This is a genomic window from Lacinutrix sp. C3R15 (genome assembly GCF_018860825.1).
Taxonomy (GTDB): Bacteria; Bacteroidota; Bacteroidia; order Flavobacteriales; family Flavobacteriaceae; genus Oceanihabitans.
This window is the reverse complement of the sequence record NZ_JAHKPZ010000015.1, coordinates 115,344-346,029: the sequence shown is the minus strand read 5'-3', so window position 1 is coordinate 346,029 and position 230,686 is coordinate 115,344. Positions and strand designations below refer to the sequence as shown.

The window sequence follows — 230,686 nt, the reverse complement described above, 5'->3', positions numbered from 1 at the left end:
CTGCTATAGATGCTACCAACTCAAGTATTGAGGCAGACTATGTATGGATGTATTTCTCTTTATTAATAGACGAACTACCTCAAGACAAAAACGTATATGTGTATGGTAATTTTAATAATTACACTTTAGATGAGAGTACCAAAATGATTTTTAATCCAGAACGAGGAGTGTATCAAAACAAAATGCTTTTAAAACAAGGGTTTTATAATTACAAATATGTAGTTGTAGATAAAAACGGAAATATTGATGAAGGCGCTATTAGCGGAAATTTTTGGCAAACTGAAAACGATTACAAAGTACTTGTATATTATAGAGATTTAGGTGCACGATATGATAAAATTATTGGTTTAGGCGAAGCTAGTTCTGTTAATATTACTAATTAATTAAAAAAAATTACTATCTTCATACAAAATCAAGATAATTCCATTCCTTTTTTTAGTATTTTTAACAAGTACAACCCTAGATTATTAAGAAACTTACAATGGTTCAACAAGTAACAAAAGGCATAAAAATTTCGGTAGATACTACTTTTGAAGGCACTTTTTATAAAAATTATAAAATACAGTTTGCCTTTGGATATGAGATTACTATTGAAAACCAGAGCAAAGACTCTGTGCAACTTAATGCAAGACATTGGACCATTTTAGATGCACTAAACCATGTTGTAATTGTTTCGGGTGAAGGGGTTATTGGCAAAAAACCTGTTTTAAAACCAGGAGAATCGCACACCTATAATTCTGGCTGCTTACTTACCTCTCCTTTTGGAGCCATGAAAGGGTATTATGAAATGGTAAATTTTAGTAATACTACAAAATTTCATGTTGCAATACCTACTTTTAAATTAAGTGCTCCTTTTGCTTTAAATTAAAAAACACTACCTGCATTGAAGTAATTAGTTAGCCCCTGGCAATTTTAAAATTAAAAGCGAGTAAAATATATTCAGCCGTAAAACATTGACAGTTTCCCTATAAATTTGTGTTGAATATTACACTTTTAAAACACAGGAACTAACAAAAAATAAGACAGCCTCTAAAAACAGGTGGCATATAAACGTATATTTATAATCTAAAAGAAATAACGTTTACTCCTTTATTTCAAACCTATAAACTGTTCCTTTTTGTTCTACATGAAAAAATTTACAATTAGAATAATGAATAAAACTAAAGGTTTCCTGATAATTAAACCCTGTTTCACTCACTTCATATAAAGCGTGCACATCTACATTTCCGTGAGGCGAAATACGCTTATACCAATACTCTAAACTATTTTCTGTAGCATGCAATTCATACCAAGCTCCTGCAGCAATACCAGAAAGCCATTGTGCTTTTTCATGTAAATTAGCAACAGGTTTAGGGTGCAATGTACCTACAAAATTTGGTGTGTGATTTTTTAATCTATCTAAAAAATACAATCTATTATCTTTACTTACTGTAGAAGCATAATCTGCAATTTCTCCTGTTTCAGACACCTCATACACTTTGTTTTTAGTATCTGCAAGTACTACATTGCCAATAGTACTAGGCGTAAACCATTTCGATTTTTGTAGCTTTTTATGTATCACCTCATCTGTAACAGAAGCGATTAAAGTATCGGTTACAAAACGCGCACAATTACATGCATCTTTGGCAAAAGCAGCATAACGTATAAAATGGCGTTCTTGCATTTTTGTAATATGTGCTCTAGCCAATGTATAGTCTACAGAATCACAAACCGAAGCTATTAATTTACCGTCGCCATGTGTTAGTTTTGGGTGTGTAGCTAGAAATTGTAAAATTTCATTTAAATTTTGTATTTCTCCATTTTTAATAGAAGCTTTAATAGCAAAATCTAATTCATGGTCTGTATCTCTACCTCGCACTCTTCCGCTAGGTTCTGGCGTAATATATCTTCCAAAATCATGGTACTCTAAAACTCCCGTAGCTTTATCAATTAATACCAAAGCGGCATGACCTGCTCTTAAATAATTCTTTTTCCCTATACCAAAAAAACGCAAAAAAGGCGAATACCACTCGTCTGCAACCATAACTATAGTTTCAGGATACGCAAGCGTTAGTATAAATGCTGTATTATTCATGTACGGTTTCTGTAAATAAAAAAGTGCTTAAAGATTTCGTGTTTTTGGCAAGGTTTTCAAAACACATAGACACTACACCCTTCGTTTTTTCAACTTGTGTAATACTAGTCGTTTTTACAAAACCTCTATCCATAACCACACCATACTCCTTGTTATTTATATGTGTGTTTTTATGAAATTGTAACGCTTTCGCGGAATTTAATTTATTTCCCTTTTTAAAATCATCAAACCATTGCGTCCTTTCATCTTTCATTGCTTTAGAATACAATGTGGAAGAAGACCATATTTTAGCTTCTTTAGGTAAGTTTTTAAAATGTTTTTGATCTCCATCCCAAACCAATTCGTAAAATTGTAGATTAGTATTCCAGTCTGCAATCACCAAAGTAAAAGGTTCTATATCTTGAAAATTATAAGCCTCTATTGCTGTAACAATTTCTTTTGAAGCTAATAAATCTTTCACCACAACACCTCTACTCAACCTGTAGCTTTCTTTTCTTTTATGATGCTTAAAACCTCCATTTAATAAACATATTAATCGGTTTTTATCACTTACACCAATCCATGTTCCTCCCGCTTTTTTATCTTTAGGAAACAACAATTTAGCAGCATCTACCTCATAAAAATCAGGCACTAGAGACACTCGATTTGGCGCTTCATCTCTGTTAGAGGTAAGCACAAAATCATTTTCACCTGTAGGAAAAATAGTTACTGTACACATGTTTGTATAGTCTTTAAACGAAAGAGCAACTTACAAAAAAATATCTTATAATTTAACTTGTCTTTAGTATTACTAGCCCTTACTTATCTATAAAAATATCGTAACTTTGTACCTCAAAAATTTTCGAATCACAAAACCAATAAACAATCATGGGAAAAGGATTTTTTAACGTACCAATTGCCATTAATGAGCCTGTTAAATCTTATGCTCCAGGATCTCCTGAAAGAGAAGCTGTATTAAAAGCATACAAAGAAATGTTTAACAGTAAGGTAGATGTACCAATGTATATTAACGGAAAAGACGTAACTACTGGAAACACCAGAACCATGTCTCCTCCTCACGATCATAAACATGTAGTTGGAACCTACCATGTAGCAGAACAAAAAAATATTGACGAAGCAATTTCTACGGCTTTAGAAGCTAGAACTGCTTGGGCTAATACACCTTGGGAACAACGTGCTGCCATATTTTTAAAAGCTGCCGAATTAATTGCTGGACCATACAGAGCTAAAATTAATGCTGCAACAATGATTGCACAATCTAAAAACATACACCAAGCAGAAATTGATGCTTCTTGTGAGTTAATAGACTTTTTACGTTTTAATGTTCAGTTCATGACAGACATTTATCATGAACAACCAGAAAGTACAAGCGATGCTTGGAACCGAGTAGAATACAGACCACTTGAAGGTTTTACATACGCTGTAACCCCTTTTAACTTTACAGCTATTGCAGGAAACTTACCTGCTTGTATGGCCTTAATGGGAAATGTTGTTGTTTGGAAACCTAGTGACAGCCAAGTATATTCTGCTAAAGTAATCATGGATGTTTTTAAAGAAGCAGGTGTACCAGATGGTGTTATTAATGTTGTTTTTGGTGATCCTGTAATGATTACAAATACCGTATTAGCAAGTCCAGATTTTTCTGGTTTACACTTTACAGGTTCTACTTTTGTCTTTAAAGAATTATGGAAACAAATAGGAACCAACATTCATAACTATAAAACCTACCCAAGAATTGTAGGTGAAACTGGTGGTAAAGATTTTATTGTTGCTCATAAAACAGCAAATGCAAAACAAGTAGCTACTGCTATTGTTAGAGGTGCTTTTGAGTTTCAAGGACAAAAATGTAGTGCAGCATCTAGAGCGTATATACCAAAAAGTTTATGGGCAGATGTAAAAGATTTTGTTATTGAAGATATGAAATCTTTAAAAATGGGATCTCCAGAAGACATGAGTAACTTTATTACTGCAGTAATTCATGAAGGTTCTTTTGATAAGCTAGCTAAATATATTGATGGAGCAAAAGCAGATGCTGATGCAGAAATTATTGCTGGTGGAAACTATGATAAGAGTAAAGGATACTTTATTGAGCCTACAGTTATTCTTGCTAAAGACCCAAAATACACAACCATGTGTACCGAGTTATTTGGCCCTGTAATTACAATATATGTATATGAAGATGATGCTTACTCTGAAACTTTAAAACTAGTAGACCAAACTAGCGAATATGCATTAACTGGAGCAATATTAGCAACTTGTAGATACGCAATTACAGAAGCTACAGAAGCTTTACAAAACTGTGCCGGAAACTTCTATATTAACGATAAGCCAACAGGAGCAGTAGTTGGGCAACAACCGTTTGGAGGAGCTAGAGCTTCTGGAACAAATGACAAAGCTGGATCTGCACAAAACTTATTACGTTGGGTTTCTCCTAGAATGGTAAAAGAAACCTTTGTAACTCCTACAGATTACAGATATCCATTTTTAGGATAGTATATAAAAACTATTAAACACAAAAAAAAAACCGAAGCTTTCGCTTCGGTTTTTTTATTTTCTTAATATAAATACTTTCTAGTTTTCTTCAAAAGTTTGGTCTTCACCAAAATCTCCACCTCTAGAGTTTAACGCTGCATTGCTGTCATCAACAACAAAAGCAACTACATGTATGTTTGAGTCATCACTAACATTAGAAGGAATACCTACATTAAAAGTAGCAGTATAAACACTTTCTTTAGTAGTCTCTGCACTTGGTATTTCATCTCCTAATAAATCTGTTAAAGAAGCTCTTAAAACATGATTATGCTCAAAATCACTAATAACAGAAGTTCCTCCGTAATAAGTAGTATAATTTGTTTGATCATAAATTAAACCATCTTCTAAAACATAAACAACAAGCTTTAAATTGCTAGAAGAAAAATCTTCTCCAAATTTTACATTCACATCAATTTCCATATCAGATCCATTAATAGTAGAACTTAAAGCCAAACCTAATGCTGCATCATCTCCAGTTAAATTAACAACTTGTCCTGAATTAATTGGTTCTGGATAACTCCAAGAAGTAGTTCTGTTTAACATTGCTGTTGGATAACCAGTTAAACCAACTAAATCTTCCAAATCACCTGCAGGAAAATTATAAGGATCAACACTACTACCTGAAGAATTACCTCTATGTATTGCTACAACCACTGCCTGATCTGTACTCGCTTGTACACGTTCTATACCATAAGCAACTCTTGGGCAATAACCACACCAAGCTCCTGTATAATCTTCAATTAAAACATTTTTATTAAACACAATTGGAGGTGTATCTACTGTAATTACAGTACTATTAGTAAATGTATTATAAGTAGCTACCGCATTAAAAGTACCAGCTACTGCAGATGAAAAAGTATTACTTGCTAAAGTTGTACCATCAACAACAATATCTGCTAAAGCAGTTAAGTCTGAACCATCATTTCCAGTTACTGTAAAAGTAACAGTCTCACCAACATAAACACTTGCTATATTAGCACTAATAGTAATACTAGTTAAAGTCACTACGTTTCCACCTCCATCATCATCAGCCCCAGTAGAACCAGAGTCATCACTGCTGCTACTACAGCCAAAAGTAAAAGCTAATAAACATAAAAAGAATGCGCGTAAAAATAAATTTGTCTTCATAAAAAATTATTTCATTGTTAAAATATTTCGCTAAATATAGTACATTTTCATAGTTTTGTTGTTAATATTGTTTTTTTTTCACCATTAATCTTATTTTACAATTAAAAATCTATTATGAAAAACACTACTATTCTATTAACATTACTTTTATTTTCATCTGTATTATTTTCTCAAAACTTACCTAATATTGATTTAAAGTCTCTAGACGGAGACACTGTTAACGTAACTGAAATTTCTAATACAGATACTGTTAAAGTATTTAGTTTTTGGGCTACATGGTGCGTACCTTGTGTTAATGAGTTAGATGCTATAAGTGAAGTATATGACGAATGGCAAGAAGAAACACAAGTAGAAATTATTGCGGTTTCTACAGATGATTCTCGTACACAAAAAAGAGTAAAACCAATGGTTAACGGAAAAGGATGGGAATACCAAATTTTACTAGACGAAAATCAAGAATTAAAAAGAGCACTAAACATATCTACTATTCCACATATAGTAATTGTAAAAAACGGCGAAATAATTTACAGACATAGTGGTTATACTCCTGGAGCTGAAGATGAGTTATATGAAATTATTCAAGAGCACTCAAAGTAAAAATAACCCTAACTAAAAATATATAATCACCACAAACTAACCTAATGAAAAAAATAATTCTGGTCCTATTTCTCAGCTTTTCAGGACAACTTATATTTGCACAATTAATTGACAATTTAGCTATTGGTATAGAAAGTAATGGAGCTTGGTATAACGATGATAAAAAAACCGGACCTTTTCAAGATGACGTTAATAACGATAGTGATGAACACTTAAGATTTAATAACTATTTAAAAATAGATTATAAGTTTTTAAAAAACTTTACAGCTTCTGTTCAAGTAGAATCTTATGAGCCTTTTGCTTTACTAAACTACTCGCCAAATTTAAAAGGCACCAATCTTGGTACTTATTCTCTTAATTATAAAAACGCTAAACTAGATGTTACTGCTGGTCATTATTACGCTCAGTTTGGTAGTGGACTCATTTTAAGAAACTGGGAAGACAGACAATTGGGTATTAACAATGCACTTTTTGGTGGTAAAGCCGAATATAGCCCTACAGACTACCTTTCGCTTACAGCTTTATATGGTAAACAACGTGTAGGTTTTGATCTTTCTGATGGTGAATTTTTTGGATTTAATACAGAATTTAATGTATCTAATGCTTTGCAATTTGAAAAATCAAATATTAGCCTTGGGTTTAGTTATGTTGGAAGAAAAGAAGCAACAGATATTATAGATGCAGAATTTAACGAGCTAACCAATGCTTTTTCTGGTAGAATAGATTTTAGTCATAATAATTTTTATTCTAGTATGGAATATGTAGCTAAAGGAGAGGATGCAGTAGTACAAAACATTAATGATAATAATATTTTTCCTGATGATTTTATTAAACCAGGTAATGCGCTTTTATTAAATGCTGGTTATTCAAAATCTGGTTTTGGTCTTGACGCCACTTTTAGACGTCTAGAAAACATGAGTTTTTATTCTGATAGAAATACTGCTGGAAATGTATATTTTGAAAATATTGCAAACTTTATTCCTGCGTTAACAAAACAACACGATTACTTATTAACCAATATTTTTGTGTACCAACCTCAAGGCATAGTAAACTTTACGTATGACGCTGGAATATTTAAAGTTGGAGAAATTGGCGGACAAGTAGACCTGTACTATAAAATAAAAAAAGACACCCCTTTAGGAGGTAAATATGGTACTAAAATTGCCGTAAACGCATCCTATTGGTCAGGCCTTAAAGGAGATGTTTCTACAGATTTTGAAAACATAGATTATGATATGGATTTTTTAGGATTTGGATCTAAATATTTTTCAGATGTAAGTTTAGAAGTACGTAAAAAATGGAACAAAAAATTAAGCTCTATTTTTTATTACGTAAACCAATATGCTAACCAAAAAGAAATGCTAAGTATTTTTTCTGCTGAAACTATTAAAACTAATATTTTAGTTGCAGAATCCACCTATAAACTTGGTAAAGGAAGATCTTTTAGAATAGAAGCTCAAAAACTATGGTCTAATTCAGAGGACCATAACTGGATAGGTGGAACTCTTGAATATAACTTTAATTCAAAATTTTCAATCTATGTAAATGACATTTATAATAGTGGTTCTGACAAAGACACAGAAAAAACACATTATTACAACTTAGGTGGAAGCTTTACAAAAGGAGCAACACGTTTAGGCCTTAATTATGGTCGCCAACGTGCTGGACTTGTTTGTGTTGGTGGTGTTTGTCGTTTTGTACCTGAAGCAACAGGATTAACTATGAATTTAACAACTACTTTTTAAAGAAAACAAACACATTCTTAAAAAAGCCCTTAAAATTTTGTCATTTTAAGGGCTTTTTTATGCTTTTTATCCGAATTATACTACAAAAATAAAATACTACCAAGAGAAGTTTATATATTTAAATCAATTAATCAATCCTTAAATATATTATGAAAAATTTCTATTTCCTTTTATTATCCCTCTTAAGCATTTCCTCATTTGCGCAAAACAAGGAAGCTTTTACAAAGTTTGACACCTCAGGAATGCAAACGCAAATTCTAACACAAAACGCTTTAACAGAAGACATTACCAACTACAACCATAAAAAAGTAAACCATTTACATTTTTACCAAGCCTATAAAACCATTGCTCAAGGAGATTTACAAGAACGCCTTTTACCATTACAAAACCTTAAAGAACAAAGCAAACAAAGTTACTTTACCAAAGTAATTCCTTTAGCAATTTTACATACAGAGTTTGAATCTGTAACAGATACTGCATTTCAAAACAACAAAGTTACTGTTGATGCACAAGGCTATATATTAAGAGCAGATACAGAAACACCAATTTTTGAAAAAAGCAGCTTAACCATTGCTGCTCCTCTTAGAAAAAAAACAAAAGGACTACAAACTACTTTTCGCTTAGATGCTTCAAATGTATTTAATACAACTAATAATAGCATAGATAAAATTACTGCAGATTTTAATGATGGAGAAGGTTTTAGAGTCATTAATACAAATCAAAACATTACAGTATTGTATACCGAGGAAGGAAAAAAAACAATACATTTTAATATAACCTTAAATACTGGTGAGATCGTTTCTAGAACTTCTACTATTGAAATTAAATATTCAAACCAAGATTTAAGCAATTTGTTCAATAGAGAAGTTGCAACCTTTACATCAAGCATTACTCCTAATCTTTCTGCTTATGGCGAAACCACTTCTTATCCTGGAGTTGGAGAATATGAAATATTTTTAAGCGACGACAACGTTTTAGACAAACCCATTTTTTTAGTAGACGGTTTTGATCCTGGTGATGGTAGAGATATTACCGGTTTACAAGAATTGTTAAATTTTGATGACAATGGCACAACCTCAAACCTTGAAACATTAGTTAAAGAAGAAGACTTTGATGTAGTGTACTTAAATTTTCCTGTGTATACGAGAGCTACAGACAATCAAGTTATTGATGGAGGTTCAGACTTTATAGAACGAAACGCGATGCTTCTAGTAGAATTAATTAACCTAATAAACATGCAAAAAGTAGGTAGTGCACAAAATGTGGTGATAGGACCAAGTATGGGAGGATTAATTTCAAGATATGCATTAAACTATATGGAAAATGCAAATATAAATCACGAAACAAGATTATGGATTTCTTTTGATGCACCACATCATGGAGCTAACGTACCTATTGGATTTCAACATCAGTTTAACTTTCTTGCTTTTGGTTTAGATGATTTTTGGATACTAGGAGACCAAAACGTAGAAGAACTACAACCTATTATTGATGGCATGTTAACCTCTGCTGCTGCCAGACAAATGCTAACCGATCAATTTGAACCACATATTACCAATAGCGATGGTGTTTCTTTTAATAATAGTTTAGCAACACCAAGAGCGCATCCTTTTAAAAACACTTTTTTTAATAGCATGAATAGCCTTACTACTTCTGGCTTTCCAGAATTAACAAGAAATGTATCTATTATAAATGGAAGCGGAAATAATAGTCGTTATCCTGATAATACTACAAATATGAATAATTTGGTTCCTGGTAGTAAAATTCTAGATGCAGATATTGATGTAATGACTGGAGCAGATATGAAGATAGAAACGCATTTTACACCTTATGCAGGAACGCAAATTCAAACCAGTAAAGTGCATTTAGATTTTTCTTGGTGGTTTCCGTTAGCTAATGACAGACATAACAATGCAAATTCTACTGCCTTTACCTATACTAACGGAATAGATGCTGCTTCAGGAGGATTGTTTGACATTTTAAAGTTAACCGATGACTTAGCAACAGATGGTTTGGTTGGTGATTTTTTAGGTGCATTAAACACAGATTACTTTAATTTTATACCAAGTGTAAGCGCTATGGCTTTTGAAATTACTAATAATGAAATAAACTGGTTTCATACACCCTCAAGTGTTACTACAGGAAGATCTACAACAAACACCACGCCTTTTGATGCTTGGTATATGCCTACATTAAATGAACCTCATGTTACCTTAACCCAAGAAAATGTAGCATTTGCTTTATATGAAATATTTCAAGAAACGCTTTCAACAGATGTTACCTTGCAAAACAATATTAAACTAGAGCAAAACCCTATTAGTAATGGTTTAAATATTGTAAGTACACAAACCTATGAAAATACTAAAATTACAATTGTAGATGTAACAGGAAAAATGGTTTACAACACACAAATTACTTTAAACGAAAGAACAAACATACCTTTACAAATTGCCTCTGGTTTATATATTTTAAATATAGAAACTACAGAAAACAAAAACCTAAAAACAAAGTTTGTAGTGCGCTAAAACTAGCTTACCTAATAAAAAAAGCTTCTTTAGAGAAGCTTTTTTTATTATTATTTAACCTTTAAATTTTAAAGGTAAGTGTACCACTTTTTTTGTTTCAAAAAAGTCTTCGGTATAAAAATCTGAAATGTTATAAATAGTGGCTTTAGGGTAATCTTGAAGCTCTTCCGATAAATCACCACCTTTTAAATAGATAATACCATTTTTAAGTGCATGGTTTTGTTTTTTTGCTACTCTACCTTTTACCCAATGCACAAAAGTAGGCATTGCAGCAACGGCTCTACTTACAATAAAATCATAAGTATCTTTAATTTCTTCTACTCTACAATGTGTAGTTTTCACGTTTTCTAAACCTAATCCTTCAACAACCTCTCTAACTACATTCAGCTTTTTATTAATACTATCCACCAAATGAAAAGAACATTCTGGAAACAGAATAGCCAAAGGTATTCCTGGAAAACCACCACCTGTACCAACATCCATTATTTTGGTGTTAGGTTTAAAATCTATCACTTTGGCAATAGCTAAAGAATGAAGAACATGACGTAAATACAGTTCATCAATATCTTTTCTTGAAACTACATTAATTTTTAAATTCCAATCTTGGTACAAAGCTTCTAACTTGGTAAACTTATCTATCTGATCTTCTGTAAGGTTTGGAAAATACTTAAGAATTAGCTGCATATTATTTTAATTTTGCACAAAAGTAGAGAAATTATCGTGCATTTTTATGAAAATTTTATTAAGATGCATATCAATATTAATTATCTTTGGTGCAATAATTGATACTTATATTTTAAAGTTTCAATACAGTAAAAAGTAACAGCATGACAAAACAAACAATATCCTTTTCAAGAACAGACTCTGCAAAATTTTTCAGGACACTAAACAAGCGTGTTAACAACTATTTTAAAGAAAATAACATAAAAAAAACAGGAAACTGGAAGTTATACATTAAGACCATTATAATGTTTACATTACTACTTGGTCCTTTAGTACTATTATTAACTATTGACATGCCAACTTGGCTGCAAATTATATCTATGATGGTTATAGGTATAGGTATGGCAGGAGTAGGAATGAATGTTATGCACGATGCAAATCATGGATCATTTTCAAGTAAAAAATGGGTAAATAAACTAATGGGAAGCAGCATACATATTCTTGCTGGTAATGACTATAACTGGAAAGTACAACACAATGTTCTACACCATACCTACACAAATATTCAAGGACACGATGAAGACATTGATGCAGGAAGAATTATTCGTTTTTCAAAGCATTCTAAATGGCTAAAAATTCATCAATACCAAAAGTATTATGCCTTTTTCTTATACGGTTTACTAACGGTAAACTGGGCAATTACAACAGATTTTAAACAAACCTACGTGTATTTAAAAAGAAAATTATCTTATGGCGATTTTCCTAAACCTGCTACACAATGGACTAAACTAATTATTGGTAAAATAATATACTATTCTATCTGGGTAGTTTTACCTTTATCTTTAGGCTACACATGGTGGCAAGTATTAATAGGCTTTTTAATTATGCATTATACAGCAGGAATTATTCTTAGTGTTATTTTTCAATTAGCACACGTAATGCCTAATACAGAAATGCCTGTGCCTGACGAAAACGGTAACATGAAAAATACTTGGGCTATTCACCAATTATTTACTACTTCAAATTTTTCTCCTAAAAGTTGGTTGGTAGAGTTTTACACAGGAGGATTAAACAGACAGGTAGAGCACCATTTATTTTCTCATATTAGCCATGTTCATTACAAAAACATAGCAAAAATTGTTAAAGAAACAGCTCATGAATTTAGCTTACCATATAATGAGTACAACACCATCTGGAAAGCAATTGCAGAACATTATGAACAACTAAAAGTATTAGGTCAAAAACCTAGTATGGCATAATTAATATTAGTACTATAAATAACAATTTACAATGAGCCTACTTTCAGAAAGGATAATTAACATGTCTACATCTGCCACTTTAGCTATGGCAGCAAAAGCAAGAGAATTAAAAGCAGAAGGAAAAGACATTATTGGTTTAAGTCTTGGTGAACCAGATTTTAACACACCAGATTTTATTAAAGAAGCAGCTATACAAGCTATTAATGAAAATTATAGCTCATACACTCCTGTTGATGGATATGCAGAGTTAAAACAAGCGGTTATCACTAAGTTTAAAAGAGATAACAACTTAACCTATACCTTACCTCAAATTGTGGTTTCTACTGGAGCAAAACAATGTTTATATAACGTAGCAATGGTAATGCTTAACTCTGGTGACGAGGTTATTTTACCTTGTCCGTATTGGGTAAGCTATAGTGATATAGTAAAAGTTGCTGAAGGTGTTCCTGTAGAAGTAGAAACTTCTATTGAAAACGACTTTAAAATGACAGCTGCACAATTAGAAGCTGCTATTACACCAAAAACTAAAATGATTTGGTTTTCCTCTCCTTGCAATCCTAGTGGATCTGTATATAGTAGAGAAGAATTAGAAGCTTTAGCTGTAGTTTTAAGAAAACACCCAAACATTTATGTTGTTTCTGATGAAATTTACGAACACATAAACTTTATTGGTGGTCATGTAAGTATGGCTGAAATAGATGGTATGTATGACAAAACCATTACTATTAACGGTGTATCAAAAGCATTTGCAATGACTGGTTGGAGAATTGGTTATTTAGGAGCTCCAGAAGCTATTGCTCGTGCTTGTAACAAAATACAAGGTCAAGTAACAAGTGGAGCGAACTGTATAGCACAACGCGCTGTTATTACAGCTTTAAACGAGTCTCCTAGCAGAGTACAATTCATGATTGATGAATTTAAAGTACGAAGAGATTTAGTACTAGATTTATTAAATGATGTAGATGGTTTTACCACTAACACACCAGAAGGTGCATTTTATGTATTTCCTAATATTTCTTCTTTCTTTGGAAAAACCTTAAGAGGAAAAAAAATAAACAATGCTACAGATTTTTCTTTATACCTATTAGAAGAAGCCTTAGTTGCAACTGTAACTGGTGAAGCTTTTGGTAACCCTAACTGTATTCGTATTTCTTATGCAGCTAGTCAAGATCAAATTATTGAAGCTATAAAAAGAATTAAAGAAGCGGTTAGTTAGTAACCTTTATTTTAATAAAATAGTAAAAGCCATGAATACTTAATTCATGGCTTTTTTTTTATAAAACTATTATTACAAATAATAGCAAAATAATTACTAAACTTATTAAATAACGAATCGTCTCTTCTTTATTTTGAATAGCCATTTGTAAACGTATTCTTTCTAACACTTCTGGTGTTGCATCAGGAAAAGTATATAAAGAGTCTACCTTTCCTTTTTTATTAAAAATTGAATTGAAAATTTTATTTTTTAAACCTCTAAGCTTTTCATTTTTCTTGAACCCAAACAACATAAAATCTATTAAAGCCATAGTTATATATACATAATTACTAGTGTTATTAGAATGCTAAAAACAAACCCAAAAACAAGCATTTGTTTTACTTGTAATTGTTTTTGTTCACTTTGTATGTTTTTTTTAATCTTCTTTAAATCTTGCTTAGTAGCAGTATTTGGAAATTGCAACTTCACACTAGAACAGCTTCCTTTAAAAGTTTTTCTATTACGCTTAGAGCGCATTTTTTCGTTATTTTTAAGAATAGTAATCATTGATTGTACAGAACCACCAAACCCCATAATTTTTAGATTTTAAAATTGAAATATTACATTTTAGACAATAGAAATCTATTACAAGAATTTAGATTCTTGATTTCCATATTACACACTATAAAAGATTATTTTGAGGTTAGCTCAAAAGATCATCAGTTAACAATCTACTATAAAGCTGCTTTATACAATATAAGTAGTAAATTGTACTAAAATGTTACATGTTAAAATAAAATTGAAGTAATTGACATGCAAAAAAACCGCAAAATAAAAGTTTATTAAAATGCAGCAAACAGCAAAAGATAAGGGAGTGTATATTTTAAAAGCTTACCTATTTCTCCAAAAGAAAGGTGTAAATAAAATAAGTACAGTAAACAGTTCTAGCCTTCCTATAAGCATTAAAAAACTACACCACCATTTTCCTAAACCAGGCAATGCAGCATAATTATTTACAGGACCAAAGTTACCCAATGCAGGACCAACATTACCAAGACTAGAAGCAGCTAAACCTATAGAAGATTCAAAATTTATTCCCATCATAGAAAACACTAAAGCTCCTACAATAAAAGACAACATATAAAGAATAAAAAAGGCTAGAATATTAAATACAATTTCACCTGAAATTGCTTTTTTATTATACCTAACAGGAACAATTGCATTTGGGTGTAAAGTACGTTTAAACTCTAAAAAACCATTTTTTATCAATACCAAATGGCGTACTACTTTTACACCTCCCGAAGTACTTCCTGCAGAACCACCAAGAAACATAATACCAAAAAAGAAAACCACCAAAAAGGGAGTCCATAAGGTATAATCTGCTGTTACAAAACCTGTTGTTGTAATAACCGACAACACTTGAAATAAAGCATGACGAAAAGCACTTTCGCCTTCTCCCCAAACCATAGGATGCGCAATAGTAGATTCTGTAAGATCTGCTCTAAAATAAATTATCAATGCTACTATAGCTGTAAAAATGGCAATAAACTTAAAATAGAGTTTAAATTCTTCATCGTGTATAACTTTTTGCACTTTGCCTTTAAAAGCAAAGTAACTTAATACAAAATTGGTTCCTGCTAAAAACATAAACACAATAATAATATATTGTATTATAGGTTTATTATTCCAATACGCTACACTTGCGTTTTTAGTAGAAAAACCTCCTGTAGATAAAGTACATAACGAATGATTAATAGCATCAAAAAAAGACATTCCTGCTACCTGCAATAAGATAGTTTCTGCAATAGTATAACCAAAATAAATTAACCATAAACGCTTTGCAGTATCTGTAATTCTAGGATGCAGTTTATCTGTACTTGGCCCTGGAGCTTCTGCTGCAAAAAGCTGCATCCCTCCAATTCCTAACAAAGGCAAAATAGCTATTGCTAATACAATAATACCCATACCACCAATCCAATGCGTTAGACTTCGCCAAAACAATACACCTTCTGGTACAGCTTCAATATCATTTAAAATAGAAGCTCCTGTAGTTGTAAAACCAGACATGGTTTCAAAAAAAGCATCTGTAAATTGCGGAATACTTTCTGTAAAAACATAAGGTAAAGTTCCTGAAAGTGACATGACAATCCATCCAAAAGTTACAACAATATAACCTTCACGTTTGTTCATTTCTTTACTGTGCTTTCTAGTAGCAACCATTGCTATAACACCAATAAATAGAGTTACAATACCAGAAAGAAACAATTTAAAAGTAACGCCATCTTGATAAATATAACTTATTAGTGAAGATAGAAGCATGAAGCCTCCATTAAACAATAGTAGCAATCCCAAAAAATGGAAAATAATTTTGTAGTTAAGCTTTATTGCTCTCATTTACAAGAATATTTTTTCAACACGTTTAATAGATCTTGGTAAACAACATACAACAACATTATCTCCTTTTTGAATTTTAAAGTTCCCTAATGCTATATAGCCTTTACCATCTCTAATAACACCTCCAATTATAGCAGATCTTGGAAAATCTACGTCTTTAATATACTTTTTATTAATCTTTGAAGTTTCTTTAACCTTAAACTCTAACAACTCTGCATTCATGTTGTTTAGTTTAGTCATTGCTACAACTTCTCCTTTACGTATATATCTAAAAATATTATTTGCAGCAAGTAGTTTTTTATTAATAAGAGTATCAATACCTATAGATTGTGACAACTCAAAGTAATCCATGTTTTCTACAAGAGCAATAGTTTTTTTCACTCCTTTAGATTTTGCTACCAGGCAAGACATGATATTGGTTTCAGAGTTTCCTGTTACAGAAATAAAGGCATCCATGTCTGCTATATTTTCTTCGTCAAGCAAATCTACATTTCTACCATCGCCATTAATAACTAAAACTTTCTCTAGTTCATCGGCAAGTTCAAAAGCGATGTCTTTATCTTTTTCAATAAGTTTTACATTAAAGTTTTTACTACACAAACCTCTTGAGGTTTTGTAACCAATTTTACTACCACCAAGTACCATGACATTTTTAATTTCGGCATTACTTTTACCTGTCATTTTACAAAGCTCTTCTCCTCCTCCTTCACTAGTAATAAACACTACATTATCTCCTTCTTTAAACTCTGTATCTCCTCTTGGTATAATAGTAAACTGCGTACCAAAACGCTGTATTGCAATTGGCACAAAATGAATTTCATTAAATAACTCGGCTGCTTCCTTTACTGTTTTACCAACAAACGAAGCTGTTCTAGACAAGCTTAAACCAACCATAGTTAATGCACCTTCTTCAAACTCATAACTATCGCTAAATGCAGACTGATTAAGCAAAAGCTTTATCTCTGCTGCTGCTAAAGATTCTGGCGAAATTAATTCGTCTATACCTAATTCTGTAAACCCAACTTCTTCTTTATTTTGTATAAACTCGGTATTAGATATTCTAGCAATAGTACGTTTGGCACCAAGCTGTTTGGCTAATACACAAGCTGTAATATTTGTAGTTTCAGAAGCGGTTACAGCAATAAACAAATCTATTTGATTTACATTAGCTTCCTTTAATATAGAAATAGAAGTAGCATCTCCTTTAATAACCTTTATGTCTAAATGATTATCTGCATAAGACAGACTTTCTTTATTGATATCGATTAAAGTTATTTCCTGCGACTCATAAGACAATAATTTTGCTAAATGAAATCCTACTTCACCAGCTCCAGCAATAATTATTTTCATCTGTTAATATGCGTTATTTTAAATAGGTAAGATGTTATATGCATTCTTTAAATATACAAAACATTACACAACTTGTAATTTAGACTTTATTAGTTTATAGTATAAAACGTATGCAAATATACAGCAAATTATTTTAGAACATAAATTAACTGCAAGTGTTTGATTTGGCTACTCTAGAACTATTTAAAGAAAAAAAATATGTAAGTTTGCAAAAAAAATAAATTTGTCAAAAATAAAACCATACAAGGATAGCGATTTAGGTAAGAAAGAGCAAGTTACCAAAATGTTTGATACTATTTCAAAAGATTACGATGGCTTAAATAGAGTTATTTCTTTTGGAATTGATGTTTCATGGCGAAAAAAAGTAGTTACAATGGTTAATGAAGCAAAACCAAAAACCATTTTAGATATTGCTACAGGTACAGGAGATCTTGCCATTAATCTAGCTAAAACCAATGCCGATAAAATTGTAGGCTTAGACATAAGTAGTGGTATGCTTGAAATTGGTAAAACCAAAATAAAAAAACGTGGATTAGAAAACACGATTGAAATGGTTTTAGGAGATAGCGAAAACATGCCTTTTGAAGACAATTCTTTTGATGCTATAACCGTTGCTTTTGGTGTAAGAAATTTTGAAACCCTTGAAAAAGGATTAAAAGAAATCTATAGAGTTTTAAAACCTCAAGGTACTTTTGTAATACTAGAAACTTCTATGCCTACAAAAACACCTTTTAAACAAGGCTATAATTTCTACACAAAAAACATTCTGCCTTTAATAGGTAAAATCTTTTCTAAAGATAGAAGTGCTTATAAATATTTATGCGAATCTGCTTCTGTTTTTCCTTTTGGCGAAGCTTTAAACAATATTTTAAGAGAAACGGGGTTTATTAATGTTAAAGATTTCCCGCAAACATTTGGTGTGGCAACAATATATAAATCATCAAAATAATTTATGAAAAATATACTTACTATAGTAATCACTCTTTTTGTTTTTCAAACCTCTTCTGCTCAGTTATTTAGCAAAGAACGTATAAAAAACAATGAAAACGTAGATAAAGCACGTTTAAGCTATGGTTACTTTCTTGGGTTTAATAGCTATAATTTTAATTTTGATTATTACGAAAATAAAAAAGATATTCAAGTAGAAACAAGTACAGGTTTTAACGTTGGTCTTGTTGGTAATTTAAGAGTTAATGATTATATAGATGTAAGATTAGAACCAGGTTTATTTATAACTTCTAGAAATTTAATTTATGACGAAAGTTATTTTGAAGGAATAGCGTTTACAGATGCAGATTTAATAAGAGAAGTTAAATCTACATACATACACATACCATTACTTTTAAAATTTTCTACAAAACGTATTAACAACTTTAAACCATTTATTGTTGGTGGTATTTCTACCGCTTTAAACCTTTCAAGTAACCAAGACAATCCTGATGACAATAGTGCTGGAGAGTTTAGAATGAAAAAAAACAACATGTATTATGAAGTTGGTTTTGGTATTGATTTCTATTTATTCTTCTTTAAATTCACTCCTTCTGTTCGTGGTATTTTTGCTTTAAATGAAGAAATTGTGCCTGATGAAGACCCAAACAGCCCATGGACAGGAAACATTTCAAGCATGAAAACCAGAGGATTATTTATAAACTTAACTTTTCAATAAAACAAGCCACTTTTTAGTAAGCTAAAACCAAACTTAAAAGTGTTCAAAAAAATTTCTAAACACTTTCTCTTTTAAACTCACTTAATAAAATAGCGGTTGCAGTTGCAACGTTTAAACTTTCTGTTGCTTGTAATTGCCCAAATCTAGGAATACTTATTCTTTTACTTGCTAATGCTTCAATAGATGCAGAAATGCCATTAGCTTCGTTTCCTAAAACTAAAACACCTTTATTTGGTAACTGGCTTTTATATACATTTTCGCCATCCATAAAAGTACCAAAAACTGCTGTTGTAGTTTCTTTTAAAAAGTTTTCTAGATGCAAATAACTAATATTAACTCTAGTTATAGACCCCATAGTGGCTTGTATTACTTTTGGATTATAACAATCTACAGTAGCATTGCTGCAAACCAAATCTCTAATACCAAACCAATCGCATAACCTAATTATAGTTCCTAAATTACCAGGATCTCTAACATCATCTAAAGCAACAATAAGTGAATTGGTATTTACCTCTTGAGTTTTTGGTATTTTAAATACAGCTAGAGCCTTGTTAGGTGTAGTTAAAAAACTAATTTTCTTTAACTCTTTTTCTGTTATAATCGTTTCTGCTTCGCCAGTAATGTGAAAAGACTCTATTGTAAATACATGATACAACTCTAAAGAAGAGTTTAATAATTCTTTAATTGTTTTTAATCCCTCTGCAACAAACAAACCTTCCTGCTGTCTATACTTTTTTTGCTTTAAACTAGTTATTAATTTTATTTGGCTTTTGGTTAACATGTAAATAATGTATTTTTGAAACTATAAAAAAGATTTTATTGGCTAAAGATGAAACCTTAAATTCATTAAAACAAAATTAGTATTAATTTATCACATAACATTCTTGAATCCACAACCCTTTAATACCAATTTAATAATACTTGTATTACTTACTGTGTTTTTCACTTCGTGTGATTCAGTTAAAAGAGTTGCAGATAATAAACACCTATTGGTTAATAACAGTATAGTTGTAAATAACAAAAAAGTAAACTCAGAACGCATAAACAACCTGCTATTTCAAAGTCCAAACCGAAAACTTTTAGGAATACCTTTACGCCTTCACATATACAATACAGCAAGACCTAATATAGATTCTATTGTAAACGAACAAATCAATAGAAATCCTAAACGAAAAAAACGTTTAGAAAATTTTCTTTCAAAAAAACAACTAGACAAATACTTAGAATCTAAAGTAAACTTTAATGCTTGGCTAAAAAAAACAGGAGAAGCTCCGGTAATTATTGACGAATCTAAAACCAATAAATCCATTAATCTTTTAGAAGCCTACTATATTAATAACGGCTGGTTTAATGCCAAAGCAACCGCTTCAACAGATACTTTATCCAACAAAAAAGCGGCTGTAAAATACACGGTAAATACAGGAAAACTTTATAAAGTAGACTCCCTAATAACCTCTATAGAAACACCTATTTTAGACTCTCTATATCAAGCAGAAAAAAACAAATCCCTCATTAAAAAAGAACAGTATAAGTCTGTTAATTTTGAGCTAGAAAGACAACGTATTACAGATCTATTTTTAAATTCTGGTATCTATCATTTTAGCCAAGATTATGTGTTTTTTGAAATGGACTCTATTAATAACGACCAAAAAGTAATTGTAGATTTACAAATTAAAAACAGAGTATTAAGAAAACAAGACTCTAACTACACTAGTCCTTTTAAAAAATACACCGTTAAAGATGTTAATATATATACCAACAGCTCTTATGAAAACAGAAACAAAACAATAAGTGACACTTTAACCTACAACAATTACAATTTATTTAGTATCGGTAAAATGCGATATAACCCTAAAGCATTAACAGACGCCGTTTTTATTACTCCTCACAGTATTTTTAAAGACATAAACAGAACACGCACTTACAGACATATAAGTAATTTAAAAACCTTTAAATATCCAGATATTGAATATATAGAAAATAGAGATACTACTCTTACTGCAAACATTTACTTAACCCCTTTAAAGAAATTTAACCTTGGTTTTAGTGCAGAAGTTTCGCAAAGCAATATACAAACCATTGGTTTTGCCTTAAACCCTAGTATATTTATGCGTAATGTATTTAAAGGTGCAGAAACCTTAGAACTTTCTGCTATAGGTTCTATTGGTGCTTCAAAAGATGCAGCAAATGATAGCGACCAATTTTTTGACATCAATGAAATTGGTGCAAACCTAAGACTTACTATTCCTAGATTATTTTCTCCGTTTAATACCGAAAAAATAATACCTAAATACATGTTTCCTAGTACCATTATATCCTTAGCAATGACAAGCCAAACTAATATAGGTTTAGACAAACAAACGGTTACAGGTGCTTTTAATTACAAGTGGTACCCAAACAACATGGTAACTAACAGATTAGATGTTTTTAACGCACAATACGTAAGAAACTTAAATACAGACAATTATTTTAACGTATACCAAACCTCTTATGATAATTTAAATGATATTGCCCAAGATCTTGAGTACACCACAGATAGCGCTGATTTATCCATTCCAGATGAAGCAGATTTATTTATTACAGACGTACTAAACGAAAACACTTCCTTAACTTCTAGTGATGATGATTACCAAACCATTTCTGCTATTAGTGAACGTAAAGACAGGTTAACAGAAAACAACCTTATCTTCTCTTCTAATTACTATTACACAAAAGACAAACGTGAAAATTTATTTGATGAAACCTTTTCTATTTTTAGATTTAAATTAGAATTAGCAGGAAACATATTCTCTACAGCATCTAAAGTATTTGGTCTAGAAAAAAACAGCAACGATCAATACGAATTTTTTAATGTCGCATTCTCGCAATATGTAAAAACAGAATTTGATTATATACGTCATTGGGATTTAGGCAATAAAAATGTACTTGCTGCACGAGGGTTTTTAGGTATAGCCATACCTTATGGCAACTCTACAAACATCCCTTTCTCTAAAAGTTTCTTTGCTGGAGGAACCAATGACAATCGCGCATGGACTGCTTATAGCTTAGGCCCAGGAAGCTCAGAATCTAACAATGAGTTTAATGAAGCTAATCTAAAACTAGCATTTAGTATTGAAAACAGATTTAATGTATTTGGCAATGTTAACGCTGCTCTATTTATAGACGTTGGTAACATCTGGAATGTACTTGATGATGTAGAAAACGACGAAGCTACTTTTTCAAGTTTTTCCTCGTTAAAAGACATAGCCATTGGCTCTGGTTTTGGTATTAGGTATGATTTTGGTTTTGCAGTAGCAAGGCTAGATATAGGCTTTAAAACCTACAACCCTGCCCTAGATAACAACCGTTGGTTTTACAACTACAACTTTAATAAAGCCGTATACAATATAGGTATAAACTACCCTTTTTAGAAGCATTCATACGAAAACGTTATAGCATATTTTCTGGTTAAGATTACGTTTATTCTACTATAATTATTTAAAAATTACGTACTTTTGGTTAAACAAACTTATAACTAAAAACCAAAAAATAATATGGCACATAATATAAAACCAGGAGTAGCAACAGGTCGTGAAGTACAAGAAATCTTTAAACTTGCTAAAGAAAAAGGCTTTGCACTGCCTGCAGTAAACGTTATTGGCTCTAATACTATCAATGGTGTTTTAGAAACTGCAGCTGCTTTAAACGCACCAGTTATTATTCAATTCTCTAATGGTGGCGCACAATTTAACGCTGGAAAAGGCCTTAGCAATGAAAACCAAAAAGCAGCTGTTGCAGGAAGTGTAGCAGGCGCTAAACATATACACTTAATGGCAGAAGCCTATGGTGTTCCTGTAATTTTACATACAGACCACTGCGCTAAAAAATTATTACCATGGATTGACGGTTTATTAGATGCAAGTGAGCAACACTTTAAAGAAACAGGTAAGCCATTATACAGCTCACACATGATTGATTTAAGCGAAGAACCTCTTGAAGAAAACATAGAAATATGTAAAGAATACCTAGCAAGAATGAGCAAAATGGGCATGACTCTAGAAATAGAATTAGGTATCACAGGAGGAGAAGAAGATGGTGTAGACAATAGTGATGTAGACGAGTCTAAACTATACACACAACCAGAAGAAGTAGCCTACGCATACGAAGAATTAAGTAAAGTAAGCGACCAATTTACTATTGCAGCAGCATTTGGTAACGTACATGGTGTATACAAACCAGGAAACGTAAAACTAACTCCAAAAATTCTTAAAAACTCACAAGAATTCCTTTCTAAAAAACACAATTTACCACACAACCATATTGACTTTGTATTTCATGGTGGATCAGGATCTACACTAGAAGAAATTAGAGAAGCAATAGGTTACGGTGTAATTAAAATGAATATTGACACAGATATGCAATACGCATTCATGTCAGGAGTAAGAGACTATATGGCTGAAAAAACCGAATACTTACAATCACAAATAGGTAGTCCAGACGGTCCAGAATCTCCAAACAAAAAACATTACGACCCTCGCGTTTGGTTACGTAAAGGAGAACAAACATTTGTAGAACGTCTTAAAAAAGCATTCGAAGATTTAAATAATGTAAATACACTTTAAAATTATTTTGGCGTTACCCAAGGGTCGGGCTCTCGCAAGTCGCAATCCAAGATGTGCTCCAACAATTGCTCCATCCCTAACGCAAACCGAGATAATTACATAAAATAAAATTCCGTTTAAACTAAACAGAACCAGCACTTAAACGGAATTTTTTATACAGAAAAAACGCTAGAAAACAAGATAGCCTCTTCTATTTTTCAGTTGTATTAATAAAATCAGTAATTTTGTACACTTATCTTATTTTAAATAAGAACGAACTAAATTAATTTTAGAAAACTAAAATCGTAAATCTATATGGCTTGGTTTAAAAGAAAAGAAAAAGGTATCACTACCTCAACACAAGAAAAAAAAGACACTCCAAAAGGCCTTTGGTACAAATCACCAACAGGTAAAATAGTAGACGCAAAAGAACTAGAAAAAAACTTTTACGTAAGTCCAGAAGACGGTTACCACGTAAGAATTGGTAGTAATGAATATTTTGAAATACTTTTTGACGACAATAAATACAAAGAATTAGATGCTAAACTAGAATCTAAAGACCCTTTAAAGTTTGAAGACACCAAAAAATATCCAGAACGTTTAAAAGCAGCCCAAGAAAAAACAAAACTAAAAGACGCAGTACGTACTGCAGTTGGTAAATCAAAAGGTAATGATTTAGTAATTGCCTGTATGGACTTTAGTTTTATTGGAGGTTCTATGGGAAGCGTAGTAGGAGAAAAAATAGCTCGTGCAGCAGACTACTCCTTAAAAAAGAAAATACCATTCATGATTATCTCTAAATCTGGAGGAGCGCGTATGATGGAAGCAGCATTATCCTTAATGCAATTAGCAAAAACTTCTGTAAAACTAGCACAACTAGCAGACGCAGGAATACCATACATCTCTTTATGCACAGACCCAACAACAGGAGGAACAACAGCATCCTTTGCCATGCTAGGAGACATTAACATTAGTGAACCTGGAGCTTTAATTGGCTTTGCAGGACCAAGAATTGTTAGAGATACTACCGGAAAAGAATTACCAGAAGGCTTTCAAACCTCTGAGTTTTTATTAGAACATGGTTTCTTAGACTTTATTACGCACAGAAACGAATTAAAAAACAGAGTAAACCAATATATTGACCTGGTACTCAACCAACCTTTAAGAGCCTAAAAAGCAACAACATAAACAAAAAGACCTTTTCTTTTTAAATTGAAAAGGTCTTTTTTTGTTTTTATATATTTATGTAAATAAAAATACTTATATTTGCCGCTCGAAAGAAGAGCTTTCGTGTACATAAAAATCATTTACAATAATATTAGCATGTATTTAGATCAAAAAGGAAAAGAGGAAATCTTTACAAAACATGGTGGTAACGCCAAAAACACAGGTTCTGCAGAAGGACAAATTGCATTATTCACTGCAAGAATTAATCACTTAACAGAACACTTAAAACAAAATCGTAAAGATTATAATACAGAGCGTTCATTAGTAAAGTTAGTAGGTAAGCGTCGTGCATTACTAGACTACTTAACAAAGAAAGATATCTTAAGATATCGTGCAATTATTAAAGAATTAGGATTAAGAAAATAATCTCAATAAAAAGACCACGCTTTTCAGCGTGGTTTTTTGTTTTAAACTAACTCTATTTGAAAGAGTATAAATTTCAAAATTGAAGAAGCTAATTACAGTTTTTCATTGGTCACACAACAACTACACAACACAACTACCAATGTTTAATTAGAATTAAAAAATTTATGATTCCAAAAGTTTTTAAAGAGGTCATAGACCTAGGAGATGGTAGAGAAATCTCTATCGAAACCGGAAAATTAGCAAAACAAGCGCATGGTAGCGTTGTTGTGCAATCTGGAAAATGTATGTTATTATGTACAGTGGTTTCCAACTACAAACAATCAGACGTTGACTTTTTACCACTAACGGTAGATTACAGAGAAAAGTTTGCTGCTGCAGGTCGTTATCCTGGAGGTTTCTTTAAAAGAGAAGCAAGACCAAGTGATGGTGAAGTATTAACAATGCGTTTAGTAGACCGTGTTTTACGTCCATTATTCCCAAAAGATTATCACTCAGAAACACAAGTGATGATTCAATTAATGTCTCATGATGATGATGTTATGCCAGATGCTATGGCAGGTTTAGCCGCTTCTGCTGCTATTCAATTATCCGATTTTCCTTTTGAATGTCCTATCTCTGAAGCTCGAGTTGGTCGTGTAAACGGTGAATTCATAATCAACCCAACAAGAGCACAATTAGCAGAATCTGATATCGATATGATGATTGGTGCTTCTGCCGATTCTGTAATGATGGTAGAAGGTGAAATGGACGAGATTTCTGAAGAAGAAATGACTGAAGCTATTAAGTTTGCACACGAAGCTATTAAAGTACAATGTGCTGCTCAAGTAAAATTAGCCGAAGCATTTGGTAAAAAAGAAGTTCGTGAATACGAACCAGAAAGAACAGACGAAGACTTAGCTAAAAAAATTCACGACATGGCATACGATAAAGTGTATGCTGTTGCTAAAGCAGGTTCTTCTAAACATGAAAGAGGTGCTGCTTTTGCAGAAATAAAAGAAGAAATTAAAGCTTCTTTTTCTGAAGAAGAACAAGAAGATTTTGGTAGCTTAATTTCAAAATATTACTCTAAAGCAGAAAAAGCTGCTGTTAGAGATTTAACATTAAACGAAGGTTTACGTTTAGATGGTCGTAAAACTACAGACATTAGACCAATTTGGTGTGAGGTAGATTATTTACCATCTACACATGGTTCTTCTATTTTTACTCGTGGAGAAACACAAGCTTTAGCTACAGTTACTTTAGGTACAAGTAGAGAAGCTAACCAAATAGATATGCCATCTTATGAAGGTGAAGAGCGTTTCTATTTACACTATAACTTCCCTCCTTTTTCAACGGGAGAAGCTAGACCTATTCGTGGAACATCTCGTCGTGAGGTAGGACATGGTAACTTAGCACAACGCGCTTTAAAAGGTATGGTTCCTGAGGATTGTCCTTACACGGTACGTGTGGTTTCAGAAATTTTAGAATCTAACGGTTCTTCTTCTATGGCAACTGTATGTGCTGGTACTATGGCAATGATGGATGCTGGTGTACAATTAAAGAAACCTGTTTCTGGTATTGCAATGGGATTAATTTCTGATGCTGATTCTGGAAAATACGCGGTATTATCTGATATTTTAGGTGATGAAGATCACTTAGGAGATATGGATTTTAAAGTAACTGGTACTGCAGACGGTATTACAGCTTGTCAAATGGATATTAAAGTAAAAGGATTATCTTACGAAATTCTTGTAAACGCTTTAAAACAAGCTCGTGAAGGTCGTTTACACATCTTAGGTAAAATCACAGACACTATTGATACGCCTAACGAAGAAGTTAAAGACCATGCTCCAACGATGGTTTCAAGACGTATTCCTAACGAATTTATTGGTGCTTTAATTGGTCCTGGTGGAAAAGTAATTCAGGAAATGCAAAAAGAAACAGAAACTACTATTGTTATTAACGAAGATCCAGTGACCGAAGAAGGTATTGTTGAAATCTTAGGTGTTGGTAAAAAAGGTATTGATGCTGTAATGGCTAAAATTGATTCTTTATTATTTAAGCCTCAAGTTGGTAGCATTTATGAAGTTAAAGTAATTAAAATGCTTGACTTTGGTGCTGTTGTTGAATATACAGAAGCTCCTGGTAACGAAGTATTATTACACGTATCTGAATTAGCTTGGGAACGTACAGAAAATGTATCTGATGTTGTAAACATGGGTGATGTTTTTGACGTAAAATACTTTGGTATAGATTCTAGAACTAGAAAAGAAAAAGTTTCTAGAAAAGCTATCTTACCAAAACCAGAAGGTTATGTTGCAAGACCACCAAGAGATGATAAACGTTCTGGTGGACGTGATAATAAAGGTAGAGATAATCGCGGACGTGACGACAGAAAACCTAGAGGAGATAAATAAGAAAATTATTTTCTTTAATTATAAAAACAAACCCAAGTAGATGTATTTCTATTTGGGTTTGTTATTTTCTACAACTTATTTTTTATAAAAAAACAAAATTACAAATACTGCATTTTCAACCACTTAATATTTTAAAAACATAATATTTTCTTAAAAAAGAAAACACAAACATCTAAACAAACAATTAACACGTAAATCCTATTGTAAGTAAAAACTTAACAACAAGATTTATGCAAACAAAACTACACGAAGCCACTAAATTAAAATCTAAAACTAAAAAATCCAACAAGCTTTTAAGTTCTATATTACATACTAACGGAAAAACACAAAACCCACAAAACAGAATTGTACTATTAAGCACCTTCTTCTTTATTTTAATAGGTGTTTATTTTTTCTCTATTTTTCACAATGACTTTGAAAAATTCAATGCATTCTTAAAAGAGTCTACATTAGGCTTCACCTTTATAGCTATTGCTACTACTTTATTTGCATACAAGGTCTTATTTTTTATTTACACAGCATATAACTATATAAAATACAAACCTGTTGCATCTGTAACAGACAATAAATTACCAACATGTACCGTAATTGTTCCTGCATATAATGAAGGAAAACAAGTATGGCATACATTAATGAGCTTAGCAAAAAGTAATTATCCAGAACATAAATTACAACTTTTAGCCATAGATGATGGCAGTTTAGATGATACCTGGAAATGGATGCTAGACGCTAAAGAAAAACTGGGCAACAGATTAGAAATACTTAAACAACCAAAAAACAAAGGCAAGCGTCATGCTTTATACAGAGGTTTTAATATTGGCACAGGAGAGATCTTTATTACAGTAGACAGTGACTCTATAGTTACAGAAGACACACTTAGAAATTTAGTTAGCCCATTTGTAAACAACCCACAATGTGGTGCTGTTGCAGGAAACATTAGAGTTTTAAATAATAAAAAAGAAATGCTTCCTAAAATGCTAGATGTAAGTTTTGTAATGAGTTTTGAATTTGTACGCTCTGCAGAAAGCAATTTAAACTCTGTACTATGCACACCTGGAGCACTAGCAGCTTACAGAAGTACTGCAGTTGCTAAATGTTTACCACAATGGATAAACCAAACCTTTATGGGAACTCCTTCAGATATTGGTGAAGATCGAGCCATGACCAATATGATTTTAAAACAAGGAGAACATGTGCTGTTTCAAAAAAATGCAGTTGCCTATACCAATGTACCTGAAGAGTATTTAGGCTTATACAAAATGTTTATACGTTGGGGACGTAGTAATGTGCGTGAAAATCTAGAAATGGCAAAATATGTTTTCACCAACTTTAGATCTGGTAAAAAAATAGGAACTCGCCTATTATTTATTAGCCACTCTGCTCGATTAATTATGAGCTATCCCTTTTTATTTTTTATGTTATTCTTTGTATTAACACATCCCTTACTTTTCTTAGGTTCTACTTTAGTTAGCATATTAATACTTTCTACTTTTTCATTAGCATTCTTTACAAATCGCTATAAATCAACACAAGGTTTTTGGGCATACCCTTACAGTATTTTATATACTTTTGGTCTATTCTGGATTACACCTTATGCAATTGCAACAGCTAGTAGAAGTGGTTGGTTAACTCGTGGTTTGCCTGAAAAAAAATAAACTCCTTTCCTTTTTAAGAATTTAAGACTTCAATATTTAACTACTACAATTGTGTATAGTATGTAATTTTGAAGTCTTTTTTTATGCAAATCCCCCAAATTGTCACCGACAGCATGTCAGCTCTCTAATTATGTGCTTTTTTTAAATTTTCACTTTCACAAACAAATAGCTATATACCTATTATATCTCAATATTTTACGCATTTTTATTTAGAATCTCGCAATTCTTTAAATCCATACTTCGTTTTGGCACTTATGTATAGTCCTTGTGGTAATTAAGACCAAACAATATATATAAAACATGAAAGTATTAGTAATTGGAGCTGGAAATATGGGTTTAACGTATTCTGAAGGAATGGCAAAATCGCCATTATTAGGAAGCCAAAACTTAATGATATTTGATACAGATCCTGAAAAGATTACAACATTAAGCAAACAACCACAATTTACTGTTTTTGATAACTTAGAAAATTGTTTACCAAAGGCAGACATCATTTTTATAGCTGTAAAACCATACCACAGCGAAGCACTATTTAAAAACATGAAACCGTTTATTAACGAGCAACAATTATTTGTATCGTTAATGGCTGGTGTTACTATTCAAACTATTGCACAACAACTTGGAGCAAAAAAAATAGTAAGAGCAATGCCTAATTTACCTGCAAAGGTTGGTAAAGGGGTTACCTCTTACACAGATTCTGAAGCGGTTTCTAAAGTAGAACTTATTATGGTTAGAAACCTATTAAGTACTACAGGAACTTCTATATATGTAAAAACCGAAAAATTCATTGATGCTTCTACAGGAATTTCTGGAAGCGGACCAGCATACGTGTTTTACTTTATGCAATCTATGATGGATGCTGCTCTAAAAATGGGCTTTTCAGACTACGACTCTAAAGTATTAGTAAGTAATACTTTTGAAGGTGCTATTGAACTGTTTAACCAATCGGATATTTCACCAGAATCATGGATAAACCGAGTAGCCTCTAAAGGAGGAACTACACAGGCAGCAATAGACTCCATGGATGATAATAATGTAAAACAGCTTATTCAAGACGCCGCTTATGCCGCATTTGATAGAGCTGTAGAATTAGGAGAAGAAAAATAATTTATGGATAACGATATAAAACGAATAGTAGTAAAAGTAGGTACCAATGTACTTACCAATAAAGATAATAGAATTTTAGGACCTGTTCTTAGAGAGTTAGTTAGGCAAATTGCAGAATTATACGAACGTGACATTCAGGTAATCTTAGTATCCTCTGGTGCTGCAATTGCAGGAAAAGAAGTACTTGGAGAAACAGATATAAAAGACATAGCTGTTCGTAGACAAGTATACTCTTCTGTAGGGCAACCACGTATGATGCGTCATTATTATAGTATTTTTTACGATTATGGTATGCGCTGCGGACAAGTATTGGCTACAAAAAGAGATTTTGACGAAGGAAAACATCGTGAAAACATGATTAATTGCTATGAAGGTTTACTCGCTGAAGGAGTAGTACCTATTGCCAATGAAGATGATGCAGTATCTCTTACCATGTCTATGTTTTCAGATAACGATGAGCTAGCTAGTTTGGTTGCTAAATTATTAGATGCCGACCGATTAATCATTTTATCAGATACAGACGGTCTGTATACTGGACACCCAGATGATGAAAATTCTAAAAAGCTTACAGAAGTAACCGTAGACCAAAATGTAGAACAATACGTGCAAGCTAATAACAAAAAAGAAGGCGAAGGACGTGGAGGTATGGCTTCAAAGCTTAAAATTGCCAAAGGCACAGCAAAAAGAGATATTCCTACTTACATTGCCAATGGTAAACGTAAAAATGTTATTGTTGATATTATTGACAATAAAAAAGTGGGAACAAAATTTATTCACTAAAAAATTATTATGAAATTATTAAATACCGAAATTAAAAATAAAGTACTGCAATCGATGATGAAAATTATTAAAAGAGAACGCAGTAACATTATAACAGCAAACAAAAAAGATTTAGATGCTTTTAGTAAAGACGACAAAGCATTATACGACAGGCTTATTGTTGATGAAGCTAAAGTTAATGGCATGATTAACGCTATTGAAGAGGTTAAAAATCAAGAAGACCCTGTGCAACAGGTTATTTCAAGTATCACACTAGATAGTGGTTTAAAAATTGAAAACAAAAGCGCTCCTTTTGGTACCATCATGATTATTTATGAATCTAGACCAGATGTAACTATTGAAGCTGCTGTTTTAGCCTTTAAAGCCAATAATAAAATATTACTAAAAGGTGGTAAAGAAGCCATAAACAGTAATCTTATTCTTGAAAAATGCTGGCACGAAGCATTAGAAGAAAACGGCCTTTCTAAAGATTGGATAAAACTATTACATTTACAACGTGAAGAAACACAAGAATTCTTAAAAAACCCACCAGAGAAAATAGATTTAATAGTACCTAGAGGAGGTGAGCGTTTAATAAAATTTGTTAAAGATCACGCTTCTTGTGCTGTATTAATAAGCGGACGAGGAAATAACTTTTTATACGTTGCTCCTGATGCCGATTGGTTAAAAACCATAAAGGTTATTGTTAACGCAAAAACCGATAAAATTTCTGGATGTAATGCTTTAGATAAAGTATTAATAGACAAAGCTATTCCTGATTACGAAAAGAAAGTTAAAGAACTGCAGACTATTTTAAAAAAACTACATGTTGATTTAGTGGTAGATGAAAAAATAAGCAACATTCTTCCTGATGAAAATAAAATGGAAACTGAAGATATTTGGTATGAAGAGTTTTTAGCAATGAAACTATTAATTGCCGAAGTTGCTAATGAAGATATTGCTATAAATATGATTAATACATACTCTGGAGGTCATTCGGCAGCTATTTTAACGGAAGACACCAAGCAAGCAGAAAAATTTATGCAACAGGTAGATAGTGCTGCTGTATACCACAATGCCTCTACCAGATTTACAGATGGTGGACAAATGGGAGTTGGTGCAGAATTAGCCATAAGTACCGATAAATTACACCATCGTGGACCATTAGGTTTAAAACAATTGGTGACAAACAAATATTATGTATTTGGCGATGGCCATATTAGAACCAATATCTAATTTAAAAAAAATGTTATTAGTTAGGCTTTAGCTATTAAAACGCCTGTGTTTACATTTTGAGTAAGCCAACCGAGTAAGCGCGTTAAGGATGGAACGACATGTTTGAGCTCCTCAAAGAGAGCGAGTAGTGAGAGCCTGACTTTTTGCTACTTATAAGGTTTTGTACACTACTTTATTCTAATGCTATAACTTAGCAGATACATGCAAAAAGTAACGCAAAAAAAATAAAGTAAAGTTTTTTGTAACATTTTCTTCTCTTTCTACGTATAACTATATAGAACGTTTTATTCACACAAATTTTACACGAGAACATTAGATGAGACAACTTAAAATTACCAAGCAGGTTACCAATAGAGAAACCGCTTCATTAGACAAATATTTACAAGAAATTGGTAAAGTTGACTTAATTACAGCAGACGAAGAAGTAGAATTAGCACAACGTATTAAAGCAGGTGATCAAGTTGCTTTAGAGAAATTGACAAAGGCTAATTTACGTTTCGTTGTATCTGTAGCTAAGCAATACCAAAACCAAGGTTTAACATTACCAGATTTAATTAATGAAGGAAATTTAGGTCTTATTAAAGCAGCACAGCGTTTTGATGAAACTCGTGGTTTTAAATTTATATCTTATGCTGTTTGGTGGATTAGACAATCTATTTTACAGGCATTAGCAGAACAATCTAGAATTGTACGTTTACCTTTAAACAAAATTGGTTCTATTAACAAAATTAATAAAACGTTTGCCTTTTTAGAACAAGCACATGAAAGACCACCAAGTGCAGAGGAAATTGCAAAAGAATTAGACATGACTATTAACGATGTTAAGGAGTCTATGAAAAATTCTGGTCGTCACGTAAGTATGGATGCGCCTTTAGTAGAAGGTGAAGATTCTAACTTATATGATGTATTAAACTCTGGTGAGTCACCAAATCCTGATAAAGATTTATTACACGAGTCTTTACGTACAGAGATTGAACGTGCCTTAGAAACACTAACACCTCGTGAAGCAGACGTTATTAGATTATACTTTGGTTTAGGAAACCAACACCCTATGACTTTAGAAGAAATTGGAGAAACCTTTGATTTAACTCGTGAGCGTGTAAGACAAATTAAAGAAAAAGCAATACGTAGATTAAAACATACGTCTAGAAGTAAAATATTAAAAACTTATTTAGGATAGTAGTTTATTATAATTACAACTAAATTACAGTAACAAACAGTTTATACTTAAGAGATTGAGTATTTCATAACTGTTCGTTTTTTGATTGATGAAAGAACCCAGAGCTGATTACTCTGGGTTCATTCATTTATACCCTTTTCTACTACTTGATGAATGTTTTAAAAAATAGTATTACATTGAAACATGTTAAAAACTATATCGTATAAAAGCAAGATCAAATCCACACTAAAAATAATGGATTTTGAAATATTATTTAACCAAACACAAACCAACAATAATAGCAAAAACATTACAGGTGTTTTAGTTAAAAAAAAGGATACATTTTTTCAAATTTTAGAAGGCGAAGCTATTCTTTTAGATATGCTTTTTGAAAAAATAAAAAAAGACTCTAGGCACTCTAACATTGTAGAACTTTTAAACAAACCTATTTCTGCCCTAAGCTTTAAAGGCTTTGATACTGGTTATGCGGTTATAGATCATATAGATGCGCTTTATGGTTTACAAACTTACGTTGCTAATTTAGAACACAATGAAATAGAAAACAGCTCCTTATTTTCGCAAATTATTGAAGAGCTATTAAGCCCTAAATAATAAAAAACACTAGCTTTGCGCAAACAACACAAAAACAATTAAAAATGGCTACTAAATTAATAGCACCTTCAATGCTTGCCGCAGATTTTGGCAACTTACAACGCGATACAGAAATGGTTAATAATAGTGATGCCGATTGGTTTCATATTGACGTAATGGATGGTCATTTTGTACCTAACATATCTTACGGAATGCCTGTAATTGCAGCTATTAAAAAACATGCAACAAAACCTTTAGACGTGCATTTAATGATTGAAAAACCAGAGCGTTATATTGAAGAATTTGCTAAAGTAGGTGCAGATATTATTACCGTGCATCATGAATCTACAGTGCATTTACATAGAACGCTTACACAAATTGAAGATGCTGGTTGTAAAGCTGGTGTGGTTTTAAACTTAACTACTCCTGTTTCGGTTCTAGAAGACATTTTACCTAAATGCTATATGGTTTTATTAATGTCTATAAACCCAGGGTTTGGTGGCCAGAAATTTGAAGAAATGACCTACGCCAGAGTTAAGAAACTCAGAAAAATGATTGACGACCAAGGTTTAGATACCAGAATTGAAATTGATGGAGGTGTAACAGACAAAAACATAGAAAAACTAGTAAAAGCTGGTGCAGATGTTTTTGTTGCAGGAAGTCATGTTTTTAAAAGCGAAAACCAAACTGCTACTATTGCTAATTTAAAGAAACTTGCTAATTCTTAATAGCCAGTAAAATTAAAGTTCAGCATTTGCTTTACATGCCTATAAACATTAGGAAATTGGGCTTTAAATTCATTTGGAGTTTCAATAAAATTCTCGATGATTACTGCTGTAAATTCAAAATCATTTTTAAAAGCATAGCTTCTAAAATACTTTGAATTTTCCATCTTTAATCTAAGATTTACTTTTGATTGTATATAGGCATGTAACGCTTCTAAACTACTAGTAAAAATATGTGCACTAATATCATTATTATTTTTAGAGCTTAGATAGCTTAAATGTAGTGCATGTACAAATTCATGAATGCCAAGATTTAAGTTATCGTCTTTTATTTTGTGTCCATGTACAAAATCTTCCCAGGATAATATTACAGCTCTGTATCCTGGATTAAAATGCCCTTTATGATAGTTTTTATCTAGATTAGAATAAAAAACAGTGGGATAAATTAATATTTTGTCTACCAAGTTAATGGCATAATCACGATACCCAAAAGTAAGCATTATAGCAGTTGCTGCTACTAGTGTTTTCTTTTCATCATTTATTTCTAGACCTTCCTTTCCGGTAAATTCTACATGAGATATAAATTTATAGACACGATGCCTAAAATACTTTTGTTGCTTACTATCTAAGCGCGTATAAAAATTAAATTGCTTTTCTAATATTCTTTTTTGATTTGAATTCAGGTCATTAGTAAACAAATACAAATGCCTAAACAAAGGCTTTTTAGCAATAAAATCTACATAAAAACCTTCTACAAATTTAAATAAGCCTCTACCAATTACTAAAACGCCAAATACAATAAAAAAAACGGTAAATATTTTTATAGACGCAGGATTTTCAGTGCTTGTTTGTAGTAGAAATAAAAAGTTGGTCATAAAGTACAAGTAGGCTTTAATTAATTTTATCTAAAAAATTAATACTCCCAATGTACGTGTAATGGTTTACATCTACAAGAAAATAATAGCTTAGAAAACAAAACTGCATCTATTAAAGAATACTTATTCTGTACTGTATACGTTTATAGCACAATGTAAACAAACCATCTAGATAGGCACTCCCTTTTTTACACCTATACTATTAATGCTTAACTACTTTGTGCCATTTTCTGTTGAAATGAAAAAATAATAAATTCAGCAGGACGTACCACAGACACTCCAACATTTACAATCATAATATGATTTAAAATATCGTGATTAGTCATGGTTTCATTTAAACCACATCTTACAAAAAAAGCATCTTCCGGTTTTGCACCTTGTAAGCCACCTTGCCTCCATATAGAATATAGAAAATTACTTATCATTTCTTTTACAACTAGCCAAGTACTGCTATTATTGGGTTCAAAAACAAAAGCTTTTGTAGCAAGTGTACAAGACTGTTCTAAAAAAATAAGTGTTCTACGAACTGGTATATACCTCCATTCATTACTGTTACCATCTAATGTTCTTGCTCCCCAAATTAAAATTCCTAATCCGTTAAATAATCGAATCGCATTAATAGATTTACCCGAAACCGCATCTACATTTAAATATTCCTGATTAGCACTTGTAAGATTAATAGGCAAGGAAACAGCACCAACTATAGATGTATTTGCTGGTGCTTTCCATACACCTACTTGATTATCTGTTGTTGTAATAACGCCAGCTATTGCTCCACTTGGCGGAAGCATATTCACCGCTGCTAACACCTTTTTTATAATTGCGGCATAGGTATTACTTGCAGCTAATAATGCTGTGTTAAGTTGCGCAATAGTTAAGTCTGATTCGTTAATATTCTGAATTGTTTTTAAAATTTCTGCTGCAATTTCATTTGGAGCTGATGGCGAATTTAACAATGCTTCTAAACATGTAATGTCTCCACCAAATAAATTGGTAAAATCAATATCCTGCTGTAGCATTGTGGCGGTTGCTATAAAAGGATAATACGCACAACCAAAGCTTAATCCTTTTGCACCAGTATTGTTTCTAAAAACTTCAATATCTTCAGTAAAAAGAATAGGATCTGGTTTGTCTCCTCCAATAATATCAAAAACACTAATTGCTGTTTGCATTTCTGAATTTTGAAATAACATAGACTGCATAAGTGTTCCATTATTTGCTACAGAAAGTAAAGTAGCTTCTGGACAGATATACATGGTTGGCTCCTGTTCTTTTTTTAACAAAGCAATGCCGTTTTGTAAGTCGTCTAATTTTACATTAGCATTTACAATTTTCTCCTCTGGATGCATTGGTTTTTTTGAAGGTGAACCATAGGTTCCAACAGAAACAATATAAGCATCTCCTCCTCCATTTTCGTAAAACAACTGGATGCTATTATACATATAATATATAGTATTAGGATCTGGCACTATAGCATAGAACTCACCAGCAATTGTTATGTAGCTACCTTTATTTGGTTTATGTTTTTGCTTTACTAGATAATATTCTGGATTATATTGTTTTATTGGAGTTGCTGGTTCTGGTGCATCAGGATAACAAAATATTGCTTTAAAATCGGCAAAGGATGTAATTTTTTTAGGTACATTATAATACGATTTTCCTTCAAAGGAAGCCTGAGGAGTGTAACCAACAAATGCAGGAATAGCTGTTGGTACAGGAAGTATAGAATTATGAAAAGCCTTTACTTCTTCTACATAAACTCCTGGTATTTTATATTTTGCTGTCATTCTCTTGTATATTATTAGTTTGACATCTTATAGATAAATATATATTGGTGCTATTTTTTTTTGGATTTCATTTTCGGTAATAACACGAATATGCGCAGAGCTTAGAGCAGGTAAGCTTAAAATTTTCTTAGACATTTCATGTTGTACATCAACCAAATCAAATTGATATTTTGATAATGCAAGTAGCTTTAAAGGCGCTTTGTAAGTAAGGACTATTGCATGCTCCCCATTTTGCAGAGTCACCTTTTTTGATTCATGAAAAGACTCATTTACATCTCCTTTAATAAATGGTTTAGATAAGGTTATTTGGCTTGTATTAATAATATCATATAGATTTATTAATTGTTTTGTTACTTTTCTTAAAGTTAGATAAACACTCTTATCTAGTCTATAATTAAAGTATTCATGTTTTATTTTACAGGAAACAGCACTCATAATTAATCACTATAGTTTTTAGAATAATGACTATTGATTTAATTAAAAAACAGGAAAGTTTAATTACAAGAAACGGAGTAATAATTTACAACAATTTTTTTTCTGTTTTTGCTAAAAAAAATCAATAATAATCTATGACAGTATACATATACCATCCTGCTATTTTGTTGTTTTATTCAGTATCAACAAAATTAATGCTGATGCCTTTGGGAGAACTTAAATGTACAAAATTATTTGATGTTAAGCAGCTTAGATAAAAATAAGTTGTATTGATCTGGATTCGATATAAGACAAAGTGTAAACTGCTCTTTGCTTGTTTTTACTCTAAAGCTCCGCTTTGAAAACAAAAACCGCAAACTTTAAATCAAGGGTACTTGAATTTATAAGTTTGCGGTTTTTGTTTATTCGTGACCTCGAGAGGGTTCGAACCTCCAACCCTCAGAGCCGAAATCTGATATTCTATCCAGTTGAACTACGAGGCCATAATTCCTGTGAAAGCAGGAATCAAATTTATTTAATTGCAGTTAATAATTAACCTTAGCATTCTACTAAACATATTGCTTTGTCGTTTTACTCCTCGCAATGCCATTTTTTAAGACAATTTAGCCTTAACAATAGTAGAAATTGTTTTACCATCTGCTTGACCTGCAAGTTTTTGGTTAACCATTCCCATAACTTTCCCCATATCTTTCATTCCTGCTGCTCCTGTTGCTGCAATGGTTTCTACAACTACCTTTTCAATTTCTGCTTCGCTTAATTGTGCTGGTAAGAATTGGCTAATAACTTCTGCTTGTGCTAATTCTGATTCTGCTAAATCTGCTCTATTTTGTTCTGTAAAAATAGCAGCACTATCCTTACGCTGTTTTACTAGTTTAGATAAGATTTTTATTTCTTGATCTTCTGTTATTTCTTCTTTAGATCCACTTTCTGTTTGTGCTAAAAGTATTTCAGATTTTACTGCTCTTAAAGCAGCTAATGCTGTTTGATCTTTAGATTTCATTGCAGCTTTCATAGCTGTCATTATATCTTGTTGTAAGCTCATAACCTATTTTAAATTTTGAATTGCAAAGGTATAAAAAAGTGCGCAGTTGCGTGTAGGAAGCTAAAGGATTAAACTAAAAAACCCGAAAATTCTTTAAAAGATTTTTTCGGGTTAGTTGCTATTAATCACTTTTATTTTATGAGATTGCGTTATAAAAACGGAATTAATTAAGCTACTCCGTTTTTAATCATCTGCTTTTTTAAAATAAAGTTTCATTAATCTACATTATCATGTAAGAATGAATTATTACTTCTTAGTAACATATCATCATTATCATCTATACTCAAACTTGTACTAGACATACTTGTTTTTTCTGATGAATGTTGTGCATCATGTAAGTCTACTCCTTGACGTTTGTATGCTGGCACTTTTTCTATATCGTCAATTTTTGAATTATTGAATTTATAGTTAAAGTCTTTCATTTTACGTCTGCGTTCTTCTGCTCTGTCTTTTAGCGCATCTGAAATTGGACTATTCATTGGGTCAATTTCTTCTACCTCTTCTTTTACCACAACCTTTGTTACTTCTTTCTTTTCAAAAAAAACTTCTTGGTCTAGTTCTTTATCTACTATTTCTACTTGTGGTTCTTTTTTCTTAGACTCATCAGTAGATTCAAAATCTAAATAATCATCTAAAGCATAACGTATTTCTCCATCTTTATTTGTTTCTGTAACAGATACAAGCTCTACATAATCATTTACAGGAACATTTTTAATTTCTTCATTATTTAAATTATGAACAACTTTGTTATCTTCCTCAATTACTTCTTCTTTAGTATCTTCAATTTCTGGCACAGCAGGAGTTACAGGCGCACTTAAGGGCATATCAAAAGTTAATGTTATCTGTTTCTCTTCTTCAAAGTCTGTAATTGTTTCAGCTTCTGGTGTTGCATTTGTTATTACAAAATCATCTTCTTGTAAGGTATCTTCAAAAGTATCTTCTTTAAATTGAGTTTCTGTAATACCTTTCTCTTCTGTAACTTTAGGTACAACTACTTCATCATGTACTACATGAATATTTTTAATTTTTTCTGTAGTTGGAATTAAATTTTCCGGTTTTGACACTTCCTTTTTAGGAGTTTCATAAACGTCTTCTAAGTCGTTTAAATCTAAAGTATGCTTCACAATTGGAGGCGCTACTTTTTTCTCTAACTCAATATTAGGTTTTAGTATTACTGGATTATTTCCTTTATTAGGAATTTCTTTTTCTAAGTTTTTTTCTTCTTCAAGCGTATGAATTACTTTTTTAGTTTCGGTATTCGAGATTTCATCTTGCTGCTCGATATCAAAACCCGTAGCTATAATAGTTACAGCAATAGACTCATCTAAAGACTCATCTTCACCAACACCCATAATAATATTTGCACCATGACCTGCTTCGTTTTGAATATGATCATTGATTTCTCCTATTTCATCAATAGTAATTTCTTGAGCTCCTGAAACAATTAGCAACAATACGTTTTTAGCTCCAATAATTTTATTATCATTAAGTAAAGGCGAATCTAAAGCTTTACGTATTGCTTCATGCGCACGATTTTGACCAGAAGAACTAGCAGAACCCATAATAGCTGTTCCGCTGCTACTTAAAACGGTTTTAGCATCACGTAAATCAATATTTTGTGTGTAGTGGTGAGTTATAACTTCTGCTATACCACGAGCAGCAGTAGATAGCACTTCATCTGCTTTAGAGAACCCAGCTTTAAAGCCCAGATTACCATATACATCACGAAGTTTATTATTGTTTATTACAATTAAAGAGTCTACTACGTTTCTTAATTTTTCAATACCTTCTTGAGCTTGTTCATTACGCATTTTTCCTTCAAACTGAAAAGGCATTGTAACAATACCTACTGTTAAAATGTCTAAATCTTTAGCCATTTTAGCAATAATAGGCGCTGCACCAGTACCAGTTCCTCCTCCCATTCCTGCGGTAATGAAAATCATTTTAGTATTGGTATCTAGCATGCGTTGTAGATCTTCAAAACTTTCAATTGCAGATTGTTCTCCTACATCTGGATTTGCACCTGCACCTAACCCTTCAGTAAGGTTAAGACCTAATTGAATTTTGTTTGGTACACCGCTGTTTTGAAGTGCTTGCGCATCTGTATTACAGATTACGAAGTCTACTCCTTTAATGCCTTGTTGAAACATGTGGTTGATAGCGTTGCTACCTCCACCACCTACTCCTATAACTTTAATTACATTGGATTGATTTTTTGGTAAATCAAATGCTATGTTGGTTTCGAATTCTTTGTTGCTGCTCATGAATTTCGGTTTTATTTTCTTACTTATTACTTTACTCTATGTTATCTAAAAAATCTTTTAAACGCTCTCCTAATTTGTCTAAAAACGAACGTCTTTCTTTTATTGGTTGTTTTTCTATTACTTCTTTTTCATCTTTGTTTTCATTTTCTTCTTCTCCTTCAATATTTTCAATTTCTTCTGCAATAGATTCGGCTTTTTTTCTTTCGTTTCTTTTTAAGCCATCCATAACCAATCCTACAGCTGTAGCAAACAACGGACTTGTAATCTCATCATCACTATTACCTGCAAGATGCTCATTAGGAAATCCTATTCTAGTATCCATTCCTGTTATAAACTCTACCAATTGCTTTAAATGTTTTAATTGTGAGCCTCCTCCTGTTAAAACTATTCCTGCAATAAGTTTCTTTTTTTGTTCTTCGTGACCATAATTTTTAATCTCTACATATACTTGCTCAATAATTTCAACGACTCTAGCATGTATTATTTTAGAGAGATTTTTTAATGTAATTTCTTTTGGCTCTCTACCTCTTAATCCTGGTATTGAAACAATTTCATTGTCTTTATTTTCTCCTGGCCAGGCAGATCCAAATTTTATTTTTAAAAGCTCTGCTTGCTTTTCTATAATAGAACAACCTTCTTTTATATCTTCTGTTATCACATTACCTCCAAAAGGAATTACAGCAGTATGACGAATAATGCCATCTCTAAAAATAGCTAAGTCTGTTGTTCCTCCTCCTATATCAATAAGTGCAACTCCAGCTTCTTTTTCTTCTTGACTTAATACAGCGTTAGAAGATGCTAAAGGTTCTAGTGTTACGCCTTCTAATTTTAGTCCTGCACTTTGTATACATCTACCTACATTTCTAATAGAAGAAACTTGACCAACTACTACATGAAAATTAGCTTCTAATCTTCCGCCATACATACCTACTGGCTCTTTTATTTCGGCTTGACCATCTACTTTATATTCTTGAGGTAGTACATGTATAATTTCTTCACCTGGAAGCATTACCAACTTATGCACTTGATTAATTAGTCTATCTATATCCTCTTCATCTATAACCTGATCTGAATTTGCTCTTGTTATATAATCACTATGTTGCAAGCTTCTTATATGTTGTCCTGCAATACCAACAGTTACTCCTTCTATTTTTGTTGCAGCAGCAGTTTCTGCTTCTTGTACTGCCAATTGAATAGACTGAATAGTTTGTGTAATATTATTTACTACACCACGATGTACACCAAGGCTTTTAGATTTACCTATACCTAAAATCTCTACCTTTCCATATTCATTTTTTCGACCAATCATAGCCACAATTTTTGTGGTTCCAATGTCAAGTCCTACTGCTATATTATTTTCCATAGTTTACGTTTTGGTGCACACTACTTGGTTATCAAACTGTAAATTAACTTTACTGTAATTATTAAGTGTCTTTTCTTTTAATGCTTGTTGATAAAATGCCTTAAGGTTATTTATCTTTTTATCTAGTTGATTTAATTTACCTAAATGCACTACAAAGGTAGCTTGTCTTAACTTTAAATAAATACTATTATCTTCATTTTGATGAATCTCTATCACATATTTATTTAAAAAAGCATCTTTATTTATTTTTTCTGCAATTTTAAACACATTTGCAAGCGCTTCTTTTTTCACAAAACCGGTTACCAAAGGTACTCTTGCGGCATGATTTTTAGATAGTGGCATATAACTGCCTTGATCATCTATATAATAGGACGTATTAGCACTTACTCTTGCTATAGGTTTTTTTTGCTTCACTTCTGCTTTAAGTTCACCATTTACAGAAAGATACACTTGCGCAGACTTTATCATTGGATTAGAATTTAGGACAGATTCTAATTTATTCAAATCTAAAATTTCTTTAGATGCATTTGTAACAGTTTCTTGATTTTGTATTAACAACTTACTAACATTGGCCTGCGTTATAAACAGGTTATTATCACCAAGAAATTGCACCTGTGGCTGAGATACTTTTCTAACCTTATTTTTTGTTGTTGAAAAAGCATACAGAAACACTACTAACACTAGCAGTACAACCATTTTTATATAGTTCCAATTAACTCGCAACGCTTAATCCTTTTTTAATATGTTCTACTTCGGCTCCTATATCTCCTGCACCAATAGTTAAAATTATTTGTGCTTTACTGTCTTTTATTTTTGTAACCAACTCATTTTTAGCAACAAGTTGTTTGTTTTTGTTTTGTATTTTTTGCAATAACCAGTTAGAAGTAACTCCTTCAATTGGCAATTCTCTTGCTGGATAAATATCTAACAACATCACTTCATCAAACTGTGCTAAACTTGTAGCAAAATCATCTACAAAATCTTTTGTTCTTGAAAACAAATGAGGTTGAAATATTGCCAATACTCTCTTGTTTGGATACATTTCACGAACTGCTTGATGCACTGCATTTATTTCTTCTGGATGATGTGCATAGTCATCTATAAAAACCAATTCTTCGGTTTTAATTTGATAGGTAAACCTTCGTTTAACGCCTTTGTAAGATGCTAATGCTTTGGCGAGCTGCTGGTGAGGGCAACCATATTCTGCAGCCATCGCCAAGGCTATTAATGCATTCGACAAGTTATGTCTACCAGGTAGGTTAAATTGAACTTTTTCTAGTGTTGCATTTGGCATTTTTACATCAAACACATAAACACCATTTTGAATTTTTATATTTTGTATAGAATAATCTGCATCATCTTCAATTCCGTAGGTAATTCCTTGTAAAGGCAAACCGTTTTTAACAAAGAGTTTTCCGCTTGGTTTTATTTTTTCTGTAAAATCTTTAAATGATTTTATCAATTCGGAAGCATCGCCATAAATATCTAAGTGATCTGCATCCATAGAAGTTATGCATGCCAAATCTGGTGACAATGTTAAGAATGATCTATCAAACTCATCTGCTTCAACTACAGAAACTTTGTTTCCGTTTAGTATTAAATTAGAATTATAATTTTCACTTATTCCTCCTAAAAAAGCAGTTAACTCTACATTACATTGGTACAACAAATGACCTAAAATACTTGTTGTTGTTGTTTTACCATGCGTACCTGCTACTGCCAAACAAAAAGTGTTTTTAGTAATTAGCCCTAAAATTTCAGATCGTTTTAAAACAGTAAAGTTTTTATCGTTTTTAAAATAAGCAAGCTCTTTATGGTCTTTAGGAACCGCTGGAGTATACACTACCAAAGTGGTATCATAGTTTAAAAAAGCATCATCAACTTGTGATATAGAATCTTCAAAATGTATTTTTACACCTAAATCTACCAAACTGTCTGTAACTGCAGTTTGGGTTTTATCATAACCAGCTACATTTTTACCACTAGCTTTAAAATAACGCGCAAGCGCACTCATGCCAATGCCACCAATGCCAACAAAATAGATGTTATGTATATTTTTTAAATTCATTTTGTCATTCCTACAAAGGCAGGAATCTATTTTTTTTACGAGTGATTTCCTGCTTACGCAGGAATACCAACTCCGTTTAATTTAATTATTTATTTAAAAGTTTTTCAACCTCGTCTGCAATTTCTTTTGTTGCATTCACTAATGCTAGTTTCTTAATATTTTCTCCTAATTCTTTTTGTTTTTCTGGAGAAGCTATTAGTTGTGTAAATTTGTTTTCAAAATCTACAACCAGATCACTTTCTTTAATTAACATAGCTGCATTTTCATTAACAATTGCCATGGCATTTTTTGTTTGATGATCTTCTGCTACATTTGGTGATGGAATAAAAATTACAGGCTTACCAACAATACAAAGCTCACTTACAGAACTTGCTCCTGCACGTGAAATAATTACATCTGCTGCTGCATAAGCTAAATCCATATTATTTATAAATTCATGAAGCTGTACATGTTTTTCGTTTCCTTCAATTTTATATGTTTTATAATACAATTTTCCACATTGCCAAATCACTTGTATATTTAACGTATTAAAATAATCTAACTCTTCTTTTATCAACTCATTAATACGTCTTGCTCCTAAACTACCTCCAATAACCAAAAGTGTTTTTTTACCTTCAATTAAGTTGAAATATTTTTTTGCTTCGGCTACTTTAGAGTCTATATCTAACAAGTCTTGACGAACAGGGTTTCCTGTTTTAATCATTTTTGTTTTTGGAAAAAAACGCTCTAAACCATCATAAGCAACACAAATTCGCTGTACTTTTTTTGCTAATAATTTATTGGTAATACCTGGAAAAGAATTTTGCTCTTGTATTAAAGCAGGAACACCTTTTGCTGTTGCCATTTGCAATAAAGGTCCGCTTGCAAATCCTCCTGTACCAATAGCTATATCTGGTTTAAATTGTTTTATAATTTTTTTAGCGTGATACAAACTACTTATTAGCTTGAATGGAAACATTACATTTTTTAATGTTAGTTTACGCTGAATACCAGAAATCCAAAGTCCTTTTATAGCATAACCAGCTTGCGGCACTTTTTCCATTTCCATTCTATCTTTTGCACCAACAAACAAAAACTCAGCATCAGAAAAACGCGACTTTAATTCATTTGCAATTGCAATTGCAGGATAAATATGCCCTCCTGTTCCTCCTCCTGAAAGGATAATTCTATATGTTTTTTTCTTAGTATTCACTTTTATTTTCTGCAGCACTTAGACAAGCTCAGCGTGCCATTTTATTTATTTTTTTTAATTTATATTGCTTCCGAAAGAATTTCTAACGGATTATCTTCTTTATTTTCTTGACTCTCTTTGTTTTTATCTTCTTCTCTTTTTGCACTTACACTCAACACAATACCAATAGCAAGGCAGGTCATCCAAATAGAAGTACCACCACTACTAACCAATGGTAAGGTTTGCCCTGTTACAGGAAACAACTCAACAGCTACAGCCATATTAATTAATGCTTGAAAAACAATTGGCAAACCAACACCAAGCACTAAAAGCTTACCAAAAACGGTATCTGATTTCTGGGCCACAATAAGGATTCTAAAAAGCAGCCACATATATAATATCATTAGTAAAAAACCACCAATTAAACCGTACTCTTCTATTATAATTGCAAAAATAAAATCGGAAGAGGATTGTGGCAAAAAGTTTTTCTGAATACTTTTACCCGGACCTACACCTTGAACACCACCTGAAGCAATTGCAATTTTCGCTTTTTCTATTTGGTAATCTGCCTCTGTATCTTCACCATTAGAGAAACTTTCTATTCTACTCATCCAGGTATCTACCCTGTTAGGCATAGCTTCTGGAAATGCTTTTGCTACCAAAACAAAAAGTACTAGAGCTAATATTCCTGAACCAATAATTACTGCTAAGTAGCGTATTGGATACCCTCCTAAAAACACCAACATTACAGCCATAACAAACATAATTGCTGCTGTTGAAAAATTAGCAGGAAGTATAAGTATTAACACTAAAAAAACAGGTACCCAAAGCGGCAAAATAGTTTCTACAAAAGTAAATTCTTTTTCATGTATTTTAGACATATACCTAGCTACATACACCATAAGTACCACAGCTGCGAGTGTAGACGTTTGAAAAGACATATTAACTATTGGAATTTGAATCCATCTACTTGCATTAGCGCCTTCAATAGTGGTTCCTTGCAGCATGGTTACAACCAATAAAACCAATACTACAGGAATCATAATCATAGACAAACCTCTAAAATATCTATACGGAATTTTATGAATTCCAAACATAATTACAAAACCTAAAAACAGATGCATGAAATGTTTTATAAAAAACGAAAAGGTATTACCTGTACCACCAACATAAGCTAAATTGCTTGCTGCACTATACACAGGTAAGAACGAAAAAATAGCCAACAGCGCTGCTATTGCCCAAATTAACCGATCTCCTTTTATATTTTTAAATAGTTCTTGCATTTTTTACTTTTAAGTAATCTAGAATGACTTTTTAATTAATTACTCCTACTTTATATCGACGTTTTTTTTTAAAATTATTTATAGATTTCTTACAGCTTCTTTAAACTGTCTTCCTCTGTCTTCATAATTTTCAAACAAATCAAAACTTGCACAAGCAGGTGACAACAACACATTATCTCCAGACTCTGCAACTTTATATGCTATTTTAATAGCCTCATTCATATATTGTGTTTCAACAATAACATCTACCATACCACCAAAGGTGCGCATTAGTTTTTCATTATCTACACCAAGACAAATAATTGCTTTTACTTTTTCATTAACAAAAGGAAAAAGTTCTTCATAATTATTTCCTTTATCTACACCACCAACAATCCAGATTGTTGGCGCATCCATACTTTCTAATGCATAATAGGTTGCATTTACATTAGTTGCTTTAGAATCGTTTATGTATTGTACTTTGTTAATTTTTAACACGTGCTCTAAACGATGCTCTACTCCCTGAAAGTTTTCTAGACTTTCACGTATCGTTTGTTTTCTTATTTTTAATAAATGCGCCACAGTAGATGCAGCCATTGCATTTTTTAAATTGTGTTTACCTTCTAATGCTAGTTTGCTTGTTGGCATAATTATTTGGTTGTTATCTATTGTTATTATTATATTTTCTTGTTCTAAATACGCACCATTTTTTATAGTTTTCACTAATGAAAACGGTAATAATTTAGATTGAACTGGATGTGCTTTTAACCAATTAGTAATTACTTCATCATCTGCATCATAAATCAAATAATCCTCTTTGGTTTGATTTTTAGCAATACTAAATTTAGAAGCGATATAGTTTTCAAATTGATAATTATATCTATCTAAATGATCTGGAGTAATATTAGTTATTACAGCTATTTGAGGTTTAAAATCTACAATACCATCTAACTGAAAACTACTTATTTCTAAAACATAGTTTTTATAATCTTTTTCTAAAACTTGTTTTGCAAAACTGTCTCCAATATTACCAGCTAAACCAACGTTTAACTCTTGTTTTAAAATATGGTTTGTTAGCGTAGCTGTTGTAGTTTTACCATTGCTTCCCGTAATACCAACTATAGTTGCTTTGGTATATTTTGAAGCAAATTCTATTTCTGAAATAACAGGAATCTCTTTATTAATTAGCTGTTGTACTAAAGCTACTTTTTCGGGAATTCCTGGGCTTTTCATTACTACATAAGCATTAAGAATTTTAGATTCTGTATGCTTCTGCTCCTCCCATTCAATCTCATTATGTATAAGAACTTTTTTATATTTTTCTTTTATTATTCCTTTATCTGAAACAAAAACTTCATATCCTTTAGCCTTTGCTAAAAGCGCTGTACCCACACCGCTTTCTCCTCCTCCTAATATGACTAATCGTTTCTTTTTCATTTTTACTCCTATCTACTCCCACAACAGTAGGAATGACAAATTATTTATCTAATTTTCAAGGTTACTATAGAAAGTATTGCCAATAAAATTCCAACAATCCAGAATCTGGTTACAATTTTACTTTCGTGATATCCTGATTTTTGATAGTGATGATGCAAAGGCGACATTTTAAAAATGCGTCGGCCTTCGCCATATTTTTTCTTGGTATATTTAAACCAACTTACCTGCATTACTACAGATAAATTTTCTGCTAAGAAGATTCCGCATAAAACAGGAATCAACCATTCTTTTCTAACTGCAATTGCAATCACAGCAATAATTCCGCCTATGGTTAAACTTCCTGTATCTCCCATAAAAACTTGCGCAGGATATGTATTGTACCACAGAAACCCTATGAGTGCACCCACAAAAGCAGCTATATAAATAGTAATTTCTTCTATTCTTGGTATGTACATAATGTTTAAATAATCTGAAAACACAATGTGCCCAGAAACAAAAGCAAAAATACCTAGCGTTAATACTATAATGGCCGAAGTTCCTGCTGCAAGACCATCTATTCCATCTGTAAGATTTGCTCCATTAGAAACTGCAGTAATAATAAATATAGATGCTAGAATAAAAATAATCCATGCATATTTTGCCCAAGCTGGATTAATCCAGGTAATTAAATCTGCATAATCAAACTCGTTTCCTTTTACAAAAGGAATTGTAGTTTTGGTAGACTGCTCTTCTGCTGCAAAAAACTTACTAGGTAAAGCATTCGGATTTTCAGCTAAAATTTCTTGTTGCTGTGCTACTGGAAGCTTTTCTTTTATAGTTACATTAGGATTAAAGTATAATGTAGCACCTACAATAACACCTAAACCTACTTGCCCTAATATTTTAAACCTTCCTTTTAAACCTTCTTTATCGTTTTTAAACTTTTTAATATAATCATCTATAAAACCAATAGCTCCCATCCATAAAGTAGTTACTATTAATAAAATAATGTAAGTATTCTCTAATTTTGCCAGCAATAGCACAGGAATTAATGTAGCAAGAATAATAATAATTCCTCCCATTGTTGGTGTACCTGATTTTTCTGCCTGACCTTCTAAACCTAAATCTCTAATAGTTTCACCTACTTGTTGTTTTTGTAAAAAACGAATAATACGTTTACCAAATATTGTAGAAAACAACAAAGATATTATAATGGCAACAGCAGCTCTAAAGGTGATAAACCCAAAGAGTGATGCTCCCGGAAATTGGTATTGTTTTTCTAAATATTCAAATAAGTAATACAGCATTCTTTATTGTTTATTTTTGTCATGCTTCAACAAGCTCAGCACAACATTCTTCTCTTATTTTATCTTTTTATTTTTGCAATTGTTTTAAAAGCTCCTGCACTATTTTATAATCATCAAAATCATGGCGCTTGCCATTAATTTCCTGATAAGCTTCATGCCCTTTTCCTGCTATTAATATGATATCATTTGCATTTGCAAGTTGACACGCTGTTTTAATAGCCTGTTTTCTATCTACAATTGCGAGTACTTTTTTATAATTTAAAGGATCTACTCCTTTTTCAATTTCTTCAATAATTGTTTCTGGCACTTCACTTCTAGGATTATCACTAGTAAAAATCACTTTAGTACTTAAAGAAGAAGCAATGTTCCCCATTTTTGGTCTTTTGGTTTTATCTCTATCACCACCACAACCAACAACGGTTATTAGTTGTTCGTTTTTAGTACGTATGCTATTTATAGTTTCCAAGACATTTTGCAAGGCATCTGGTGTATGTGCATAATCTACTATTGCAGTAATTTTATCGTCTGAAATTAAATATTGAAAACGACCACTAACACTTTCTAGTTCGCTTATTAACCTAAGTATTTCTACTTTTTCAAGACCTAGTAATTCTGCAGTAGCATAAATTGCTAATACATTGTAGGCGTTAAATTTTCCGATAAGTTTGGTCCAAACTTCTGCATCTTCTACCTTAAGCAACAAACCGCTAAATTGGTTTTCTAAAATTTGCGCTTTATAATCCGCATAGCTTTTTAAAGCATAGGTACATTTTCTTGCTTTTGTATTTTGAAGCATCACCATGCCATTTTTATCATCTGTATTTACAAGTGCAAAAGCGTTTGATGGAAGACTATCAAAAAATGCTTTTTTAACATCTCGATACTCCGCAAATGATTTGTGATAATCTAAGTGATCATGCGATAGATTGGTAAAAATTCCTCCTTCAAAATAAAGCGCTTCGGTTCTATTTTGATGAATACCATGCGAGCTAACTTCCATAAAACAAAACTCTACACCTTCGTCATTCATTTCTTTTAAATAACGATTAATTGTTAAAGAATCTGGCGTAGTGTGTGTTGCCTTATACTCTTTAGCATCTACCATTATTTTTACGGTAGAAAGCAAACCTACTTTATAACCAGCATTTTTAAATAGCTGATACAAAAGAGTTGCAATAGTTGTTTTACCATTAGTTCCTGTAACACCAACAAGTTTTAGATTTTTTGAAGGAGAACCATAATAATTTGAAGCCATAATAGCCAATGCTTTAGTAGCATTCTCTACTTCTACATAGGTAACTTTAGGATTTAAATTATGCGGTAAATTTTCACAAACCACAGCCATTGCTCCTTGCTGAATGGCTTGTTTTATATAATCATGACCATCTACAACAGCACCTTTTACAGCAACAAAAACATCATTAATAGCAATTTTACGCGAATCGAAATCAATATTTCTAATATACACGTTTGTACTACCAACAACAGCATTGATGTTTACCTTATATAATATGTCTTTAAAATTTGTCACGACGCTTCTAAAACTATTGTTTGTTTATTTTTAAGTTTTGTATTTTTATCTATAGATTGTTTTTTAACAGTACCAGAACCCAAAATTTTCACCTGCACATCTACATCCATATTTTCTAATAAGGAAACAGCATCCATTGCAGGTAAACCAACCACACTTGGCATTATTGTTTTATAGGTTTGCGCTGTATTGTAATAACTTTCAAATTCCTTTTCTACAGATGGATTTTGCACCTCTAAAGACACCACTTCATCTACAATTGGTGTGTCTGTAAATATTTTTTGAGCAATACGTTTAAACACAGGACCTGTTACATCTGCTCCATAATACCCAACCTTTATACTTGGCTTATGTATTACTACAATACAAGAATACTTAGGTTTTTCCGCTGGAAAATACCCTGCAAAAGAAGAAATGTACTTTGGGTTTTTATTCCATTCTTCATTATTTGCATAATCTGTTCTAGCTGTTCCTGTTTTTCCTGCCATAGAAAACGTTTCAGAATACAACTTTTTACCAGTTCCTCTTACTACTATATTTTTAAGAATGTCTTTTATTTTAGAAAGTGTTTCGTCTGAACAAATTTTATCGACAATCACCTCTTTTTTAAACGTTTCTACATTTCTATCAAACTCTTTAACCGCTTTTAAAAACCTTGGCTTAATTAGCTCTCCATTATTAGCAATAGCATTGTAAAAAGCTAATGTTTGTAAAGGAGTTAATTGCATATTATACCCATAAGCCATAGATGGCAATGCATTTTTACTCCAAATTTTATCTCCTGGCTTAGGAATCACAGGATTACCTTCACCAATAATAGAAACACCCAATGGCTGATCTAATTTCCATTTTCTTAATGTTTTAAGAAATTTTTCTGGTTTTTTAGAATAATGCTCATCTACAATAGTTGCTAAACCTATATTAGAAGAAACCTCTAAAGCTCTTGCTGCTGAAACTTTACCAAATCCGCCACGATGCGAATCACTAATGGTTCTTCCGTAAAACCGTTTTCTTCCGTTTCCTGTATCTACAACCGTAGACGTATCTATAACTCTATCTTCTAAAGCAGCCATTAAAGCCATTACTTTAAACGTAGATCCTGGTTCATGAGACTCACCAACAGCATAGTTTAGTTTTTCATAATAACCACCTTTACTTGTTCTACCAAGATTAGAAATTGCTCTAATCTCACCAGTTTCTACCTCCATTACTACTACACAACCATGTTCTGCCTCATAATATTCTAACTGTTTTAAAAGTGCATGATGTGCTATATCTTGAATATTTACATCAATTGTTGTATACACATCATAACCATCTTTAGCTTCTACCTGATCATAATCTACAATAGGTTTCCACTGTCCTTTTCCTATTTTTTGTTTTAAACGCAAACCATCTGTACCACGCAAATACTTAACACCAAAAGCACCATCTATTCCTGGCCTTGTAACATTACCAGCATCATCAGTACGCTCATAACCAATAGTACGCTCTGCAATGCCACCCATTGGATGCTCCCGTTTTGTAGTTTGCTCTACAATTAAACCTCCTTTAAAAGCGCCAAGCTTTAACATTGGAAAATTGCGAAACTTAATATAATCTGAATACCCAATATTTCTAGCTAGTAAATAATATCTATTTCTATTTACTCTTGCTTTACGTAATTCTTTTTGATAATACGAAACAGGTCTTCCTGAATATTTGGAAAGCGCTTCACTTAAAGGTTTTAAATTTTCTTCAAAGGTTTTAGCAGAAGGTGTAACCGCATCAATTCTAATATCATATTTAGGAATAGATGTCGCCAACAAATTACCGTTAACAGAATACACATTTCCTCGGTTTGCAGGAATTGGAACTTCTTTAATAGTTCTGCTATGTGCCAACTCTTTATACTTATCCCCTTGCACAAACTGAATGCTCAAAAGTTTAAACACCACTGCTAGAGCAAAGATGAACATACATCCTGCTATGAAATACAATCGGTTTAATATGTTCTTTTCGCTTGTTGCCAAAGTTGAACTATTCTTTTTGTGATTTAACTTTTATTTTTTTTGGCGGAACCTCTGAAATAGCGATTCCTTTTTCTGCCATTTTATTTTCTAAAAAAGATTCCTTTTTCAGTTTCATTAACCTTCCTCTACCATCTATCATGGCAGAACGAAGCTCTTTAACTTGATTATTTAATTTTGCAATTTCATGCACTTTTTTATCTGCACTATGCGAACTTGCAATCATTACTATAGCTAAACCAGAAATAAAAAAAATCATTTTCCAGTTTTTAAACGCATCGTCACTTACTAGAAACCTTCCTTTTAATATGCCATAGATACTTTTCTTCATTTCATTAAGCTTTTAGCGATTAACCTTTAAGCTCTAACTTTTCTGCAACACGAAGCTTTGCACTTCTTGCCCTGTTATTCTTTCTTATCTCTTCTTTGTCTGGCACAATTAAACCTCCAACTTTTTTAAGAGGCACTTCAAAATTACCAAACACATCACGCTCTGGTTCTCCCTCAAACAAACCATTTCTTATAAAGCGTTTTACCAACCTATCTTCTAAAGAATGGTACGATATAAAACTCAAACGACCTTTAGGCTTTAATACCTCTGGCGTTTGTAGCAAAAATTCTTTTAACGCTTCAATTTCCTGATTTACCTCAATACGAATAGCTTGATAAATTTGCGCTAATACTTTATTTTCTTTTTTATGTTGCAAAAAGCGTTTTAATACTTTTTTTAGTTGATCACTTGTTTTTATCGGCTCATTTTTTCTTTGCTCTACAATTTCTCTAGCCATTGCAGGAGCCTGTCTTAATTCACCATACTGCAAAAGCACTTGCTTTAATTGCTCTTCATCATACTCATTAACCACATGATATGCAGAAACCTCATTTTGCTGATTCATTCGCATATCTAAATCTGCCTCAAACCTTGTTGAAAAACCACGTTCTGCAACATCAAATTGATGAGATGAAACACCAAAATCTGCCAAAATACCATCTACCTGCTTTACACCATAAAACCTTAAAAAACGCTTTATATACCTAAAGTTTTCATGTATTAATGTAAATCTCTCATCATCTATAGCATTTTCAAGAGCATCTGTATCCTGGTCAAACGCATACAATTTACCGTTAGCACCAAGTCTTTTTAAAATCTCTCGACTATGCCCACCACCACCAAAAGTAACATCTACATAAATGCCATCTTCTACAATGTTTAAACCATCAACGGTTTCTTTTAATAAAACTGGGTTATGATATTCCATGCTCTTCTTCGTCTTGTCCCATTACTTCCTCTGCCAAATCCGCAAAATCTACAGCAGCATCATCAATAGCTTGTTCGTACTTATTTTTATCCCAAATTTCAACAATGTTAATTGCCGATGAAACAACAATCTCTTTTGAAATATCTGCAAAAACCACAAGGTCTTTTGGTATCAACAATCTTCCTGTTGCATCTACTTCAATCATTTTTACACCTGCCGTAAAACGACGAATAAAATCATTGTTTTTTTTCTTAAAACGATTCAAAGTATTCATCTTAGCCATTAAAGCTTGCCACTCATGCATTGGGTACAACTCTAAGCAAGGCTGAAAAACAGCTCGTTTAAGCACAAACCCATCTTGTAACACAGGAGACAACTGCTTTTTAAGCGCAGCAGGAAGCATAAGCCTTCCTTTAGCATCTACCTTGCATTCGTATGTTCCTATTAATGAGTTCAATGTATCTTTTATATGTAAAAACGATTAAGATTCAAATATATTGAAAATTCTACCACTTTTTACCACTATTTACCACATTGTTAATAAATTTTCGACTAAATGATATTTTATTTCGATTACAAAATTCTGAAAAGCGCGCTAAACACTACAAACCAACAACTTAAAACCTACAGAAAATGATTTATAAGGATTGTTAACATCTCATTAAAGAAACTCTCATAGTGTTTTTATTTAAATAGTTATAATTTGAATGATTTACCTATATTTGTTTTTAATAGAAATGACTATTTATACATGACGCATCGCTTAAAAAAAGAAAAAGATTACAACTACATTGAGGTTGGAGAAGGCAAGCCAATTATTGTTCTTCATGGTCTTATGGGAGGACTTAGTAATTTTGATGCTGTTACGAAACATTTTAGCAATAAAGGATATAAAGTTATTATCCCAGTGCTACCTATTTACAGCATGTCTTTACTAAAAACTAATGTTAAATCTTTTGCAACTTACCTGCACAGTTTCATTGAATTTAAAGAATTAAATGATGTTATTTTACTAGGTAATTCATTAGGTGGACATATTGGTTTATACCATACCAAACTGTATCCTGAAAAAGTTAAAGCCCTAGTTATTACAGGAAGCTCTGGCTTATATGAAAGTGCAATGGGTGGAGGTTATACCAAACGTAGTGACTATGAAGTAATAAAAAAGAAAGCACAAGACGTTTTTTATGATCCTGCTGTTGCTACTAAAGAAATTGTAGATGAAGTTTATGAAACCGTAAACAACAGAAACAAACTTATAAAAACCCTAGCAATTGCTAAAAGTGCTATTAGACATAATATGGCTAATGATTTACCACAAATGCAAGTACCTACTTGCATTATTTGGGGAAAAAACGATACTGTAACACCACCTGAAGTTGCTGTTGAGTTTAACGAATTATTGCCAGATTCTGAATTATTTTGGATTGACAAATGTGGTCATGCTGCAATGATGGAACATCCTGACACCTTTAACCAGATACTTGATAAATGGTTAGTAAGTAGAAATCTATAAAAAAATTAAAAGAATACACAATAAGTGCTAATCTGTCTTTTAGTGCTACTCTTTTGGTAACTTACTCTTATGTCTTTACCTTTGATTTTTTAGTATTAATTTAATGAGATTTCCCTATTCACGGAAACACAATAGCAATGAAAATAAAATCTGCAGAATTTGTAATGAGCAACTCTAATGTTGCAAAATGTCCGAAAAACAATATTCCGGAATATGCTTTTATTGGTAGAAGTAACGTAGGTAAATCATCACTTATAAACATGCTTACCAGCAGAAAAAGCCTTGCTAAAACCTCTGGTAGACCAGGAAAAACACAACTTATAAACCATTTTTTAATTAATAAAGAATGGTATCTGGTAGATTTACCTGGTTATGGTTACGCTCGTGTATCTAAATCTGCAAAAAAGACATTTCAAAAATTTATCACCCAATATTTTGCTTCAAGAGAACAACTAGTTACTGGTTTTGTTTTAGTAGACATAAGACACAAACCACAGCCTATAGATTTAGAGTTTATGCAGTGGCTGGGTGAAAACGGAATACCTTTTTCTATTATATTTACTAAAGCAGATAAGCTTAAACCTAAGGCTATTGAAAACCATGTGGAAGATTACAAAAAAGTACTTTTAGAAACTTGGGAAGAAGTACCAAACTACTTTATTACGTCTTCATCTAAAGACATTGGTAAAGAAGATGTATTAGAATATATAGACTCTTTAAACACGAATATGGAGTTAGAATAAATACAACTCTAATATTACTGCAACTTAAAAACAAGATGGTATTAACTTTTTACATCTAAGGCATCACGAAGCGCATTACCTATTAGCATAAATGCCATTACCAAAGTCATAATACACAAACCAGGAATTAAGGCTAAATATGGTTTTCCTAAAATGATGTAATTATAATGATCTTTTATCATTGCTCCCCAACTTGCCATTGGAGGTTGCGCACCAATACCAAGAAAACTTAAACCGCTTTCTACTAAAATAGCTGCTGCAAAATTTGCTGCAGAAATTACAATTACTGGCGCCATAATATTTGGTAAAATATGCTTGGTAATAATTCTAAAATCTGTAAAACCTAGGGCTTTTGCCGCAGTAACATATTGCATTTCTTTTGCACTAATTATTTGCCCTCTAACCACTCTTGCTACTTCTACCCACATAGTTAAGCCAACAGCAATAAAAACTTGCCAAAACCCCTTACCTAAAGCTAAGGTAATTGCTATAACCAGTAACAATGTTGGTATAGACCATGTAATATTAATAATCCACATAATAAAAGCATCTAGTTTACCACCACAATATCCTGCAACGCTTCCCATAAAAACACCAATTAGTAAGGATATAAAAACAGCTACAAAACCAATAAAAAATGAAATTCTTGCTCCTACCAATATTCTACTTAAAAGGTCTCTTCCATATTTATCTGTACCAAAAAGAAAGGTTTTAGTGGTGATTAATGCGTTTAACGCTGCTTCTGATAAGTTGTTGTTTTCTATAGTTTTGCTTTCACCTTGCAATCCATCAGAAGCATATTCTGTATAAATTATTTTGTTTCTTTGAACAATATAGCTAGAAATAGGAATTTCGGTATCTGTATTTTTTCTTCCGAAGAAAAGCTTTTCAAAAAAATTTTGCTTGTTTTTTATTGTAGAAGGCATGGTTAGCATTTGCACTTTAAATCCTGGTTTTTTGGAGTGTATAGACAAATGCATTTGGTTTGCATACTGCGAATTATCTGGCGCTATTGCATAAGCAAATACCGAAATTAAACCAATACATACAATAAACCAAAAACTAAAAACGCCCCAAAAATTGTTTTTAAATTTTTGGAGCGCTAATGCACTTAATGAGTTGGTATTACTACTCATGAATAGTTTATTCTTTTACTGTTGCAGCTACATTTTTAACTGTGTAAGACATTTTTAAATCTTCTAACACATGTAAAGCTTCTTCCATATATACGTCTTGACTAAGACTTTGATGCCATCTATCACGTTTTTCTTTTAAAATAGAATCTGTTGCAAAAAGCTGACTTTCATAAGGTAAAGACTCAAAAGTTAAATTTGTTTGGTATTCTGCTATTTTATCAAAGCGTTTTGCTTCTTCTTCATTTAATTCTATCTTTTGTTTAAAAGCATTATAATTTAAAGGATGTGTATTTTCATCCATTCTAGATTTAACCCATTTTGCATTTTCTTCAATTAACTTTAATTGCTCATTATTACTCATACGTTCTTGACTTTTTTGTATGGTAGTATCGTAATCAAAGTAGCTATCCCAATAAGTATAATCTACAGCTTCAATTTTATCCCAAGGCAGTGGATTTTCCTGATCTTTTTCACCTACATTAATAAAACTATATCTGTCTGGTACAACAACATCACTTTTTACCCCTTCTAATTGTGTAGAACCACCATTAATTCTATAAAACTTTTGCGTTGTTAATTTTAAAGCTCCTAAATCTCCTTGAGAGTTATTACGTACCATCCTGTTTAAATCTAAAACGTTTTGTACTGTACCTTTTCCGTAGGTTTGCTTGCTTCCTATAATAATTGCTCTTTTATAATCCTGCATAGCTGCTGCTAATATTTCGGATGCAGAAGCGGAGAGTTCGTTTACTAAAATTACTAAAGGTCCATCCCAAACTATAGATTTATCTTTATCTTTTAAAACCTCTTTTGGTTCTCCTGTAGATTTTACTTGTACAATTGGCCCATCTTTAATAAACAAACCAGCCATATCTACAACTGTTTGTAAAGAACCACCACCATTGTTACGAAGATCTAAAACAAGACCTTCCATTCCTTCTGCTTTTAAGCGTTCAATTTCTAGTTTAATATCACTTGCAGCGTTACGTTTTCTGTAGTCTTCAAAATCTACATAAAATTTAGGTAAATTTATTACACCAAAACGCTTATCGTTATTTTTAACTATAGAAGATTTAGCGTAGGTTTCTTCTAGCTCTACAATATCTCTTGTAATAGAAATTTCTTCAATACTACCATCTACTTTTTTAACAGTAAGGTTTACTTGCGTTCCTTTTGGACCTTTAATAAGCTTTATAGCATCATCTAAACGCATACCTATAATATTTACTGCTTCTTCTTCATCTTCTTGACGTACTTTCTGGATGATATCACCAACCTCTAACTCATTTCCTCTCCAAGCAGGACCACCAGAAATTAGCTCTACTATTTTAGTGTTATCCATTCTTTTAGATAGTCTAGCTCCAATCCCTTCTAATTTACCTGACATTTGTTGGTCAAAACGATCTTTATCTTCTGGTGCGAAATAAAAAGTATGTGGATCAAATTCTTCTACAATAGCATTTACATATACAGAAAACCAATCTTTACGTTGTTGATCATCTATATAATCATTGTAATAATTATCAATAGATTTTAAGGTTTCTTCGCGAGATTCTTTTTCTAATTCTGCTAGTGATTTTTTTTCTTTTTCACTTTTTTCATTTTCTACAACTAACTCATCATAATTAGAAATAGTAGTAAATTTAAGTTGTTGTCTCCAACGTTCTTTCATTTGCTTTTTATTCTTTACATATTCTAATTTTTCATAATCTGAATTATAACTTTCATTTAAAGAATAATTGAAAGGCTTACTTAAAATATCTTTATAAATAGCTTTAGTTTCTTCTATACGTTTAAGTAAACGCTCATGTGTTAAATTAAAGAAAGTAATATCATATGTTTTTAGTTGATCATCAATTTGAGTTTTATATTTTTCAAAATCCTCTAAATCAGACTTATAGAAATAGCGTTTTAAAGGGTCTAGCTGTTCTAAGTAATCTGTATAAACAGCAACCGAAAAGTCGTCATTCAAATCTTTAGGATCAAAGTGGCCACGTTCTAAAACATAAGTAATTACCTGTATCAACAGTTTATCTTTATCTGGATCATCAAAAGTTTTACTTGTAAAACTACAAGACCCAAAGGCCAATAAAAGCAACAGAATTAGTATATTATATTTGTTTTTCATTTTTAATTACATTAATTAATTTAAACCTATAACAGATTCAAGTTAGGGATTTAAGTGAATTTACTAAATTAAAGAAAAAACCATGCCGATAAAAGGTATTTGCTACTAATTTTTTGTTAAACCTATTTAATTAAGTATATCCTATATAAAAAACGTATTTTAGCGTAGCTAAAAACCTGCACTACATGACAAAAAAACCACTTATTTTAGTAACCAATGACGATGGTATTACTGCTCCAGGCATTAGAGCATTAATTGAAGTTATGAAAACCATTGGTGAAGTTGTTGTTGTAGCACCAGACAGTCCGCAAAGCGGAATGGGTCATGCTGTTACATTAGACTCTACCTTGCATTTAGAACAAGTATCTATTGATGAGGGAAACCAAAAAGAATACAGCTGTTCTGGCACACCTGTAGATTGTGTAAAAATTGCAAAAAGTGAAATTTTAGACCGAAAACCAGATTTATGTGTTTCTGGTATTAACCATGGCTCTAATTCATCAATTAATGTAATTTATTCTGGAACAATGAGTGCTGCATTAGAAGCAGGTATTGAAGGGATTCCTTCTATAGGATTTTCATTGTTAGATTATAATTGGAATGCTAATTTTGAAGCAGCCAAAGTCTACGCAAAAAGCATTGCCTTAAATGTTCTTAAAAATGGACTACCAGAAGGTGTGGTTTTAAATGTAAACATTCCTAAACTAGAAAAAAAAGATATTAAAGGAGTAAGAATTTGTAGGCAAGCAAAGGCTAACTGGAAAGAAGAGTTTGACAAAAGAATTAGTCCGCAAGGCAAAGAATATTATTGGCTTACCGGAAAATTTATTAATTTAGATAAAGGAGAAGACACAGATGAATGGGCATTACAAAACGGGTATGTTTCTGTAGTACCTGTAAAATTTGATTTAACGGCTCATCATTGTGTACAAAAATTAAACACCTGGGATTTTTAAATCTATAATTTTAAAAAAATGAATTCCACTAAGGTGGAAAACAAATATGAAAAAAGACATTACCATTGGTTTAGTAGTTGGTTTAATAGCAAACATTATTGGTTTATTTATAGCCACTAAAGTATTAGGAAAAGGAGAAGGTTTTATACTTGGTTTAGAAACAGCAAAAGCACAAGGTTTTCTTAACCAGCTAATAAGTTTAGGAGCCATTTTAAATTTAATTGCATTCTTTTTCTTTATAAGCAAAAGACAAGACAACAAAGCAAAAGGAGTACTTATAATTACTATTTTTATTGCAATATTAACCTTTGCGTTTAAATTTTTATAAATGAAATATTACATTATTGCAGGAGAAGCTTCGGGTGATTTACACGGCTCTAATTTAATGAAAGCATTACAAAAACAAGACGTTCATGCTACATTTAGATTTTGGGGAGGAGACCTTATGCAAAGTGTTGGTGGTACTTTAGTAAAACATTATAAAGAAAGAGCCTTTATGGGTTTTGCAGAAGTGCTTTTAAATATAAATGCTATTTTTAAAGCTATTTCTTTATGTAAAAAAGACATAGCCTCTTACCAACCAGATGTGGTCATTTTTATAGATAATTCTGGCTTTAACTTACGTATTGCGAAGTGGGCAAAAGAGCACAATTACAAAACGCATTATTATATATCTCCTCAAGTTTGGGCATCTAGAGCAAATCGAGTTGAAAAAATAAAAAAGTATGTAGATGCCATGTATGTTATTCTTCCCTTTGTTGAAGACTTTTACAAGAAATACAATTACAAAGTACATTTTGTTGGGCATCCGTTAATTGATGCTATTGCAAACAGATCACAGGTTGATGAATACACATTTAGAAAAGAATACCAATTAAATGAAAAACCAATAATTGCAGTGCTTCCGGGTAGCAGAAAACAAGAAATTAAAAAAATGTTAGCTGTTATGCTTAGTGTTGTTAAAGATTATCCTAATTACCAGTTTGTAATTGCTGGAGCACCAAGCCAAGATTACAGTTTTTATTCGCAATTTATAAAAACAAAAAACGTTGCTTTTATTTCTAACAAAACCTACGATTTACTTAGTGTTTCTACGGCTGCCTTAGTAACCTCTGGTACGGCTACTTTAGAAACAGCCCTTTTTAAAGTGCCACAAGTAGTATGCTATAAAGGGAGTTGGTTATCTTATCAAATTGGCAAACGCATAATCACTCTTAAATTTATTTCTTTGGTCAATTTAATTATGAACAAAGAAGTGGTTACTGAGTTGATTCAAAATGACTTTAACACCAAAAGGTTAAAAGAAGAATTAGATATTATTTTAGACGAGTACCAAAGAACCAAGTTTTTTATAAACTATTATGAATTAGAAAAAAAGCTAGGAGGAAGAGGTGCTAGCAAAAAAACAGCAAAACTTATTTATAATTCTATAACAACAAACACTTAAATATGAGTATTAAAAAAACAGCCTTAATTCTTATACTTTTAATCTCTTTTTCAGCTTGTAAATCTAGTAAAAACAAACGTGTGGTTACCAAAAAAGTTAGAACGACTAAAACGGTTGCTAACAAAACTACTTCAAAAACGAGTGCTAATGTAAAGAGCATTGTAGATTACGCTAAAACTTTTGAAGGTGTAAAATACAAATATGGTGGTACTACTAAAAAAGGGATGGATTGTTCTGGATTAATTTATACTTCGTTTAAAAAAGAAGCAATAAGCTTACCAAGAACTACTAATGACCTATCTAAAACCGGAAACTGGATTGACCTAAAAGAGGTAAAAGTAGGCGATTTATTGTTTTTTGCAACCAAAAAAAATAGTAGAAAAGTAAACCATGTTGGTATTGTAACAACCTCAAGAACGGGTTATGTTGAATTTATACATGCATCTACAAGTAGAGGTGTCATGATTTCTAACCTTGCAGAACGCTATTGGTATTTGGCTTATGTGCAAGCTAGAAGAGTAATGTAAGAAAATATCTTTTATTTTTGTAAGTAATTGACTATCTTCATGTTATGAAGGTGGTTAATTTTAACATAATAAAACTTACATTCTTTTTAATTTTAGGAATATTAATTGGTTTCTATTATTACATTCCTTTACACCTAAGTGTATATATAACCTTATGTTTAATTTTCTTATTAATTATAAGTTATTTAATTAGCAAAAACCAATTCAAAAAAACCATTTGGTTTGGTATAGTAACCTTTATTACAGCGGTTTCCATAGGAATATTAACTACAAATATTCACAACGAAAAAAATTACAAAAACCACTATACCAAGTTTTTTTCTGTTTCTAAAAAAACAACTAGCACCATTACTTTTAAGATTAATGAAGTTTTAAAACCAGGTAATTATCATGATAAATATATAATAGACATACTAAAGGTTGACGACAAAACGGTTTCCGGAACGTCATTACTCAACATAGCAAAAGATAGTCTTCAAAAACAACTAGAGGTAGATGAAATTTTGATTACAACCGAGAGTTTTACTGCTATTTCTCCTCCTATTAATCCGAATCAATTTAATTATAAAAAGTATTTAGAGAAGCGCTACATCTACCATCAAATATATTCTACAAACAAAAATCTATTCCGCGTAAGTAATAACACACATACCTTTTTTGGATATGCTGCACAATTAAGAAAAAACATAAATTTAAAACTTAATAAATATCACTTTAAAACAGACGAATTAGCTATTATTAATGCCTTAATTTTAGGGCAAAGACAACATATTAGAAAAGAAGTTTATACCCATTATGTAAATGCAGGAGCCATACATATTCTTGCTGTATCTGGCTTGCATGTTGGTATATTACTACTACTATTAAATATTTTTTTTAAGCCTTTAGAGCAACTAAAAAACGGCAGAATACTAAAAATGATTGTTGTTATACTTTTACTTTGGTGCTATACAATTATTGCAGGAGCTACTGCCTCTATTGTTAGAGCTGCAACTATGTTTAGCATTATTGCTTATGCCATGCATTTAAAAAGGCCTAGCAATATTTACAACACTTTAGCTATTTCGGTATTTTTTATCCTGATTTTTAAACCACTATTTTTATTTGATGTTGGTTTTCAATTAAGTTATTTGGCTGTTATTGCCATTGTATCTATACAACCTATACTTTATAAAATCTGGAAACCCAAATATTGGTTAGTAAATAAATTATGGGAAATAACCACTGTAACTCTTGCTGCTCAGTTTGGCGTTTTACCAATTAGCCTGTATTATTTCCATCAAATTCCAGGCTTGTTTTGGTTATCTAATATTGTAATTATACCGTTACTAGGCACAATACTTGTAAGCGGTATTTTAATTATAACACTAGCTTTAACAAATGTATTACCACAATTTTTAGCAGATAGTTTTGGATTTATTATTGGACTAATGAATACTTTTTTTGAATGGATTGCTAGTAAAGAAGAATTCCTCTTTCAAGACATTGCATTCAACATCTTTTATGTGCTTAGCACCTATTTAATTATTATTGCATTGGTAAGGCTGTATGTAAAGAAAAACCACAATGCAGTAGCACTTTTATGCCTTTCTGTAATAAGTTGTCAAATTGCAACAATGTATACAAAATATAAAAACAGTAAAAATGCATTTATTATTTTTCATAAAAGCAGAAATACTGTTATAGCATTGAAAAAGAAAAACACTTTGCAGGTTTTTCACAATGTAGATACCTTAACAAAAAACAAAACCATTAGTACTTTTGCTGTTGCAAATTTTATTAAATCAATAAATGAAGATACTTTACAAGATTTGTATATATACCAAAACAAAAAAGTTTTAATAGTAGACAGCTTAAGCATTTACATGGTTAAAAGCATACAACCAGATTATGTTTTATTACGTAACTCCCCTAAAATAAATATAGAAAGACTGATAGATACATTAAGTCCTAAAACAATTATTGCTGATGGCAGTAATTATAAATCTTATGTATCTAGATGGGAAAAAACATGTAAAAAAAGAAAGCTCCCTTTTCACTATACAGGTAAAAAGGGAGCTTTTGTATTAAAGGAATAAAGCTAAACTAAAACAACTGCTTACCCTTTAAATTCTGGCTTAAATGCTAAATAATACTCATTAAAAGCATCTTGTGTTGTTAACTCTTTATAATCATTATTAGCAAACATTTTTAAGTATAACTCTATTTGCTTTGGCGTTTGATATCCTTTAATAGGAGCAATTAATTCTGCATTTTCATCTAAATATACAATTGTAGGATAGGCATTTATTTGAAAATATCTTGATAACTGATGAGAACTGTTACGTCTTGAAGCTTTAGCAGGATCATAACTTGGGTTAGAGTATTCTTTACCTTTAAAACTTACCACATCATTACCTTCTGCATTAAACTTTACAGCATAAAAATTTTCATTTACATAAGCTGCAACCTCTTTATTTTGAAAGGTATTTTTATCTAACATTTTACATGGTCCACACCAAACGGTATACATGTCTATCATAATTTTTTTTGGCTTTTTCTTTTGAAGCTCTAAGGCTTCTTCAAACGTGAGCCAATTAATTTCTTGTGCAGTAACAGAACCAATTGTAAGAACTGCTAATAAAAGTGTAAGTGTTAAATTTTTCATATTATATATGCTTTATTTATGTTTTCATTTAATTTTAGAAGAATAGTCTCAATTACTATTCCAAAATTACATATTACCTAACGTTATGCATTAATCGTTTTAAAATAGGATTTAAAATTATGGAAACAATACCAACAGCAATAGGAACTAATGTAAATATTAAAAAGAAGGTACTCAAAGAGTATTCTTCTGTAATTTTATCAATCATACCACCCATTGTTCCTGCCGCTTTTTGACCAATAGCAATTGCTAAGTACCAAATACCAAACATAAAACCAATCATTCTTCCTGGCACTAATTTACTTAAATAAGACAAACCTACTGGCGAAATACAAAGCTCTCCCATGGTATGAAACAAGTAAGCAAATATTAAGAAAAACATACTAACAGAAGCTGTTTTTGCTCCTTGCTCTATTCCCATTGTTCCCATTACTAAAACCCCAAATCCTAAACCTAAAAGAATAAGACCTAGACCATATTTCATTGCTGCACTAGGATTGTATTTGCTTTCCCACCATTTTGAAAATAATGGAGCAAGCGTAATAATAAAGAAGGAGTTTAAAATACCAAACCAAGAAGCACCTACTTCTGTAGCATCTTTACTAAACTCTCTATTTACTTTCCAAATTACTATTCCCCAAAGTGAAATAAAAGCTAAGGCTAAAACAATATTAGAATACGGAATTTTAGAGTATGTTTTTTTAAATAACAAATATAAAACCCAAGTAATAATTGCTAATGGACCTACAGTTAATATTAAATCAATAATTTTAAAAACCATTGCGGAAGATCCAGACAATGCTCTTCCTGTATAATCTCTAGCAAAAATTGTCATAGAACCTAAAGATTGCTCAAAAGCAGCAAAGAAAAAAACCGTAAAAACACCAAAAACAGAAACTGCAATAATTTTATCTCTTATGATTTTAGAGTATCTTGAAATTCTGGTTATTATCAAATAAAGAAATAACACTAATGCAGTAAGAATGGTAACATTAGAACCCTCAACACCACCAATATTAAAATTCAATATATTCACATCACCAATTTTAGACATTGGATCATTGAATAAGTATAAAACACCTCCTAAAGCAGAAAGCACTATTAATATTTTATCTATACCAGTAAAAGGATTTAGCTTTTCTTCTAATTTGTCATCCTCTGCAGGGCTAACCTCATTAATGTTTTGTGGTAGTTCTACTTCATGAATTTTTGTAGGTTTTTCACCTATGCTTCCAAATAAATCTTTAGCTAACCAAAATTGTAACATTCCTAAAAACATAAATATTCCTGCAAGACCAAATCCCCATGACCATCCAATATTTTCAGCTAAGTAACCACAAAGCATCATACCAAAAAAGGCTCCAGCATTAACTCCCATATAAAATATGGTATATGCTCCATCTTTTTTAGACTCTTTGCCTTTATACATTTCAGATATCATAGAAGTTACGTTAGGTTTAAAAAAACCTGTACCAATAACCAATAAAGCCAATCCTAAATACAGTGTAAATTGTGTTTCAAAAACCATTGCTGCATGACCAAGCATCATGATAAAACAACCAATAATTACTGCCCATTTATAACCAGTAATCTTATCTGCAACCCAACCACCAACAATTGGTGTTAAATATAAAAGAGATGCATAAGTACCAATTAATGCTAAAGCGTGTTCTCTAGGCCATTCCCATCCTGGGTTTTCACCTATTAAAGGAGCCGTTAAAAATAACACTAAAAGTATACGCATTCCGTAAAATGAAAAACGCTCCCACATTTCAGTAAAAAACAATACAAACAATCCTGCTGGATGGCCTATTACCTTGTCTTTAAATAGATTTTCAATATCTGTATTCATTAATAATTAAGAGATTAGTTAGTTACCTTTTTTATAAAAAAGAATATATTATTCAATTCCGTGCATTTTTCTTTTAAGCATTGGGTTTAATAAAAACATTATTACAGCTGCTGCTATTGGAATAATAGTAAATATTAAAAAGAAAGTAGTTAAGCCATGTTCTTCCATAATTGGATCCATATAACTTCCTGTAAAACCACCTAAAAGGTTTGCAAAGAAATTAGCTGTAAACCAAATACCAAACATCATACTCACTAATTTAATAGGCGCTAATTTACTCACGTAAGATAATCCTACTGGTGAAACGCAAAGTTCTCCCATAGTATGCAAGAAATAAGCAACTACCAAATACATTAAACTAACAGAAGCTGTTTTTGCTCCATCAGGAATACCTGCAGAACCATAAGCTAAAGCTGCAAAACCTAATCCTACAAACAGTAATCCTATAGCAAACTTTATAGGACCTGAAGGATTTAATTTACTTTCCCAAATTTTAGAAAAAAGTGGAGCAAATAAGATAATAAATAAAGAGTTTAATACAGAGAACCAGGATGCAGGAACTTCTGTTGCGTCTGATTGAAATTCTCTAGCTAGCATCCAGATTACAATTCCCCAAATAATAACAAAACTTAAGGCCAGCAATATATTAGCTAGTGAATATTTAGCAAAAGTTTGTTTAAATAACATGGCTAAAACCCAAGTGATTACAACCATTGGCACCACTGTTATAATGGCATTAATTATTTTAAAAGTAAGAGCTGCGCTACCAACTAAAGATCGATCTGTATAATCTGCAGCAAATATAGTCATAGAACCACCTGCTTGCTCAAATGCCCACCAAAAGAAAACAACAAACAGAGAAAATATACCTATAACAAATAATCTATCTCTTACTACTTTAGAGTTTTCTGCTTCTTCAATAACCTCTTCAACATTATCTTCTAATTTTTCAACACTATCTTCAATTACATCATCAAAATCTTCGGTTTGTTTTGGTGATAAACCAATTTTACCAAATATAGTTTGCGTAAAATAGAATTGTAGCATTCCTAAAAACATAAAGATTCCAGCAAGTCCAAAACCAAAATGCCATCCTATATTTTCACCTATATAACCACATAATAAAATTCCTAAGAAAGCACCAGCATTAATTCCCATATAAAATATAGTATAACCAGCATCTTTTTCTTTTCCTTGTGATTTATATAATTGTCCTACCATAGAAGAAATATTTGGCTTAAAAAAACCATTTCCTATGATTAAAAAGGATAAACCAGCATAGAAAAACATAGGTGTAATTCCTTCTAATGCCATAGAGGCATGCCCTAAAGTCATAATAAAGGCTCCAAGTACAACAGCTCTTCTATAACCCATAAATTTATCGGCAATAAAACCTCCAATAATAGGTGTTATATAGACTAAACCTGTATACCATCCATAAAGCACTAAAGCATCAGCTCTACTCCATTCCCATCCACCATCAATAATGGTTGAAACTAAAAAGAGTACTAGTAAAGCTCTCATACCATAGTATGAAAATCGTTCCCACATTTCTGTAAAGAAAAGCACGAACAATCCAGCAGGATGCCCTAAAACTGTTTTTTGATTCTCTGCAGAACCTCCAAATTTAAATTCCATATGTATATATTTTAGTTAGTTAGTTAGTTAGTTTTTTATCCTTTTATTTCTACTTTATTTTCTTGCTTAGCTTCTGCTTTAGGTAATTTGTCACCAAGCTTTGCATCAATAAAGCTTGTCATTTTTTTATACAAGTGCAATCTTGTATTCCCTCCATAAATACCATGGTTTTTGTCTGGATATACCATCCATTCAAATTGCTTATCTGCTTGTATTAAAGCTTCTACCATGCGCATGGTGTTTTGCAGGTGCACATTATCATCACCTGAACCATGAATTAAAAGGTAATCTCCTTTTAATTTATCTACATGATTTATAGGAGAATTATCATCATAACCACTTGCATTTTCTTGTGGTGTAGTCATGTAACGTTCTGTATAAATAGAATCATAAAATCTCCAGCTGGTTACAGGAGCAACAGCTATAGCCATTTTAAAAACGTCGTTTCCTTTTAATAATGCATTACTACTCATAAAGCCACCATAACTCCAACCCCAAATACCTATTCTAGATGCATCAATATAACTTCTATTTCCTAATAATTTTGCTGCTTCAATTTGGTCTTCTACTTCATATTTACCCAATTCGTTTTGGGTTACTTTTTTAAAGTCTGCTCCTTTAAATCCTGTTCCTCTACCATCTATACAAACTACAATATATCCTTTTTGTGCTAAATGTTGGTACCAATAATCATTGGCACTGTTCCAGCGGTTTGCCACTTGTTGCGAACCTGGACCAGAATATTGGTACATAAATAAAGGATATTGTTTACTAGCATCAAAATCTGCCGGTTTAATCATCCACATATTTAAATCATTACCATTTACATTAATAGTAGAAAACTCTTTATTTGAAGTCTTATAGTCTAAAAGTTTTTTAGAAAGTTCATCATTATCTTTAATACTCTTTACTAAATTTCCTGAAGAAGCATCGTTAAGTGTATATTCTGGAGGTGTTGTAGTATTAGAAAAAGTATTTATAAAATAAGTAAAGTCTGCACTAAAAGAAGCATTGTTGGTTCCTGTACTTTTTGTTAAACGCGTTTTATTGGTTCCGTTTAAATCAATTTTATATACATCACGATTTATAGAACCGTTTTCTACAGATTGGTAATAAATTGCATTTGTTTTTTCATCAAAACCATAGTAATTAGTAACTTCCCAATTTCCTTTTGTGATTTGATTGATTAGTTTTCCATTTTCATCATAATGATAAATGTGGTTATACCCATCTTTCTCACTTGTCCAAATAAAGCTATCATCCTTTAAAAAGGTAAGATTATCAGTTACATCTACATAGGCTTTATCTGTTTCGGCTAATACCAAATTTGCTTTTCCTTTTTTAGCATTAATCATCCACAGATCTAATTCATTTTGATGTCTGTTCATGTACTGTGCGCTTAAAACATCTGGATTATTAGTCCATTTAATTCTAGGAATATAAAAGTCATGATATGCTTTATCTAATGTAACTGGTATAGAGGTATCTGATTCTAAATTGTATAAGTGTAAAGAAACAACAGCGTTTTTTTCACCTGCTTTTGGGTATTTAAAAACCTGTTGTGTTTGGTATAAAGCAGAACCATACACATCCATGGAGAATTCTGGCACATCGGTTTCGTCAAATCTTATAAATGCTAATCTATCACTAGAAGCATTCCACTCAAAAGCGCGAACAAAACCAAATTCTTCTTCGTAAACCCAGTCTGTAATACCGTTAATAATTTTATTTTTCTCACCATCAAAAGTAATTTGTTTAGTTTCACCAGAAACTAAATCCTTTACATATAAATTATTATTTAACCCATAAGCTACTTTTGTAGCATCTGGAGAAAATGTTGGCTCTTGAATTTTATCTTCGGCAATTAAAGTAACTGAAGCATCACTAGTATTATATACATAAAAATGCCCTAAAGTAGAGCGTCTAAAAATAGACTCTACATCTGTAGCTAAAATAATTTTACTTTCATCTGCACTAAAAGTATAATCTGTAAAATAAGGTATAGCTTTAATATCTGCAGAGTTTACTAAGGTTTTTACCTTGCTTAAAGTTTTATAATCATACACATCAACAGTGGTAGATTTTGAAACTCTATCATAATTTAGAACAGAATATTGCTGTCCGTTTTTCATAGAATGCAGCGCATCCATTCTTTGGGTTCTAAAAGTACCATTCCAAATGTCTTCTAAAGATATGTTTTGTGTTTGTGCTGAAGTTTGAATTGCTGTTAAGAAAAAGCAGCTTAATAAGAAGAATCTAAAAGTTCGCATTAAAAAAAATGATTATATTAAAATGATGTCAAGTTTACTAAAAAATAAGCAAAAAACCCTAAATATTAACAGTAATTTGGGCTTACAAAAACCCAAAATACGATTCCTTTTATTTATTACAAACATAAATTAGTTAAATGAAAACCATTAAAAATGGGTATACTATCTTTGTGTTTTAAAAAACAAGTACATGAGTGCAACTATTTCTGGTTTTTCAAAACTTTCTAAATCTAAAAAAATAGATTGGATTGTTGAAACCTATTTTTCTAATAAAGAGGAAGCTAAAAAAATTATTAAACAATATTGGAACACCAATTTGTCTCTACAAAACTTACATGATGAGTTTATAGAAAATACCATTACCAATTATTATTTGCCATTTGGCGTTGCTCCAAATTTTTCAATAAACGGAAAAATGCATACCATACCAATGGCCATTGAAGAAAGCTCTGTGGTTGCAGCCGCGAGTAAATCTGCTAAATTTTGGTTAGCACGAGGAGGATTTAAAACCCAAGTAATTTCTACCACAAAAATTGGCCAAGTACACTTTATGTATGCTGGTGATTTTAAAACGCTAGAAAACTTTTTTAACGCTGTAAAAAAACAACTAATAGCAGATGCTAAGCCAATTACCAAAAACATGGAAAAACGTGGTGGTGGTATTTTAGATATTGTTTTAAAAAATAAAAGCAAAGCTATTTCTGGCTACTACCAACTGCATGCTACATTTGAAACCCAAGATGCTATGGGAGCAAATTTTATAAATTCTTGTTTAGAACAGTTTGCCAAAACCTTTAAAGCTGAAGCAGAAAAACAATTACAAGAAACTATAGAAATTGTAATGAGTATCTTGTCTAACTATGTACCTGATTGTTTGGTTCGTGCAGAAGTAAGTTGCCAATTAGAAGATTTACCTAAAGACGATTTTAATGCTGAAAAATTTGTACAAGCAGTTGCTATTGCAGAAGTAGAACCTTACCGAGCTGTTACACACAACAAAGGTATTATGAATGGTATTGACGCAGTAGTTTTAGCAACAGGAAATGATTTTAGAGCAGTTGAAGCTGGAGTACATGCTTACGCCTCTAGAAATGGTTCATACAGCAGCCTAACGCATGCTAAAATTGAAAATGGGGTATTTCATTTTTGGATGGAAATACCACTAGCATTAGGAACCGTTGGAGGCTTAACCAATTTACATCCTTTAGTAAAATTAGCTTTAGAACTACTACACCAACCTAGCGCAAAAGAGTTAATGCAAATAGTTGCAGTTGCAGGTTTAGCACAAAACTTTGCTGCTTTACGCTCTTTAACCACAACAGGAATTCAAGAAGGGCACATGAAAATGCACTTAATGAATATCTTGAACCAAATGGAAGCTACCGAAAAAGAAAAAGAAACACTTGTAAATTATTTTAAAACTAATACAGTAACACACAGTGCTGTTGTAAAAGCTTTTAATGATTTAAGAAAAAAGAATAATTAACAACACATGCAGCAATTTTATAGCAGCGGAAAATTATTACTTACAGGAGAATACGTGGTTCTTGATGGCGCCTTAGCGCTAGCTGTACCAACAAAATTTGGGCAACGTTTAGTTGTAGAGGAAATAGAAGCATCTAAACTAATTTGGGTTAGCTTAGATGAACAAGGAAATACTTGGTTTAAAACAGAATTAAAATTTGAAAACCACAGCATTTCTTTGCAAGCACAAAATGATATTGAAATATCTAATAGACTGTTAGATATTTTTCATGCTGCAAAAGAACTTAATCCCGAATTTTTAAAAGACCAAAAAGGATTTAAAATAACCACAACCTTAGAGTTTCCTAAAAATTGGGGACTTGGCACATCTTCTACTTTAATAAACAACATTGCTACTTGGGCTAATGTTGATGCTTACCAACTGCTAGAAAAAACTTTTGGAGGTAGTGGTTATGATATTGCATGTGCACAAAATGCTTTAGCAATTACGTATCAATTAAAAAGACCTTCCGACTGCACTCCAGTTGAGAAAAGAATAGTAAATGAAGTGCTTTTTAATCCTGCCTTTAAAGAACATTTATATTTTGTGCATTTAAACAAAAAACAGAATAGCAGAGAAGGTATTACACATTACAAAAAGAACACTAATAACATAGGAAACGCGATTACTGAAATAAATAAAATAACCCAAAACATTATTACCTGTAAAACTATTGAAGCTTTTAATCTGCTTATAGAAAAGCATGAGCAAATCATTGCTGAAGTAACACAGTTACAACCTGTAAAAGAAGTATTATTTAATGACTTTAACGGAAGCATTAAAAGCCTAGGAGCTTGGGGAGGAGATTTTGTTTTGGTAAGCACTAAAACGAATCCTACTACCTATTTTAAAAATAAAGGATACACTACCATTTTAAAGTATGAGGATATGATTACAACTGTTTATTAAATTTAGTTTATAATAGGCATACTATTGTTTTAATACTAAATAGTAGAAATAAAAAAAAGCTTCACCTCCTTACATCAAAATAATTATTTGCATACAGATTGTGTTTCTCCTATATTTAAAGCTAATAATGTTTCAAATTAGTAAAAAAACCTAATGGTTTTATTCCTGCATAAGACTCATCATCACGGTAAGTATTAATTACATCGCCTTTAAAAAGATTATCTTGAACTTCTTTTATGAACTCAATTTTTTACAGCATATCCTTACTAATCAATCTTCAGTATCTGTTCTAAAAGGATACGCTGGTAGTTCTGCACCATTTATCAAATTCACTTTTGGTTTACCTGAAAAGGCATAACGTATGTATAGCGGTTTTTTAATTTCATTAGAACGTAAAACTACAGTCTGTCCTTTAATTTTTGCTTTGGCAGGTTTCCACTGCATAGTATCATCTGCTACCCAAAATCCTGAAGGTGCTTTACCGTCTTTTGTTTTTAATCCTTCCGCATGATTATAAGTCACTATTAATTCTCGATTTTGCACCTCAACATTTTTCATTATAGGTCCTTCTGCAACAACAGCTTCTCCTAAGGTTTCTTTTGCCGCTACGAGCGCCAAACGTTTTCCAATAGGACGTTTGTCTTTTGGATGAATATTTTTTAAATCCCCCAAATCAATGGTATTGATGACACTTGTATGTGGAAGTTGCAATACTTTGAGTTGTGATTCTCGCATCCAAGCCCAAGATTCTTCAGTTGGGTCTTGTGCATCTATAATAAGCTTTTTTTCAGTTCCTTTTCCATAACCAGGCAGCATAACGACCATAAAACGCATGTCGTCTTTATGCCATTTTTTTCTATAGTTTTTCACCCACGCTTTCAGTATCTCGCCGTATTCTTTCATGCCAGCTACTCTATGAAACCAATTGGCTTCCGTAACTTCAGGCACACCCGATATATATCTAGCATTGCGTTCTCCTTGATACCAAACCAATCCTCTAACGGCAAAAGGCGCCAAAGGTTTCATCATGGCGTTGTACAAAATATTAGGTTGTCTTCTTATAAAAATATCTTCTTTAATGCTTCTGTTCTCTTCTTTTTCTATAATGCTTTTTATACGATTTTGAGTTAACGAATCTGCATCAAAATCGCGCATAATGGTTTTAAAATAATCGAATTCTTCAGTCATATCTCGTGGCATCCATGCCTCAATAGAAGAGCTTCCCCAAGACGAATGAATAATACCGATAGGCACATTGCTCAGGTCTTCCAAATAATAGGCGAAGGTAAAAGCAACAGCACTTACAGGTATTTCTTTTGACCAAGTACCTTTAACCTCTTCTTCTTCCTGTAAGGAAACAGTTTTAGTCACCTCGAAACTTCTTATGTTTTTTGCTTTATCTACCAAAGCCTGAATATCTGGAACCGCCTTAACATTCATTTGCATATTTGATTGTCCGGAACAAATCCAAACTTCGCCCACTAAAACATCAGAAATAACAAGGTCTTTTTTTCCGCTTACAATTAAATTACTGCCTGTTTTTGAAGTTTTTAAGGTATCTAATTGAATTTTCCATTTACCAAATGCATCTGCGGTTGTGGTTTTAAGTTGTCCTGCAAACGCTACACTAATTTTTTGACCAACTTCAGCAGTTCCCCAAACAGGCACTTGCATACCACGTTGTAACACCATGTGATTACCAAAAACAGATGATATTTTTACTTCTGAATTACTAAACCTAGCTTTTAAAAACGCATAGCTTTTTTCCATTAATTCGCTATAGACAATTTTATCCGCTTTTTCACCACGGAAAAATGAGCCATTAAAAAAGCCATGCCCTTTCCCTTCATAAGATTCTAACTGGCAAACATTTCCTGCTTCTTTCATTAATACATGGAAACGTTCGGCATTTTCAAAAGGCACTGTTTTATCTGCTTTTCCGTGAAAAATCAACGTAGGAACAACTCCTTTCTTAATATGATGATTGGGTGAAATATCCGTTTTACGTTCTTCACCTACTTTCTCCATTCCATAACCTTTTTCCGTTGTATCAAGAACAGGATTATACAGTATCAATGCATTAGGCTTAGAACTGACTAACGTATCTTCGCCAACGTCTTCATAGCCTTCAATAACTTCTGTACACAAGGCTAGATGTCCTCCTGCAGAAGCCCCTGAAGCCACTATTTGATTAGGATTAACACCTAATGTTTTAGCTTGCTCACGAACCCATCTAATAACCGATTTTGCATCTGTTACAGCATCAAAAGGTGTGGTGCCATGTGTTTTGTTCACTCTATATTCTGCTGCAATGGCCACCATTCCTTTTTGAGCAAAATAGCGTGATTGCTCATAAAATTGTCTAGGTGTACCACCAGACCAACCACCACCATAGAAAAACACAATAACCGGAACTTGGTCTTTTTTTTGATGTCCTTTCGGATTAAAAATATGAAGCGATAACTCTACATTATCCACAGTTTTGTAAACAGCAGATGTATCAGGTGCGATTGTGTTTTTAACTGCAATTGATTCTGCATTGGTTACCATGGTTGAAACCAATAGAAATAATGTAGTAAGTAATAACTTCATGTATTTTAATTATATGTTTATATTTAGTAGGTTGTGTTTAATTCTCTAAATAAGGAATTTTAACATTTTTTATGTTTTTGTAATTAATTACAATACCAATTATACACATCCAACTTGACAATTATGACGCTTACTAATTTAGTATCGCTTCAATTTGGGTCCAACCTTCCATACCTTCATTTTGCTGAATGGCTCCAGGGGTACTTCTACCATCTAAAATAATTTTTTTAAGGGCTGCTTTTAGTTCCGCAGCTATCTCTGGATGTTCATCGATTAGGTTTTTAGTTTCGCCTATATCATCTTTCAAATTGTATAATTGCATGGCTGGCAACTCTAATTTTTCTGCTCTTATATTTCTTATTGATGGATAACTCCAACCACCAGAACCTTCACATAAATTTAATTTCCAATCCCCTTTTCTTATTGCAAAAGCGCCATCAATAGAATGATGCACCGTGTATTCCCTAATATCCGAACCGTTTTCATTATTAAGGAGTGGAAACATACTATAACTATCCTCGGCTTCGTTATCCTTTAGTTTATACCCTACTATTTCGGCACAGGTAGCAAAAAAATCTGTTGTACAAATTGTTTTATCTGAACTTAAATTTTTCAATGCCTTTTTTGGCCATTCAACCACAAATGGTACACGATGGCCACCTTCATAGATATCAGCTTTCGCACCACGAAACACATAACTTGGATCATGTTTTACATTAGCAAGTTCGTCAAAATTCGCTCTTGGTGAACAGCCATTATCACTTGTAAAAACCAAAAGTGTATTTTCTGAAATACCTTGTTTTTTAAGAACTTCTCTTATTTGCCCCACAACATCATCAACCTGCATCACAAAATCCCCATACATATTGGTGTTACTTTTACCCATAAATTCTGTAGTTGGTAAAATTGGTGTATGTGGTGCTGGTAAAGGGAAGTATAAAAAGAAAGGAGTTTCTTTTTTGGAATTTTTAGTAATATAATCAACAGCTTTATCTGTTAAGTCTTGCAATACAGTTGCATGAACAAAATCATCGGAGGTCAATCCTTCTCTCCAAAAGCCTTTTCTATCGCGTGAAATTGTAGTTTTGGTAGGCACCATTGTCGGCATATCATTTTCAACATACACATAAGGTGACATATCCAACGACCCACAAAAACCGTAAGAATAATCAAATCCGTGGGTTGATGGTCCGTTTTTAATTGGTGCACTAAAGTCTATTTCGGCTTTTGCTTTGTAACTATCAAGGTTCATTTCTTCGTTCTCATTTGTAATTTTCCAATCCCAACCCAAATGCCATTTTCCAACATAAGCCGTGTTATATCCTTGACTCTTTAACATATCTGCAATGGTTGTACGATCTTGTTTTATTAGCGACTTTGACGTACCACTTAAAACACCATTTTTTAATGAGGTTCGCCAATTGTACCTTCCTGTTAAAATACCATAGCGTGTAGGTGTACAAACCGCTGATGATGTATGCGCATCGGTAAATTTCACACCATTACTAGCCATGTCATCAAGATTCGGTGTTGGAATTTTCCCTTCAGGATTAAAAGACTGTACATCGCCATAGCCTAAATCATCCGCTAGAATATAGATGATGTTTGGTGTTAGTTTTGCAATATCTTTGTCTGATTGGCCTGTCATTAAAAAAGGTAACAACAGAAATGCCACTAAGATTTTTTTCTTCATTGGTTTTATTTTTAATATTTATAATTTAGAACATCATGAAAGTACTTATTACATTTTGAGTTCTTATCAACACCAATTATTTAGTTTGCCTTTCTATTGAAAATAGCTTTTCATTAGGACTTTTAGGCAATTCAAGTTGCCATTGTTGTATTTCTTTTAGTAATCGTTTTGCTACACCTGAATTGGCATCTTTTAGATCATTTTTTTCACTTATATCTAGTGCAATATCATACAATTCATAATAACTCAAATCTTTGTTTGCAACCAATTTCCAATTTTGGTTAACAACCGCATAAGACACCCAATGGTTTGGTGTATTTGTCTTTGCAGGCCAACGCGATTCATATTTCCAAAAAAGCGGTTTTTTTCGTAAGGGATACGTTTTTCCTTGAAGGGTTGATACTTGGCTAATTCCATCTAGATTATAGACTTCAGGTAAATTCACATTTGCTATTTCACAAAACGTTGGTAGTAAATCTACTGCCGACATTAAAGAGGTATCATCAATAACTCCTGCTTTAATTTTACCTGGCCAACGAGCAATAAATGGCACTCCTATTCCACCTTCAAATAGTGATGCTTTATACCCTTTTCTTCCTCCTGTTATGCCTTTTGATGCACTTGTATCATAACCAGCACCAGTGGCAGAATCATATTTAAGTTTTAATTCCTTCACTTCAACGGCAGCTCTTGCAGGTCCATTATCTGAACTAAATATTACAAGTGTGTTATCGGTTATTTCTAAGCGATCAAGAGCATCTAATAACTCACCAATGCGATCATCTGCATGAGATATTATAGCTGCATAAATATTATCATCTTCTGCTAATTCTGGAAAACGCTGTTGGTATTTTGGAATGACATGATGCGGTGTATGCGGTTCATGTATCCATAAATTAATAAAAAATGGTTTGTTTGCTTTATTAGATTTTTCGATAAAAGCAATTGTATTATTAACGTCTTCATGAACTGGCATTTGTGTTCCCGAACAGTTAAATGCTCCATATTCATCGTAACCATATTCACCAGGTGAAGGAGAATCTGCAATCATATTATTTGAAAGATGCCATTTTCCAAAATGTGCGGTAGCATAACCACTTTCTTGTAATAATCTTGGTAATACTATGGCATCTTGGTCTAACCAATCTGGCATGTTACGTCGCGCATTATCTTCTACCCATGCAAAGTGACCATCAATGTTATGTCTCGCCGGAAATTGCCCTGTCATCACTGCAACTCTACTTGGAGAACACACACCACTTGCTACAGTAAATCGTTGAAAATCGGTACCCTCATGTACCAAACGATCTATATTTGGTGTTTTAATATAAGGATGACCATGTGCACTTAAATCTCCCCAACCCCAGTCATCGGCAAAAATAAATACAATATTAGGTCTGGTTTCTTCTACTGTTTTCTGGTCATTAGAATTTACATTTGTGCCATTTTTACACCCATAAATACATACAAGAACAATAAAGCTTAGAGTTATTAATTTTAAAATTCGCATTGTACTATTTTTTATTATTTCTCTAACATCTTAGGAGTGGCAACAGTTCTAAATCCTAAATGTTCTAAAGACGAATCTCTACTGGTTCCCATTCTAGCCGAAATTCTATAACTCGCACAATAAGAATCGCTGCATAAAAAAGACCCTCCTTTAGTTATTTTCTCTTGCACATATGGGTTATTGGGATTATAGGCTTTAGCCGCTCCTTTTGGATTCACAGCAGGCTGTTTTGAAGATGCTAATTCATTGTAATAATTAATATTATACCAATCAGCAGTCCATTCCCAAACATTCCCTGCCATATCGAACAATCCATAACCATTTGCTGGATATGATTTTACAGGTGCTCGCAATTCGTAACCATCTTCTTTGGAGTTATTAAGTGGAAACTCCCCCTCCCAACTATTCGCCATTTTAGAAAGTTGAGACCGATCATCTCCCCAAAAATAAATGGTATTTTCTTTACCACCTTTTGCAGCATATTCCCATTCAGCTTCAGTTGGTAGTCGTCTATTTGCCCATTCACAATAAGCAACAGCATCTTCATGAGACACTTGAACTACAGGGTAATTTTCCTTTCCTTCTATACTACTTCCTTTACCGTTAGGATGTTTCCAGTTTGCACCAATAGACCAATACCACCATTGTGAAAAATCATATAAATTTGGTACCGAAGATTTTGTTTTCTTGAAGGTCATGGATCCTGCTTGTAAAATAGAATCGTGAGGTTTTGGCGTACCTGCAGGGACTTGCTTTTTCATTTCTTCCCAATCTACATCTTTTTCAGCCGTTGTAACATAGCCTGTAGCTTTTACAAATGCTGCAAACTGCGCATTGGTTACTTCTGTGATATCCATAAAAAACCCATCTACCTTAACCTTATGACTAGGTTTTTCGTGTTCCATAGCCATTTTATCTTGAGTAACAGCACCTTGTGTAAATGTTCCTCTTGGAATCCAAACCATACCCTCTGGAATAGAATCAGGAATTTTTTCGGGTTCTTGAGCTGCTACAATTTCATTTACTTTATTGCTTGTTTCTGTATTTTTAACTTTTGTTTCCTTTTTACAGGAAACAATAAGTAAGAAAGCTATTATGACTTGAAATAAAATGACTTTTGAATTCATTAAAATGAAATTATATGATGTAAAAAAATTATAAATAGGAGTGTAATTTAGTAAAAGATTTATTCAATTTAACTTTAAAGATTTGATCTTCTAAAATAATTTGATTTGCTTTTCAAACAAAAAAACTACACCGAAAAACCAATTCAACTAAATAGCTTTGGCTTGAATTAAACCCTATAAAAACCAGAACTATCGCTATTCGAATTGAAGTATTATTACTAAAAATAGAATTATTTTTATGGCTACTCTTCGCGTAATCCCACTTTAGATAAATCGAGAGGTACAATCCCCATGTCTAATGCTGGCGAACCTAGTTTTAATCTAAAATCACCATTTTCAGGATCCACAAACATTGGGTCTACAGCTTTACTATGTAAGTCTACACCATTCTTTTGATTCTTTTTAATAAGGTCTAATCCTTTGCTCACTTCTGGTTTACAGAAATAAATATTATAATCGGTATCTGCATCCATAGCACGTGCCAATGCTCGTCCTCTACGATCTTCAGAACTTCCAGCTTTTCCTGGAGGTAATTCGTCTATAAATGTATCTGATGCGGATAAGGAATAAAAAATGTTTCGCTTAATTGAGCCACCTGTCAATGGCCCTTCTCTAACCGATAAATAATAACCTCTAGGTGGTGCAATAATATTATATACCACATTATTTTCCACTTTATTATCTAATTTGGTGAGAATGCCTTGTGAGGTGGCATTATAAATTAGGTTTTCTGAAATCAGTGTCCCTGTTTGTCCACCATCTGTTCTAATTGCGGCTTGCATAATCATATCGGCAACCATATCATGTATATAGTTACGTCGAATGATGTTACCTTTTCCAGCACCACGAATATAAATAGCATTACCATCACCAAGTCTTTGCATACCATGATGTATTTCGTTTAATTCTACGATATTATCGTGCGTATGTAAGTAAGGCAAAACGTCTTCTAATGTCACATCTTTAGAAAATTCTGGTAGTTCATTTCTACGCAGCGTTCTCATCAGTTCGCGTCCATTGCCTTTTTTAGCAAAGAAATGCGTCATAAAACCCGACATAATAATAGCGGTATAATCTAAATGATGTATAAGGTTATTGGCGATATGATTTTCACCACTTTGCCAAACTAAAATTCCAGGTGAATGCCAATAAATTTCACCGACATGATGAATATGATTGTTATAAACGGTATTCTTTTTGTTCACGTCCTTAGTTCCTGGTCCATAACCCGCAAGTAAAACGCCGCCACCGCCCATGTGCTCTATATGGTTGCCTGAAATGGTAGTATTCATGCCATGTAAATCCACACGAATCGCTCCACTTCCACTATGTAAAAAATGATTTTGTTCGATAACGCAATTTTCGGTTCCTCTAAAACGTACCAAGGCATTACCTTTATCAAACATATCCCAATCGTGTTGGAAACCAGCATCATCTGGTGTTAAAGTATAACGTTCACCATGTTTAAAAGTTAAACCTTTAAAATGAAGATTACGAACAGGAATATCCTTTGCCTTCTTTTCATTGATTTTCCCTTCTACACGGATAAATTCCAAAAGTTGTGGGGCATATACTGTAGACTCATTACGTGGCCACAGATATACCTTACCTTCTTTGGTGTTTAAAACCCATTCACCAGGTTCATCTAAAGCCTCAACCACATTTTCTACCCAAGCATTCTCTGTGTCCTTTAAAAAATGAAGCACATTCATAGCATAGGTAGCATCAATTGTAGTGGTAACTGTTTGCTTTTTTGCATTGTAAGATTCAACAGGCAGCATATTGGTAATCCAAGCATGATGTGGTCTTACTTTTATTTCAGCATCATCCATATTTTTGTAATCATGAAATACACCATCAGGGAAATGGAGTCTATTTCTACCATTTGTTTTTTCTTCTGTAATAAAACCTTCAGATTGTGCTCTTGGCAGCATGCCTTCTTCATCATAAAGCGTCAAGAATGTATCTGAAATATTAGCAACCATAATATTACCTTTTGCTTTGTTTGGTAATCCAGGAAGTTCTGTTGTTACTTTTTGCCAGCCATTAATTTGTTTTCCAGAACTGAATACTGGTTTTTCTCCAGGATACGCCGCATAAGTAATGGTATTTGTTCCTTCACCTGAATCTTCTAAACCAAATACAACTGTTTTAGTTAATTGGTAAAAACCATCACGAATAAGCACTACAATGTTTTTCGGATTACTTTTTTTCAACTCACGAACCGCATTTCTGGCTTGTACTAATGTTGCAAAAGGTCCGTCTGTACCTTCGGCATTTGGACTCTCTAATGTACCAGACCAGCTATCTGATCCATTTACAGATACATAAAAGTCTGCTTTCTCCTTTCCTGTATTTTGAGCCTTACAACTAGTAAATCCGATGATTAATGTAAGTACTATTATTAATTGTTTTTTCATATTTTTTTTTATCAATCCGTTAGTTTTTTGAAATATCTAAAGCGAAGGCTGCTTGCTGCCATGGAAACGCAATAGTATCATTCTTTTGCGCTTCACCTGGCGTACTTCTGCCTTCGTTAATTTGCTTTATCAATAGTTGTTTTAGTTCTTTAACTTTTTCTGGATATTTCTCTGCGACATTTACATGCTCTTCAATATCTAATTTTAGATTATACAGAATATTTTCAGGGAGTTCCTTATCTAATTTTTCTGGTTTCCCATTCGCGTTTAGCCCCGAATTTGGAGATACAATGAGTTTCCAATCGCCTTTTCTAATGGCAAAAATTCCCGTTTTACTGTGATGAATCGTTGCTTCACGCTGATAGCCTTCTTCTTGAAGTAACAAAGGCAACATCGTATAACTATCTTCAGCTTCATTATCTTTTAAATCATAATCAACAATATCCGCACAAGTAGCCATAAAATCTGTGGTACATATTGTAGCTTCTGAAATAGTATTGGCTTTAATTTTTGCTGGCCATTTCACTAAAAAAGGCACACGATGACCTCCTTCTAAATAACTTCCTTTAGAACCACTATAGATGTAGTTTGGGTTATGGCCTTTTTCTTTTAAAACCGAAAAATTTGCATTTGTTGCACAACCGTTATCACTAGTAAAAATGACTAGTGTATTTTGTTCTATGCCACTCTCTTTAATGGTTTTAAAGAGTTCTCCCATTAAATCATCAATCATTAGTACAAAATCGGCATAGGGATTAATGTTACTTTTTCCTTTCCATGGTTCTATAGGTACAATAGGATTATGAGGTGCAGGCAAAGGAAGGTAAAGAAAGAATGGATTTTTATCCTTGGCTTTTTCTTTGATGTAATTGTTGGCCTTATCTACCAAAACTGGTAATACTTGTTCGTGTTTAAAATCATCAGAAATAGCACCTTTTATCCAATGACTGTAAGGATTGGTTTTTCTTTTCTGCACAGAAATAGCATTAGGTAATTGTACTACTTCATCATTTTCAAGATATACATATGGAGGCATATTTAAGGATGCAGAAATAGCAAATGAATAATCAAAACCTAAATCTAAAACACCTTTTTTTAATGGTTTTGTATAGTCTATGTTATCTAAATCATATTTATCATGGATATCTGAAAAACTTTCAAATTCTTGCGCACCATTTTTCATGGCCCAGTTTAACCCTAAATGCCATTTACCAATGTTTGCTGTTTGATAGCCTTTCTCTTTCAATAATTGCGCAACTGTTAGTCTGTTTTCTTTTATCAACATTGGCGAATTTCCCCAAAGCACAAATTGTTTTAATGGTGTTCTCCAATTATAGCGTCCGGTAATTATTCCATATCTGGTAGGAGTACAAACCGAAGATGATGTATGCGCATCTGTAAATTGCATACCTTCTCTGCCCATTTGATCTAAATACAGCGTATTTATTTTACTGTTTTCATTGTAAATACTCAAATCACCTATTCCTAAATCATCTGCTAAAATGTAGATAATATTTGGAGGGTTACTTTTTGAAGTATTGGATTGCGAAAATCCGTTAAACACACAAATACTAAGCAATAAAAAAGTGATTCTGTTTTTTAAATGAAATCTGTGGTATTTTATGGTATTTTGAAACATAATTACAACGGATTAATTATTAGTATTTGAAGTCATTATTTTAAAACCATTAACGATACTACCAGGCAAGTTTTTTGGAAGTTTAATAGTAAGCGCTTCCTTATTACGAGTCCATTTTATTTTCTCGTTGCTACCCATTAGTTCAACACTAGTAATTTCTGTATCTAGCACACCGTTTTTAGCCAAAGTTTTTATAACAATATCATTAGTAGGCACAGCCAGAACAAAAGCATAAAGAATGCCGTCTTTAGTTGTAAAACGTATATCCTCCTGAGCATAATCACTATGGTTTTCGCCTTGACGACCATCTTTAACCTCTAAAGGTCCTTCGCCAAAGGTTTTCCATGGACGAGAACTATAAATTCCTTCGCCATTAATTTTTAAAAAATCTCCAAACGCCGTAAGGTAGCCTAACTGTTTTTCAGGAATGGTTCCATCTCCTTTAAGTGCCACATTTAGCATTACAATTCCGTTTTTACTTATAGCATCTACAGCATTCGCCACCATGACAGGAACGCTCATTTTATTGACCGCATTTTTTCTATAAAACCAGTTTCCAGAAAGGTCTGTTGCCCATAACCAAGGTTCTGATTTAATTTCAGCAGCTCCACCTCTTTCCAGATTATAAGTCATCGCAGATCGGTCTACCGTTTTATCTTTAAGCGAAAGCACAACGGTTTGTTTTCCATCATTCTCCTTTAAATCTCGATTTAAATAATCTGAAAACAGTTTTACGCCTAACCCTTTTCCTGGGCCAATTTTTGGAAAAGGCGCATCGTTATTAAACATATCTGGATCATATTTTTCAATAATTTCCCAACAACGCGCATACCAATGTTCATTCCAACTATCTTGACTAGCATAATTCTTAGCATCATAATCCATATTAAAAAGCTTCCACTCTAGTGTGCCTTCTTTCTGATATTTTCTGGCAGGTCGCCACCAACCTGGAGACCAATATAGATGTGTTGAAATACCAAACTTAAGGCCATGATTGGCTGCTGCTTCTTTCCATTCTTTAAGAACATCGCGATGTGGCCCCATATTTACAGCATTCCATGGATTTGAAGAATCATACATATCAAAATTATCATGATGTGTTGCCACAGGCATAATAAAACGCGCTCCATTATCTTTAACAAAAGCAACTAGCGCATTTGGATCCCAATTTTCACCTTTAAACAATGGAATTAACTTTTCGTAACCAAATTCTGCAGGTGAACCGTAGCGTTCTGTATGCCAAGCAGACAATACTTGTGCTTGTTTTTTTCCTCCACCATACATATTTCTACCATACCAAGACCCGTCATTAGGACGATCATCATCTACTGCTGAAGGAATTCCCCAATGAAACCATACTCCTAATTTACCATCTTCTAACCATTGAGGCACCTGATAATTTGCAGACATAGATTCCCAGTTGGGTTCTATTGCATTACCCTTATATGATGCCTTATCAACTACCTTTACCTCTAACTCTTGCCCATATACTTTAAGTTGAAACAAGACGCATATAAGCACTAAAGAATGATATATATATTTCATAAACTATGTGTAATTTGTTGTATTTGACGTCAAAATCCTAAAACCAGTAACTATTTTACCAGTATGATTTTTGTTAGCTCAATAGTATGAGTATTATTATTACGTATTCAATTTATATTTTTGTTGCTGCCAATTCATTCTACACTATCAATTTAAGTACTGAAACAATCCTCATTTATCGAGATTTTTCTCACAACAACTTATTTATCTCAATTTCCTGTCCATACCAATACCAAATAATACCATTAATTTGATAGCATTTCTTCTTTTCTTATTTTTTTTATTTTGATGCTTATTAAAACGTTTTATAGCTATGGTAAAGTAACACCCGCAGACTTAATAGCGCTAAGGATGTTACTTTTTGTATTATAAATAGTAACCATTAAAAAGCGAAACACCCTAATACAGGTAATTGATCTTCAGTTAATGCTGAGTTGAGGTCAAAATCAGTACAATCACTAACTAAACTCGTATCCCAACCTGATAAATCTTGACTAAAACTTGTAGCACTACTGAACATAGTAGCCATATCTGTAGCAGAAGAAACGGTCCAACCCGAAATATCTTGATTAAAGGTTGTTGCCTGATAAAAACTTTGGGTAAAACTACTAACATTAGAAACATCCCAACTACTTATATCTCCATTAAAAGCACTTGCTTGTCTAAATGTTTGCCCCATACTAGTAACACTAGAAACATCCCAACTGCTTATATCTCCATTAAAAACATCTGCCCTTCTAAACATTTGCCCTATATTCTCTACACTAGAAACATCCCAATTATTAAGATCTTGATTAAAAGCTTGAGCATTAAAAAACATTCTATACATAGTAGTAACTGAAGAAACATCCCAATCATTAATATTTCCATTAAAAGCAAAACAATTTCTAAAAGTTGAATGCATAGATGTAACTTGAGAAACATTCCAACCACTTAAATCTCCATTAAAAGATTGCGCGTTATAAAACATTAGTTCCATATTGGTTGTACTTCCAATTAAAGGATTATCTGTTGCTGTAAACGCTACTAAATTAGTACATCCTGAAAACACTCCTGGTTGACTTCCAAAATACATATAACCCCATTTTTGTACATCGACAAACTTAGTGGCACTAGCTGGATTTTGGTCAAAATTAAACCCTTTAATCAATCCTTTGATTGTAATGGTTTTTAAACCAGCGTCTGCATAGGTATAAATTGCATCTGGATCATCAAAAGAAGTTACTGCTACATCATCTGCTGTATTGCCAGTATTCTCCCAATTTACTGTAAAATTATAGTCTGTATCATCACCATCATATAAAGGTAATTCAATGGTATCTCCAGCTTCAACGTCCCATACAATTGTAAATTCAGAATCAGATGTATCTATAATAATATCTATAAAAAAAGTACCTTCTTTAGAGATGTCTTCGAGATAAGCTATATAATTTACAGTAATACGGTCGTATCTAGAAGCATCAAAAGCACTAACATCATTTATTGTAATAACACCTGTACTACTTATCTCAACAGCATTGTCTACAGATTGATCTATAAGTTCAAAAGTAAATCCGTCCTGACTTGCTTCTTCTATCGTCGGGTCTTCTAGGTTTTCTTCTGCGAGTAAATCAAACACGCCTTCTTCTAGTTGATCTGAAGCAATTCTTCTTATAACACCTATATGATCTCCCTGAGTAGCTATTCCTGTTTGTGTGTAAATAGCATCACTATCAAGAATAATAGAATTTGCTATAGGTATTTCTAGTTCGCAAGCCGTTATAACTAAACAAAAAAGCGAAAATATTATTTTTTTAAGCATTTCTTTATCTTTTTAATTCGTAAATAAATTTCTATTTAATAGTTTTATAATCTGAAGGTTACACCCAATGTATATACAGGTTGTACTGCAAAATATGCCGATAAGTTCTGTGGATCGTTATCTACATATCTTCGAGTATCTGTCCCTGTTAAATTAGTAACACTAGCATTTAGATTTAGGTTTTTACTAAAATTATATTGCCCACTTAAACCAAATACTGCTTGTCCAACCGTATAATGCGTCTGATCTTGAGCTATTAAACCAAGACCTGCAAGACGGCTTAAATAATTACTTCTATAAGACCCCGTAGCTCTAAAGGTAAACCCATATTTTTCGTAATATAAAATTGCTTTAGCACTATATTTTGATGTTCCTGGTAAACCTAGGTCATAATCTATTCCATCTGCTGATACGAATTTACTTTCTGTATAGGTAAAGTTTGAAGAGAAACCGAAACCACTAGCAAAACCTGGTAAAAAAGTAAAATGTTGATTAAACCCAACTTCAAATCCGTATACCTGTGCATTGGAGGCATTATTAACAGGTTGTCTAATATCAAACAAGCTATCTTCTAAACCTGGAGGTAAGTTAATACCTATTTCTTCTATACCAGGAAATGGTTGCTGATACTGCCATAGTACACCTGCATAATTTCTAATATCTCTATAAAATCCACCTATTGTAAAAATACCTCCATTTTTACTAAAATAACTTAACGAGTTATTAAAGGACCAAGCTGTTCTAGGAACTAAATCAGCGTTTCCTGATATAATGGTGTTAAAATACTCATTAGGTGCATAGCTTTCAGAAGCTGGGTTGAATACTTCTGAATCTGGGTCTATAAATCTAATTGTATTATTAGGTAATAAATTTCTAACTCTAGGTCTTGTTAATTTTTTACTAGCAGTTATTCTATATTTTAATCTTTCACTTAGATCTATTGTTCCATTAAAACTTGGTAAAAAGTTTAATGTAGAATTATCTGTTACAAGGTATTGAGAAAAACCAGTATCTTCCGTTTCTGTATCATCTACAGGGTCATAATATGTAATGGTTGAAAATCCTGAAGATGCATTATTATATTTAACAATTGATCCTGAAAACCTAAAAACAGCTTTACAACCAAAAACCTCAGTATTCAACCTTACATTTAAATAGGCTTTAAGGTTACTTTCTAAAATCTTATACGATCTACTTGGGTTAAAACCAATGCTATTCTCGTCTCCTGGTATTTGCGAAAGCGGTTTGTCAAAATTAAAAATTTCGCCTCCATCATAAGAAGAAAACTCAGGATCTGCATTCCAAAGTGCTAAACCCGAACTAGCTAGCCAGTTATCTAAACCAGTACCTCCTTCTAAGAGCGTTACATCAGTTAAATTACCTTGAGAAATAAAATCTGCATAAACGTCTAGTTGTTGAGCAGTAAGTCCAACAGAACCATTTTCTCTTACATAAGTATTGGTGTTTACCGTAAAACGTCTAGACTCCGTATCGCTATAATCATAACTTAAACCAGCAGATACTCTAATTTTTTTACTTAATCGATAATCTGCATCTATTTTAGCCTGATATTTATATCCTAAATTTTTTGTAACATTATATCCTATGTTTGGTGCTGCTCCAGTTAAGACATTACTATCGTATATATTAGGAAATCCATACGAGAATTTTTCTCCTGTTAAATCTAAAGTTAAATCTTCAGGATAAAACTCATCAAAATCCTGATTATATACTATAGTTCCACTATTTATGGTTTCACCAACAAAATTAATATCAGAATAAGATATATCTGCTGATAAGTTTAATTTTTTATTTGCTTTGTAATTAATATTTAAACCACCCAAGCCACTTTTTGTATTATTCTTAATTTGAGTTGTTCTACTTCTTAAAGTATAACTAGCATCTGTAGCACCTCCTACGTCGAAATATGATAACTGCCCTCCATTAAACCCAATGGCATCTGGTGACCATAATACGTGGCTTGTAACATCAGCACTATTAGTAGTTGTATAAAGACCACTGTATATGGTTTGTAAAACATCTCTTTGAGAATCAGCTATAAGATTAGTGTAAGTATAATCCAGCATAAGGTCTAATTTCTTATTTGGTTTATATTGAATTCCAATTGACGCTGCTGTTCTTGTATTTATTCTTTTATTAATAGTATTACTATTTGTACCAGGTCCATAATATAGACTATCTGTATCAGCATAATAAGCATCAATTCCTTCATCATATACGCCATTTTCATTTGTATCAATTGTAATACCTCTAAGCTGGTAATTTCCTAAAGCAGCTGAATTCTGAACATTTATTTCTTCGGATTTTAAAAAAGTACCAAATGCTCCAAATTTTTCATTTATTTTACCCCCAAATGCCATTGAAGCTCTACTTCCTAATTCTGGTTTTTGGCCATTGGCTGTAGTTCTAGAAGAGACTACACCAAAATAATTTTTCCCTCTTTTGTAACGCATATCTAAAGGTCTAATAGTAGTAAAGTTTACATTTCCTCCAATACCACCAGTACTTCCTGCGTCACCAGTTTTACTAATAGTAGCACCACTAATAATTTCTGTTGGTAAAACATCTAAATTAAACTGTCTTAAATCACTATACCCATCCGTTCCTGCTGAAAGTGGAGACCTTCCATTAATGGTTACCTCTACAAATTCTGGTCCTAAACCTTGAACCGAAATTCTATCACCAGTAGTTCCATCTACATTTCTTTCTATTTGAACACCAGCAACTCGCTCTAAAGCATCTGCAGTATTATTATCTGAAAAACTACCGATATCTTCGGATGTAATAGATTCTATGATATCATCTGAGTCTCTTTTATCTTTAATAGATTTTAATTGCGATGCTCTTAAACCTATTGCAAGAATAACTTCATCTAATACTTCATTTGATTGTTTTAAAGCTACTTTTATAGTATCAGAATTTGAGACAGTAATATCTTTTGATTCTACACCCAAATAAGAAAATGATATAACGTCACCTGTTGCTGCTTTAATTGTGAAATTTCCATCAAAATCGGTTACTGTACCGCTACTTTTTGCTTTAACAAATACGGTAGCTCCTATTAAAGGAACACCAAATTCATCAGTCACTGTACCAGTAATCGTTCTTTCCTGAGAAAAGGCAGATATAGATAGCATGACAATAAATGCTGTTAAAATTTGTTTCATAATTGTTGGTTTTAATATACTTAGTTTAGTTAGTCTGTTTTCTTTTAAAAATAGAAGCGTATTCTTCATACCCATTGTATTTCACTCCTTCGTTTTTCCAATGATTTAATTGTTCATCGTATAATTTTCTTAACTTATCTAGTTGTGGTTTATATTCCGATTGCGTAGCAATGTTTACCAATTCATATGGATCGTTAACGATATCAAATAATTCCTCAGTAGGTTTAATTCCAAGCTTTTCATCTTCATAATACCAGTACACATATTTATATTGGTCATCCATAACCGTTAAGCAGTGTGTAGCTTTAGGTCCCCAAACCTGTACAATTGGAAGTGATGTTCTGACTTGTGTATTTGGATTTTCAACAACAGGACGTAAACTTTTACCATCGTAATTAGAAGGAATTTCTACTCCAGCATAATCTAGAATGGTTGCAGTGATATCTACGTTCCCTGATAATGACGCGGTTTTAACTCCAATCTTAATTTTATCATTACGAGGGTCTACAATAATTAAAGGTGTTCTTGCTCCTTCTTCATAAGGCAATACTTTAGAACCTAAGCCATGAGAACCATTGAAATAGCCGTTATCTGAAGAAAACACAATAATGGTATTGTCATCTATTTTTAATTTTTTCAACGCTTCTAATACCATTCCTATAGAATAATCAACACCATAAATTAGTTGATGGTATTTGCGTAAAGCTTCTTGGTAGGTTTCTTCTTTATCATAACCCCATTCTTCAAATCTTGGGTATTGTCTTCCCATTCTAGATTGTTCTGCCAGATGCTTTCCTGCTTCACGACCATAATTAGGTAGTTTATCAAAAACAACATCTTTATAGATATCATCAAACATTGGATCTGGCTCTACAGGTCTATGCGGTGCTTTAAAATAGACACTCATACAAAATGGCGCTTTGCTTTCTACAGATTGATTTATAAAATCTATAGTTGCAGCGCCATAGGCACGTGTGCTGTGCGGATATTGTGCGGCATATTTTGCCATCGACTTATTTTCAATGGTTTTATACGATGTTTGATGCGGACTTCCTGCCCAGAAATCGAAGTCTTTTTTAGCCACTTCTCCTTCTTGTTTCCAACCTCCATTGGTATCGGAAACCGAAAAGCCAAACTTACCTGCAAATCCTACTTTATAGCCTGCTTCCCTAAGCAATACAGGATAAGACGTTGCCCATTGTTTTGTTCCTAAAGAGCCATGATCAAAATTACAGCCTGTTTTATATTCATACAGACCCGTCATTACATTAGCTCTACTTGCCATACAAATAGCTGTAGTATTATAATGGCGTTGAAACAACACACCTTTCTCTGCCAAACCATCAATATTTGGTGTTTTCACAACATTGTTTCCATAGCTTTTATGTGAATCATAAGATTGATCATCTGTAAAAAAGAAAATAATATTAGGCTTTTTCTCTTCAACTTTTACTGCTGCTTTTGCTGCTGCTTTTTCTTTTTTCCCATTGCAGGATTGCAGCGTAAAAAGACCAAGCATTAATGATAAGCCTAAAACATATTTATATCTCATTTTTTTATTATCTTTTAGATTCATATTCTTTAAATTTAGCAGTGATTACTTCTGCCGAAGGACATTCTACTGGTGTTATATTAATGGCATTAGCAATCTTATTGGCGACTTCAATACCTTGTAATCTGGACCCTTCTGGTTTATAGTGAACATCTCCTGGTTTATTGGCAAATTCCTTTAAAACAGGAATAGAAAATGTATATAAATCGTTCACTATAATTTCTGGGTACTCACGCATCACCTTTAAGGCTACTGCATTGTATGTAACAGCATCACCTGCAACTCTTCCTGGTTCACCTTCGGGAACAGGTGTTGTTGTAGCAAAAATTAATTTTGCCTTTGGATAGGTGTTTTTTAAATACTGAATGATAGCTCTAAGATTCTTTTCATACAGATCTAAAGTTGACACTTGTGTTCCTTCTTTTTTATTCAGTTTTTTCTCATGTAAATATTTTAAATCATGTAAGCCAACGTTAAAATGAATGACATCCCATTTAAAATTCCAACCCGCTTTTAAAAATGGCTGAAACATGGTGTGCCTTAATTTCTCAAAGCGTTCTACAAACTCATTACTAGACTGACCATTAGTGTGCAAGCGATACACACAAGCCTTACCTTTTAATGATGCTCTAACATATTCGGTATAACCAATAGAAATAGAATCGCCATAGATAAAAACTTTTGGCAATGCTGCCACAGGCTCTATATATCTAAACTGATATCTTGTTTTATTAAATCTCCCTAAGCTGTTCCATGCTTTTTTACAAACATCACAACTTGTAGTAAGCACCTGACTTAATAGCTGTGTTGGAACCATAGCTGCTAAGCCAAAAGCCGAAAGCATTTTAATGGATTGTCTTCTACTAATTGTTTTCATACCCTTACTTTAAAGTAATTTTAAGTGCATAACCATTTTTATTAACCTGCTGACCATTTAAGTCCACCTCTAAACCTTCCTCGGTTTGTTTCCATACAACATCTGAACCTGCGCCCAACATTTCTACATCCTTCACTTCGATATCGTTTTCGTTACTTAAACTTTTAATTAATACGTTGCTTTTTGGATATTGAAAAGCAATTGCATAAATGCTATTTTCTTTTTGAGTAAACCAAAAATCCTCTGAAGTAAACGCTGCTACAAAACCATGCTTTTCTCTATCTCCTGTACCATCCATATTTAATTTGGTTGGTCCTTCATGTGTTACCTTCCATTTACGTGTATTGTAAATCGCTTCTCCGTTTACATTTAACCACTCACCAACTACCAATAAATTTTCTATAGATTCCTTAGGCACTTCACCTGAAGCTTTTGGGCCTATATTTAACATATAGTTTCCACCTTTACTCACTATTTCGGTTAACCAAAACAAGAGTTCTTTTGGTGATTTCCAATCGTTATCATAAGACTTGTAACCCCAAGAATTATTGGTAGTACCAACCGTTTGCCAAGGCTTTGTTATGGCTAAATGATCTTTAGGAATTTTATTATCACCTGGAATATCAAAGTCTCCTAGGTCATTACCTACTCTAGAATTCACCAACATATTAGGTTGCAAATCATAGGCTAATTTGTAAAACTTATGACTTTGCTCTGGTGTTACATAATGTGGATAATCGTACCATAAAGTTGTCATATTTGGGAATTTTGTTAAGATTTCCTCTACCTGTGGATACGCTTTATTATTTAAATATTCTGTAAACGTATTTGGGCTTGGATCCCAAGTATTGACACCAGCTTTACGTTTAACTCTAGCATGCTCTTCTCCTCCAGATGCTAAATATTCTGAAAGCCCACAGTCATTGCCATCCATCCAATCGATATTATGAGAATAGTATAAACCAAAATCGATATTATATTTTTGACAAGCATCATATAATTCTTGCACAATATCTTTTGGGTACGGACTTGCATCAATGATATCATATTCGCTTACTTTAGAATCATACATAGCAAAACCATCATGATGCTTAGAAGTAATTACTAAATATTTCATACCAGCATCTTTAGCTAATTTAGCTATAGCATCGGCATCAAAATCGGTTGGATTAAATTGCGGTGCTAATGCTGCATATTCCTCTCTTGGTATTTGCGCTCCAAATTGAATCCACTCGGCCACTTTAGGACCTCTTAGCTCTTCCATTTTTTTGCCTTTCCAAATACCACCTGGAATGGAATACAAACCCCAATGAATAAACATGCCATATTTAGCATCATTAAAAGCCTCTTTTGAGTCTTTTTTAGACTCGGTCATTTGCTCATAAGTAAGCGGAAGTGTTTGTTCTACACTTTTGGTTTCTTTTTGTTTACAAGATATAAACCCAAAAACCACTGCAAGTAGTCCTATTTTTATGCTTTGTGTCATGATACTTTTCTCTATTTTGTTGTTTAGGTTCGGATGAAATTCGTCTTAAACCCCTTAGTTATTTTGTTTTTTATTCCCTTTTTGTTTGTTCTTTTTCTTAGCAGACTTACCTGTTTTATTTCTTACTATAGACAAACAGTTTTCTTGTGGCTCTGTAGGTAATGACGCCTTCCAATTATTAACAAGCGTCAATAATTCTTTAGCTTTTTCAGGATTTTTTTCGGCAAGATTGTTATCTTCTTTCCAATCGTTTTTAATGTTGAACAATTCATATTTATCGCCTGATACATCAACAACCAATTTATAATCGCCATCCTGAACTCCTAATGTAGGCCAGGTATAATCTTTATTATTACCACCTCTCCATTCCCAAAAAATAGGCTTGGTTCTTTCTAATCCTTTTCCTTTAAAGGCTGACATCATACTTTCACCATCTGGTTGATAATCTGTAGGCATTTGAATACCTGCAGCTTCAAAAAAAGTAGGCAGTAAGTCTACTGCAGTTACTGCTGATGTTTTGTCTTCTACACCAGCTGGTATGACTTTTGGCCATTTGGCAACAAAAGGCACTCTAATTCCGCCTGAAAACAAGGATCTTTTTTGTCCTTTTAATCCTCCTGTTTCTCCTACAGAATAGTACTTTCCAAGACCTTCTACCCCGTTTTCTACATCACCTTTATGCAGTTTTTCTTTTTCAGAACCTTCCCATTCTGGACCATTATCTGTAGAAAAAACCACTAAAGTATTTTCATCGAGATCGAGGTCTTCTAATAATTTCATAATTCTTCCAACAGCCTCATCACCTTCAGCAATTATAGAAGCATATACTTGTTTCTGCTCATCTAGATTACCAAACTGATCCATAAATCGTTCTTGAGGATAATGGGCTGTATGTGCTTCATGCAACCATAGGTTAATAAAGAAAGGCTTGTCTTTATGTCTTTTAATGAAGTCTTCGGCATAATCAACACCAACTGAGCCACCTTTAGGTATATTTATGGTTTTAGAGCCATTAAACGTAGCAAACTCATCGTACCCATAATCCGATTCAATTGGCGCGTCTTTTGCTCTCCATCCTAAATGCCATTTTCCAAAATGCCCCGTTACGTAGCCTGCTTTTTGAAACTCTCTTGGAAAAGACATTCCGTTAGGATCCATCCAGTCTGGCATGCCTCGTTTTTTATGCGCTTTCCATCCTTGAAAATGTTGATGAATACTTTGTCTTGCCGGAAATTGTCCTGTCATAACCGCAACACGACTAGGAGAGCACACCGGGCTATTTACTGTAAAGTCAGCAAAATCCATCCCTTCGCTAATCATTTTATCAATATGTGGTGTCTCAATCCACGTACTTCCATGCGCACTGATATCACCATAGCCCCAATCATCAGCAAATATGAAAATAATGTTTGGCTTTTCGGTTTTTTGCTGTGCTTTAGATGCAACACAACTTACGGTTAACAAAATGTATATTAATGTGCTTAATTTTGCTTTCATAATGTATATTATTTATCTTTTTATAAATTTTTTAAAAAACACATTGCCTGATATGGTTTTTATTTTTAATATGTATACTCCTTGATTTAAAGCAGATATATTCAGCTCTTTTTTTCCTTCGTTATCTACTTTAACCAACTTACCCGCTATATCAAAAACTTGTGTCATTGCTGGTTTTTTGTTTAATGAAATTTTATTTTTTGCTGGATTAGGAAACAACCTAAAAGACTCCTCATTATCACTATCTGGATTTACAACAGACAAACTGTTTTCATGAAAAAGCACAGTAACTGTTACACCTTCAACAGACCATTTATCATTAGTAGCTGTTGATCCATTTTTAATTGTAAAACTTTCTATTTGGGTATCTGCCGCCTCTACAACTAAATCAACAACCTTAGTTGGCTCATTATTAAACCTACCAAGTTCAAAATCTACCGATTCGTCTGCCGAAAAGGTAAACCGATCTCCAACGCTCTGCGCATTTACAATGGTAATAGACTTAAAAGTTTCTATGGTGATATCATCAGAGGTTAACCCACTTGTACCTGTGATATTACCTACAGTTGCATTATTTATGGTCGCTGAAAATTGTTGATCTCCAGCAAATATTCTATCATTAGAGGCATCATTGGTGCCATCATCACTAATACCCCAACTTTTTGTACTAGAATTGCCAACATTATCACTAGTTCCAGAAACTATTACTGCGTTTGGATATGTTGTAAAATCTCCGTTTGGCGTGACGGTTATATTAATTTCAAAAGTAGTATCATATTCAGGGATTGAACCAATACCTGTCATTATCACTGCACCAGAGGGATAAGTTGTGTTTTCTGTAGCTTGAATTTGTACATCTATTCTGGTTGGTTCTGATATATTTTCTTCAAAAACCTTTAACTCTACTGTTCTATCGGACGCTCCTGTAGCATCACTAACTCTTAGATCAAATTCATAATCTGTATCTACGGTTTCAAAAGGAGTACCACTCAAGGTCCAAACACCAGGTGTTGTTTCTGTAATAGTTAACCAAGAAGGAAAACTATCTAGCGCTATAAGGGAAGTGATAGCATCACCTTCTGGATCCCAAAAATCAAAGCCTTCAGTTAATGTATGAGAATAAGGAATTCCGCTATAAGCAGGTGGTAAAATAGTATATTGTCTGGACCAATTTGGTGCTCCAGGATATTGAAATTCTTTTAGATAGGTATCTGTAAGTTCAAACTGCGTTAGTGCATAAGGTTGTAATGTAAGAACGGGATTATTTTCTAAATTCGTTCTAACTAAAGGTGTTCCCCAAGTAATAGCTCCTCCACCAATAAGTCCAGTAGTTGTCCATTCTACAAATTCCTCATCTGTTAAGCAAGGTGTATTTCCTGCGTTCCAAGATGTAGTGCTTTGCTTTGGAAAGAAATGTGAAATTACATTATCATTCCAAGTTCTCGTATCATCTGTGAAAGCATAGCCATTATAAGCTTCCATCCATTCAATGATACCAAAATTATAGCCATATAAAGGATCTCTAGGCTCAACCATATTTCCTGCTCCACCAAAAGGATGTCCAAAAGTATAATCATCAAAATAAGTAGCTGTAGTAAATGGGTTTGCGTCTCTATCTCCAACGCTGTTATTAAAAGCAATTGCAGCATTTGGGTTTCCTGCATGGCAAGCATCTGCAAAGGCTTGATAAATTCTCTGATCATTCAAAACGTCAGAAGCAGGATCATCTCCACATTCATCTTCCATAATATTATCGGCCGAATCAAAACACCAAGCATCAATTAAATCGCCATAACGCATCGCATATTCTTTAAGAATAAACTCTGCATAGCAAAACATATATTTTCGTCTGCCATCACCATCGTAGTAAGCTTGACTATTAATGAAAGTTTGCGCCTGTGTATTGGTATCACACCATTCCTTCCAGCGATCGGATACGTCTGGATAATCCTCTTGAACATCCTCTGGAAATCTTGCTAGTAAATTATAAGAATTTACATATATCTCTGTTCTTAATCCAGCTGCTCTTACTGCTTGAAGCCAATTTAAAAGCGGATCTTCTGCTGATGCTCGTGGTACCACCAAGTTAATTGGGTTGCCATTTGTATCTGTATCTCCTTCCCATAGACTTTCAATTATAGGATGTGGACCTACATGTACAGGTGAAAAAATATTTGGACTTGTTAAAGGAAGTTGTACATAATCAATAGTTCTAAGATCATTTATTTGCGTGATAAAATCATCTATAGAAACCCCTTCAATATTTCCGTTATAGTTACGTTCTGGCAACCATAATAAACCTAAAGCACCTCGCATCCATTCTGCTCTTAATCCTAGTTCTGAATCTGGAACCTGAGCTTTTAGATTAAAAAAAGAAAGTAAAAAGCATACCATAATAAACCACAAAGTAGTCGGTCTATTTGCAATATGTTTTGATTGTAACTTTTTCATAATCGTGATTATTAGGTGCCTATGGTAGATTTGGAATTAAAAAAAATAATTACTACTTAATAAGCAACTTACTAGTAGCTGTACCACCTGTTTCAGATTGCATTTTAACAATATATAATCCTGAATTTATTCCGGATACGTTTAAGGCATCAGACGCACGAAAAGTTTTTACTATTTTACCTGTAATATCAAAAAGTTGTAATGTTTTGAATTCTTTGTTTACGGAAAAAGTATTTTCAACTACAGTTGGATAAATAGAGAATGAGTTATCTAATTCGTTATCTTTTACAGATAGATTAGGATCTGTTGTAAATGTATAGGATATGTTAGTTCCTATAATTTGCCAAGTATTTTGAAAATTTGCAGGTGCAGTTAAAGTAATGCTGCTAACATTATCTGGATCTCCAACGGTAAAAGTAGTTCCTGCAAGGTTAGAGAACTCTACACCAAACTCAAAAGTAGTGGTAGTTGCACTTAATTGTCCTAATTCTGAAGTACCAGGATTTGTACCATCAACAGTAATACTTGGATTATCTGCACTACCTTGTGCTCCTCTAATAGTAAGTGCATCAAAATGTAAATTTGAAATAGCTCCTTGCGTATAACCTGTTTCATTATCATTAAAATCTACAATACTTATGTTGCTTATTGTTGCAGATTCATCCTCATCACCTTCAAAAAGAGTTTCCGTGTTTCCTGCATCTGCGCTATCACCAATTCCCCATCTTCTATTAGCTCCTGTTGTACCAACATATGTACCAGTTCCGGCTGGAGTTACTGTCATTTGAATTTTAAAGGTTACTCCTTCGTGAGTAAGTTCTTCTGAAATCATGTTAGCTGGACCGTCTGGGTATGCTGTAATTGCAGCATCTGATCTTATGTTTGCACTGTAATCTGTTGCTACTTGCGCTGTGGCAAATGCAGACCCTAAAGCAATAGCTAAAACAGCTAAAGTATTTCTAACTACTTTAATTTTGTAATTTGTTTTCATAATATAAAATTTATTTAGTTAATAAAAATTTGTTATTTGTACTTCTTTATAAAGTCAACTGTTGTTTTGGTTATAACATCCAGACTTGGGTCTATTTCTCCTCCTGCTTTTCTCCAGTTATGACCTGCGTTTTTAACGATAAACATTTCGACATTTGCACCAATGCTATCGGCATGTTTTTTCATGTGATACGCATGGGCTACAGGAATAGTAGTATCGTTATCTGCTGCCATCATAAATAAAGGCGGACTATTTTTGGTTACATAAAAAATGGGACTCATTTCTTTATACATAGCTTCTATCTTAGAAGTATTAGATTCTTTTTTGGTTATTCTAGAGCTAAATCTATCAGCATTTTTTGTTGGGTCATCCGTTTTAAATAATTCTGTTATTGTAAAATCAGATGGTCCATACCAAGAAACTCCAGCAATGACTTTATAGGTATTATTGTAGAGTTTTTTATCTCCTTTAAAAACATCAGGATCTGCAAGTGTTATCATTTGCGCGATATGCCCTCCAGCGGAATCTCCCATAACATAAACCTGATTTGCATCTACTTGTAATGCATCGCTATTTTTAGAAAGGTAACGTAGTGCATCTATAGCATCTATTACACAGTCTCGCATAAGAACAGACTTGTGTCTTGTAAGACGATAATTAACAGAAACCACGGCAAACCCTTGTTTTACGAATTCTAAAAAAGGAGCTTCCATTGGTGTTTTAACAATATTTTCTTTACTCCCGTTAAACCAGCCACCTCCATGTGTATATAGCATAATTGGATATTTTTCTCCTTTTGCTTTTTTGGTTGGATAATAAATATCTAAGTATAAATCTTCTTCTTTTGTTGTTTTATACTTTATGTTTAATTGTATATCGCCATTGGTTTTTAGGTGGGGAATTTCAAAATTTGAAAATTCTTCTAAAGTAAGTTCCTTATTATTGTCGGTATCATGCTTTCTAATAAGTTTCCATATTTGGTTTACCTCTGTTATTTCAAGTACGTTATTTTTATTACTATCTAATTTTAAAAATTCACACTTAGCATTTACTTCAGAACTGGTTTGTTCTACTTGCGCAGAGAGTTTCCCTAGTAATAAAAAGCTAGAGACCAGCATTAGGTATGCTCGATGATTTTTTATATGAAAAAATTTAGTACACATTTTTTTTTGAAATAATTTAGATAAACTGAAATTTGTTAACCGTTACTAATTACACTTCTTTTTAGTTTCTTTTTCAAAACTCATGATCTCTTTTTTAGGCGTTCCTGTTAAATCAGCAAAACTTTTAAAATAGGTTTGATTAATTGCTTTTATTTCTGTTTTTCCTTCTTCTTTAGAAATCTCTGACTTTTTAATTTTTCTTCTAACGGAAGCACGTTGCTTTAATCGCTCTGCTAAAAGATCACTAAGTTTCGCTTTGTCATCTTGAGATAACTCAAAAGTATTTATAGCAGTTTCTATATAACAATCGTTATTATTGTTGTTTCTCTTTGCTTTTTTATTTTGTGATGTTGCCGAAAAGGTGATCAACATAATGGCAAGTAGTGTTATTATTTTCTTCATTTTATTATTTTTTAATTGTTATTCTTTTTAACGTTTACATAAAAAGCATTTGTTAGTTCTCCATTTTCCATTTCAAACCATGCTAATAATTCTGTTTTCCCTTGTTCAACAGCTACTTCTATATCTGCAGATTGGGTGGTATTATCGACAGCAACATCTATAATTTCTTTATCTCCAATTTTCACAAAAGCCTTTTTAAATTTCATTGCCTTTCCTCTAATTCTTGGGTCTGTTGTTGCTGTTGCTGGAATTTCGTCTAAAATCGCCGCACCTAAAGACATACCGCTTTCTGAAGGCCAACGTCTTAATTGGAATGTATAATTTCCAGGTTTTACAAAATTGACAAAGAATGAAGCTGGTTTCATTGGCTTTCCGGCTCTAATCATTGTTTGATTCCAAGGCGGATAATAATCTACAGTTCTCGCATCATGACAAGTAATCACCTCTTCTTCATCTACACCTAAATCAATTGTTGAATATTTAACTTCTTTAATCACACTTTGCCACCATGACTCATAAAAAGCATTCATATCTGCTACTCTTTCTGAATGTTGCGCTGCTATATTATTAGTTTGCCCTGGATCGTTAGCTACATTGTATAATTCATTACCATTTACCAATCGCCAATCGCCATCCATAACACAACTATTTTTTCCTTTTTCTGGCCAGGCAATGCGTTGGGTATCTGTTACTAAGTACCTGTTTTTTAAAGATGTATTATCTGTTAAATAAGCACTAATATCGGTTCCATCCATTATTTTATCTGAAGTGTAAGGTATGTTAGCTAAAGTAGTTAAGGTTGGTAACATATCTACATGAGCCGTTAAATCTGACAATGACTTACCTGTGTTTAATTTTCCGTTTGGCCATCTAATAATAAATGGAACGCGGTGTCCACCATCATACTCACTTGCTTTTGTACCACGCATATTTGCATTGTACCCATGAACAACACCTGTTTCTTTATCTGTTTTATAACCATTTGAGGTTCCGTTATCTGTAGTAAAAATAACAATAGTGTTATCTGCTATTTTTAATTCCTCTAGCTTGTTCAATAGTTTAGCAAAATTATCATCTATATTGGTTATCATGCCATAAAAACGTTTTTGTGTTTCTAACAAGCTTTCTTCATCTTTATACATGTCGTAATATTCTTGTGGCACATTAAACGGCGAGTGTGGTGCGTTTAAGCTTAAATAGCACAAAAATGGACTATCTTTTTTCTCTTCAACAAACTTTATAGCTTCGTCAAACCAAACATCTGTACAATAACCTTCTGTTTTTTCAGGTTTTCCATTTCTTAAATAAGTACCATCAAAATAATCGTTGTTCCAATAATCTGGAGTTTGACCAATACCACCACCACCATGATAAAATGCTTCTTCAAACCCTCTATCATTTGGAGTAAAAGGATGATTATCTCCTAAATGCCATTTTCCAAACATTCCGGTTTTATAACCGTTATTTTTAAAAACATCGGCTAGCGTTACTTCTTCTCGATTTAACATAGACGCTCCCATAATGGTATGCCATACCCCATTTCGGTTACAATTTCTTCCTGTAAGTAAACCTGCTCTAGTAGGAGCACATGTAGTACCTACATGGTAATTTGTTAAACGCACTCCTTGTGTTGCAAAATCATCGATAGCAGGGGTTTTAATAATGGTATTTCCATTAAAACCTACATCACCATAACCTTGATCATCTGTAATTACAATGATGACATTTGGCTGTTTTGGGGTTGCATGTTCTTCTTCTTGCGTTTTCGATTTACAAGAAACCAAAACAGAAAACAATGCAATCAATCCTATGTATTTATAATTTTTTTTCATTCTTGTTGGTTTTCCTTTTTATAATGTTAGGTACTTTTATTGAATTGGTTTAATACTAATTGACTTTAAACTAGAGGTTTCAGCATCTCCTCTTACTAACGATACGGTAACCGTATGTTTCCCTGCTGTTTTAAATTCTAATATTCCCATTGGGTATGCAACGTATTTTTCTGTAGCTGCCTGTTCGTTTTGCACCATGATGCCTTCATCTGTTGTTGTCTTCCAAACCAAACGATCTTCTCCTTTATAATTCAACTCTAAATAATAAAAACCAGGTTCTAACACATCCACTTCCCATTCCACTATTCCGTTCTTTTCCCATTTTGAGACTTGGGTTGTTTTTTTCCATTCTCCAAACTTCTCCATCCAACGGATTGATTTTTTTTCAGCACTAGTAACTTTAGCAAAATCGGTTAATATTGTGGTTTCAATATTTGGGTAAACACCATGTGTTTGATCTGCTTTTGGTTCCTTTTTCAATACAACTTCAATAACAGCAACTGGAGCATCTGGTTTTTTATATGGAACTTCAAAAATAGTCCAATCGTTTTTCGTTGTATATTTTAAAGCCACTGCTTTATTACCTCCAATAATATGAACTGAAGCTATATCACTCTGTAATCCTGGCATATACAATTTTCCATCTTGTGGCCAATCGAACACAGAAAGGAACAATGAATTTCCTTGTGTAGTTACATCTCCCCAAGGTAGTGCGTGTCCCCAAGGTGAACTTCCTGCACCATAAACAACTTGTGGATATTTCTTAATCCATTCTCCTGCTTGCTCAAGAAAACCAGCACCAATTTCTGGAACGACACCAGCTCCATTTGGTCCAACATTAAACATGTATGTGCCACCCCTAGCTACAGTTGAAATTAATCTGTGTAAAATTTGTTTAGGACTTTTAAAGTTGTTATCGTACCAAGCAAAAGACCATGAATCATTGTTGGTATCAACACTTTCCCATAAAACATCTAAATTTTCAGGTGGTACTTCCATGTCTCCATGTGTTACATAGTCACCCATACCATGTCCTATTCTACTGCTCATCATAGCATTTGGCTGTAATTTTCTTACTGTATTTGCCAACTCTATAACTAATTCTTTAGGCATTCCTCCTGGTGTATCAAACCATACAAAATCAATATCTCCATAATTTGAACATATTTCCTCTACTTGTGGTTTACATTTATTATAGAAATAATCTTTAAAAGATGCTTCACTTCCATCAGCATTGGTTGTTGGTCCGTTTGCACCTCCTGGAGCTGTCCAATCTTGGTAATGTGAATAATAAAATCCAAATCCTAAGCCTAACTCATGACAAGCTGCAGACAACTCTTTCATTGGATCACGACCAAACGGTGTTGCATCTACAATATCAAAATCGCTTACTTTGGAGTCGAACATTGCAAAACCTTCATGATGTTTACTAGTAATAACAATATATTTCATCCCAGCATCTTTAGCTAATTGCGCGATAGCTTTAGCATCAAATTTTGTTGGGTTAAAATCTTTTGCAACTCCCATATAGTCTATAGGTCTAATATTTGCTACTTTAGGATTCATCAACCACTCACCAATACCATAATAGGTTTTACCATTCCACTCTCCTGCTAAGTCAGAATATAATCCCCAATGAATAAACATTCCGAAATTGCTTTCATCAAAAAACTTACCTTTACCTTCTCTAATATCAGCATCAACTGTAGAAGCTTCCCCCCACATCTCGTCCATGCCTTCTTGATTTTTCTTTGGCTCTTGTGAGAAACTATAAATTACAAATAGCATAGAAGCTAATATGGACAAAAATTGAGTTCTATTTCTTAACATAAAGGTTTTGTTTAAAATAATAAGTACATCATGTACTTTTTGAATTTTACTTGTATTAAAAAAATTTGATTTTAACTTTTTAAAACTAACGACAAATGAAGTCTTAAACTTTTAAAAAAATCAATTGAATAAAATTTAGCACTAATTAATATGAATTAAGTAATAAAAGACTTTTAAAAATGCGAAATTCCAAACAATTGGTGATATACAAATATGCAAAGGGAAAACAATAATAGACTTGCTCGTATCATGTTTTTATATTGCTGAGTTCACCCAAGTTGATTTGAGCAACACACAATCCTTGTTTTTAAAGGGTTTCAAAAACATTAGTTACTCAAATCAATCAATAATTTCATGATAAATTCTAAGTTTTTAGTCCTTTTTTTTGAGACTAAAAGAAAATTAGAATACAACTATCTATTAATTCTTACAAATTAAGGAGTGATTTTATGAATTTCATTTATTAATTAAACTTTACTTTTAAGTGAAGTATTTGTTAAATATTAGGTATTTTACATTAAGATTTAATCAACATTACGCAAACCAATTTTAGATATATCTATTGGTAAAATTCCCATTTGAATTGCAGGAGAATCTGGTTTAAATCTAAAATCCCCATTTTCTAGATCTACAAATAATGGATTTGTAGCCAAGCTATTCTTATCTGAATTATCTTTTTCCTGAAGATCTTTTAATGTTTTTTCTGCTATTGCGTTGTCCGATTTACAGAAATATATATTAAAATCTGAATCTACATCTTTCATAGTAGCACGTACACGCCCACGGCTATCTTCACCGAATAGGCCTTTTCCTGGTGACGGTTGTGCAATAAATGTGCTCTTATCTGAAATCGAGTAGAAAATATTGTGTTTATTAGTAGCCCCTTGCATAGGCCCTTCTACGATTTTCATATACACAAGTCGTGGTTCAAAGATATCAGCAATGATATTATTTTCGAATCGGTTGTTCAATTTCAGAATCATGCCTTGTGAGGTACATTTATAAATGATGTTTTCGGAAATTAACACATCCATTTGGCCACCGTCGGTACGAATACCACTTTGTTTTCCGGTTTCGGCTACGAGATGATGTATATAATTGCGACGAATAATATTTCCTGCACCAGCTGCTCTTATATAAATACCGTTGCCATCACCCAATTTTTTCATGACATGGTGGATTTCATTGTTTTCTATGATATTATTTTTACTATGCCAATAGAGACGCACATCATCTGGTGTTAATTCAGAAACTTTTGGCAGGTTTCCTATTTCATGCCAACGAATCGCTCTACCTTGTTCACGTCTGTTTGATTTTTTAAAAAAACGAATAACACAACCTGAAACAATTAAGCCACAGTAATTAGTATCGTGAATTAGATTGTTCGCTACGCGATTATCACCACTATTCCATAGAAAAATGCCTGGTGATTGCCAATAAATCTCACCTACATGATGAATATTATTATTATAAACGGTATTCTTTTTATTGACATCTTTTGTTCCAGGACCATAACCACACAGTAGGATTCCTCCACCTCCCATGTATTCAATATGGTTGTTAGAAATAGTATTGTTAATGCCATGTAAATCTACTCGGATAGCTCCGCTTCCACTATATAAAAAATGACACTTATCGATGACACAATTTTCCGCACCTCTAAAACGCAACAAAGCATTATCCTTATCGAGCATGTCCCAATCGTGTTGTAAACCAGTATCGTCTTTGGTTAAGGTATAACGTTCGCCATGTTTAAAGGTGAGTCCACGAAAATGAAGGTTTTTTACAGGAATATCAGTTGATCCTTTTACATCTATTTTTCCTTCAACTTTAATAAATTCAATCAATGTTGGTGCCACGACTTTAGAATCGTTACGAGGCCAGAGATACACTTTTCTTTCTTTAGTATTAAGTACCCATTCACCTTGCTCATCAAGCTCTTCTATTACATTCTCTACCCAAAACCCTTTTTTCGTCATGGCATAAGTGGCATCAACTGCCGTATGGGCAATGCCTTTTTTTTCATCGACCGAAGCTAGTGGTAACATGTTTACAATCCAGTCTCTTGTAGGCCGTACTAATATTTCTACATCTTCAATATTCGACCAGTTTTTTAACGTTCCTTCAGGAAAATAGAGTTTATCCTTTTTGCTTCCTTTTAAAGGCATAAAACGTTCCGATTGTGCACGCGGCAACAAACCTTCGTCATCAAATAAGGTTAAAAATTTATGAGACACATCTGCCACCATAATATTTCCAATAGCTGCTTTAGGCAATCCTGGAATATCTTCTGTTACTTTTTTCCAACCATTAATCTCTTGGCCTGAGCTAAATACGGGTGTTTCGCCTGGATACGCTTCATACGTAATAGAGAGGTTATCTTCTCCTGAATCTTTCAAATCAAATACGACAGTCTCTCTAAGTGGGTAAATACCACCTCTTATAAGCACGATGATATCTTCAGATTTGCTTTTTTTCAATTTTCGCACGGCATCACGTGCACGTTCTAGAGTGGCGAAAGGACCATCTGTTCCTTCTAAATTTGGAGTTTCTAATGTCCCAGACCAATCGTCTGATCCTTGAGTCGACACATAAAAATCTGCATTGTTTTGTGCGCTAATATCTGAACTATTGCATGCAAAGCTGATGATAAGCGTTAGCAATAAAATAAATTGTCGTTTCATAGTTTTTCTTTTAGTTGTTTTTAGTTACGTTCAAATAAAAAATTAAGTATTAGTTTACTTTAATAGTTTTAAGGATTTTATTACAGTTTCTCAGTTAGTTACTATTTAGTCTAGCTTCTTGACTCTAACAGCGCAGCATTCTTTCGTCTTTTATAACCTTGTTTAGATTAAATTAATGCCACGTAATCTTAGCCTTTCTGTTTTCTGTATCTACCCAAACGCTGGCATGTTCAAACTCGCGAGTGAACTCCCAGCCTTCGGGTGTTGTTCTTTTATAAGCTCCTTTTGGTGCTCCTAATGGTTTTTGTAATTCTGGATAGTTTACCAAAGATCCCGTAGCTAAGGTCCATCCCCAACTATACATAAAATACGAATAAGGTTGCGCACCAATTAAGTAGCAAGCAAGCGAAAATTCTACTTGCTTTTGAGAAAATTTTGGCATCTCACCTCTTGGTTTCAGATTGCCACGACCTGCTCCTTCAACACCCAAACGAAATACAGATATCTTTCCGTTTTGGGCATTTTTTAGCATATCCTGCCATTCGCTTAACAAATTCTCTTTTTTAGATCTAACCGTAGCATAATTCTCAAACATCACAGCATCACAAACAGGATACACATATTTTGCATCTTCGTTATTGGCATTATTACCTAACAAGATTTTGTCTGCACCCATTCTGTTTTTGAGTGCCGCCATCATCTCTCCCATGGCTATTGCAATCTCTTCTTTCTTCTCACTACGAAATCTACTATTGCCGTGCATTTGGTCAATAAACACACCATCGCATCCTGACTCTTTTACTCCTTTTACAACGGTATTGACCCACCATTCACGGAAATCAGGATTTAAGAGATTAAAACAGAACGCACCATAATGCTCGTACAGCTTACCCGTTTCTGGATTGGTTAATAGAAATTTTTTCAGTTCAGGATGATCTTCAATTTTTTCTTTGGTGAAGTTCTTACTGTAAGACGTATACGGCCAAGCATATGCGGAATTGAAATAAAACAAGACTTTGGCATCTGGCTTCACTTCTTTAAATGCTGCGGACTCATACTTGGCACCCAATTCTGCAGCACCTAGTTCTACTTTTCCATGTGACTTTTCAATGCATAAAAAATCTGATCGTTCTGCTATAAATTCTACTTCTTCTGGCTTTAACAAGCGTTTCTTGTGCTGAAACATATAATACATAGGAGTGGTATCCCAACTAAATTTTGGAAAGAAATCCTTTGGTGTAAAGGTGGTACCATCACTTATCATTAAAGATTGCTCTTTAGCTGCTTTGTCTTGTGCGTGCAATACGCTTACAGTAATTACTAATATAAATAGAAGTGTTTTTTTCATAATTTTATTTTTTTGATGTCACTTTTAGCACAACGTTATCCCAATTTGCTGTTCCTTTAAAATCTTTAGAAACCAAACAACGTAACGTAACTTTTGATACACTGCCACTATTAAATTCATGTTTAAATTCTACCCATTCATCAGCCTTTTTAGTCGTATCTAACTCAAATCTGCAGGTATCATCAAAGCTACCATTGGTATCGAAAATCACTTTACCATTAGTACCAGCTTCAACTTTGAGTTTCACGCTGAGTTCGTAATTGGTATTTGGAGTCAGTTCTACATTTTGTGTCATTGGCTGCACATCTCCATTTCCTTTATATTGCATGGCATAATAACCTTTTCCTGTAGGGTCTAAAGCTCTTTTGTATAGTTGTGACGAACGACGACTTAACCAATGTTTTATTTGCTCTTGTGTGGCCAATTCAAAAGAGGCGTTTTTAACAAGATTGTCATCTTTATATTCTGAAACTTTTATTGATGATATAATATCATTACAGCCAATGGCGTTCAAGTCAATTCTATTTTCTTGAAAAACCCATGATTTTCCAGTGAAATTATCTTTTTCGAAGCCTTCCACTTTATAACCTTTTGGGATTTCAATCGAAGAAATAGTATTAGGTTCAATGCCTAGTTTTTCTAAAGCTCTTTGATTATAATTTCCAACGGACAATGTCCCCAACATCCTATTAAAATTAATATCTTTATGAAAGGTTGGTAATGCAACACCTAAAGTTTGTTTTACCATTTGAATGGTGCCATCTTCATTAAAATATATAGGATCAAAGCAGATTGAACGATTTGGCCCTATACCACCTGATAAGTTTCCATTATGATAAAACAAGTACCACTGACCATTGTATTCCACTACAGAACCATGCGTTGTAATCACATCGGTACTCCCTAAAAAGACTTCGTTGTTTTCCCAAGGTCCTAAAGGGCTTTTGCTCATGGCATAGCGCATTTTATTGAATTTTGGAAAATCATCTGGATAAATCATGTAATACATGTCGTTACGTTTGAACACAAAAGGGCCTTCACGAAAACCATCAAGCCCTGTTTGTTGCATTAATTCCCCATCGATTTCCATCATGTTTTCTTTGAGCTTAACTCCATAACATTGGTTATGTCCTGCTATGTAAAGGTAGGCCTCACCATCATCATCAATAAATACACAAGGATCAATATAGGCTTCCAATCCTTTAATATAACCTTGCTCTTTAAAATCTGAAGCTGGTTTGCTGCTTGTTGCTACGCCAATCTTCCATGTTTTTCTAAAATCGGTTCCTGTTGGATGCGGAAAATAATAGTAATAAGTACCATCTTTATACACGCAATCTGGTGCCCACATAAAACCCCCTTCTTTTCTTCCCCATTCTACTTGACTTGAATGAAGAATTTCGCCATGATCTGTCCAAGTAATCATATCATCAGTAGAAAAAACATGATAACCATCCATGGTTTTATAACCTCTAGGCGGCGTATTGTCTGTGGAAGGATACACATATAAACGACCATCCTCCCAAACATGTGCTGATGGATCTGCGGTAAACATGTGGCTTACAATTGGATTAGAACGTCTCTCTTGAGCATTACTTTGAAATACTCCAAAAACTAAAAAGACTATAGATACAATGCTATTTTTTAACTTCATAGTGTTATTTTTAATTCCATTTCTTTCTGTTCTCTTACCACTTTTAAAGTAACTTCTGAAGCTCTATTTTTTTTAATACATCGGAAAAACTGTTTCAGAGTAACTGTTTTTTGGTTATTTACAGCTAAAATTAAATCGCCTTCTAACAGTCCGGTTTTAGCTGCTTTAGAATTTTTAGGCACTTTTGTTAAGGCAATACCTCCATCTTCTTTAGAAACGCCGTAAGCCGAAAACTCCATCCCTGATAAACCACTAACAGTGGCTCCTAACCATGTCTGTTTTGCCCCTTTTTTTGCTGCCCGTTTATTCTTAAGATCTTCTGAAACGCCTAAGACCGGTATTATTGGTGTTCTTGTAATGGCTTTTAAAGCAGGTTTTTTTACACCAAACTGATCCATAGGAAAGTTTTTAAAACCAATATCAAAAGCTGGAGATCCTTCTTTTACTCTAAAATCGCCATTGGCAGGATCTATAAATTGTGGATCGGCTACAATAGAGTTTTTATCCCATCCAAACTCTTGTGTTAATTCTGAATTATAAATAAGATTTCTATCGACTAACTTTCCTGGATTTTTTGCCGTTGGTACTTTTACACCTTGATACACAAACATAAAAATATTTGAAAACACTTCATCTCCACTATTTTCATACCACACATGTGGATGAAAAGTATTATTTACTGTAATATTATTCCAAGCACGTCTTCTATACCCTTCACGAAGTTTTAAACCACCTGAAAGCATTAGGTTATTATAAATATCGTAGTTGGTAGAACCATCATCTAAATCGATATCCCAACCATGATCGCAACGCCAACGACTGTTTCTAATTACTGTTGTTTTTATAGCATCAGCAAATGGTAATTCTGGGTATTTGCTTAAATCTGAATTTTTAAGTCGCCAGAAGCGATCTCGTCCCCAAGAATTAAACGACCCATGATCGTGCGTTTCTAACACGGTATTAAATACATCACAACGTTCAATGAGATGGCCACCGAAAGCACCATCACCAACATTAATTCCTGAACGCGCACAATCATAAATAGAACAATCTCTAACCGTTATGTCCATAGCCATAGTAATTTGTACTCCTGCAGGCTGACGTTCTACGGTTCCAATATTGTGAATTAAACAATCTTCAACTATTCCTAAAGCCGGATAATTTTCGGTTTTAGGTCCAGGTGTTTTATCTACAGTTAGCATATCATTTTTCTCGCCATATTCAAACAACGGATCGCGCAAGGCATTTGGATCTCCTACAAAACAAACACCACTAGCTCCTGTATGATGAATGTAGCAGCCTTTGACTAAGGTATTTCTATTGTAAGTGTTTACAAAAATGGCATTTCCACCTACTTGATCGAATTCACAATCTAATATTTGAATGTCTTCTGTCCCTGTTAACATAAACGCACCTCCTCTAAAAATAGTCCAATCTGAACGCACCATAGGTTCTTTGGTTTCCATAAATGTTCTGGCTGCGTGTTTTACTACAAAACCCTGTAAAGTGATATGTTTTATTGGTTTCTCTAAAGACCCTTGAAAATCTATTAATTGCTGTAATTGAACGACTTCAATGGTTGCTTTATTTAAATTTGTAGCTTCTTCAGGCTTGTAGTATAATGTTTGTGTGTTTTCATCATAAAACCATTCTCCAACAGCATCCAATTCTTCAAATATATTTTCAACCATACGGTATTCTGGGTGCATTCCCATTTGCCTGTTGTTTTGCCAACCGCCTTCATAGGTTACGTCTCCATCTTTATTTTTACCAGTTATGATATAATGGTAGCCGCCCCATTCCTTAGAATGCATAGCATGAATATAGCCACCTTTGGGATTACTCCATGTAGCTGCGCGTTCTTTAGAAAACGCATCGGCTGCATAGCCCTGATAAGCATCCGTTTTTTTACTAGCATCATAATTAGGATATCTTGCCATACGTTGATTTAATCCGTTTACAAAAATCTGATCGATTTTGATGCCTTTTGGCGTTTTTGCTTGAAATATACCATCGCGAAACGGTTTCCATTCTAAATTGAGTTTCATTCCACCACTTAGTACTGCACCTCCTTCATTTTGCGCACGATAAACAATAGGAAGCTTTTCCGTACCTGAATCTTCTGGTTTAAAAATGATAGTTTCATCTAAATAATAGACACCATCAGCAAAAAAGATAGTAACCGCCTCTTTCCCTACATAGGTTCTTGCCATTTGTTGCGCAGCGGCAAAGGTTGCTAATGGTTTATTTACAGTTCCATTATTAGCATCTGACCCCTCAGGACTAACATATATTTCCATGGCTTCTACTGAAAACAGTAAACTTCCTAATAAAAGATAAATTAAAATAAAAAGAGGCCGTTTCATAGATTATTATGCTTTTTTTTAAATGATAAAACTTGATTTTCAATTATGATCTTCTCAGATGTTTTTTAGATCTGCAGACTTTACAGCTTCCAGAAAAAGTAATTATCGTAAGAGTTTAAAAGTGTTATAATTATTAAAGTTACACCCCTAAAGTCCCCTCAAGGGGACAATCGTCCTATTTAACTGAGTGAATTGTCCCCTTAAGTGGACTTTAGGAGTGTTTTTTTGTTATTTATATGTTTTATTTTTCTATTGGTAAAAGTTGTACGCTTATAATATTAGGCGTAGCATCTGTAAAACCGGAAGTAACTTCAAGTGTTAGCGTATTCATACCAACGGTATTAATTTCAATAGTTCCTAAAACAGCTACGGAGCACTTCATTTCTGTTGCCATTCTTTCATTGTTGTAACGTTCCTGTTCTATTAATTTGTTTTCAATAGATTCTCCAGCGACAGTAACACGCATTTTGCCATCTGCTTTCCATGGATGTTCCTCTTTTACACTACTTACAACAGCAACTTTATATTTTCCTGATTTTAGCATTCTAAAATCCCAACGCAATGCTTGACCTTCTTTATCTAAACCAACTGACATACCACGTGTTGGCATAATGCCTTTTCCCTTTTTCATGACGGTGAATATTCTTTGATCTAAAGGGCGTTGTGGTTTGTTTGGAACAAATTCTTCATCGTGAATGGTAGAGCGAAATGCATCTAAAACGACCGAACCATCTTGTTGTTGTAAAAATGTTTGATCCATCTTTGCTTCTCCTTTAATTGTTAAAGCAATTACAGATACATAAGGATCTGGTGCTGACTTTGGCACTTTAATCGAAATGACATTAGCTCCTGCATCGGGATTAAATTCAGACTCATGAGAAAGTTCATCTCCACTTGCTAAAAGTGACGCTTTTTCGATACTATTGTTGAGTCCGTATACTTTAAAAACACCTTCTTTTGGCCAGTCAATCACATTTAAATATAATGTTGTTTGGTTTTCTTCTATGCGCTGTGTGATGGAACCCCAAGTAAACTCATAAGGATAAGGACCTGCTGTTGTTCCGTAGATGGCTTCTCCATTTTTTTGAAGCCATTCTCCCATAATTTTAAGTCGTGATTGTGATTCCTTTGGAATGATTCCTTTACTATTTGGACCAACATTCAGCAAATAATTTCCACCATTACCTGCAATATCAATCAATTTCCCTAGCATGGTTTTAGCCGATTTCCAATTATCATCGCCTTTTTTAAAATGCCAATTATCGTTCATGGTTTGCGCAGATTCAAAATCGGCACCAATGTTTCCTGAAGGCGTCATATTATCGCCCATAGAAAGGTAATTGACATACTCTAAAGTATCATCATCACCCAAGCGACTATTAGAAATGGCTCCATAAGAATTAAGTAAATCGACCATTTCTTGTTGTCCTAACAATCGCTTTTTATTTGGGTTTCTGAATCCTGCCGAACCATCAAACCAAAATAATTTAGGTTGATAATTTTCGCACAATTCCTTTATTTGACCGTACATATAATCCATGTACTTGGTAATATCGGCCTCTGGATTTGGGTTAAAATGAAAGCCTTGTCGGTTGCTATACGTAGCGTCATACTCTGGATGATGCCAATCGGCAATAGAATAATAAAACCCTAATTCAATATTTTCTTCTTTACAAGCCTCTGCTAATTCACCTACGATATCGCGTTTGAAAGGCGTTGCGTCCATAACATCCCAATCGGTTAGTTTTGAATCCCATTTACAGAAACCATCATGGTGCTTGGTGGTGAACACAATATATTTCATACCAGCATTTTTAGCGATGCGCACCCACTCTTTGGCATCAAAATCAACAGGATTAAAATTCTTTACAGACTTTTCATAGCGTTCTGTTTTATTGAGTCCTTCTTCTAAAAAGTCTTCTGATGTAGATGCTCCAAAATGAATGAACATGCCAAATCGTGCATCACGAAACCAACCCATTAATTCTTCATCTGAAGTTGTTTTTTCTGTTTGCGCTGACAACAAGCTTCCTGAAAGCAATAAGGCAGCTGATAAAATAAATACTATTCCTTTTTTCATTATTTATATTTTACAATTGAACCAATTTTGATGATATAATTAAACCTCTTTCATCCTTCAAATTCACATAATACGTTTTTATTCCTTTAGGAAGTTTAGCCTTAACCGTATGTTTTTTAGCATTAATTGTAGCCGCCATCTTTTGCCAATCACTTGGTTGCGGATGTTTTGCATCTTTAGGTATTTTTCTATAGGTTAATTCTTCATTGAGATAATATACCGTGGCTTCGGTCAATGGTACTTCCGAAGTATATTTCATTTTGATTTTTCTACCTGTTGGTTGCTTGATTATTTGTCCTAATGGAAATCCTTTCCCTTTCAACATATAATCTGCAAAAGCATAAATTTCTGGCACTTCATTAGGTTTCCATCCTGGTGGATGGCCGTGCCTCATACTTGGATGAACACTCATAAAAGCATGATCTTCTGTAACCTCAAATGAATGCGATGTAATATTCAAAGAAAAATGAGCGTCACTATCACCATTTACCCAAAGGGTAGGCACAGAACCACCTGTAAACTGATGCGCTGGATCCCAGAACTTTTTCTTCTCTTCTAATTCAGGATTATTTCCTGAGTATTCCCCAAAATGACCTTTTGATTCATACAGAAATCCTGCCCCATAAACTGGTATAGCACATTTTAACCGATCGTCTATTCCTGATACCAAACTACTTAATACACCTCCCCAAGAAATTCCCGTTATTCCGATAGCATTCGCATCTATTTCTGGCATGTCTTCCAAAAGAGAATGCGCTAATAGAATATCTGAAACGGCATGATACATCCATTGTTCTTTTAATGGTAATTCAATATCATCAAATCGGCCAACACGTTGCGGACCACTATACTCATGGGTAAATTTTCCGCTTCCTGTTTCATCTGGTCTATAACCTTCCAAACTCATTGCAATGGCGGCATAACCTTTGTCATTCCAAATTTTCACCCATTCCTGAAATGCCCTACCACCACCTCCGTGAACCAAAACCATTGCAGGTACCGGTTCATCACTCTTAGGAATTCCTAAATATGCAAAAGCTCGTGTTGGCTTTCCTTTAAAGTCCAGTGTTTCATAGAACAAAGCTTTTATATCTCCCTGATCTTTTGACGGTTCCCAATACATCTTTGGGGCTTCCAATACTTTTGGGTCTAATAATTCGACTAAGTTTTTCGGATTACTCTGTGCTACCATTAAAAAACCAACAGCAGAAAACAAAACCAAAAACATAGATTTTATATATTTCAATTTTATATGTATAGAAAAACTTAACATCGGCAAATATTAAAATGATTTAGGCGACCAATTAGGAATTCCAGATTCTTTTAATTGTTTGTAATAGCGTTTTGCAAGTGGCTGATCTTCTGGCTGTACTTTTGGCAAGCCCTCATTGACCATTAACGGTTTTGTGTTTTCCCACCATTGGTTATACGCTTCTTGTAATTGCGCAATAACTTCGGGATGGTTTTCAGAAACATCCTTTTTTTCCGACGGATCATTAGGAATATTATATAATTGTGTATTATTAATAAAACGCCACTGCGGTGTTCTAACCGCTGATTTTTGGTGTTTTGCATCTTCACGTTTACCTTCCGCCCAACGACCACAATGAATGAATAATTCTCTGTCCTCCCAATCTGCAATCGGATTTTCTAAAAGTGGTACTAAAGAACGACCACTTAAATCTTGCATTTTTTCAGGTAGTGTAACTCCTGCAATGTCACAAAACGTTTGATACAAATCGATATGTGATGTGAGTTGATTTATGTCAACTCCTGCTCCTAATTTCCCTTTCCAATACCAAAAAGCAGGTACATGTGTACCACCTTCATAAGGTGAATTTTTACCACCTTTTAAGTTAGCATTAAAATGCGTAATTTTTTCTCCGTTAAGACTTCCTTTTAAATGGGTTGCACCATTGTCTGTCATAAAAATAACCAGCGTATTTTCTAAAGCATTCCACGATTCCAGTTTCGCCATCATTTTTCCAAAATTGTCATCGATGTTTTCAATCATGCCGTAACGTCCTGCTGTTCCTTTATCATAACCTAAGTCTAAAAAGCGCTTTTTATATTGTTCTGGTGCCACCAATGGTGCATGTGGTGCGTTTAAAGCAACATAAGCAAAGTACGGTTGATTTGCTCTATTTTTATCTTTAATCCAAGCTAGTGCAGCATCAAAAAACACATCGGTACAAAAACCTTCGGTTTGTACAACAGTATCATTGTGAAGTAAAATATTATCGAAATACAAGTTGTCTTCATTTGGAGGAAAATCGCCATATCTCGTTTGACCAATACCACCTGCTCCATGCATTAACACTTCATTAAAACCACGGTTTACAGGAAGATATTCTTCTTCATCTCCTAAATGCCATTTCCCAAAAAGACCGGTTTCATAGCCCGCTGACTGTAACGCTTGCGGCATAGTGTAAACATCCAATGCCATACGTTCGCGTTGTAAAATGGTGTGTGTTACACCAACTTCAAACGGACGATTTCCACTCATTAAGGCAGCTCTTGTTGGTGCACACGTTGGACTAACTTGAAAATCGGTAAATCGTGTAGATTTCTCGTAAAATTCGTCTATATGAGGTGTTTTTAGGACTTCATTTCCCATACACGCTAAGTCTCCCATACCTTGGTCATCCGTCATGACTAGAATGATATTAGGTCTGGTGTTTTTAATGGACTTATTTTGAGCACCTACTATTTTTGGAAACACGAATAAAAGCAGCGTTAGCATTAATAATGACTTCTCTACAATTTTCATTTTTATAAATTATTTTAATTCTTATTTTCCTGATAGCCATCGTTAACGCTACAGAATTTTGTACTATTACCTACTAAATATTTATTTTAAAATTAGAATAGATAAATACGTTGGCTTTATAATTTACCAACCTATTTATCTATTCAAAAATTAGAAGACCATTAATTCTTTGACATGGTCTAAATAAATTAATCCCATAGAGGATTTTGCGTTAGAGCACCACCAATATCCTGGCTTTTTAAGATTTCATTAAGTGGAATAGGCCATACTTGAAATTTACCAACAGGTCCACTAGAAATATTATCTGCTTCATCCTGCACGTAGCTTATTGCTACTGAATATGCTCCTGCAGCAGTTTCAGCAGCTGGTAATGCCTGAACCGTAGATTCTAATATACCCCAACGTATAAGATCTACTTTTCTTCCCCAATATCCTTCTGCAGTTAACTCCCAAGCACGTTCGTTACGAATATCTTGAATTGTTAATGTGGTTAAATCTGGTAAATTAGCTCTTTCTCTTACTTTATTGATTGCTGCAAGTGCTGCAGTTGATGAACCACCAATCATAAACTCTGCTTCCGCCAGTAATAAATAAGCATCTGAAAGCACAAATAAACGAATAGGCTGACTAGATTGATTATTAGGATCTGCATTTTGCATTAAAGGGTCGCTAACAGGTATATTAGCTCGCATCATTTTAGGAATATAGATCCAATTGAATGTAGCAGTGCTTCCATCCTCTAAAACATGACTATCCCATACATTGTAAAGTTTTCTTACATCATTATCGTCATAAGTATCTGCAAAACTTTTTCTTAGGGTTATTGAAGCTGCTCTTGAAAACACACCTGTCTCTGTCATTGCTTGTCTGGTTGGTCCATTTTCAGAATTTGAATTATAGTGAAATTGATTATGATACGTATTGTTGTCTGCACCAATAAGATATTGTCTTCCAAAAATAATTTCAGGATGTAATTCATTTCCTTCACGATACATATCTGCGTATGGTCCTAGATCTGGTCCATGCGGCGAGTTAGTTGTTATTTCTATAAGTTCTGTACGTGCCTCTTGCCATTGCTTAAGCCAAATATGACAGTAGGCCTTTAACATTCTAACTGCCCATACTGTAGGTCTTCCTTCATTTTGATCCCATCTAGATGTTGGCAAATAACCCGATGCAATTGCGGTATCTAGATCTTCAATCATTTCTGAAATAATTACTTCACCATCTGTTTTTCCTAATAAAGAAACCTCTTCAATGATTAGTTCATCTCTCCAATAAGGAACATCACCATAGGTGTAAACAAGAAATAAATATTTATTTGCTCTATAAAAAAGAGCCTGAGCAATTGCACGTCCTTTCACCTCATCTGATAAAGAAGATTTTTCAAGACCTGCTAATACTAAATTGGCATTTCTAATATTTGTGTAAGCATTAGACCAACGCGTTAATACTGGAGCAGCATCAACAGAAGTATCATACACAGAAGGAAGCCATCCTGCTGCAATTGGCACTCTACCTGCTACACCAACATCTGTTCCAATATGTCCCTGAATTTCAGGATGATCAATTCCATTTTGCAACCCATTTAGTGCCAAGTTAGCCTCATCTTCATTTTGAAAAAATGTATCTGGTGTTACTAACCCTTTTGGGTCTTCTTCTAAAAATTCCTCACAGCTAGTTGTAATAAAAAGTACGCCTGTTAAGATGGATAAAATTATATATTTAGTTTTCATTTTGTAAATTTTTAATAATTAAACGATAATTAAAAGGTTAAATCAAGGCCAAAAAGTAATGATCTGTTTTGAGGATAACCAATATTATCAAATCCTCTTAAAGCACTACTATATGTATTTGTACTATTAGACGAAGTATTCACGTCTGGATCATAACCCAAATAATCTTTAGATTTGATTAAGAATAAGTTAGTACCTGTAAAATACACTCTTAATTTAGAAAATCCTTTAACACTATCAGTAGGTAGTGAATACCCAAATTGCAAGGTACCTAGTCTAAAATAGCTAGCATCCTGCACATATAAACTACTAGAAACATTCCAAGAATTACTTCCTGCTCTAGGGTAAAGCGCGTTATCTGGATCTGCATAAGACCACATATTATCACGAATTGCAGCAAAGGAATTTAGTTGTGTTTCACTAGCAAGAAACATTTCTTCATTATAATTTTCATTTCCTACGCTGAATGGAAAAAATGCCATTAAATCAAAATTCTTGTATCTAAAACTAGTTTGAAAACCTCCGTAAAAGTCAGGATTAGCACTTCCTATAATAGTCTTATCGTATTCTGGATCATAAACACCATCTGGAACTCCATCTGGTCCACTTATATCTTTATAAATTGCATCACCTGTTGCAGGGTCTACACCTTCATAAATAGCACCCCAAAATGTTCCTACTGGTTCACCAACAATTAAACGGCTATTTGTATCGTTTGCAGGAGCAGCTAAATTACTAGTATCTATAAATGAATTAACACCTAATTCTAACACTTTATTTTTAAATGTAGAAACGTTTAAAGTTGTAGTCCATCCAAAATCTTCATTGTCTATGATTTTTCCAACTAAAGTTAAATCAAAACCTCGGTTTTCTAGAGAACCAGCATTTTGTAATGTATTTTCATAACCTGTTATAGCAGGAACTCCTGCATACAATAATAAATCATTTGTTTTTTTATAGTAGTAGTCTAACTCTGCAGAAAATCTTGAGTTGAACATAGAAAGCTCCATACCTAAATCAAATTGCGAGGTTGTTTCCCATTTAAGATCTGGGTTTGATAAATTTCCTTGCACTACACCTGCTACAATTACACCATCTACAACAGTTGCTGTATTTAATGTTGTAAATGTTGACAAAGTACTAAACGGGTTTACCCCTTGATTTCCTGTAATACCAAAACTTGCTCTAATTTTAAGATTATTTATGGATTCTATGTTGTCCATAAATGGCTCTTGAGAAATTTTCCAAGCAAGTGCCATAGACGGAAAATTTTCGTACCTGTTGTTAGCTCCTAATCTTGAAGATCCATCTCTTCTTATACTTGCTGTTAAAAGGTATTTATCTTTAAAGGAGTAATTAACTCTTCCTAGGAAACCTACTAAATGCGCTTCAGAATAATTAGAATTTATGGATACGTTTTCTGAAGGCGCAAGTTCAATTGCATTTACACCTACACCATCACTTGGAATTTCGTTAGCAACAATAACAACGGTTTCTCTGTTTTGGGTTTGAAAAGTAGCTCCTGCCAAAACACCTAGCGTATGGTCTCCAAAGGTTTCATTATAGTTTATTGTATTTTCATTAAGAAGTTCTATATCATTAAAGCGAGTAATTGCTGCTTGCCCAAGTAAGCCTTGACGAATACTGGCAGGATTTGAAGATGGAATAAACTGGTGATTTTTGTTATAAATAAAATCGCCACCAAAGGTTGATTTTAATGTAAACTTATCAGACAATTCTGCTTGAATGTAAGTATTAATTAAGGCTCTATCTCTAAAGGTATCATTTTGATTTAATTTGGCATTTGCTAATAAATGGTCTGTTTGATTACTTACTCCAAAATTACCAATAGTATAATTACCCTCACTATCATAAACAGGTTTTAAAGGATCTTCTCTTATTAATAAACGAAAATTACCTATATCATCATTATCTGTTTCTGTTCTAGAAAGCGACAAGTTAACACCTGCTTTAAACACTTTTGACAATTTAGTATCTACATTAGTTCGTAAACTATATCTTTTAAATCCGGATCCTATTACAATACCTTCTTGATTTAAATACCCAGCAGACACGTAATATTGTGCATTATCAGATCCTCCGCTAACAGATAATTGATAATCTGAAATTTGGGCAGTTCTTGTTAATACATCTTGCCAATTTGTTTCTTCACCAGGAAGGTTATTTAAATCGAAAGGCAAATCCATTTGGTCTGGGTCTGTACCATTAATAAATTCTGCAAACTCCCTACCTGTTTGCACATCAATTTGTTGTGGTAAACTTTGAAATCCTGTAGAAGCTTTAAAGTTTACGGTAAGCTTACCTTTCTTACCTTTTTTAGTTGTTACCAAAATAACACCGTTGGTACCTCTTGCTCCATATATTGCTGTAGAAGAAGCATCTTTTAATATTTGGATGGATTCAATGTCATTAGGATTTAGAGTTGAAATATCTCCAGCTCCCACAAATCCATCGATTACATATAGAGGCTCATTTCCTCCAGTAATAGAATTACCACCACGAATTATAATGGAAGCAGAACTTCCCGGAGTTCCGTTAGAAGACGTAACCTGAACACCAGTTGCTCTTCCTTGAAGCGCATTATCTAAACTTGCCGTTGGTGCTACATAAGCATCTTTTGCATCTACACTTGAAACCGCTCCTGTTAAATCTTTTTTCTTGACCTTTCCATAACCAATAATAACGACTTCATCCAGAGCAGCAAGGTCTTCTTCCAATGTTATACTAAATACCTCTTTGCCTTCCACAGAAATTTCTTGGCTGGTAAAACCAATATAAGATATTTGTAATATGGCTGTTTCACTACTAACCTCTATAGAGAAAACTCCATCGAAATCGGATTGCACCCCATTACTTGTCCCTTTTTCCACGATGCTTGCACTAGGAAGAGGTTGTCCTGAATTATCTGTTATGGTACCTGTTATCGTTTTATTTTGAGAAAATGCGAAAACGGATATCATAAAAACAATTGTTGTTAAAATTTGTTTCATAATAAATTGTTGTTTGTTGTTAGTTTTGATTGTTGGTTAGTTTAAAATGTTGTTCGTTTTGATTATTTGTTTATCAGATTTACCCCTTTCTAATTATATAATTAATATTTATTACTTATTATATTATTAATTCAATCGATAAAATCGATAATTTTTAAATTTTTCCGATTCCAAAGTACATAAACAGATAACAATAGGCTTACTCAAATCATGCTAATTACTTGCATGATTTGAGCAACACCTATGTCTATGTAAAACACTGTATTACAGCACAATAAACAAACAAAGAAGATCTATTAATTAGTTTTTTTGGTGAATTCTGAAGGAGAAACACCATGTATTTTTTTGAAAGTAGACGAAAAATAAGATTTTGACTCTATCCCAATTTCAAACATAATGTCTGCAGCAGTTAAATTTTTATTTGCAGCTAACAATTGTGCAGCTTTTTGCAAGCGAAAATTTCTAAGATATACGTTAGGAGCTTGCCCAGTAAGTTCTTTTAATTTTCTATAAAAATGAGAAGTACTCATGCCAATATCTGTAGCTAATTCTTCTACACCAAATGCTGAATTAGACATATTTTTCTCTATAGAAATATTTATTTTTTGTAAAAACTGTTTATCTCTTGAAGAAGTCATTAATGAATCTTTAGGAATGGAACTGTTTCTAGAAAAATGAGCAAATATGCGTTGTTTATTTTCTATTAGTGTTTTCACCCTAACCTCTAAATACTTAATAGAAAACGGCTTAACAACATAATCATCAGCACCTAATTCTAGTCCCTTAATTTCCTTTAAGTCATCACCCATTGCTGTTAATAAAATCACTGGAATATGACAAAATTCTATACTAGACTTTATCTTTTCGCAAAAGTCATAACCGTTTAGTTTTGGCATCATTACATCACTAATAACAAGTTGTGGAGGATTTTCTTGTATTTTTTCTAATCCTTCTTCACCATCAGACGCTACTAAAACATTGTATTTGCTTTTAAAAGATTCATATAAAAAAGAACGCACATCTTGCTCATCATCCACCACCAAAATGGTAGGCCTCAGAACATCTAGTGTTTCGTCTTGAGCACTCTCTAATTCTGCAGGCAACCAATCTGTTACCAGTTTTTGGTATTTATTTAGTTCTCCTTCTTCTAAATACTCTCCTTTATCTACTACAGGAAGTTCAATTCTAAAGGATGTCTTTTTACCCACCTCACTTGTAACTTCTATAGAACCATGCATCAATTCTATCAACGATTTACAAAGTGCCAGACCAATACCAGTACCACTCCAATCATTTTTTTCATCTACACAACGATAAAAACGATCAAAGACTCTATCGACTTTATCGACAGGAATACCATCACTAGTATTTGTTACTTGAATAAAAAGACACTCATTCCCATTGTTTTCTATAAATCCTGCTTCAATATTTACTTCTCTGTTTAAATTGGAATATTTAACAGCATTAGAAAACAAGTTTAAAAGCACACGTTCTGTTTTATTGATATCTAACGAAATAAGCTTGTTTGGCTCATCTATTTTATAATAAAAATTTAGAAGTGTTTTTTGTGAATATTCTTCAAAAGCTTCCATTAAAGGGTAAATAAAATTACCCAAAGTAATTTTTGAATAGTTTAATTCTAGATGTCCTGTTTCTGCTTTTCTATAGGATATAAGCTGATCGATTAATCGTTGTAATCTTGAAATATTATTTTCAATAATTGAAAAGTACTTTTGGGTTCCTTGATTATTATTTTGTTCCGCTATTTTTTCTAAAGGGCCAATAATTAAAGAAAGTGGTGTTTTAAAATCATGAGAAATATTAGTAAAAAATCGCAATTTTGCTTGGTTCATATCTCGAACTCTTTCTTTATCTAATTGTTCGAACTTTAGTTTTTGGTTTAATTTTTCTACTTTAACCAAGTACTTAAAAACACCATAAGTAATTAGTATTACCAAAATTATAGCGAGTGCAATACTCCACCAACGTGCATACCATGGTGCTAAAACGTCTATGGTAAAACTTTCGGTATTTGCAGTCCATACACCATCTCCATTCGCTCCTTTATATAAAAAATTATAAATTCCTGGACTTAAGTTAGTATATGTAGCTGTTGCCTTGCCTGCATCAATCTCAATCCAATCTGTATTAACTCCCTCTAATTTATAAGCTAATTTATTTTTATTAGGTGTAGCACTATGCTGTACAATAATATCTAGGGATAGATTTCTACTATCATTACCAACAACTAATTCTTTTGTATCAGAAATGGAACGTTCAAGAACCACTTTATTATTGACTTTTTGCCCAACGACTATTGGTTGATTATTTATTTTTAATCGTGAGATTAATATTTTTGGAGTGATTTCATTTTTATTTATTTGATTCGGATTAAAAATGGTTAAACCATTAACACCTCCCATTAACATGGTACCACTTTTAGTTTTTAGATAGGCTGATTGTCTAAAATTATTACTTAAAATCCCATTATTTACATCATAAAAATCGAATGTTTCATTTACCGGATCAAAATGACCAATTCCCATGTCTGTGCTTAGCCACAATTGTTCTTTATCATCTTCTAAAATTCCATAAATCGCTTCATCACGAAGTCCATCTTTTTTATGATAGCCTTTAATTAAAACTGGTTCCCCTAAGGCATTTAACTGAATTTTCATTAATCCGCCTCCAAATGTTCCTAACCAAATATTTTTATTAAGGTCTTTATGTATTGAAAACACACGATTATTACTAAGTTTTAATGCCTCATTATCAGCACTTGAAGTTAAATGGTTTTTCACCAACCATTGGTCATTATTATTAGTGACTCTATAAACACCATTAATTGTTGCAAACCAAAAATTCCCAAAATCATCTTTTAGATATTCATTAATTTGATTGTTATCACCTATATCAAATAAAAGCTGAACTGTTTCAATAGGTTTGTTATTTAAAATTGATTTCCAAGGATTATCAAGCATCAAAATTTTAGATCCTCCTAAAATAATTTGGTCGGCATTCATTTGTTCGATAAGACGATAAAAAATAGGATTGACGAGTTCTCCTTCTATTCTAATTTGTATTTTTTTTAGAATATCTTTTTTTTCATCATACAAGTAGATTCCTTCGCTGGTACTAATCCACCAATATCCTTTATTATCCTGATAAATACGTAAAACCCATTGATCCTTTAACTCACTCAATTGCTCTTCAAGTCGATTAAAATGAATCTGATTAACTTTTTCAATATTTAATTTCTTTTCTGTTCGGCAAATAGTACTTTCGAAAAAAGACATCCAAATTCTGCCATCAGAAGCTTCTGTTATATCTGTAATTAAGTTCCCTGATAACGATGTATCATCATAAGGATTATGCCAATAATTTTGGAAAGGTTTTTGGTTTTTATCTAATTTATTCAATCCTCCTTGTGCAGTACCTATCCATAATACACCAAAAGCATCTTCAAAAAAACAATTAATTCGGTTACTTGTTAAACCGTTATTATACCTAGAATCAAATTTAAAGGATTTAAATTCCGTTTTATTTGTATCATAATATACAATCCCATTTTTTCTTGTACCAATCCATAATTTTTTCTCTTTATCTAGATATAGGGATAGCACATCATATTGTTGCCCGGAATTCTCTGGATTATCGGTAAAATGTGAACCAACAGTAATTAGTCGGCTATTTTCATGAAACATTTGGTAAAGTCCTGAATTTGTCCCTACCCATAAGGAGTTATCTACCTTTATTATTTTTTTAATATTATCTATACTTTCATCTAATTCTAGCTCTAAAATCCCAATTGCATAATTGGTATTTTCATTAAAATCTACTTTGTAAATTTTATTACTGGTAGCTACAATCAACTCTGTATCTGAATAAAATTCTATATCTGTAATGACATTGTTTCCTAATACCTTTTCTAAATTAATCTCTGTGATTTTATCAATTCTGTCTAAGTCTTCGTGCCCTGAATAATAAACTTCTATCTTTTTATCACCACCTACAAAAACTCTATTATTAGAATCTTCTTTAATACAAATCGCTTTTTTAGTAGTTTTTTTTATGGATAGAAATTGCTCCTTATCTGTTAAGTATATATTTATTCCTTCACTTGTTACTACCCATACTCTACCCTTAGAATCACTTAAAAGATGTGATACATAATTATTAGTTAAAGATTGTTCATTTTCATGGTCGTGATAGTAATATTCAAAAGAATAACCATCATATCGTACTAATCCATTTGGAGTAGCTACCCATAAATACCCTTTAGAATCGGAAATAATAGCACTTACCGTGTTTTGATTAAACCCTTTTTCACTATTAAATGACTCTATTCTTTGGGTACTAGGCTGTACCTTTTTTATTTGAGCATAACTAAAACTCACTGATAAAAATGCCAAGAGATATATTAGACTCCTTTTCATATCATAGTACGCTTTACGATTTTAATTTGACACATAATTTTTAACGCATTTAGCTGTAATAACCAAAAGACGAAAAGAATAATTGATTATTGCTAATTCTTATTTTCACTCTAATTCCTTCTTTAAATATAACCTTTCCTTTTAAGATTCCTACTGAAAAGGAATGTACACATTATCTAAGCGATTAACAATCTAAAATTCAAAACGTAAAAATTTATTACCCTTAGTTTTAATCCTACTTTGATTTTATAATACAAAATGGTTAGAAAAACAACCAAATTTCTCACAACAAATTTGTTCTATAACTTACTATAAGTTTGTTTTTAAAAGTAAAATAATATGATTTTTACCTGTCTTTCTAAAGAGAATACTCAAAAATAAAAAACCGCCATAAATGCAAAATAATTTATAGACCGATGGCTATGGTCTGGAATACACTTTTTCAACAATTATACGTGTTATTTTATGTAAACAACTAACACTTTTGGCCATCTAAATTGTTTAACTAAATATTGAGCTGCTTTTGCCGCTTAAAAGACCTTATTCGCAACAAAAATAGAACATGTAATTAATGTTTGTGAACAAAGAAAAAACGTTCCTTTACAAATTTGATAAATAAATAAAAAAACTATTTATCCATTATACGCTACTTTATGTACAATTTAAACATTGACAAACTATATAAGATCGTTAACCACTAATGTTTAAACAAAAAAACACGTTCTTTTACGTGATTTAGAGAGTAACTAACACATACCATTATTACAATCCTACCAATAGGAAAACCTATAAGACAATATAAAAACGCACTTTTTCTTTAATTGTTTTGATAAGTAAATTCCAAATAAAAAAAGACTTTCTGTTTATGATTTTCTTTTTTTAAATTCATAACAAACAGCAGTTTATAATAGGCATACTATTGTTTTAATACTAAATAGTAGACATAAAAAAAGCGACCAAAAGGTCGCTTTTTTATTATATATACATTGTGTAAACAAACTTATAGTTTATTGTACTGTATTTGCTCTGTTATCTTCAATCTCAGCAGCTTCTTTTAAAGCTGTAAATAATCTTGAATCTACTGCAGATTGTTTTTGTTGTGCTACCTGGTTAGCAAAAGCTTGGTAGTTTGCTAATTCAACAGCAGGAGTTACTTTACTAACTTGAACCATATATACTCCGTTTTCACCAACAATTAAATTTGAAGTTTCTCCTTCTTTTAAACCAAATGCAGCACCAACTACTTTAGGCTCTCTACCAACACCTGTAACTGTAGGTGTTTTCATATTAATTGCTAAAGCTGTTCTTACAGTTTGACTTTCTGCACTTGCTACACCTTCTAAGGTTGTTGCAGAGATTCTATTTTTAATTATATCTGCTTTTTTAGCTTTACGTATTGCAGGTAATGCAGTAACAGATGCGTCTTGCGTATTCATCATACCTGCTTTATTTTTAGCAGTTAATTGAGCAATAACAAAACCATTAGTAATAGCAAATTTCTTAACATCTCCTACTTCTGCATCTTCTTCAAAAGCCCAACGAACAATTGGTCTTTGGCTGTTTAAACCAGGAATATTTTCATCTAAAACTTTAATAGAGTTTACAGGACGTACTGTATAGTTATTTTCTTTTGCTACACCTTCAAAGTCTCCTTTTGCTACAGCATTTTCAAAACTAGCTGCATCTCTAAAAACTTTAGAAACAGTAGCTTCACTTGGCTCAATTTTTCTAGCAATAGTACCTACTTTAATAGTACGTTGTAAATTCTTTTGATCTAAAATTTCAATGACATGGAACCCAAAAACAGTTTCTACTACACCAAAGTCTCCTTTTTTATTTTCAAAAGTAAAGTCTCTAAATTCTGGCACCATAGCGTTATATGTAAACCAATCTAAAACTCCTTCTTTTTCATTACTTACTGTATCTGCAGAAAAGTCTAGTAAGCTAACAAATTTTGAAGGCGTAGCTTTAACTACACGCATGATACTATCTGCAGTTGCTTTAGCTTGTTCTTTTGTTTGTACAGTTTCTGCTGTTGCAGAACGAGAACCTACAAATGGTAATAAAATGTGTCTTGCTTTTACAGAATCTGGCATTTGTGTTACAGCAACTACTTTAGATATTTTAAAGTGATTAGCGTCTTTATAAGGCCCAAACACTTCACCAACATTTAAACTATAAATAGTATCTGCTACAGCTGTTGGCAATTCTGATTTTTTAATAAAACGATCATCAAATTTAATATCAGAATTTGCATTAATAAAAGACGCGTTGTCTTTTACATTTAAGAAACTAGAAATAGTGTCATTTCTTTTAGTTACTTCATTATATACAACTTGATCTTTTAAAAGATTATTTAAGTTTTGTTTTATTGCGTTTTCATCTTCTAAAGAAGCAACTTCATTAAACTGCACATATTGTATGTTTCTAGAAGCTTCTACTGTGTATTGCTTTTTATGCTTGTTTATATAGTTTGTAATATCACTATTAGAAACTGTAATTGTACTATCTGCAATAGAAGAAAAAGGTACTTGAACAAATTTAATATCTACTTGCTCTCCTTCTAATTTATGTTGTAATTCTCCTTCTGCAAGAGTACCAACCATACCAGCCTTAACCATATTAGTATAGTTTTGACTTAGTGCGTTTGCTGCTATTCCTTCTTCATAATCAATCCACTGTTGGTATGCTACAGCAGAAGTTTCTTTTAAATTAGCAATATATTCATTCATTTTATTTTCATCAAAAAGGCCTGCTTCGTTTTGAAAATCTGTATTACCAGCTAAACTTGTTTTTAATAGGTCACGCATTTGGTCTTTTTCAACAGTAAAACCTAAAGCATCAAATTGTGTTTGCATAACCGCTTGACGTACTTCTTGGTTCCAAACGTTGTTCATAGCTTGTGTGCTTGTTCCGTTTGCTCCCATTTGACGTTGCATTAACTCTACTTTCTGCATAAAATCTTCACGCGTAATGTCTTTGCCATTTATGGTAGCTACCACATTTTGTGATTTTGCTGTAAGTGCATCACTGTTTCTAAACAAATCTGCTAATACAAATGAGAATAACGCTAAAGCAATTACTGCTATTAGTACTAATGATTGTTTTCTTATGTTATTTAAAATTGCCATTTTTGGTATAAATTTTATTCAATATAGTGCGCGAAAATACCATTTTCTATTTAATAATGAAAGGGTTATTTTGATAAAATGTAATTGTAGTTGAAATTGCTGCTAAAAATTAATATTTAGACTACTACCTAATCACGAAAGGTATGTGTAAATAAAACTAATCTTGCTCTAAAACTCTTAATGCTACAAGATCTATTTTAGTATTAGATACTTCTAGAATAGTAAACTCAAAGTTTTCAATAGTTACTATTTCTTCTTTTTGCGGAATTTCTTCAGTATGCGCAACAATTAAACCTCCTAAAGTTTCATAATTTTCTTCTTCTGGAAGGTTTATTTTAAAGGTTTCATTTATATAATCTACCTCTAATCTTGCTGAAAACTTATAGTTATTTTCGTCAAGTTTTTCTTCAATTAAAACTACTGTATCGTGCTCATCTTCAATTTCACCAAAGAGTTCTTCAACAATATCTTCAACAGTCATAATACCAGAAGTGCCTCCATATTCATCTAACACCACTGCTATACTTTTACGTTTTTTAATAAGCACATTAAGCACATCATTAATTAGCATGGTTTCTGGAACAAAACCAACAGGAAGAATAATAGATTTTATTGTTTTTGGTTTTTTAAAAAGCTCAAAAGAGTGTACATAACCCAAAATATCATCTATATTATCTTTGTATACGATAACTTTAGAACAGCCTGTTTCTGTAAAAATAGTGTTTAAGTTTTTAATAGATTCATTGATTTCTACAGCTATAATTTCGGTTCTAGGCACCATGACTTCTCTAGATTTTACTTCGGCAAATTCTAGTGCATTTTGAAAAATTTGTATTTCGGTATCTATATCATCATCCTCTTCAACAGACTCCATTTGCTCACTAATATAATTACCAAGTTCTACTTTGGTAAAGGCTAACTGTACTTGATCTCCTTCGGTTTTAAAGAATTTTTTTAGTACAAAATCTGAAATCCAGAGTACAAAATCTGAAATAAAAGTAAATAGCACATAAAAGATATATGCAGGAAATGCCAATATTTTTAATAAGGAATTAGCATAGATTTGAAAGAATACTTTAGGTAAAAACTCTGCGGTAATTAATATTACAATTGTTGAAATTATAGTTTGTGTTAACAGACTAAAATCTACAAACACGTAGTTTACTAAACGGTTAGTAGATGGTAACATAGCTTGAAACCAATTTACTAACAAATCTCCCATAAAAAAACCATAAACTACTAATGCTATATTGTTACCAATAAGCATTGTTGCAATAAATTTTGATGGTTTTACGGTAAGCTTAGATAGTATTTTTGCTAAAAATCCTTCCTGTTTTTTTTCTATTTCTATATGTATTTTATTAGAAGACACATAGGCAATTTCCATACCTGAAAAAAAGGCGGAAAGAATTAAACAAACAATGATAATAACAATGTAAACACTCATTACTTAGCGTTATTGTTGTCTTTATATTTATTATTAAATTTTCTTCTAAAGAAAAACATAAATATAGCTAAAGCCGTAAATGCTAAAGAGACATAAGCCCTGTTGCCTTCTGCATTCCAATTACTTACAGCATCATATAAAAATAGTGCTGCAAAAAACAGGTATATGTATTGAAAAAACTTAGCAATTTTCATTTGTCATATTTTGGTTGAAAGTTATTTGTATCAAATATAAGTATTATTCTTCTAGTGTGATAATACCATCAATTTCTAAAACCTCTGCTTTTTTAAATTCTGAGTCAGAATCAAATCCGTTTCCATTGATAAGGTCACGACCTTGCCTAAAAGTAACTGGCTGGTTTGTAAACAACCACTCGTTACTTTGGTCATAATACAACTGCTCTGCAAATAAGGTGTCTTTTTTGTGTGATGTAACCACCACATTGCCTTGCAGATCAATTAGATTAGTTTCCTTATAAGAAATAGCATAATCTGCAATTACTGTATTTTTTTGGTTTAACTCATCATACATATGCAAGATAATGCCTTCAGGAAACTCATTATACCCAAAATCTCTATTGGTAAAGTCTAGCATTTTAGGGCTAATAAGATTTGCTGTTACTCTACCAGAATCTGTGTATTTTAAATTAATATCTTCTGCAATACCAATAGGTTGATCTTCTGAAACACCAATTTTTTGCACTTCGTTGAAGTTGCTTTTACATGAAAAAAACAAAGTCACAGTAAATACTGTGACTAAGCTTTTTATATATAAATTATGGGTTTTCATTATAGGTTTGGTACAGTTACACTTCTACCAATCCAACATCCAATACTAATAGTTTGTCCTGCTTTTCCTGCAGAGAAAATTTCAGATTTACTTGGTGCTTTTGCCTCATAATTAGCTGCTAAACTAGAGCTACCAGCTTTTCTTGCTTCTGCAGCTGCTAACCAAAATACAGCTCTTTTATTAAAGTTAGTATCACCACAACTGTTTGCACTTGCTGCATACATTCTAGCAATTTGCTCGTATGGTTTTTTATCAGATGGGTTTGCAGACAGAGCTTTCATAAAGTATTCTCTTGCTTTACCATAGCTTCCTTTTTGTTTAAAGTCTCTACCAATAGTATTGTAAAGTTTTGCTTTTCTAAAAGGATCTGTTTCTAACTGTAACGTTTGGTCAAAATATTGTTGTTCCCCTGTAATTAAGTATAGGTAGTATGATGTTTTTGCGTTAGGCTCTATGCTGTTTTTTTGTTTTACCACTTTAACAAACATAGGATCTTCTTTACAACCTTTTTCGTACAATTTATTCATTGCTCTTTGTAACCAAACACCATCGTTTTTGTTTTCTTCGTAATCTTTTTGGTATAAAGGAATAAGGTTTGTACAGTTTGCTCTATCTCCTAATTTAGAATCTACACTACCAGAAATTTGATCAAAAGCTTTTAATGAGCTTTCATAATATCTTTTGTATTGTCCTTCTTTTTTAGTTAAAGCAGTTCCTGCTTCTTCTTTAGCGATAAGTTTATTTAATCCTTCAGAACTACTTTTTACTTCTGTTTCAATTTTGTCTACAACATCATCATACTTATTAAAAAGCTCTTGGTCTGTTTTTTTACCAGCATCATATAAATCTACCATTAAAGAAAAGTAAGTATATAAAGACTTTGCATTTTTAAATGTTTTTAAATCTGTTGTATAAGCTTTATCAAAAGCATTGTAAACATCATCATCTGTTAAACCTAATTCGGTTTTATAATCATACATCAACTGTGCTTTGTCTGATAATAAATCACCAACTTTAGTTTTACTAGGATAGTTTTCTAATTTTTCATCCCAAAGTTTTAAAAGGTCTTCAATAAAAGCCACTTTTTCTGCTCCAGTAGAATTATCAATTTTATGTTTTAATATTTTTTCACCATCTACAGGAATCGCGTTGTTAAATTTAGGCCATTTAGTACGAACTTCCATCCAAGGTTCATATGCTGCATCATAATTTTTAGCTTTCACATATTCATGAAAAATAGAAAGCTTAGTCATCGCTTCTTCATTTTGAGCAAACCCAAAACCTAGTCCTAGAAATAAGATTGCTAATAGTGTAATTTTCGTTTTCATCGTCTTCATAATTTTTGATGTTAATCGTATTTGCTTTTTTGGAACCATCTATCGTTCAAAGATAAACTTAATTGGAAATTAACGAAATTCTCTTGTATTAAATTTTGGTTAGTTGTACCACGTTTTCCGACTTCAAAACCTAAGTTTGCATTAGAGAATAAATTGCCAACTGGTAATCCTACTCCAAAAGATATGCCAAACTCATCTATAGACTCTCCATTGATAACTAATCCGGTCTTTTCTGCTCTAAATCCTGCACGATACACCATTCTTTTTAAGTAAGACCTATAGGCATTATAATCTGGAATATAAAAACCACCTAACGAAAAAGTATTACTGTTTTCATACGTTGTTACAGTATTTGCTGATGTATACAATTCATTATTAAACTTACTTGTTTCTTGAAAAATACTTTCTACACCTACAAACCATTTTCTTGGGTCTCCAATACCTACACCAAAAGTAAATTTTGCTGGCATTACTAAGTCTGTTTCTTTTAAGCCTTGCGCTTCTAAATCTCCTTCTAAAGTATATAAAACAGATTCTAATCCTGTTGCGCTATTTATTACAATGGTATTTAAAGATCTTTGGTTTTTAGATTTTAAATCACTTTTAGGAGAATAAGTTGCTCCAGTAACTAACTCTAACTTTCCATTAATTTTTGTTTTGTAAGAAAGCCCAAGGTTATATGTTAAGCCACTAATATCTGATCTGTTATTTTCTCTTGTTTGGTATTGCAATAAGCTACCATCATCATAAAGGTACTCAATACTGCTTCCTTCAATATTTCCAAAGTTATACTGCACATCAACACCAAAACTTAAATCATTGGTTAATTGGTATCCTGCAGACAAATAAGTTCTGTTAACACCTCCATTTCCTTTAAATCTATTGGTAATACCATCATCACCATAACGTTCTAGCTTATAACCTACAGAAGTATAAGGCATTAAACCAAAACCAATACCTAATTTACCTAGTGGTAATGAAACTGCTATATAATCAAAAGTAGAAGCTGAAGTACGATCATTATTAGAATCACTTTTCAGTTTTGTAGAGCTGTGACTTCCACCAACAGTAAATATCATTGGTCTACCTTCGTTATTGTACAAACCTAAATCGCTACCTCCATAAGATGCAGGATTTCTTAGATTTACATGTATACTATCTGTATAAATACTTAGTCCTCCCATGCTTCTGTTTTCTACAGTACCTTTAAATTTAAGGCTACCCATTCCGTAAAAAGAATATGGTGAAGTAGTACCTTCTTGAGCGAAACTTTGAATTGCAAAAAATGCAATAAAAACTATTACCAGTTTTTTTATCATTAGTGTGTATTATATTGTAAAATAAAATTCAATCCCTCTAAAAGGAAATTAGAGTTGGCAAATATGCTACTTTTTAATTGTTTAGACAAAAATTTAGTGTCTCCTCCTGTTAAAATAACTGTTAAATCAGGATATTTTGACTTATATTCTTGAATAGCACCATCAATTTCATGTAAAACTCCTTTTATAACTCCAGAATGCATAGCGCTAGTTGTGCTGTCTCCAATAATGTTTTTTGGCATCTCTGTTTTTAATAACGGTAAATTTGCTGTAAAATGATGCAAAGCATCATAACGCATTCTTATTCCTGGTGAAATTGCACCACCTACATACTGATTTTTATTAGTAATAAAATCAAAAGTTATACAGGTTCCTGCATCAATAATTAAAACATTTTTATTGGAATATTGTTGCACAGACGCACTAACCAGAGCAATTCTATCTATACCTAAAGTTTTAGGAGTACCATACAAATTCTTAAAAGGCACTTTGGTTTCATGACTTAAAATAATTGTTTTATAATATTTTTCTAAATAAGTTAAATCTGTTTTTTTTAATTTTCCAACAGAAGAAAATATTGTTTTATCAATGTTTTTATATTCTTTTCTTATTAATCTTAACGTTTTTAGCACATCTTTACTACGTACTTTATAGCTATCAATAATCTTATCTTGCTTAAAAACAGCTAGTTTTACAAAAGAATTACCTACATCAATTATTAGATTCATATTACTTATAAAAGCATCAAATTTACAAAACGAGTTATTTTAAACTCCCTTTTTTTTCAATTAAAAAATAAATATTAAATATTTTTCATTTTTTTCTTTGCGAATACCAAAAAGGTACATATATTTGCACTCGCAATTTTATGCTACTGGTGCCTTAGCTCAGTTGGTAGAGCAAAGGACTGAAAATCCTTGTGTCCCTGGTTCGATTCCTGGAGGCACCACCACTTAAAACCCGATTCAATGAATCGGGTTTTTTGTTTTTAATAACCTACATTATGTTTTCTTAATTTTATATAAAATTCTGTTTTAAACCATAATGTATTTTTTTGATTTGGGACTTTTAATCAAAATCTGGAAATTTAAAAACCGCTTCTTTTTTTTACTACTACGCTACCGTAACTTTTTTAAATGTAAAATTAAATCTTAGGCTTGCAATACTTTAAAAAAATTTTTTTAGGGTTTTTGAATTTATATTTAATGCTTAATGAACATTACAAAATAAATACTGGGCTTAAAATTGTAAAAACAAAGGCCGTTTTTTCTCAAGCACATGTTTGGTACACACTGTTTGTAAGGCATTTACACTAGCGCATAACTACGATATAAACTGCTTTAATACACATAAGAATTTACCTTAAACACCTAATTATAAATGCTACAAAAAAAAAAACACTAAACCAAACCATTTCAAGCGTTATTTAAGACCTAAAAACAAAAAACCCGATTCAAGAATCGGGCTTTTCGGTTACATAGGGAAAGGGTATTATAACAGCTATTAACAACCATTATTACTATTTAGGTATAGACTTAACTACTTTTTACTAAGCTATAGCCTTTATTTATTATCTTTAAAAAAGAAGCATACATTCTACTAAAACAGCATCTTACAAACACTATTTAGAAGTTACTAGCCTCCTTATTTTAAACTAACATCTTCTGCCTCAGAATCAAACCTATTAAGATATGATTTTAACGCTATTGTGTTGTTTTCTAAATCATTAGTTACAAATAACTTATTAGAACAACTTGAAAAAGAGGTTTTCTTTTTCTCTTTATTATTGTCCTGAGAACTAGCAGATGAAGCTTGCATATATTTCAATGTTTTTAATTAATCTTACTTAACTTTTTAAATTCTTTTAAGAATTGAAACCATCCATTTCCAGCATATTACCTTACAAGAAGACACTATCTAGAACAAACATTGTTTTGTAGAAGGTTTTTATTTTAACAACACATTCTACTTTTATTTTTTTTTAAATTAAATCACAACAACTATTTACACACATTTTAAACACTTTCATTTTGTTATGAAATTTTATTCTTTTGCCTCAATAACGACTTCTAGCATCTAAACAATATTCTTTTGCAGATTCTAAATCATTAAATACCACAAAAGGTGTTGTAGGTTCATAAATCCTTTTATAACTATTTATTACAAGTCTTACACCAATACTATTTATTAAATAAGCTTCAGAAATCCTTAATTTTTTTAATATTGGCGAGTTAGACAATAAATTAGCAGACTCTCTTGTAAGCGCTCCTTGAGCGTTTCTTAAATCAATTAAAAAAGGCATTGGTTTACCATTACACAACCTGTCAATTACCTTTATAAATAACTCTATTTTATCTACGTCTATTTTATAATTAACTTCTCTACTTCTAAATTGACAGTAAAGAATATTATTGTCTGTCCAAAATTTGGAATTTCCAACTATAACCATGTTCTCCATATTAAATCTCACAGCTAATGGAGTTAAAGACATCATAATATTGATGACTATAACGCTCTGCTAAACCAGAATCTATAAAAATTGAATTTGGCACTTTAGAATCGCTAAACATCACATAATAAGAAAGCAAGATTTTTTGTTTAAAGTTTTTTACTAAAAACACTTTTGACAGAACACAACTTCTAATCTTACAATTGTTTGATAAAAACTTAAACAACTTTACAGAAACAGAACGACTAACCTCTTTAAGATCAAAAATCACTGGTAAATAGGATCCGTCTGACAATATTGAAATAGCTTTACAAAATAACCTCTCATATTCTTGACAAGAAAAATCTACAACAGAATCATTATACAACTTACAATAGATAATATTTTGGTCTACCCAAAACTTAATATTATTAATAAGTATCTCTTCTTTCATTATTATTACTTTATTTGAAAATTTGTATTCAACAGAAGTGCCAAAAAATATTTTTTAAAAGAATTAATACGTAAACCACTGAAAACAAACGGATTATTTTTTATATTTTATTTTAACCAAAATATAGCACTATCGATATTCCGTAAATTTTTAGACTAAAACGGAACAATTAACGGTATTCCGTTAATTTTAACATGATTAAAAGTTACTTAATAACACAGTATTAAATTAGTTTTAGCATTTTAACGAGCAAATAATATGTGCATAGCTAGAATAAAAACAAATGTTTTAAAAAGATGCATACTCCCTAAATTAAAGCCTTTAAAACACAACAACCCTTTTATTTAACAAGGAGATATAATTGCTTTTATAGATTAAAACCAACTTTATAGCAGATAGCCACTAAAAAAACACCTCCAGTTTAAAACAAATAAAACTGGAGGTAATTTCTATCACTTTATACTCACCAAACTTTTTTAGCAACTATTTTATTTGATATTAATATTTAATGAAAATACGGTTATTGATGAAGTACCAGAACTATTTAATCGTTGTCCCCAAATTTCTATATAGTCATTTGGAGCTAACTCAACAGTTCCTGAAATAGAAATACTTGAAATGTCTGAAGTATTATTAACACGCATTAAAGTATTTGTTTCGGTTAAAGTTTCTATTCCTTTTTTTCTTATAAAAAAAGCGTAATAATTACCAACGCTTGTATTTCCTCTAACAGACAGCGCTGCATTTATTTGAAATGTTCTTGTTTTTTGCCCTAAATAAGTTAACCTATTATCTTGAGGGGAAGACATTCTTAAAAGGTTAACAGAAGCTGTAGAGTTTGAATTACTATTCCCTCTTAAATTTAACGGACTTCCATTTGTTACACTTTGAACAAAACCTGTTGTAATGGTTCCGTCATAATAAATATTACCTGTTGCAACTTGATCTGACTCTACCGGAAGACCTGGACAATCTACCGTCCATGCATTATTAAAATTAAACCCTGGATAGGATCCCGTAGCATATTTATTTACATACTGTGTACTAGAACCACTAAAGCTAACTCCAGTAAGAACACCACTTTGAACTACAGGACTACTACTTACATCTACACCTATAGTAGTACCATTTAATTCTGAGAATCCGCCTTGTTTTTCAATAATACCAAAATTTCCTGTAAACGTTTCATATGTTCCTGAATTATTAGAAAACCACCCCATATTACTCAATAATAAATTGGCTATGTTACTATACGTTACTCCTGTTGTATTTCCTGAAAATTGAACAATACTTAAAAACACCAAGCCATAACCATCAATAGTACCTACAGATGCAGAGCTAGCAACAATAGAATCTCTAAAAACAAAACTTTCTGCACTTGATCCTGTTAAATTAAAAACAGTTCCACCTGGAGCACTTAGTGTTAGGTTTCTTATACTTCCTCCTGTAGAACCAACAAACATTGTTCCTCCAGATTTACTTAACTTATCTTCATTAGTATCTAAACCAATTAAATACGCATTATTTAAATCTATAGATTGCGCTAAAGTAATCTCTCCATTTATTTCATATAATGTATTTGAAGTTAGCAAATACTTACTACCTCCTCCTGCTGCAAGTTCATCACTTAAATCTGCAGCTGAAGTTATTATTTTATGATTACTTCTAACACTTGATTCTGACTCCATCTTTGTCCAAGTACCTGATTTAAAAAAGTAAAATGCATTTTCTGTTATATCATACACTAACAAACCATTTGCTGGACTTGAAATTGCGGTTCTTTCTGCAGATGTCATTCTTGGTGCTAACATTCCTTTTTCTGTAGAACTTAGATCTAACATAGAAGAAGCATCTGGTGTTAAGGTACCTATACCTACTTGAGATAAGGCACTATAATTAAAGCTAATAAAGGCTGTTAACGTTAATATGGCTATTTTAAAGTTTAATTTTTTCATAATAATTAGTTTAATATTTTTTTAGTTAATTTACCCTCTTTGGTTTCTACATTTACCAAATAGATTCCCTGGCTATGATTGAATGGTATTTGTAATCTATCTTTATTGTTTAAGTCTGTATTTGCTTTAAAAACTTCTTGCCCTAAAACATTATATATTTTGATGCTTTTTATTGTAATTCTTTCTGTGTTATTCACTACAATATTGTTATTTCCATCATAAAAAACATCCACATTTAAAGCATTTACATCTGTATTAGATAAAGACTCTTGTGGCAAAAACACTAAAGAGTATCTATCTAAATATTCGCCAGCAGGTAAATTGATATTAAAATTAGAAGCTGTTAAATTGTGTGTAGTATTTAAAATATTATCTTTTAAATAAATGGTGTTTTCAAAATTGTCTATTTCATCAATCATAATTTCATGCAAACCTGCTTCTGAAATTATAATCCCTAATGGCAGCTCTAAGGCTTCACTAAAAGAGTTTACCCCTTGAATTGCAAACTTTTTATCTAATTCATCATCAACTATAAAGAAAAGATCATCCTCTCTACTATCTATCAATAAGGCGTCATAACCAAGGTTATAATGTATATCTGCAGGTGAGTTGGGCAAAAAAGCTAAAAGTAATTGTCTATGAAACCCTTCGGGATCTTGATAACCTATTCGTATGTATTTATTATCGATATCACGTTCTAGGTCATCACCTAAACCAGTACTAACATCAGAATCTGTATTATCTGCATTTGATGTTCTATAAAAAACAGCATCTCCTGAAGATTCTGTTTTAAAATCTCTTTGTGAATTATTAAAAACTATAGATCCGCTTGCGTAAGCATTAACAAAAAAACCCTGAGCCACTGGCACATAACGTTTAGGAGCTTCTGCACTACCTGCCGTACCAATACCTCCTATTAAAGATGCAGATACAGAAGGCGCTGTTCCTCCTGATAAATTACGTATAGCATAACCACCTAAATAATCTGTGGTACCATGTGAATTTGACCCTCCATCTACCCAAAAGTAAAGCGCATCAAACAATGCTAAATTATCTGTAATAAATGCATCTGTATCTAATGCTGAAGGATACGGATTACCTAATAAAGATTCTTCTCCAGAATTAATAAGCATTAAATACTCCCCATTATTTGGCGCTCCATAAAAGACATAATTTTGGTTAGCTAAAGCAGTATTTGTTCCTTTCATAGTATACCCTTCACCAGGATTTAACATACTATTTTGGTTTAAACTAACCCAATCTCCATACGCTCCTGCACCTTGTAAGTATTTATAGATCCACCTTGTATTAATGGTCAAGGCAGTTGTAACATTATCACTACCATCTAAAACAGAAGGCACACCGTTATAAGGCGAACCAGAATTAAACAACATTGTTTGTGGATTAAACGGATTTACGCTTGCATCTGTACCATCAAACTTACCGCTTAATAAGGAAAAGACACCACTATTATTTACTGGTGATGACCAATAATTGTATTTATAAGCAGAAGCATAACCTTGTTGGTCTATCAGTATTTTTCCAGAACCTATAGTATTAACATCTGTACCTAAATGTTTTTGTATAAGCTGCGCTTCACCAGTTAAACGAATATCACCACTCACTAAACTAAGAGAGTTCTCTATTTGCAAAGCAAAACCATCTACTACAGACACACCTTTTTTGCTTACTGCAGTAATATCGATTTCTAAATTATTAAAATTAACAGCATTTGAAGTTCCCGAAATACTTACTAACGGGTTCGCTGAACTTTTAAAATAGGTAGTTCCTGATGTAGACGAAGTATTTCCGTTATTTATAAAACTATCATTTAAATAAAGGTTTCCGTTGCTTGCATGACTTCCTGTGCTTTTATTAGTGTATTCGTTTTCAAAATACACATTTGTTGTAGGTTCAATTTGTAATATGCCTTCATTCACAATTTGCGAATAACAACACAGAAAGTTGCAAATAATGAGGCAATTAAAAAAAAAGTATTTCTTTCTCATAAGTTAATTGTTTAAGGTTTGTATTAGTTATATATAATTTAAAGGGAAAATTATTTTAGGTAGAAACTAGCTAAGCGCGTTATACATTTTATTGTTTTCATCACAATAGCGAAATGCAGATTTAAAACTTTTAAAAACCGCATCTGGAATAACAGTTATGCGTATAAAATTTTGAAAACTTAAAAGGACTTTTAAACAGTAAGAATTAACTAGGAAAGTTTCTGAGAGAACTATCGACTTAATTTTGGAATTATTCGATAAAAATTTAAACACCTTAATAGAGGTATAAAAATTAAGGTTTTCCATATCAACTAATATAGGTAAATGTTCACCACTTGATAAATTAGAAATAGAAACAGAAAATAAATCCTCTAGGTCTTTACTTATATATTTTTCATTAAAACCACGAACTACGTTACAAAAGATTACGTTTTGATCTACACTAAAATTAAAAAAGTCTGTTAAGTTATTGTTTTCCATTGGTATTAGTTTAGAAAACGTATTCCAATACAGGTGCCAAACATTATTTAAAAACAAAAAAAAATCACAAAACACTGTAAATCAGTATTTTATGATTTTATTACGCTTTCTAGCAAATCAGCAAAACATCGTTATACCGCTAATTTCATAGACGAAATACATCAATTAACGGTATACCGTTAATTTATTATGGTTTTGCTATTTTTAATTTAGTCATTCTATCACGTAATGTACTCGGTTTTAATTTAAGCACATCTGCCGCTCCATTAGGTCCACTAATTTTCCAATTACATTGTTCTAATACTTGCACAATATGATTGCGTTGTACTGCATCTAGACTTAAATCTTTATTATTAATTGGTTTTGCCTTTTGTGCAGAAGATTCAAAACCTGGAACTATTAAAGTATCTGTATTAGACAAAATAGAAGCTCGCTCAATTAAGTTCTCTAACTCTCTAATATTTCCTGGCCAATTATAAGCTTTTAGCTTATTCATTGCATCATCTGTAATATACTGGATGCTTTTTCCGTAAGCTTTATTAAATTTATCTACAAAATGCTCTACCAATAAAGGTATATCTTCTTTTCTATCTCTTAAAGGAGGGACTTCTATAGGAAATACATTTAAACGAAAATACAAATCTTCTCTAAACTCCTTTTTTTGAATAGCATCTTTTAAATTTCTGTTGGTAGCAGCAATTACTCGAACATCTAATTTTTTTAAGCCAGTAGCACCTCCAACAACCTCAATTTCTCCTTCTTGCAAAAACCTTAATATTTTTGGTTGCATATCTAATGGCAACTCACCAATTTCATCTAAAAACAAGGTGCCTTTATCTGCTAGCTCAAATTTTCCTATTTTATCATTAACTGCTCCAGTAAAAGAACCCTTTTTATGACCAAACAACTCACTTTCTATCAACTCTCTTGGTATTGCAGAACAATTCACTTTAATTAATGGTTTATTATTACGCAAACTAGTATTGTGTATTGCTCTTGCCAATAATTCTTTTCCTGTTCCAGATTCTCCTAACAACAAAACAGTAGCATTTGTAGGTGCTACTTTTTCAACCTCTGTTAAAACATTGCTAAACGCTTCACTACCATAAACCATTTCTTCATAATTAAACACCAGTTCTAGCTCATTTCTTAGATAGACATTTTCTTGCTCTAATTGATTTCTTAATTGGTTTAACTCTTTATTTGCTACTGTTAATTTTTGGTTGGTTATTGTAATTTTATTTTCGGCTATTTTACGCTCTGTACTCTCTACCATAAGAGACACTACATTGGCTATTGAGGTTGCAAACTCTAAATCTTCGGCTGTCCATTCTCTTAAAGAATCGCCAACATGTTCAAAACAAATAATACCATAATAACCAATTGCACTGTTAATAAAAACATCCATAAGAGATGTTATGTTATTGGGTTTTAAATAGGAATTAAAAAACGACTTGGTAATAGTACTATTTTTGGCATCTTTAACAAGTAATGCTTTTTTTTCGTTTAAAGCTTTAAAGTAATTTGGATGTTCTGAATACGCTAGTTTATTTCCTTTTTCAATGCTATTTGTCTTTAAATTGAACAGGTTTTCACAGTGTAATTTTTTTTCATCTTCATTAAATTTCCAGACACTTACTCTATCTACATTTAAGGTTTTAGCAGCTAACTCTGTAATTTTATTTAGCGAAGAATTAAAGTCTTGCCCCACTAAATTGGCTAATTTTAAAATGACATCTTTCTTTTCGTTAGATTTTTTTGCTCTATCTATTAATAGTTGTTTTACTCTTAACTCTTCAGTAACATCTTTAACAGTAGCATACAATGCAAAAACCTCTTGTTTGTCATTTTTTATGGTACCTGTAAAAAAAGATGCTGTCACTTTTTCACCATTTTTTTTAATGATTTCGAAATAAAATTCGTTTACTTCGTTTTTAGCAACTTCTTCATAGCTATTTAAAACAGCATCATAGTCTGCTTTTTGCCAAAAGGGATAAGGATGTGAATGCCCTGTTAGCTCTTCTTTAGAATAACCCGTTATTTTACACAAAGAATCATTAACCATAATAATTTTAGTGTCTAAACCAGTAATAAGCAAACCTTCTTGCATAGACATGATAAGCTTATCTCTAAATTCTTTGGCTAACTGTAAAGCTAATTCTGCTTTTTTTCGTTCTGTTATATCTTGTATTGTAGAAAAATTTGCAGTTTTTACTCCATTTTCATCATAAATACTAGAAATAGATACATACACAGGAAATCGTTCTCCATTTTTACGCATGTATGTATTTTCATATTCTTTTTTATTTTTATTTTCTATTAATAACTTATAACGTGCATCATTTCCTTCTTTTAATTCTGGTGGCGAATATGGAAATGGGCGTTTTACACCTATTAATTCTTTTTCTGTAAAACCAGTCATTGCGCAAAAAGCTGGATTTACACGAATAATTTCTGACTCTAAATTTATAGCCACTAAGCCTTCATGCATAGAGTTTAAAAGACTGGATGAAAACTCTTTTGCTTCTCTTATTTCTTTTAAATTATTTTGCCATTCTGTTATATCACGAGCAATAGCCAATACTTTTCCATCTTTTTGAAGTTTTGCAGATACTTCAACTTCTAATACAGAATTATCTTTACGTCTATACTTTCTAGGAAACAAAATAGATTTACCGTTTAGCAACTCTTGATGTTTAATTGGGTCTTGAATTAAATCACCTACATAAAAATCTTGTAGTTTTAGTTTTGAAAACTCTTTTTTAGTGTACCCTAAACTAAGGTTTGCCGCTTTATTAAAAGAATAAATTGTTCCGTCTAAAGCATAGATAATAATAATATCACTAGCTTGACTAACTAAAGATTTATAAGACTCTTCTTGTTTTTTTACTTCTGCTTTAATATTGAATTTCACAATAGCCATTTGTGCTAATCTAACAGCTGAATTCAACTCTTTAATATCTTCTAAAGATGGAGCGTTAATTGTGCTACTATAAATTGCAAAAGTACCTAATACCTCATCTTTATCTGTAAGGATAGGAATAGACCAACAAGATTTTAAATTATACTTTAAGGCTATATCTTTATAATCTTGCCATAACTTACTTGTACTAATATCTGAAACAATAACAGGCTTTTTAGTAAACACAGCAGTACCACAAGAGCCAACTGCTTTACCTACAACTACGCTTTTAACAGCTTCTATATACTTTTTTGGTAAAGATGGTGCAGAAACAAGATTAAGGTGAACACCATCTTCTTGCACCACACTAATAGAACCATAATATTCTGGGTGCAGCGACTCATAATTAGAAAGCATATGGTTAAATATTTTATGAAGCGATGTGTTTTTAGCTATTAAATCTAAAACCAGATTTTCATTAACTAATGTTTGTTGTGCTTTTTTTCGCTTTAATACCTCCTGTTCTAAGTCTAAATTTTTTTGTTCCAGTTTACTAATAAGTCTTTTACTATATAGCTTTAAAGCTTCTTGCTCTGTAAACTGTACTTCTTCGGCAGATTTTTTTTCAGGTGTTACCTCCTTAAAAATATCTAAAATTAACTGGATAATTTCATCTGGTTCTGTAGGTTTTCGTAAAAAATGTGTTGCTCCTAGTTTTATAGCAAAATCTTCATCTAACTTATCTGTATATGTAGAGGTGTAAAAAACAAAAGGAATATTCATTAATGATGGATCTTTTTTACATGCTTGGCATAGCATATACCCATCCATCACTGGCATTAAAATATCTGAAATGATTAGATCTATAGCATTTTCTTTAAGCTTCTGTAATCCTTCTCTTCCATCATTAGCTTCAATGACATTAAAATTAGCCTGCTCAAGAATTATCTTTAACAAATAAAGATTTTCATATACATCGTCTACTATTAAAATAGTTTTCTTTTTCACTATTTACATCATTTGGTATTACAAAAACTTTTCATTTGATTTACAAAAGTGTCTGGATTGATAGGCTTTTCAATATAACCATTAGCTCCTGCTTCAATAGCTCTCTCTTTATCTCCTCCCATTGCATACGATGTAACTGCTATAATTACAGTTTCTTTTGGAAGCCCGTTATGCCTTAATTTAGCACATATTTCATGTCCATCCATATCAGGCAACTGAATATCTATTAAAATAATTTCTGGATGATTTTCATGTGCTAATTTTAACCCATCAACACCATTATACGCCTTTAATATATTAAAATTATTTTTTAAAAGTAAGTAAGATAACATGTACATGTTTTGTTCGTTATCTTCTATTATTAAAATAGTTGGTTTCATTTTTTATTGTAAATTTAATATCGGCACATAAAACTTTAAATATACACAATTGAATATAAAACGTTACTTACAATTGTATTAATTATCAAGAGTATAGTCTAAAGGTAATTTAAAAGTAAAATTACTTCCTTTTCCTAATTCACTTTCAACCTCAATGGTTCCGCCTAATTTATCAATTAAGTTTTTACAAATAGCTAAACCAAGACCTGTTCCTTCATGGTTTCTACTTAAACCTGCTTCTAACTGAATAAAAGGCATAAATAACTTAACAAGATTTTTTTTACTAATACCAATTCCTTGATCTATTACTTGTGTTATTAATACATTATCTTGTATAGCTACTTTTACTAATATGTCTCCTTTTTTTGAAAATTTAATAGCGTTTGAAAGTAAGTTTAACAGAATTTGCTCAACACGTCTTTCATCACTTACAAGCGTTATTTTCATTTCTGAAATTTCTGTTTTAAAACCTAGCCCTTTAGCAGAAGCTTGTGGTTTTAAAAAATCAAGTGTATTTTTTAAGGATAATAAATAATCAAAAGGATAAAAAGACACTTTTAATTTACCAGCTTCTATTTTAGAAATATCTAAAACATCATTAATTAACCTCAACAAATGCTCTCCACTATTTTTAACCATAGTTAGTTGCTTTTTTTGTTCGTCATTTAATGGTCCTGCTAATTCTTTTAATAAAATACCTGTAAAGCCAATAATAGAATTCATTGGTGTTCTAAGTTCATGAGACATGGTAGCTAGAAATGCAGATTTCATTAAATCTGCAGACTGGGCTTTTACTTTTTCTTTTTCTAACTCCATAGACTGAATATTCATATCCTCTAATAGGTTCAATAAAGCTTCTTTACTATCATGAAGTTCTTCGGTTCTTAAGTTTACTAATTTTTCAAGGTTATTTTTATAGCCTAACAATTCTTTTTCATTATTAATTCTTTCGGTAATATCTGAAGCTATACCAATAAACCCATACTTTTTATTATTTGTATCAATAAGTTTAACAGCTTTAACTTGTAGCCAAGTAATTTTACCGTTTTTATCTTGAAATCTAAGTTCAGATTTAAATTCGGTATCATTCATGATTGTGTTTTGCCATTCATTTAAAACTCTTTCTTTATCCTCAGGATGTATAGCTTTTTGCCAAGCCGATCCTAAAGATTTTTGAAGACTCATACCAGAATATTTAACCCACTGTTCATTTACATAGGTAAACGCACCTGCTTCATTGGTATTAAATATAGCAACTGGCGCATTTGAAGTAAGACTACGATATAATATCTCACTTTTCTCAATTTTCTCTTTAGATGACTCATAAATTTGCTTGAGTTGCTTTTCTTGTTCTACCAGTTTACTATTCACCAGTTTTTTAAATCGTTGTGACTGCCCTTTTAAATACCAAACACTCCAACCTCCTAAAAAAGAAATTATAAAACCAAATACCATATAACCTATTGCTGTGTTCAATGGTTTTTTTGATGGTACCACATATAGTTTCCATTCTCCAGAAGACATCTTTATAGGCACAGCATATGATTGGTAGGAAGACATGTCTTTTTCTAAAAAAAACTCTTCCTTTCCTGTATTAAAATTAACTCTTGATAATTGATAAATAAAGCGATTATCTTCTTTATTATCTATATTTAAGTCTTTTAAAAAAGTAGACAACGTAGTAACAACAGCAGAGAACCCAGAGAATTTGTTATCAATAAAAATAGGCTGCCTACTTACCATGCCTATCCCTCCTTGTTTTAAATGAACTGGGCCAGCAATAAAAAAATCTTTTCGTTTTATTGTTGCTAAGGCACCACTAGCAGCCTCAATACTTTTTATAATATTAAAACCAATTACATCATTATCTTTTAATGGATATACGTGTGTAATAAAACCATTAGCATCTACTAATTCTACAACGTCAAAATATTTGTTTCGTTCTAATAACTCCATGGCTATGTTATTAAAATCTTCTGGAACTCCATTTCTTTCAACAATGTAGGCTAGTGTTTTTGTTGCTGAATAACTGTACATTACCAATGTTTGCAGTTTTTCTTTAATTAAAGCTACTTGATTATTTAATTCTTTTTTATCCTCATTTTCGTTTATTAAATATTTTTGATAGGCAATAAACTGAGTGATAACAAGTAATATTATTAAAGTTGCTAAACCCGAAACAAATGGTTTTTTAAGCAAAGGATAAAAAGCACTTTGTTTCATATAAAGCAAACATTAAATGGTTTTATATTCTTTTTAATTATCATTTTTCAATTTCAATTCTTTAATAATACCTTTTAATTCTTTCATTTTCAACTCTCTTCCTATAAACAAATTATTCATTCGTTGTAATTCTTTATTTTTAGAATTCACTTCCTCTGTTCTAATTTTAACTAACTCTTCTAAGTTATTTCTATGTTTTTCTAATTCTATTTCTGTTTTTTTACGTTCTGTAACATCTCTTATAATTCCAATTAAAAATCTAGAACCATTAGCATCAATAAATCTTGTTTTTTTTGTAGAAATTATTCTAGACTCTTTTCCTTTTATTGTTAACGTTTCCTCATTTACATTTTCAACACCTGTTTCTATAACCTCTTTATCAATTTTTAAGAAAACTTCTTGTTCTTCAGCTGAAACGTGTTCTACTAAAGTCTTGCCAATTACTGCTTCTTTTTTTAAATTAAAAATGGTACAAAAAGCATCGTTTACAATTAATAATTTACTTTCATCATCTTTTACAAAAACAGGATCACCTATATTGTTTATTATATTTTCAAGATATACTTGACTTCTTTTAATTTCTGCTTCTGCCTTTTTTCTATCTGTAATATCTAAAGCCATACCAATATAGCCATACAAATTATTGTTTATATCAGAGGTTCCTACAGCTTTAACAGAAAGCCATGTTGTCTTTTCTTTACTTACAAATCTAAGTTCAGATATAAATTCTTTTTCTGCTGCTGCACATTCTGTCCATTCTTGATCAACTCTTTCTTTGTCTTCAGGGTGAATAGCATTAGTCCAACCAAAACCTACTGCTTCATTAAAAGACATTCCTGCATATTCTAACCATTCTTGATTTACATAATTACAAAAACCATCTTTATCTGATTGAAAAACACCTACTGGTACGTTAGATGTTAATCGTCTAAACAGCAGCTCACTATTTTTTAATTTCTCTTCAGACTCCTTACGTTGTGTAATATCTTTAGCTACAATACCTAATGCTATTGGAGTATTTTTTTGACTATCTTTAATTAAAAACCCAGACATTTCAATTGGTATTAAATCTCCCGTTTTAAAGTTTTTAAAGGTTACTTCACCTCTCCATTTATTTGTTTTAAATATACTGGTTAGATGTTCTTTTTGTATTGTTTCCTGATAGTCTTCTGAAAAGAAATCGGTAATAGAATCTGGCATTGCCTCCTCTTTATCTAATGCTACTAATTTTCTTCCATTAGCATTCAAATAAATAGGCTTTCCTTCTAAGCTTGCTAAACCAATAAACTCATCACTTGTTTCTATTAAAGACAGTAGCTTTTGATTTTTTTCCTCTGCTTTTTTCTTTTCTGTAATATCTGTAAAATAAATAAGTAAGCCTTCAGGAGATGGATATATTTTGTTTTCAAACCATTTGTCAAATGGTTTATAATAATCTTCAAAGTATACAGTTTCTTGAGTTTCTGCCGCTTTATAATATGCCTTATAAAACGGAAGTTCTATTCCTTCAGGAAACTCGGTCCAAATATGTTTCCCTATTAAACTTTCTGGTGATTTCCCTAAAATATCTGCCGCTTTTTTATTAATAAAGGTGTAGCACCAATTTGCATCTAAGGAAACAAAACCATCAGAAATATTATTTAATGTATTCTCCATTTTAGAAGTTAACTTTTCCTTAATCTGGTTTTTTTCAATCGCAAGTTCTTCGTACTTCTTCTTATACTGAATTATAGAAAGCACATCTAAATCTTTGTTGGCTATAAAAGTTGTTGTTGTCCTTGCATTATCTACATACTTTAAATACACATAAAGTAGTACTGAAAAGATAAATGCCGAAGTAGATTTTCCTATAAGGTGCCCTATTAAAGAGGTTTTAAACACCGAGCCTCCAGAAAACATAGCGATATTAAATGCAATAGAATCAAAAGTTAATACAATTAAAAGAGAACTAAAAAGAACTAAAAAGAAAGGAAGTTTTTTAACCCTTGAAATTAAATATTGATATATTATTACTAATAACAAAAAGTCTATTAGTAATAAAAATGTACCTGTTAAAAAGAACTTGAAATTTATATTAAAAACAGAATTAGGATAAAGTGACGTGTTATTAATTTCACTATTTATTATTTGTTGTAAATAGGTAATTTCAAACATTAATGTCATTATAATATTCGAAATAATAATTCCAAAGATAAGTGTCCTAGCACTTGCTGCTCCTTCTTTTATATAAATTAATAAAACCGCAAATAAAACACCACTAAATAAAATAATAGAACCAGGATAAATAGAATAATCCTCAAAAACAACAAAACTAACAGAACTACCTACATTGGCTTGTAAATATTGTACAGACCCTAAAAGAATATATAGAGGGGCTAAACCAAGCTTAGTTCTAAATTTAAATAATAAAAGAATACTTGAAGACAGAAGCAATAGCTCTAAAAGTATTATTGTATAAACATTCATATAACATTTTATTTAGTCTAATTGAAAAAAATACAATTTTCTCTTTTAAATTAAAAACAAATAACTGTAAAACAGCCAATATGGCAACAAATTAGCAAAAGCTACACTTCCTTTTGTACAAAAACACAAATATAGCACTATAATGCAAATGGAATTAGCATTAACAAAGAAACACGTTTAAAAATGAAATGCATTTTCTTAGCATTAAAATTTGAATTTCTTTCCTTTAAATCACTATTTAAAAGTAGTATATTAGCTTGTTAAGACATTATTAAAAAACATCTAAATTAAAAAATGAATACACCTGAAAAAGAACAATTTATGAAAGAAGCTGTAAACGCAGCTCTTAAAGGAATGAACAACAATGAAGGCGGACCATTTGGTTGCGTAGTTGTTAAAGACGGAAAAATTGTAGGACGCGGCAACAATAAAGTAACCTCAACTAACGACCCAACTGCACATGCAGAGGTTACTGCCATTAGAGACGCGTGTAAAAACTTAGATTCTTTTCAATTAGATGGTTGCGAAATTTACACCTCTTGCGAACCTTGCCCAATGTGCTTAGGTGCTATTTATTGGGCAAGACCAGATAAAGTATATTACGGAAGCAACCAAGTAGATGCTGCAAATATTGGTTTTGATGACGAATTTATTTACAAAGAAATACCATTACCTTACGAAAAACGAAGCATACCTTTTGAGCAATTAGCAAGAGAAATTGCTTTAGAACCTTTTCAAGAATGGACTAAAAAAGTGGACAAAACAGAATATTAATATATGATTACCTTCATCCTAAATAACAAAACCATAAGTACTACAGAGCATTCTGGAATGACCTTATTAGATTTTGTACGTTACCAACAACGGCTTACAGGAACCAAAATTGGTTGTCGCGAAGGCGATTGTGGCGCCTGTACACTACTAGTTGGAACACCTAATGGTGACACTATAAAATACCAAAGTATCACTTCCTGTATTTCTCCTTTAGGAAATGCACATGGTAAACACGTAGTAACGGTTGAAGGTACAAACCTACAAGACAAATTAACTACAGCACAAGAAGCCATGAAAGCAAATTACGCGACACAATGCGGCTTTTGCACTCCTGGCTTTGTAGTTTCCCTTACTGGTTTTGCATTGTCTGATTCTGAAAAAAATTATAAAAATGCCATTGATGCTATAAGCGGAAATATTTGTAGGTGCACAGGATATAAGTCTATTGAAAAAGCAGCACAGCAACTGGTTGACAAACTAAAAACTCAAGAAAACAATTCTTTAGATTGGTTAATTAAAAATGAATTTATTCCTGCCTATTTTGAAACTATTCCAAAACGTTTAAAAGACATTGAGGCTAATGATTTAAACCAGCCAAAAGGAAAATATATTTCTGGTGGAACCGATTTATATGTACAACAAGCCGATCATTTAGCAGATAATGAAGTACATCTTATTGCAGAAAAAGACTATTTAAAAGGCATTACCATTAAAAATGGAATATGCACTATTGGAACCAACGCAACAGTTTCAGACCTATGGAATCATACTGAAATTAACAGCTATTTTCCAAACCTTAAAAAACACCTAAAACTCGTTTCTTCTGAGCAAATTAGAAACATGGCTTCCTTAGGCGGAAACTTAGTTAACGCATCTCCTATTGGAGACATGACCATATTTTTATTATCTCTTAATAGTACTATTACGATATTAAATACTGAAGAAAAAGAAAGAACCATTGCTCTTAAAAACTTTTACCAAGGCTATAAAACATTCGATTTAAAAGAAGGAGAACTTTTAAAAGCTGTTTCTTTTAAACTACCAACTAAAGATAGCTTTTTTAATTTTGAAAAAGTGTGCAAACGAACCCATTTAGATATTGCTAGTGTCAATGCTGCTATACATCTTTCAATAGAAAATAAAACCATTTCTGAAGCGCATATTTCTATTGGTGGCGTTGCTGCAATTCCAAAATATTTGCACGAAACCTCAGCCTTTTTAACAGGAAAACCATTGACTACAGAAACTATAATTGAAGCTAACGACATCCTTCAAAAGGAAATCACTCCTATTAGTGATGTTCGTGGCACAAACGATTATAAACGCTTGCTAGCAAGACAATTATTTTTTGCACATTTTACAACCTTATTTCCGAAGCAATTCACTTTAAAAGACTTTCTTCAGCATGCATAAAAACAAAACAAATATTAAACTAGACACTAAATTAGAAGCGGTTTCTATTGCGCTAAAAAAAAGCATTAAAAACCTCGATTCTTACACACATGTTCGTGGAGAATCTTTGTATGTTGACGATGTGAATATTAGACAAGGCACCTTTCACGCTGTGGTTTTTGACGCACCAAAAGCACACGGAAAAATAAAAAGCATCGATTATACAAAAGCGGAAGCTTTACAAGGTGTAGAACGTATTTTTACCTACAAAGATGTTCCTGGAAAAAATGAAATTGGTGGCATTATAGCAGACGAACCTTTGTTTGCTGAAGATGAAGTGCATTTTTGGGGCATGCCAATTGCGCTAATTGTTGCAGAATCTGAGTTTATTGCACGAAAAGCAAGAGATTTAATCGAAATAAATATTGAAGATTTACCAGTAATTACAACTGCAAAAGAAGCAAAAGCAAAAGGTAGTTTTATAAACGCACCTCGATCTTTTAGCTTAGGAAACACAGAAAAAGCATTTGCCGATTGCGACTATATTTTTGAAGGCGAAACCTTTTCCAACGGACAAGAACATTTATATATTGAAGCGCAAGGTGCTTATGCAGAGCCTTTAGAAAATGGAAATATTAAAATTACCTCCTCAACACAAGGACCAACAGCTGTACAAAAAACAGTAGCACAAGTTTTAGGTGTAGCAATGCATAAAATAGAAGTCGATGTTACGCGCCTTGGTGGTGGTTTTGGTGGTAAAGAAGACCAAGCAACACCTTGGGCAGTTATGGCTGCTTTGGCAACGTATCATTTAAATCAGTCGGTAAAATTAATCCTTAATCGCCATGACGATTTACGTATGACTGGAAAACGTCATCCATATGAAAGCACCTATAAAATCGGACTTTCAAAAGACTTAAAAATCCTAGCGTACCAAACCGAGTTTTTACAAAATTCTGGAGCTGCTGCAGATTTATCTCCTGCCATTGCTGAGCGTACCTTATTTCACGCAACCAATAGTTATTACGTGCCAAACGTAACCACTAAAGTATTAAGTTGTAAAACCAATTTACCACCAAACACAGCGTTTCGTGGTTTTGGAGGACCACAAGGTATGTTTGTTATTGAGTCTGCTATTGCGAAAGCGGCTCACGAAATTGGTGTTCCAACAAGAAAAATTCAAGAAGCGAATTTACTAGATGAAAACGACACATTTTCGTACGGACAAATTGCTAAAAAAGTAGAAGCTAAAAACACATGGCATACTGCTAAAAACATATTCAATATTGATGCTTTAGAACAAGAGGTTGCAGATTTCAATAAAAACAATACGGCTTTTAAAAAAGGGATTTCGTTTATGCCTATTACCTTTGGTATTTCGTTTACCAATACACCAATGAATCATGCACGTGCATTGGTGCATATTTATTTAGATGGAAGTATTGGTATTAGCACAGCTGCTGTAGAAATGGGTCAAGGTGTAAACACCAAAATGATGCAAATTGCTGCTGCTATTTTTTCCATTCCTATTGAAAAAATCAAGATAGAAAGCACCAATACAACTAGAGTTGCAAACACCTCTCCTTCTGCTGCAAGCTCAACAGCAGATTTAAACGGAAAAGCAACGTTAATGGCTTGCAAATCGCTTTTAGAACGTTTAAAAACGGTAGCTTCAGAGGCATTACATACTTCAGAAAAAAGCATCACTTTAAAAGAGGAAACAGTTTATGTTAATGGTGAAAAGTCTAATTTAACTTGGACACAACTCATTAGTAAAGCCATGTTACAACGTGTTGCTTTAACCGAAAATGCACACTATGCAACACCAGAAATTCACTTTGATAAAACCAAAGAAAAAGGACATCCTTTTGCCTATCATGTTTACGGAACAGCAATCACCACAACAACCATAGATTGTACGCGTGGCACTTATGAATTTGACAGCGTAAAGATTGTACACGATTATGGGAAAAGCATGAGTGAAGGCATTGACCTAGGACAAGCAGAAGGTGCTTTAATTCAAGGTATTGGATGGATGACACTAGAAGAAATTGCCTATAATAAAGACGGAAGATTATTATCTAATGCATTATCCACCTATAAAGTTCCAGATATTTTTTCTGTACCAAAAACGGTAGAAGTGATCCCTGTAGAAACGGAAGGAAATGATATGGCTATTTTAAAATCGAAAGCTGTTGGCGAGCCTCCTTTAATGTATGGTATTGGCGCTTATTTTGCACTTCAAAATGCCATTAAAGCGTTTAACCCCAATTATGATGTAAAGTTTCATGCACCAATGACGCCCGAAAAGGTTTTAACTGGTCTATACCAAAAACAATAAAGCCTTATCGCACTGCACTACAAAAAACAAAACATCCTTAAAGGCGCTCTAATTTATAGTGCTGGCGATTCTATTGCAGCACTTTTATTAGGTGAATTTTCGTGGTTTCGACTATTAGGAATAATGTTTATTGGCGCCACATTTTACGCTTTTGAAATCCCTAATTATTTTGATTGGATTGTAAAAAAGACGCAATTTTTAAAAGGAATTAAAGCAACAGTAACCAAGACCATTTTAGCTATAGCCTATTTTAATCCTTTATGGATTGCTAGACATTTGTTATTTATCAAATTGTTTTCTGGTCAGTTTGAAGCGATTGGCTTTAACTTAGTTGCAATTGCCTTTTGGTCATTTTTAGTGAATATCCCCATTTCATTTATTGCAAATTATATTATTCAAAACCGATTTAAACTAAAATGGCGATTTTTAGGAAGTGCTATTTTCTCTGCAATTATGGCAATTTATTACGCGTTGAGTGAGACGCTTTTTAGTTAAGAAACGGATGATGCATTAACTGCGGAATGACAAAGTCTTACCATTATTTTAAGTCCTCTTTTTTCAAAAGCGAATATTCAGTTATATTATAATGTATCAAAATATCCTCTAATAAATAATCACGAATTACAAGAATTAGATGTTGTATTGTATTGCTTTTGAATGAAGAAATTAAGGCTTCCGCAGAACGATGCAAACCTTCATTTTTTAATTCTAGTTTTCCTAATTCATCTATAATTACATATTTACATTTTGTTTTTGAAGCAACAGAAATCAAATAATCATTTGCTTTTACAAAAGCACTTTCTAAAAAAATATAACTACCAATTTTAATTACATTTTCCGTTTCCAATTCTGCTTCCGTTTCCAATTTAAATGTTTCGTTAGCTTTAATTTTAAAAAAATAGCGTTTTCCATCTTCACCATCTGGACACAACAATCCATCCACATCGCTTCTATTGCTAATCCAATCTAGTAACGTTGTTGTTTTTCCGGTTCTAATTTTACCTGTTAGAATAAATATCATTCTGAAGCAATTTTAAAATGAATACAATTAGAAATACTATTGGCAATAAAATATTTAAATCGCGTAAAGCCGTTTAAGTGTTTTGTCTCTTTCCAAGTTAAGCTAAGAATTTGCCTGAAATACGGAAACAAATCCAAAGCACTGGTAATTTCTTCTTGGTATTTAGATTCTTTTTTGGTGAGATATTTTCGAATTATTTTTAAAACAAAAGGTCCTAAAACCAAATACCAAAGTATTAAAAACAAGAAACTTCTAGCAATAATATATATTGCTTTTTGCCACCCAAATAAAGCTCCACCAAAAAAAGTAAATGCCAAAACAATTACTGTAACAGTAGAAAACCAAATCCAAATTACCTTGAATCTTATGGCTTTATTTGTTTTCTTCTCTTCGGAAGTTACATGCATAGGCTTCAAATAAAAAGCGGTTGCTTCTTTTTTAGAAATAATTACTATTACACTTTTAATGAATAATCCTGCTAAAAGGCCACCAACACCATACACCAAAAGGTAAATGCTAATTAAAACCGATGTTGTAGAAGTGTCTGTTATAAAATTGATTTTTTCTTGAATCCAAGTACCATAAATATTGATGGCTTCCCAAAAATCTGTACCATAAATAATGGTGAGTTTTAATAATTTTTGAAGTGCAGATTGCAAAAAGGTTACTATTCCTAAAGCTACTAATGTTCCCCCTTTCCAGGAAAAGTTAGAAAATAAAAAGGCTCCCAAAACAGCTTGAAAACTCACAGAAATGTATGCTGTAAATGGCGAATACGGACTCACTGCCATTTTTATAATCAATACAATTACTAAAGCTTTTAAAATGGCTTGCCATTTATTTTTAGCATAAAAAGCAATTAAACTAATTAACAGAATAGCAATTCCACCAACAATCAACCCTGTAAATGGCGAGTTAAAAACATGTAAAAAACCACCTAATCCAGACTCATTTAAAGCCCAAAGTGCAGTGAGTTTATCAATGATAGACTTATTATTTTGTTTTAAAAGATTCTTTGTTTCCTTCTGAATGACATTACTCATTTTTGTAATGTGTTTGTAGTAATTGTGCAACAACGCTAATAGCAATTTCTTTTGGTGTATCTCCTCCTATATCTAAGCCTATTGGGCAAACTACATTGGTCATCCCTTCAGGAATATGCATTTCTTTAATAAGCATATTATGAAAGCGCACTTTTTTAGTTTTACTACCTATTAAGCCTAGAAATTTAGTTTCGTTTTGTAAAGCCATAGCTATAATATCAAAATCGATTACATGATTATGTGTTAAAACCAAAACATAACAATTGCTTCCCCATTGTACAGCATCTTTAAAGGTTTTAAAATCTGTTTCACTGGTTTGATGTGTAGTTATACTTTCATCTAATTCTAAATTAGCAAACCAATTGTCACGAGAGTCTATAAGATGCACTTTAAAAGGTGTATCTATTAAGAGCTTGCAAATTTCCATTCCAATATGTCCTGCTCCAAATAAAAATAATTTTGGAGATTGATGCATAGGCTCAATAATAAATTCCACTTTTCCGCCACAGCATTGTTCAAATTCTGGACCTAATGTGTAACTTGATTCGATAATTCTATTTTCGTTTAATGCAATAATCGCTTCGTCTATGGCTTTAAATTCTAGTTTTCCTCCTCCAACAGTACCATGAATTTGTTTATCTGCAGTTACCAACATTCTAGACCCAACAACGCAAGGTGTTGAACCTAAACATTTGGTTACTGTTACTAAAGCAACGGGAATTTGCTTTTCTTTAAATTTTGCTAAAAGAGAAATCCAGTTTTGCATACACTTATTTTACTTCAACTTTTTTTACCAATTTACCAACAGTCATTCCTTGTACTAGTATAGAAAACACAACAACGACATAAGTAATCACTAAAAACAAATCACGCTCCATAACTTGTGTAAGTCCTAAAGCTAATGCTATTGAAATTCCGCCACGTAATCCTCCCCAAGTCATAATTAAATTGGTTTTTGGCACAAAGTCTAATTTCTTTTCAAAGAATTTTATTGGCGCTAGTAACGAGATATATCTACATAATAATACTAAAGGAATAGCAATTAAACCAGCTAATAAATATTCCATTTCAAAAGTTAAAACAAGCATTTCCATACCAATTAAAACAAATAAAACAGTATTTAAAAGTATATCTATTAACTCCCAAAATTTATCTACATACGTTTCTGTAGTTTCAGACATTGCAGAATCTCTAACGGTATCATTACCAACAACCAACCCAGCAGTAACCATTGCTAAAGGTGCAGAAATATGTAGTTTTTGTGCTAAAACCGTTCCTGCCATTACTGCTGCAAGTGTTATAATGACTTCAATATCATAATCATCAATAGATCGCATTAATCGATACGTAACCCATCCTAAAATCAACCCTAAAACAATACCTCCAATAACTTCTACACCAAACAACTCTACCACCTCTAAAACGGTAACATTTTCAATTCCTAAGTCTGCAATTTTAAAAATGGTTAAAAATACAACTACACCTACTCCATCATTAAATAAAGATTCACCAACAATCTTTGTTTCTAATTTTTTAGGTGCTCCTGCTTTTTTTAGAATTCCTAAAACAGCAATAGGGTCTGTAGGTGAAATTAAAGAACCAAATAACAAACAGTAAATAAAATCTACATGCAAACCAACAATTGGTAATGCTAAAAACATAATTAAACCAACCAGAAAAGTAGAGATTACAACACCAAAAGTAGCAAAAACTAAAACTGGCCAACGCTGTACTTTAAGCTGTTCAAAATTAGTATGTAATGCGCCAGCAAAAAGCAAGAAACTAAGCATAACATCTAATAATACAGCTTTAAAATCTATGTGAGTTATTATAAATCGTTCGGCATTTAGCAAGGTATCGTCAAAATAACTCAATGCAAATACAGCTAGAGTAAACACTATGGTTATTAACATTAAGCCAATAGTATTTGGCATTTTTAAAAATCGTACATTTATATATCCAAAAATTGCAGATATAAGCACTAATACAGAAGCGATTACAAAATAATCCATAAAAAATATTTTTACTGCTAAATTAAAAATTTATATCTTTTAACTACCATTAATTCGCTATTATGAAAAGGGCATATATAGATTTACATTGTCATCCTGCATTAAAACCTTATGGTAAGAGTTTTAAATACGAACCTACCAAACAAAACCATTTAAACGCTGGAAGAAAAAATTCTATTTGGCATTATAGTCCGCCAAACTTTTTAGAACGTCAAGTAAACAAAATACTTACCTTAACAAAGTTTACACAAACAGACTTAACTGCGTTAGCTAAAGCAAATTGTCAAGTTGTTGTAATTTCTTTATATCCTTTTGAAAAACATTTTTTAAAAAGAAGAATGTTAGGCTTTAAGTTTATTTCTGATATTCTGGTAAATCTTGCAGCAGGAGTTAGCCATTCAAGAATTGATAACATAAGGAGTCATAATAGTTATTTTCAAGACCTATTGGATGAATATAATTACTACCTACAATTACATAACTTTGCACAAAAAATTAATGATATAAACTACACCTATAGGCTAACGAATAGCTTTACTGAAGTAGAAGAAAACATAGCAAAATCTACAAACACCAGAAAAATCATTAGCCTAATACCAACTATTGAAGGCGCTCATGCTTTTGAAACCGGCTTATTAAAAGACGTAAACACAGCAAATGAGCAAACCGTTTTAGATAATATTGACACAGTAAAAAAATGGGCACACAAACCCCTTTTTATAACCTTAGCACATCACTTTTACAATGAAATTTGCGGACACGCAAGAAGTATTAATATTGGTGCTATAAAAGACAACCAAAACAGAGGACTTAATACAGACATTACAGCGCTAGGTTTTAAAGTAATAGACAAACTTTTAGACAACACAAATAACAAACGCATACTCATAGACGTAAAACACATGAGTACGCCTGCCAGAAAAACCTATTACAAGTTATTAGAAACCAAATATGCAGACCAAAACATTCCTATAATTGTTAGTCATGGTGCGGTAAACGGAAAACGATCTATTGAAGCATGGACAGAAAAAGACTCCCCTTTAAGCGAAGCATTTAGTGATGTAGATATTAATTTTTATGATGCAGAAATACTTCGCATTGCTAAATCTAAAGGAATTTTTGGTCTCCAATTAGACGAAAGAAGAATTGCAAGTAGAAAAGCTATTAGAAGTTCTAGAATCTATATACCTAACAAAAAAAGCAGACTAAAAAACAAATCAGAATTAGTATGGAACCAAATACAACACTGTGCAGAAATACTAAACAAAAACCTGCTTTTTTGCTGGGAAACAATAGCAATAGGATCTGATTTTGATGGCATTGTAAACCCTATTAAAGGACTATGGACTAGTGAAAACATCCAAGACATAGAACCCTATTTGGTAGAAAAAGCAGAACAATATCTAGAAAAAAACACCCAAAACTTAATTGCTATAAATCAAATTTCAGCGCAAGAAATAATAGATCGTGTACTCTTTTTAAATGCCGAAACCTTTTTAAAAACAAACTTTAAATAAACCTATTTTTTTGTTAAGTTTTCTATTTCTTAACGACAGAAACAGTATATTCATTTTTTAGAATCCCTTTTATAACTACAAAATGCAAAAAACATATTATGATCCTGCAGATCTAAAAAAATTTGGAAAAATCACAGAATGGAGTGAAGAACTAGGAAACAAATTCTTTGATTATTACGCAAAAGTTTTTGAAGAAGGAGCATTAACTGCTCGTGAAAAATCACTCATAGCATTAGCTGTAGCACACACAGAACAATGCCCTTATTGCATTGATGCATACACCAAAGATGGCTTACAACGTGGTATTACCAAAGATGAAATGATGGAAGCCATTCATGTTGGAGCTGCTATTAAAAGCGGAGCCACCTTAGTGCATGGCGTACAAATGATGAATAAAGTGAATAAATTAGATGGTTAATAGTAATTATATGACCAAATTAAAAACACAATCTCTTCATAAAAAAGACAGCGACTTAGCTCAGGCTAAAAAACAACTAGAAATACTTTCTAACGGAATATTTAAAACTGGCGAGTTACCGACTTTTGCAAAAAAAATAAGAGAAACCAATCTTGTTCCTTTACGTGCTAAAAAACTAGAAATACTTCAAATTAACGTTGGTTATATGTGCAATCAAGTATGCACACATTGCCACGTAGATGCTGGTCCAGACAGAAAAGAAATAATGACTGTAGAAACCATGCAACAATGCTTAGAGGTTATAAAAACTACGGAAGCACACACCTTAGATTTAACAGGTGGAGCTCCAGAAATGAATCCTAATTTTAAATGGTTTGTAGAAGAAGCTTCTAAAGCTGGAATTAAAGATTTTATTGTTCGTTCTAACCTTACTATTATTCGCGCAAACAAAAAATACTACGATCTACCAGAGTTTTTTAAAAAATATAATGTTCATGTCGTTTCCTCTATGCCACATTGGACCAAAGGAAAAACAGACAAACAGCGTGGTGATGGTGTTTTTAACCAATCTATACAAGCATTGCAAGAATTAAACGCTGTTGGTTATGGCATGCCAGGTAGCGATTTAAAATTAGATTTGGTTTACAATCCATCAGGAGCCTTTTTACCTGGAGATCAAGCTGCTCTGGAACGTGACTTTAAAAAAGCACTGGCACAAGATTTTAACATACAATTTCACAACTTATTTGCAATCACAAATTTACCAATTAGCAGATTTTTAGACTACCTTATAGCTTCAGAAAATTACGAAGATTACATGTATTCTTTAGTAGAGGCATACAACCCTTCTGCTGTTGCAAACGTGATGTGTACCAATACCATTTCTGTAAGTTGGGATGGTTATTTATACGATTGTGATTTTAACCAAATGTTAGAATTGCCTGTAAATAGTAAATCTAAACATATTTCAGATTTTAACGAAGAGTTGCTACAAGGTCGTGACATTATAATATCACAACATTGTTACGGTTGTACTGCTGGTGCAGGAAGTAGTTGTCAAGGAACAGTAGCCTAAGTATGAAATATAAATTAATAAGCATACTACTCTTTTATTTGGCAACATTACCAAGTACTGCACAAGAAAGTCTTTCGCAGTTATTAAACAAATACAACACTAAAAGTGTTCCTTATATTTCGGTTCAAGAATTAGCAATGCCTAAAACAGAAGCGATTGTTTTAGATGCACGTGAATGGCAAGAATACCAAGTAAGTCATATAAAAAATGCTATATATGTTGGTTATACGCATTTCAATTTACAAGAAACAACAAAACAAATACAAAACAAACAACAGCAAATTGTGGTGTATTGCTCTTTAGGTATTCGGTCTGAAAAAATTGCCCAACAACTAAAAGACGCTGGTTACACCAATATTTTTAATTTATATGGAGGTATTTTTGAATGGAAAAACAACAACTTCTCTGTATATAATCTAGAAAATAAGCAAACCGAAAACATACATACCTTTTCTAAAGCATGGAGTACATGGCTTTTAAAAGGAAATAAAATTTATAATGATTAATAACAGTAAGCAAGCGTGAAAAACCAAAACCTCATCATTATATTTACTCGCAACCCAGAACTAGGGAAGGTAAAAACACGTTTAGCAAAAACTATTGGTAACGCTTCCGCTTTAAAAATCTACACTTTTTTATTAAAGCATACAGAAAAAACAATTAGAAACATAGCAAGTGACAAAGCGGTTTACTACTCGGTAAAAGTGCGTGATCAAGACATTTGGGATAATGCCATCTACCAAAAACACCAACAAAAAGGCGATGATTTAGGCTATAGAATGCTTCATGCTTTTCAAGATGCATTCCACAACAATTATGAAAAAGTAGTAATTGTTGGTAGTGATTTATTCGATTTAAAAGAAAAACACATTCAGGAAGCATTTAAAAAACTGGAAAACCGAGATGTTGTTATTGGCCCAGCAAAAGATGGTGGTTATTATTTATTAGGTATGAAAACTTTACACGCTGCTGTTTTTAAAAACAAAGCATGGGGAACTTCCTCTGTTTTTAAAGACACCATGAAAGATTTACAAAAATTTAAGATTCACCAACTAGAAAAGTTAAATGATATTGATACTTTTGAAGATATGGAGCACAATTCCGTATTAAAAAAACTTATAAATCAAAATGATTAAATATATAAACGAAACCGTAGAATACCTACAAGAAAAAGGGTTTGAAAAACCAGAAATAGGAATCATTCTAGGCACAGGACTTGGAAAACTTTTAGATGAAATAACCATTATAAAAGAAGTAAGTTATAACCACATACCAAATTTTCCTACAGCAACAGTTGAGTTTCACAGAGGAAAACTTATATATGGTGAATTAGCAAATAAAAAAGTAATAGTCATGCAAGGTCGTTTTCACGTATATGAAGGCTATACCTTACAAGACGTCACCTACCCTGTTCGTATTATGGAAAAATTAGGAATTAAAACCCTTTTAGTTTCTAACGCTTCTGGAGCGATAAATACAGACTTTAAAAAAGGCGAATTAATGCTAATTGAAGACCATATAAATCTTCAAGGAAGCTCTCCTTTAGCATTTAAAGGGGTTTCAGAATTAGGAGAACGTTTTGTGGATATGAGTGCTCCTTATGATGCTGAAATTAACAACACTTTTAAAAGTATTGCCAAAGCAAACAACATAAAACTTCACGAAGGTGTTTACGTAAGCGTAGTTGGCCCACAATTAGAAACCAGAGCAGAGTACAAAATGCTTAAAATTATTGGTGCAGATGCGGTTGGTATGAGTACCGTTCCTGAGATTATTGTTGCTAATCATTTAAAATTAAAAGTAGCTGCTGTATCCGTTTTAACCGATGAATGCGACCCAAATAATCTAAAACCTGTAAATATTGATGAAATTATTGCTATGGCTGCAAAAGCAGAGCCAGACATGATTACATTATTTAAAGAATTAATATCAAAATTATAGAACCAAGATTTGAGACAAAAGAACCAAGATAAACTCTTGTATAAACGTTGATTCTTTTCTCTTATTTTTTTGTCTTAAAAAAGAAAATGAGCTACCTAAAAACCACACACAACGTATACAAAGAAGCAGCATTAACTCCAGACGTAGGGCTATGTTGTACCACAAACCCTATTTGGGAATTACCAGGATTAAAAATCCCTAAAATAATGCAAGAAATGAATTACGGCTGTGGCTCTACGGTACATGCACGTGATTTAACTAACAATCCAAAAACACTATATGTTGGTGTGGGCGGAGGCATGGAACTTCTACAATTTGCTTATTTTAATCGTGAAAAAGGTGGTGTGATTGGTGTGGATGTTGTAGATGAAATGTTAGAAGCTTCCAGAAAAAACTTTGTAGAAGCAGAAGCACAAAACCCTTGGTTTACATCGGAATTTGTTACCCTTAAAAAAGGAGACGCTATGCATCTTCCTGTTGCAGATAATACTATTGATGTAGCTGCTCAAAATTGTTTGTTTAATATTTTTAAAGCCGAAGATTTAAAGAAGGCTATAGCTGAAATGTATCGTGTTTTAAAACCACACGGAAGACTGGTTATGAGTGATCCTACTTGCGAACAACCCATGAATGACGAATTACGTAACGATGAAAGATTAAGAGCACTTTGCCTAAGCGGAAGCTTACCTATTGCAGATTACATAAAAGCATTAACAGATGCAGGTTTTGGAACCATAGAAATAAGAGCTAGAAAACCCTATAGAATTCTAGATCCTAAAAACTATCCTACAGAAGAATTAATCTATATTGAATCTATTGAAGTCGCAGCTATTAAAGACCCTATGCCTAGTGATGGACCATGCATATTTACAGGAAAAGCCGCTATTTATTTTGGTGATCAAGATTATTTTGACGACAAAGCAGGTCATATTTTATTAAAAAATCAACCATTGGCAATTTGCGATAAAACCGCAAACATATTAGCTAATTTAAATAGAGAAGACATTTTTATTAGCGAATCTACTTTCCATTATGATGGTGGAGGCTGTTGCTAGGTATCTAAAGTTACATAACTAAAAATCTAATTGTTTTACTTTTACTCCTATGCAAAAATACATAGACATCATTAAAAACTCCTATTCTGGGTATTGGAATTACCTTAAAAACGAGTTAATTACACTAAACCATTGGGACAACTATTTTTATGGTTTAATTATTATTTCATTATTAGTTTGGGGATTAGAAATAGCTTTTCCTTGGCGTAAAAATCAATCTGTTTTTAGAAAAGATTTTTGGCTAGATACTTTTTATATGTTTTTCAATTTCTTTTTGTTAAACCTCATCGTATTGATAGCCTTATCTAATACTGCTGCCCAATTTTTTAATGATATTTTAGCTACTATTGGTCTTTCTATATCCAGTTTTCAACTCTTTGATGTAGATAATTTACCAAAAGCACTAGGTCTATTTATCTTCTTTATTATTAGTGATTTTGTACAATGGAACACGCATCGCTTACTACACAAAGTTCCACTATTTTGGAACTTTCATAAAGTACACCATTCTGTAAAAGAAATGGGGTTTGCTGCGCATTTACGCTACCATTGGATGGAACCAGTAATCTATAAATCTATGCTATACATTCCATTAGCAATAATTGGTGGTTTTGATGCACAAGACGTGGCAATTGTACACTTTTTTGCTATAACTGTTGGCCATTTAAACCATGCTAATTTAGGCTGGGATTACGGTATTTTAAAATACGTATTTAACAACCCAAAAATGCACATTTGGCACCATGTAAAAGAACTTCCAGAAGATAAAACAGATGGGATTAATTACGGAATTACACTAAGCATTTGGGATTATCTCTTTAAAACAGATCATGTACCATATGATGGTAGAGATATAGAACTGGGTTTTGAAGGTGATGAAAATTTTCCTAAAGATTTTATTAGCCAAGAATTATATCCTTTAAATAAAAACACCAAAAATAAACCTTCTGCTTTGTAAGGTAGTGCGTCTTGAATTGACGAAAAAGAAAACAAATTACATGAAACATTTTAGTCTTATTCTTTTTACAATTCTCGTTACCACTTCTTGTGTTTTTGCCAAACAAGTAACACCTGGTAACCAAATTAAAAAAACAGAAACCACTACTGTAAAACCGCAAGAAGTCCTTACTAAAAACAAAATTCCTGAAGCTTTTAATCACGATGCATGGAATACATTATTACAAAAAAATGTTTCTAAAACAGGCCATGTAAACTACATCGCTTTTAAAAACAACCCAACAGAATTGCATGCTTACATTACCTCTTTAGGTAAAAACATGCCAACCAAAACTTGGACTAAAAAAGACAAACTTGCGTATTGGATTAACGCATACAATGCATTAACAGTAGATTTAATAATTAAAAATTACCCTGTAAAAAGCATCAAAGACATTAAAGACCCTTGGGATCAAAAACTATGGAAACTAGGTGAAAAATGGTACAATTTAAATGAAATCGAGCATGAAATTTTACGTAAAATGAACGAACCTAGAATTCATTTTGCTATTGTATGCGCTTCTTTTTCTTGTCCGAAATTACAAAACCAAGCCTTTACTGCTACAAAACTAGAAGAACAGCTCACTGCTGCTACAAAAGCTTTTTTAGCAGATAAAAACAGAAACGAAATAGCTTCAGATAGCATTAAAATTTCAAAAATATTTCAATGGTTTTCTAAAGATTTTAAACAGAACGGAAGCCTTATTGATTTTTTAAACACCTATGCTGAAGTACAAATTTCTTCCAACGCAAAAAAAAGCTATAAAGATTACAATTGGAGCTTAAATGAGTAACTTTACTGTTATTCCTGAGAAAGCAGGAATCCACAATCAAGCAATAAATTAAGTAGACTCCTATTTTCACTTTAAGTGACCAACTATGAAAAACTCCATTTCGATAATAATTCCAATGTTGAACGAAGCGGAGAATATTGAAAAACTGCTGCTTCATTTAACTAACAATGCATCTTTACAAAACCTAAAAGAAATTATTGTTGTAGATGGAGGAAGCACAGATGGATCTCAAGAAATTGTAACTAATTTAGATTTAAAAATTCACCTTTTACATGCTAAAAAAGGTAGAGCCAAACAAATGAATATTGGAGCTAAAGCTGCTTCTGGTTCTATTTTATATTTTTTACATGCCGATTCTTTTCCGCCAAAAAACTTTGACCAACTAATACTTAATGAAGTAAAAAAAAAGCATCTTGCTGGTTGCTTTAGGCTACAATTTAATAGCAGCCATTGGTGGTTACAGCTAGCAAGTTGGTTTACTAAATTTAATTGGAAAGCTTGTCGAGGAGGTGACCAAAGTCAGTTTATAACAAAAGCTTTATTTTACGAAATTGGTGGTTTTAATGAAGATTATATTATTTACGAAGACTATATTTTAATTAGCGAGCTCTATAAGCGCAACCAATTTGTTGTTATTAATAAAAAGATTAAAACCTCAGCTAGATTGTATGAAAAACATGGCGTATGGAAACTACAATATCACTTCTGGGCTATTTATATAAAAAAGTGGCTTGGTGCTTCTCCAGATAGTTTGCATGCCTATTACAAAAAGCATATTTATTAGCATAAAACAGAATAACCTTTTAAATTAGGCTACTTATTTCTGCCTAGTTCGTTTAGGTAAAAGGTGTATACTTCATCACTTTGATAGATTTCTTTAGTATCAATATCTATTGCAGATAGTTTTCCTTTAAATGCAGCTCCTGTATCTACATTCCAAATATTTACCGCCTTAGTAGGTGTGTGCTTATTAAAATTAGTGGTTGGTGTATGACCAATATAAATCTCATGGTAATGCTTTAATCGATTTGGGTAAATTATGGAATCTTTAGGAATACTTTTATCCATAGTTAAAGCCATCTCCCAAAGGGTTCTATCATAATAAAGACTTTCCGGACTTACTTCTCTTTCAACACCATGCATAGAGGTAAATCCTGCATGTAAAAACAATCTGTTTTTAGCATCTAACAGATAAAGCTCTGTAGCTTTAAAAAACTGAAGATGTTCTTTTTTTTCCGCATTGGTAATGGTTTTATAACTGGCTATAGTTTCTTTTCCTCCATGTAAGTACCAAGAGTCATTTACGCTTCCTGTTTCCAGCCATTGCATACACCAAACATCATGATTTCCTCTTATAAACGTACAATCATATTGTTTTGAAAAATCTATCAAAAACGCAATTACTTGGGCAGAATCACTCCAACCATCAACATAATCACCAAGAAAAATAAAGTTATCTTTTGGGGTTACCGCTATACGTTGAAGCAACTGTTTTAAAGCTTTTAATCCGCCATGAATATCTCCTATTACCAGTGTTCTACTATGTTTCATGTGTTCTCTTTACAGTATTCGTTTTATGTATTACTTACCTACTAGTAAATAACCTATTTTTAGTAATTAAATAACCTATTTGTGCATTACTAAATTATTAACTTAAAATGCCTTATACACTTCTTTAATTACTTTTTCTACAGGTTTATTTTGTGGTGTAAATCGGTTGTTTGTTTCCCCTCCTACTTCATGGTGATTATGAAACCATTTCCAAATAAAACCACCAGCAAACCAATCTTCTTTCCAAAAGGTTTGCAGCAACGCTTGGGTAGTATTGGTTTGTGCTTCAAGGTTTACACTAGTCATACTCCTATCACTTCGCCATGGTTCTTTTGCTGCATAGTCTACACTCCTGTAACCAAACTCGGTAAATAAAATGGGTTTTTTATAGTTTTTATAAAAAAACTCTATAGTGGCTACGTGTGGTTTCCAACCTTCTAAACAAGATTCCAGGCTTGGTGTTTTTTCTTCGCTCACAGGAAAATAAGCATCAATACCAATAAAATCTAAATCGCTCCAAAAAGGTGTTCTTTTAAATTCATCCCAATTGGCAGCATAGGTAAGCTTTCCTTTATATACTTTTCTTATTTCCACAATTAATTGCTTCCAGAAATCGGGTCTGTTAATAACAAACTGTTCTAACTCTGTACCAATACATAAAATTTCTGCCTTTGTTTCTTCCGCTAAAGCGGCATAATCTAAAATAAACCTGGTGTAAGAAGTTTCTAATCGCTTCCAGTCTTCTTCGTTTTGCATTTTTATATAACCTGTGAACTCCCCTTTTCTAACCCAAATTTGAGGTTTCAGCATGATTTTTATATTTTTCTTTTGTAACGCTTCAATATATTGTTTTGCTCCTAAAACAGTTTCGCCAAACCACTGCCTGTTTTTATTATATACCACTTCTGGATCTTGTAATTCTTGTATAAAACCAAATGGCATTATTGCGGCATAATTGGCATGAATATTAACTACTGGAGCAATATGCGTATCTTTAACAAGCGTTCTGGAGGCCACAAAACTCACACCATTAATTTTTTCCTTTCGTATTGGAGACATAGAACAGGAAAACAAAAACACAAAAAAAACAACCTTTAATAGTAAACGCATACTTGTTAATTTAAACCCAAAATTAAACAAAATGAAATTATTGCCTTAAGGTTTTAACTTAACTTTCGACAAAGCGGATAACTAAACCAACTTTATGGAACATATTGTAATTATAGGAAACGGAATTTCTGGAGTAACAGCTGCCAGGCACATTAGAAAAAACTCGGATAAAAAAATCACTATAATCTCAGCAGAAACAAAACATTTCTTTTCTAGAACAGCGCTTATGTATATATACATGGGACACATGAAATATGAACACACAAAACCCTATGAAGATTGGTTTTGGGAGAAAAATAGAATAGCACTAAAACAAGGTTTTGTAAAAACGGTAGATACCGATAATAAAACACTTCATTTTCAAGAAGGAGACAGCGTAACCTATGATAAACTCATTATTGCAACAGGAAGTAAACCTAACAAATTTGGTTGGCCAGGACAAGACTTAAAAGGTGCTCAAGGTTTATATAGCAAACAAGATGTAGACAATCTGGAAATCTATGCACCCAACAATAAAGTATGTAAAAGAGCTGTAATTGTTGGAGGAGGTTTAATAGGAATTGAACTTGCCGAAATGCTGAATTCGCGTAACATTCCTGTTACTTTTTTAGTTAGAGAAACCAGTTTCTGGAATGGTGTTTTACCAGAAGGTGAAAGCCAAATGATTAACAGACACATTAAAAACCATCATATAGATTTACGCTTAAACACCAATTTAAAAGAAATTGTTGCCGATGAAAATGGTAACGTAAAATCTATTATTATTGAAGAAACAGGCGAAGAAATTGCATGCAACGTGGTTGGTTTAACAGCTGGTGTTACACCAAACATCGACTTTTTAAAAACTTCTAAAATTGAATTAGGAAGAGGTGTTTTGGTAAACCGTTTTTTAGAAACCAACATTCCAGATGTGTATGCTATTGGTGATTGTGCAGAACAACACAAAGCCATTGGCAATAGAAGACCCATTGAAGCGGTTTGGTACACAGGACGCATGATGGGAGAAACACTTGCTCAAACAATTTGTGGCAATAAAAGAGAATACAAACCAGGACATTGGTTTAATTCGGCCAAATTTTTAGATATAGAATACCAAACCTATGGTTGGGTTTTTGGAAGCAGAGGAAAACCAGAATACGAAAAACACTTTCATTGGAAACATGAAGACGACACCAAATGCATTACAGTTGCCTACCATAAAGACACCAACCTGTTTTTAGGTATAAATACTTTTGGCATACGAATGCGTCATGAAACCTTTGATACCTGGTTAACCCAAAAACGCGATGTAGCTTATGTAATAAACCACTTAGCTGAAGCTAATTTTGACCCAGAATTATATAGCCATTATGAAACAGCAATTCAAACTGCTTTTAACAACCAATTTCAAACCGCCTAATTATGAGTAATAAATTAAATCACAGCATGTCTTTAGCAAAACCGGATGCTTTAGATATTTCTAACAAGCAAAAAATAGCCTTAGCTATAGGAGTAATAGGACTATTTATTCTTGCATTAGCCCTTTTAAATACTAATTTTCCTAACAAAGCTCTATTTTTAACTCTTGCTTTAGGCTGTATTTCTTTAGGAATAATTGGGTATGCCAGAGGTGCTTATCTTAATAAACTAGAAGGTATAAAAAATGATGGTGTTTGGTTTAAATCTATTTCTTCTCGCGGTGTTTGGGGATGGATTGTTGGTGTTATTCTTACCACATTCTATATTGTACTATACTTTTTTCCTAAATATTTAGGTTTAGCCACAGATGGCGAAGCAAACACTGGTTTAATTAGTTTGTTTGATCCCTTAAGCAAATTGCTTTCTGGCAGAGCAGCAAGCCAATGGTTTGTTTATGGTACCTTATATACAGTTGCTATTTTAGCCTTTGGATACAAATTTATACTAAAATACAGACACAATCGCTACCAACAAGTACGTACCGTTTCGGTGATGTTTTTTCAATTAGGTTTCGCCTTTTTGATTCCTGAATTTATGTATGTAATGAATAACGATTTGCCATACTACGATTTAAAATCTATGTGGCCACTTAACTATTATATTTTTGATGAATGGTCTGTGAACGGCTTTTTATCTAACGGAACTATTGGTTTAGCATTGCTTCTTTTTGGTATTATTTCCATCTTTGTTATTTCACCTATTTTAACCTACAAATATGGAAAACGCTGGTACTGCTCATGGGTTTGTGGTTGTGGTGGTTTAGCAGAAACAGCTGGAGATTCTTTTAGACAATTATCCTCAAAAAAAATGTCTGCTTGGAAACTAGAACGTTGGTTAATACACACCGTTTTAGTGTTTTCTGTGGTCATGACAACCGCTATGATTTACACCTATTTAGGATATGACAGTAATGACTTTTGGTTAACAAGAGGCGTATTTATCGCCTTAGTAATTGGCTTCTTAACCTTACTTTTTACTGCTGTATTATACTTTAAAGGCAAAGAATTTGGTAAGGATGCAAAATATGGAGCAATCGGTTTTTTTGCCACTATTGCCTTATTACTAATTCTTCATTTTACAGGAACTACAGATAATGTGTTTTTTATAAAAGCAGGAACACTAAGGTCTACCTACGGTATATACATAGGCTCTATTTTTTCAGGAGTTATTGGCACAGGTTTTTACCCTATTTTAGGTAACAGATCCTGGTGTAGATTTGGTTGCCCAATGGCTGCCGTTTTAGGCTTTCAACAGCGTTTATTTTCTAAATTTAGAATTACTACCAATGGCGGACAATGTATTTCTTGTGGTAACTGTTCTAACAGTTGCGAAATGGGAATAGACGTTAGAGCTTATGCACAAAAAGGAGAAAATATTGTACGTTCTAGCTGTGTTGGTTGTGGTATCTGTTCAGCTGTTTGCCCTAGAGGTGTTTTAAAACTAGAAAACGATTCTATGCAAGGCCGTATCAATCCTACAGAAATCCTTTTAGGTAACGATGTAGATTTAATGGATTATGTGAACAAAAATTAGACTTAGCTCACCCCCTTTAACTTTATACCCAAAACAACTATTTTTTATTGTTATAGGAATCTAAACTAGTAACCAAATTACTAATTCATGAACATCTTGCCTAAAAATCAAAATGCAATGAAAAGCATTCTTGTACAAGCGCAGGTAAAAAAAGATACATTAATTACACTTAAAACTAAAAAAGTGTAGCATTTTGTCATGCTAACTCCACAAAACCAAAAAATATGTTAAAGAAACAGCAGCAATTATTACTAATTATGAATATTAGTATTGTACTTTTGCATTTCCTAAGTAAAAATTAATGCCTCTAATAAAAGTAATTATTCCTGCTTATAACGAAGCAGACGCTATATCTCAAGTAATTCATGACATTCCGGAAACGGTTTCTGAAATTATTGTAGTAAGCAACAACTCTACAGATGCTACAGAAAAAAATGCTGAAAATGCAGGTGCAACCGTTTTAACCGAAAATCAAAAAGGATATGGTTATGCTTGTTTAAAAGGAATGCATTACATTGCACAGCAAGAAACAAAACCAGACATTATTGTATTTCTAGATGGTGATTATAGTGATTACCCAGAAGAATTAACAAAATTAGTAGCCCCAATTATAGAAAACAATACCGATTTTGTAGTTGGATCTAGAGTTAAAGAGTTACGCGAATTAGGTGCTATGACTCCGCAACAAATTTTTGGTAATTGGCTAGCCACATTTTTAATGAAACTCTTTTTTGGAGCAAGATTTACAGATCTTGGTCCTTTTCGTGCCATTAAATACAAAAAGCTTTTAGCCTTAAACATGGAAGATAAAACCTATGGTTGGACCGTAGAGATGCAATTAAAAGTACTTAAGCAAAAATTATCTTATATTGAAATTCCTGTACATTACAGAAACAGAATTGGTGTTTCTAAAGTTTCAGGAACCGTAAAAGGAAGTATTTTTGCAGGAATTAAAATATTAGGTTGGATCTTTAAATACAGCTTTAAAAAATGATTTTAGAAACAATCATCATCACCATTTACACTATTTCATTATTGCTAATTTTCTTTTATGCATTAGCGCAACTAAACCTACTGTTTAATTATATTGCTGCACAGAAAAAAGAAGACCATTCGCCAAAATTCAATTTAAAAAATACGGCAGAAATACCCTATGTAACTATACAACTTCCGGTGTATAATGAGTTGTATGTTATGGAGCGTTTGTTAGATAATATTGCAGAAATAGAATACCCAAAAGACAAATTAGAAATTCAGGTTTTAGATGACTCTACAGATGAGACTGTAGCCAGCACAGCTTTACAAATAGAAAAACTAAAAGCACAAGGTTTAGACATTAAGCACATTTGCAGAACCAACAGACAAGGTTTTAAAGCAGGTGCATTAAAAGAAGGATTAAAAATTGCTAAAGGAGAATTCATTGCTATTTTTGATGCCGATTTTCTTCCAAATAAAAATTGGTTATTACAAACCATTCCACATTTTAAAGACGCACAAGTTGGTGTAGTACAAACACGTTGGGCACATATTAACAGAAACTATTCTACCTTAACAAAAATTCAAGCCTTTGCCTTAGATGCACATTTTACCTTAGAGCAAGTTGGTAGAAACAGTAAAGGACACTTTATTAATTTTAATGGTACCGCAGGTGTTTGGCGTAAAACCTGTATTATAGATGCAGGAAACTGGGAAGGAGACACACTAACCGAAGACCTAGATTTAAGCTACAGAGCACAATTAAAAAACTGGAAATTTAAGTATCTAGAAAACGTAGAAACTCCTGCCGAATTACCAGTGGTAATTAGTGCAGCACGCTCACAACAATTTAGATGGAACAAAGGTGGCGCAGAAAACTTTAGAAAAATGCTATTTAAAGTACTTAAAAGCAATAATATTTCTGCTAAAACCAAAATGCATGGTCTTTTACACCTACTAAACTCTACCATGTTTTTAAATGTACTTATTGTAGCTATTTTAAGCATACCAATGCTATATATTAAAAATGAATATGCACACTTAAAGCCATACTTTTATGTCATGAGCTTTTTTGTAATAAGCACTATTATTTTCTTTGTATGTTATTGGTATATGTACAAAAACACCTATGGTAGCACAGTAAAAAACTTTATACAATACATTGTACTTTTCTTTACCTTTTTCTCTATTGCCATGGGCTTTTCACTACACAATTCTATTGCTGTTTTAGAAGGGCATTTTGGTAAACGAAGTGAATTTGTACGTACACCAAAATTTAATATTAATAGCCTTACAGATAGCTGGAAAGGCAATAAATATTTAAAGAAAAATATTTCTGCAAATGTAATTATAGAAGGTATACTTATGCTTTATTTTGCATTTGGTATGTACAGTGCTTTTGTAGTTGGAGATCAAGGAGGAGACTTTGGTTTATTCCCTTTTCACCTAATGCTTTTTGTAGGTTTTGGTTTTGTGTTTTTTAAATCCTTAACTTCAAAAGCATAGTTTTTTATTTTGGGTGTTCCTTTTTACAAACACCTGCAAAGTCAAGATACCAAAACAAATTTGGCACTTTACTTTTCGGTTTTATAAAAAGTCGCGCTTTCCGCTATATCTTTTTTGCTTTTCATGGCAAAAAAGGATGCCGCATCAATCGCTAACACAGGCTTACCCAATGGGTGTTTCTTAAAAAAAGTGTTTTATTACTGCCTTTGTAGGTAAACAAGCCAGCTCCAGCAAAACCAACCTTTTATTTAATTAATTTAAGAGCTTCCCTTTTTGCTTCGTGTGCTACACTTTTTTGATTCCAATAAGGCTCTTTTAAACTTGATTTTAATGTTGCTGTTGTAAGTAAACCATCACCATCACCTTCTGTCCATTCTAAAATTTTATAAGGAAATTCTTTTTCTACTTGAATACTAAGACTTCTATCTATATCTAAATACCTAATGGTATAAAGCAAGGCAGTTTCTGTTTCGGTTTTACTAATTTTTGCTTTATGCGCTTGCATTTTTTTATAGTTAAATCTACTATATATGGTAGAAGGAATCAATTGTAATTCACCAACAGGTAATTGTCCAGATTGTATACGAATGCGTGCCATTAAATCTTCTTCTAATAAGGCAGCATTAAATTTTCGGGAGGCATCACCATCTGCTTCAAAATAGGAAAACTGCTTGAAGTTATATTGCGTATCGTCTAGATTTAATTGGGTAAAGGTATGTCCGCACCACTCTTGTATGCTTGTTGTTGCTTTAAGTGTTAACGGATGATTTTTAAAGTCTATAGGTGTAAAAGTTGAAGTAACAATAGAATAATCATAAATACCAGTATTAAATTTTCGTACTTGGTTTAATTTCATGACAGTTACTTTATCTTCTCCTGCTTGTTTTGCATTATCTAATTTTACTTGCTTGCTTAAAGAAAAAGGCTCTGTAACAAAAATTAATACTACTTCTCCTGTTCTAATTTCATTATACCTAGACTGTTTTAGTTCATAACTACTAAGTTCAGCTTTTCCTGAGTACCAATACGTATTAAATTCCTTTTTTTCTGCAAGGTCTTCGTTTACAGCAACAACTAATTTATCTTCTGTGCTAGTATTTGTTGTACTTACAGGTATTGCATTGTTTTTTTCTTGCTTACAAGAAAGTATAAAAAAGAGAATGAAATAAAGAGGTATTAAATAGCTTTTCATAAAAGATAGATTGTGCTTAACTGTTATACAAAATTAAAGTAAAACAACCACAACCATAGTTAACCCTTAGTTAAAACAGCATTTAGTATTTATTCCACAGGTAAGGCTACCTTATTTAAAGTAAAGACCATTGTAGAAATATCGCCATTAATTTCATTAATTCTAGAATTTGTAAAATACAAGTGCTCATTATAAATACTAAAAGTATCTGCCCACTTCACTTCTTCACCTTCTACAAGTGTATGTATACTAGCGTCTGGTTTTCTATACTGTATTTTGTTATGCTCTAAATCTGCATAATACAAATTACCATTAGCATCTAAAATCATGCCGTCTGGAGCAGCTGTTTTTGCTACAAAATGTACTTGATCTTGTATTTTATTTTCATCTTCATCATCAAAAGCATGGGTTGGTATAGAAAACAAACTATATCCTGTTAAAGCATGATAATAAAGTATATTGTTTTTAGTATCTAAAGCAATACCATCAGAATGAATAGCTCTTTCCCATTTTTTATCCCCAAAAGTTAAATGCGTCATTTCTGCACTTGTAGATGTATGCTCATTTAAAACTCTTTTTGAAATACCCGAATTCATATCTAACACCACCAATCCTGCATGACCAGAATCTGTAAAATAGATTTTATTTTTCTTTTTATCCACACGCAGATCATTAATATAAGAATCTGGATGGTAACTGTTTTTGCTAAGCTTAAACGTTTTACTTAAAGTGTTAGTAGTTAAATTAAAAACAAAAACACGAGGAGCATCTAAAACCTCCTGAAACAACTGACTTCTGGTATCTAAAACATATAAAGCATCTTCAAAAGCAACCACAGATTGTACACCAACAAACTTATCTTCTACAACAGGATCTCCTATTTTCCAGGAGTTCCATCTTGCATTTGGGTAACTTTTTTGTTGCTTATCTGCTGTGATTTCAACTACCGAATTAGCTACAGCATCTCGCCATCTTGGAAAATTTACAAACACACGACCTGCATTAGAAACTGAAACTCCTGTTACTTGTTGCCCTTTAAAACTAGCTACTTCTATTATTTGTACTTCTGAGCTTTGGTCTTGGGTTTTAGTAACTGTTTCTACTTCTGTTTTATTGGCTTGCTTACACGAAGTAAGACAAAATAAGAGCAAGGAGAGAGATATTATATTTTTCATAAGAATAGTTGTTTTTCAATACTCAAAAATAACAAAGATTATTTGTTTTACAGAACATAAACAAGCTTTAAAAAGTAAGGAAAACCTTAAAAAAGACACTTAGTTAAAAATATGCTTAAGCGTACATTTTTGCTTTTAAAGTATTCAATTAACATTACATACAAATTCAACAAACAAATAATATTTATATTTGGCCTATGCTTTACAATACCTTTTTTTTAAAATTAAAAAAACCTTCTCTTTTATTGGCATTAGCATGTATACTGTTTTACTTTTCTTTTGCTTATAATTTAGTAAGAACAGATTACATCAAGCTAATTACCTTGTATGTTGCATTGTTTTTTTTGTTTTATAAACTGGTAAATAATAACAAAAACAATCTTTCGTTTTTAACTTGGATTGCCTTTCTATTTCGAGCTATTTTTATACTTGCTATTCCTAATCTATCCCAAGATTTTTATCGTTTTATTTGGGATGGACGCATGATTCTAGAAGGCTTTAATCCGTATTTATACACACCAGAATCCTTTTTAACAAACAACCAATTTCCTGTAGCACAAGCCGAAACATTATATGCAGGAATGGGAACCTTAAACGGAAGCCATTTTACTAATTATCCTCCTTTAAACCAGTTTTGTTTTGTGCTTGCTGGTATTTTTGCAGGAAAAAGCATTTTAGGCTCTGCCATAGTTTTAAGAATTTTAATTATTGCAGCAGATTTTGGAACCCTTTACTTTGGAAAAAAACTACTTGAAAAATTAAAGCTTCCAGGCCACAACATATTTTGGTATTTATTAAATCCATTTATCATTATTGAACTTACAGGAAATCTTCATTTTGAAGGTGTCATGATATTTTTTCTAGTGTGGAGTGTATATTTACTACATATTGGTAAATGGAAACAAGCTGCAGTAGTTTTTGCTGCCTCGGTTTCTGTAAAATTAATTCCGTTGTTGTTTTTGCCGCTATTATTTAAATACTTTAAAAAACCTACTAGTTCTTCTATTGCAGTAGAAAAATCTTACTTTTCAAAAGAAACTTCCTCAAAAATTAACCTAACTAAATTAGCAGCATTTTATGCTTTAATTGGTGGTACAACACTTCTTTTATTTCTTCCATTTTATGCTTCTACTTTTATAACCAATTATACACAAACCGTAGCTTTATGGTTTCAAAATTTCGAGTTTAACGCCAGTATATACTACCTAGCAAGAGCAATTGGTTATTGGTTTACTGGTTATAATGAAATTGCTATTATTGGTAAAATACTTCCTGTATTGGTAATCCTTTTTGTTTTGTATATGGCATTTTTAAAAAAGAACACCACTACAACACAACTTATACATAGCATGCTTTTTGTATTTGCATTTTATTTATTTATGAGCACCACTATTCACCCTTGGTACATATCTACGTTATTAGTACTATCGGTTTTTACCAATTACAAATTCCCTTTAGTTTGGAGCTGTGCAATCATACTTAGCTATTTAGCATATATACAGATAGACAAAGCAGACAAGTCTGAAAATCTTTATATTATTGCTTTAGAATATATTATCATTTTTAGTGTATTTTTATACGAACTAGTAAAAAGAAAATCTATTGAAAATTAATTTTAAAAAAATAGGAAGACGATTAAAGAAAATTACCATAGCACTTATTTTACTATATGTATTCTCTTTGGTGTTTTTATATTTTAAACAAGAACGCTTCTTTTTTAATCCGAAACATTTAGAAAAAGCCTATGTTTTTCAGTTTAAAGAGCCTTTTGAAGAAGTAAATATTGAAGTTGAAGAAGACATTTACTTAAATGCTGTACATTTTAAAGCACCAGATTCTAAAGGTGTTATTTTATATTTTCATGGTAATGCAGGAGCTATTCATGAATGGGGAACACGAGCTTCTTTATTTTTAAACAACAAATACGATGTGCTTTTTGTAGATTATAGAGACTATGGTAAAAGCGATGGTGCTTATTCTAATAGTGAAGAAATATTTCAAGATGCACAAAAAGTGTATGATTATACTAAGGCTAGGTATAACGAGGACAATATTATTGTTTTAGGTTTCTCTCTAGGTACCGGAATTGCTAGTTATGTAGCAGCTAACAACAACCCCAAAAAGCTCATATTAAATGCGCCTTATTATTCCTGGAAAACCTTGATAGCAGATGAAATAGCACCACCAATTCCTAAATTTTTAATTCGTTACCACATACCTACTTACCAATTTGTAAAAAAAGTAAGCTGCCCCATTCATATTTGTTATGGTACACGAGATTTTTTAATTCAACCAGAAACAAATACTAAAAAACTAAAAGCTATAAACCCTGAAAACATTACGCTGCATCCTATTAAAGATGCAGGACATAATGGTTTACATATTACCAAAGAGTATTATGATTTATTGAAGGTAATCCTTTAAAAGAAAATTTTAGCAATAAACATATCTACCACTTCTATAACAATTAGAATAATGATAATCCACTCTAATTTGCTACTTTCTTTATGGTCCATAATATCTTTAAAGAGTTCTAAATTCTCTTTAATAATTTCAATTCTGTCATGAATCAATCGGTATCTATCTTTTAAGTCGAAAGCTATTTTTAGTTCCTGATTGAGTTTGTTTAGTTGTTCGTTTTCCCAGGTACTATCTGGCGAATCAAAAATATACAGGTTTTCTGAAATTTTATTTTTTATATTTAATACTTTGCCAATAAAGCGTTTTAATTTATTTCCAGAGATATCTAGTTTTCCTTTATTTTCCAGGTATTTAGTATGTTCATGGGTTTCAATAAGTAATTCCTGAGTAATATCTGCATACCGATCTAGGGCTACAGATTGTGAAGCATTAAGCATGACCAAACGAATCATTTCATCATTTAATTCTGGCAAAATCACTTTATCAAACTCTACTTGCAAAGAGTTTTCTTTTACCTCTATTTGCATATCTTCTGAAATTTTTTCAGAAATATAAGTATCACAAAATGGCTTTAATCGTTCTAACACATAAGCTATTTCACTAGCATTCATATTAAAAAAACTTACCATTCCGTATTGAAAAATATAGATGTATTTGTTTTCTGTGCTTTTATAAAAAAGCTCGTCACTATCTTGAAACAGCAACTGCCATTGCAGTTGCTGTTTACTAGCTTTTATATGGATAGTGTTTGCTACTTGATAAGCAACAACCGTGTACATTAGGATGCAAACATTTTATTGGAATCTTTAAAACTTTTAAACTCTAACATATAGTCGTTTGGGTCTTTTACAAAAAACGAAACATGCTCTCCTGGCTTATCTTTTAAAAATGTGGTTTGGGTAACTACCTCTAAATTTTGATCTTTTAATTTTTTATAAATCTTTTCCCAAGTTTGTAGATTTACAATAACACCAAAGTGAAAAGCGGGTAATATTTTACCCTCAAATACATAATTAGGCGTATTAAAATTAAATTTCTCTGCTTTAATAAACGTTAATTGGTGATTGTACAGATTAATATCTATCCAATTTTTTGTCATTCTACCTAAAGAGGCACCAATATTTGTTGTGTAAAAATCTTTAGTTTTTGTTACACTTAAACATGGTAATGACATGTGAAATGACGTTTCCATACGCTTGATTTTTAAAAGTTATAACTTGTATTAAATTACAAAATAAAATCACGCGATTTTGATTTTTAATCTAAATCTTCAGCGTCTTCATCTGTAATTTCTGGATCTTGAATAGCTTCTGGATCTGTATCTTCAAAGTTCTCATAATCATCTTCGTCATAATTCTCCATAGTTACTGCAAGTTTCGTACTTACCTTTACTAGATATTTGGTGTCTTCTGTGGTAACCTCAACAGCTTCCACTATTTCATTTTTAATGTTTCTAAATGAAATGATTTGATCTTCATCATAACCGTCAGGATATTTTTCTACCAATAGCGCCAAAATCTCTGGTGTTAGTTTTTTAAAATCTACAATTACTCGTTTTAGGTTGTCTCTTTTATTTGCCATTGAAAATTTATTTTCATTTTCAAAATCCTATCTATTTGATCAACAGGACTGAAAATCTAATCTTATAATGAATGTTTTTATAGTTTAAATATATTATTTATTGTTGTTAATTCTAACAACATTGTAAAAATCTTTTCGTCTATCTTTTAAATTTTTTACTGCGCCAAAAGAGTGTAACTCTTTTAACAAACTTAAATCTACATCTGCTACCAAAATCATTTCTGTATTGGTTGTTGCTTCGGCTTTAATACCATTACTAGGAAACGAAAAATCACATGGTGTAAACACCGCAGACTGCGCGTATTGAATATCCATATTATTTACATTTGGCAAATTACCAACGCTTCCTGAAATAGCCACATAGCATTCGTTTTCTATAGCACGAGCTTGTGCACATAAACGTACACGAGAATAGCCATTTTGTGTATCTGTTAAAAAAGGAACAAAAAGAATATCCATACCTTCTTCTGCTAATAAGCGCGAAAGTTCTGGAAACTCAGAATCATAACAAATTAAAATGCCAATTTTACCAGCATCTGTTTCAAAAGTTTGCAATTTGTTTCCTTTTTGCATTCCCCAAACTTTAGCTTCATCTGGTGTTACATGTATTTTCTCATAACGTTCTGCGCTACCGTCTCTTCTACATAAGTAACCTACATTATACAGCTTATCGTTTACAACTTCTGGCATGCTACCTGTAATAATATTAATATTATAGGAAATAGAAAGTTGGTGCATTTTCTTTACAATAACTTCGGTAAACTTTGCTAGTTCTCTAATAGCGTCTGGTTCATGCATATGATTAAACTCTGCCATTAAAGGTGCATTAAAAAACTCTGGAAACACAGCAAAATCTGATCTGTAGGCAGCAACGCTGTCTATAAAATATTCTACTTGCTCCATTAAGTCATCTAAGCCCTTATAAGGACGCATTTGCCATTGTATAAGACCTAGCCTAACTACTGTTTTTACTGTGCTTGCCTTTTTATTAGGCTTGGTATAATAAATATTATCCCACTCCATTAAAACAGCATATTCATTAGATGCAGTATCTCCTTCTAAATATCCTTTTAATACACGAACAGGGTGAAAATCATTAGAAATTTGAAAGTTTAAAACAGGATCATGAATTTCTTTACGCTTTACTTTTTCAATGTATTGTTTTGGTGTTAAGTTAGGATGTTTATGAAAATTTGGCATTCTTCCACCAAAAACAATTCCTTTAAGGTTTAAGTTTTCACAAACTTCTTTTCTGTAATCATACAACCTTCTGCCCAAACGCAAACCTCTATATTGTGGTTTTATAAATACATCTATACCATAAAGCACATCTCCTTCTGGATCGTGGTTTTTAAAAGACTTTCCTCCAATAATGTCTTCATAGGTATGTTCATCATCAATAGCATCATAATCTACAATAAGCGATAAGGCACAACCTGCAATATCACCATCTATCTTTATAACCACCTGTCCTTCTGGAAACATAGAAGTTAATTCTTCTATATGGTGTTTTTTCCAATACGAATTAAGCACACCAGCATAAGACTCTAAAGTTGCTTCTTTAAGCGCTTCAAAATCATTAACTGTTAAATACTTTAGTTCTATATTGTCAATATTATTAGATTCCATTACTGTCCTAACAAATAAGCAAAAATTAACGGCGCAACGATTGTTGCATCACTTTCAATGATAAATTTTGGTGTGTCTATATCTAGTTTTCCCCAAGTAATTTTTTCGTTTGGCACTGCTCCTGAATACGATCCATAACTTGTTGTTGAGTCACTAATCTGACAGAAATAACTCCAAAATGGTGTTTCTGGTCTTTCCATATCTTGGTATAACATAGGTACTACACAGATAGGAAAATCTCCTGCTATACCACCTCCTATTTGAAAGAAACCAATACCGTTTTCTGAATTATCTGTATACCAATCTGCTAAAAAGGTCATGTACTCAATACCAGATTTCATGGTACTTGCTTTTAGCTCTCCTTTAAGCACGTAGCTTGCAAAGATATTCCCCATGGTACTGTCTTCCCAACCTGGGCAAACAATTGGCAGGTTTTTTTCGGCAGCAGCATACATCCAAGAATCTTTTAAATCAATTTCATAATACTGCTCTAACACTCCAGAAAGCAACATTTTATACATGTATTCATGTGGTAAATAGCGCTCTCCATTAGCTTCTGCCTCTTTCCATATTTTTACAATATGCGCTTGTAAACGTCTAAAAGCTTCTTCTTCTGGAATACAAGTATCTGTAACTCTATTTAATCCTTTTTCTAATAAATCCCATTCATCTTGAGGAGTTAAATCACGATAGTTTGGCACACGCTTATAATGTGAATGCGCTACTAGGTTCATGATATCTTCTTCTAAGTTTGCTCCTGTACAAGAAATGATTTGTACTTTATCCTGACGAATCATTTCTGCAAAACTCTTACCAAGTTCTGCGGTACTCATTGCTCCTGCAAGAGATACTAACATTTTTGCACCACTTTCTAGTTGTGCTTCATACCCTTTTGCTGCATCTACTAAAGCAGCTGCATTAAAGTGTAAATAGTGTTTTTCTATAAACTGCGAAATTGGCCCTTTAGTACTCATCTTGGTCTTGAAATTTAGTGTTGTTATTTTTATTTACGTTAGAACTGTCAAAAGAGTTGTCGTAATCATCTTCTGACGCTTCATTTTGAAACTTATAGCTTAGCATTTTATAGTATAATTTTGCTGCAAGAAAATCGGATGATTTATCTATTTTATTAGGGCAAAGTTCTACTATATCAAAACCTACTACATTTTTCTCTTGAAATACTTCTTTTAAAAACTCTAGGGTTTCATACCATAATAAACCTCCAGGTTCTGGTGTACCAGTGCTTGGCATTATAGAAGGATCAAAAGCATCTAAATCTATAGTGATAAAAACATTTTCTGTCATTTGATCAATAGCAGCATCCATCCAAGTATCATCAACAGCCATTTCATGTGCAAAGTATGTTTTTTCTTCATCCATTACTGTTTTTTCCATCACATCCATAGAGCGAATACCAACTTGAATTAAATTGGTTGTTTGGCTAGCTTCATACATTGCACAAGCATGGTTACAAGCAGAACCTTCGTATTCTTTACGTAAATCTGCATGTGCATCTAGTTGTAAAACAGTTAAACTTGGGTACATTTCATTAAAAGCACGAACTGTACCAATAGACACCGAATGTTCACCACCAAAAATAGTTACAAACTTGTTCTTTTTAATGTACTTCTTTGTTACTTGGTGTACAGCATCTACCATTGTTTCTGGCGAGCTATTTTCTGTAACAGCATCTGCTAAAAACACACCTTGTTGGTATACTTCTGTTTCTGTTTCAATATCATAAAGCTCCATATTTTCTGATGCATGTAAAAATGCTTCAGGACCTTTATCTGCTCCTTTTTGCCAAGTACTTGTACCATCATAAGGTACAGGAATTAACACAATTTTTGATGTTTCAAGTTTCGAAAATTCTTCCGAAATACCTGCATAAGTTTTAGTTTGCATAACCTAAAATTTTAAGTAAGTCTTCACTTTTTTGTTGTTCACTAAATAGTTTGGTAGAGATCTTTCCGTCTGCATCTCTATCAATTAATATATGTTTTGGTGACGGAATTAAACAGTGTTGTAAACCACCAAATCCACCAATAGTTTCCTGGTAGGCTCCTGTATTAAAAAAGCCAATATATAGTGGTTTATCTTTATTATATTTTGGTAAATAAATGGCATTCATGTGTTGCTCGCTATTGTAATAATCATCGCTATCACAAGTTAAGCCACCAAGTAAAACACGTTCATAACTTTGCTCCCAACGGTTTAATGGCAACATGATAAAACGTTTGTTAATTGCCCAAGTATCTGGTAATGTTGTAATGAAAGAAGAATTAATCATATTCCATTTTTCACGGTCGTTTTGCTGTTTTTGGTATAAAACTTCATAAACTGCTCCACCACTTTCACCAACGGTAAAGCTCCCAAATTCTGTAAAAATGTTTGGTACGTCTACCCCTTCTTCCTCACAAGTAATTTTTATTTGATTAATGATTTCATCTACCATATAGGCATAATCAAAATCAAAAGCCAAAGAGTTTTTTATAGGGAAACCTCCTCCTATATTTAAACTATCTAACGTAGGACAAATCTTTTTCAAGTTCGTGTATACTTTTAAACACTTTTGTAACTCGTTCCAGTAATACGCATTATCTCTAATACCAGTATTAATAAAAAAGTGCAACATTTTAAGGCTGACTTTTTTGTTATTGGCTATTTGGTTTTTATAAAATGGCACTATGTTTTTATACCCAATTCCTAGACGAGAAGTATAGAACTCAAACTTTGGCTCTTCTTCAGAAGCAATACGTATACCAACATTAAATTTGCCTTCTATTTCTTGAGAAAGCAAATCTATTTCCTCATAATTATCTATAATAGGAATAGCGTTTTTATGGCCTTCATTAATAAGTCTTGCTATATTTGTAACGTATTGTGAACGCTTAAAACCATTACTAATTACAAAAGTATCATTTGTTATTTTTCCTTCTTTTTTAAGGTTTTCAACAATATCTATATCGAAAGCCGAAGAGGTTTCAATATGAATATCATTTTGTAAAGCTTCATGCAAAATATGCTTAAAGTGTGAACTTTTTGTACAATAGCAATAGTTGTATTTACCTTTATAATCATGTTTTTCAATCGCTTCTGCAAACCATTTTTTTGCACGTTGAATATTGTTAGATATTTGTGGTAAATAGGTAAATTTTAAAGGCGCTCCATATTCTTCAACCAATTGCATTAGGTTAATATCATGAAAGCGTAGTTTGTTATCCTCAAGTGTAAATTCTTCTTGTGGAAAATCGAAAGTTTGATCAATTAGATCAATATATTTTGTGTTCATTATTATTTTTAAAAGATAAATGTAAAAGACATAGATTAACCTGACGTTAAGCTAATAAAAAATTATACGCTAAATAATTGTATATAAATTACTTAAAGATATTAATACTTTAACATTAAAAATAATCAAACTTGAATTTTAAGCTCAGTAGTAGGTACAAAAGCGTACTCATGCTGACTAGCAAAGATGGTAGAATACTCGGAAGTTAGCTTTAAAATTCGGTCGCTTAATCTGTAAGCTGCTTTTGAATATGACTTCCTAATTTCCAAAAGCCCGAACATAGAAACAGTGTTCAATTTGTTCAGCTAAATGCAATGCAAATGAAATACTTTTTTTTGAATTGCAATCTTTTTTTTTTTAAATTTTTACATTTTAAAAAAAATGCATAAAAAAAAGTACGTACTTAACAAGCACGTACTTTTATATGGTATAACAACTAAAAAATTATAACATTTTTAAGGTATTCACTTCTTGTTCTGTTAGGTGTTTCCAGTGCCCACGAGGAATATCTTTTTTAGTAAGATGCCCAATTGCTACACAATCTACACTAATTACATCATATTTTAAATAATCAAAAATAGTACGAATAATAGTATTACCTGTATTTTTAATTTTAAGACCTATTTCTTTTTTAGAACCTCCATCTATATAACTAATTTCTTCAACAGTAATCAGTTTACCTTCTACTTTAAAGCCTTCTCTAATTTTTTTAAGATCTTCTACTTTAAGGTTTTTATCTAATTCTATTTGAAATAAACGTGGTACGCCATTTTTAGAGTTCGTGAATTTTTTAGCTACTAAATCATCATTGGTAAAAAACAATAACCCTTTACTGTTTCTTCCTAATCTACCTATTGGTTTAATTCTTGAATTGGTTGCGTTGGCAACTAAATCCATAACAGTACGACCTTTACCTTCACTTGTAGTGGTTGCAAAACCTTTTGGTTTATTAAGTAAAACGTATGCTTTCTTTTCTGGGTTTATTCTTGCTCCATCAAAACGCACCTCATCTTCTAGTTTTACTTTGTAACCCATTTCTGTTACAATTTTTCCGTTTACAGAAACCAAACCTGTTGCTATATGCATATCTGCATCTCTACGAGAACAAATACCAGAATTTGCTACATATTTATTTAAACGTATTGCATCTGGATTAGATGGTTTTTGTGCTTTTTTTGGCGCTACTTGCTTTTTTATTGGAGCATTTCCTCTTGCATTGCTTTGGTTACGTGTGTTATTATGTCCACGTCCTGAAGGCTTCCCTTTGCTTTTATTTTCTCTTGGCTTACTCATAATTTTTCCCCATATACATGGGAATTTTTTAATTTATTATGCTACAAAGATATAGTATATATTACTATTTATGATTGTTGTGTAATTATTTTTACTGGTAGTAGTTTTACATCCTTTTTATGCATAGAAAAGTGAGTGCTAGTATTTGCTATTAAAACTTCATCTATTAAAAAAAATAGCTCTTTAATTTATATAATTTTATTTAAAAGGAGGTTTACATCTATTAGTAGAATACTAAAAACTCCAGATACAATTATAAATTTTAAAATATTATGCAAAATTAAATATTGTGTTTTTGTGTTCGATTTAAAGAGTAATACCAAAAATACAGCTAATAGAATTGTGCTTAAATAGAAGAAATACATCATTTTACCAACAGGATATCTATATATTAACAAATACGCAGGAACTAATGTTAATATACTTAAAATGCTAAGCATTATTTTAGAAGCCTTTTCACCATAAACAATTGGTATGGTTTTATAATTAAGTGCTAAATCTCCTTTTATGTTTTCTAAATCTTTTACTAATTCTCGCATAGAAACTATTAAAAACAAAAATGCTGCATGAACAAAAATTACCTGTTCAAAATTTTTATAATACATAAAAATGGCAAAAAAAGGTGTAATAGTTAATATTGCTGAAGTAATATTGCCAATAATTGGTGTTTTTTTTAGTTTATGCGAATAAAACCAAATAGCAAAAATATATACCGAAAAGAATAAGACTGCTTTAAACGAAACAGCACTAACCATAATTACAGCAAGAAAATTAAGCACAAAATAAAAAGATAGCTTGGTGTTTTGACTTACCAATTTATCAAGCATTGATTTTTGTGGCCTGTTGATTAGGTCTTTTTCAGAGTCGTAAAAATTATTAATGATATAGCCTCCAGCAATAGTTGCTGCAGAAGCCAAGACAAGCATTAGTAAATTAATATCAAAAACCACTTCGCGAAGCGTTTTATCATGTGCTAAAATAAAAATGGATGTTAGATATTGAGCAAGTATAACAATTAAAATATTGTATCCTCTAACTACAGAAAACATGCTGAAAAACTTTAATAATATGTGTTTTTGTTTTCTAGAAAGCATAGAGTAATTAAATGAGACCTAAACTTACTGAATTTTTAAGACAGAAGTACTGCCTAATTTTAGAAGTTATACACTACTTCTAATTTATACGCATTAAGCGATTTTTTTGCTTTTTCAAAATTTTCTGTAAAGCCTAAAATATAGCCTCCACCACCAGAACCACAAAGTTTTAAGTAGTACTCATTGGTTTCAATTCCTTTTTTCCAAAGTTCATGAAACTGATTTGGTATCATAGGTTTAAAGTTGTTTAAAACTACTTTAGAAAGTTGCTTGGTATTTTTAAATAAGGATTTTATATCGCCTTTTAAAAAATCGTCTACACAAGCATCTGTATGCTTTATAAATTGGTCTTTTAGCATGCTACGAAAACCTTCTTGTTTCATGTTTTCCATAAAAATACTAACCATTGGTGCCGTTTCTCCTGTAATGCCGCTATCTAATAAAAACACAGCTCCTTTACCATCTGTAGTTTGTGAAGGAATTCCTGTTGCTTCGATATTATCTTTAGAATGGATTAAAATAGGAATACTTAAATAACTATTTAAAGGATCTAAACCAGAAGATTTACCATGGAAAAAAGATTCCATTTGAGAAAAAATACTTTTTAATTTTAGCAATTTTTCTCGTGTTAGGTTTTCTAGAACTGTTATTTTATTTTTAGCATACTTATCATAAATAGCTGCTACTAAAGCACCAGAACTACCAACACCATATCCTTGAGGTATTGAAGAATCAAAATACATACCTGAATCTACATCTTTTTGTAATGCTTCAAGATTAAAAAGTACCACTTCTTCATTCATTTGTTTTAAATGTAAAACAAAGTTTTTTAAACTTGCGTTAGATTTTATTGCTTCGGCAGAAGGGTTTTCATCCTTTTTTAGGGCACCATTATAAAAACTATAAGGAATAGATAATCCTTTAGAGTCTTTAATGATTCCGTATTCACCAAAGAGTAAAATTTTCGAGTAAAAAAGAGGTCCTTTCATAGATATTTTTAGCTAGCAGTGTTATCGTTTACAGTAACTTATACCAAATATACGCAATTAATATTAGTTTGGTTTAGCACCAAAGCCAATTGTGTCGCAAATATAATGCCCATTTTGGCAATACGCAACTAATTCATTTTTAATAAATTCAATGCATTTTGCTTTTTCTGCTTCTGGATAAAGCACATGTACATTTGCACCAGCATCAAGTGTAAAGCTAATATGCAAACCAGATTGTTTTCTAAATGCCCAAATAGCATTTATTATTTTTAAGGTATTAGGCTTCATTAAAATAAAATAAGGCATGCTAGTCATCATCATAGCATGTAGTGTAAGTGCTTCGCTTTCTACTATATCTATAAATGCAGTTAAGTCACCAGTCTTAAAAACAGCCATAAGCTTAGTCATATTTTCACTAGCTTGATTAAAACGCTGTTTTGCAAAAGGATGGTTATGCATTAAGTTGTGACCAACAGTACTGCTTACTTGTTTTTCACCTTTATCTACCAACAGAATAGTGTCTTGGTAATTTTTAAAATTATCGTGAACAGTATATGGGTATTTTATTGCAAAAAGATTAGAACTTCCTTCAATATTAGCATGTGTTCCCCAAACAATTAAATCGCCTTCAATACTTCTACAGGCACTACCAGAACCTAATCTAGCTAAAAAAGAAGCTTTTTGATTAAAATATTCTTGTGTAATTTCTGGATGCATTTGTTTTTCCATACTCATTAAACAAAGTGCCAAAGCACTCATGCCAGAAGCAGAAGATGCAATTCCTGAACTATGCGGAAAGGTGTTTTGGGTTTCAATAGTAAAATGATAGTCTTTTAAAAAAGGTAAATACGCTTCAATACGCTTAAAAAAAGTTTCAATTTTAGGTTTAAAATCTTGGTTCTTTTTTCCTTCAAAAATCACATCAAAAGAAAACGAACCTTTATTTTCCTTTTTAGCAAAATTCACACTAGTTATTGTTTTACAAGCATCTAAAGTAAAACTTATAGATGGGTTTTCTGGTATTTGATTTTCCTTTTTTCCCCAGTATTTAACTAAAGCAATGTTGCTTGGTGATGACCAGGAAACAGAACCTTCATCTATTTTTTTTATTGCTAACTTAAATTTGAAATCCAATATATATTTTTTTTCAAAGATACCTTTTTTGAATTATTTTTAGAAACTTAAAAATGACATTAAATTACTCTTTATCTATTACATCTTCTTCATTAATTTCTTGAGAAAATTTAACGCTCTCTTTAGAATTAGGAAGACTCACTATTGCCCTACCATTAGCATTAAAATTAGTAATACCTCTGTACATATTTAAAACTTCGTTAGATTCTATCTAAAAACATAGATAAAACCTACCCTAACCACATGTAAACACCTAAAAAACAATACACAAAAAGTATTATTATTATTTTAAAACAGATAAAAAGGTTGCTTCTTTTGTAGTAAAATAAAAATTTTAGCATGGATAATTTATAAACCCATTCTATTATTCACTATTTTTGATACTATTAGCATTGCTTAATTAAAAATACGAATGGAAAAAGAAAAACGTATTATATTAACCACCTTAGAACTTGTTGTAAAACAAGGTTTTCACGCTACACCTATGTCTCAAATTGCCAGAGAAGCCAATGTTGCTGTAGGTACTATTTACCATTATTTTAAAAACAAAGAGCATATTATTGAAAAAATATTCTTGATGATTTATAAAGACTTTGGTACAGTGATGCTAACAAACATTAGACCTGTTGACGATTACAAAACAAAATTTTCTACCATGTGGCGTAATTTATACAACTATTTTTTAAGTAATCCTTTAGCTTTTTATTTTGTAGAATATGTTGGTGTTCCGCCACTTATCACACCTGAAATTGCTAAAAAATCAAAACCTTTTTATGCAGAAGTAGTAGACTTTTGTATAGAAGGAGTACAAACAAAAAAACTAAAAAACATAGATGAAGTTCTTATCACTAATTTATGTTATGGCATTATATCTTCTGCTGTAAAGCTTAAAATTAAGAAAGAATTACCTATGAGTGAAAAACAAGTAAACCAAACCATTGAAGCTTGTTGGAATGCTGTAAAACATGAATAACTCCCTTTTATTGAATTAAATCTATTAGCTTTTTCATGGTTTTATAATTTCTTGCTGTTGCAGGTGTTTTTAATGTACGTTCAAAATAATTAGCATTAAATTTTGACTTTCCGTAACCAGCAGGATTATAAAAATAAATGCAGTTATTAACAATCTTAAACTCTTCCTCTTTATATTCTTTTTTAGAAGCTATTGCAACTGCATTTTTTTCTGGAGTTTCTTGTAATAATAAAAAATAACTTGCTACTTTTTTATCTTCTTCAAAAGGGCAACTCTTAAAAATTAGTTCTAGTTCTTGTTTTGTTTTTACTAAAACTGCCACCTCAAATTGAAAATAAGATGTAATGGCCTCACCAATAATAGCTTCGATAGTTTTAGTGTTTTTTTCTGAAGACTGTAAAACCACATTTCCGCTTTGTATATAGGTTTGCACATTTTGAAAACCTGTTTTTATTAACAGTTCGCGCAAAGCAGCCATTGGTATTTTTTTATGTCCACCAACATTAATCCCTCTTAATAAAGCTATATAAGTATTCATTTTATTTAGAAATATGTTGCGAAGCAATAAAAGCTCCTGTCCACGCATTTTGAAAATTAAAACCTCCTGTTATGGCATCTACATTAACAACTTCACCTGCAAAATATAGGTTTTTATGAAGTTTACTTTCAAAAGTTTTAAAATTTATTTCTTTTAAATCTATTCCTCCTGCAGTTACAAATTCATCTTTAAATGTACTTTTACCCTCTATATTAAACGCTGCTTTTGTTAATTGTGCAGCAAGTTCTTCCAGCTGTGTTTTATTTAAATCTGCCCAACGTGTTTCTTCCTGTATTTTTGATGCTATTACTAATTGCTGCCACAAACGTTTAGGCAAATCAAATTGTGGTGCTTTTAAAACCATCTTTTTTGCCAGATTCAATTTTAAGCCTTTTAAAACATCTAAACAGTCTAGAAAAGTCTTTTTAATAAAATTAACTTCAATAGTAAAATTATAATCCAGCTTAGCGAGCTCTAAAGCACCAAAAGCTGAGAGTTTTAAAATTGCAGGAGCACTAAAACCAACATGTGTAATTAGTAAAGGTCCTTCTGAAAACAAGGAAGTACCTACAACTTGTATTTCTACATTTTGCGCTACTACTCCAGGAATATTTTTTATACGTTTATCTTTACAATTAAAAGTAAATAACGAAGGTACAGGTTGTATTACAGTATGATCAAGTGTTTCAAGAAGTTTCCACATTTTAGGGCTACTTCCTGTTGCTACCAGTATTTTTTTTGCTAAAAACTCTTCTGATTGTGTAATAACACGCCAAGCAGCTTCTTCTTTTTCAATAGCTTTTACTGTTTGGCTATAAAACACTGCTACCTGATGCTTTTTAGTTTCGCTTAAAAAACAATCTATAATGGTTTGTGATGAGTTTGACTCTGGAAACATGCGACCATCTTCTTCTATCTTTAAAGCAACTCCGCGTTCTTCAAACCAAGCAATAGTATCCCCTGTCATAAATTGATGAAAAGGGCCAAGTAGTTCTTTTTCTCCTCTTGGGTAATTAAGTACTAATTCTTGAGGTATAAACTCGGCATGCGTAACATTACAGCGTCCTCCTCCAGAAATCTTAACCTTTTGTAAACCTTCTTTTCCTTTTTCAAGTATAGCAATAGATAGTTCTGGGTTTTGAACAGCAATATTAATTGCCGCAAAAAAACCTGCAGCTCCTCCTCCTATAATAATAACGTCTTTTTGTTTCATACTTTTTAAAAACCACGTAAATTTAGCATTAATAAATGAAAACTGCTTTGAATAAATTTCTAATCCTACTATTATTTTTTTACGGAAGCTGCAACACAAAAAACATTGTAAATATTACAAATTTACCTGCTGATTTAAATGAAGTATCCGGAACCGAGATTGCTACCAATTCTAATCTTATCTGGATGGTAAATGACAGTGGTAATAAACCTAAACTTTTTGGTCTTGATGCTAAAGGAAAAATTAAACAAGAATTAAAAATCAATGCCAAAAACCATGACTGGGAAGACTTAACAAGTGATGACCAAGGCAATCTTTATATTGGTGATTTTGGTAATAATGCTAGTAAACGCAAAAATTTAGCAATTTTAAAAGTACAAGCTTCTAGCTTAACAAATGATACTACTGTCATGGTAGAACGCATATTGTTTAGTTATCCAGATCAAAAAAAATTTCCACCAAAAAAGAAACAACTTTATTTTGACTGCGAAGCGTTTTTTTACTTCAATAATAATTTATACTTATTTACTAAAAGTCGAGTTAAAGGAGATTATGGTAAAACAAATGTATACAAAATCCCTGCAGAAGCAGGAACTCATGAAGCGCAACTTGTAGGTTCTTTTAATGGCTGTACCGATTCAAAATGCTGGATAACCTCAGCAGATATTAGTCCTGATAAAAAAACAATGGTGCTCTTAAGTCAGAAATCCATTTTACTTTTCTCTAATTTTAAAGGTGATGCTTTTTTTAATGGCACGATAAAAGAGTTTCCTTTTGAGCACATATCTCAAAAAGAAAGCATTTGCTTTAAAGATGAAACAACACTATATATCACTGATGAAAAAGCACATAATACAGGAGGTAATTTATATGAGTTTCACCTTAATTAACTCTAAAAGCACCTTTTTATATAAAATGAAAGTTTTACTATAATTTTAGACTAAACAGTCTGCATATTAAACTTTAATTAAATGTTTAGTATTTTTACTTAAAATCATATTTCTTTTATGAACAACCTAATAGCTGATGCAGAAAAACATGTTGTTAACTTATTAAACACGCATTTAAAAAATAGCTTTGTTTACCATAATATAACACATACACAAAATGTAGTACAAAAAGCTACCGAATTAGCAGATTTAGCGAAGCTAGATGAACATAGTAAAACACTTTTAATTGTAAGCGCTTGGTTTCATGATGTTGGTTTTATTAAAAATATTGATGCTCATGAAATGCACAGTGCTGCCTTAGCTACAGAATTTTTAAAAGAACATAATTGTACTACCGAAGACATTAAACTTGTTACTAGTTTAATTTTAGCAACAACAATGGGTTTTACACCAAAAACACAGCTAGAAAAATTTATTCGTGATGCAGATTGCGCGCATGTTGGAAGCAAAAATTTTGAAGATGTAACAGAACTTTTAAAAAAAGAGTTAGAGTTAACAAACCAAAAACAAATTACAGATTTAGAATGGCTAGACCAAAACATTAATTTTCTCACTCAAGACCACAAGTTTAATAGTGATTTAGCGATTTCATTATGGGAAAAAGGTAAAAGTAAAAACCTAGCAAAACTATTAAGAAACCAAAGCAAAATTAAAAAGGATACTTTAAAATTAAAACAGAAAAAAGACGAATTAAATTTTAAAAAAAATAAAATAGAAATTCCAGAACGCGGTATAGAAACCATGTTTAGAGTTACGCTTAAAAACCATATTACTTTAAGTAATATAGCAGATACAAAAGCAAACATTTTACTATCTGTAAATGCTATTATTGTGTCTTTAGTATTAGCAAATCTTTTACCTAAATTAGACAACCCATCTAATCAATATTTAATTTACCCAACTTTAGTTTTTGTTCTTTTTACAGTAGCTTCTATAATCTTGTCTGTTTTAGCAACTAGACCAAATATTACCAGAGGAAAATTTACTAAAGAAGATGTTGCTAACAAAAAAGTAAACTTACTCTTTTTTGGTAATTTTCATAAAATGAAGTTAGACGAATTTGAATGGGCAATGGGAGAAATGATGAAAGACAAAGACTACTTATATTCTACTATGAAAAAAGATTTGTATTTTCTAGGTTTGGTATTAAACAGAAAATACAAATTGTTACGTATTACTTACACCGTGTTTATGGTAGGTATTATTTGTAGTGTATTTGCCTTTTCTCTAGCTTTTAAATATGCTGGATACTAAGCTTTAATTTCTTTCATTAAATCATTATAGGTATAAAAAGCTTTATCCTCTTTATTAATATGATATAGCACACTAACTCTAATTGCTTTTAAACCGGTTACTGCTTGTAAATCTTGTAACTCTACAATTTCAATATCTGTATCTAGATAATGCTTCGCTTGTAAAAATTTAATATAACGTAAATACTCTATTTCGTCTTCTTTTTGCGAGTACACAATGGTTATCTTTCCTTTTTCTGTAACACGCTTACTAGTACCTTTTATATAGGCTTTATCTACGCGTTTTTTCACTATTTCATATCTAGCGTTATAGGTACCATCTACATCAAATTGCTTTTCATCCATTCTAAAACTTATAGATAATGGTTGATTAAAAACCAATATCATAGATGCAACATCTAATGCTAACGGAAAATTAGATTTCATTTGGTAATAGGCATTTTCCATTTCGCACATTACCTGCAACTGCCACAATCTTAAATTATATAAATAAATTGGATTAAAGCTATCTTCTTTAGTAATAGACTCACCAATGTACATATTATGTTCTACACCATCTGTTTTAAAACGCTCAAAATAATGTGGATACATTTTTTGTGCATCTTCTTGTTTTTCATCTAAAAGCGATGCCATTGCCTTATTAATTGCAGCTACAGTATCATCATATTGTTTTCTATGATTATAAACCACATTAATTGTAGAATCAATACTCTTATAATAATTTTCTATTTCTAGTTTTAATGATTCTTCTTGAGATAAATGCTCTAAAAATGGTTTTATATCTTCATTAAAAAACAAAGTGATTTGTTGCTCACTATCTACCTTAAAATGATCTTTTAAACCTTTTAAATATTCATTTATTTGAAAAACAAGTTGCTCATAAACAGGAAGATTTTCAAGTTTTAAAGCACTTTTAATAATAGATTTTACGGTATTTAATTGTACTATTAAATCTTGTTTGGTAGCTTTATTTCTAGCTTCCGAAGAACCTTTAATATCTATTTGCCCATATAATGGATAAATATTATCGAAAGCAATTTTATTAAAACTTGGCGATTTCCCTTCGGCTTGCGCTCTAATAAAATTCCTTGCTTCTTTTACAAATCGCCAATTTACACTAGAATGAATAGAGGTGCATTCTTGTTGAATTACAGCTTCAATTAAGTTTTCTTCTTCATTTTTTGAACGCTTTACAGCAGAAACTATAAAAGGCATTATATCTGCAAGTTTATTGGCATTTATGCTATTTAAAACCTGAGGTTTATATGAAATAATCTCAAGAATACCCATGACTTCATCATTTGTTGCAATAGGTGCTAAAATAGCGCTTTGTATTCCTTGATTATGCAGTGTCTTTATATGTGGTATTTTTCCTTTAGTATTTTCAAACATAAGGTTAACATTAGACACTGTAAAAAACTTTTTTTCATTTAAAAGCCTGTTGTACGACCAATTACACAAAGCATCAGAACATTTTGAAGTATCTAAATCATGTAGTAAAAAACTACCTATTCCTGCACCATAAACACGCTCAAAAACATCTTCTTCTTTATTGTAAAGAGAAAAACCTACCTCAATATCTTTTAAACTTAATAATGAACGAAAAATCTCTTGAAAACCTTCCATAAAAGTATGGTCTTTACGCTTGTTTTCACCTATTAAAGAAGACTTTATATTAGATATAGATTGATCATCTGTAACATCAAACATATTAGATATTACAAAGCCTTTAAACTCATAACTATTTGGTGGAAACTTTTCTTTCCACATGTCCATATTCTCAAAGTTATCTAATAACTCATCATAATCTTCTTGTGTTATTTTTGGTGCATTTTCGTTAGGAATAATTTCTGTAAAATCTGCATTATATAAAATTTTATAATAACGCATTACACCATTAACATCTGGTATTTCGTAATAAAAAGGTCTTTTAAAATCTAAAGAATAACCATAGTAAAAGTTTAAAATAACAGCACAAAAGCTAATATACCTATCGTCTTCTGGTAAGTTTTTTATTTTTAATTCAAAATTTTCACCTGCTGTTTTAACAATAGATTTAAATCTTTCAGAAGAGTTAAAAATAACATCTTCAAAAGGTATAGATGCTGTTTTTATTTCATTTTTAGTGAGCACAGGACTAAAAGAGTCTTGTAGTAAAATTTGAATTTCATTTTTGTATTTTTCAAGTAATTGGTAATCTGAAAACCCTTCACGAAGTACAGGATAAGGTGCTGCAGTTTCTAAAACTCGTTTTGCTTTGTTTGCAATAAACGCATCAGAATTAGTGGATAAATCTTCATATTGTTCTAATAGCTTATTAAAACTAATCTTAAAACGCATTGGGGATTCTGATGGGTAATTTTCTTTCATTTAAGACTATTTATACGTACAAAATTACAAATTATATTTATTAGTCGTACTACCTGTTAATCCTTAACAGTTTATTTCCTTACTCACACTATTCAACGTATTTAGAACTTTATGGTTCATTTTATAATTATATCTCTAAATTTAATTAAATTTACTGATTATCAAGCTATTATATCAATAAAAACTAACCAAATGAAACGTGCAACAAAAAAAAACACTTTATGTGTTTTACTATTACTTTTTTTAAGCTTTACGACAAAGTTAAAAGGGCAAAACTGGATAGAAACAAATGAAAATGAAAACTATATTGCAAGGCATGAATTTGGATTTGTACAAGCTGGTGATCAATTTTTTATTTTTGGAGGTAGAGAATCTCCTAAAATTGTAGAAGTATACAATTACACTTCTAACACTTGGTCTCAAGGAGGAATGGCTCCTGTAGATTTTAATCATTTTCAAGCCATTACTTATGAAGGTTTAATTTGGGTAATTGGTGCTTTTAAAACCAATGAACCCAACCCAGAGCTGTCTGCCGATTATATTTATATGTACAATCCAGTTAGTCAACAATGGATTCAAGGTATGGAATTACCCGCTGACAGAAAACGTGGATCTGGAGGCTTAGCCATGCATAATAACAAATTTTATCTAGTTGGCGGAAATGTATATGGACATAGTGGAGGTTATGTTCCTTACTTTGATGAGTTTGATCCTGCTACAGGAACATTTACCTCTTTAACCGACGCTCCACATGCAAGAGATCATTTTCAAGCAATTACATACAATAATAAACTTTATGCCGTAGGAGGCAGACTAACCGGAAGTACTGGAGGCCTATTTGCTCCTCAAGTACCTGAAGTAGATGTATATGATTTTAATACAAACACCTGGTCTACCTTAGATGCTAGTAGTAATATATTAACACCAAGAGCTGGTGCTGCTACTGTTTTGTTTCAAAATGAAATATATGTTATAGGAGGAGAAACTACTTATGGAAGTGCTACAGGAAACAATGGGCAACGTGATATTGTTGAAGCCTTTAATCCCTTAACAGAAAGCTGGACAACTAAAGATAATTTAAATTATGACAGACATGGTATTCAAGCCATAGTTTCTGGCGATGGCATTCATGTTATTAGTGGCTCTAGTGGTGGAACCTCTATGAGAAACATGGAATATTATAACATAAATAACCCAACCGGAAACCCAAATATAAATAGCGTATTTGCCGCAGACGAAAGCGTAAAAACTTTTGAATACGGAACCAATGATGGCACTGTAACTATACCTATAACACTATCTAATACTATAGGAACCACAGGAACGTATATAGATAACATTACGGTTTCTGGCACACATTACACCTTAAATGAAACCTATGCCAACATGCTTTTAGGTGCTAATAAACATTTAACTATTCAAGTAACTTTAAACAACACCATACTAAACCAAAACAATGGTAATGTGCAAGTAACCTATAATAACAACGCTACTTTAAACATAGCATTAGAAGGCACACTAAATCCTACTTTATCTGTTGCTAATTTCAATGATTTGGAAACTCTTAACATGTATCCAAATCCCGTAAAAGAAACTTTTACACTAAATAAAAACAGCACACAATTAAGCATATTAGATGTAACCGGAAAAATCATCAAAAAATTTATTGGTGATTTTGAATATCATCACGCTTTTAATATAGCAGAACTACCTCAAGGTATTTATTTTATAAAAGTTGAAAATGCACTACAGCAAACCGAAACAAGAAAAATTATTAAAATGTAAAAGAAAGATTTAGATATTTTTTAAACTTTCATCTAATATATTTAAAACAAAAAATCTCTTAAAGTATTGCTACTACAAGAGATTTTTTTTAAATAGAGAGACTCTATGTATTATTACTATCTAGTTACAACTAGAAGATAAGACTTATTGATGATTTTTACAAAAAATGTTTTAAAAACCAAAAGGTCCATAATTCCAATTTGATCCATCACTATAAAAAAGCATCGTTTTAGTATTTCCATCAAAAGTTATATTCGTAGAATTACTTGATGATGCTGAATTACTAGCATAAAACAATCCTCCAAAAGCATATAAAACCGCATTGGTTGTTGTTGATATATTTCTAAGAACATAAGTTCTTCCAGGAACAGTATTAGCTTCTGGTAAGATATATTCTATATCTGTACCATTTAAAACATTTAAATTAATATAATAACCATCTGTTATTCTCGTTGCATTCCCTCCTGGACCACCTTCTAAAGTCAACACTTTAAAAGACACATTTCCATTAACATCTAAAGTACTTAAAGGTGTTGTTGTACCAATTCCTACCTGTGAAAAACCAGCATTTACAAAGAACCCAAAAAAAGATATAAATAAAAACTTTTTCATGACTACGGCATTAGTATTTTATACTCCCAAGCTTGTAACTTAATTGTATCTTCTAAAATATCTTCTTTAGTATTACTCATGTAATTTATATAGGAGCCTTTTACTACATTATTAAAAGACTGTTCTTTACTTGACATGTTTGCAAGAAAAACAACTGTGCTTCCGTTTTTGCTGCGTTTAAATGCTAAAATATTTTTATTAGCAACATCTATTTTTTCAAAAGAGGCAGGTTTTTTACCTCCATGTAAAGCAGAACTAGTGTTTTTAAGTTTCCCTAGTTTTTCTAATACTTTCCAGGTATTTCCTTTAGTATGCGGAAAGCTATCTTTTTCAAAAAACAATAGTCTGTGATCTAAATCATATTCTTGACCAGAATAAATTAATGGCATTCCTGGCGTTAAAAAACTTAAAGCCGTCATGGTTTCACTAGCATCTCCCATGCGTTCTTTAATGGTTCCATTCCATGAATTTTCGTCATGATTTGTAACAAAATTCATTATAATATCATCTGCTTCATAACGCTCAAAATCGGTTTTTAACATCGTAGCATATTCGGTTGCATCCTTTTCTCCTTGTGCAATATGATTCATAGCATGGTGTCTATCCCAACCATAAGCCATATCAAACAACCCGTCTTTTAATAATTCTGGTTTCCAGGCTTCTGCTAGCATAAAAATGTCTTTTTTAGCACGTAGTTCTAGAATGGCTTGTTCCCAAAAATTAGTTGGTACAGAACCTGCAACATCACATCTTAACCCATCTACACCTTCTTCTGTTAACCAATAACTCATGTCTGCAATCATTTCTTTACGCATTTCTTGGTTGTCGTAATTTAAATCTGCAACGTCTGTCCAATCCGTATCCTCTGGATGTATCACTTCTCCTTTTTCATTTTGCGTGTAATATTCTGGATTGGTTTTTAACCAAGTATGATCCCATCCTGTGTGATTAGGTACCCAATCTAAAATCACATAAATCCCATTATCATGTGCTGTATTTACCAGGCTTCTAAAATCTTCAATGGTACCAAATTCTGGATTGATTTTTGTAAAATCGGAAACCGCATAATAGCTTCCTAAATATTTACTTTGTTCTGCTTCTGGAAATTCGGTTGCAAACTTACTATCTTCACCTCCTGTTGCTTTACGTTTTGTTTCTGATATAGGAAATACAGGCATTAACCAAATTACTTTAACTCCTAATTGTTTTAACTGCGGAATGTCTTTTGTAAATTGCTCAAAAGTTCCTTCTGGGGAATATTGTCTAATATTCGCTTCATAAATGACAGCCGTTTCTAAGTCGGAAGCCGAAATTGGTTCTATGCTTATTTGTTCTTCTGAAGCTGTTGCTACTTCTACTTGTTTCTTCTCTTCTTTACATGCTAAAATGCTAAGAAATGCTATGGATAAGATTAATTTTTTCATGCGTATATTTAGTTTAATTCTTCTAATAATAAAATATTTGACTCTACTTCAATTGTGATGTTTCCGTTTGCTACTTCTACTGTTTTTCCGGAATAAAAATCTTTCACTGTATCTCCATCGTTAAAAACAGAAGACACATCGATAGTATGTTTTCCTTTAGGAATATCGATACCAATAATGACGTCATCTTTAAAATCTCCTTTAGTATAGCTTCTACTAAAAAAGTAAGGTGCATTGCTAATCCTAGTATGTTTTCCCGCACCAACCGAAGGATGATTACGTCTAAACTGACCCAATTTTTGCCAATGGCTTAGTACATCTTGTTTTTGAGAAAGTTCTTCCCAATTCATGAAACTTCTTAAAGTAGCGTCTCCAACAGTACCTTCTATGGTTAAATCTCTTGCAGATTCGTCTCCATAATATACTTGTGAAGCTCCTGGAGACAACAATAATCGCGTAGCTGTTTCGTAGGTTTTCTCTCTATTTTTATCGAAAGGTTGTCCGTCGTCATGAGACGTTAAATAGTTTAATACTCCATAATCTTTAAGATTGGTATGTAAAAGACTATCGTATGTTTTGAATTGCTCTTCATAGGATTGCTTTGCAGCATTCCATTTAAATTCAAAATTGATTAGACTATTAAAAGCAGCATCAAAATAATTTACTTTTTTATCTCCAAAGTCGAATGCTTTTCCTGCTGAAATGCCGTAGTTATACACTTCTCCTACCAAGTAAAACGCATTATCGTCTAGAACTTTGTTTGGGTTTTGCTGCTTAAATTCCGCGAAAGCGTTATCACAAACAGCTTTAAACTCTTGCCATACAAAAGATTCGGTGTGTTTTACAGTATCTACTCGGTAACCATCAATACCAAAATCTGTAATGTAATCGCTTAACCATTTCATGATATAAAAACGAGGTGCACGCGGATAACCTGTAGCTTTAAAAAAGGCATCTAATTCTGTAACTTCCTGCTCATAACGACCTTCAGTTTTCCATTTTTCAATCAATTGTGGTGGTAATTCTACAGCTTCGTTACTTTCTGTTTTAATATCTGGCAGATTTTTTACCAAGGTACATGTTACGGTATTTTTGTAATTATCGTAACTACATTGTGGATCTGTTCTTACCCACTCATTTGGCCAAACAGGGTCTTGCTCTGTAACTGGACCTGTATGATTGATAACAGCATCCAATAAGACGCGAATGCCTTTTTTATGTGCTGCAGTAACCAATTTTTTTAAATCCGCTTTGGTTCCTAAATTAGCGTCAATGTTGGTCCAATCTTTTGTCCAATAGCCATGAAAACCATAGGTTACACCAGTACCTTCGTCTGTTCCTCCATGAATTTGTTCTACAATTGGAGACATCCAAATGGCATTAATACCAAGATTGGTAAAGTAACCATCTTCAATTTTTTGTGTAATTCCTTTTAAATCTCCTCCTTCAAAACCACGTAAAACACCTGTTTTTTTGGTTCTATTATAATTAACATCATTGCTTTTATCTCCATTATTAAAACGGTCTGTTAATAAAAAATAGACGTTTGCAGCTTCCCAAACAAAAGGAGTTTGAACTTCTTCTTTTTGTTGCTCTTGAGCAATATCTTGATTTGCTTTTTTTTCGGTTTTACAACTGAAAGCTAGCAAAGTTAATGCGATTAAAAGTATGTTCTTTTTCATGTTATACTTAGTATTTTATTTGTGTTTCAAGGCTATTTGAAGTGTTCCACATTAGATTAAAACGCAAAGTTTTTGAGTTTGCATCGTAATTGAAATCTAATTTTTCACCATTGCTTTTTATACGTTTTGGTGCTTTAGGAAAATGATGAATTACAACATCTAGGTTTTTAGTAGTTGTAACATATTTAGCACCTGTTTCTGCTTCAAATTCTAGTTCTAAATTGTTATTTGATGTTTCAGCTTCAAACTCTAAAATCTCATATTGACCTTTTTCAAAAGCGTTTTTTGTTGCCCCATCATCGTTATATAATGTACGCTCACTTTCTGCTACAGAGGCATCGAAATAGTAATGTAAGTAGAAAGTGTTTCCGTTATATTCTGCAGTGCTTTGCATTGGTTTTGCAGTTGCGATAAATGCACCACCACGAACATAGGTTGGAATGTAATTTTCTTCGGTTTTTACAGCAAGTGTTTGTCCGCCTGCTACTTTTTCATTGGTATAAAAATCAAACCAATTACTGTTTTTAGGAAAGTACACCTCAGCTTCTGTTTGATTTGCATTCACAATTGGTGTTACTAAAAAGTCATTTCCCCAAAGGTAGGTAGATGCATTGGTTTGTAAGTCTTTGTTGTCTTCCTCTTCAAAAAACAAGGCTCGCATTAAAGGCGCACCAGTTTGGTTATTTTCAAACACCAAATTGTAATTATAAGGTAGTAACTGGTAACGTAATTCGATAGACTCTTTTGCAAAGGCTTTCGCTTTATCACTTCTAAAAACAGGTTCTGCAGGCACTTCTTCTTGTGCATGTGGTCTGTAAATTGGTTGAAACACGCCATATTGTAACCATCGCGCATACAGCTCATCATCTAAATTATTACCTGCAAATCCGCCTAAATCGCTATGCATATATGCCAAACCTTGCAGTCCCATTTGCAGCGCAATTTCTGGCTGACTTTGCAATCCTCCCCAAGTTCTATTGACATCTCCAGACCAAGGTATCATCCCGAAACGTTGTGAGCCCGAACTTCCTGCACGCATTAAAATAAACGGTCTTGTATTTGGAAAATTTTGGGTGTACATCTCTTGTACTAGTTCTGCCCAATGGTGACCGTAAATATTATGCACCTCATCTGCTGTACCTTTGGCATGAATTAGATTTTCAGGATGCACTTCTGGCTCTCCTAAATCTCCCCAAACTCCAGAAACCCCTAAATCGGCTAAGTCTTTATAAATATTTTGAAACCATTGTTTTCCTTTTGGATTGAAAATATCTATCAATCCTGTGTTACCAAAATAGAAATCGTAAGTAAACGGATTTCCTATAGAGTCTTTAGCCAAAACATCTGCTTTTACCGCTTCGTCCCAACGGCTTGATGTGGTTAGTACAAAAGGTTCTGTGACTAAAACGGTTTTAACATTATTGTCTTTTAAACCTTTTAGCATTTGTTTTGGGTTTGGAAAAGAATCGCGATCAAAAGCAAGATTCCCCATAGTACCTTGAATGGTTTTTCCGAACCAGAAAATGTCAATAATTATCGCATCTAACGGGATGTTTTCCTCTCTAAATTTTTGAGCAGTAGCTGTTACTTCCTCTTGTGAATGATAACCAAATCGGCTAGAAAAATTACCTAAAGCCCAACGTGGTGGCATGGGTTGTCTTCCTGTAAGTTTTGTAAAATTTTTGGTTACATCTAACCAAGAATCACCAACTACAATTTGATAGGTTTTTCTTCCAGAAATAGTTTCATACGTTAGTGTGTTATCTGCTTTGCTATCTAAATCTAAAAAGCCAATTGGTGCATTATCAAAATGAATAAGATACTTGTTAGAAGACACCACAATTGGCATCGTGTAATTCATTAACTCACTTCTATCTTCGTAACCATAATGTGCTTTATTGTACAATTCTAAACGATTGCCACGTCGACTCATCCCTAACGCTCTTGCGCCTCCACCATATAACACTTCCTCTGGTTTTAGGTTAAAACTAATGGTTTCAAAATCGTCTGTTTTTTGAAAACTATTTTTCACAGAAGTCACTTCTTTTCCGTCTTTCCAATACGAAATATGAAAAGGTGTTTTCGTGATTTTTACTGTTAATTTTTCAGATTGAAAAGTAATTTCATTTTCTGTTTCCTTAAAAGAAACTTTAGAAAAAGCATTGTTTAAAATCACTGCATGCGACTTTTTATGAAGCGCTGTTTCACCTGTTGGTAAAAATGTAGTTTCTATAATTTCAGGACTGTAAAAATGCATGGAATAGCTTCCATCTGAAACTTGAATTTTTAGCTGATTATCTTTAAATTTAACGGATTGATATTCTCTTTTTTGAATCGCATCTTCAAACAACCAAGTAATGGATTCTTCAAAATTAGTACTCCAAAGTGCTTCGTTATGTTTTCCTTCAGGAACGACTTTAGATAGTATGTTTTTTTCTGGAAACCCATTATCTTTTAAAATAGAAATGATACTATTCATGCCTGTAACGGTTTGGCTTATTTCTGTTCGCGAAGTATTTGTTCCTTCTTTACCACCTGCCAAAAAGTACATTTTAGTATCGCTAATATTTGCATGCTGTTTAGTAAATGTATTTACTTGTGGAGCAAACCAAAACGCAGGAGAATACACACCTACTTTACCAAAAATTTCAGGATATTTTAAAGCGGCATAATGCGAAATTAATCCTCCCATAGAGCTACCAAAAATAGCAGTATTACTCTTATTTTTTTTGGTATTGAAATTAGCATCTATATACGGTTTTAATGTATTTACTATAAAATCTACGTAAGCTTCACCTTCGCCACCACCATATTCTGGATGTGTCCAAGGCGAATATTCATCCAGGCGTTTAGAGTCACCATGATCTATACCAACAACAATAAGTTTTAGGTTATCTTTAAATAGTTTATCTAAAATTTCATCTACTTGCCACTCGCCATAACCAGAAGTTTTAGTATCAAAAAGATTTTGCCCATCGTGCATATAAACCACAGGATAGCTTTCATTAGACGTTTTATAATCTGCTGGCAGATACATCCAAACGCGACGTTTTCTGTTTAGTTGTGGTATATGAAATGTTTTAGAAAGAACACTTACATTTTTAGAAGCAGTAGATGCTTCTTCAACAGCAAATAAATGGCTCCAACCTGCTATTTTTACTTTTAGTGTATCGTTTGGTTTATTAAATTTATAAATACGGTTGTCTATTTTTAACCCTTTGTTGGTACTTTCTGAAGTGTCCCAACTCCCTAAGGTAAACTTGAATAAAATACGTTGTTCTGTTTTAGGTAGCGTGATTTGATATTGGCCATTTACTTGTTGTAACTGGTAGTCTTTATTTCCTCCAGACCAACCTTCAAAATCACCTGAAATAAAAACGGAAGCGTCTTTTGGTGTGTCTTCTGGAAGTGCTTCAACAATTATTGTGACTTGTGCTGATAATTGAAAACCAATGAAGAAAATTAGTATATAGATTATGTTTTTCATTTAAAATTGTATTATTCAAAGTGGATTCCTGTTTACACAGGAATGACAATCTAATTTGTTTTCGTGGTTAATAGTAAGCTTCCTTTTTTAGGCAAAACAATCTTGTCTTGCCAAATAAAAGTTTCGCCTGTTATGATGTTTTTTAACGTTTTACCATTTAAACCAATTTCTTCATAGCGTTTTAAATCTATGGTAATTGGTTCTTTATTTTTATTAATAATATGAACAACGGTTTCGCCTTCAATAACTCTAAATAAGAAATACGTTCCCATAAATGGTGCAAAATGAATGGTTTTTCCATTGTGTATTGCATCACTTGATTTTCTATAATGCAATACTTTTTTAAGAAAGCTTTGCATATCTTTTTGCGCATCAGTTAAACCTTTACCAGAAAACGCATTAACAGTATCTCCTTGCCAACCTCCTGGAAAATCGGTACGAATTAAACCATGATCGCCAGGTTTTTTAAAGTCGTTCATTAGTATTTCTGTACCATAATATATTTGCGGAATTCTTGGTAATGCAAGCACATAACTAAGTGCCATTTTTGTGTTTATCACATCGCCTTTTAACTGTGTAAAAATGCGACTCATATCATGATTGTCTGGAAAAATCAAAATATCTTTTGGTGATGCATAAGCAAAATCATTTGCTAAACCTTCGTATATTTTTACAAGTCCTGCATCCCATTTTTCTTCTTCATTGAAAGCATCAACAATATTTTTTTGCATGGCAAAATCCATAGTCGATTTTAAATTAGATTGGTAACCACCCTTATTTTCATGTCCATTTTGCCAATACGCAATTAGCAACGGATTGGTACTCCATTCTTCACCAACAATACTAAAGTTAGGATATTCGTTCATGATGGCTCCAGCCCAATTAGACATGAATGTTTTATCAGGATAAGGATAGGTGTCTTGACGAATTCCGCTAAGATTTAACGTTTCCACCCACCAAATACTATTCTGTATAATATAGTTTGCCATAAACGGATTACGCTGATTTAAATCTGGCATTGCAGATACAAACCATCCTTCTGCCATTTCTTTTTTATCTCTCTTGGAAGCATACAAATCTTGATTGCTTGTACGTCTATGATTCGAGTTATTTAAAGGTGTATTATTCTCAAAACTTTCTTGTTGGTTCACCCAATTTTTAAAAGGTAAATCTTGCATCCACCAATGATTGCTTCCACAATGATTAGCCACTTGGTCCATGATTAAACCTATACCTTTTTCTTTCGCTTTTGTCGCTAATTCTTGGTATTCTTCTAAGCTTCCATAACGTGGATCTACTTGGTAAAAATCGGTCATAGCATAACCATGGTATGAAGATTCTGGCATGTTATTGGTTAATAAAGGACAAGGCCAAATTTGAGTAAATCCCATATCTTCAATATAATCTAAATGCTGAATAATGCCTCGTAAATCACCACCATGACGTGCATAATCATCTTCTCTGTTGATGATTTTTTCCTTTAAACTTTCGTTTATATCATTAAAAGTATCGCCATTTGCAAAACGATCTGGAGTGATTAGATAAATGGCATCTGTACTATCAAAACCTTGATAATCTGAAGCTTCTTTTACACGCGCTTTTACTTTGTAAGTTTGAACAAGGTCTTTTTCTTCATTAAATTTAAAATGAATATTGAATTGTCCTGCTTTAGTGTTTTCTGAAATATTAAGATCTAAAAACAAGTAGTTAGGACTATCTGCTTTATGCACTTTTGTAATAGAAACACCTTCATAATGAATACTTGGTTTGGCATCTGAAATATTTGGATGTTTCACCAACAATTGCACTTCTGTATTTTTAAAACCAACCCACCAGTTTGGCGGTTCAACTCTTTCAATATCGTTTTTTACTTTGGTAACAACCTCTGAAACTCTTGTTTTTGAATTTTCATTACAAGACACATTAATAATAATCCATGTGAAAATTAAAATGTGTTTTAGTTGTTTCATTTTTATTGATTTTTTAAAACTGTCAGGCTTAAAACCTGACAGTTTAAGATAGTTTGATTTAAACTTTTACCGAATTATTTGAAGAAACAGTTACTGTTTTTTCATTAACAACAATATCTAAATCGTTGTGCCCTTCTAACTCAAAAGTAGTTTCTGTTTGCGAAACATTTACCTTTAAAATTTGGTCTCTAAAATTCACTTTAAACGAATATGCTTGCCATTCTTTAGGAATACGAGGTTCAAAATGTAGCATATCATTTTTAACACGCATACCTCCAAAACCTTCTACAATACTCATCCAAGTTCCTGCCATAGAAGTAATATGTAAACCTTCTTCTACTTCTTTATTATAGTCGTCTAAATCTAAACGAGAAGTACGCAAGTAAAAGGTATACGCTTGCTCCATTTGATTTAATTTAGCGGCCTGAATACTGTGTACACATGGTGAAAGAGAACTTTCGTGAACTGTAAATGGTTCATAAAAATCAAAATGACGTTTTAATTCCTGAGTAGAAAACTGGTCTTCAAAAAAGTAAAATCCTTGTAAGGTATCTGCTTGTTTTATGTAAGGCGAACGCAAAATACGATCCCAACTCCATTTTTGGTTAATTGGTCTATCTTCTTTTGGTAAATCTGCAACCGTAATTAACTCTTTATCTAAAAAACCATCTTGTTGTAAGTACACTTGATGTTTTTCAGAATAAGGAAAATACATATTATCTGCTACTTTTTTCCAGTGATCTAGCTCTTCGTGTGAAATTTTTGTTTTGCCTGCAATTCGTAAATAATCATCGTGATGCCCTTCGTTTACTTTTTCAATATTTTCTAATGCATAATTAATACACCATTTTGCTAAATAGTTGGTATACCAATTGTTATTGATGTTATTTTCATATTCATTTGGACCAGTAACCCCTAAAATAACATATTTGTTTTTATCTGCTGAAAACGTTGCACGTTGCTGCCAAAATCTTGCTATACCAATAAGGACTTCTAATCCCATTTCTGGAATATAACTATAATCTCCTGTGTAACGATAGTAGTTAAATATAGCAAAAGCGATGGCTCCGTTTCTATGAATTTCTTCAAAAGTAATTTCCCACTCATTATGGCATTCTTCGCCATTCATGGTTACCATTGGGTATAATGCTGCGCCGTTTTTGAAGCCTAATTTCTGAGCATTTTCAATTGCTTTTTCTAAGTGATTATAGCGATATTCTAATAAGCTTCTTGCTACTTTTTGGTCTTTGGTAGCCATATAAAAAGGTATGCAATACGCTTCGGTATCCCAATAGGTACTTCCTCCGTATTTTTCGCCTGTAAAACCTTTTGGTCCAATATTTAAGGTTGAATCTTTTCCTAAATAGGTTTGGTTTAATTGAAAAATATTAAAACGAATACCTTGTTGTGCTTTTACATCACCATCTATGGTAATGTCTGACATTTCCCAGATTTTAGACCAGGCTTCTTTTTGGTTCTCTAAAAGTGCATCAAAACCTAATTGTAAAGCTGTATCTAAAGCTTTTTTAGCTGCAGAAACTAATTGATTTCTATCGTGGTTTCTGTCTACAGTATATCCTGCAAATTTATGAATGCTAGCTGTTTCACCTGACTTTACAGGAACTTTATAAGTAAAAGCAATAGCATTAGACTGTTTATCTACTTCTGGTTTTAACTCTTGTTTTTGGTTATTTATAAAAATTAAAGACTCCATAAAAGTACAGGTATGAAAACTTGTTTTCATGGTTTTAGCTTCAATAAATGCTTGTTCATTTTCTGAAGTCACTTGTAAAGTATCCCAAAACTGATCGTCCCAATTGGTATCTTCATTAGTAATACCAGCATCTAAATATGGTTGAAATTGAATAAGAGCATCACCATTTAAAGGTGTTACTTGGTAATTAATTGCACCAACCTCATCTAAATCTAAACTTAAAAAACGTGTGGTTTTGACCTTAACTTTCACTTTATTTTGAAGTGTTGCAGTAAATGATCTAGACAACCAACCTTCTTTCATATTAAGTTCTCTTCTAAAATTAGAAACCGAAATACAGGTATTTAAATCTAGTTGCTCTTCATTAATTTGTATGTTAATACCAATCCAATTGGGTGCGTTTAATACTTTAGCAAAATACTCTGGATAGCCATTTTTCCACCAACCTACTCTGGTTTTATCTGGATAATATACACCTGCAATATAGCTTCCTTGAAAAGTTGGTCCTGTATATTTCTCTTCAAAATTAGCACGTTGTCCCATGGCACCATTCCCGATACTAAATATACTTTCTGATGACTTCACATTATCTGCGTTAAAGCCTTCTTCAATAATGGACCAATTGTCTGGTTTTATATAATCTAAATTCATTGTAATCTTATATTGTCACTCCTTTTTTTAAAGGAAATATTATTATTTAAAATGAAAGTCACTTGTCAAGCTTTTGCTTAGCTATTACTTTAAAACATGGTTTTATGGTAATATTGTTTATCGTGACATTCTTATCTTATCTATTTATTAATTCTTCAATGAAGCTGTTTTCCATTTCTGTAAAATCTGAAAAAACATAATCTGCTTCTTGTAATACGTCTTTTTCTCCAACACCAATACTTATCATATTAGCTGCATTAGCTGCTTGAATTCCTGCTACAGAATCTTCAAAAACAATACAATCTTCTGGTTTGATTTTTAATAATTTTGCAGCTATTAAAAATACTTCTGGATCTGGTTTTGCTTTACTAACATCATTACCATCTACAATGGCATCAAATTGTTGGTAAAGGTTTACTTTTTTTAATATTTCTCTGGCGTTTTTACTTGCTGAACCCAAGGAAATAGGTTGTTTTTCTTTTATTAAATAGCTTAAAACTTTAGGTACATCTGGAAGTATTTCTGATGCGTCCATTTTTGCTATATAACTTAAATAGTCTTCGTTTTTTTTGGCCATTAGCTGGTTAAATTCCTCTTGTAAAATGGTCTTATTTCCCCAAGCTAAAATCTTTTCTAAAGACTTTACTCTACTTACGCCTTTAAGTTGTTCGTTTTGTGTTTCGGTAAAATCTACACCAATACCATTTGCTAGTTTTTTCCATGCTAAAAAGTGATATTTTGCGGTATCTACAATGACACCATCTAGGTCGAATATGAATCCTTTTTTACTCATTTTAAATGTCTTCGGTTTGATAAGTTATAGCGTTTTTATTTGTGATAAGTAAATTGCAAAGTCCTGCTATTATTAGACTTAATCCTGCAATTGTCATTGCATGTATTGCTTCATCACCTAATAAGCCTGAAACAAAATTAATTCCTCCCAGAGCTGCAATAATTTGAGGAATTACAATAAACATATTAAAGATTCCCATGAACATTCCCATTTTATTTGGGTCTACAGAACTAGATAACATGGCATAAGGCATAGAAAGAATGCTTCCCCAAGCAAAACCTATTAACACAAAACACCATTTTAGGTTTTCTGGTGATGTGTAATTCATTAATAAAAAGCCTAAGCCTCCTACAACCAAAGAAGCCATGTGTACAAACTTTCTGTTTATGCGTCTTTTGGAAGTATAAAAAGTTAATAGAAGGGCAAATGCCATAGAAGATAAGCCGTAGATTCCCATAGCAGAACCAACAGCGTTTGAAGATTCTTGAAATGCTGTATTAGCCACATTAAAAGCTTCTGCTTGTACTGCATTTGTCATATCGTAAGCACTTTCAACAGGAGCTGGCGTATTAAACACATGCTCTGTAAGGGCTGGATTTGCCATACTCCACATAGTAAAAAAAGCAAACCATGAGAAGAATTGAATGACACCTAATTTTTTCATGGTTAGTGGCATGTTACCAATATTGTTTAAAATATCTGGAATGAATTGGTTTTTCTTAGCCTTTTCTTTTTTGAAGGCTTCCATATCTTCTGGAGGATATTCTGTAGTAGTAAACACCGTATATAAAATACTTACTAAAAACACAAAAGCACCAATAGCAAAGGCTATTTTTACAGACATTGGCACAACACCTGATGCTGCTTCATTACTAACTCCTAATTGAGAAACCAACCAAGGCAAGTTACTAGCCACCCAAGTACCAATACCTATAATTAAGGTTTGAATAACAAAACCGTAAGAACGTTGTGACTCTGGCAGTTTATCTGCTACTAAGGCTCTAAATGGTTCCATAGACACATTTATAGATGCGTCAAGTATCCATAAAAATCCTGCGGCAACCCAAAGTGCTGGAGAATGTGGTACAAAAAACAAGGCTAGAGAGCTTAAAATGGCTCCTATTAGAAAATAAGGTCTTCTTCTTCCCCATTTAGCACTCCAAGTTTTATCACTTAAATAGCCAATTATTGGTTGTACCAATAAACCGGTTAAAGGTGCTGCAATCCATAGCAATGGAATGGCATCTTTTTCTGCTCCTAGGGTTTGAAATATTCGAGACATAAAGCCTCCTTGTAGTGCAAATCCGAATTGAATTCCTAAGAAACCGAAACTCATGTTCCAGATTTCCCAAAAACCTAATGCGCGCTTTTTCATTAATAGTATGTTTTAAAATGAATACTATTCTGATAAGCTATTTACTTATCAAAACTTATTGGTGAGAAATGAAAATATAAGTTTTGATTTGGGTGTAAAGATATAAAAGTTTTTAAATATTTAGTGTTATTTTTTTATTTGGTAGATTCTCGCTCTATTAATTCTGTTTCAATAACTACGGTTTCATAAACATCTTCTTCATCTTCTCTCTCTAAATTATTAATCAATAATTCAGCTGCTTTTTCACCTATTTTTTTACCATGCTGACTAACGGTTGTTAAAGCAGGAACAGCGTGTTTAGACAATACACCATCTGTAAAACCAATAACTTGAATATCCTCAGGAATTTTTAAACCAAGTTTTCTAGCTACCTTCATTGCCGTAATTGCATATAACTCATTTACAGCAAAAACACCATCCATATTTTTATTGTTTTTAAATAAATTCTCAATTTCTAATTCTAAAGAATCTAAATGATCTTCAGATAATAATTGGTCATGTACCTTTAAAATTAAACTAGATTTAGGACTAATTTTATGGTCTTCTAAAGCTTCTAAATAGCCTTGAGTTCTTAATTTACCTACACTAACATAATCTTTTGTAGTAACAATTGCTATGTTTTTACAACCACATTGAATTAGTTTATTTACTGCTAGCTTAGCACCATCAGCATCATCTACAATAACTTTATCACATTTTATTTCGTTTACAACTCTATCAAACATTACAATTGGCATGCCTTGATTAATGGTTTCAATGAAATGATGATAATCTTGCTGTTGTTGGGTTTCTTTAGCAATAGACAATATAAAGCCATCAATACTACCATTGGCTAGCATTTCCATATTTATAACTTCTTTAGAAAATGATTCATTTGACAACCCTACAATAACATTGTATCCTCTTTTATTAGCAACGGCTTCAATACCACTAATTACTTTTGAAAAAAAATGATGTACAATTTCTGGTATAATAATACCAATAGTCTGTGTTTTTCTGTTCTTTAAACTAAGAGCAATATTATTAGGCCTGTAATTATAAAGTTTAGCAAAAGCTTGTACTTTTTGACGTGTATCTTCGCTAATTTCAATACTATTTCTTAAAGCTTTTGATACTGTAGAAATTGATACATCTAACTCTCTTGCTATCTGTTTTAAGGTTACTTTTCGTTTCATAAGATTTATTAATTGCGCAATAAAGGTATTATTTAATTACCAAAGTAATAATTTTTACATGTTTTAAATACAAAACCCTCACTTTTAAAAAAGTTTTCAACACGAAAACGTTTGCGTAAATGTTTTCTTTTTTTCAATTTAAAACTTTACATAAAATTTACATAGTTTTAACATCGAGAAGTGAAAATATAACAAATTAAACTAATAATTAATTAAAATATTATATGAAAACAAAAGTAAATAGTTTACTGTTTTTCCTACTGGTTTTCCCTTTGTGTATGATAGCACAAAATACAGTAAAAGGAATAGTAAGTGAACAATCTTCTTCTTTACCACTTCCTAGTGTGAATGTGATTATAAAAAACACATCAACAGGAACTGCTACTGATTTTGATGGAAATTATGAGGTTAAGGTAAATACTGGTGATGTTATTGTATTTTCATACATAGGCTTTTTACCTCAAGAGGTTGTTTATAATGGACAACAAATAATTAATATTAGCCTAGTAGAAGATACTTCAAGCCTTGACGAAGTAGTTGTTATTGGTTATGGTACTGCTAAAAAATCTGACTTAACAGGAACAACAGATTTAGTAACAAGTGATGATTTTAACAAAGGCCCAATAGTATCTGCACAATCCTTAATTAGTGGTAAAGTAGCAGGTGTAAATGTAACTTCTGGAAGTGGAGCTCCTGGTGATGGACAAAATATTACTATTCGTGGCGCAGGATCTTTATCTTTAACTACAGAACCTTTATATGTAATAGACGGAGTTCCTTTAGATAATTCAGGAGTAGGTGGTTCTAGAAACCCTTTAAATTTTATTAACCCTAATGATATTGAAACTTTTGTAGTTTTAAAAGATGCGTCTTCATCTGCAATTTATGGTGCTAGAGCAGCTAATGGTGTTGTTTTAATTACTACCAAAAAAGGAAAAGACAAAGAGTTTAAATATAATTTTAGTGCACAAACAACTGTTTACACTCCTGTAGATGATATTGATGTACTTTCATCTGGACAATTTAGAGATTTAATAAATGAAATTGGTTCTGCATCTGAAATTGCATTATTAGGTAATGCAAACACCAATTGGCAAGATGAAATTTACACAACAGCTTTTGGTCAAGACTATAATTTTAGTGCAATAGGTAGCGCTTTTGGAGTACCAATGAGAGCTTCTTTAGGACATTCTGATCATGATGGTATTTTAGTAGGTGATAATTTACAACGTACAACAGGTTCTATAAGCTTAACCCCTTCTTTATTTGATGACCACTTAAAAGTGCAGTTAAATGCTAGAGCAGTATATACCGAAAACACTTTTGCTAATAGAGATGCTATTGGTAGTGCGGTAAGTTTTGACCCAACACAATCTATATATGATGCAAACTCACAATATGCTGGTTATTTTGCATGGTTAGACAACGGAACAGGAAACCAAAATAGTCTTGCTCCTGTAAACCCAGTTGCTTTATTAGATTTAGTAGACGATACATCTGAGGTTAGACGTTTTGTTGGTAGCGCAAAATTTGATTATAAAATTCATGGCTTTGAAGACTTAACAGCAACGGTTAACTTAGGATATGATACCTCTAATAGCCACGGAAGAAAAATAACTTCTGAGTTTTTACCAATTTCAGACGCAACCTTTAATGGTTCTAGAACAAGCTATATTCAAAACTCATATAACAAACTATTAGATGCTTACTTAACATATAATAAGTCTATTAAAGACGTACATAATATCACAGTAACAGCAGGACATGTATTTCAATCTTTTGAATATGATAACTATTCTTATGATAGTGAGAACGAAGAAGATGGTGTACAATATGAATTCTATGATCCATCTGAAAACGTATTATTATCTTATTTTGGAAGAGCAAATTACGATTATGATGGTAAATATTATGTTACTGCTTCTTTACGTGCAGATGCTTCTTCTAAATTAAACCCAGACGATCAATGGGGCTATTTCCCATCTGCTGCTGTAGCATGGAACATTCATAAAGAAGACTTTATGCAAGATTCGTTCTTAAACGAATTAAAACTTCGTGTTGGTTATGGAGAAATAGGAAACATCAACGGTTTAGGAGATTACCAGTTCTTAACAAGATACCAAGGGAGTACAGATACTGCAAATTACCAATTTGGTAGCAGCTTTTATCAAACCTACAGACCAGAACCTATTAATACAGATTTACGATGGGAAGTTGGTAAAACCTTAAACATAGGTATAGATTATGCGTTTTTAAACAGACGTATTTCGGGTTCTATTAATGCATACAAAAAAGAAACAACAGACCTTATTGCTAGTTCTCTTGTAGATCCATTTACCAACTTTGGAAATCGTATAGATGCTAATATTGGTAATATGGTAAATAAAGGTTTAGAATTTAATTTAAACCTAATACCTGTTAGAACAGAGGATTTTGAGTGGTCTGTTAATTACAATATCTCATTAAATGATAATGAAATTACCAAATTAAATGTAGACCAACCTCAAGGAGGTATATCTACAGGTGTAGGAAACAATGCTCAAGTACACAGAGAAGGTGAAACTGCTAATAGTTTTTATGTATTTGAACAAGTATATGATGAAAATGGAGCTCCTTTAGAAGGTGTATTTGTAGACAGAAATGGAGATGACGTGATTAATGATGAAGATAAATATATTAAAGAAGATCCTTTTGGAGATGTTTTAATGGGGCTTAACACTAATGTAAGCTACAAAAGTTGGGATCTATCTATACAATCTAGAGCTAGCTTAGGTAACTATATGTATAATGATGTTGCTGCTAACAGAGGAATTTTAGCAAACGCAACCAATAACAATATCTTATCTAACATTCACTCCGATTATTACAATACAGGATTTACTACTATAGATGGAGACACGGCTTTAAGTGATCATTTTGTAGAAGAAGCATCCTTCTTTAAATTAGACAATATTACCATTGGCTATACATTAAATAAGATAAAAAACACCACTTTTAGATTATATGGTTCTGTTCAAAACGTTTTAACCATAACAGATTATGACGGCTTAGATCCAGAAATAAACTTAGGTATAGATAATAATTTCTACCCTAGACCTAGATCTTTTGTAATGGGTGTAAACATTGATTTTTAATAAAAAATAGAAATAATGAAAATAGAATTTAAAAACTTAATTATAATCATGACTTTAGCGCTTGGACTAGTATCATGTCATGACGAATTAGACCAGTCACCAACAGATCCGGATAGTTTTACTGAAGAGGATGTGTTTGCAAATGCTACTGAAGCTAAGGGTGCACTAGCCAAGTTGTATGCCAGCTTAGCACTTACAGGACAAGACGGACCTGCTGGAGATGCAGATATATCTGATATTGACGAAGGATTTTCGCAATATTCAAGAATGCTTTTTAACTTAAACGAATTAACTACAGATCACGCAGTTGTTGGTTGGGGAGACGCAGGATTACCAGACTTACATGGTCAATACTGGTCGGGAAGTAATGACTTTACAGAAGCAATGTACTATAGATTAGCACAAGAAGTTTCTTTTTGTAATTCTTTTATTGCTAACGCAAGTGCTTTACCTGAAGACGAAGAAGTTACTAGTTTTATTGCAGAAGCACGTTTTTTAAGAGCATTTGCTTACTATAACCTAATTGATTTATATGGTAATGTGCCTTTAGTTACAGAAGTAACAACAGATTTACCAACACAAGCATCAAGAGCAGAATTATTTGATTTTGTAGAAACAGAATTATTAGAGATTCAAGACTACTTAAAACCTAGTAGATCTAATGAATACGGAAGAGTAGATCAAGTTGCTGCTTGGGCATTATTATCTAAATTATATTTAAATGCAGAGGTTTATACAGGTACACCTCGTTATACAGATTGTGTTACATACTCTAACAACGTAATTAATTCTACTTACGCTATTAATACTAATGATGCTAATGGAAATGGAACAGCATATGATGAATTATTTCTTGCAGATAATGATACTAATGGCGCACAAAACGAATTTATCTTCACATTAAATTTTGATGGATTATTTTCACAAACTTATGGTGGTACAACTTTTTTAGTTCATGCTGCAATAGGTGGATCTATGGATGCAACAGAATTTGGCGTTAATGGTGGCTGGGGAGGCTTAAGAACTACTAAAGCTTTAGTAGAAAAATTCCCAGAAATAAGCCTTGACGATTTAAATGCAGATTTAGGAACACAATCAGATTGGGGAATCGTTGGAGATGGAACACCTAATGGTTGGGAAGGTCCTGATACAGAAATGTATGAAACAGGTACAAACCAATTTACTTTGTATACTACACTTACCGATGGTTTCTTAAAATTTAGATTTAATGAAGATTGGGGTAATAACTATGGAGATAACGGAGCAGATGGTTCACTAGAAGTTGGTGGAGAAAATATTCCTGTTACCGCTGGAACCTACCAAATCACTCTTGATTTAGACGCTCTTACTTATTCTATTACACCTTTTACACCTACAAGTGATCAACGTGCTATGTTCTACACAGATGGTCAAAACCTAGAAATAGAAGACATTTCTGAATTTACAGATGGTTATGCCGTTACTAAATTTAAAAACATTGACAGCTTTGGTAACCAAGGTAGTGATGCTGCTGGAGATTTTGTAGATACCGATTTTCCTTTAATACGTTTAGCAGAAATATATTTTAACTATGCTGAAGCTGCTCTTAGAGGTGGTGGTGGTGATTTAAATTTGGCTGCAAACAAAATAAATGAATTAATAGAAAGAGCTACTGGCAGTACAAATGCAAACATATCTAGTAGCGATTTAACTTTAGATTTCATTATAGATGAAAGATCTAAGGAATTATATTGGGAAGGGCAAAGACGTACAGACTTAATACGTTACAATTATTTTACAACAGATACTTATGTGTGGCCTTTTAAAGGAAATGACCCTGTAGGAACTTCTGTTTCTGCCTTCAGAAATTTATTTCCTTTACCTACAAGTATTATAACAGTTAACCCTAACCTTTCTCAAAACGAAGGGTATTAATAACTATTAAAATGAAAAATATACTATACAAATCAATCCTTTTCTTATGCGTTACAAGCTTATTTATAAGTTGTGATGATACAGAAACTGTTGTACTAAACAGTACTAGTATTCCTGAAGTAACACTTTCAGAAAGTACTGTTGTTTTAAACGAAACCAATGCAGATTTAGATGCACTTACTGTAACTTGGTCAGAACCAGATTATGGTTTTGATGCAGCACCAGATGCATATAAAGTATTAATTGATACCATAGATGGAGATTTCTCAAGTGCAGAAAGCGTTACTGCTGCTATGCCTTTTGAAAAAACATTTACGGTACAAGAGTTGAACACGCCTTTAATTGGTCTAGAGCTTGCGCCTAATGAAGAATCTCAAGTACAAATTAAAGTAGAGATTGTTTTAAGTCCTTTTAAAAGTATTTATTCCGAAGCAGTGACACTAAATGTAACCCCTTACCCTGCGCTTTCAGACTTAAGTTCTCCTTGGGGAATTGTAGGAAGTGCTACCCCTAATGCTTGGGATGGACCAGATGTTCCTTTATATAAAACAGATGTAGAAGGTGTTTTTTCGGGATATGTATATCTATTAGATGGCTTAATAAAATTTAGAGAAAACAATGATTGGACTGTAAACTATGGTGATGATGGTGCAAATAACACATTAGAAGGCGGCGGAGCAGATATTCCTGTAACTGCTGGAACCTATTATGCAACGCTAAACTTAAACACACTAGAGTACACCTTAGAAACTACAACCGATGATATCTGGGGACTAGTTGGTGACGCTACACCTAATGGTTGGGATGGAACAGACTGGCCAATGTATCCTGCAGGTAATGACATCTATGTTTCCTATGTAACCTTAATTGATGGTGGTCAATTAAAATTTAGATTAAACAATGATTGGGCAAATAATTATGGGGATTCAGGAGCTGATGGTACTTTAGATAATGGTGGTGATAATATTATCATTACGAATACAAGTACTGGAAATTATAAAATTACTATGGACTTGTTTAATCAAACTTATATTTTAGAAGAATTAAATTAACTCCACCTATATAGTTGCCTTAATTATATGAATTCTAAAGCCTATTTAAGTTCTGTACCTAAATAGGCTTTTTTAACCAACTATACGTTATACCTATATTTTTTCACAACTTTAAAATTCAAAAAAATGAAAAAACTATTACTTTTAACCTTGCTCTTAAGTGTATTTAGCAGCTATGCTCAATTATCTTGGCAAGGAGGCACAACACCCGAAGACACAGATTCTGCAACACTACTTTTTGATAAAACAGGAACAGGTTTAGATACTTATACAGGTACTATATATGCACATACTGGTGTCACCATAGATGACAGTACAGATTGGCAAAACGTTATTGGTAGTTGGGGAGACAACGCCTCTCAACCAGCTTTAACTCTTGTATCTGGAAACATATACAAACTAGATTTAACTACTACCATTAGAAACTTTTATAGCTATAGTGATTCTGGCACTATAACTGCTATTAATATTGTTTTAAGAAGTGATGATGGTACACAACAAACCACAGATTTATCAATCGAAGTAGGTTCTTTTCAAGTGACTATGATAAATCCTAGTGATAGTAATAGTACTATTGTTGTAAATTCTGGTGCTAATACACAAATATTAGCTCAAAATACAAATGGAAACGCCGACTATGAACTAAAAGCAAACGGAACAACCATTAATACTTCAACTACTTCTTTCTATAATTATTTCATTTCAAATATTACAGAAAACCTGAATTGCGAATTAATAGTAACGCAAGGAAGTGCTACAGTTAGTAAGTACTTTAGCATTTTAGTAAATAATACACAAAACCAAGCAATACCTAGCGGATTAGAAAACGGAATAAACTACACAAGCAACACTACTGCAACACTGGTTTTAGAAGCACCTAACAAAGATTTTGTTTATGTAGCTGGTAGTTTTAATGACTGGAATCCAGATGCTAGTTATGCCATGAAAAAAGATACAGCTTCCGATAAGTTTTGGCTAGAATTAACAGGTTTAACTCCTAATGAAATAGAAACATATCAATATTGGGTTGTAGATCAATCTCCTATAACGAACTCTCCTACAATGGTAAAAACTGCAGACCCTTTTTCTACCTTAGTTTTATCTCCTTTTGATGATCCTTGGATTTCAGAGACAACTTACCCTAACTTACCAGCATACCCAGCAGGTCAAGAATTTGAAGTAACAGTTTTACAAACAGGTCAAGATGAATACAACTGGCTAGTAACAGATTTTGAAAAACCTAAAAAAGAAGATTTAGTAATTTATGAAGTTTTAATTAGAGATTTTGATGCAGATAGAAACTTTCAGGATTTAATTGATAAAATAGATTATTTTAAAAACCTAAATGTAAATGCAATTCAATTAATGCCTGTAATGGAATTTGAAGGCAATGAAAGTTGGGGATATAACACCTCTTTTCATTTAGCTTTAGATAAATTTTATGGCACTGAAGAAAAATTTAAAGAGTTTATAGATTTATGTCACCAAAACGGAATTGCTGTAATTTTAGACGTTGCATTAAACCATGCTTTTGGTAGAAACCCTATGAACAGAATGTGGATGGATGATGCAGATGGAGATGGTTGGGGAGAACCAAGTACAGAAAACCCATATTTTAACACAACAGCTATGCATAGTTATAGTGTAGGTTCAGATTTTAATCACCAATCTACCTATACGCAATATTACACAGAGCGTGTAATAAAACATTGGATAGAAGAGTTTAAAATTGATGGCTTACGTTGGGATTTAACCAAAGGATTTACGCAAAATGCAGAAGGTAGTGAAACAAACACCAATGCGTACCAAGCAGACCGTGTTGCCATACTAAAAGAATATGCAGATTATTCTTGGTCACTAGATGAAACCCATTATGTTATTTTTGAACATTTAGGATTTGGCGGAAGCGCACAAGAAGAAACAGAATGGGCAAATTACCGCCTTAATGAATCTGTAGCTAAAGGTATCATGCTTTGGGGAAAATTAACAGAACCATATAACCAATTAACAATGGGTTATAATTCTGATAATAACATTGATGCTATGGGACATGTTAATAGAGGTTTTGATGCTCCTAGATTAGTTGGTTATGCAGAAAGTCATGATGAAGAACGTTTAATGTACAAAAACCTACAATATGGTAATGCATCTAACAGCGCACATAATGTTACAGATTTAAATACTGCTTTATCTAGAATGTCTGCTTTAGGCGCTGTAAGTTTAACTATTCCTGGCCCTAAAATGATTTGGCATTTTGGTGAATTGGGTATGGAAAATTCCATTTTCACCTGTAACAACGGAACCGTAAATGATACCAGTGGCACAGATGGTGATTGTAAATTAGATACTAAACCACAACCGCAATGGGTAGAAAACTGGGAATCTGATGCTATTAGAAGTCAAATTTATAGCGATTGGTCAAGAATTAATGAATTAAAAATAAACGAACCGGTTTTTGAAGGTGATTACACCATTACTTCAGGAAATTTAACACCTCGTATCGATATTTATGATACCTCTATACCTACAACGGCATTAAGAAATGTTATAGTATTAGCAAACTTTGATGTGGTTTCTCAAACTATTAACACGAGCTTTCCTTCTGGTATTACAAACACTTGGTATGATTTAATGGACGAAACAGGAAACACTACAATTAGTAATGCAACAACAACTATTACTATTCCTGCAGGACAGTTTAGAATTTTTGGAAACCAAAGCTCTACATTAAGTACAGATGCTTTTGAATATGAATCTACCTTATCATTATACCCTAATCCTACAAGTAGTTCTTTTCAATTAAATAAAGACATAACAAGTCTAAAAATATTTGATGTATCAGGAAAACTAGTACAAGAGTATTATGGTTCGTATTCAAAAAATACCAGCTTTGATGTTTCTTCATTAGCTCAAGGTTTATATATAGTAAAAATTGAATCCAATACTGCTTCAGTATCTAAAAGACTTATTCTTAACTAAAAACATAAAATCATGAAAAAAATATACACTTTATTATTTTTATGTACAACACTGTACTTAAATGCACAAACAACAGTTAATTACTCACAAAGACAAGAAAACTATCAAATAGTTGCCAATGGTGCTGGAGTCTATGATGATGGCACAGAAAACCTTGGTATGTGGGCTAACTATGACGCTAAAGAAGTGGTAGGTTTTAGAAACTTTACAGAAACTGGATTACCAGGAGGAACTGCTTCAACTATGGCTATTGGTGATAGTTTTACCATTACACTAAGCGCTACTAGAGCTTATGGCCAAATAGGTGTTGCGCTTTTATCTAGCCCTACTTCTACTGCAACATGGTTAGACAGACACAATAACTATGCAGTACAAGTAAACATGAATGGTAATGGCGGTAGCTATGACCCTATTGAAGTGGTTTCAAATGCAGGAACTGTAAACGTTTCTACCATTAGCGGATCTACAACGTATGCAGATTTTAAATTTACATTTACCTTACAAACTGCAACAACAATGTTGGTATCTATTAATGATGGTGCTGATTCATTTGCTATAACTTTAAACAATACAAACATAACAGGGTATTCTATATATCTTGCAGATGATTGGAATGGTAGTGCAAACGCAAATATTTACTGGAAACCAACATCAGAATATGTGTATGCTACTACACTAAGTGCTTCAGAGTTTTCACAAGAGCAATTGGTTTCTCTAGCTCCAAACCCAACAAATAATTCCTTTAAAATAAATAAAGAAATTTCTAATCTTAAAATATTTGATATTACAGGAAAACTTGTAAAAACGTTTTCGGGTGATTATACACAAAACACAAATTTTTCAGTTTCAGATTTATCTAAAGGTATATATCTAGTAAAAATAAAAAATATGTCAGGACAAATAAGCACCACTAAACTAGTTAAAATTTAATTTTAAGTCTAAAATTAAAATAATGTTCTCACATTAAAAAAGCGCAACCAGTTTTTGGATTGCGCTTTTTTTTATTCTGTTACTATACTATTACTTTTTTCTAAAGATCTACAGCTATTGTTTTGGTTTGAAAAGTAGTGTTATCTTTACTTTTTATTCTTTCTAATAAAAGTTTTGCAGTCTCTTTACCTATTTCTTTAGCATTTTGGTTAATTACAATAAGTGAAGAGTCATACTTCGATTGTAAATCATTACAAAATCCAGCAATAGAAATCTTACAATTCTTTTTTTGTAACTTATTTGTTAAAACAATGGCGTTTAAAACACTTTTTTCATTTAGTCCAAAAACACCATCAATAGTAGGATCACTTTTTAATAAAGCTGCCAATTTTTGTTTTAACCCCTTAGATCTATCGTCTATTATAACCTTACATTTCACATCCGACTTGTATTTTTCAATTGCTTTTTCAAAGCCTTGTCTTCTTAAATCTAAATGCTGTAACGTATTCGTTTTACAGGTAATAACAATATGTTTACAATTTCTTTCTTTTATTAAATATTCAGTTGCATCAAAAGCAGCTTGATAATCATCTGTAATCACTTTATCACAAATTAACTCATCACAAATTCTATCAAAAAGCACTACTGGTGTACCATTATCAATTAATTGTTTTATATGAGCATACTCTTTTTTTTCTACTGCTTCTTTAGAAACGCAAATAATTAATCCGTCAACAAAACCACTAGACATAACAGACAAATTTTTGGTTTCCTTTTCTATAAAATCATTAGAAATAGAAGTAATTAATTTGTAACCATTATCATCTAAATAACTTTCTACACCTATTAATACTTTTGCGTAAAACGGATTCAATATGTTAGGTATAATTAAACCTATGGTACTAGTAGTTCCTTTTCTAAAACTAGAAGCAAAACTATTTGGTGTATAGTTATTTGCTTTAGCATATTCTAAAACTCTTTTTTTTGTTTCAACACCAATTTCTGGACTATTAGAAAGGGCTTTAGAAACTGTAGATACAGAAATCTCTAAAGCTTGGGCAATAGATGCTAAAGTTGTTCTTTTGGTTGGCATTTAACGGGAGTTTTAAAATTTAAATTATATTTTCAGTCTTAAAAAAAAGGCAATACTTAACAAAATTAATGCTTTTATTCCTTTTCTTTATCATTATCGCATTTTTTAAGATAAAAACCTACGTAATTTACATAAAAAAAGCTTCTCTAATTAGAGAAGCTTTTTAGTCTGTACAGGCGGAGAGACTCGAACTCTCACACCTCGCGGCACTAGATCCTAAGTCTAGCGTGTCTACCAATTCCACCACGCCTGCAACTTTTCCGATTATTTCGGACTGCAAATATAAACAATACTTTGAATATTCATAACATCTCAATAAAGAAAATTATTTACTTTTTGTACTTTTACAAAAACCGTAAATTTTATTATGCAAAATATTAAAAAATATATCGATCAACATAAAGACAGATTCTTAGACGAATTGACAGAACTACTTAAAATACCGTCAATTAGCGCAGATTCTGCATACAAAAACGATGTTTTAAAAACAGCAGACCACATAAAGGCTAGTTTAGAAAAAGCGGGTTGTGAAAATGTAGAAATTTGTGAAACTAAAGGATATCCTATTGTATATGGTGATAAAATTATAGATAAAAACTTACCAACAGTGCTTGTTTATGGTCATTATGATGTGCAACCACCAGATCCTATTAACTTATGGAACTCTCCTCCTTTTGAGCCTGTAATTAAAAAAACAGAACTACACCCAGAAGGTGCTATTTTTGCTCGTGGTGCTTGTGATGACAAGGGGCAAATGTACATGCATGTAAAAGCCATGGAGCTAATGACCCAAACCAACCAACTACCATGTAATGTAAAATTCATGATAGAAGGTGAAGAAGAAGTGGGTAGTTCTAGCCTTTCTGACTTTGTAAAAGAAAATCACGAAAAACTAAGTAATGATGTTATTTTAATCTCAGACACAGGAATGATTGCTCCAGATGTTCCTTCTATTACCACAGGATTACGTGGTTTAAGTTATGTTGAAGTAGAAATCACAGGACCAAACAGAGATTTACACTCTGGTTTATATGGTGGTGCCGTAGCAAATCCAATAAACGTGCTAACTAAAATGATTGCTTCTTTGCACGACGAAAACAACCACATTACTATTCCTGGTTTTTATGATAAGGTAGAAGAACTAAGTAAAGAAGAAAGAGCAGAAATGGCAAAAGCACCATTCTCTCTTGATAACTATAAAAAAGCATTAGATATAGACGCCGTTTATGGTGAAGCGGGCTACTCTACTAACGAGAGAAACTCTATAAGACCAACCCTAGACGTAAACGGAATTTGGGGAGGTTACACAGGTGAAGGCGCAAAAACAGTAATTGCAAGCCAAGCATTTGCAAAAATATCAATGCGTTTAGTACCAAACCAAGACTGGAAAGAAATTACAGAACTCTTTAAAAAACACTTTGAAAGTATTGCTCCAGAAGGTGTAAAAGTAAAAGTAACACCGCATCATGGAGGCCAAGGTTATGTAACACCAATTGACAGTGTTGGCTACCAAGCTGCTAGCAAAGCCTATGCAGATACTTTTGGAAAAACTCCAATTCCGCAACGTAGTGGAGGTAGTATTCCTATTGTTTCTCTTTTTGAGCAAGAATTAAAAAGCAAAACCATACTTATGGGCTTTGGTTTAGATAGTGATGCCATTCACTCACCAAACGAACACTTTGGCGTTTGGAACTACTTAAAAGGTATAGAAACCATTCCTTACTTCTATCACTATTTTACAGAACTAAATAAATAATATTTGGGTGTTACCACCTTTTGCTTTTTTAAGTAAGCAAAAGGTGGTCGCGCTTTCCATTATATCTTTTTTTGCCTTATATGGAAGCAAAAAAAGGATGTCATTTCAATCGCTAACACAAGAGCAACCCTAACCATTACATGAAAAACAATCACGTAAATCACCTATTAGAGCTCACGTTTGCAACACTACTTATTAGCACCTCTGGTGTATTAGGTAAATATATAGACATGCCAACAGAAGTAATCGTTTGGTGGCGAAGCGCTTTAGCGCTTATTATTCTTTTTATTTATTGTAAATACAAAAAAGTAAACCTAAAAATAAACTCTAAAAAAGACATGCTTACCTTTGTTATAAGCGCTTTTTTTATGGGAGGACATTGGATATCGTATTTTTATGCGCTTAAATTATCTAACGTTGCCTTAGGCATGCTTTCCTTGTTTACCTTTCCAATAATAATTGCTCTTTTAGAACCCTTGTTTATACAAGTAAAGTTCGACCCCATGCATATTGTTTTAGGAGCACTAGTACTATTAGGCCTTTATATTCTTTCGCCAGAATTTAATTTAGAAAACACACATGTAAAGGGAGTTTTATTAGGACTTCTTTCTGCATTTTGTTATGCCATTAGAACCCTAATTTTAAAACAGCACGTTGCAAAATATGATGGCACTGCATTAATGCTGTATCAAATTTTTATTCTTACCATTGTTCTTGCTCCTGTATTGTTTTTTATGGATACCAGCAACATCAAAACACAATACCCTTTTGTTATCATGCTTGCACTTATAACCACAGCAATAGGTCATACTTTATTTATTAAAAGTTTGAACTATTTTAAAGTAAGCACAGCAAGTATTATAAGTAGTACACAACCTGTTTTTGGTATACTATTGGCCTACATTTTTTTAAACGAAATACCTACTCTTAACACCTATATTGGTGGTTCTTTAATTATAGCTACCGTTTTAATAGAGAGTTTTAGATCGAAGCAGAAAAAAACTATTTAATCTTTAAGTATTTTAGCAAGACTAGATCTAGTACTTGTATTTGCTTTTAAAAAATAAACACCACTAGCTAAATCACTTAAATTTAAAATTGTTTTATTTTTTGAAGAAGTTTCACTTAGCACCAATTTTCCAGTAATATCATACAGTTCTAACACGACATCTTCTTGTTGGTTAAACATTTCTACAACCAAATTTTCTTGTACAGGGTTAGGATAAAATAAAATCTCTGCTGCATCAAATTCCTGTAAACCAAGAGAATCAAAAACAATACATTCACTTTTTTCAATACAAGAACCCGAAGTAATTTCTACAGCATAGGTACCATTTATGGTTGGTGTAAAACTTTGGTTTGTTGCTCCTGCAATAGCAGTATTTGTATCACAATTCACCCATTGGTAAGAAACAGCATCTTGATTAGCAACTAAAGTATTTGTACTCTGAGTAACGGTATTATCAACATTTACAAGTCCTGCTTTAGTTACCATATACCCCATTATAAGCTTAGAAAGCTCAAAATAAT

At 32.3% G+C, this 230,686-nt stretch carries 173 protein-coding genes, 3 tRNA genes and 1 pseudogene (2 of these 177 only partly in view); 63 read left to right on the top strand and 114 right to left on the bottom strand.

All coding sequences use genetic code 11. The annotated features are described in order from the left end of the window. Together KO494_RS06955 and apaG are read left to right on the top strand one after the other, a co-directional pair. Positions 1-383: the final stretch of a type IX secretion system plug protein domain-containing protein gene (locus KO494_RS06955; protein WP_215966871.1), read on the top strand. Its footprint begins 871 nt before the window's first position; the window shows 383 of its 1,254 coding nt (coding positions 872-1,254); its start codon lies beyond the left edge, outside the window; it ends in the stop codon at positions 381-383. Positions 384-481: 98 nt separating this feature from the next. After that, complete coding sequence (gene apaG / locus KO494_RS06950; protein ID WP_215966870.1) at positions 482-868, top strand: Co2+/Mg2+ efflux protein ApaG; 387 nt, start codon at positions 482-484, stop codon at positions 866-868. A 213-nt stretch (positions 869-1,081) separates the two neighbouring features. On the opposite strand, the gene KO494_RS06945 is transcribed toward apaG, so the two are convergent. Together KO494_RS06945 and KO494_RS06940 are read right to left on the bottom strand one after the other, a co-directional pair. Then, positions 1,082-2,074: a DUF6695 family protein gene (locus KO494_RS06945; protein WP_215966869.1), complete on the bottom strand. Its 993-nt coding sequence runs from the start codon at positions 2,072-2,074 to the stop codon at positions 1,082-1,084. Further along, entirely contained in the window at positions 2,067-2,792 is a 726-nt protein-coding gene (locus tag KO494_RS06940) for an NRDE family protein (protein ID WP_215966868.1), read from the bottom strand. The genes KO494_RS06945 and KO494_RS06940 overlap by 8 nt, the downstream gene beginning before the upstream one ends. Before the next feature lie 149 nt (positions 2,793-2,941). On the opposite strand from KO494_RS06940, the gene pruA reads away from it, so the two are divergent. Then, positions 2,942-4,567, top strand: coding sequence for an L-glutamate gamma-semialdehyde dehydrogenase (gene pruA / locus KO494_RS06935; RefSeq protein ID WP_215966867.1), 1,626 nt, complete (start codon positions 2,942-2,944; stop codon positions 4,565-4,567). A 78-nt stretch (positions 4,568-4,645) separates the two neighbouring features. Here the strand turns inward: pruA and KO494_RS06930 are convergent, their stop codons facing one another. Next, positions 4,646-5,734: an Omp28-related outer membrane protein gene (locus tag KO494_RS06930; protein ID WP_215966866.1), complete on the bottom strand. Its 1,089-nt coding sequence runs from the start codon at positions 5,732-5,734 to the stop codon at positions 4,646-4,648. A gap of 114 nt (positions 5,735-5,848) precedes the next feature. On the opposite strand from KO494_RS06930, the gene KO494_RS06925 reads away from it, so the two are divergent. From KO494_RS06925 to KO494_RS06915, 3 genes are all read left to right on the top strand, one after another. After that, on the top strand, positions 5,849-6,331 hold the full coding sequence (locus KO494_RS06925; RefSeq protein WP_215966865.1) for a TlpA disulfide reductase family protein: 483 nt from the start codon (positions 5,849-5,851) through the stop codon (positions 6,329-6,331). A gap of 44 nt (positions 6,332-6,375) precedes the next feature. Beyond that, on the top strand, positions 6,376-8,076 hold the full coding sequence (locus tag KO494_RS06920; protein WP_215966864.1) for a DUF6029 family protein: 1,701 nt from the start codon (positions 6,376-6,378) through the stop codon (positions 8,074-8,076). A 149-nt stretch (positions 8,077-8,225) separates the two neighbouring features. Next, entirely contained in the window at positions 8,226-10,601 is a 2,376-nt protein-coding gene (locus KO494_RS06915) for a T9SS type A sorting domain-containing protein (protein WP_215966863.1), read from the top strand. 54 nt (positions 10,602-10,655) lie between these two features. Here the strand turns inward: KO494_RS06915 and rsmG are convergent, their stop codons facing one another. After that, positions 10,656-11,285 (bottom strand): 16S rRNA (guanine(527)-N(7))-methyltransferase RsmG, encoded by a 630-nt coding sequence (gene rsmG / locus KO494_RS06910; protein WP_215966862.1) that lies wholly within the window; start codon positions 11,283-11,285, stop codon positions 10,656-10,658. 143 nt (positions 11,286-11,428) lie between these two features. Between rsmG and KO494_RS06905 the strand changes: the two genes are divergently transcribed. Continuing rightward, on the top strand, positions 11,429-12,523 hold the full coding sequence (locus KO494_RS06905) for an acyl-CoA desaturase (RefSeq protein WP_215966861.1): 1,095 nt from the start codon (positions 11,429-11,431) through the stop codon (positions 12,521-12,523). A gap of 31 nt (positions 12,524-12,554) precedes the next feature. Continuing rightward, positions 12,555-13,739 carry a pyridoxal phosphate-dependent aminotransferase gene (locus KO494_RS06900; protein WP_215966860.1) on the top strand — a complete coding sequence of 395 codons (1,185 nt, stop codon included), beginning with the start codon at positions 12,555-12,557 and terminating at the stop codon, positions 13,737-13,739. A 58-nt stretch (positions 13,740-13,797) separates the two neighbouring features. On the opposite strand, the gene KO494_RS06895 is transcribed toward KO494_RS06900, so the two are convergent. The 4 genes from KO494_RS06895 to trkA all read right to left on the bottom strand — a co-directional run bounded on the left by KO494_RS06895 (position 13,798) and on the right by trkA (position 17,462). Next, positions 13,798-14,049: a hypothetical protein gene (locus KO494_RS06895; protein WP_215966859.1), complete on the bottom strand. Its 252-nt coding sequence runs from the start codon at positions 14,047-14,049 to the stop codon at positions 13,798-13,800. A gap of 2 nt (positions 14,050-14,051) precedes the next feature. Beyond that, a complete protein-coding gene (locus KO494_RS06890) occupies positions 14,052-14,312 on the bottom strand; it encodes a hypothetical protein (protein ID WP_215966858.1) in 261 nt (86 codons plus the stop codon). A gap of 297 nt (positions 14,313-14,609) precedes the next feature. Further along, positions 14,610-16,112 carry a TrkH family potassium uptake protein gene (locus KO494_RS06885; RefSeq protein ID WP_215966857.1) on the bottom strand — a complete coding sequence of 501 codons (1,503 nt, stop codon included), beginning with the start codon at positions 16,110-16,112 and terminating at the stop codon, positions 14,610-14,612. Then, positions 16,113-17,462 carry a Trk system potassium transporter TrkA gene (gene trkA / locus KO494_RS06880; RefSeq protein ID WP_215966856.1) on the bottom strand — a complete coding sequence of 450 codons (1,350 nt, stop codon included), beginning with the start codon at positions 17,460-17,462 and terminating at the stop codon, positions 16,113-16,115. 223 nt (positions 17,463-17,685) lie between these two features. Between trkA and ubiE the strand changes: the two genes are divergently transcribed. Both ubiE and KO494_RS06870 read left to right on the top strand, forming a co-directional pair. Continuing rightward, a complete protein-coding gene (gene ubiE, locus KO494_RS06875) occupies positions 17,686-18,411 on the top strand; it encodes a bifunctional demethylmenaquinone methyltransferase/2-methoxy-6-polyprenyl-1,4-benzoquinol methylase UbiE (RefSeq protein WP_215966855.1) in 726 nt (241 codons plus the stop codon). Positions 18,412-18,414: 3 nt separating this feature from the next. Continuing rightward, complete coding sequence (locus tag KO494_RS06870; protein ID WP_215966854.1) at positions 18,415-19,128, top strand: porin family protein; 714 nt, start codon at positions 18,415-18,417, stop codon at positions 19,126-19,128. A 55-nt stretch (positions 19,129-19,183) separates the two neighbouring features. Here KO494_RS06870 and KO494_RS06865 read toward each other — a convergent pair whose 3' ends face one another. Then, positions 19,184-19,909 carry an RNA methyltransferase gene (locus KO494_RS06865; RefSeq protein ID WP_215966853.1) on the bottom strand — a complete coding sequence of 242 codons (726 nt, stop codon included), beginning with the start codon at positions 19,907-19,909 and terminating at the stop codon, positions 19,184-19,186. Positions 19,910-20,012: 103 nt separating this feature from the next. Here KO494_RS06865 and KO494_RS06860 point away from each other — a divergent pair, with 103 nt between their 5' ends. From KO494_RS06860 to rpe, 12 genes are all read left to right on the top strand, one after another. Beyond that, a complete protein-coding gene (locus KO494_RS06860) occupies positions 20,013-22,538 on the top strand; it encodes a BamA/TamA family outer membrane protein (protein ID WP_215966852.1) in 2,526 nt (841 codons plus the stop codon). 123 nt (positions 22,539-22,661) lie between these two features. Further along, entirely contained in the window at positions 22,662-23,729 is a 1,068-nt protein-coding gene (fbaA, locus tag KO494_RS06855; RefSeq protein WP_215966851.1) for a class II fructose-bisphosphate aldolase, read from the top strand. A 294-nt stretch (positions 23,730-24,023) separates the two neighbouring features. Further along, the gene (gene accD, locus KO494_RS06850; RefSeq protein ID WP_215966850.1) at positions 24,024-24,881 is read left to right on the top strand and encodes an acetyl-CoA carboxylase, carboxyltransferase subunit beta; all 858 of its coding nucleotides are present in this window, start codon (positions 24,024-24,026) and stop codon (positions 24,879-24,881) included. A gap of 150 nt (positions 24,882-25,031) precedes the next feature. Continuing rightward, positions 25,032-25,301 carry a 30S ribosomal protein S15 gene (rpsO, locus tag KO494_RS06845; RefSeq protein WP_215966849.1) on the top strand — a complete coding sequence of 90 codons (270 nt, stop codon included), beginning with the start codon at positions 25,032-25,034 and terminating at the stop codon, positions 25,299-25,301. A 164-nt stretch (positions 25,302-25,465) separates the two neighbouring features. After that, positions 25,466-27,697 carry a polyribonucleotide nucleotidyltransferase gene (locus KO494_RS06840; protein WP_215966848.1) on the top strand — a complete coding sequence of 744 codons (2,232 nt, stop codon included), beginning with the start codon at positions 25,466-25,468 and terminating at the stop codon, positions 27,695-27,697. A 230-nt stretch (positions 27,698-27,927) separates the two neighbouring features. Next, positions 27,928-29,352 carry a glycosyltransferase gene (locus tag KO494_RS06835; RefSeq protein ID WP_215966847.1) on the top strand — a complete coding sequence of 475 codons (1,425 nt, stop codon included), beginning with the start codon at positions 27,928-27,930 and terminating at the stop codon, positions 29,350-29,352. Between the two features lie 300 nt (positions 29,353-29,652). After that, positions 29,653-30,459, top strand: coding sequence for a pyrroline-5-carboxylate reductase (gene proC, locus KO494_RS06830; protein WP_215966846.1), 807 nt, complete (start codon positions 29,653-29,655; stop codon positions 30,457-30,459). A gap of 3 nt (positions 30,460-30,462) precedes the next feature. Continuing rightward, positions 30,463-31,239 (top strand): glutamate 5-kinase, encoded by a 777-nt coding sequence (proB, locus tag KO494_RS06825; RefSeq protein WP_215966845.1) that lies wholly within the window; start codon positions 30,463-30,465, stop codon positions 31,237-31,239. Between the two features lie 9 nt (positions 31,240-31,248). Continuing rightward, complete coding sequence (locus KO494_RS06820) at positions 31,249-32,454, top strand: glutamate-5-semialdehyde dehydrogenase (RefSeq protein ID WP_215966844.1); 1,206 nt, start codon at positions 31,249-31,251, stop codon at positions 32,452-32,454. A 316-nt stretch (positions 32,455-32,770) separates the two neighbouring features. Further along, positions 32,771-33,634 carry an RNA polymerase sigma factor RpoD/SigA gene (locus KO494_RS06815; RefSeq protein WP_072349917.1) on the top strand — a complete coding sequence of 288 codons (864 nt, stop codon included), beginning with the start codon at positions 32,771-32,773 and terminating at the stop codon, positions 33,632-33,634. A gap of 183 nt (positions 33,635-33,817) precedes the next feature. Then, positions 33,818-34,225 (top strand): BLUF domain-containing protein, encoded by a 408-nt coding sequence (locus KO494_RS06810; protein WP_215966843.1) that lies wholly within the window; start codon positions 33,818-33,820, stop codon positions 34,223-34,225. A gap of 44 nt (positions 34,226-34,269) precedes the next feature. Next, positions 34,270-34,932: a ribulose-phosphate 3-epimerase gene (gene rpe / locus KO494_RS06805; RefSeq protein WP_215966842.1), complete on the top strand. Its 663-nt coding sequence runs from the start codon at positions 34,270-34,272 to the stop codon at positions 34,930-34,932. Here rpe and KO494_RS06800 read toward each other — a convergent pair. The 18 genes from KO494_RS06800 to mraZ all read right to left on the bottom strand — a co-directional run bounded on the left by KO494_RS06800 (position 34,929) and on the right by mraZ (position 55,175). Further along, the gene (locus KO494_RS06800) at positions 34,929-35,804 is read right to left on the bottom strand and encodes a zinc-dependent peptidase (protein ID WP_215966841.1); all 876 of its coding nucleotides are present in this window, start codon (positions 35,802-35,804) and stop codon (positions 34,929-34,931) included. The two genes, rpe and KO494_RS06800, sit on opposite strands and share 4 nt — an antisense overlap. Before the next feature lie 209 nt (positions 35,805-36,013). After that, positions 36,014-37,591 (bottom strand): phage tail sheath C-terminal domain-containing protein, encoded by a 1,578-nt coding sequence (locus tag KO494_RS06795; RefSeq protein ID WP_215966840.1) that lies wholly within the window; start codon positions 37,589-37,591, stop codon positions 36,014-36,016. A gap of 27 nt (positions 37,592-37,618) precedes the next feature. Beyond that, a complete protein-coding gene (locus KO494_RS06790) occupies positions 37,619-38,026 on the bottom strand; it encodes a hypothetical protein (protein WP_215966839.1) in 408 nt (135 codons plus the stop codon). 408 nt (positions 38,027-38,434) lie between these two features. Continuing rightward, positions 38,435-38,508, bottom strand: a tRNA-Arg gene (locus KO494_RS06785). A gap of 110 nt (positions 38,509-38,618) precedes the next feature. Then, positions 38,619-39,068, bottom strand: a complete 450-nt coding sequence (locus tag KO494_RS06780) for a GatB/YqeY domain-containing protein (protein WP_215966838.1) — start codon at positions 39,066-39,068, stop codon at positions 38,619-38,621. Between the two features lie 215 nt (positions 39,069-39,283). Further along, a complete protein-coding gene (ftsZ, locus tag KO494_RS06775; protein ID WP_215966837.1) occupies positions 39,284-41,332 on the bottom strand; it encodes a cell division protein FtsZ in 2,049 nt (682 codons plus the stop codon). Positions 41,333-41,363: 31 nt separating this feature from the next. Further along, a complete protein-coding gene (gene ftsA, locus KO494_RS06770; protein WP_215966836.1) occupies positions 41,364-42,695 on the bottom strand; it encodes a cell division protein FtsA in 1,332 nt (443 codons plus the stop codon). Between the two features lie 3 nt (positions 42,696-42,698). Further along, on the bottom strand, positions 42,699-43,391 hold the full coding sequence (locus tag KO494_RS06765) for a cell division protein FtsQ/DivIB (protein WP_368496057.1): 693 nt from the start codon (positions 43,389-43,391) through the stop codon (positions 42,699-42,701). A 16-nt stretch (positions 43,392-43,407) separates the two neighbouring features. Then, complete coding sequence (gene murC, locus KO494_RS06760; protein WP_215966834.1) at positions 43,408-44,763, bottom strand: UDP-N-acetylmuramate--L-alanine ligase; 1,356 nt, start codon at positions 44,761-44,763, stop codon at positions 43,408-43,410. Positions 44,764-44,848: 85 nt separating this feature from the next. Then, on the bottom strand, positions 44,849-45,955 hold the full coding sequence (gene murG / locus KO494_RS06755) for an undecaprenyldiphospho-muramoylpentapeptide beta-N-acetylglucosaminyltransferase (RefSeq protein WP_215966833.1): 1,107 nt from the start codon (positions 45,953-45,955) through the stop codon (positions 44,849-44,851). A gap of 59 nt (positions 45,956-46,014) precedes the next feature. Further along, complete coding sequence (locus KO494_RS06750; protein WP_215966832.1) at positions 46,015-47,217, bottom strand: FtsW/RodA/SpoVE family cell cycle protein; 1,203 nt, start codon at positions 47,215-47,217, stop codon at positions 46,015-46,017. 78 nt (positions 47,218-47,295) lie between these two features. Then, positions 47,296-48,633 (bottom strand): UDP-N-acetylmuramoyl-L-alanine--D-glutamate ligase, encoded by a 1,338-nt coding sequence (gene murD, locus KO494_RS06745; RefSeq protein WP_215966831.1) that lies wholly within the window; start codon positions 48,631-48,633, stop codon positions 47,296-47,298. 44 nt (positions 48,634-48,677) lie between these two features. Next, positions 48,678-49,919, bottom strand: coding sequence for a phospho-N-acetylmuramoyl-pentapeptide-transferase (gene mraY / locus KO494_RS06740; protein ID WP_215966830.1), 1,242 nt, complete (start codon positions 49,917-49,919; stop codon positions 48,678-48,680). 67 nt (positions 49,920-49,986) lie between these two features. Beyond that, positions 49,987-51,450 (bottom strand): UDP-N-acetylmuramoyl-L-alanyl-D-glutamate--2,6-diaminopimelate ligase, encoded by a 1,464-nt coding sequence (locus KO494_RS06735; protein ID WP_215966829.1) that lies wholly within the window; start codon positions 51,448-51,450, stop codon positions 49,987-49,989. Beyond that, on the bottom strand, positions 51,447-53,408 hold the full coding sequence (locus KO494_RS06730; RefSeq protein ID WP_215967028.1) for a penicillin-binding protein: 1,962 nt from the start codon (positions 53,406-53,408) through the stop codon (positions 51,447-51,449). Before KO494_RS06730 ends, KO494_RS06735 begins: the two co-directional genes overlap by 4 nt. Positions 53,409-53,469: 61 nt before the next feature. Continuing rightward, positions 53,470-53,790, bottom strand: coding sequence for an FtsL-like putative cell division protein (locus KO494_RS06725; protein ID WP_215966828.1), 321 nt, complete (start codon positions 53,788-53,790; stop codon positions 53,470-53,472). 19 nt (positions 53,791-53,809) lie between these two features. Next, positions 53,810-54,718: a 16S rRNA (cytosine(1402)-N(4))-methyltransferase RsmH gene (rsmH, locus tag KO494_RS06720; RefSeq protein ID WP_215966827.1), complete on the bottom strand. Its 909-nt coding sequence runs from the start codon at positions 54,716-54,718 to the stop codon at positions 53,810-53,812. Then, on the bottom strand, positions 54,705-55,175 hold the full coding sequence (gene mraZ, locus KO494_RS06715) for a division/cell wall cluster transcriptional repressor MraZ (protein ID WP_215966826.1): 471 nt from the start codon (positions 55,173-55,175) through the stop codon (positions 54,705-54,707). Before mraZ ends, rsmH begins: the two co-directional genes overlap by 14 nt. A gap of 294 nt (positions 55,176-55,469) precedes the next feature. On the opposite strand from mraZ, the gene KO494_RS06710 reads away from it, so the two are divergent. Together KO494_RS06710 and yihA are read left to right on the top strand one after the other, a co-directional pair. Next, complete coding sequence (locus tag KO494_RS06710; protein ID WP_215967027.1) at positions 55,470-56,234, top strand: alpha/beta fold hydrolase; 765 nt, start codon at positions 55,470-55,472, stop codon at positions 56,232-56,234. 137 nt (positions 56,235-56,371) lie between these two features. Next, a complete protein-coding gene (gene yihA, locus KO494_RS06705; protein ID WP_215966825.1) occupies positions 56,372-56,977 on the top strand; it encodes a ribosome biogenesis GTP-binding protein YihA/YsxC in 606 nt (201 codons plus the stop codon). Between the two features lie 41 nt (positions 56,978-57,018). Here the strand turns inward: yihA and KO494_RS06700 are convergent, their stop codons facing one another. After that, positions 57,019-58,113, bottom strand: coding sequence for an ABC transporter permease (locus KO494_RS06700; RefSeq protein ID WP_215966824.1), 1,095 nt, complete (start codon positions 58,111-58,113; stop codon positions 57,019-57,021). A 7-nt stretch (positions 58,114-58,120) separates the two neighbouring features. Then, positions 58,121-60,241, bottom strand: a complete 2,121-nt coding sequence (locus KO494_RS06695) for a carboxy terminal-processing peptidase (RefSeq protein WP_215966823.1) — start codon at positions 60,239-60,241, stop codon at positions 58,121-58,123. A 185-nt stretch (positions 60,242-60,426) separates the two neighbouring features. Between KO494_RS06695 and surE the strand changes: the two genes are divergently transcribed. The 5 genes from surE to KO494_RS06670 are packed head-to-tail and all read left to right on the top strand — an operon-like array spanning position 60,427 to position 65,249. Continuing rightward, positions 60,427-61,197, top strand: coding sequence for a 5'/3'-nucleotidase SurE (gene surE / locus KO494_RS06690; protein WP_215966822.1), 771 nt, complete (start codon positions 60,427-60,429; stop codon positions 61,195-61,197). Between the two features lie 46 nt (positions 61,198-61,243). Then, positions 61,244-61,525: a hypothetical protein gene (locus KO494_RS06685; RefSeq protein ID WP_215966821.1), complete on the top strand. Its 282-nt coding sequence runs from the start codon at positions 61,244-61,246 to the stop codon at positions 61,523-61,525. Continuing rightward, positions 61,526-62,644 carry a lipid-A-disaccharide synthase gene (gene lpxB, locus KO494_RS06680; RefSeq protein WP_215966820.1) on the top strand — a complete coding sequence of 373 codons (1,119 nt, stop codon included), beginning with the start codon at positions 61,526-61,528 and terminating at the stop codon, positions 62,642-62,644. 2 nt (positions 62,645-62,646) lie between these two features. Then, positions 62,647-63,171 (top strand): C40 family peptidase, encoded by a 525-nt coding sequence (locus KO494_RS06675; RefSeq protein ID WP_215966819.1) that lies wholly within the window; start codon positions 62,647-62,649, stop codon positions 63,169-63,171. Positions 63,172-63,215: 44 nt separating this feature from the next. After that, complete coding sequence (locus KO494_RS06670) at positions 63,216-65,249, top strand: ComEC/Rec2 family competence protein (RefSeq protein ID WP_215966818.1); 2,034 nt, start codon at positions 63,216-63,218, stop codon at positions 65,247-65,249. Between the two features lie 20 nt (positions 65,250-65,269). Here the strand turns inward: KO494_RS06670 and KO494_RS06665 are convergent, their stop codons facing one another. The 4 genes from KO494_RS06665 to KO494_RS06650 form a co-directional block, all read right to left on the bottom strand. After that, positions 65,270-65,818, bottom strand: a complete 549-nt coding sequence (locus tag KO494_RS06665; protein WP_215966817.1) for a thioredoxin family protein — start codon at positions 65,816-65,818, stop codon at positions 65,270-65,272. A 73-nt stretch (positions 65,819-65,891) separates the two neighbouring features. Further along, on the bottom strand, positions 65,892-67,670 hold the full coding sequence (locus tag KO494_RS06660) for a peptide MFS transporter (protein ID WP_215966816.1): 1,779 nt from the start codon (positions 67,668-67,670) through the stop codon (positions 65,892-65,894). Positions 67,671-67,718: 48 nt separating this feature from the next. Next, positions 67,719-69,308, bottom strand: a complete 1,590-nt coding sequence (locus tag KO494_RS06655; RefSeq protein ID WP_215966815.1) for a peptide MFS transporter — start codon at positions 69,306-69,308, stop codon at positions 67,719-67,721. A gap of 35 nt (positions 69,309-69,343) precedes the next feature. Next, the gene (locus tag KO494_RS06650; protein WP_215966814.1) at positions 69,344-71,578 is read right to left on the bottom strand and encodes a S9 family peptidase; all 2,235 of its coding nucleotides are present in this window, start codon (positions 71,576-71,578) and stop codon (positions 69,344-69,346) included. A 187-nt stretch (positions 71,579-71,765) separates the two neighbouring features. Here KO494_RS06650 and KO494_RS06645 point away from each other — a divergent pair. Both KO494_RS06645 and KO494_RS06640 read left to right on the top strand, forming a co-directional pair. Further along, positions 71,766-73,064, top strand: a pseudogene (locus KO494_RS06645) (hydroxymethylglutaryl-CoA reductase, degradative); the annotation flags it as partial. 6 nt (positions 73,065-73,070) lie between these two features. Next, positions 73,071-74,012, top strand: coding sequence for a GYDIA family GHMP kinase (locus tag KO494_RS06640; protein ID WP_215966812.1), 942 nt, complete (start codon positions 73,071-73,073; stop codon positions 74,010-74,012). 270 nt (positions 74,013-74,282) lie between these two features. Here KO494_RS06640 and KO494_RS06635 read toward each other — a convergent pair whose 3' ends face one another. The 36 genes from KO494_RS06635 to KO494_RS06460 form a co-directional block, all read right to left on the bottom strand. Continuing rightward, a complete protein-coding gene (locus KO494_RS06635; RefSeq protein WP_215966811.1) occupies positions 74,283-76,604 on the bottom strand; it encodes an alpha/beta hydrolase fold domain-containing protein in 2,322 nt (773 codons plus the stop codon). 133 nt (positions 76,605-76,737) lie between these two features. Beyond that, a complete protein-coding gene (locus tag KO494_RS06630) occupies positions 76,738-78,252 on the bottom strand; it encodes an arylsulfatase (RefSeq protein WP_215966810.1) in 1,515 nt (504 codons plus the stop codon). 121 nt (positions 78,253-78,373) lie between these two features. Further along, entirely contained in the window at positions 78,374-79,807 is a 1,434-nt protein-coding gene (locus KO494_RS06625) for a sulfatase (RefSeq protein ID WP_215966809.1), read from the bottom strand. A gap of 14 nt (positions 79,808-79,821) precedes the next feature. Then, complete coding sequence (locus KO494_RS06620) at positions 79,822-80,934, bottom strand: formylglycine-generating enzyme family protein (protein ID WP_215966808.1); 1,113 nt, start codon at positions 80,932-80,934, stop codon at positions 79,822-79,824. A gap of 242 nt (positions 80,935-81,176) precedes the next feature. Next, positions 81,177-83,354 carry a right-handed parallel beta-helix repeat-containing protein gene (locus KO494_RS06615; protein WP_215966807.1) on the bottom strand — a complete coding sequence of 726 codons (2,178 nt, stop codon included), beginning with the start codon at positions 83,352-83,354 and terminating at the stop codon, positions 81,177-81,179. A 19-nt stretch (positions 83,355-83,373) separates the two neighbouring features. Further along, entirely contained in the window at positions 83,374-84,993 is a 1,620-nt protein-coding gene (locus KO494_RS06610) for an arylsulfatase (RefSeq protein ID WP_215966806.1), read from the bottom strand. A 12-nt stretch (positions 84,994-85,005) separates the two neighbouring features. Continuing rightward, entirely contained in the window at positions 85,006-86,538 is a 1,533-nt protein-coding gene (locus KO494_RS06605) for an alpha-L-fucosidase (protein ID WP_215966805.1), read from the bottom strand. Between the two features lie 382 nt (positions 86,539-86,920). After that, a complete protein-coding gene (locus KO494_RS06600) occupies positions 86,921-88,339 on the bottom strand; it encodes a BspA family leucine-rich repeat surface protein (RefSeq protein WP_215966804.1) in 1,419 nt (472 codons plus the stop codon). 44 nt (positions 88,340-88,383) lie between these two features. Then, positions 88,384-91,527 (bottom strand): TonB-dependent receptor, encoded by a 3,144-nt coding sequence (locus KO494_RS06595; RefSeq protein WP_215966803.1) that lies wholly within the window; start codon positions 91,525-91,527, stop codon positions 88,384-88,386. A gap of 25 nt (positions 91,528-91,552) precedes the next feature. Next, positions 91,553-93,079, bottom strand: coding sequence for a sulfatase (locus KO494_RS06590; protein WP_215966802.1), 1,527 nt, complete (start codon positions 93,077-93,079; stop codon positions 91,553-91,555). Positions 93,080-93,086: 7 nt separating this feature from the next. After that, the gene (locus KO494_RS06585) at positions 93,087-93,956 is read right to left on the bottom strand and encodes an SGNH/GDSL hydrolase family protein (RefSeq protein ID WP_215966801.1); all 870 of its coding nucleotides are present in this window, start codon (positions 93,954-93,956) and stop codon (positions 93,087-93,089) included. Between the two features lie 4 nt (positions 93,957-93,960). After that, positions 93,961-95,442, bottom strand: a complete 1,482-nt coding sequence (locus tag KO494_RS06580) for an alpha-L-fucosidase (RefSeq protein ID WP_215966800.1) — start codon at positions 95,440-95,442, stop codon at positions 93,961-93,963. 54 nt (positions 95,443-95,496) lie between these two features. Further along, positions 95,497-96,939, bottom strand: a complete 1,443-nt coding sequence (locus KO494_RS06575; protein ID WP_215966799.1) for a sulfatase — start codon at positions 96,937-96,939, stop codon at positions 95,497-95,499. A 12-nt stretch (positions 96,940-96,951) separates the two neighbouring features. Next, on the bottom strand, positions 96,952-99,390 hold the full coding sequence (locus KO494_RS06570) for a T9SS type A sorting domain-containing protein (RefSeq protein WP_215966798.1): 2,439 nt from the start codon (positions 99,388-99,390) through the stop codon (positions 96,952-96,954). A gap of 52 nt (positions 99,391-99,442) precedes the next feature. Further along, on the bottom strand, positions 99,443-100,381 hold the full coding sequence (locus KO494_RS06565; RefSeq protein WP_215966797.1) for a T9SS type A sorting domain-containing protein: 939 nt from the start codon (positions 100,379-100,381) through the stop codon (positions 99,443-99,445). Positions 100,382-100,413: 32 nt separating this feature from the next. Next, positions 100,414-101,544, bottom strand: a complete 1,131-nt coding sequence (locus tag KO494_RS06560; RefSeq protein ID WP_215966796.1) for an alpha/beta hydrolase — start codon at positions 101,542-101,544, stop codon at positions 100,414-100,416. A gap of 45 nt (positions 101,545-101,589) precedes the next feature. Further along, a complete protein-coding gene (locus KO494_RS06555) occupies positions 101,590-101,946 on the bottom strand; it encodes a hypothetical protein (RefSeq protein WP_215966795.1) in 357 nt (118 codons plus the stop codon). A gap of 11 nt (positions 101,947-101,957) precedes the next feature. Beyond that, a complete protein-coding gene (locus KO494_RS06550) occupies positions 101,958-103,778 on the bottom strand; it encodes an arylsulfatase (protein ID WP_215966794.1) in 1,821 nt (606 codons plus the stop codon). A gap of 36 nt (positions 103,779-103,814) precedes the next feature. Beyond that, on the bottom strand, positions 103,815-105,512 hold the full coding sequence (locus KO494_RS06545; protein WP_215966793.1) for an alpha-L-fucosidase: 1,698 nt from the start codon (positions 105,510-105,512) through the stop codon (positions 103,815-103,817). Between the two features lie 620 nt (positions 105,513-106,132). Continuing rightward, complete coding sequence (locus KO494_RS06540) at positions 106,133-108,292, bottom strand: right-handed parallel beta-helix repeat-containing protein (RefSeq protein WP_215966792.1); 2,160 nt, start codon at positions 108,290-108,292, stop codon at positions 106,133-106,135. A gap of 172 nt (positions 108,293-108,464) precedes the next feature. Next, on the bottom strand, positions 108,465-109,640 hold the full coding sequence (locus tag KO494_RS06535) for a putative glycoside hydrolase (protein ID WP_215966791.1): 1,176 nt from the start codon (positions 109,638-109,640) through the stop codon (positions 108,465-108,467). Between the two features lie 4 nt (positions 109,641-109,644). After that, positions 109,645-111,294, bottom strand: a complete 1,650-nt coding sequence (locus KO494_RS06530) for a family 43 glycosylhydrolase (protein ID WP_256447831.1) — start codon at positions 111,292-111,294, stop codon at positions 109,645-109,647. Beyond that, positions 111,291-113,660, bottom strand: a complete 2,370-nt coding sequence (locus KO494_RS06525; RefSeq protein WP_215966789.1) for a PDZ domain-containing protein — start codon at positions 113,658-113,660, stop codon at positions 111,291-111,293. Before KO494_RS06525 ends, KO494_RS06530 begins: the two co-directional genes overlap by 4 nt. A 241-nt stretch (positions 113,661-113,901) precedes the next feature. After that, entirely contained in the window at positions 113,902-115,740 is a 1,839-nt protein-coding gene (locus KO494_RS06520; protein ID WP_215966788.1) for an alpha-L-fucosidase, read from the bottom strand. Between the two features lie 10 nt (positions 115,741-115,750). Further along, entirely contained in the window at positions 115,751-116,986 is a 1,236-nt protein-coding gene (locus tag KO494_RS06515; protein WP_215966787.1) for a S9 family peptidase, read from the bottom strand. Between the two features lie 36 nt (positions 116,987-117,022). Beyond that, positions 117,023-118,510: an arylsulfatase gene (locus tag KO494_RS06510; protein WP_215966786.1), complete on the bottom strand. Its 1,488-nt coding sequence runs from the start codon at positions 118,508-118,510 to the stop codon at positions 117,023-117,025. Positions 118,511-118,698: 188 nt separating this feature from the next. Next, entirely contained in the window at positions 118,699-120,246 is a 1,548-nt protein-coding gene (locus KO494_RS06505; protein ID WP_215966785.1) for a RagB/SusD family nutrient uptake outer membrane protein, read from the bottom strand. 29 nt (positions 120,247-120,275) lie between these two features. Continuing rightward, entirely contained in the window at positions 120,276-123,257 is a 2,982-nt protein-coding gene (locus KO494_RS06500) for a TonB-dependent receptor (RefSeq protein ID WP_215966784.1), read from the bottom strand. A gap of 296 nt (positions 123,258-123,553) precedes the next feature. Further along, positions 123,554-127,669 (bottom strand): two-component regulator propeller domain-containing protein, encoded by a 4,116-nt coding sequence (locus KO494_RS06495; RefSeq protein WP_215966783.1) that lies wholly within the window; start codon positions 127,667-127,669, stop codon positions 123,554-123,556. Between the two features lie 1,031 nt (positions 127,670-128,700). Continuing rightward, positions 128,701-130,824, bottom strand: a complete 2,124-nt coding sequence (locus KO494_RS06490; protein WP_215966782.1) for a SurA N-terminal domain-containing protein — start codon at positions 130,822-130,824, stop codon at positions 128,701-128,703. Between the two features lie 157 nt (positions 130,825-130,981). Next, complete coding sequence (locus KO494_RS06485) at positions 130,982-132,271, bottom strand: hemolysin family protein (protein WP_215966781.1); 1,290 nt, start codon at positions 132,269-132,271, stop codon at positions 130,982-130,984. After that, complete coding sequence (locus tag KO494_RS06480; protein WP_215966780.1) at positions 132,271-132,465, bottom strand: hypothetical protein; 195 nt, start codon at positions 132,463-132,465, stop codon at positions 132,271-132,273. The genes KO494_RS06485 and KO494_RS06480 overlap by 1 nt, the downstream gene beginning before the upstream one ends. 43 nt (positions 132,466-132,508) lie before the next feature. Then, a complete protein-coding gene (gene lptC / locus KO494_RS06475) occupies positions 132,509-133,060 on the bottom strand; it encodes an LPS export ABC transporter periplasmic protein LptC (protein ID WP_215966779.1) in 552 nt (183 codons plus the stop codon). Beyond that, complete coding sequence (locus KO494_RS06470; RefSeq protein WP_215966778.1) at positions 133,060-134,388, bottom strand: hypothetical protein; 1,329 nt, start codon at positions 134,386-134,388, stop codon at positions 133,060-133,062. The genes lptC and KO494_RS06470 overlap by 1 nt, the downstream gene beginning before the upstream one ends. A 20-nt stretch (positions 134,389-134,408) precedes the next feature. Continuing rightward, a complete protein-coding gene (locus KO494_RS06465) occupies positions 134,409-135,716 on the bottom strand; it encodes a hypothetical protein (RefSeq protein ID WP_215966777.1) in 1,308 nt (435 codons plus the stop codon). Continuing rightward, a complete protein-coding gene (locus tag KO494_RS06460) occupies positions 135,716-136,444 on the bottom strand; it encodes a type III pantothenate kinase (RefSeq protein ID WP_215966776.1) in 729 nt (242 codons plus the stop codon). Before KO494_RS06460 ends, KO494_RS06465 begins: the two co-directional genes overlap by 1 nt. A 148-nt stretch (positions 136,445-136,592) precedes the next feature. On the opposite strand from KO494_RS06460, the gene KO494_RS06455 reads away from it, so the two are divergent. Beyond that, a tRNA-Phe gene (locus KO494_RS06455) sits at positions 136,593-136,668 on the top strand. A 692-nt stretch (positions 136,669-137,360) separates the two neighbouring features. Here the strand turns inward: KO494_RS06455 and KO494_RS06450 are convergent. The 10 genes from KO494_RS06450 to KO494_RS06390 all read right to left on the bottom strand — a co-directional run bounded on the left by KO494_RS06450 (position 137,361) and on the right by KO494_RS06390 (position 152,021). Further along, positions 137,361-137,534 carry a hypothetical protein gene (locus KO494_RS06450; RefSeq protein WP_215966775.1) on the bottom strand — a complete coding sequence of 58 codons (174 nt, stop codon included), beginning with the start codon at positions 137,532-137,534 and terminating at the stop codon, positions 137,361-137,363. Positions 137,535-137,772: 238 nt separating this feature from the next. Then, the gene (locus tag KO494_RS06445) at positions 137,773-138,165 is read right to left on the bottom strand and encodes a hypothetical protein (RefSeq protein ID WP_215966774.1); all 393 of its coding nucleotides are present in this window, start codon (positions 138,163-138,165) and stop codon (positions 137,773-137,775) included. Between the two features lie 10 nt (positions 138,166-138,175). Continuing rightward, on the bottom strand, positions 138,176-138,598 hold the full coding sequence (locus tag KO494_RS06440) for a hypothetical protein (protein ID WP_215966773.1): 423 nt from the start codon (positions 138,596-138,598) through the stop codon (positions 138,176-138,178). A 488-nt stretch (positions 138,599-139,086) separates the two neighbouring features. Further along, positions 139,087-140,553: a hypothetical protein gene (locus KO494_RS06435; RefSeq protein ID WP_252730340.1), complete on the bottom strand. Its 1,467-nt coding sequence runs from the start codon at positions 140,551-140,553 to the stop codon at positions 139,087-139,089. Between the two features lie 5 nt (positions 140,554-140,558). Next, complete coding sequence (locus KO494_RS06430) at positions 140,559-142,493, bottom strand: T9SS type A sorting domain-containing protein (RefSeq protein ID WP_303427150.1); 1,935 nt, start codon at positions 142,491-142,493, stop codon at positions 140,559-140,561. Positions 142,494-142,628: 135 nt separating this feature from the next. Further along, positions 142,629-143,042, bottom strand: coding sequence for a hypothetical protein (locus KO494_RS06425; RefSeq protein ID WP_215966771.1), 414 nt, complete (start codon positions 143,040-143,042; stop codon positions 142,629-142,631). A 187-nt stretch (positions 143,043-143,229) separates the two neighbouring features. Next, positions 143,230-146,952, bottom strand: a complete 3,723-nt coding sequence (locus tag KO494_RS15975) for a sigma 54-interacting transcriptional regulator (protein ID WP_303427149.1) — start codon at positions 146,950-146,952, stop codon at positions 143,230-143,232. 8 nt (positions 146,953-146,960) lie between these two features. Then, positions 146,961-147,332 carry a response regulator gene (locus KO494_RS06400; RefSeq protein ID WP_215966770.1) on the bottom strand — a complete coding sequence of 124 codons (372 nt, stop codon included), beginning with the start codon at positions 147,330-147,332 and terminating at the stop codon, positions 146,961-146,963. Between the two features lie 78 nt (positions 147,333-147,410). Beyond that, positions 147,411-149,555, bottom strand: coding sequence for an ATP-binding protein (locus KO494_RS06395; RefSeq protein ID WP_215966769.1), 2,145 nt, complete (start codon positions 149,553-149,555; stop codon positions 147,411-147,413). A 33-nt stretch (positions 149,556-149,588) separates the two neighbouring features. Next, positions 149,589-152,021: a PAS domain S-box protein gene (locus KO494_RS06390; RefSeq protein ID WP_215966768.1), complete on the bottom strand. Its 2,433-nt coding sequence runs from the start codon at positions 152,019-152,021 to the stop codon at positions 149,589-149,591. A 294-nt stretch (positions 152,022-152,315) separates the two neighbouring features. On the opposite strand from KO494_RS06390, the gene KO494_RS06385 reads away from it, so the two are divergent. The 4 genes from KO494_RS06385 to KO494_RS06370 all read left to right on the top strand — a co-directional run bounded on the left by KO494_RS06385 (position 152,316) and on the right by KO494_RS06370 (position 157,023). Beyond that, complete coding sequence (locus tag KO494_RS06385) at positions 152,316-152,795, top strand: nucleoside deaminase (protein WP_215966767.1); 480 nt, start codon at positions 152,316-152,318, stop codon at positions 152,793-152,795. A gap of 3 nt (positions 152,796-152,798) precedes the next feature. Then, a complete protein-coding gene (locus tag KO494_RS06380; protein ID WP_215966766.1) occupies positions 152,799-154,208 on the top strand; it encodes an FAD binding domain-containing protein in 1,410 nt (469 codons plus the stop codon). Next, a complete protein-coding gene (locus tag KO494_RS06375; protein ID WP_215966765.1) occupies positions 154,201-156,528 on the top strand; it encodes a xanthine dehydrogenase molybdopterin binding subunit in 2,328 nt (775 codons plus the stop codon). Before KO494_RS06380 ends, KO494_RS06375 begins: the two co-directional genes overlap by 8 nt. 123 nt (positions 156,529-156,651) lie before the next feature. After that, positions 156,652-157,023, top strand: coding sequence for a hypothetical protein (locus tag KO494_RS06370; RefSeq protein ID WP_215966764.1), 372 nt, complete (start codon positions 156,652-156,654; stop codon positions 157,021-157,023). 43 nt (positions 157,024-157,066) lie between these two features. Here KO494_RS06370 and KO494_RS06365 read toward each other — a convergent pair whose 3' ends face one another. Genes KO494_RS06365 through KO494_RS06350 form a run of 4 tightly spaced genes read right to left on the bottom strand, consistent with a single transcriptional unit; the run spans position 157,067 to position 160,604 of the window. Beyond that, positions 157,067-157,549 (bottom strand): nucleoside-triphosphatase, encoded by a 483-nt coding sequence (locus KO494_RS06365; RefSeq protein WP_215966763.1) that lies wholly within the window; start codon positions 157,547-157,549, stop codon positions 157,067-157,069. Next, the gene (locus KO494_RS06360; protein ID WP_215966762.1) at positions 157,546-158,592 is read right to left on the bottom strand and encodes a hypothetical protein; all 1,047 of its coding nucleotides are present in this window, start codon (positions 158,590-158,592) and stop codon (positions 157,546-157,548) included. The genes KO494_RS06365 and KO494_RS06360 overlap by 4 nt, the downstream gene beginning before the upstream one ends. Beyond that, the gene (gene xdhC / locus KO494_RS06355; RefSeq protein ID WP_215966761.1) at positions 158,585-159,358 is read right to left on the bottom strand and encodes a xanthine dehydrogenase accessory protein XdhC; all 774 of its coding nucleotides are present in this window, start codon (positions 159,356-159,358) and stop codon (positions 158,585-158,587) included. Before xdhC ends, KO494_RS06360 begins: the two co-directional genes overlap by 8 nt. Before the next feature lie 4 nt (positions 159,359-159,362). Next, complete coding sequence (locus KO494_RS06350) at positions 159,363-160,604, bottom strand: sodium:proton antiporter (protein WP_215966760.1); 1,242 nt, start codon at positions 160,602-160,604, stop codon at positions 159,363-159,365. Positions 160,605-160,666: 62 nt separating this feature from the next. Here KO494_RS06350 and KO494_RS06345 point away from each other — a divergent pair, with 62 nt between their 5' ends. From KO494_RS06345 to KO494_RS06300, 10 genes are all read left to right on the top strand, one after another. Beyond that, positions 160,667-162,121: a membrane dipeptidase gene (locus KO494_RS06345; RefSeq protein WP_215966759.1), complete on the top strand. Its 1,455-nt coding sequence runs from the start codon at positions 160,667-160,669 to the stop codon at positions 162,119-162,121. Between the two features lie 82 nt (positions 162,122-162,203). Then, a complete protein-coding gene (locus KO494_RS06340; protein WP_215966758.1) occupies positions 162,204-162,539 on the top strand; it encodes an arsenosugar biosynthesis-associated peroxidase-like protein in 336 nt (111 codons plus the stop codon). Positions 162,540-162,549: 10 nt separating this feature from the next. Continuing rightward, positions 162,550-163,614 (top strand): arsenosugar biosynthesis radical SAM (seleno)protein ArsS, encoded by a 1,065-nt coding sequence (gene arsS, locus KO494_RS06335; RefSeq protein ID WP_215966757.1) that lies wholly within the window; start codon positions 162,550-162,552, stop codon positions 163,612-163,614. A 2-nt stretch (positions 163,615-163,616) separates the two neighbouring features. After that, positions 163,617-164,120, top strand: coding sequence for a rhodanese-like domain-containing protein (locus tag KO494_RS06330; protein ID WP_215966756.1), 504 nt, complete (start codon positions 163,617-163,619; stop codon positions 164,118-164,120). Positions 164,121-164,135: 15 nt separating this feature from the next. Beyond that, on the top strand, positions 164,136-164,750 hold the full coding sequence (locus tag KO494_RS06325; protein ID WP_215966755.1) for a TIGR04282 family arsenosugar biosynthesis glycosyltransferase: 615 nt from the start codon (positions 164,136-164,138) through the stop codon (positions 164,748-164,750). Next, positions 164,743-165,555 (top strand): purine-nucleoside phosphorylase, encoded by an 813-nt coding sequence (locus KO494_RS06320; RefSeq protein ID WP_215966754.1) that lies wholly within the window; start codon positions 164,743-164,745, stop codon positions 165,553-165,555. The genes KO494_RS06325 and KO494_RS06320 overlap by 8 nt, the downstream gene beginning before the upstream one ends. Positions 165,556-165,641: 86 nt before the next feature. Continuing rightward, entirely contained in the window at positions 165,642-166,610 is a 969-nt protein-coding gene (gene arsM, locus KO494_RS06315; RefSeq protein WP_215966753.1) for an arsenosugar biosynthesis arsenite methyltransferase ArsM, read from the top strand. A 49-nt stretch (positions 166,611-166,659) separates the two neighbouring features. Next, a complete protein-coding gene (locus tag KO494_RS06310; protein WP_215966752.1) occupies positions 166,660-167,568 on the top strand; it encodes a sterol desaturase family protein in 909 nt (302 codons plus the stop codon). A 40-nt stretch (positions 167,569-167,608) separates the two neighbouring features. Further along, positions 167,609-168,400 (top strand): DUF547 domain-containing protein, encoded by a 792-nt coding sequence (locus tag KO494_RS06305; RefSeq protein ID WP_215966751.1) that lies wholly within the window; start codon positions 167,609-167,611, stop codon positions 168,398-168,400. Positions 168,401-168,485: 85 nt separating this feature from the next. After that, a complete protein-coding gene (locus tag KO494_RS06300; RefSeq protein ID WP_215966750.1) occupies positions 168,486-169,184 on the top strand; it encodes a TIGR04283 family arsenosugar biosynthesis glycosyltransferase in 699 nt (232 codons plus the stop codon). A 29-nt stretch (positions 169,185-169,213) separates the two neighbouring features. Here the strand turns inward: KO494_RS06300 and KO494_RS06295 are convergent, their stop codons facing one another. After that, positions 169,214-169,951 carry a metallophosphoesterase family protein gene (locus tag KO494_RS06295; protein WP_215966749.1) on the bottom strand — a complete coding sequence of 246 codons (738 nt, stop codon included), beginning with the start codon at positions 169,949-169,951 and terminating at the stop codon, positions 169,214-169,216. Between the two features lie 102 nt (positions 169,952-170,053). Continuing rightward, complete coding sequence (locus KO494_RS06290) at positions 170,054-171,061, bottom strand: glycoside hydrolase (protein WP_252730339.1); 1,008 nt, start codon at positions 171,059-171,061, stop codon at positions 170,054-170,056. Between the two features lie 94 nt (positions 171,062-171,155). Between KO494_RS06290 and KO494_RS06285 the strand changes: the two genes are divergently transcribed. The 4 genes from KO494_RS06285 (at position 171,156) to KO494_RS06270 (ending at position 176,533) form a co-directional block, all read left to right on the top strand. Continuing rightward, positions 171,156-172,460 carry an NAD(P)/FAD-dependent oxidoreductase gene (locus tag KO494_RS06285; RefSeq protein WP_215966748.1) on the top strand — a complete coding sequence of 435 codons (1,305 nt, stop codon included), beginning with the start codon at positions 171,156-171,158 and terminating at the stop codon, positions 172,458-172,460. Between the two features lie 2 nt (positions 172,461-172,462). After that, positions 172,463-174,052 carry a 4Fe-4S dicluster domain-containing protein gene (locus tag KO494_RS06280; RefSeq protein ID WP_215966747.1) on the top strand — a complete coding sequence of 530 codons (1,590 nt, stop codon included), beginning with the start codon at positions 172,463-172,465 and terminating at the stop codon, positions 174,050-174,052. A 301-nt stretch (positions 174,053-174,353) separates the two neighbouring features. Next, positions 174,354-175,046: a glycosyltransferase family 2 protein gene (locus KO494_RS06275; RefSeq protein ID WP_215966746.1), complete on the top strand. Its 693-nt coding sequence runs from the start codon at positions 174,354-174,356 to the stop codon at positions 175,044-175,046. Further along, positions 175,043-176,533, top strand: a complete 1,491-nt coding sequence (locus KO494_RS06270; protein WP_215966745.1) for a cellulose synthase family protein — start codon at positions 175,043-175,045, stop codon at positions 176,531-176,533. The genes KO494_RS06275 and KO494_RS06270 overlap by 4 nt, the downstream gene beginning before the upstream one ends. Before the next feature lie 244 nt (positions 176,534-176,777). Here KO494_RS06270 and KO494_RS06265 read toward each other — a convergent pair whose 3' ends face one another. Both KO494_RS06265 and KO494_RS06260 read right to left on the bottom strand, forming a co-directional pair. After that, positions 176,778-177,725 (bottom strand): septum formation inhibitor Maf, encoded by a 948-nt coding sequence (locus KO494_RS06265; protein WP_215966744.1) that lies wholly within the window; start codon positions 177,723-177,725, stop codon positions 176,778-176,780. Between the two features lie 89 nt (positions 177,726-177,814). Further along, positions 177,815-178,900 carry an L-dopachrome tautomerase-related protein gene (locus KO494_RS06260; protein ID WP_215966743.1) on the bottom strand — a complete coding sequence of 362 codons (1,086 nt, stop codon included), beginning with the start codon at positions 178,898-178,900 and terminating at the stop codon, positions 177,815-177,817. 197 nt (positions 178,901-179,097) lie between these two features. Here KO494_RS06260 and KO494_RS06255 point away from each other — a divergent pair, with 197 nt between their 5' ends. Together KO494_RS06255 and KO494_RS06250 are read left to right on the top strand one after the other, a co-directional pair. Continuing rightward, positions 179,098-180,513 (top strand): mannosyltransferase, encoded by a 1,416-nt coding sequence (locus KO494_RS06255; RefSeq protein ID WP_215966742.1) that lies wholly within the window; start codon positions 179,098-179,100, stop codon positions 180,511-180,513. Next, entirely contained in the window at positions 180,503-181,324 is an 822-nt protein-coding gene (locus tag KO494_RS06250) for an alpha/beta hydrolase (RefSeq protein WP_215966741.1), read from the top strand. The genes KO494_RS06255 and KO494_RS06250 overlap by 11 nt, the downstream gene beginning before the upstream one ends. Here the strand turns inward: KO494_RS06250 and KO494_RS06245 are convergent. The 12 genes from KO494_RS06245 to KO494_RS16040 form a co-directional block, all read right to left on the bottom strand. Beyond that, positions 181,321-182,100 (bottom strand): RMD1 family protein, encoded by a 780-nt coding sequence (locus KO494_RS06245; protein ID WP_215966740.1) that lies wholly within the window; start codon positions 182,098-182,100, stop codon positions 181,321-181,323. The genes KO494_RS06250 and KO494_RS06245 overlap by 4 nt on opposite strands. Then, positions 182,100-182,513: a VOC family protein gene (locus KO494_RS06240; RefSeq protein ID WP_215966739.1), complete on the bottom strand. Its 414-nt coding sequence runs from the start codon at positions 182,511-182,513 to the stop codon at positions 182,100-182,102. The genes KO494_RS06245 and KO494_RS06240 overlap by 1 nt, the downstream gene beginning before the upstream one ends. Before the next feature lie 65 nt (positions 182,514-182,578). Next, positions 182,579-182,902 carry a hypothetical protein gene (locus tag KO494_RS06235; RefSeq protein ID WP_215966738.1) on the bottom strand — a complete coding sequence of 108 codons (324 nt, stop codon included), beginning with the start codon at positions 182,900-182,902 and terminating at the stop codon, positions 182,579-182,581. Positions 182,903-182,995: 93 nt separating this feature from the next. Further along, positions 182,996-184,531 carry a bifunctional GNAT family N-acetyltransferase/carbon-nitrogen hydrolase family protein gene (locus tag KO494_RS06230; RefSeq protein ID WP_215966737.1) on the bottom strand — a complete coding sequence of 512 codons (1,536 nt, stop codon included), beginning with the start codon at positions 184,529-184,531 and terminating at the stop codon, positions 182,996-182,998. Continuing rightward, positions 184,531-185,505, bottom strand: coding sequence for a deoxyhypusine synthase family protein (locus KO494_RS06225; protein WP_215966736.1), 975 nt, complete (start codon positions 185,503-185,505; stop codon positions 184,531-184,533). Before KO494_RS06225 ends, KO494_RS06230 begins: the two co-directional genes overlap by 1 nt. Further along, the gene (gene speB, locus KO494_RS06220; RefSeq protein WP_215966735.1) at positions 185,495-186,436 is read right to left on the bottom strand and encodes an agmatinase; all 942 of its coding nucleotides are present in this window, start codon (positions 186,434-186,436) and stop codon (positions 185,495-185,497) included. Before speB ends, KO494_RS06225 begins: the two co-directional genes overlap by 11 nt. Next, a complete protein-coding gene (locus KO494_RS06215) occupies positions 186,426-187,823 on the bottom strand; it encodes an arginine decarboxylase (protein ID WP_215966734.1) in 1,398 nt (465 codons plus the stop codon). Before KO494_RS06215 ends, speB begins: the two co-directional genes overlap by 11 nt. Before the next feature lie 444 nt (positions 187,824-188,267). Then, a complete protein-coding gene (locus KO494_RS06210) occupies positions 188,268-189,116 on the bottom strand; it encodes a pseudouridine synthase (RefSeq protein WP_215966733.1) in 849 nt (282 codons plus the stop codon). Positions 189,117-189,304: 188 nt separating this feature from the next. Continuing rightward, a complete protein-coding gene (locus KO494_RS06205; protein ID WP_215966732.1) occupies positions 189,305-190,210 on the bottom strand; it encodes a geranylgeranylglycerol-phosphate geranylgeranyltransferase in 906 nt (301 codons plus the stop codon). A 59-nt stretch (positions 190,211-190,269) separates the two neighbouring features. Next, on the bottom strand, positions 190,270-191,199 hold the full coding sequence (locus KO494_RS06200) for a mevalonate kinase (RefSeq protein ID WP_215966731.1): 930 nt from the start codon (positions 191,197-191,199) through the stop codon (positions 190,270-190,272). 63 nt (positions 191,200-191,262) lie between these two features. Further along, the gene (locus KO494_RS06195; protein WP_215967023.1) at positions 191,263-192,336 is read right to left on the bottom strand and encodes a diphosphomevalonate decarboxylase; all 1,074 of its coding nucleotides are present in this window, start codon (positions 192,334-192,336) and stop codon (positions 191,263-191,265) included. 61 nt (positions 192,337-192,397) lie between these two features. After that, positions 192,398-192,520, bottom strand: a complete 123-nt coding sequence (locus KO494_RS16040; protein ID WP_256447830.1) for a hypothetical protein — start codon at positions 192,518-192,520, stop codon at positions 192,398-192,400. Between the two features lie 225 nt (positions 192,521-192,745). On the opposite strand from KO494_RS16040, the gene KO494_RS06190 reads away from it, so the two are divergent. Then, positions 192,746-193,306 carry a TetR/AcrR family transcriptional regulator gene (locus tag KO494_RS06190; RefSeq protein WP_215966730.1) on the top strand — a complete coding sequence of 187 codons (561 nt, stop codon included), beginning with the start codon at positions 192,746-192,748 and terminating at the stop codon, positions 193,304-193,306. Positions 193,307-193,313: 7 nt separating this feature from the next. Here KO494_RS06190 and KO494_RS06185 read toward each other — a convergent pair whose 3' ends face one another. Together KO494_RS06185 and KO494_RS06180 are read right to left on the bottom strand one after the other, a co-directional pair. After that, entirely contained in the window at positions 193,314-193,844 is a 531-nt protein-coding gene (locus KO494_RS06185) for a DUF1697 domain-containing protein (RefSeq protein WP_215966729.1), read from the bottom strand. Position 193,845: 1 nt separating this feature from the next. After that, positions 193,846-195,057 carry an NAD(P)/FAD-dependent oxidoreductase gene (locus KO494_RS06180; protein ID WP_215966728.1) on the bottom strand — a complete coding sequence of 404 codons (1,212 nt, stop codon included), beginning with the start codon at positions 195,055-195,057 and terminating at the stop codon, positions 193,846-193,848. Between the two features lie 47 nt (positions 195,058-195,104). Here KO494_RS06180 and KO494_RS06175 point away from each other — a divergent pair, with 47 nt between their 5' ends. Both KO494_RS06175 and KO494_RS06170 read left to right on the top strand, forming a co-directional pair. Next, positions 195,105-195,947 (top strand): hypothetical protein, encoded by an 843-nt coding sequence (locus KO494_RS06175; protein ID WP_252730337.1) that lies wholly within the window; start codon positions 195,105-195,107, stop codon positions 195,945-195,947. Between the two features lie 117 nt (positions 195,948-196,064). Beyond that, positions 196,065-197,261, top strand: coding sequence for a Pycsar system effector family protein (locus KO494_RS06170; protein ID WP_215966727.1), 1,197 nt, complete (start codon positions 196,065-196,067; stop codon positions 197,259-197,261). Here the strand turns inward: KO494_RS06170 and KO494_RS06165 are convergent. Next, positions 197,258-199,630 (bottom strand): GAF domain-containing protein, encoded by a 2,373-nt coding sequence (locus KO494_RS06165; protein WP_215966726.1) that lies wholly within the window; start codon positions 199,628-199,630, stop codon positions 197,258-197,260. The genes KO494_RS06170 and KO494_RS06165 overlap by 4 nt on opposite strands. Positions 199,631-199,822: 192 nt before the next feature. On the opposite strand from KO494_RS06165, the gene KO494_RS06160 reads away from it, so the two are divergent. Beyond that, positions 199,823-201,415 carry a kelch repeat-containing protein gene (locus KO494_RS06160; RefSeq protein WP_215966725.1) on the top strand — a complete coding sequence of 531 codons (1,593 nt, stop codon included), beginning with the start codon at positions 199,823-199,825 and terminating at the stop codon, positions 201,413-201,415. 171 nt (positions 201,416-201,586) lie between these two features. Here KO494_RS06160 and KO494_RS06155 read toward each other — a convergent pair whose 3' ends face one another. From KO494_RS06155 to KO494_RS06110, 9 genes are all read right to left on the bottom strand, one after another. Further along, positions 201,587-202,027, bottom strand: a complete 441-nt coding sequence (locus KO494_RS06155; protein ID WP_215966724.1) for a hypothetical protein — start codon at positions 202,025-202,027, stop codon at positions 201,587-201,589. 2 nt (positions 202,028-202,029) lie between these two features. Beyond that, positions 202,030-203,451, bottom strand: a complete 1,422-nt coding sequence (locus KO494_RS06150; protein ID WP_215966723.1) for an alpha-amylase family glycosyl hydrolase — start codon at positions 203,449-203,451, stop codon at positions 202,030-202,032. Positions 203,452-203,459: 8 nt separating this feature from the next. Then, complete coding sequence (locus KO494_RS06145; RefSeq protein ID WP_215966722.1) at positions 203,460-205,133, bottom strand: alpha-amylase family glycosyl hydrolase; 1,674 nt, start codon at positions 205,131-205,133, stop codon at positions 203,460-203,462. Positions 205,134-205,140: 7 nt separating this feature from the next. After that, positions 205,141-208,620, bottom strand: coding sequence for a TIM-barrel domain-containing protein (locus KO494_RS15970; RefSeq protein ID WP_252730336.1), 3,480 nt, complete (start codon positions 208,618-208,620; stop codon positions 205,141-205,143). Between the two features lie 50 nt (positions 208,621-208,670). Further along, positions 208,671-210,590 carry a glycoside hydrolase family 13 protein gene (locus tag KO494_RS06130; RefSeq protein WP_215966721.1) on the bottom strand — a complete coding sequence of 640 codons (1,920 nt, stop codon included), beginning with the start codon at positions 210,588-210,590 and terminating at the stop codon, positions 208,671-208,673. A 58-nt stretch (positions 210,591-210,648) separates the two neighbouring features. Further along, positions 210,649-212,955: a glycoside hydrolase family 65 protein gene (locus KO494_RS06125; RefSeq protein WP_215966720.1), complete on the bottom strand. Its 2,307-nt coding sequence runs from the start codon at positions 212,953-212,955 to the stop codon at positions 210,649-210,651. Between the two features lie 136 nt (positions 212,956-213,091). Next, positions 213,092-213,748: a beta-phosphoglucomutase gene (pgmB, locus tag KO494_RS06120; protein ID WP_215966719.1), complete on the bottom strand. Its 657-nt coding sequence runs from the start codon at positions 213,746-213,748 to the stop codon at positions 213,092-213,094. Between the two features lies 1 nt (position 213,749). Continuing rightward, complete coding sequence (locus tag KO494_RS06115; RefSeq protein ID WP_215966718.1) at positions 213,750-215,123, bottom strand: MFS transporter; 1,374 nt, start codon at positions 215,121-215,123, stop codon at positions 213,750-213,752. A 134-nt stretch (positions 215,124-215,257) separates the two neighbouring features. Continuing rightward, positions 215,258-216,298, bottom strand: a complete 1,041-nt coding sequence (locus KO494_RS06110) for a LacI family DNA-binding transcriptional regulator (protein WP_215966717.1) — start codon at positions 216,296-216,298, stop codon at positions 215,258-215,260. 278 nt (positions 216,299-216,576) lie between these two features. Between KO494_RS06110 and KO494_RS06105 the strand changes: the two genes are divergently transcribed. The 5 genes from KO494_RS06105 (at position 216,577) to KO494_RS06085 (ending at position 226,307) form a co-directional block, all read left to right on the top strand. Further along, a complete protein-coding gene (locus KO494_RS06105) occupies positions 216,577-219,432 on the top strand; it encodes a TonB-dependent receptor (RefSeq protein WP_252730335.1) in 2,856 nt (951 codons plus the stop codon). A gap of 15 nt (positions 219,433-219,447) precedes the next feature. Continuing rightward, entirely contained in the window at positions 219,448-221,346 is a 1,899-nt protein-coding gene (locus KO494_RS06100; protein ID WP_215966715.1) for a RagB/SusD family nutrient uptake outer membrane protein, read from the top strand. Positions 221,347-221,357: 11 nt separating this feature from the next. Then, on the top strand, positions 221,358-222,398 hold the full coding sequence (locus KO494_RS06095) for a SusE domain-containing protein (RefSeq protein ID WP_215966714.1): 1,041 nt from the start codon (positions 221,358-221,360) through the stop codon (positions 222,396-222,398). Between the two features lie 126 nt (positions 222,399-222,524). Beyond that, a complete protein-coding gene (locus tag KO494_RS06090; protein ID WP_215966713.1) occupies positions 222,525-225,377 on the top strand; it encodes an alpha-amylase family glycosyl hydrolase in 2,853 nt (950 codons plus the stop codon). Between the two features lie 12 nt (positions 225,378-225,389). Then, complete coding sequence (locus tag KO494_RS06085) at positions 225,390-226,307, top strand: T9SS type A sorting domain-containing protein (RefSeq protein WP_215966712.1); 918 nt, start codon at positions 225,390-225,392, stop codon at positions 226,305-226,307. Between the two features lie 100 nt (positions 226,308-226,407). Here the strand turns inward: KO494_RS06085 and KO494_RS06080 are convergent, their stop codons facing one another. Next, on the bottom strand, positions 226,408-227,400 hold the full coding sequence (locus tag KO494_RS06080) for a LacI family DNA-binding transcriptional regulator (protein WP_215966711.1): 993 nt from the start codon (positions 227,398-227,400) through the stop codon (positions 226,408-226,410). Positions 227,401-227,571: 171 nt separating this feature from the next. After that, positions 227,572-227,653, bottom strand: a tRNA-Leu gene (locus KO494_RS06075). Between the two features lie 114 nt (positions 227,654-227,767). On the opposite strand from KO494_RS06075, the gene KO494_RS06070 reads away from it, so the two are divergent. Together KO494_RS06070 and KO494_RS06065 are read left to right on the top strand one after the other, a co-directional pair. Further along, complete coding sequence (locus KO494_RS06070) at positions 227,768-229,156, top strand: dipeptidase (protein WP_215966710.1); 1,389 nt, start codon at positions 227,768-227,770, stop codon at positions 229,154-229,156. 140 nt (positions 229,157-229,296) lie between these two features. Further along, positions 229,297-230,166 carry a DMT family transporter gene (locus tag KO494_RS06065; RefSeq protein ID WP_215966709.1) on the top strand — a complete coding sequence of 290 codons (870 nt, stop codon included), beginning with the start codon at positions 229,297-229,299 and terminating at the stop codon, positions 230,164-230,166. Here KO494_RS06065 and KO494_RS06060 read toward each other — a convergent pair. Beyond that, positions 230,163-230,686, bottom strand: the 3' portion of a protein-coding gene (locus KO494_RS06060; protein WP_215966708.1) for a M28 family peptidase. The gene runs 850 nt beyond the window's last position; only the last 524 of its 1,374 coding nucleotides appear in the window; its start codon lies off the right edge, out of view; it ends in the stop codon at positions 230,163-230,165. The genes KO494_RS06065 and KO494_RS06060 overlap by 4 nt on opposite strands.

What these genes read in the sequence shown, in the direction of transcription:
- KO494_RS06190 (WP_215966730.1), top strand. Translation starts at nt 192,746, where the DNA reads ATGGAAAAAGAAAAACGTATTATATTAACCACCTTAGAACTTGTTGTA.
- KO494_RS06570 (WP_215966798.1), bottom strand. Translation starts at nt 99,390, where the DNA reads ATGAAAAAGTTACAATCAAAACATATTGCAAATAGACCGACTACTTTG.
- KO494_RS06130 (WP_215966721.1), bottom strand. Translation starts at nt 210,590, where the DNA reads ATGAAACAACTAAAACACATTTTAATTTTCACATGGATTATTATTAAT.
- KO494_RS06730 (WP_215967028.1), bottom strand. Translation starts at nt 53,408, where the DNA reads ATGTTCATCTTTGCTCTAGCAGTGGTGTTTAAACTTTTGAGCATTCAG.
- KO494_RS06655 (WP_215966815.1), bottom strand. Translation starts at nt 69,308, where the DNA reads ATGGAATTTAAATTTGGAGGTTCTGCAGAGAATCAAAAAACAGTTTTA.
- KO494_RS06865 (WP_215966853.1), bottom strand. Translation starts at nt 19,909, where the DNA reads ATGTTAACCAAAAGCCAAATAAAATTAATAACTAGTTTAAAGCAAAAA.
- KO494_RS06465 (WP_215966777.1), bottom strand. Translation starts at nt 135,716, where the DNA reads ATGATAAAAAAACTGGTAATAGTTTTTATTGCATTTTTTGCAATTCAA.
- KO494_RS06505 (WP_215966785.1), bottom strand. Translation starts at nt 120,246, where the DNA reads ATGAAAACTAAATATATAATTTTATCCATCTTAACAGGCGTACTTTTT.
- KO494_RS06600 (WP_215966804.1), bottom strand. Translation starts at nt 88,339, where the DNA reads ATGCTTAAAAAAATAATATTTTCGCTTTTTTGTTTAGTTATAACGGCT.
- pgmB (WP_215966719.1), bottom strand. Translation starts at nt 213,748, where the DNA reads ATGAGTAAAAAAGGATTCATATTCGACCTAGATGGTGTCATTGTAGAT.
- KO494_RS06470 (WP_215966778.1), bottom strand. Translation starts at nt 134,388, where the DNA reads ATGAAAACGAAAATTACACTATTAGCAATCTTATTTCTAGGACTAGGT.
- KO494_RS06905 (WP_215966861.1), top strand. Translation starts at nt 11,429, where the DNA reads ATGACAAAACAAACAATATCCTTTTCAAGAACAGACTCTGCAAAATTT.
- KO494_RS06550 (WP_215966794.1), bottom strand. Translation starts at nt 103,778, where the DNA reads ATGAAAAAAAATTATAAATACATAGGATTGATTGCATTGTTTTCTGTT.
- lptC (WP_215966779.1), bottom strand. Translation starts at nt 133,060, where the DNA reads ATGAAAACCCATAATTTATATATAAAAAGCTTAGTCACAGTATTTACT.
- KO494_RS06640 (WP_215966812.1), top strand. Translation starts at nt 73,071, where the DNA reads ATGCAGCAATTTTATAGCAGCGGAAAATTATTACTTACAGGAGAATAC.
- yihA (WP_215966825.1), top strand. Translation starts at nt 56,372, where the DNA reads ATGAAAATAAAATCTGCAGAATTTGTAATGAGCAACTCTAATGTTGCA.
- KO494_RS06790 (WP_215966839.1), bottom strand. Translation starts at nt 38,026, where the DNA reads ATGAGTGCTGTTTCCTGTAAAATAAAACATGAATACTTTAATTATAGA.
- pruA (WP_215966867.1), top strand. Translation starts at nt 2,942, where the DNA reads ATGGGAAAAGGATTTTTTAACGTACCAATTGCCATTAATGAGCCTGTT.
- KO494_RS06230 (WP_215966737.1), bottom strand. Translation starts at nt 184,531, where the DNA reads ATGGAATCTAATAATATTGACAATATAGAACTAAAGTATTTAACAGTT.
- KO494_RS06305 (WP_215966751.1), top strand. Translation starts at nt 167,609, where the DNA reads ATGAAACATTTTAGTCTTATTCTTTTTACAATTCTCGTTACCACTTCT.
- KO494_RS06070 (WP_215966710.1), top strand. Translation starts at nt 227,768, where the DNA reads ATGCAAAATATTAAAAAATATATCGATCAACATAAAGACAGATTCTTA.
- apaG (WP_215966870.1), top strand. Translation starts at nt 482, where the DNA reads ATGGTTCAACAAGTAACAAAAGGCATAAAAATTTCGGTAGATACTACT.
- proC (WP_215966846.1), top strand. Translation starts at nt 29,653, where the DNA reads ATGAAAGTATTAGTAATTGGAGCTGGAAATATGGGTTTAACGTATTCT.
- KO494_RS06245 (WP_215966740.1), bottom strand. Translation starts at nt 182,100, where the DNA reads ATGTACACGGTTGTTGCTTATCAAGTAGCAAACACTATCCATATAAAA.
- KO494_RS06380 (WP_215966766.1), top strand. Translation starts at nt 152,799, where the DNA reads ATGATTACCTTCATCCTAAATAACAAAACCATAAGTACTACAGAGCAT.
- KO494_RS06630 (WP_215966810.1), bottom strand. Translation starts at nt 78,252, where the DNA reads ATGACAGGCCAATCAGACAAAGATATTGCAAAACTAACACCAAACATC.
- KO494_RS06815 (WP_072349917.1), top strand. Translation starts at nt 32,771, where the DNA reads ATGAGACAACTTAAAATTACCAAGCAGGTTACCAATAGAGAAACCGCT.
- KO494_RS06440 (WP_215966773.1), bottom strand. Translation starts at nt 138,598, where the DNA reads ATGAAAGAAGAGATACTTATTAATAATATTAAGTTTTGGGTAGACCAA.
- KO494_RS06665 (WP_215966817.1), bottom strand. Translation starts at nt 65,818, where the DNA reads ATGAAAAATTTAACACTTACACTTTTATTAGCAGTTCTTACAATTGGT.
- KO494_RS06560 (WP_215966796.1), bottom strand. Translation starts at nt 101,544, where the DNA reads ATGTGTACTAAATTTTTTCATATAAAAAATCATCGAGCATACCTAATG.
- KO494_RS06260 (WP_215966743.1), bottom strand. Translation starts at nt 178,900, where the DNA reads ATGAAAAATATAATATCTCTCTCCTTGCTCTTATTTTGTCTTACTTCG.
- murC (WP_215966834.1), bottom strand. Translation starts at nt 44,763, where the DNA reads ATGAATTTAAAAAATATACATAACATCTATTTTGTTGGCATTGGTGGC.
- murD (WP_215966831.1), bottom strand. Translation starts at nt 48,633, where the DNA reads ATGAAAAAGAAACGATTAGTCATATTAGGAGGAGGAGAAAGCGGTGTG.
- KO494_RS06150 (WP_215966723.1), bottom strand. Translation starts at nt 203,451, where the DNA reads ATGAAAAAATTAATCTTATCCATAGCATTTCTTAGCATTTTAGCATGT.
- KO494_RS06485 (WP_215966781.1), bottom strand. Translation starts at nt 132,271, where the DNA reads ATGAGTGTTTACATTGTTATTATCATTGTTTGTTTAATTCTTTCCGCC.
- KO494_RS06275 (WP_215966746.1), top strand. Translation starts at nt 174,354, where the DNA reads ATGCCTCTAATAAAAGTAATTATTCCTGCTTATAACGAAGCAGACGCT.
- KO494_RS06145 (WP_215966722.1), bottom strand. Translation starts at nt 205,133, where the DNA reads ATGAAAAAGAACATACTTTTAATCGCATTAACTTTGCTAGCTTTCAGT.
- KO494_RS06615 (WP_215966807.1), bottom strand. Translation starts at nt 83,354, where the DNA reads ATGAAAAAACAATTAATAATAGTACTTACATTAATCATCGGATTTACT.
- KO494_RS06520 (WP_215966788.1), bottom strand. Translation starts at nt 115,740, where the DNA reads ATGAAAAAAGGAATAGTATTTATTTTATCAGCTGCCTTATTGCTTTCA.
- arsS (WP_215966757.1), top strand. Translation starts at nt 162,550, where the DNA reads ATGACCAAATTAAAAACACAATCTCTTCATAAAAAAGACAGCGACTTA.
- KO494_RS06930 (WP_215966866.1), bottom strand. Translation starts at nt 5,734, where the DNA reads ATGAAGACAAATTTATTTTTACGCGCATTCTTTTTATGTTTATTAGCT.
- KO494_RS06945 (WP_215966869.1), bottom strand. Translation starts at nt 2,074, where the DNA reads ATGAATAATACAGCATTTATACTAACGCTTGCGTATCCTGAAACTATA.
- KO494_RS06460 (WP_215966776.1), bottom strand. Translation starts at nt 136,444, where the DNA reads ATGAATCTAATAATTGATGTAGGTAATTCTTTTGTAAAACTAGCTGTT.
- KO494_RS06610 (WP_215966806.1), bottom strand. Translation starts at nt 84,993, where the DNA reads ATGTTTCAAAATACCATAAAATACCACAGATTTCATTTAAAAAACAGA.
- KO494_RS06170 (WP_215966727.1), top strand. Translation starts at nt 196,065, where the DNA reads ATGAACAACCTAATAGCTGATGCAGAAAAACATGTTGTTAACTTATTA.
- KO494_RS06115 (WP_215966718.1), bottom strand. Translation starts at nt 215,123, where the DNA reads ATGAAAAAGCGCGCATTAGGTTTTTGGGAAATCTGGAACATGAGTTTC.
- KO494_RS06725 (WP_215966828.1), bottom strand. Translation starts at nt 53,790, where the DNA reads ATGAAGAAAAGTATCTATGGCATATTAAAAGGAAGGTTTCTAGTAAGT.
- KO494_RS06280 (WP_215966747.1), top strand. Translation starts at nt 172,463, where the DNA reads ATGAGTAATAAATTAAATCACAGCATGTCTTTAGCAAAACCGGATGCT.
- KO494_RS06885 (WP_215966857.1), bottom strand. Translation starts at nt 16,112, where the DNA reads ATGAGAGCAATAAAGCTTAACTACAAAATTATTTTCCATTTTTTGGGA.
- KO494_RS06835 (WP_215966847.1), top strand. Translation starts at nt 27,928, where the DNA reads ATGCAAACAAAACTACACGAAGCCACTAAATTAAAATCTAAAACTAAA.
- KO494_RS06385 (WP_215966767.1), top strand. Translation starts at nt 152,316, where the DNA reads ATGAATACACCTGAAAAAGAACAATTTATGAAAGAAGCTGTAAACGCA.
- KO494_RS06670 (WP_215966818.1), top strand. Translation starts at nt 63,216, where the DNA reads ATGAAGGTGGTTAATTTTAACATAATAAAACTTACATTCTTTTTAATT.
- KO494_RS06295 (WP_215966749.1), bottom strand. Translation starts at nt 169,951, where the DNA reads ATGAAACATAGTAGAACACTGGTAATAGGAGATATTCATGGCGGATTA.
- arsM (WP_215966753.1), top strand. Translation starts at nt 165,642, where the DNA reads ATGAGCTACCTAAAAACCACACACAACGTATACAAAGAAGCAGCATTA.
- rpsO (WP_215966849.1), top strand. Translation starts at nt 25,032, where the DNA reads ATGTATTTAGATCAAAAAGGAAAAGAGGAAATCTTTACAAAACATGGT.
- KO494_RS06390 (WP_215966768.1), bottom strand. Translation starts at nt 152,021, where the DNA reads ATGAATGTTTATACAATAATACTTTTAGAGCTATTGCTTCTGTCTTCA.
- KO494_RS06300 (WP_215966750.1), top strand. Translation starts at nt 168,486, where the DNA reads ATGAAAAACTCCATTTCGATAATAATTCCAATGTTGAACGAAGCGGAG.
- KO494_RS06920 (WP_215966864.1), top strand. Translation starts at nt 6,376, where the DNA reads ATGAAAAAAATAATTCTGGTCCTATTTCTCAGCTTTTCAGGACAACTT.
- KO494_RS06320 (WP_215966754.1), top strand. Translation starts at nt 164,743, where the DNA reads ATGATTAAATATATAAACGAAACCGTAGAATACCTACAAGAAAAAGGG.
- KO494_RS06110 (WP_215966717.1), bottom strand. Translation starts at nt 216,298, where the DNA reads ATGAAACGAAAAGTAACCTTAAAACAGATAGCAAGAGAGTTAGATGTA.
- KO494_RS06490 (WP_215966782.1), bottom strand. Translation starts at nt 130,824, where the DNA reads ATGGCAATTTTAAATAACATAAGAAAACAATCATTAGTACTAATAGCA.
- KO494_RS06330 (WP_215966756.1), top strand. Translation starts at nt 163,617, where the DNA reads ATGAAATATAAATTAATAAGCATACTACTCTTTTATTTGGCAACATTA.
- KO494_RS06200 (WP_215966731.1), bottom strand. Translation starts at nt 191,199, where the DNA reads ATGAAAGGACCTCTTTTTTACTCGAAAATTTTACTCTTTGGTGAATAC.
- trkA (WP_215966856.1), bottom strand. Translation starts at nt 17,462, where the DNA reads ATGAAAATAATTATTGCTGGAGCTGGTGAAGTAGGATTTCATTTAGCA.
- KO494_RS06450 (WP_215966775.1), bottom strand. Translation starts at nt 137,534, where the DNA reads ATGCAAGCTTCATCTGCTAGTTCTCAGGACAATAATAAAGAGAAAAAG.
- KO494_RS06675 (WP_215966819.1), top strand. Translation starts at nt 62,647, where the DNA reads ATGAGTATTAAAAAAACAGCCTTAATTCTTATACTTTTAATCTCTTTT.
- KO494_RS06205 (WP_215966732.1), bottom strand. Translation starts at nt 190,210, where the DNA reads ATGCTTTCTAGAAAACAAAAACACATATTATTAAAGTTTTTCAGCATG.
- KO494_RS06125 (WP_215966720.1), bottom strand. Translation starts at nt 212,955, where the DNA reads ATGAATTTAGATTATATAAAACCAGACAATTGGTCCATTATTGAAGAA.
- KO494_RS06530 (WP_256447831.1), bottom strand. Translation starts at nt 111,294, where the DNA reads ATGAAGTTAAAAAATAGCATTGTATCTATAGTCTTTTTAGTTTTTGGA.
- KO494_RS06285 (WP_215966748.1), top strand. Translation starts at nt 171,156, where the DNA reads ATGGAACATATTGTAATTATAGGAAACGGAATTTCTGGAGTAACAGCT.
- surE (WP_215966822.1), top strand. Translation starts at nt 60,427, where the DNA reads ATGACAAAAAAACCACTTATTTTAGTAACCAATGACGATGGTATTACT.
- KO494_RS06635 (WP_215966811.1), bottom strand. Translation starts at nt 76,604, where the DNA reads ATGAAGTTATTACTTACTACATTATTTCTATTGGTTTCAACCATGGTA.
- KO494_RS06685 (WP_215966821.1), top strand. Translation starts at nt 61,244, where the DNA reads ATGAAAAAAGACATTACCATTGGTTTAGTAGTTGGTTTAATAGCAAAC.
- KO494_RS06900 (WP_215966860.1), top strand. Translation starts at nt 12,555, where the DNA reads ATGAGCCTACTTTCAGAAAGGATAATTAACATGTCTACATCTGCCACT.
- fbaA (WP_215966851.1), top strand. Translation starts at nt 22,662, where the DNA reads ATGGCACATAATATAAAACCAGGAGTAGCAACAGGTCGTGAAGTACAA.
- lpxB (WP_215966820.1), top strand. Translation starts at nt 61,526, where the DNA reads ATGAAATATTACATTATTGCAGGAGAAGCTTCGGGTGATTTACACGGC.
- KO494_RS06100 (WP_215966715.1), top strand. Translation starts at nt 219,448, where the DNA reads ATGAAAATAGAATTTAAAAACTTAATTATAATCATGACTTTAGCGCTT.
- ftsZ (WP_215966837.1), bottom strand. Translation starts at nt 41,332, where the DNA reads ATGAGCAGCAACAAAGAATTCGAAACCAACATAGCATTTGATTTACCA.
- KO494_RS06540 (WP_215966792.1), bottom strand. Translation starts at nt 108,292, where the DNA reads ATGAAACGACAATTTATTTTATTGCTAACGCTTATCATCAGCTTTGCA.
- KO494_RS06840 (WP_215966848.1), top strand. Translation starts at nt 25,466, where the DNA reads ATGATTCCAAAAGTTTTTAAAGAGGTCATAGACCTAGGAGATGGTAGA.
- KO494_RS06235 (WP_215966738.1), bottom strand. Translation starts at nt 182,902, where the DNA reads ATGGCAAATAAAAGAGACAACCTAAAACGAGTAATTGTAGATTTTAAA.
- KO494_RS06925 (WP_215966865.1), top strand. Translation starts at nt 5,849, where the DNA reads ATGAAAAACACTACTATTCTATTAACATTACTTTTATTTTCATCTGTA.
- KO494_RS06780 (WP_215966838.1), bottom strand. Translation starts at nt 39,068, where the DNA reads ATGAGCTTACAACAAGATATAATGACAGCTATGAAAGCTGCAATGAAA.
- xdhC (WP_215966761.1), bottom strand. Translation starts at nt 159,358, where the DNA reads ATGCAAAACTGGATTTCTCTTTTAGCAAAATTTAAAGAAAAGCAAATT.
- KO494_RS06565 (WP_215966797.1), bottom strand. Translation starts at nt 100,381, where the DNA reads ATGAAAACAAATTACAAAATTAAAGTAGTTAGAAATACTTTAGCTGTT.
- KO494_RS06795 (WP_215966840.1), bottom strand. Translation starts at nt 37,591, where the DNA reads ATGACAGCAAAATATAAAATACCAGGAGTTTATGTAGAAGAAGTAAAG.
- KO494_RS06915 (WP_215966863.1), top strand. Translation starts at nt 8,226, where the DNA reads ATGAAAAATTTCTATTTCCTTTTATTATCCCTCTTAAGCATTTCCTCA.
- KO494_RS06750 (WP_215966832.1), bottom strand. Translation starts at nt 47,217, where the DNA reads ATGCAAGAACTATTTAAAAATATAAAAGGAGATCGGTTAATTTGGGCA.
- KO494_RS06510 (WP_215966786.1), bottom strand. Translation starts at nt 118,510, where the DNA reads ATGAAAATTGTAGAGAAGTCATTATTAATGCTAACGCTGCTTTTATTC.
- KO494_RS06480 (WP_215966780.1), bottom strand. Translation starts at nt 132,465, where the DNA reads ATGAAAATTGCTAAGTTTTTTCAATACATATACCTGTTTTTTGCAGCA.
- KO494_RS06065 (WP_215966709.1), top strand. Translation starts at nt 229,297, where the DNA reads ATGAAAAACAATCACGTAAATCACCTATTAGAGCTCACGTTTGCAACA.
- KO494_RS06400 (WP_215966770.1), bottom strand. Translation starts at nt 147,332, where the DNA reads ATGAAACCAACTATTTTAATAATAGAAGATAACGAACAAAACATGTAC.
- KO494_RS06395 (WP_215966769.1), bottom strand. Translation starts at nt 149,555, where the DNA reads ATGAAACAAAGTGCTTTTTATCCTTTGCTTAAAAAACCATTTGTTTCG.
- KO494_RS06350 (WP_215966760.1), bottom strand. Translation starts at nt 160,604, where the DNA reads ATGGATTATTTTGTAATCGCTTCTGTATTAGTGCTTATATCTGCAATT.
- KO494_RS06625 (WP_215966809.1), bottom strand. Translation starts at nt 79,807, where the DNA reads ATGCGAATTTTAAAATTAATAACTCTAAGCTTTATTGTTCTTGTATGT.
- speB (WP_215966735.1), bottom strand. Translation starts at nt 186,436, where the DNA reads ATGCAAACTAAAACTTATGCAGGTATTTCGGAAGAATTTTCGAAACTT.
- KO494_RS06555 (WP_215966795.1), bottom strand. Translation starts at nt 101,946, where the DNA reads ATGAAGAAAATAATAACACTACTTGCCATTATGTTGATCACCTTTTCG.
- KO494_RS06185 (WP_215966729.1), bottom strand. Translation starts at nt 193,844, where the DNA reads ATGAATACTTATATAGCTTTATTAAGAGGGATTAATGTTGGTGGACAT.
- KO494_RS06210 (WP_215966733.1), bottom strand. Translation starts at nt 189,116, where the DNA reads ATGAGTAAGCCAAGAGAAAATAAAAGCAAAGGGAAGCCTTCAGGACGT.
- KO494_RS06270 (WP_215966745.1), top strand. Translation starts at nt 175,043, where the DNA reads ATGATTTTAGAAACAATCATCATCACCATTTACACTATTTCATTATTG.
- KO494_RS06215 (WP_215966734.1), bottom strand. Translation starts at nt 187,823, where the DNA reads ATGAACACAAAATATATTGATCTAATTGATCAAACTTTCGATTTTCCA.
- KO494_RS06165 (WP_215966726.1), bottom strand. Translation starts at nt 199,630, where the DNA reads ATGAAAGAAAATTACCCATCAGAATCCCCAATGCGTTTTAAGATTAGT.
- KO494_RS06545 (WP_215966793.1), bottom strand. Translation starts at nt 105,512, where the DNA reads ATGGACGAGATGTGGGGGGAAGCTTCTACAGTTGATGCTGATATTAGA.
- KO494_RS06580 (WP_215966800.1), bottom strand. Translation starts at nt 95,442, where the DNA reads ATGACACAAAGCATAAAAATAGGACTACTTGCAGTGGTTTTTGGGTTT.
- KO494_RS06820 (WP_215966844.1), top strand. Translation starts at nt 31,249, where the DNA reads ATGAAATTATTAAATACCGAAATTAAAAATAAAGTACTGCAATCGATG.
- KO494_RS15970 (WP_252730336.1), bottom strand. Translation starts at nt 208,620, where the DNA reads ATGAAAAACATAATCTATATACTAATTTTCTTCATTGGTTTTCAATTA.
- KO494_RS06445 (WP_215966774.1), bottom strand. Translation starts at nt 138,165, where the DNA reads ATGGTTATAGTTGGAAATTCCAAATTTTGGACAGACAATAATATTCTT.
- KO494_RS06590 (WP_215966802.1), bottom strand. Translation starts at nt 93,079, where the DNA reads ATGAGATATAAATATGTTTTAGGCTTATCATTAATGCTTGGTCTTTTT.
- KO494_RS06890 (WP_215966858.1), bottom strand. Translation starts at nt 14,312, where the DNA reads ATGGGGTTTGGTGGTTCTGTACAATCAATGATTACTATTCTTAAAAAT.
- rsmG (WP_215966862.1), bottom strand. Translation starts at nt 11,285, where the DNA reads ATGCAGCTAATTCTTAAGTATTTTCCAAACCTTACAGAAGATCAGATA.
- KO494_RS06180 (WP_215966728.1), bottom strand. Translation starts at nt 195,057, where the DNA reads ATGAAACAAAAAGACGTTATTATTATAGGAGGAGGAGCTGCAGGTTTT.
- KO494_RS06500 (WP_215966784.1), bottom strand. Translation starts at nt 123,257, where the DNA reads ATGAAACAAATTTTAACAACAATTGTTTTTATGATATCCGTTTTCGCA.
- KO494_RS06105 (WP_252730335.1), top strand. Translation starts at nt 216,577, where the DNA reads ATGATAGCACAAAATACAGTAAAAGGAATAGTAAGTGAACAATCTTCT.
- KO494_RS06225 (WP_215966736.1), bottom strand. Translation starts at nt 185,505, where the DNA reads ATGAGTACTAAAGGGCCAATTTCGCAGTTTATAGAAAAACACTATTTA.
- proB (WP_215966845.1), top strand. Translation starts at nt 30,463, where the DNA reads ATGGATAACGATATAAAACGAATAGTAGTAAAAGTAGGTACCAATGTA.
- KO494_RS06895 (WP_215966859.1), bottom strand. Translation starts at nt 14,049, where the DNA reads ATGGCTTTAATAGATTTTATGTTGTTTGGGTTCAAGAAAAATGAAAAG.
- KO494_RS06095 (WP_215966714.1), top strand. Translation starts at nt 221,358, where the DNA reads ATGAAAAATATACTATACAAATCAATCCTTTTCTTATGCGTTACAAGC.
- KO494_RS06575 (WP_215966799.1), bottom strand. Translation starts at nt 96,939, where the DNA reads ATGAAAGCAAAATTAAGCACATTAATATACATTTTGTTAACCGTAAGT.
- KO494_RS06595 (WP_215966803.1), bottom strand. Translation starts at nt 91,527, where the DNA reads ATGAAACAAATTTTAACAGCATTTATTGTCATGCTATCTATATCTGCC.
- KO494_RS06810 (WP_215966843.1), top strand. Translation starts at nt 33,818, where the DNA reads ATGTTAAAAACTATATCGTATAAAAGCAAGATCAAATCCACACTAAAA.
- KO494_RS06090 (WP_215966713.1), top strand. Translation starts at nt 222,525, where the DNA reads ATGAAAAAACTATTACTTTTAACCTTGCTCTTAAGTGTATTTAGCAGC.
- KO494_RS06345 (WP_215966759.1), top strand. Translation starts at nt 160,667, where the DNA reads ATGAAAAGGGCATATATAGATTTACATTGTCATCCTGCATTAAAACCT.
- rpe (WP_215966842.1), top strand. Translation starts at nt 34,270, where the DNA reads ATGGCTACTAAATTAATAGCACCTTCAATGCTTGCCGCAGATTTTGGC.
- KO494_RS06800 (WP_215966841.1), bottom strand. Translation starts at nt 35,804, where the DNA reads ATGACCAACTTTTTATTTCTACTACAAACAAGCACTGAAAATCCTGCG.
- KO494_RS06370 (WP_215966764.1), top strand. Translation starts at nt 156,652, where the DNA reads ATGTTTATTGGCGCCACATTTTACGCTTTTGAAATCCCTAATTATTTT.
- KO494_RS06080 (WP_215966711.1), bottom strand. Translation starts at nt 227,400, where the DNA reads ATGCCAACCAAAAGAACAACTTTAGCATCTATTGCCCAAGCTTTAGAG.
- mraY (WP_215966830.1), bottom strand. Translation starts at nt 49,919, where the DNA reads ATGCTGTATTACTTATTTGAATATTTAGAAAAACAATACCAATTTCCG.
- KO494_RS06710 (WP_215967027.1), top strand. Translation starts at nt 55,470, where the DNA reads ATGACGCATCGCTTAAAAAAAGAAAAAGATTACAACTACATTGAGGTT.
- KO494_RS06085 (WP_215966712.1), top strand. Translation starts at nt 225,390, where the DNA reads ATGAAAAAAATATACACTTTATTATTTTTATGTACAACACTGTACTTA.
- ftsA (WP_215966836.1), bottom strand. Translation starts at nt 42,695, where the DNA reads ATGGAAAATAATATAGCAGTAGGACTTGACATTGGAACCACAAAAATT.
- KO494_RS06525 (WP_215966789.1), bottom strand. Translation starts at nt 113,660, where the DNA reads ATGAAACGGCCTCTTTTTATTTTAATTTATCTTTTATTAGGAAGTTTA.
- KO494_RS06700 (WP_215966824.1), bottom strand. Translation starts at nt 58,113, where the DNA reads ATGAGTAGTAATACCAACTCATTAAGTGCATTAGCGCTCCAAAAATTT.
- KO494_RS06435 (WP_252730340.1), bottom strand. Translation starts at nt 140,553, where the DNA reads ATGAAAAAATTAAACTTTAAAATAGCCATATTAACGTTAACAGCCTTT.
- KO494_RS06660 (WP_215966816.1), bottom strand. Translation starts at nt 67,670, where the DNA reads ATGAATACAGATATTGAAAATCTATTTAAAGACAAGGTAATAGGCCAT.
- KO494_RS06870 (WP_215966854.1), top strand. Translation starts at nt 18,415, where the DNA reads ATGAAAAATATACTTACTATAGTAATCACTCTTTTTGTTTTTCAAACC.
- KO494_RS06360 (WP_215966762.1), bottom strand. Translation starts at nt 158,592, where the DNA reads ATGAGTAATGTCATTCAGAAGGAAACAAAGAATCTTTTAAAACAAAAT.
- KO494_RS06375 (WP_215966765.1), top strand. Translation starts at nt 154,201, where the DNA reads ATGCATAAAAACAAAACAAATATTAAACTAGACACTAAATTAGAAGCG.
- KO494_RS06605 (WP_215966805.1), bottom strand. Translation starts at nt 86,538, where the DNA reads ATGAAATATATATATCATTCTTTAGTGCTTATATGCGTCTTGTTTCAA.
- rsmH (WP_215966827.1), bottom strand. Translation starts at nt 54,718, where the DNA reads ATGGAATATCATAACCCAGTTTTATTAAAAGAAACCGTTGATGGTTTA.
- KO494_RS06340 (WP_215966758.1), top strand. Translation starts at nt 162,204, where the DNA reads ATGCAAAAAACATATTATGATCCTGCAGATCTAAAAAAATTTGGAAAA.
- KO494_RS16040 (WP_256447830.1), bottom strand. Translation starts at nt 192,520, where the DNA reads ATGTACAGAGGTATTACTAATTTTAATGCTAATGGTAGGGCAATAGTG.
- KO494_RS06310 (WP_215966752.1), top strand. Translation starts at nt 166,660, where the DNA reads ATGCAAAAATACATAGACATCATTAAAAACTCCTATTCTGGGTATTGG.
- KO494_RS06620 (WP_215966808.1), bottom strand. Translation starts at nt 80,934, where the DNA reads ATGAATTCAAAAGTCATTTTATTTCAAGTCATAATAGCTTTCTTACTT.
- KO494_RS06425 (WP_215966771.1), bottom strand. Translation starts at nt 143,042, where the DNA reads ATGGAAAACAATAACTTAACAGACTTTTTTAATTTTAGTGTAGATCAA.
- accD (WP_215966850.1), top strand. Translation starts at nt 24,024, where the DNA reads ATGGCTTGGTTTAAAAGAAAAGAAAAAGGTATCACTACCTCAACACAA.
- KO494_RS06265 (WP_215966744.1), bottom strand. Translation starts at nt 177,725, where the DNA reads ATGAAAAGCTATTTAATACCTCTTTATTTCATTCTCTTTTTTATACTT.
- KO494_RS06535 (WP_215966791.1), bottom strand. Translation starts at nt 109,640, where the DNA reads ATGAAAAAAACACTTCTATTTATATTAGTAATTACTGTAAGCGTATTG.
- KO494_RS06255 (WP_215966742.1), top strand. Translation starts at nt 179,098, where the DNA reads ATGCTTTACAATACCTTTTTTTTAAAATTAAAAAAACCTTCTCTTTTA.
- KO494_RS06365 (WP_215966763.1), bottom strand. Translation starts at nt 157,549, where the DNA reads ATGATATTTATTCTAACAGGTAAAATTAGAACCGGAAAAACAACAACG.
- KO494_RS06240 (WP_215966739.1), bottom strand. Translation starts at nt 182,513, where the DNA reads ATGGAAACGTCATTTCACATGTCATTACCATGTTTAAGTGTAACAAAA.
- KO494_RS06940 (WP_215966868.1), bottom strand. Translation starts at nt 2,792, where the DNA reads ATGTGTACAGTAACTATTTTTCCTACAGGTGAAAATGATTTTGTGCTT.
- KO494_RS06160 (WP_215966725.1), top strand. Translation starts at nt 199,823, where the DNA reads ATGAAACGTGCAACAAAAAAAAACACTTTATGTGTTTTACTATTACTT.
- KO494_RS06290 (WP_252730339.1), bottom strand. Translation starts at nt 171,061, where the DNA reads ATGCGTTTACTATTAAAGGTTGTTTTTTTTGTGTTTTTGTTTTCCTGT.
- KO494_RS06585 (WP_215966801.1), bottom strand. Translation starts at nt 93,956, where the DNA reads ATGAAAACAATTAGTAGAAGACAATCCATTAAAATGCTTTCGGCTTTT.
- KO494_RS06695 (WP_215966823.1), bottom strand. Translation starts at nt 60,241, where the DNA reads ATGAAAAACAAATATAATATACTAATTCTGTTGCTTTTATTGGCCTTT.
- KO494_RS06650 (WP_215966814.1), bottom strand. Translation starts at nt 71,578, where the DNA reads ATGCGAACTTTTAGATTCTTCTTATTAAGCTGCTTTTTCTTAACAGCA.
- KO494_RS06765 (WP_368496057.1), bottom strand. Translation starts at nt 43,391, where the DNA reads ATGGTTGTACTGCTAGTGTTAGTAGTGTTTCTGTATGCTTTTTCAACA.
- KO494_RS06155 (WP_215966724.1), bottom strand. Translation starts at nt 202,027, where the DNA reads ATGAAAAAGTTTTTATTTATATCTTTTTTTGGGTTCTTTGTAAATGCT.